The sequence below is a fragment of the Variovorax sp. YR216 genome (assembly GCF_900107745.1).
Lineage (GTDB): Bacteria > Pseudomonadota > Gammaproteobacteria > Burkholderiales > Burkholderiaceae_C > Variovorax.
In genome coordinates, this window is the sequence record NZ_FNRO01000016.1 from 1 (window position 1) to 163,327 (window position 163,327).

Below are 163,327 nucleotides of genomic sequence, written 5' to 3' on the forward strand. Positions count from 1 at the left end.
CGGGGTCTTCTACGACACCGCCGAAGAGACGCTGGCGGCCAATGGCTTCGCGCCCAACCGCAACGGCGGCAACCAGGGCTTCCTGCGCAAGCCCGTTTGATCGGTGCCGCAAGACCGCCTCATCTGCAGCGGACTCAGGAGCAACGCGCGACAGCCGCAGTTCGGAGAACTAACACCATGCGAATTTTCCCTGTCAATATTCGGTCGCTGATGGCGGCCGGACTGTTGGGTCTGGCGGCACTGGCCCCAGCGCTGGCGCAGGATTGGCCCTCCAAGCCCATCCGTATCATCGTGCCGGCGCCGCCCGGTGGTATTTCAGACAACGTCGCTCGCCTTGTGAGCGAGGAGCTGCGCGCCCATCTGGGTCAGCCCGTCATCGTGGAAAACAAGCCCGGTGGTTCGGCTGTGCTGGCGGAGCGGGCGCTGATGTCGGCCCCCGCCGACGGCTATACGCTGATGGTGGGGCCGTCCAGCATCCTGACGGACTTTCCGCTGATCGTAAAGACGCCTTTCGATCCGCTGAAGACCTTCACCTACCTGTCCGATGTGGCCAGCATGATTCACGTGCTGGTGGCCAACTCCGATTTGCCGGCCAACAGCGTGTCGGAGGTGATCGATCGCGCCAAGCAAAGCAGGAACGAGATCGGTATCGCCAATCTGAGCATCGGTACGCGCTCCCATCTGCTGGGCGAGATGCTGCGGGACAAGAGCGGTGGCAGCCTCCTGATCGTGCCCTACAAGGGATCGTCCCCCGCGATGATCGACCTGATCGGGAGCCAGGTGCAACTGACCTTCGAAGTGGTGTCCAATGTGGCACCTCTCGTCAAGAGCGGCAAGATCAAGGCGTTGGGCGTGGTGTCGGCCGAGCGATCGTCACTTCTGCCGAACGTGCCCAGCATGGGTGAGGTCGGATATCCCGAGCTCGTCATGCCGGATGCCAGCGTGGGGATCTTCGTCCTGAGCAGCATGCCGGCGCCGATGCGCGAGCGCATCCGCATCGAAGCGGAACGGCTCAAGCAGTCACCGAAGTTCCGCGAGATGCTGGCGACGCAGGGGCTGGAAGGAACCAGGCCGGGGACTTACGACGAGCTGCAGGCGAAGCTCGCGCGCACCAGGGACCAGAACCGCGCGATCCTGGACAAGCTGGGACTGGCCGGTGCCGCGAAGTGAACGCGCCGCCTTCCAGCCAGCCAGCCGCGCACCGCGGCTACTGGCGGGCGCGGCTCTCCTTGGCGCTGCAGTTGAACTGGGACTGGTACCAGCGCGAGAAGCTGCTCGGCGTGAGGCCCAGCAGGTCCGCCACTTCGTTCAGAGGGCGATCGCTTTCGTTGACGTATCGAACGGCCAGTTCCTTGCGCAAGTCATTGACCACGCTCGAAAAGCTTTGCGACTGCTCCGCCAGCCGGCGCTGGACCGTGCGTGGCACCAGGCCCAGTTGTTCACTCACTTTCTCGATGCTGCATCGCCCGCCGGGCAGCAGCAGCAGCGCAGTCCGGCGAACGTCGTCGAGCATGGAGGCAAGGTGCTGCCTGAACGAGGCATCCACCAGTTGCTGCGCATAGCGCGCCATGGCAGGATCGGCCGAGGGGTTGCGCGTATCCAGGTCTGCCCTGCTGCACACGATGCCGTTGAACTCGCGGTTGAACTCGATGGCATGGCCAAACAGCTGGACATGCGTGGCCAGATCTTTCGGCGGCGCGTGCTCAAAGCACACCCTGCGCGGCCGCCAGTCGCTACCCAGCAGCTGTTGAACGATCCGCACCATGACCCCCAGGGCCAGCTCCACACGTTGTCGGGTGGGCTGATGCGTGCTGCCGGCGATGAGTACTTCGCGGATCACCACGATCTTCTCGTGCTCCTCGATCGCCAGGGTGAGCGCACCATTGAGCATGGCCTGGTAGCGCATCAGCACGTTGAGTGAGTCGCGCAGCGTCGGCTGGTCGCGGATCAGCAGGCCGACGGCACCGAGGTTGGACAGAAAGCGCGACCGCGCCATGCACAGGCCGAAGCACTCGATGCTCGATGCGTGCGCGGATGCCTGCAACAGGCGGCCGACCCGCTCCACGGGAATCATCAGGTCGGGCTCGTCTAGCACGCCGGGGCTCAATCCGGCGTCGAGCAGCATGCGCTCCGGATTCAGTCCTGAGCCAATCGCGATCTCACGGTAGTTGGTGAGGCACGCGGCGCGAACAAGGGTTGCCATGGCGCAAGCGAAGCAGGTTGACGATGTGCCGTGCGCCGCTCTATTCCGGCTTGATGTTGCCGTTGACCACGATCTTGCGCCACACGGCCAGGTCGTCCTCGATGATCTTGATGAACGCCTCGCGACTCACCGTCGCCGGGGGCTCCACGTTGACACTGCGGATGGCCTCCTGCAACTCGCGGGTGCCGAGTTCGCGGTTGATCGCGGCATGCAGGCGGTCCTGAACTTGCACCGGCGTGTTTCTGGGCGCGAAAACACCTTGCCACCCCGTGGCGGGGAAGGGGTACCCCTGCTCCGACATCAGTTTCACATCGGGCAGCTTGGGGCTGCGCACCGTGCCGTTCACTGCGATGCCGCGCAGCTTTCCCTGCTGGATGAAGCCCACCGGTGAAGTCACATCCGCCCAGCCGATCGGGATCAGGCCCGACACCATGTCGGTCAACAGCCCGGGCGCAGTCTTGTAGGGCACGTGGTTGATCGTGAGGCCGGTGCGCTGCTTGATCCATTCCATCGTGAGATGGCCGTTGGAGCCGACGCCCCAGCTTCCGTAAGACGGGTATTTCTCGGGCTCGCGCTTGAGCAGTTCTACCAGTTCGGGCAGGGTCTTCGCGGGCACCGAGGAATGCACCAGTAGCAGCACCCCGCCGACTGCGGTCAGCGCGACTGGCGCGAGGTCACGCATGGTCCTGACTGGCAGTTCGGGGTTCAGCGCTTCGGCCATGACGGTCGCCGACGCCGAGCCGTGGAGGATGGTGTAGCCGTCCGGCGCCGCGTTCTTGACCGCGGTCATTCCGAGCAGGCCATTGGCACCGGGGCGGTTTTCGACTACGAACGGCTGTCCGAAGCCTTTCTGCAGCCGGTCGTAGAGCTGCCGGGCCAGCACATCGACCACGCCGCCCGCGCCGCTCGGCACGATCACCTTGACCGGGCGTACCGGCCAATCTCGGGCACTCTGGGCCCACGGTGATTCGGAAAGAAGGGCGGCTGCGCCCCCCAGGAGAAGGTGCCGGCGCGTCAGCGATGAGGTCATGGATGTCTCCTAGGATGCTGGATGGAAAACTGCTTGTTGTTATTATTGTCGACATAACAATTGTATTGACTGAATCCAGCATCCTCAACCCCAGGCTGCAACAGATATCGATGAGGGAAGCTGCGGTCCGCTGGGCGAGTGCCGCGAACCGCGCGCAGATCGCGCTAGACTGAAAGGAGCCCCCGCACCCGGGGGATCTCCGCAGAATATGGCCCGCAAGAAGACGAGCAACACCCCAGACTTGAGCAGCCTGCTCCTACCTCCGACCCCGATCATGGTGGCGGTGGAGCACGCCATCCTGCGCCGCCACGAATGGTCCAGCGCGTCGGCCCCGGTGGCCGAGCAGATCGCCGTGCGACTGGCCGGCGTCATCACGCTCGACCTGATCCACGCCGGCCAGCGCCTGCTCGAAACTGAAATCGGCGAGGTGCTCCGGGTCAGCCGCGCGCCGGTGCGCGAGGCGTTGCGAATTCTCGAGCGCGAGCGGCTGGTTGAGTTCAGGCCCCGCCGAGGCGTGCTCGTGACGGAGCCGGGTGCCAAGGACATCGCCGACATCTACGTCGTGCGCATCGCGTTGTTCAAGATTCTGTTGCGCCAGCTCATGGAGCGCCGCCCGGCGGACCTGGAAGCCGTCTTCGACCGCCATATGCCAGCGCTGGCGAAGGCGTCGGAGCAGGGCTCCGTCGACGACTACGCGCTGGAGAGCTTCCTGCTGAACATGGACATGCTCAAGCTGTCCGAGGGCGGGCTGATTGCGGACATGCTGGCGTCCATCTCGCTGCGCATCCTGCGCTACGTGCGCCTCGCGCACGCGGCCGATCCTTCGCGCATGGCCACGACGATGAAGTCCTGGCGCGCCCTGCACCGCGCCGTGGCCCGGCGCGACGTGGAAGAGGTGCTGGCGACCGCCACCCGGCGCATCGAGGTCTCGCGTGATTCTGCTGTGCAGGCCGTCGTCGAAGGGCAGGCGCCCGCGCCACTCAGCGGTACAGCCGCATCAACGCGAGCACGATCGCAGCCATCAGCGCCGTCTCGAAAATCATCAGCGCCAACGGCTTCACGCCGACGGAGAGCAACTGCCGAACCTGCGTCTTGATGCCGATCGCGGCAATGGCCGCGACCAGGCACCAACCTGACAGCGTGGTGCCGGCGGTCGCTACCGGGCGCGGGACCCATCCCAGGCTGTTCGCCACCACCAGTAGCGCGAACGCCACCGCGAACCAGGGCAGCAGCGGCGGCCGGGGCCCTGCGGCTGCGTCGCGGTTGCGCATGGCCATCACAGTGACCACGATCACCGGCAGCAGCATGGCGACGCGCATGAGCTTGACCACCGTCGCGGTGTCGCCTGTCACCTTCGACATGCCATAGCCGGCGCCCACCACCTGGGCTACGTCATGGATGGTGCCGCCCAGGAAGATGCCGGAATCGACCTCGCTCAGGTCGAGTGCGCGCGCGATGATGGGATAGAGGATCATCACCGTGGTCGACAGGGTGCTCACGCCGATCACGGTGAAGCTGAGCGCCTTCTCGCGCTGCGGGTGCGGTGGCATCGCGGCTGCTAGCGCCAGCGCCGCCGATGCGCCGCAGATGGCGGTGGCGCCACCGGAGAGCACGCCGAACGCGGTGCGAAAACCCAGCAGGCGGGCGACGCCGATCGAGATGAGAATGGTCAGGGCCACCGACACCACCACCGCTGCCACTGGCTGCCAGCCAAGCGCCGAGATGTCGGCGAAGGTGATGCGAAGCCCCAGCAGCGCCACGCCGACGCGCAGCATCGTGCGACTGGTGAAGGCCACGCCCGGCCCGCATCCGGTATCTGTGGCCAGGAAGTTCATCGCGATGCCCAGCAGCAACGCGAACAACATCATTGGCGCTTGATAGTGCTCCGAGAGGAACGCGGCCGCCGCCGCGATGACGGCGCAGGCAATGATCCCGGGTGCCAGTTCCCGGACGCGGTCCACGGAAGGAGAATTTCTGATCGAGGCGAGCATCTGCATCTCCTTCATGCGGTGGGCAACTGGTGGTCCCGGAAGCGCTCGCGCAGTTCCGACTTGAGCATCTTCCCGGTGTTGCCGATGGGCATCGCGTCGACGAACACGACGTCGTCCGGCGTCCACCACCGGGTGACCTTGCCGGCGTAAAAGTCGATGAGCTCGTCGCGGCTCACGTCCGTACCCTCCTTGCGCTGCACCACCAGCAGCGGCCGCTCGTCCCATTTCGGATGGGGCACCGCGATGCATGCGGCCATGGCCACAGCCGGGTGGCCCATGGCGACGTTCTCCAGGTCGATGGAGCCGATCCATTCGCCGCCGGACTTGATCACGTCCTTGCTGCGGTCGGTGATCCGGATGTAGCCATCGACATCGATGGTGGCGATGTCGCCGGTGGGAAACCAGCCGTCCTGCAGCGGCGAGACGTCGGCCCTGAAGTAGCGCTCAAGCACCCAGGGGCCGCGCACCATGAGGTGGCCGGGCGTGCGGCCGTCCCACGCGAGCTCGCGGCCCTCGTCGTCGGTGGTGCGGATGTCCACGCCGAAGACCACGCGACCTTGCTTGGCCTTCACCGTGAGCGCCGCATCGTGTTCCAGCCCCGCATGCGCGGCCTTCAACACGGAGCCGGCGCAGAACGGGCTGGTCTCGGTCATGCCCCATCCGTGCAGGACGTCCACTTCGTGCTCGTCTTCGAACGCGGCGAGCATGGCCGGCGGGCAGGCCGAGCCGCCGATGCCGACGCGCTGCAGGTAGCTGAAGCGCAGGCCTTGCGCCTTCATATGGTCGAGCAGGCCCTGCCAGACCGTCGGCACGCCGCAGGTGAACGTGACCCCCTCCTCCTCGAAGAGTTCGTAGAGCGACTTGCCGTCCAGAGCGGCGCCCGGCAGGACGAGCTTGGCGCCCGACAGCAGGCTGGTGTAGGGCAGCCCCCACGCGTTGACGTGGAACAGCGGCACCACGGGCAGCACCACATCGCGCGCACCGAGGTTATGAGCGTCCGGCAGCGCGGCGGCGTAGGCATGCAGGATCGTGGAGCGGTGGCTATACAGCACGCCCTTGGGGTTGCCGGTGGTGCCGCTCGTATAGCAAAGGGAAGAGGCGGTGTTCTCATCGAACACCGGCCATTCGTAGCGATCGTCCTCGGCGGCCAGCAGGTCTTCGTAGCACAGCAGCCCTGGGATGCTGCTCGAGGCGGGCATGTGATCCCGGTCCGCCAGGGCGACGAAGGCTTTGATGGATGCGAGGCGCGGCGCAAGGGCCTCGACCAGCGGCAGGAAGCTCATGTCAAAGAACAGCACCTCGTCGCGCGCATGGTCCGCGATCCAGGCGAGCTGGTCGGCGTGCAGGCGAGGATTGAGCGTGTGCAGCACGACACCGGCACCCGAGACCGCGTAGTACAGCTCCAGGTGGCGGTAGCCGTTCCAGGCCAGAGTGGCTGCGATGCCGCCAGGGCCGATGTCGAGCGTGCGCAGCGCATTGGCCAGGCGTCGTGCGCGCGCGGCCATCTCGCGGAACGTGTAGCGGTGGGTGTCGCCCTCGACGCGGCGCGACACGATCTCCTGGTCGCCGTGGTGGCGCTCCGCATGTTGCAGCAGCGAGGAAATCAGCAGCGGCTGGCTCATCATGTTTCCGAGCATCGGCTTCTCCTTCAGGCCAGCCGACGGGCGCGTTCGCGGATGGCACGTAGCAGCGCCAGCGCGCGGTGCCCGGCCTGGATGCCGCCCTCCATGTCGCCGCGCACGAACGGCGCGCGGATTTCCTCGATCTCGTCGAGCTGCTCCAGCAGCGCCTGCTCGGCGAGCTTGTACTTGCGCAGCGTGTTCACCACACACATCGATGTATGCACGATGTCCTCGCTGTCCACGCTGACCCCGCGGCGGTGCAGGGCGAAGTTGGCCCAGTGGGTGCCCGCGAGCATCGCGGCTTCGATGCGGATCTCCCAGTCGGTGTCGGTGAGCAGGGCCAGCGAGCGCTCGATGCGCTCGGCCTGGTTTCTGTGGTTCTCGGGGGTCATGGAAGATCCTTCAGCGGATTGCGTGCTGGTAGACGGCAATGGCTTCGGCGAAGGCCCGCTCGCATTCGTCCACGATGGTCTGCGTGGGTTCGCGGTCGCCACGCAGGCAGGGGTCGCGATGTGCCTCCAGCGCATGCAGCGCGGCTTCGAGCCGGTGCAGGTGCCTGGGCATCTCGCCGGGGATCGGCGGCCAGCCGACGTGGCTCACGTCCCCCGGGCCGCGCAGTTCGCGGCGCAGGCTGCCGTCAGGCTGTGGCACCACATGCACACCCGGAATGGTGGAGAACACGCGCTCCTCGCTTGTGAGGCCTGCCGCGTGCAGCGTGGCATTCCAGATGTTGGTGCCGGCGGTCAGCGTGGTCCAGTACCAGAGCTCGAAGTCGCGCAGCGGATCGAGCCGCAGGCGCAGCGCAGACAGGCGCCGGATCTTGTCGTCGTGGGAGGCGATCTTCATGCGCGTGTCCTCACGCCGTGACAGCGGCGGCCTCTGCCAACTGCGCGTCGACTGCTATGACGATCTTTCCGAAATGCCGGCCGGTCTCCATGTAGGCGTGGGCCTCGGCGATGCGGTCGAGCGGATACACGCGATCGACCGGCAGCTGGATCGCTCCTGCCTCGAGCAGGGGCAGCAGGTCACGCCCCGCGGCTTCGATGCACTGCAGGCGCTCTTCCTCGCTACGGGTGCGGAAGGTCACGCCGATGAGCTTGAGCCGCTTGAGCCACAGATCGGTCAGGTCCATCTGCGCGGTGGCGCCGGCCATGCGGCCGACGTTTACGAGCCGGCCCTTCACCGCGAGGCTCTTCATGTTGTCCGGAAACACCTCGCCCCCGAGCGAGTCGATCACGATGTCCACGCCGCGCCCGCCGGTGGCCTCCATCACGGCCTGCACTGGGTTGCGCGTCGACACGTCGATGGCGTGCGTGGCGCCGTAGCGCGCGAGCCGCGCGGCCTTTTCGGCAGAGCGTGTGGTCGCGAACACCTTGGCGGCCTTCATCAGCGATGCGATCTGGATCGCGGCCAGGCCGATGCCGCTGGAGGCGGCGTTGACCAGCACCGTTTCGCCGGGGCGCAGTTCGCCGTTGATCACCAGTGCGTCGTGCGCGGTGATGAACACGTTGAGGAAGGCGGCCGCCTCGGCCCACGGCAGGCTTCGGGGAACGCGTAGCAGCGCGCGCGCCTCGGCCACAGCGAACTCAGCCTGGCCACCGGTGCCGTGCCCGACGACGTGATCGCCTTCGCACAGGTGCGTAACGCCGGGACCCGTGGCCGCCACGATGCCTGCGAACTCAACGCCCGAAGTGCGCGGCTCGCCGCCGGTGGCATCGCGCACCAGCTTGATCTCGCCGCGGTTGAGGCCTGAGGCCATCACGCGCACGAGCACTTGGCCGGGGCCGGCCTTGGGCTGCGGCACGTCGTGGATCTCTAGCCGGCCCCCCTGCGGGCCGGGAACGATTCTGCTTGCCTTCATCTGGATTCCTGCGGATGGAAGTGGGGAGTTGCGAACAACTTTATCATGCAAATATGAGTTATGTCGACATTAATGATGTATAGTCCGTCGGCGACGCAAGGGGAGGGCCGCCCCTTGTCGCCTTTCTATCCACCGGCCAAGGAGACGCGCAATGAGAGTGGAACGGCTGACGGTCAACATCGGCGCTGAGGTGACGGGTATCCGCCTGCGCGACGCGGTGGGCAGCGACGACTTGTTCGACGAGATCAGGTCGCTACTGCTGCGGCATCGCGTGCTGTTCTTCCGCGACCAGGACTTGGGCAACTTCTCGCGTGCGGACCACGTCGCCTTCGCCAGCCGCTTCGGCCCGCTCGAGACGCACCCGGTCGCGGGCAGCCATCCGGACTATCCCGGCCTGGTGCAGATCTATCGCAGTGAAGAGAAGAACCCGTACGAGAACAACTGGCATACCGACGGCCTCTGGCGCTCCAATCCGGCAATGGGTGCCGTGCTGCGCTGCGTCGAGTGCCCCGAGGTAGGCGGCGACACCATCTGGGTGAACATGGTCGAAGCCTACGCGCGGCTGCCCGATGACGTGAAGTCGAAGATCGATGGCCTGCGCGCCAGCAGCAGCATCGAGCACAGCTTCGGTGCCGTGATGCAGGACGAAAAGCGCCGCGAGTTGGGCCGCCAGAACCCGCCGGTGGAGCATCCCGTGGTGCGCACGCACCCCGAGACCGGCGAGAAGATTCTGTACGTGGGCAGCTTCACGACGCACTTGCTCAACTACCACACGCCCGCGAACGTGCGCTGGGGCATCGACAAGAACCCGGGCGCCGGACTGCTGCTGCAGTACCTGCAGAGCCAGGCCACCATTCCGGAATACCAGGTGCGTTTCCGCTGGAAGCCCCACTGCGTGGCGCTCTGGGACAACCGCGCCACGCAACACTACGCGGTGATGGATTACTGGCCGGCGCCGCGCAAGATGGAGCGCGCCGGCATCGTGGGCGACGTGCCGTTCTGAGAGAACGGCGATCGTTCAGCGGGCGGCGGTCGAGCGCTTCCGTCCTTCGTGGGTAGCCGGCCTGGACTTGCGCAGGGCGGATACGGTGAGATCGCGCACGGCGCTGATGCGCTTGGTCGCGCATTCGATCGCGAGCGCCGTGTCGCCCTTGACGACGGCGTTGTGCAGCGTGCGCCATCGGCCCATTGCCTTCGTGACCGCCTCCGGTGCGGCGCTCAGGCCCAGGCGTACATAGCGCAGCGTTCGCAGCGAGATTGCCTTGAGCTGGTCCACCACCAGACGGTTGCTGCACAGGTCGGCAACGTCAAGGTTGAACAGAAAACTCTGCACCGCGAAAGCCTGCGGCGTCTCGCCGGCCGCCTTTTCCAGGCGCGGCAGGTGCTGCCCGAAGACGCGCAGCAGATCGGCATGACGTTCCTTCATCACCTGCTCAAGCAGGATGGAGAAGAGGGCCACGCGCACCTCGAAGATGTCCTGCAGCTCACGTGCGTCGGGCGCGGTGACAGCGGCACCGCGCCGTGCGCTCAGCTCGACCAGATGGTCGCGCTCCAGGATGCGGATGGCTTCGCGCACCGGTGCGCGGCTCACGCGCAGCATCTCGCTGATGTCGGTCTCGAACAGGCGCTGGCCGGGCGGCAGAAGGTCCAGTGCGATCAGCCCCGCGAGTCGCGCGGCGATCTGCTCGGCCACGGGCGGCGATGCGTGTGCGCCTTCTCCGCGCAGCAGCGCCTTCTCGACCGCGACCATGGTGCTGTCCTTGGGCGCGAGTAGCGCTGCAAGGCCCGGGTCGTGGGCAGGCTGGGTGTCGGTGGCTGGGTCAGCTGCGGCAGGGGTGCGGGATCGGGTCGCCATGGCCGGGAACATAGCACAGGGCATTGTCGATCTGCATGTCGACACAAATGCAATATCGCCGCGTTGGCGACTGCGGAACGCGTGTCAGTTGAAATATGTTGTATGTCGACATTAATTGTGCAATAGTCGCGCTCACCCTCACCAGCTCGACCAGGAGACAACCCATGAGCACCCCCCAGGAGCGCTTCGCGCGCCTTGCCGGCAAGATCATCGACTTTCGCCTGCGCCCACCCACCGGTCCCTACCGCACCTTCTTCACGCCCAATGTGGTGGGCCATGTGAACAGGCTCCTGGGCCACCATGTGCCGCGCTCGTACAGCATTTCTACCGAGAGCAGCCCCAACTCCGAGGACCGCGCGCTCGCCGCGCTGATCCAGGAGATGGATACCGTCGGCGTTCGTCTCGGCCTGATGAATGGGCGCCACTCGGTGAACCGCCCGGTGCCGGTACACATCGAGGACAAGGACCTGCATGAGCTGAAAGGGCGCACCGGCGACCGCGTGCTCGGCCTGGCCGGCATCGATTTCGACAAGCCCATCACGGAGATCCTGGCCGGCCTCGACACGGCGGTGAAGGAGTTGGGCCTGGTCGGCGTGTGCATCGAGCCCGGCTTGGCCCGCGCGCCCATGTACGCTGACGACGAAAGGCTGTTCCCTCTTTACGAGCGCATCGCCGACCTGAAGGTGCCGCTCCTGTTCATGTCGGGTCCGCTCGCCGGCCCGGACATCAGCCATACCGATCCGGTGCGCTTCGATCGTGTGGCGCGCCGCTATTCCACGATGCCGGTGGTGCTTGGCCACGGCTGCTATCCCTATGTGAACGAGGCCATCGCGCTGGCCTTCAAGAGCGAGGTAACCGGCCTCATGAACGTGTACGTCTCGCCCGATGTCTATGTCTTCGCGCCGGGCGGGAAGGCCTACGTGGAAGGCATCAACTGGCTGCCCAAGCGCTTCATCTTCGCATCGGCCTATTCGTTCATGGGCGTGGAGGAGTCGGTGCGCGACACGCTCGAACTCGACATCGACGATGGCGCCCTCGAAGACTACATGTACCGCAACGCCGAGACGCTGCTGCGCAATGTGCCGGGAGCGAAGCCATGAGCGGCGGAAACGTGCAGGTCAGGATGAAGCGCCACCCGCAGGGGATGGTGTCGCCGGGCGACTTCGACATCGTCGAGGCTGCCTTGCCCACGCTTGCCGAGGGCGAAGCGCTCGTGCGCAGCCGCTACCTCTCGCTCGACCCGTACATGCGTCCGCGCATGGACCCGCTGCGCTCCTACGTGGAACCTTTGAAGCTCGGGGAGCTGATGCCCGGCGCTGGCGTTGGGGAGGTCGTCGAGAGCCGCGAGCCTGCGCTGCCCAGGGGGGCGATCGTTGCTGGGCCGCTGGGTTGGCAGACACACGGCGTGGTGACCCGCGCCAACGCGCGCGTACTCGACCCGGCCATGGGCCCGCCGTCGGCGGCGCTCGGTGTGTTGGGCATGACTGGCGTCACTGCGCACTACGGACTGCTCAAGCTCGCCGATCCGAAGCCGGGCGAGACGGTGGTGGTCACGGCCGCGTCAGGCGCGGTTGGCAGCGTCGCTGGGCAGATCGCCAAGATCAAGGGCTGCCGCGTGATCGGTATCGCCGGCGGAGCGGACAAGTGCCGCTACGTGGTGGACGAACTCGGCTTCGATGCCTGCGTCGACCACCGCGCGCCCGACTTCGAACAGCAGCTTGCACAAGCGACTCCTGACTATGTTGACGTACTGTTCGAGAACGTCGGCGGACCCGTGTTCGATGCCGTGCTGCAGCGCATCGCAGACCATGCGCGAATCGCGCTGTGCGGCAACATCAGCCAGTACAACACGAAGGAACCGTACGGCGTGAAGGGCATGCGGCAACTGCTCATGCACCGCGTCGCTATCCATGCCTTCGTCATCGCGGATCACCGCGACTATTGGCCGACCGCGCTCGCCGACCTGTCCGTCTGGGTCAGGGAGGGCAGGATCCGGTTCAAGGAGGACATCTCCGTCGGCCTGCGCTCCGCGCCCGACGCGTTCATCCGCATGCTCACGGGCCGGAACTTCGGCAAGCAGCTCGTGCAGGTGGAGTGATCCGGTGCGGGCGGTGTGGTACGAGCAGCAGGGCGCGGCGCACGACGTGCTGCACTGCGGGCAGATGCCGACCCCCGTGCCCGCGCCGGGCGAAGTGCGCGTGCGGCTGGGCGCATCGGCCGTCAACCCGGCCGATGCCAATCGGCGGGCCGGACGGCTGCATTTGATGGAATACCCGCGCATCATTCCCAATAGCGATGGCGCTGGCGTGATCGATGCGGTTGGCCCGGGTGTCAACGCGGCGCGTGTCGGACAGCGCGTCTGGATCTGCTTTGGCCAACGCAGCAGGCCGTTCGGCACCGCCGCCGAATTCATATGTCTTGCCGAAGACCTGGCGTGCGAGCTTCCGGCGCACCTGAGCGACGAAGAGGGCGCATGCCTGGGCATTCCGTGCCTGACGGCGTACTGCGCATTGTTCGGGCAGGGCGCCATCGAAGGTGCCACCGTGCTCGTCACAGGTGGCGCCGGCGCAGTGGGTCATTACGCGATCCAGCTCGCCAAATGGGGCGGCGCCCGCGTGATCGCCACCGCGAGTTCACGCGCGAAGTTGGCGCATGCGACGCGCGCAGGGGCCGATGTTGTCATCGACTACACCGCGCCCAACGCGCTCGAGCAACTGCGGGACGCGGCCTGCAGCGGCGTGCAGCGCATCGTGGACGTCGATGCCGTGGCCAACACCGACCTCGTGCTTGGCGCGGCGGCCGAGGGCGCCACCTGGGTGACCTATGCCATCGGTGCGCAGGCAACCGCAGCGTTGCCCATGGCGCGGATCATTCGAGGCAACCTGAGGCTGCAGGGGCTCTACCTGTCGGGCCTGCATCCAAGCCGGCGGCACGAGGCGCAGTCAGGCGTATGCCGCTGGCTGGCAGACAGGCCGAATGCGATCCACACCGTTGACAGCGTCCATCCATTGCACGAGACAGCGCGGGCGCATCAGGCCGTGGAAGCCGGGACCAAGGTCGGTACCGTCGTCGTAAGTTGCGGCGACGCGGCACCACGTCACTGAGGGGTGACACGCACGCGGTGCATTGCCGACAGGAAATTCTCTTCAACCAAAGTCTTGCCACTCCACGAGGCCGACTTCAGCCGTCCGGCCTCAGGAGGGCGACAGCGAACCACTTCAAGGGTGACTCCGTGAATCTGATGCCAGCAACCCGTCGTGCCGCCATCGCGGCAGCCGTCTTCATGTCCGCATCGTTGGTGTTCGCTCAAGGCGACACCTGGCCGAGCCGGCCGATCACGATGATCGTGCCCTCCTCGGCAGGTTCGGGCACCGACCTCATGGCCCGTGAAATGGCCCACCGCCTCGGCATGGCGCTGGGACAGAGCATCGTGGTGGAGAACAAGGCTGGCGGCAGCGGAATCATCGGCACGCAGGCGGTGGTGCGCGCTGCGGCAGATGGCTACACCCTGCTCTACACGAACGCCACCAACATGGTCATGGCGCCCGCGCTGATGAAGTCGGTTCCCTATGACGTGACGAAGGACCTGGCGCCGGTCGCGCAGACGGCCGCCGGCGGCGTTTTCCTGCTGGTCAGCAACGACCTTCCGGCAAGGAATCTCAAGGAGCTCGTCGAACTGGTGAAGTCCAGTCCCGGCAAGTTCACCTTCGGCTCCTGGGCGGTGGGATCGTCTGGCCATATGACCATGGAATGGCTCAAGCGTCAGACTGGCATGAAGATCGACCACGTGCCTTACCGGCAAGTGCCGCAACTGCTCACGGAGCTGACCACGGGAACACTGAAGATCGGGTTCGCAGACCCTGCGGCTCCGCTGCCGTTCATGGAGTCCGGACGGTTGCGGGCCATCGCGGTGACGGGGACGGTGAGGCTGCCTCGCGCCGCCAGTGTCCCCACCTTCGCCGAGCAGGGCTATGCCTTCGAGCCGGTCGGCTGGTTCGGTGTGTTCGCCCCACCCGGAACCCCTGCTGCGATCGTCCAGCGCCTGAACACCGAGATCAACAAGATCCAACAGCAGCCCGACATGGTGGCGAAGGTCACTGCAATGAACATCGCACCGCCGCCGACGAAATCGCCCGACGCGTTTCGCTCGATGATGATCCAGGACCTGCAGATGTGGAAAAGGATCGTCGCGGACACCGGCATCACGGTCGACAACTGAACCGGACCGCCCGGGCCCGGCAAGCCATGGACTTGCCGGATCCCCTCCGGATTCCGGCAATCAGAACACGTGCCTAATGCCGATGTCGTAACCAGTGGATGACTGCGGGACCGGCGTGGAGCCGTTGATCGCCTTCGAGTAGAAACTCGGCCCGCCCACCGTCAGGTCGGCGCCATTCTTGTTGTCGATGCGCGCTACCGTGGCGTACAGGGCCGTGCGTGTCGACAGGTTGTGTACGTAGCCGAGGGCGTACTTCTCGGCCTTCGGATCTGGAGCGAACCCAGGAGCGACCTGTTTCGACGCCGTGACGTTGCTGTATTTCACTTGCGTATAGACGGCGCGAATCAGCCCGGGCCCGACTGGCACCGTCAACCCGACGAGCGCGCCGTTGGCACCCGGGCTGGTCAGGCCGAACGCGGCGGTGACCGGCGGGATGCCGGAGTAGTCGACCTTCATCTTGTTGTTCGAGTACTCCCCGTACAGCTTGACAGCGCCGAAGTCGTAAGAGGCACCGACGTTCCAGATGTCGAGACTCGTCGTCGAACCCACGAAGAACTGGTCCCCGATGGTGCTGCGCGCTCCTGCGAACGCGACATCGAGCGGGCCTTTGGCGTAGCCGAACCGACCGCCGACGTAGCGTCCGGAACGCTGGCTGTTCTGCACGTCCGGCGTCAGCGTGCCCGGGTCGTACTTGGTCGCTTCGTTGAAGGCATACATGACCTGACCGTAGAAGCCGCCCAGCGTCGGCGGCAGGAAGTAGCCCACGGAGTTGGAGGCACGCAGGTAATTGGCGTTGGCCCGGAAGCCGTTGGCCGCCTGACCCGGCGTGTTGAAGCCACTGGCGGTCGCAATGAGGTTGAGACCCACGCCGTTGGAGGTGAATGGGTCGAACACCGCGTCGTTCCAGAATGTCGGTGTGTAGTCTCTGCCGAGCCGGATTTCGCCCAAGACGCCCGACAGGCTCACCGTCGAGCGGCGATTGAAGGCGAGCGAGCCCGACGAGAAGCCCGCACCGGTGTCATTGAGCAAGCCCGCTTCGAGCCAGAAGCTCGCCGCGGCGCCGCCGCCGAGATCCTCCGTGCCGCGGAAGCCCACTCGGCTGCCCGTATAGCCTGAGCTGTTCTGCACCGTGCTGCCGGTCTTGATGGTGACGCCCAGTGGTGTCTCGGCCTTGTTCGAGTAGCTGCTGATCGTGGCGTCGACCACTCCGAACAGCGTGAGGGACGACTGCGCCGATGCGCCGTTGGCGGCGACAAGGACGGCCAAGGCGATGAGCGCCTTGTTCAGGGAAGGGGGTGGGTTGCACAGGACGTCGACGACGGCTCTGTATCGCATGATGTTGTCTCCTGCCTCAAGGTGATGGATTGCGGCCGATGTGGCGCGAAGAGACTCTATGGATGGGCGACGCGATCAGCTTGGCAAAGCGCGACACAGACTTTGCATTTCGTGCCGAGAGGCCAAGGCGAAGTGATCTGCGAGCTACAACACGCCGTCCTGCCTGAGGCCTGCGATCCGTCGGGCATCCATGTCCAGCAGTTCACCAAGCACCTTCTCGGTGTCCTGTGACAGCAGGGGTGGCCCTGCCCGCACGGGCAGTCGCTCGCCGTCCAGGCGATAGGGAGGCGCCATGACCTGAACCTGGCCGGCTTCGGGGTTCGGCATCCCGACTACCAGACCGGCCTCGGTGCTGCGCCGGGATTGCAGGGCCTCGAGCAGGCCAAGCACCTCGCCACAGGGAATGCCCGCGGCTGTCAGGCGTGCCAGCAGCAGTTCTCGGGGGCGCCGCCCGAGTTCGGCGCGCAATTCCGGCAGCAGCACGTGGCGGTTCCGCGCGCGACCGATATTGGTGGCGAAGCGTTCGTCGGCCGCAAGATCGGGCCGCTCGAGTACCTCCGTACAGAAGCGTTGGAACTGCGCGTTGTTGCCCACGGTGATGACTAAAGGGCCATCGGCGGCATCGAATACGCCATAGGGCACGATAGATGGATGGGCGTTGCCGTACTTGGGCGGATCTCCCCCCATGAGCAGCGCTTCCATGCCGTAGTAAGCCGTGATCATGAGGCCGCAGTCGTATAGCGCCATCTCCACATGTCGGCCCACGCCCGTGCGCTGTCGATCGAACAGGGCGGCAATGATGGCTTGGGTGGCGTACATGCCCGTGAACATGTCCACCGCGGCGACGCCGAACTTGAGCGGACCCTGGCCTTCTTCGCCGTTGAGCGCCATGAGGCCGGCCTCTCCCTGCACGACCAGGTCATACCCAGGGCGTGCGGCCTCGGGGCCATCGCTTCGATAGCCAGCGATGGAGCAATACACGAGCCCGGGGTTCAACGCCTTCAGTTCCTGATAGCCGAGTCCCATCCGGTCGATACCGCCGAACTTGAAGTTCTGGATCAGCACGTCGCTCTTCTCGGCCAGCATGCGCGCGATGCGTTGGCCTTCCGGCTTCTGCAGATCAATGCCGACGGACTGCTTGTTGCGGTTTGCGCTGTTGAAGTAAGCCGTGTTGCGCGAGCCCACGCGCAGTCCCCAATCGCGCGTGTCATCGCCACGGCCGGGGTGCTCGATCTTGATGACTTCGGCGCCCAGGTCGCCCAGCGCCTGCGCGCACATGGGGCCCGCCAGCACGCGTGAGAGATCGAGGACGCGCACGCCCTCCAGCGGCAAACGCACCGGCGGCTTGTTGGAGGCGTGCCTTGCCGCCTCGAGTGGTTTGGAATGCTCGTGCGTCATCTGTGATTTCCTTCTTGTGTTCTGTGCGGGTCTGGTCAACCTGGCGCGAGACGCAGCAGCGTCTTGTCGCCCGTGGCCATCTGCACGCTCTGGCGCAGCGCTTCGGGCGTGAGCAGTTCCTGCAAGGTGCATTCGCGCGCGTAGCGGCATGCGAAGGTGGATTTCAGTTCCGCTGCCACGCGTGCTTGCAGTTGTGCGCGGCGCTCCGGCGGAAGAGCGCGCCAGAACGAGAAGACAAGCCACCCGCCCAAGCCCCAGGCCATGCCCAGGCCGGGCGGCAGCGTGGTGTGCATGCGCTCCAGGTAGCCGTAGATGTAGATCTGCTTGTGGATCTGGCTGCCGTAGCGGTCGTAGGCCCGCCCCGCTTGTCGCGAAAGTGCGGCCTCCATGGCGTGGAGCAATTGGCCCGCCATTTCTCCGCCGCCCGTTGCATCAAAGGCGAGGCGCGTACCCGTTTCGGCCAGTGCGTCGGTCAGGCGTGGCACGAAGTCCTCCGCACTGCTGTCGACCACGTGGCGCGCGCCCAAGTCGTTCAGCAGCCTGGCTTGCTGCGGGCGGCGCACGATGCTGACCAGTGGCACGTCCTCCGCTTCGCACAGGCGCAGCAGCATTTGGCCCAGGTTGGACGCGGCGACGGTCAGGGCCATGGACTTGTGACCTTCGCGGCGAGCGGTTTCCAGCATGCCCAGGGCTGTGATCGGGTTGACGAATGCCGCCGCGCCATCGGTCGCGCTAGCGTTTGACGGCAAGGCAAGGCATTGGCTAGCCGCCGCGACGCGGTATTCGGCGTACATACCGCCACCCATCATGGCGACCTTGCGGCCCAGCAGGGCTCGCGCTTCCGGCGCGCTTCCTGTGGCCACCACGGTGCCTGCGCCCTCGTTGCCAACAGCTTGCGGTTGGCCCACGCGGCGCGCTTGCGCGGCCATGGCGCCCGGCGGCATGGGGGCAACCATGGCGGGCAGGCCATTCACGCGGGTGCGCTCCGCGCCGTGCAGGTCGGCGCCGCCCAGCAGCAATGTCATGTCGGACGGATTGAGCGGCGCGGCCTCCATGCTGACGAGCACCTGGTCGGGTTCGGCGATGCGAGGCGGTGCCATCTCGGCTAGCGAGAGTTCCAACTGGCCTTCGGGCCGAATCAGGGATTGCAATACGAGCATCCGTTGCTTCTGTTCCGTATTGGTTCCATTCAAAGGTGGCCCCACTTCAGCATGGAGAGCACCAGGCAGGCCAGAAGGACCGCTTCGCCGACCATCAGCATCGCAGGCTTAAGGCCCACGGTGACCATCGTGCAAAAAGGGGGCGGCCCCCTCAGGGCACGAGGATGGTGGAGCCGACCGTCTTGCGACCTTCCAGGGCACGATGCGCATCGGCCGCGTCTTCCAATGCGAATTCTTGCTGCGGCTCGCTGACGATGCGTCCGGCGAGCACGTGGTCAAAGAGCTCCCTGGCCATGTCCAGCATGTGCGGGCGCGGATGGATGTAGTGGAACATCGCGGGCCGCGTCATCCAGATGGAGCCCTTGGACGCGAGCAACTGAGAATCCACGATCACCGACCCCGAGGAAGTGCCATTGCTGATGAGCGAGCCGCGTGGTTGCAGGCAGTCGAGCGAGTCCATCAGCGTGTCCTTTCCCACCGAGTCGTAGACCACCTTCACGCCCTTGCCGTCGGTCAGCTCCTTGACACGCTGCACGATGTTTTCGCGCGAGGTCACGATGGTGTGCGTACAGCCGTTGGCCTTGGCAAGAGCCGCCTTCTCGTCGGTACTCACGGTACCGATCATTGTCACGCCCAAGGCGCGCGCCCACTGGCAGGCGATCAGGCCCACGCCGCCTGCCGCGGCGTGGTAGAGGATGGTTTCGCCGCCGTGCAGCGGATAGACCTGGCGGAACAGGTACTGCGCCGTCATCCCCTTCATCATCAGTGTGGCCGCGGTGCGGTCGCTGATGCCATCGGGCAGCGGGATCAGCACCGCGGCGGGCATCACGCGCACCTCGGAGTAAGCGCCCTGCGGACCGATGAGGTAGCCCACCCGGTCGCCGGGCTTGATGTCCGTCACATCGGGGCCAACCGCCTCGACCACCCCGACCGCATCGGATCCGAGGCCGTTGGGCAGATCGAGCGCATAGCGCCCCGCGCGGAAATAGGTGTCGATGAAGTTCAGCGCGATGAAGCTGTGGCGTACCCGCGCTTCGCCGGGGCCGGGTGCGGCGACTTCGACGTTCTCCACCTTCAGCACTTCCGGACCGCCGGTTTCGTAGAAGCGAACTGCTTTGACCATGGGATATCTCCTGCTTATGCCGAAAGTTCGGCGATGAATTCGAGTGCGCGCGGCCATGGGCCGAAGCCGGACGCGGGGTTGAGGTGACCCACTTCGCCCAGGTCCACCAAGCGGCTGCCCCAGGCGCGGGCCATCAGCTCGACCTGCGCGAAGCGCGCCAGTGGGTCATTGCGACTGGCGGCCACGATGCTGGGGAAGGGCAGGGCCCGCATCGGCACGGGGAGCCAGCCGCCATCCTTCAGGGCTTGGAGCGGCGGATAGCCCTCGGGCATTGGTTGGTCGAGTTCGGGTGGTGTGGCCAGCAGCGCGCCCTTCACGGGCCGGCGGGTTTGCGCGGCCCAATGCGCGAGCATCGGGCATCCGCCGCTGTGCGCCACGATCACGATCGGGCCGTCGATGGCCTGCGCTGCGTGTTCGATGGCCTCCACGCGCGCCGGGCGGTCCAGGCCCGCACCGGTGCGCCCCATGGGCGGTACGGTGCGAACCGCCGGCAGTTGCGCAGCCAGCAAGGTTTGCCAGTGCGCATCCACGTGGTCGCGCAGCCCGGGGACGATGAGGACGGTAGGTTGCATGTCAGTTCAGCTTGATACCGAAGGCCTTCACGATCTCGCCGTTGCGCTCGTATTCCGTGCGCACGTCCTCTGCGGCCTGTTCCAGCGAGCGCGTTTCCAGGATGGGCTCGAAGCCGGTGCTCGCGTAGCGCGCCCGCACGGCGGGCAAGGCGTTGATCTTGGTGAGCGTGGCGTGGATCTTTTCCAGTAGCGCGGGTGGCGTTTGCGACGAGGCAAACACGCCGCTCCAGTTGCTGAAGTTGAGCTCCGGGTAGCCGAGTTCCGCCATCGTGGGCACGTTGGGGTATTCGGGCATGCGGCTCTGGTAGGCCACGGCCAGCAGCTTGACCTTGCCCGCCGCGATCATCGGCTTCGATGTGACCGAGCCGTCGAACATCAGCGGGACCTGGTTGCCCATGAGTTGCGCCAGCGCAGGGGCGGAGCCGGCGAAGGCCACGTGCTCCATGTCCAGCCCAGCTTTCCTGTTCAGGATCGCGCTGGCGTAATGTGACGAGGTGCCGGGGCTGTAGGAGGCCACCGAAATCCTGCCCGGGTTGGCCTTGACGTAGGCAATGGCTTCCTTCGCGTCATTGGCAGGGAACTGAGGCGATGCGATGAACAGCATGTACGAGCGCGCCATCTCCGCGACGGGCTTCACGTCCTTGAGCGGGTCAAAGCCGCCCTTGACCACGTGCGGCGATTCCGTGAGCACGTTCGTCACGCTAACCAGAAGGACCTGGCCATCAGCAGGCTGCGAGAGCATGTACTTGATGGCGATCGCTCCGGCGGCGCCCGGTTTGTTTTCCACGATCACGGGCTGCTTGATCTCTTGCGAGAGCTGGTCGCTGATGATGCGGGCGAACACATCGATGGTGCCCCCGGGCGGCGCGGGTACGACGAGCTTGACGGGCTTGTCGGTGAAGGCCATCGCGCTACCTGCGCACAGCAAGGCCGCGGCGGCGACGAGGGAGAATCGTTGTTGCATGGCTTGTCTCCTCCGCAGGCTTTTCTATGCGGCCTTGCGCAGGAAGCCTTGCTGGCGGCCCGGCGCGTTGGGTGCAAAACCGTTGGCAGCCAGCGTCTCTGCCACCGTGTCGTAGAACACGCCGATGCGGCAGATCTCACGCGCCTGCTTCGCCGTGGCGATCGGACGACCCAGTTCGCCCGAAATGCGCACCAGCTGCTCGATCTGCTTGGCGGTGCCGATCTTGGCGGTACGCGTCTGGTTCCACAGGTTGTCTTCGGTGCCGGTGCGCACGTGCAGGCCCGCGGCGATGCCCCACATGTTGACGGGCAGCGTGTTGAGCACCGAACTCTCGACCGTGAGCACCGCGCCGTCGGGTACGCCGCGTACGAAGTTGGCCAGCGTGTAGAGATTGGGCGAATCCATGCCGCCGCCGATCGCCACCCAGTTCAGCACCAACGGGCCCTTGTAGACGCCACGGCGAATGAGGCGTTCCACGGACTCGAAGCTGTTCTGGTTGTAGCACTGGAATTCGCTCTGGATGCCTGCGGCAGTGAGGCGCCGGATATGTTCTTCGGCCCAGCCGGGTTGGGCGGGCACGGTCATTTCCTTGTAGGCATTGAAGACCACCGGGTCTTCCAGTGAGCTGCCTTGCACGTCCCGGTAGTCGAACTGCTCCAGGAAATTCATCTGCGAGGTATTGATGGTCACCGTCACCTGGTCGGGCTTCGGGTCCAGCTCGGCCAGCATGTGGCGTGTGTCGTCGCTGAGCCACTTGGCCGCCGCGCCGTCGGTCTCGGGCGCAAAGCTGATGGAGCCACCCACCTGGATGATCATGTCCGGCACACGGGCGCGCACGCCGGCAATCAGTTCGTTGAACTTGGACAGGCGCTTGCTGCCCTTGCCGTCGAGCTCGCGCACGTGCAGGTGCAAGACCGTCGCACCGGCGTTGTAGCAGTCCACTGCCATCTGGATCTGCTCTTCCATCGTCACCGCGATCTCGCCGGGAAAATCCGAGGGCACGTAGGAAGGCGCATAGGGCGCGGCGGTGATGATCAGCGGTTGCATGTTCTCGGGGAACAGGTGGCCGTCGAGGAAGTTCATGGTGTTTCTCCTTGGGGGTGGGAATTCAAGCCGTGGGCGTGCCGACGATTCCGGCGCGTTCCATCTTTCGGTGGCAGGGCGGGTAGTCCATCACCGCGTAGTGCTGTGTGGTGCGGTTGTCCCAGATGGCGACGTCGTTGGGCTTCCAGCGCCAGCGCACCTGGTATTCCGGAATGGCCGCCTGGCTGATGAGGTACTGGAGGAGTTGCGCCGCGCCTGGCGCGAAGTCCTGCCCCACGCGCACGTTGGCCGGGGTATGGAAGTTGGTGAAGTGCGTGGTAAAGCCGCACACGAAGAGGACCTTCTCGCCTGTCTCAGGATGGGTGCGCACCACGGGGTGTTCGGCGTCGGGGTACTGGGCGCGTAGTGCGTGGCGCTTCTCGATCGGCATCGCCGCACCGAAGGTGCATTCGATGCTGTGGCGTGCCCGCAGCGGCGCGATCAGGTCCTTGATGCGCTGGGGCAGCTTCTCGTAGGCCATCGCCATGTTGGACCACATCGTGTCGCCGCCCACCGGCGGGGACTCGATGCAGCGCAGCACCGCGCCCATGGACGGAGCCTCGCGCCAGGTGCCGTCGGCGTGCCACGAGTTTTCGTAGCGGTCGTTGGGGCTCTCGGGCGACTTGTAGATGCGTACCAGGCCCGGGTTGTCGGGATCGCTGCCGACCACGGGATGGTCTTCCAGGTCGCCGAGCCGGCGCGCAAAGGCCACGTGGTCTGCGCGAGCGATGTCCTGGCCGCGCAGGAACACGACCTTATGCTCAAGGAGGGCGGCCCTGATCTCGGCAAACAGGTCGGCGTCATGGGCCGCGTGGGCCAGGCTGACGCCTGAGACCTCAGCGCCGATGGCGCAGGTGAGCGGTTCGATACGCATCGTTGTCTCCTTCGTGGAATTGGGCGTGGATCTGTCGTCCCCGTAGGGGCAACTGTAGAAATGCGGGCATTCCCTTGCTTTGCATTTCATGCCACCGGCTGTACTCTTCGTGCCACTCGAAATCCCCCAGGAGATGGCCCCAGATGGTGACTTTGGTGCGTGCAGCGGCGCTGACCGGCTTTGCCGAGGTCATGCGCGCCTTGGGCGGTGACGCGGACAGGGCCCTGCGCCACGCGGGCTTGCGGCGCGCGCTCGTTCGGGAGCCCGACCAACTCATCGAGGCCGCGGTGGCTCAGCAACTGGTGGAAGACGCCGCGGAGGCCACGCAGTGCGACACCTTTGGCCTGCGAATGGCCGAATCGCGGCAGCTGTCGCACTTCGGCGTGGTCAGCCTCCTGCTGCTGCATCAGCCGACGTTGCGCCAGGCGTTGGTCACGCTGATCGCCTATTCCCACATGCTCAACGAGTCGCTCGCCATCCAGATGGAAGATGCGGGCAGCGTGGTCATCCTGCGCGAGGACATCGTGGCCTCGCGGCCCATGCGGCAGTCGGTGGACCTGGCGATCGGCGTGCTCTACCGCATGTGCGCGGCCTTGCTGCACGAGCGCTGGCGGCCTCTGCGCGTCTGCTTCGATCACTCGGCCCCGGGAGACCTGTCCGTGTACCAGCGGCTGTTCGCTTGCCCCGTGCAGTTCGATGCGGAGTTCAACGGCATCGTCTGCAAGGCGGCCGACCTGAATGAACCCAACCCCCTCGCCGACCCGGCACTTGCGCGATACGCCAAAACGCTTGTGGACGCCCAGATGAGCGCCCGCGACGCCAGCACCGGTCAGCAGGTGCGCCGCGCCATCTACCTGCTGCTGCCCTCGGGTCGTGCGACATGTGCGGATGTGGCGCAGGGGCTGGGCCGCAGCATGCGTACGCTGCAGCGCTCGCTGGACGCCGAGGGACTGTCGTTCACGTCGCTGCTCGACCAGGTACGTCAAGATCTCGTGCAACGCTACCTGGCCAACCCGCACTACGACATGGGGCAGATAGCGGCCATGCTGGGCTACGGCAGCCATAGCGCCTTCACGCGGTGGTTCGGTGCACAGTTCGGCTGTGCGCCGCAGGAGTGGCGCAACACGAAGCGCAGGCGATGACGAAGCCGTTGGGCAGCCTCATCCGCAGCGCCAGCCTGAGTGGGTACTCGGACTTGGTGCGCGCACTCGGCGGCGACCCGCAGGTGCTGCTGCGCAAGGTGGGCCTGTCGGCCCGACTGCTGCAGGATCCCGAGGCATTGATCCCCAACAACGCAGTGCGCGAGGCGCTGGAGCTTGCGGCCCGCGCCACGGGCGCTGAAGACTTCGCCCTGCGGCTGGCGGCGCGAAGGTCCTTGTCCAACCTCGGACCGGTCAGCCTGGTGCTGCGCGAGGCGGCCACCCCGCGCGAAGCGCTGGAAACGCTGTGCCGCTACCGCAAGTTGCTCAACGCTTCGCTGATCACGCGCATCGAGGACCAGGGAGGCCACACCGTCATCCGCGATGACCTTCTGCCCATTTCCGGCCTGGCGACGCGCCAGTCCATGGAACTGGCCGTGGGCGTGTTGTTCCGCATCCTCACAGAACTGATCGGCCCCGGCTGGCGCCCGCGCAAGGTGTGCTTCACCCACGCGCCACCCGCCGACGCGGCGGCGCACCGGGCGTTCTTTGGTTGCAGGGTGCTGTTCGACCAGCCATTCAACGGTATCGTCTGCGCGGCAGCCGATCTGCGGCAGGCGCGCGGAATGCAGGACCCTGGCATCGCGCGGTTTGCCCGCGACTACCTGGAATCGGCCTTGCGGAAGCGGGGCAACCGCGCCAGTGAAACCTGCCGCGAACTCATCCAGGTCCTGTTGCCCGGGGGGCGTTGCACGGCGGATGCAGTGGCTCGCCATTTGCGCTTGGACCGGCGCACGCTGCACCGCCACCTCGACGCGGAGGGGCTGAGTTTCAGCGCACTGCTGGACGACGTGCGGCGCGAACTGGCGGTGCGCCACCTGCGCGGCAGCACCATGCCCGTGTCGGAAATAGCCCACCTGCTGGGGTACTCCGCACCCAGCGGCTTCAGTCATTGGTTCCGGGCGCACTTCGGTTGCAGCGTGACGCAGTGGCGCAAACAGGCCACTGGCTAACCGCGGGCTGATGCAAGTCAGCCGAGAGCGTCGTGGGCTGCGTCATGCAGCTCAGAACGCGACGGACTCGCGGCCCTTGAGTCGCAACATGGCGCGCGCCTCGTCAGGCGTGGCCACTTCCAGGTTCAGCGACTCCAGCACCGCGACGATGCGCCGCACCTGCTGCGCGTTGGAAGTGGCCAGCTTGCCTGGCCCATCCCACAGCGAATCCTCCAGCCCCACGCGCACATTGCCGCCCATCGCGGCGGCCATGGATGAGATCGGGATCTGGCTGCGCCCTGCGCCCAGGACCGACCAGTAGTAGTCCTTGCCGAATAGCCGTTCCGCCGTGCGGCGCATGTGCATCACGTCGTCAGGATGCGTGCCGATCCCGCCCAGCAGACCGAACACGGTCTGGAGGAAAAACGGTGGCTTGAGGATGCCCCGATCGACGAAGTGCGCCGCAGTGTAGAGGTGACTGGTGTCGTAGCACTCGATCTCGAAGCGGGTGCCGTTGTCCTCACAGGACTCGAGGATGTAGCGAATCTCCTTGAACGTGTTACGGAACACCCGGTCTTCGGAGCCTTCGAGGTAGGGGCGCTCCCAGTCGTGCAGGAACTCCTTGTACCGCCCGAGCATGGGGTACAGGCCGAAGTTCATCGACCCCATGTTCAGCGACGCCACCTCGGGCTTGAGTTGCAGTGCAGGCTGCAGGCGCTCTTCCACGAGCATGTTCGGTGCACCGCCCGTGGTGAGGTTGATCACCACGTCCGAGCGCTCCGCAATGGCGGGCAGAAACGCGCGGAACAGGGCAGGGTCCTGCGAGGGCTGACCGTTCTCGGGGTTGCGCGCGTGCAGGTGGACGATGGATGCCCCCGCCTGCGCGGCGGCAATGGCCTCGCGAGCGATCTCGTCCGCCGTGATCGGCAGGTGCGGCGACATCGTCGGCGTGTGGATCGCACCTGTGATCGCGCAGGTCACGATGACTTTGTCCTGGGGTGCGGCCATGGCGGTGACTCCGTTCAGGCTGTGAACACTTTGCGCAGGAAGCCCTGGTTGCCTCCGTTGCGGTTGGGCGCAAAGCCATTGGCGGCCAGCGACTGTTCCACGGTGTCGTAGAACACGCCGATCCTGCTGATCTCGCGCGCTTCCTTCGCGGTGGCAATCGGGCGGCCGAATTCTTCGGAGATGCGCACCAGTTGCTCGATCTGCGAGACCGTGCTGGCCTTGGCGCTGCGCTTCTGATTCCACAGGCAGTCCTCGGTGCCGCAGCGCACGTGCAGGCCCGCGGCAATGCCCCACATGTTCACGGGCAGCACGTTTCGCACGTTGCTCTCCACGGTGAGAACCGCGCCATCGGGCACGGCGCGCACGAAGTTGGCCAGGCTGTAGAGGCTGGGCGCATCCATGCCGCCGCCGATCGCCACCCAGTTCATCACCAGCGGGCCCTTGTAGACGCCCTTGCGCATAAGGCGCTCGACCGACTCGAAGCTGTTGATGTTGTAGCACTGGAACGCGCTCTGGATGCCCGCCTTGGTCAGGCGGCGGATGTGCTCTTCCACCCAGCCGGGCTGAGCGGGCACTGTCATTTCCTTGTAGGCGTTGAAGATGGACGGGATCTGGCGCGAGGTGCCTTCGAAGTCCGCGTCCTCGGCCTGTTCGGTCACGTTCATCTGCGAGGTGTTGACCGTTACCGTCACCTGATCCGGCACCGGCTCCAGCTCGGCCAGCATGTGGCGTGTGTCGTCGCTGAGCCACTTGGCCGCTGCGCCTTCGGTCTCGGGCGCGAAGCTGATGGATCCGCCCACCTGGATGATCATCTCCGGCACGGCCTTGCGCACACCCGCGATCAGTTCATTGAACTTGGACAGGCGCTTGCTGCCCTTGCCGTCGAGCTCGCGCACATGCAAATGCAGCACCGTCGCGCCGGCGTTGTAGCAGTCCACGGCCTTCTGGATCTGCTCCTCCATGGTGACCGGGATGTCTTCGGGAAAGTCGGAAGGCAGCCAGCCCGGTGCATAGGGCGCGGCGGTGATGATCAGGGGTTGCTGGTTCTCGGGGAACAGGTGGCCGTCTAGGAAATTCATGGCTGCACTCCAATGGAAAGACTTGAATGAAATCGGATTCAGTAGGGGATGTCGCCGACGATCCCGGCGCGTTCCATCTTGCGTGGCGCGGGGAAGTAGTCGTTGCAGGCGTAGTGCTGCGTGCTGCGGTTGTCCCAGACGACGATGTCGCCCGGCTTCCATGACCAGCGCACCTGGTATTCGGGAATGCTCGCGCGGCTGGTCAGGTAGTTCAGCAGCAGCGATGCGCCGGGTGACTTGTCGATGCCGTGGCGCACGTTCTCGGGGGTGCTCCAGTTCACGAAGTGCGACGTGAAGCCCGCACCTACGAACAGCACCTTCTCGCCCGTTTCCGGGTGGGTGCGCACCACCGGGTGTTCAGCAGCGGGGTGCTCCTGCACGAGCTTGGCGCGCGCATCGGGCGTCATCACCGCGCCGAAGCTGTGCTCGATGCTGGCCTTGGCGCGCAAGGGGGCGATCTGCGACTTGACGTAGTCCGGCAGTTCTTCGTATGCCTTCACCATGTTGACCCAGATGGTGTCGCCCCCGATCTCCGGGCACTCGATGCAGCGCAGCACCGCACCCATGGCGGGATTGGGCCTCCACAGTCCGTCGCAGTGGTAGACGTTCTCGTAGCTGTGCGGGTTGTCGCTGCGGTAGATGCGCACCAGGCCGGGATGGTCGGGATCGCTGCCGACCACCGGGTGGTCTTCCAGCGGACCGAAGCAGCGCGCGAAGGCCACATGCTCTGCGCGGGTGATGTCCTGTCCGCGAAAGAACAGCACGCGATGTTTGAGCAGCAGGTCCTTGATCGGCGCGAACTGCGCCGGGTCGCGTGATGCTTCGCCCAGGTGGACTTCATTGATCTCGGCGCCGATGGTGGGGGTGAGTTGCCGGACTTTCATCGCCGAATCTCCATCACATCTTGATCTCGTACTTGCGGACGATCGCCGCGTTGCGCTCGGACATCTCGCGCGTGTCGCGCTTCAGTGCGGCGGTGTCGGTCTGGATCTCAGGCTCCAGGCCGACGTCCAGCAACTTCTGGTGCACGCCGGGTGCGCTGGCTGCCTTGGTCACAGCCTTCTGAATCTGGGCCAGCAGCTCGGGCTTGAGCTTGGGTGAGCCGATCATTCCCACCCAGCCCACGAACTGGATTTCGGGATAGCCCAGTTCCGTCATCGTGGGAACGTCAGGCAGATGCTGCGAACGCTTGGCTCCCGAGAAGCCATAGGCGCGCAGCTTGCCCGCCTTGATCAGCGGCACGGAGGTGAGCATGCCGTCGAACATCATGTCCACCTGACCGCCCAGCACGTGTTGCAACGCCGGAGGAGAGCCTTGATAGCCTACGTGCTGAAAGTCCAGTCCGGCCTTGTCGCTGAGGATCAGCCCCGCGTAGTGCGAGACAGTGCCGGGGCTGTAGCTGGCATAGGTGCCGCTTCCCTTTCGCGTCTGCAGATAAGCCAGCAGACTTTTGAAGTCCGTCGCCGGAACCTTGGCGGAGGTGACCAGCACCACGCCCGAACGCGCGAGCGAGGCAATGGGCAGCACGTCCTTGAGCGGGTCATAGGGCGGCTTCATCACATGCGGAATCTCGGCCAGTGCATTGCTCGCCGTAATCGCAAGCGTGTGGCCATCAGGGGGCGCCTGCAGCATGGCCTGGATCCCGATCGCCGCGCCCGCGCCGGGCTTGTTCTCCACCACGACGGGCTGGCCCAGGTCGCTGGACAGCTGCTGCCCCACTACGCGGGCCACGATGTCCATGGTGCCGCCCGGCGGTGCGGCAACGATGAGCTTGATCGGTTTGTCTGGCCAGGCCCAGGCGCTGCAGGCCAGGGCCATTCCCAGTGCTGCTGCAGCGGCGCGAACGTGTTGTTGCATCGCGATGTCTCCATTGTGGTGGGCGCAAGTTTGTGCCCTCAGGCCGTCCTGCGGCTTGTGAATTTGGGACATCAACTTGCGAACTTGGGACATTTGACTGCTGGCGCGAAAAGCAAAATGAATGACATGGAAAGCAAAGCAAGGCCCCGGCAGCAACGCGATGATGGATCGTCTGGTTTCGAGAATGCTTTCACGTGCATGAGAGGATGAAGTCCACATGAGAAAGGCCACCAAGTCTTTGTCCAAGGTGATCGGGCGCGTGGTGCTCACGGCGTTCGAGGCCACCCGCCTCATCGCAAGCGACATGCGCCATGCCGTGCATCTCGAACTCGCGCAACACGTTCACGATGGCAGTCTTGGCCGGACCATGCTGCAAGACGCCCCTCCTGCGCGAGTAACCTCATCTCGTATCACCAAGGAAGAATCTGACCCATGAACGGCGCGAAGAGTTTGGTACGAACCCTGTTGGCTTCTGGCGTAGACACCTGCTTTGCCAATCCCGGCACCAGCGAGATGCACTTCGTGGCGGCGCTGGACCAAGTGCCGGGCATGAACTGCGTACTGGGTCTGCAAGAGAACATCGTGACCGGGATGGCCGATGGCTACTTTCGTATCGCCGGCAAGCCCGCTTGTACGCTGCTTCACTGCGGGCCGGGACTGGCCAACGGCATGGCCAATCTGCACAACGCGCGCCGTGCACGCAGCGGCATCGTCAATATCGTGGGGGATCAGGCCACGTTCCATCGCCCTTTCGATGCGGCGTTGACTGCCGACACCACTGGCATGGCGCGAACCGTGTCGTCATGGGTGCGGACCAGCACCCGTTCAGCCGACCTCGGCCGCGATGCAGCGGAGGCGGTCCGCGCGGCGCGTGTCGTTCCGGGGCAGGTTGCCACTTTGATCCTGCCCGCTGACGTGTCGTGGGAAGAGGGCGGTGTGGTGAGCGCGCCGATCGAAGCCCCACAGCCCCCCGGCATCGATGGCGGCGCAATTGAAGGCGCGGCGCGTATGCTGCGCACCCAAAGCGACGTGCTGATCCTGTTGGACGGCCCCGCTGCGCTGAGCGAAGCGCAGGCCCTGGCCTGGCGCGTGGCCTGCGCCACCGGCGCGTCGCTGATGAACAGCTATATGGCCGCGCACGTTTCGCGTGGCCGAGGCCGTGTGCCCGTTGAGCGGGTGCCGTACGCCATGGGCAAGGCTCTCGAGGCGCTGGAGCGGTTCAGGCACGTCATTCTGGTCAATGCGGAACCGCCCGTGGGCTTCTTCGGCTACCCCGGCATGCCATCGGTACAGCATCATCCCCAAACTCAATTCCACGTGCTCTCGCGGCCAGACCAGGATCCTGTCGAAGCCTTGCAAGGTTTGGTGCGGGCGCTCAATGCTCCGCAGGCGGCCGTCCCCGACCCGGGCCCGCGCCCCGAACCGGTACGCGGCGCGCCGACGCCGGAGGGATTGGCGCAGACGCTCGCGGCGCTGATGCCTGATGACGCGATCGTGTCCGACGAGAGCGTGTCCTACGGTCGGGGCTTCTACCCGTTGACGCATGCCGCACCGCCCCATGACTGGCTGCACCTCGTGGGCGGCGCCATTGGCGCCGGCATGCCCATGGCCACCGGCGCGGCGATCGCCGCCGGAAAGCGGCGCCGTGTGATCAATCTGCAGGCCGACGGCTCCGCCATGTACACACTGCAATCGTTGTGGACGCAGGCGCGCGAGCGGTTACCCGTTACGACCGTCCTGCTCAACAATCGCAAGTACAACATCCTGATCGGCGAGTACACGAGCGTGGGCGCCATCCCTGGACCCACGGCCATGAGCATGCTGGACCTGGGCAACCCGTCGCTCGACTGGGTTCGATTGGCCAAGGGCATGGGCGTTGAAGCCGCTTGCGCGACGACCTTGGACGAATGCGCGGATCTGATGACGAGCAGCTTTGGCATGAGCGCGCCGTTCCTGATCGAACTCATGGTCTGAACTGGCGGCGTATCAAGCCGTCGAAGACTGAAACTTAGGGCAAGCTGGCGCAGAGGAATTTCGAGTTGCAAGGATGATCCGACCCTTGTGCGACCACCGCGTGCGACTACCGTCCCTTTCTGCAGGCCGCTACGCCGTGTGCCATCTTCAACGTGTTTGTGCGGCACTCAATGGGAACGCGCTGTCTGGGGCCGAGAGCCTGCTGCTCTGCAAGCTTCAGCGAGCGGGCCAATCCAGCCGACGCTTCAAGTACTCCCAAGAGCTGACGCCGAGCGAGTACCGGGAGTCCTCCCAGGTGCCACGTCAGGCGGGGCCGGCCCCTTGCGCCTCGCCCGCTCGATTCGGTGGTAGACGATTTGAATGGGGGCGTCACGAACGACCGAAGGGCACCCAAGGTGCAGTCATCCGCATCGGCCGGGTCGGAAGACCGCTTTCGCTGCGATCGCGCCGATGAACGCTTCACAGCGAGCTTCTGAAGCGAGCGTCGAGTTGCGTCTGGGCCGCCGGTGGGGGAGCGGATTACCTTGTTGTTGTGTCAGTTCATATTCAAGCCAAAGGTGCGCGAACCTAGCGCGACCTTCCAGTACGACTCGCGTTGGATTACCTCCCTGCGCGGTGTGCTCGCCGGAAGCGTCTCGAGGAGCGTGAATCGCAGATCCAGCTCGCGCCCAGGTCCCGTCGCGAGCACATCGGCGAGCATCCTGTTGCCTCCGTGACCCGTGGTCGCATAGTTTGTCCAGCGCTGGAGTAGCCCTTGGGCACCTGACGCTGATCCGACGTAGTGCTGCCCACCGCGCTCGTCTGTGATCAGGTAGATTCCGGTCACGCTGGCCAATTCTTGCTGCCATGTTGCATCTCGTAGTGCCATGCGGAGTTCCGCCATCACCAGCGAGGCACCTGCAAGCCCTGGAAATGGAATCGCCGATTCCACTTGCGCCGTGATTGCGTATCCGCGACCCACCCTTGTGTGGAATTCACCATCGACTTGTTCACACGGATTTGGCGTTGCGCCGCGCGTCCGAGCGGCCTTGGGAGGACGTAGGACACGACGCCACGCCAGCTCTCTGCCGGTCCATTCGATTTCCAGCCTTAGACGCAGATGCGCAAGCAGATCGAGCTCGCACAGGTCGTGGTAGTAGCCGCCCCAATCTTCCGTTAGTGGCTCGAAGCTTCCCTCGAGCAGCCCCTGGCGAATTGCCTCGCCGGCGGGCACAACGCCTTCAACACGCCAAATGCCCAGAAGGAGCGCGTGGCCAGGTCGGTTGCCGTGAAAGGCAATGAGAAGACTTCCTACAGGCATCGTTCTGCGCTGCATCGCCTGATACAAGGTCAACGCGCGGGTGCCGATGTACTTGACTAGGGGGTATCGCTTGTCCTTGTGGCGCATCAGCGTTACCTGTTGAGCGTGGAGGTCGACGCCGCTCGCCTTTAGGAGGTCAAGTAGATCTTCATTCATTGCGCGCGACTGTAGCGAAAATGGCTCATGTCGAGGCAACGCTAAGATCCGGAAGACCATGAAGAGCGCACTTTTTGTCGATTTCGACAACGTCTTTTCTCTGCTCCGTCAGCTGCAACCCAGCGCCGCGGAACAGTTCGCCCGCCACCCCGACGTTTGGATCCACTGGTTGACTCACTCGTTCGCCATGCCCGAACCCCATGCAGAGGGTGAGCGTCGCCGCCTCTTAGTCAGAAGGTGCTACCTGAACCCAAATTGGTACCAAGTCTACCGACACGCTTTTTTGCGGGCCGGGTTTGAGATTGTCGACTGTCCTCCGGTAACGAGCCAAGGGAAGACGAGCACCGATATTCACTTGGTCCTGGATGCAGTGGATCTTCTGCAGCACGGTACGCACTATGACGAGTTCATTGTGTTTTCCGCCGACGCCGACTTCACTCCGCTATTGCGCAAGCTTCGGCGCCATGACCGTCGCACAACCGTGCTGGCGATTGGCTTTCCTTCGGCGGCGTACCAGGCGTCGGCGGACCTCCTCATTCCTGAGCGCTTGTTTGTCGGCGAGGCCCTCTATCCCGCGCAGGCCAATGTTGACTCAGGGCCTTTGACGGGGCACGAGCAGAAGGGTTCCGACCGCGTCTTGAATGATCGCCCGTCGCCCGCGCTTGTCGGTCCGCCCGCATCGGCTCCAACAACGTCTCAGGCGCCGACAGCCCCAAGATCGGCTAGGCCAGCGACCGCAAGCGAATTGTCGGAGATAGCCAATCGGATCTGGCAAACCGTCGACGAATCTGTTTCGCCTGTGAACGGTGGTCCGCTGGCATCCCGCCTGAAGGCTGAATTTCCAGAAGCACTCGAGAACTGGAATGGTTCCGGTGGCTTCCGACCATTCCTTACGTCCTTAAACCTAGCGCGCCTCGTATGGCTGGGCGGATCTGGCGGCCGGCTGCTGGACCCCGCTCGTCACGAGGTAGAGGGGAGGTCGACACAGGACGAGCCGGATTCGCCATGGGGAGGAGAAGGCGAAATCTTTCCGGTGGTGAAAGAAGTGTGTTCCCTCACCAAGGCACCAATGCTTGCGCCCACGGAGCTGAGGCAGGTTCTCAAGGCGCTCAGCACCGAACTCGCAGAAGGTTCCTTCCAGCCAAGCACAACCGCCGCGCAGGTTTGTTCTCGCTGCCTCTCGTCGACTGGCCTGCGTGTGCGCCAGCGAGACGTGGCTTTCCTTATCAAGGGCATGCAGCTGAACGGGCATGTATTCGGCCAAGGCCAGGACGACGTAGTTACGTTGGGGTCTCGACTCGTCGATCAAGTCCTGTTCCTTTGCGCGCGAGAACAGTTGGTTCTTGATGAAGCCGAAGTTGCCGCTGTTCGACTCTGGGTTACCGGAGAGGGTGCGCCTGCGAAGGTGCCAGCAAGCGACTGAGCCCTTTGGGACTCGATGCTTCGAAGGCTCAGGTGGAATTCTGGCGAAGTGCTCGACTTCTGGCTGTCGATGAAGGTGCAGCCGTGATTGTCTGAAGAGCAACGGGATGCAGTCATCATCCCGTGGCCAGTCGAACGTCGGCTTTCGCTGCGATGCGTGCACCATGCTGCCGGACTAAGCAAAGGTTGGCCTACTTCGCTCACACAATCTTCTGTACTGGGAACTAGGCAGACTGACGAGTTGGTCCACTGCCTACCGCAGCACTCAGATGCGCTAGATAGGCACGGAGCTGTTGCCCTAGAGGATCGGCCAGACTTCCGTTCAGATGTACGCACAACTCATCGTTGGACTGGAGGCCACCCAATGTGATGTTCGCCGAACCGATGACGGCGCTGAAGTTGCTTTCCGATTCGAAGTAGTACAGCTTGGTGTGAAGCGCAACTTTGGTGCAGGCCACGAAGATCCCGACACCAGGAATTGCGCGCAGGTCGACCAACTCTGATTCTGGCGTGGTTCGTTGTTCGGTATAGATAGTGATGCTCGCGCCGTTGCGAATGGCCTTCGTGATTGAGGGTACAAGCAGGGCGGCCCCTTTGCGCTTTATCCAACCGGAACACAGGGTAGACCTCTTCGATGAAGCGATGAGGTCAGCCAAGACTGTGGCGTTGGTTGGGCGTTGAAAATTGGTGATCAGTTCCATTCGACCAATTGTCCAGCGGACTGCTGTCAGTTGGCTTCATGGCTCACATGGGTCCAAACGTGTCGACAGGTTTGACCAGAAGAGCGGTAGTTGGCGAACACCTTGTCAACCAGCCGCTTTCACGACCTGCCTGCCGGTGCCGCAGCGATGCTGGGCTGCACATTTTTCGTGAAGCATTTCACGATTCATGGCGCTACGAGCGCGCGCCTGTAAATTAGAACGGCCTTCGTTTGAATACCCCTATGAGACTGGCCGGCCGTTCTTGCGTGAAGCCTCTGCTTCGCTCGTCCCATGGGCTATCTCGCTCAACTACGCCCAAAGCGTGATCATCAGCTTCATCAATCCAAAGGATTCCTCTTGAGTACGTTTGCACGAAAGTTTTCTCTGACATCCCTGGAAGAAAACCCCCCCGTCTGGTGGGCAGCCCTTCTCAAGCAGTGGGCACCGAGCGGCAGTCAGGGTGAAGATGGCCTGCGCTTCGCAGTTCGAAACAACTCCTGCAACTTCTATATCCGGGGCCAGTCGGTTGGCCTAATCGACCATGATCAGCAGTTGAAGCCGCGTCTGCTCGTCAGCAGGAAGTACGTAGACCAGACAGCCACCATCGACGATCCCGTTCTGTATGGCGCCGATGACGCGCCCGATCTCGCTGCGATAGTTGAGGTGGCAAAGACCAAGTGCGACAAGGAGAAATCTGTTGTGGACCGCCTGGTTGGCAGCAATATCGATGTCATCGATCTGGAAATGGGCTTGCCTGCCAGCTACCTCGGTTGGTCCAGCAGCCGCAGAATCGATCTTGTCAGCCTTGAACGCCGTGACGGCAAGATCCTCCTTGTTTTCTGGGAGGTAAAACTGGTAGACGACGGGCGGCTCGTCTCACAAACCAGACCCAAGGTCCTCGATCAGATGGAGCGATACACGCATTTTCTGAGAGAGGCCAGCGAACACATTGTCAAGGCCTATGCCAATGCGTGCGCCACCCTAGCCGCCGTTCACACTGCCGCCAAGGCGCTGCGCCCAGATATAGCGCCCTTGTCCGGTTTACTTTCCGAGGTCGTCGCGAATCCCGCAGTACTGGCCATAGACGGTGCCCCGCGCCTGCTGGTCTTCGGTGAGGCGGACAAACGCAAGCGAGGCCACCTCGAAAAACTGGCTCGAGAATTTCCACTCTTGCACATTGAGTCAGAGGAATCCTCACTTCAACTCCGGTTCGTTGCCGTGGAAGGGTCTTGATGGCAGTGCAACTGACAGTCCACCGCGCCACGCAGGAAATCGGCGGGAACTGCATCGAGCTTTGCGCCAGCAACGGCGATCGCATCTTTCTTGATGTGGGGCGTCCATTGCATGCTGGAAACGATCAACAGGACTTGCTTCCCGCTACGGTGGATCGCAGCCGGTGCGCCACGGCGGTGATCATCTCCCATCCGCACCAGGACCACTACGGTCTGCTGAACGAGTTGTCCCTCGACTGGCCCGTGTACTGCGGAAAGGCCACCGAACAACTCATTCAGATGACCGGCGCCATCACCGGGAGCACGCTTGGGCATTCCTTTCATACATGGGCAAGCGGCCAGCCCTTCATGGTGGGCTCGTTCAGGATCACACCGTTTCTCACTGACCACTCGGCTTTCGACGCGCACATGCTGCTCATCGAGATCGAGGGCAAGCGCCTTCTCTACACCGGCGACTTCCGCGCCCATGGGCGAAAGGCCTCTTTGGTCGAGGCCTTCATGGACGCGCCGCCGCCCGATCTCGATGTGCTCCTTATGGAAGGCACCAACCTGGGCAGCGACAAGCCCTGTACCCCCGAGTCCGCCCTAGAAGACGATTTCCGCGATCTCTTTGCCCGCACGGCGGGGCGCGTGTTTGTCGTCTGGTCAGCGCAAAACATTGACCGGACGGTGACGCTGTACCGGGCATGTCTGAAGGCCGGAAGAACCTTGGTAATCGACCTGTACACCGCCGAAGTGCTGAACATGTTGGCGAAATACGGGAAAATTCCTCAACCGGATTGGAAGCAGATCAACGTCGTGATCACGAGTGCCTTTGCCCGCATGTATCGCAACACCGGTCGAAGCGATTTCGTGGAGCGGATGGCTAGGAACGGCATTGCTGCCCGCGCGCTAGCGGGTACGCCGGGCAAATGGGTCGTGATGCTACGCGCGTCGCTGATGCGCGATTTCGTTCGCGCCGGCATCGAGCCTTGTGCCGACGACGCCTGGTCGTGGTCCATGTGGCGCGGCTATCTCACGCAGCCAGATGGGAAATCTATTAGCGCCTGGTTCACCAATGGGGGCACACCTGCGTGCCATATCCATTCGAGCGGTCATGCCAGCGCTTCGGACTTGCGCGCGTTCGCCAATGCAATGCGCCCGGCCGCGCTCGTTCCCATCCACGGCGAGGCTTGGGACAGAGATGCCGAGGGCTTTCCGCCGATCAAGCGGATTCTGGATGGCGAGCTCCTGCTGATCTGAAGGGTGGGCGAAGCCGTCGTGCGCAAGCGACACAGCCGCGACCGAGGCGCCGGGCTGCTGGCACTCGGCGATGACCATCGACTTGAACTCCGGGGGCGTGCCTGCGCCGAAGCTGCTGTGAATTGGGATTCATTAGGTGCCCACCAAATCAAGAGGTGGGCACCATCCTCACGGCCTCGTCACCGAGCGGCAAGATGGAATCGCCAGACGCTCACGAAGCCGTGTCTCCGGCGATACCGCAACCGGCACCTTCGTGATGTCGAGCAGCGACAACGGGGTGGGGCAGGGGAGGACTGAAGAGCGGGAGCTTGCGGTCGTTCGCGTCCAGCAGGCGAAAGGTCCGCAAACGCTGCGACCCGGGCAGGGCGGTTCCGCTTGCTTAGTGCCGGGTCCATCGGTTCCACGGATCCGAGCCGGATTTGTCGCGAACGTCCTCTCGGTATCCGGTTGGCGTCAGCTGATGCCGGTGAAGCGACGTTCATCGCCGGGCAGCGAAATCCACCTCAGATCCCGTACAAGGTGATCAGGAACAGCGCGAAGCGGTAGCCCAGCGCGATGACGCCTACCGCCAGCGCCAGAATGACCGCCTGAAGCACCCGGACACCACCCTTCGCCCCATAGACCCGCCCGATTGACGCGTACAGATAGAGCGCACACGCCGCGAGGTTCGCGACGCTGAGCACGTTGTCAACGACCGGCGTGTCTAGGCCTCCGAGCCCCGACCACTCGCACGCTTTGGCCGCCAAGAGGGCGAGGCAGAACACGAGCAGTAGGAACGTGTAGAGGTGGAGGGAAAAGACGATGTGCAGCATGAGTGGCTTGCCCTTGCGGAAGAAAATCAGTGGGAGGAGGGCGCTGAACGGGACCGTCATGAGCACAATGAGCGACTTGGCGTTCAATACGACCGCGCGATCGAAGATTGGCGTGTAGGTGTCGATCGAAGTTCTGGTCACCTCCAGCCGGTTGGACAAAAGCGCTTGGGCAAGTTCGCTCCAATCTTGTTGGTGGAGGTGGGAGTGCAGGGACGAACTGAAGACGTTGATGCCAGTCAAGGACTGGAGGAAAAAGAAGATCACGTTGGCAACGAGGAAGAGCTGGAACGGCGCGACGTAAGGTTTGCGCCTGCCTTCCGTCCAAGCGAGCGTCAGGTCACCCGGGTACAGGAGGAGACGGCGTGCCGTACGCAGCACGCGCGCGTCGATGCTGGTGAAGGCGTGCGAGAGCTTCTCGGCAATTCCGCGCAGCGTCAGGTCAATCGGCTTGAGTGGCTCTTCGCCGCACAGGGGACAGAAGGGCGTCAGCACGCCGGTCTTGCACGTGGGACAGGTCCAGGGCGCGGGCTCGGCCATAGCATCGCTCCGTTGCAGTCTTGCTTCATTGTCGTCCTGGACGCCGATGAACGGAGGATGTGTGAATGCCTCCAGGCTGACCTTCGTGAGAGCCGGCTCCTGGCCGGGCTGGACAGCAGCAGGAGTCCGGCGAACACGGGCTGCAGGTCGGCAAAGTTGATTGGACCAATCCGCCGTGGCCTGTACATCAGCCGTTGGTGCCTCTAGACTAAAAGCCAAAATGACACTTTCCGGCGTCACGCGCGAACGACTGAGGCGCTTCATGCGCATCATGCGCATTGCTACAGTCATTGGCGGCAGCTTCGGCGCAATCTATGCCTTTTCGATTACAGGACCCAGCGCTCGCTCATTGCTGGGTTCCCTCCTGATCTCCGTACCTATTGGCGTCATCGATGCTCTGCTTACAGCGTCGTTGATTGCCGGCATCGAGATCTTCCTGCTGTCTCGCGCTCCGATGCGCTGGCTGGATGCGCTGCCATTTGCAGCGGTGTTTTTCCTGAAGACGCTTGTCTATGGTGCGATCGTTGGGGGTGATTCTTTCTGGCCAACCGGGAGAGCGCCTGCTGGGCGAGCCGTACGCACAGGCGGTCGATCTCGGTCTTGGTTGTGCCGATCTTGCCCAGCACTTCCACATCGCCGTCACCGATCGCATACGCCGCTGTGATCGATTCTTTGTGAACGTCCAATCCAACATATACGGTGCTATCGTCTTGCATGCTGGCCTCCGTGGCGAGTAACCCGCGACGCAGCGCCCGCTACGCCGTGCGGCTCTGGCATTTTGCTAACCCGCGCAAGCAGTTGCTACGGCTGGCCAGCATTCGCGGAAGTCATACTGACTTACGCTGAGAAGGACTTTGCGGGCGAGTCGCGACTTGTTGCCGCTGTTCAGCTCAATGCGGCCGATGGCGGCTCCCGCCGCTAGCGGTCACGGAGCCGCTCGCGAGGAACGCGACTGCATTGGCGATGTCTTCGCCCGTGCCGTACTTGCCCGGGGGCCATGGGTCGGCGGATCAAATCGGCCAGGTGGTCGGGTTCATGTCGGCGTTGATGGCACCGGGTTGTCGGCCCATTGCCTGGATCTCCGCGACACATTGAGGCAGCCCGAACCAGACGAGAGGGCTCAAGAATCGGAGTTCTTGGCGCTGCGCCGCTGCAATGCATGGGGGTGGTGTCGACCCAGGTGTTCGCGTGTTGCGGCTTCGACTGCCGGCAGGTTCTCGTGCAATCGGCGCAACAAGTCGAGAAAAGTTCTTCGCTCGGCCACCGTCAGAACCGACATGAAGACGCGCTCGCGTTCCATCGCGATGTCCCGAATCTGGTCGTGGACGGCGCGGCCGGCCGGCGTGAGCGTGGCGATGCGAGCGCGTCCGTCCAGGGGGTCCAGCGCAAGCTCGATGAAGCCGCGTGCCTGCATCGTCTTGAAGCAGCGGCTCATGGAGGCCTTGTCCATGCCGATGATGCCGCAGGCTTTCTGCGCCGAGATGGAGCCCTCGATTGCCAGCAGCACAAGGACCCTCCAGCTCTCGATCCCGACGTCGAACGCGGCAAGATAGGCCTGCGAGGCCCCGCTCGACAGCTTGTTGGCGATCCAGGTGAGATAGGCGGGGGCGTAGTTGTCGAGATCGACAACGTCGCCCGCTGCTTTTCTGGAGATGGTCTTGCGTGCGGGTGCGGTCTTGGTCCGGGACATTGAAAAGAACGAGAGTGGCTTGCGTAACTGTAGCCGCCCGGGAAGATGGTGGTCGGTGGAAGTCAGGCCTCGACCAGGCCCGAACTCGCCTGCCTCTTGAGAATTTCTGCGACGATGCGCCGCGCCCGGTTCGCACCGGCGTCGACGTGGATGTCGACCCAGTTCGCCTTCTCGCCGAACTCCAGCATGTTCCTGTACTGCGCTTCGATGACGGTGCGGTCCTCGTCGAACGTGAACGCGGTCTGCTGGATGACAGCGTCGATGTTCTCCGGCATGTCCGGGTGTTTGGTGCTCGCCATGCTCCAGAAGTAGTGGCATGTCTCGTCGGTTTCCGGCGTGATGCCGTGAAAGCCGCGCATGTGGAAGCCGCCGCGGTTGGGGTCGTCGATGGCGTCGGTGCCGGGCTCGACCGCGCCGGTCCAGATCCGCAGGTGGGTGACGTCGAACTCGATTTCCTGCCAGCGCTCGCACTTGTCTCCGAACGGCCAGGCGGCGCGATAGGTGGGCGGCGGCGACGAGTTGGGCATCAGGCGCACGACCTTGACCTGGTCGCCCTCGGAGGTGACCTTCATTGGCGCGTTCATGTGCAGCTTGGCGTCGCCGCCGATGGTTTGCAGGTGGACGTAGCCCAGGTGGCTCAGATCCAGCAGGTTGTCGTGGATCAGCTGCCAAGGCGACTTGTAGTGGTAGTTGCCGCTGCCGAACTTGTAGCGAGGGTCGTCATGGAACGGGTACTCCGGCGCGGGTCGGACGGGCTCCGCGCCCTCGCTACGAGGCATCCAGATCCAGATGATCTTGTTCTTCTCGACCACGTGGTAGGCCTTGACCTTCGCCTTGGATGGGATGCGCTCCTGGCCGGGGATCTCGATGCATTGGCCGTTCGGTGCGTACAGCAGGCCGTGGTAGCCGCAACGCACGCCAGCGCCTTCGACGGTGCCACAAGACAGCGGCAGCGAGCGGTGGCAGCAGCGGTCTTCCAGTGCCGCCACCTGGCCGTCGCCCGTGCGGAAAAGCACCACCTTCCGATTCAGAAAGGTCCGAGCGAGCGGCTTGTCCGTGAGTTCGGAAGAGAAGCCCGCGACGTACCACTGGTCGAGAGGAAAGCGGGAGGTATCGGGGTTCTGGGTGACGTTCTGGATGGGAATGCAGGTCGTGGTCATCGAAGGTTCTCCTTGAGGGCGGGGGCGATTCAAAGGTCGAGAACGAGCAGCGGGGACAGCGCACGCGAACAACACGGCGTGAACTGGTCGTTGGCCGCGCGCTCGGCATCGGTCAGGAAGGTGTCGCGGTGGTCGGGAGTGCCTTGCAGGACCCGTGTCAGGCAGGTGCCACAAACGCCGGCTTCGCAGGACGTCGGCACTTCCACGCCATGCGCTGCCAGGACTTCGATCACGGTCTTGCCCGCCGGCACCTGGCAACTCAGTCCCGTGCTCGCGATGCGCACCTCGAAGCTGCTGTCGGTCGCCAGTGGTGCAGCGCCGACACCGGCGAAGTACTCGCGATGCAGTTGCTCGTCCGGCCATCCCAAGCGCCTGGCGGTCTCCAGCACGTGGTCCATGAAGCCGGTCGGGCCGCACACATAGAGCCGGGTGCCTTCGGAACGATTGGCAAGCACGGCCTGCGCATCGAACTTCTGCTCGGGAACGTCGTCGGCGTGGATCACCACGCTGCTCGCGAAGCCGGCCTGTGCGATCTCGTCGAGAAAGGCCATCCGGCTTGCGGAGCGGCCACAGTAGTGCATCTCGAAAGGCCGGCCCTGAGCGTGCAGGCTGCGAGCCATGGCGAGGATCGGCGTCACCCCGATGCCGCCTGCCAGCAGCAGGCTTCGCGGTGCTTCGGCCAGCGCGAAATGGTTGCGCGGCGAACTCACGCGAAGGAGGTCGCCCGGACGCACTCGCTCGTGCATCCCCGCCGATCCGCCGCGCGACGCGATCTCGCGCAGCACTGCGATGCGATAGCGATGTCGCTCCGCAGGATCGTTGCTCAGCGAGTACTGGCGTATCAGGCCAGGCGCCACGTGGACATCGATGTGCGAGCCCGCCGAGAAAGCCGGCAACTGGTTGTCGTCCTGCGGCACGAGCTCGAAGCTGCAGATGCCGTCGGCCTCTTCGATGCGCTGTGCTACGCGGACCATCAGGTCATTCGTCATGATGTTCATCTCCTCAATGCACGGCCATGCCGACCCAGCGCTCCAGCGCTTCCGTGTCGGCGAGCAGCGACGCTGCGCCGTCGCTGTGCACGACGGCGCCGTGGTCGAGGACAAGCGCGCGCTCCGCATAGCCGAGCGCCTCGTCGACCTGCTGCTCGACGATGACGACGGTGATGCCGGTCTGCTGGCTCATGTGCCTGAAGGCACGCAGCAACTCCTGGCGGATCAGTGGTGCGAGGCCTTCCAGCGGCTCGTCGAGCAAGAGCAACGAGGGCTGGCCGAGCAGGGCGCGGGCGACCGAGAGCATCTGCTGCTCGCCACCCGACAACTGGGTGCCCCCATTACGTCGCCGCTCGGCAAGCCTCGGAAACAGGGTGTAGGCCTCGTCTAGCGCGTTGCGCGGTCGCCGCTTGAGTCCGGCCAACAGGTTTTCGTCGACGGTCAGCGATGGAAAGATGTCCCGCGTCTGGGGGACGTAGCCGAGGCCCAGCTCGGCGCGCTGATGCGGAGCGAGCGTCGAGATGTCCTGTCCGCGGAAGATCACGCGGCCACTGCGAAGCGGCACCAGTCCCATGATCGCCCGCAGTGCCGTTGTCTTGCCCACGCCGTTGCGCCCGATCATCGCCAAGCGCTGCTGCGCCGCGATGGCGAACGACAGTTCGTTCAAGACGGTCGTCGGACCATAGCCGGCCACCACGCCCTTGAGCTCCAGAATCGATTCAGTCATGTTCAATTTCCCAGGTAGGCCGCGCGCACTCTCGGGTCGCGGCGGATGTCTTCTGGGGAACCGTCGGCCAGCACAGCGCCTTCGGCCAGCACGACGATTCGGTTGGCGAAGCGAAAGACCAGGTCCATGTCGTGTTCGATGATCAGCACGGCCAGGTCGCGCGGCAGGGCGTCCAGCGCCGCGAGCAGGCGTTCGCCATCGCCCTTGGGGACACCGGCCATCGGCTCGTCCAGCAAGAGCACCTTGGGCCGCAGCGCCAGTGCCAGTGCCATCTCGATCAGGCGCTGTTCGCCATAGGCGAGATCCTCGGTCGCCGTGGCCGCGTGCGAACGCAAGCCAAAGCGAGACAGGATGCCCTGTGCCTCCGCCTGCAGGGCCGGATAGGCATCGAGGCTGCGCCACATGCCGCCGGTCAGCCCCTCGCGTTCGAACAGCGCGAGCTCGATCTGCCGCTGCACTGCGAAGTGCGGCGCCAGCGTCGTGATCTGGAAGGTGCGGGCCAGGCCGGCGCGCACCCGCTTGGCCTGGCTCAGTCGCGTGACGTTCTCGCCGCGAAGCCAGATGTCGCCTGTGTCGGAGGTCAGCACGCCGCTGATCTGGTTGACCAGCGTGGTCTTGCCCGCGCCGTTGGGGCCGATCAGTGCCATCCGGTCGCCGGTGTTCAGCGCGAACGAAACCCCGCGCGTGACGTGCAGCCCGCCGAAGCGCTTGTCCAGGGACTTGAGTTCGAGCAGAACGCTCATCGCACACCTCCCGCACGGCGACGAAGCCAGGCCCAGGCCTTGGCCGGGGACACCAGCACCACAAGCATCAACAAGCCGCCGACGACGAACAGCCAGTGGTAGGGGTTGATCGAAGCGGCGGTGTGGTGCAGTACGGTGAATACCGCCGCACCGATCAGCGCGCCGGTGAGCCGTCCGGCGCCGCCAAGGATGAGCATGACCAGCGCCTCGGCAGACAGCGCGAACGACAGGCTGTCCATGCCGACCACGGCATTGGTCTGCGCCGACAGCGCACCGGCTGCGCCGGCCATGGCGCCGGCCACGGTGTAGAGCACCCACAGCCGCGCGAACACCGGCGTGCCCAGCGCCGCCATCCGCGCGCGGTTCTCATGGATGCCACGCACGGCCAGGCCGAAGGGCGAATCCACGATTCGACGCGCCGCGTAGAACAGGACGACCAGCACGGCCAGGGCATACAGCGATGCGACGCGGCCTTCCAGGTCGAAGTCGAACCGACCCATCACCGGCCCCATGACGAAGCCCGACAAACCGTCATCGCCTCCCGTCCAGTCGCGCGCCTTTTGCGCGAGATTCAGCAGGATCTGCGAGACCGCGATGGTCAACATCAGAAAGGTGAAGCCTTGGTAGCGCAGCAGGAAGGCGCCTGACAGCATCGCAAGGCCGGCACCGGCCGCGATGCCGACGCCAAGGCCGACCAAGGGGTCGGGATGGACCTTGAGGGCGAAGATGCCCGCGGCATAGGCGCCCATGCCGAACAGAGCGGCGTGGCCCAGCGTTGCCAGTCCTGCGACGCCGACCACCAGGTCCAGCGAGAGCACGAACAGCGCGGTGATGAAGATTCGTGTCATCAAGCCCAACTGGTCCGGCATCAAGGCGCAGGCCGCGCAGCCGATCACAAGGAGTGCAGCCGGCGCACGCCAGGCCGGCGCACAGCGCGGCGTGGCAGCTTGCCGCGCCGGTACCGCAAGGGCCGGTGTCGTCGTTGTCATGGTGTTCATCGCTTCAGCAGTCCGTTGGGACGCCAGGCGAGCAGAGCGGCCATGGCGACAAAGAAGAAAAGACTCCCCCAATCCGAGGCGAGGTACCTGCTGGCGGTCTCGATGACACCCAGAAGCACGGCAGCAGCCAGTGAGCCGGCGATGCTGCCCATGCCGCCCACGGCGACCACGACCAGCACCAGCACGAGGTACTTCAGCGCGTAGTAGGGCTCCAGCGGCATCAGCTCGGCACCCAGGATGCCGCCCAGGCCGGCCAGCGCTGCACCTGCGGCGAAGCTCGCGCATTGCACCGTGCGGATCGGAATGCCTAATGCCGAGGCGGTGCCACTGTGGTCGACCGCGGCACGCAGCCAGATGCCGAAGCGGGTGCGTGTGACGGTCCACGCTGCCAGCGCCGCGACGGTGCAACCGGCAGCGATCACGAGCATTCGTTGGGCGGGCAGCGTGCGAAAGCCCAGGTCCACCGAGCCCGCCAGAAGGGGTGGCAGCGGGATCATCTGCACCTGCGGACCGACGAGCGCATTGGTCGTCGCGATCAGCACGAAGCTCAGGCCGATCGTGAACAGCACCTGGTCGAGTTCCTTGCGGCGGTACAGGTGACGCAGCACTAAGGCTTCGAGCATGGCGCCCAGCAACGCCGTCGCCAGGATGGCGGCAGGCACTGCCAGCCAGAAGCTCCACTGGGCTTCGCGGGTCAGGAGGGCTGCGCAGTAGCCCCCGACCATGGCGAAGGCGCCATGGCTCAGGTTCACGAAGCGCATCAGGCCCAGCGTCACCGACAGGCCGACGGCGATGACGAACAGCACCATGCCGTAGGCCAGCCCGTCGATCAGGATGTTGAGGAAGGTGTTCACGAGGCGGAACTCAGGAAGGGGAGGTGGGGTGCGAGTTCACTTCTCCAGGCCGAAGTCCGCCTGGGGTCCGAAGCTTTGAAGCTCCTTGTTGACCAGTTGGCCATCCACCTTCTCAACCTTGCGCAGGTAGACGTTCTGCGTGATGTGACGGGTCTTGGGGTCGATGCTCACGGGCCCTCGCGGGCTCTCCCACTTCAGCGAGCGGGCGGCGGCGAGTGCCTTGGGGCCGTCCTTCTTGCCGCCCGTTGCTTCGATCATCTTGTGGATCACGACCATGCCGTCCCAGGCACCGACCGATGCGTAGTTGGCGACAGCGTTCGGGTCCTGCTTCTTGAGTGCAGCGACAAACTTCTTGTTCTCGGGCGAGTCGTGGGCGCCTGAATAGTGAAAGGCCGTGGTCAAGCCCAAGGCGGCGTCCCCGAACTTCTGAAGATCGAATTCATCGGTCTCGGCGGAACCGAGGAACTGCACGCCAGCCTTGGCGAGGCCGTTCTCGTTGTAGGCCTTGACGAATCCCAGGTTGGGCGGGCCGCCGGGGAGAAAGGTGTAGACCGCCTGCGCGCCGCTCGCCTTGATGCGTTGCACGAAGGGACCGAAGTCGGTGGTGGCGATCGGCATGCGGATGCTCTCGACCACGGTGCCACCCTGCTTGGCGAACTCGCTCTTGAAGGCCGTCTCGGCGTCGATGCCCGGGCCGTAGTCGGTGACTGCCGTGACGACCTTCTTCATGTTCTGCTTCGCCGCCCATTGCGCGGCAGGCACCGTGACCTGCCACAGCGTGTAGCTGGTGCGGATGAAGTAGTCGGACTTCTCGGTGATGGCCGAGGTCGCGGCGTTGAAGATGACCGTCGGCGTCTGCGACTGCTGGATCAGCGGCGCCACCGCCATGGCGTTGGGCGTGAAGACGAAGCCGCCCAGGTAGTCCACCTTGTCCTTGACGAGCAACTCCTGAACCAGTGTCTTCGTCAGCGCGGGGTTGGGGCCTCCGGTGTCGCGGTAGATGAACTCGATGTCCTTGCCCGCGAGCTTGCCGCCCTGGCTGGCGACATAGCTTTCCGTCGCGGCCTTGAAGAGGGACCCATAGTGCGCGAACGGCCCCGAGAAGGGGCCGATGATGCCGACCTTCACGGCTTGCGCCATGGCCTGCGGCGAGGCCAGCGACAGCCCGGCCGAGGCGAAGAGCGCACACGCAATGGCGCGACGGTTGAGTTTCATCGTGGGTCTCCAGTAGTGATTCGTGCCCGAGTGCGCCAGCTCATGACCGCTCGGTGGCGCTATTTTGATTGCAACATCAACTAGTTGCAATGCCAACCAAATGAGTGTTTTCCCGAAGGACACGCGTGAAGGATGAGCGCGACAAACGCGGTGCCCTTGCGCTGGAACCTAGCCCCAAGGCCATTGACCGGCTGGTGCAGACGCATCACTCCCAGCCCAAGGACACACCGAACGCAGCAAAGAAACCACACGACGTCAAGAAGCCCAAGGCGCGCAGGTCCCGAGAGAGAAGCATGTCGAGAAGTCAGCGGCGCTGGAGGCCGCTCGCAGATCGTCGAAGAAATCGCCCAAGTGAGCTAAGTCTTCACTTGGAGGGACGCGCTGCCTGGCTGTCCATCCCTTTCCGAGCTCACTGATGAGTGGCTCCTCTGTGCGGTGGCAGGCCAAGAAAGCATCGTAGGTGCGGTCGCCGATGAAGCTTGGTTGACGTCTGGCGGCGGCACGGAGCAGGGCGCTACCAGTGGCAGCAGAGTGCCAGGTTGCGGTCTTCCGTGGTCACCTACTTGGAGGTCTGCTTACGCTGCACAACGGTCTCGCGCTGCGCGTTCGCTCTCGCCCGGCGCGACGGCATTCCGCGAATGCCTGGAAGAGCACTGCAAGCGATTGGTCTGAGTCCCTGGTCAGCGGTCACCCTTTCCTGAAGGCCGCGGCAGGTTCCATTTGTAGCGCAGCGATAGGTAACGCAGCAGGAAGCATGACATCAATGCGACCCAGGTAGGCAATCCAGAGGTGAGACGCCCATGCGATGACGCACAGTCCAAGTCCCGTCGCGAGCGCCGCCGCCAGCGCCATGGGGAAGAAGCGATACCGATCCAGCAAGCGCCCGAACCACACGCCACTGATGCCGCTGGCCACGAGCGTCGCGCTGTGGACGCCCGCGATCGCGCCTGCGCCTGTCGACCATTCCTCCATCAGAGGCTTCATCAGGATGGCGACCGCGGTGACGGCACCGAAGCTCACTGACGACATCGCGAGTCGCATATGTAGAACGCAGCATAGGACGAGTCGATTGGATGCTCTTGAAGGTCCGTGAGGTCAATGGCGCATGCAAGGACGGGGCTGAAGCCCTGCGACATCGGCACCGTCAAAATGCCGCTCTTGGCGCCGGCGACGTACTCGCCCTCCACGCGCACCGCATCCACCACGAGAGAGAACGTTGCAGAAGGTGCGATGGTTGCTGTCAGGCCGGCGGCCATAGTACGACCTCCGGTCTGGCGCCTCCACTCGCGGGTGACCTTACGACGCTCGCGCACGCTCGATCAAGGCAATTCCTCCACCTTGTCGGTGAGCCATTTTTCGCGCAGCTGGCATGGCTCCTCGAAATGGAGCCGCCGCAGTCGCTCAGTCTCAAGGGGTTTCAGCGGCCCGTTGACTGCTTCAGCGTGCGGGGCATGAAAGCGGCGGCGAGCTGAGGGCCTGCGCGGCTAGCGCCGCAGGAACGCAAGGAGAAGCTCGGTCACTTCCTCGGGTTGTTCCTGCTGAACCCAATGCCCAGCGCCTCCGACGATGTGAACGCCGATAGAGTGCGTGCAGGCACTGGCCTCCATCGCCTCGAAGTCGCCTGGCTTCTGGTAGATGCCCCAGTCGCTCCGGCCGGCAATAAAGCACGAGGGCACGTCGATCGTGCGGCCCGACCAGGTCTGGAGTTCCGCCGTGTATCGCCCGCCAGTGGCGCACCGGTACCACTGCAATCCACCCTGAAATCCGGTGCGGGCGTATTCGGCAGCGTAGACGGAGAGTTCGTCGTCGGAAAGCCAGAGGCAGGCAGCGATCTGCTCGGCAGACGGCATCTCGGCGGCCACCGTTTCCGCCATGCCCTTGTCCGCATCCATCACGTAGTAACTGGGCAGCTTCCCCAATTCATCGGCGGTGAGCGACTCCAGGCGAAACGGCTTGTTGGCAGGCCAGTCCGCGCTCTTAAAGTGGTAGTAGGCCCGCAGGAACGCGTGCAGGCCCTGCGGTGCATTTCGCATGTCGCCGTCGGCCTCGGGCGTCGAGTAGTACCACTGGTAGTGCTTGCGGGGCGGCGAAAGCGCGCCGAGGCCGTCCAGGAGCGTCGCGACGCCCGCGAGGCCCGAAGACGGCGCCTCGGGAGCGGCCGTACCGAATGGAATGGATGGCGCACCGCCGAAGGGCGCGCTCATCAGTACGACCGAGCGGAACACGTCGGGCCGAATCAGAGCACACCACGCGGCCACCGGTGAACCGAAGTCGTGGCCGACCACGGCGGCAACGGTGCGATGGCCCAAGGCGGCGACCAGGCCGAATGCGTCGCGCACGAGGTTGAGCATCCGGAACTCATCGAGATCGGCGTCGAAGCCCTGCTGCCAGCCGGTGGTCCGCCCGTAGCCGCGCTGGTCGGGCGCCACCACGTGGAAGCCCGCCTCGGCGAGCGGCAGCATCACCTTGCGCCAGCTGTAGGCCAACTCCGGGAAGCCGTGCAGCAGCAGCACGCAGGGCCGGTCGGGCGACTCGAAGCCGGCCTCCAGCACGTGCATCGAGAGGCCGTTGCTGTTGTCAACGAAGCGCGAACGCAAGCCCGCGGGCAACGGCAAGGGATCCAGTGTCGAATCGTTGACCATGTCTGCCTCCTCGCAAGCCGCTCCCGCGGCGGTCGCTCTGCTTGTCAGTGCCGGCGAGCTTCCCCGGCGCATCGGCGTCGAGCCCGATCCAATGCTACCTGCGTCAGCGTGATGTGCGCAGCTTCGAACACACCGGCGGCGGCGCAGAGTATGGCGCGGTTCGGCGCATCTTGCGAGGCCAGCGCCGGACGTGCGCCTGCCCGATCGATTTCTGAGCTCTGCTAAGTGCGGCGCGTCAGCGCTTCCCCAGGTAAACCTGCTTGGCAGGCGCGGGCATTTTTCCCCCGCCTGCTCTTTCCATGAGCATCGCAGTGGGAGTCAAGCTGGTAGCGGCTTCGGCGAGATGCTCATGCCCTTATCCACAAGGTCATCCACCGGCCACGTGGAAAAGCCGCCTTTGACATTGCCGTTTCGCTCTCGAAGCGCCGCCGTCTCGCGCAACGTAAAGCGCGTCCAGCAATGACCGATGGCCTATCCGACGAGCTGCGCCCACAGTGTGTGACCTTTTGTTTTATCCACAGCTGACTGTGTGCTCCATTGCCGCGCCGAAAACGCGCTACCACCGGCTGTTGCCCAGTCGCAAGACGCGGTCCTCGGTGGGGCCGACGAGCCAGACACCCGCGAAGCCGAACAGCGCCGCGGGATCGCCGTGGCGCATTCGGTACAGCACGCCGAAACGCGCATCGCAGAGCACGCCGAGGTGGACGAGGTCGCGCCAACATCATCCGTCGTCGATCCTCCTTCGGGTAACGGGCCGCCTTGTCGCTGATCGCGCGGTGAATCCAGTCAATGGCCTCGGCGATTTCGCCGCTGGCGGCGCCCCTGCTCCGTGCGACCGTTCCCCAGAACGCCGGGTTGCCCAGGGCGGGCGTCACGATCTGGACAGCCAGGCAGGGCTCACCGTCGACCTGCAGCACGGCATCCTCTCCCCTCGCGTCGATGGATGACTGAAGCACCACCCAGCGCCCTTCACGCGCCAACACGGCTTGGATGCACGCGATGACCCGCGATTCGCCTCGGCGACCGACGTCGACCGGGGGCGCAACGTCCACCCGCATCTGGTCGCCGCGCACCGAGGATTCAGATCGCGAACCCACCGGGGAGGTTTACCGGATCCGTTGCCGTCGGGCGTGCGCGCGTCATGCACGGTGCCGAGTTGTCCCGCCTGTCCCTTCGCCTCAACACCAGTCAAACCCAACGAGAGTTCGACCGCCCCGCCGCAGTGCTCACACGGCCCCACGGCTTGCGCGAACAGGGCCCCGCAGTCGAGGCACCGGATGATGGGGATGGGCGCGACGCGTTCCATCAGCCCGCGTCCGAGGGCAACCAGAATTCATCGGCCATCTGGGCCAGTTGTCGATCGAGCGTTTCCCATGCGAAGCCCGTGTTGCGAACGACCATCCCGATGAGTTCGACGGCGCGTTGTAGCGACGTGAGGGTCGCGGCCAGGTCACTCCATTTGAGTTTCAATTCGGCGATGTCCACGCGCTGATATTTGTCGACGTTGAAGCGGAATGTCACCGTCATTGTCTTCGCGAACCGCAACTACCAGATCCTGAAGGGTGAATATGCGCAAGGAGGGGCCGGCACACCAGGCCAAGGGGCGAGCAACACGCTCAGCATCGATCGGCCGGCATTGAACTGGACGGACCTGGCGGCAGGACACGGTGTTCCGGCCTGCAAGGTCTCCACGCTGGGGCAGTTCTCAGATGCAATGCGAAGAGCGCACGCCGCCGAGGGGCCGTCACTGATTAAATTGCTGCTTTGAGTGATGTCGTTGCTCCCCGGCGCTCAGAGATCGAAGTCCGAGGGGTTCTGGGTGCGAATGCGGCAGAACCAAGCGCCAGGCTCGTGCCCTCATGTGTCCAACCCGGCCTATGGCTCATTTTTTCCAGATGAACGCCTGGCAGGCTCCGGTCTCATCACAGGTGAGGCCGGTGACCATGCCGCTCTCGTTCATGGCGGTCGGATAGGTCACGATCATCCCAGGCACGTCAACTTTGACGAATTCGCCCTGACGTGTGCGCACGTAGCCACGGAGGCTCAAGAAGTCCGAGGGAAAGTAGTTGCCAGTGACGTCGCCACCTTCGTTGATGTCCATGGCCACAGTTCCGGCGTTGTCTCCGGGCACGCCAATCGGGGTGATTGTTCCATCGCTAGTGCGCAGGAAGCCGTGGATCAAATTGCAGCCAGCATCATCACAGTAGCTTCCGCTGACGTCTCCCTTTGCATTGATGCGCGATGGAGGTAACGACCCCAGGAATCCGGATGTGTCGTACTTGGTTATGCTTCCATCCTGGGATCTGACGAACCCATGAATGTTGTAGCTTACATCTGCGTAAATGCCAGAGATCGCCCCGCTTGGGTTGATGCTGTCGGCCTGGGTCGCGATCGCGTCGACGGGGTCGAATGCAGTGAAGATACCGTTTGCGCTTCGCAGAAAACCGTGAAGGAAGCCTGACCCGATGTAGTTCCCTGCCACTGCACCCGCATGATTGATTGCCACTGGGTTCGTCATGCCGAGGGCCCCGGGGAAGTTGATCGTGGTGAAGCCTTTCTGGTCGACCAGGTACCCATTGATCTGGCCCGGCGCGCTCGCGGGCTGGTACGAACCGACGATGGTTCCCTCGGAGTTCATGTCATTGCCGCTGCTGCATCCGTTGTTGATAGGGTTGCAGGTAGATCCAGGGGGATCGAACATGCTGATGGTGCCGTCTGGCGCCCGCCAAAAGCTGTGGATCAGATTGTCTGCATCGAAGTAGTACCCTGTAACGAAGCCCTTGGCCGTAATCGCCGTCGGGTTGGGGAAGGATGATCCAGGGATGGGGAAGACGATGAAGGTCCCGCTAGAGTCTGGCTTTTTTCCCGGAAGCTTTCCTGCGCTCAATTGCTGCGTGCGGCAGGCCGTCAGTTTCTGAATGAGGCCCTTCGCATGGCTGCCTGGCTGTGCTTGGTCGCGAGACAGCAGCGACTGCTTGAATGATTGGCACGCATCCTCATCAGCCTGAGCAGCTCCGCTGAGAACCAGCAGGACGGGGGCCGTCGTTCCGAGAACCCGGAGTTTGTTCTTCATGTTGTCTTCCTTTCGCTGCGAGTGCGAAAGATCCCCCGCACTCGAGGGGCACAAAACAATAGAAGACGGAGGGCCGCTTACGCCTCATCTAAACGAGGTAGAGGAAGTGTTTTGCAACAACAGTTGCACGGCTGGCCGCCTAGCGTCTCAACACTGATACATCGAGGCGAGAATTTGCCACGGGCCTGAAGGGCCGCTCGTGGCCGCGAAATGATGTCAGCCGCGGCCTAGCGGAACGGCTGCAAAGGGCACCCACGAGACTTCTCCGATCCCGGCTAGAACGGCAGCTCTCCACAACAAAGCTGTCCTAGCTTCAAGGTCGGCCTACGCTGCACAATGGTAGTTGACAGCTCCATTGAGCCCTCGAGGACCGCGGGCCCGTCGAAAGAGGCACCGTTGGAACGCTTCCACTCCTCTTTTTCTGCCAATCAAGGCTGCTCCCCCGTCATGGCGCGCAACTCCTCGAGAAGCTTTATCGCAGGACCGGGCAGCATGCCGGCCCTTCGGCGGAAGGCGGTCAGCGTTCTCTTATCGCTCGCGCCAGGGATCGCCAGGGCGTCGATGAGGCCGGCCTTTCGCTCGGCGTCATACATGGGCTCGGGCATCCAGCCAAGGAAGCCTGAGTGGCCGATCAAGCTCTTGAGCGCGGTCACGGAGCGTGTCTCGACCACGACGTTGGGCAGTGCCAGGTTGTGTCGCGCAAAAACCTTCTTCATGTGCTCGAATGGCCCGGTTCCCTTCGGAAGGATGGCCCAACGCTCTTGCAGCGTATCGGCGAGCTTGAGCCCTTCCTTCTTGCGCAGAGGATGGCGCCGTCCCGCGACCACGTAGCTGGTGTCCTCCCAACGGCAATCCTTGACGGCAACGATCTCGTCCGTGTCCTCGATGTCGACCCCCAGCGCCAGATCGATTTCGCGCGAGACGAGCGCATCGGCAAGGCGATCCCAGACCCCTTCGATGACCTGGACCTGAAGATTCGGCCACTTCTTGCACGTGCTGCCAATCGCCAATGGAAGCACCAGGCAGGCGATGCTGCCGACGGCGCCCACACGTATGGTGCCTTTGGCCAGGCCGAGCATCGCCTTGATGTCCTCGTTCGCGTGCTCTGACTCGCGTTGCAGGAGGAGCGCGTGCGGTTGCAACGCCCTCCCGACATCCGTCAACTGCATTCCCTTGGAGTGACGCTCGAACAAAGGGGCGCCCACCTCCTCCTCGAGCTTGCGAATGGTGCGACTGAGCGCCGGTTGCGTCACGTTCAAGGCCTCGGCCGCTCGCCCGAGGCTCCCGGACGAAACGATGGCGTTGAAGGCGACGAGAGATCGGAGATCGAAAGTCATGCCTAACGCTAATGACTTTCTCTCAAAAAAGCAATTTTCTTGAAGGCAACGAACTTTCACACTGACGCCATCGAGACAAGCGCTGTGACTCATCCGGCGCACCACAAGGAAATGCACGAAATGACCGGACCTGCGCCGCGCGCCCCCATCGAGACGGCCAAGCAACCCGCCACCATCACCGTTCGCGACGCCGTCGTCGACCTCATGCGCCGCTTCGGCATGACCTCCGTGTTCGCCAATCCGGGATCGACGGAACTGCCGATGTTCCGGGACTTTCCCAGCGACTTCCGCTACGTGCTGGGTTTGCAGGAGGCCACCGTGGTCGGCATGGCGGATGGCTTCGCCCAGGCGACACGCAACGCTTCGTTCGTGAACCTGCATTCGGCAGCAGGCGTGGGCAATGCGATGGGCAACATCTTCACCGCGCACAAGAATCGCACGCCGATGGTCATCACCGCGGGCCAGCAGGCGCGCTCGATCCTCCCTTTCGACCCGTTCCTGTCTTCCGCCCAGGCCACCGAGCTGCCCAAGCCGTACGTGAAATGGAGCATCGAGCCGGCGCGCGCCCAGGACGTGCCCCAGGCCATCGCGCGCGCCTACTACATCGCGATGATGCCGCCGCGTGGCCCCGTGCTCGTGTCGGTGCCGGTCGACGACTGGGACCAACCGGCAGAGTACGTGCCGGCAAGGATCGTCAGTACGGAACTTCGCCCGCAGCCCGCCGTTCTGGCACAGATCGGCGAAGCCCTGGATGCAAGCGATCGACCGGCGATCGTCGCAGGCGCCGCGATCGATCGGGACAACGCGTGGAACGAGGTCGTTGCTCTGGCCGAGGCGCACAACGCCCGAGTGTGGGCAGCGCCGATGTCGGGCCGTTGCAGCTTCCCTGAAGACCATCGGTTGTTCGCCGGCTTCCTGCCTGCAATGCGCGAGCGGATCGTCGAATTGCTCGCTGGCCATGACCTGATCCTGGCGATCGGCGCGCCCGCGTTCGCCTACCACGTCGAAGGCGCAGGACCCCACATCCCAGCCGGTGCCACCTTGTGCCAGCTGACCGATGACCCGGATACCGCGGCCTGGACGCCGGTCGGAATATCAGCGGTCGGCAGCATTCGCCTGGGAGTTCTCGATCTCCTCGCCCGCCCGGCGCCGAAAGTCCGGGCCCTTCCGCCGGCCAGGACCCAGGCACCACGGGCAGAGCCTTCACCCTTGATGTCGGTCGCCTATGTCCTTCAGACGCTGGCCGAAGTGAAAGCGCCCGAGGACATCGTGGTCGAGGAAGCGCCAAGCGCGCGCCCGGTGATGCAGGCCTATCTGCCGATCACCCGCAGCGAGACCTTCTACACGATGGACAGCGGCGGACTCGGCTACGGCATGCCGGCAGCGGTGGGTGTCGCGCTCGGCAAACCCGGCACGCGCGTCATCTGCCTGATGGGCGACGGCTCCAGCATGTATTCGATCCAGGCGCTCTGGAGTGCCGCACAACTCAAGCTGCCGATCACCTTCGTGATCCTGAACAACCGCCGCTACGCCGCGCTACAGGATTTCGCGCCCGTGTTCGGGTTCTCAGCCACGGATGTCGTGCAGGGAACCGAACTGCCCGACATCGACTTCGTGTCGTTGGCCAAGGGCATGGGGTGCGATGCCACCCGCGTAAGCCAATTCGGCGATCTGAAGGCCGTGCTCGATCGCGCCCTTGTCAGCACGGCGCCGAGCGTCGTGGAGGTTCAGATCGCCTGATCCACACCGCGCTTCGGACTCGCGCTTCCATTCAAACCCTACGGAGACAAATCAGATGAAGATTTCGATGTTGATCAATGGCGAGCAGACCCAGGCTCGCAACGGCGCCACCTTCGAGCGGCGCAATCCGCTCGACGGCAGCGTGGCCACTGTCGCACCCGCGGCAACCGCGGAAGACGCCGTCGCAGCCGTGGAAGCTGCCGCGGAAGCGTTCAAGACCTGGTCGCGCACCGGCCCGGGCGAGCGCCGCGCGCTGCTGATGAAGGCGTCCCAGGCGCTCGAAGCAAAAGGCGAGGCATTCGCAGCTGCCGTCGCGTCGGAAACGGGTGCGTCGGCGATCTGGGCGGGTTTCAACGTTCACCTCGCGGCGGGCATGCTGCTCGAGGCCGCGTCGTTGACGACGCAGATCAGCGGCGAAATCATCCCCTCCGACGTGCCTGGCAACCTCGCCATGGGGGTGCGGCAGCCTGCAGGCGTCGTCCTGGGCATCGCACCCTGGAATGCGCCCGTGATCCTGGCCGTGCGAGCCGTCGCGACGCCGTTGGCCTGCGGCAATACGGTGGTGCTGAAAGGCAGCGAGATCTGTCCGGCGACGCACGGCCTGATCATCGAAGCGCTGCAGGAGGCCGGCCTGCCCAAGGGCGTGGTGAACTTCGTCACCAACGCGCCTGCCGACGCGGCTGCCGTGGTCGAAGCCATGATTTCGCACCCGGCCGTACGACGCGTGAACTTCACGGGCTCCACCCACGTGGGCAAGCTCATTGCCGCTACGTGCGCGAAGTACCTGAAGCCCGTGATTCTCGAACTCGGCGGCAAGGCGCCGCTCGTCGTCCTCGACGACGCCGATGTCGATGCCGCCGTCGATGCGGCCGTGTTCGGAGCGTTCGCCAATTCGGGACAGATCTGCATGTCGACAGAGCGGATCGTGGTCGATTCGGCCATCGCCGATGAATTCGTCGCCAAGCTGAGCGCACGTGCATCGAGCCTTCCGCTCGGTGATCCGCGCCTGGGCCCGGTGGTCCTCGGCTCCGTCGTGGACATGAGCACGGCAAGGCGCTGCAATGAACTGATCGACGATGCGCTCGCCAAGGGCGCGAAGCTCGTGACCGGCGGCAACGCCAAGGACACGCTGATGCCCGCGACCCTGCTCGACCACGTGACTTCCGACATGCGCATCTTCCGCGAGGAGGCTTTCGGCCCCGTGAAGGGCATCGTCCGTGTCAGTGGCGTCGAAGAGGCGGTCGCTTGCGCCAACGACAACGAGTACGGACTCGCAGCCGCGGTCTTCGGCCGTGACGTGGCGCGCGCCATCCAGGTCGCGGGACGCATCGAGTCCGGCATCTGTCACGTGAATGGGCCCACGGTGCACGACGAAGCGCAGATGCCATTTGGCGGCGTCAAGGGCAGCGGCATCGGGCACTTCGGTGGAAAAGCCGGTGTCGATGCCTTCACCGACCTGCGATGGGTGACCGTTCAAACGAGCCCGCGTCACTACCCCTTCTGAGGCAATCCGGGAGTACACGCATGAACCCCCAAGCGATTCCATTCAAGGGCAATGCCGACATCGGTCGTTTGCTCGACGACGGCGTCTACACGACCATGCAGAAGGTGGTGGTCTTCCTGGCAGCCTTGTCCATCGTGATGGACGGCTTCGATGGCCAGCTCATCGGCTTCGCGATTCCGTTGATGATCAAGGAGTGGAACATCACGCGAAGCGCCTTCGCACCGGCCGTTGCCGCCGGCCTCATCGGCATGGGGATCGGCAGCGCCTGCGCAGGCCTGTTCGCGGACCGCTTCGGCCGCCGGATGGCGGTCATCTCCAGCGTCTTCGTCTTCGGCACGGCGACCTGCGCCATCGGCCTTGCGCCCGACGTCCTGACCGTGGCCACACTGCGGTTCGTCGCCGGCCTGGGCATCGGTGGCGCTCTGCCGAGTTCGACCACGGTCACGGCCGAATTCACGCCGGCACGCCGCAGGACGCTCGCGGTGACCGCGACGATCGTCTGCGTGCCGCTCGGCGGCATGCTGGCGGGCCTCTTTGCGGGCGAAATCCTGCCGGCATTCGGTTGGCGCGGACTGTTCTTCTTCGGCGGAACCTTCCCTATCGTGCTGGCCACCATTCTTCTGTTCACTTTGCCGGAGTCGCCCCGATTCCTTGCACGCCATCCGGCACGCTGGGATGAACTGGGCAAGCTGCTGGGGCGCATGGGCCGTCCGATGGCTGCGAACGTGTCTTACACCGACATGGCGGAACAGGTTGTGGAGAAGCGGGCCGGCTTTGGCGCATTGTTCTCGGATGGTCTGGCGCGCGATACGCTGGCCACCTGGGCGGCCTTCTTCATGTGTCTTACCGCCGTCTACAGCGCCTTCAGCTGGCTGCCGACGATGCTGGCGTCCGAAGGATTGTCGATGGCCGTCGCCGGCTCCGGGTTGACTGCCTACAACCTCGGAGGCGTGATCGGGGCCTTGGTCTGTGCTGTCGCAATTACGCGGTTCGGGTCCCGCTGGCCCTTGGTGCTGTGCTGCGCCGGCGCGGCCGCAAGTGCATTCGCGATGCAGACCCTGAACGTCGGGCGCGACACGAACCTGTTGATCTTTGGTTTCGGCGTGCACGGCATGTTCGTGAATGCGGTGCAGTCGACCATGTACGCGTTGTGCGCGTTCATGTACCCCACCAGCGTCAGAGCGACCGGCACCGCGTCCGCGCTGGCCTTCGGACGACTGGGTGCGATCCTCAGTGCCTTTGCAGGGGCGGCGGTCATTACGGCCGGTGGTGCGATGGCCTACCTCGCGCTACTTGGCACGGCGATGGTCTTCGCGATGCTCGCGCTGCTTGTCGTGAGGCGCCACATCCCGAAGCGCGAGGTTCTGCTGAAGCCGAGTTCGGTGGCGGCGGTCACCAGCTGAACTCCTGAGGCGAATCATGAAAATTGCGATCGTCGGCGCGGGCGCCATGGGCTCGATGTTTGGCGGCCTGCTCGCTGAATGCGGCAATGACGTCACTCTGATCGACATCAACGATGCACACATCGACGCAGTCCGATCGAAGGGCTTGCGATTGGTGACAGACAGCAGCGATCGGTACGTCAAGGCGCTCAAGGTTTGCCGACCTGAGGAAGCTCGGGAACGACCCGAGTTGCTCGTGGTCTTTACCAAGACCCTGCACACTGGCACCGCCCTTCAAGGTGTCAAGCACCTGATCGGTCCGGATGTCCATGTGCTGTCCCTGCAAAACGGGTTAGGCAACGTCGAGAAGATCGGCGAGTTCGCGGTGGCAGAGCGCATCCTCATCGGCGTGACCACCTGGCCCGCCGATATGGTTGCACCGGGCCACGTGCACTCGCATGGCAAGGGCGTCGTCAGACTCATGGCCGCCGACGGCAACATCCGATCGATCGTCTCCGTGGTCTCCGAGACGCTCTCGGCCGCCGGTCTCCAATGCAGTTCGGACGCCACCGTATGGGCTGCGATTTGGGAGAAGGTCGCGTTCAACGCCGCGCTCAACAGCATCTGCGCTGTATCCGGGTGCACCGTCGATCAGCTCGAACTTGCGCCTGAAGGCAGCCGCCTTGCAGAGCAGGTCGTCGTTGAAGTGCTGTCGGTCGCACAGAGGCTCGGCATCGAAGTGGATCCAGCCAAGTGCAAAGCCAATGTCGCAGGGGCCATTGCCCAGCACAAGGGCCACAAGCCATCGATGTTGCAGGACGTTCAGGCCGGACGTCGCACCGAGATCGAAGCGATCAATGGAGCAGCGGTCGCCACGGCCGAGCGCTTCAACATGAAGCTGCCCACAACCGAAACGCTGCTGTCGCTCGTGCGCCTGGTCGAAGCGCGGGCTATGGCCTGACCACCTCTTCTAATAGGCACATGCTCCTCAATACAGAAGACTTCCGTGGCCGGGCGCGAAGGAACCTTCCGCGATTCGTCTTCGACTACATCGAAGGAGCCGCTGACGACGGCCATTGCCTTCGTCGCAACCTGAGCGATCTGGCGGCCGTGGAGCTCACGCCACGCGTGTTGCGCGACACCACGACCGTCGACACTTCGGTCGAGGTGTTCGGGCGCAAGTGGGCGCTGCCATTCGGCATTGCCCCGACCGGCCTGAATGGCCTGGTTCGGCCAGGGGGCGACGCCCTGCTTGCCACCGCCGCTTCGCGCAGCGGAATTCCCTTCGCACTCTCGACTGCGTCCAACATGCGTCTGGAAGACGTGCGCGCTGCAGCTCCCGAGAGCGTGCAATGGATGCAGCTCTACGTGATGCATCGCGACATGGCAGGACAGATCGTGGAGCGCGCAGCGCGCGCGAAATATGAGGCGTTGATCCTGACGGTCGATGTCCCGGTCAGTGGCAATCGGGAAGCGGACTTGCGAAACGGCTTTCGCATCCCCTTCAAACCGACCGCAAGGCTGGCCTGGGATGTGATCACGCACCCGCGCTGGTCGATGCGCATGTTGCCGGGTGGCGCGCCGGACTTTGCCAACCTGACAGCCACGGGCGGCAGCGCCGGTTCCGCGAATATGCAGGCCGCGCTCCTCGCAAGAGCGATGGATCGCTCACTCGTGTGGGAAACGCTCGCGTGGTTGCGCGGGCTGTGGAAGGGCCCACTGTTGCTGAAAGGCATTCTTCACCCGGACGATGCACGGCTGGCGCTTGACCACGGGGTCGACGGATTGATCGTTTCCAATCACGGCGGGCGTCAGAACGACGCTTCACCTTCGGCCATTTCGGCATTGCCTCGCTTGGTCGCGGCCATCAACGGCCGGATCCCGGTCTTCATGGACGGAGGAATCCGGCGCGGTGGCGATATTGCCAAAGCCCTGGCGCTGGGCGCGACGGCGGCATTCGTCGGCCGTCCGGCGCTCTACGGCCTGGCGGCCGACGGCGCCGAGGGCGCCGAGGCCGTGATCGGATTGCTCGCGGCCGAACTGGTGCGCGGCATGACCTTGCTTGGCGCGACGTCGGTGTCTGCTTTGCCCGGTGCCCTTGAGAGCGCGAACAGCTCCCTTGCCTAGCCCTCAGGCGATCCGCTCTGCGTCGCCTCCGAGGCGATAGGCGCGCGGCGACATCTCGAACCTTTGGCGAAATGCACGGCTGAAGTGGCTCAGATCATTGAATCCGTGAGCCATGGCGATCGCCGAGATGCCCAGGGATTGACGCGCAGGATCGCGCAGGTCGATCGCGGCGCGCTCCAGCCGACGGCGCCAGATGTAGCGCGCCAGGGATGTGTTCTCCGCCTCGAACAGCTTGTTGATGTACCGCGGCGAAAGCTTGAGCGCGGCGCTGATCATGGTTGCATCCAACTCGCAGGCGTCCAGGTGGCGTTCCAGGAAATCCTTGACCCGGACCAGGGCGGCGGCACGGTACTCGGACAGAGGCAAAGGTGAGCTGAGAATCGCCTCGTCGAGCGCCGAAGCGAGCAACTCCGTGAAATTGCGCGCGACCCTCTCGGAAGCCGCCGCGTCCATGGAAGGCAATTGCCGACTGAGGCCCACCAGGTAGCCGAACAGGATCGGGCACATCTGGCCTGCTTCCGTCAGGCTGCGCGCAGTGATGCGGTGGATGCCGGCCGACCGGTGAGACAGCGAGCCGAACGGCAGCTTGACGGTGATGAGTTTGAACGCGTCGTCGAAGCGCAAGTTGTAGGGACGCTGCGCGTCGCACACGGCCCCGTCACCCGGTTTCAGCAGCACCGATCGCCCGTCCTGCTCGGCGAGCGCCCAGCCGGAAAGAATGAAGTTGAAGATCAGGGATTCGTCACCCGAGCGCGAGATCCCGGCAGGCAGGCGCGCGACGCGGTGCGGCGAGGCTTCGATGCGCGCGACGCTCAACATGCTGAGGCGGGTGCCGCTGACGGAAGCTTCGAACGGGTTCTTGCCATCGGGTCGACATTCGAGGTCGACAAGCGCCTTGCACACCACCTCCTGCCAGAACCCGAATTTGTCCCGATGGTCCAGACCGGCAGTGGAAGCGTCGATGACTCGCGAGGAGGGTTCGGCTGTAAGAGGTTGCATGGCGCACGATCGAGGCGTTGGCACGCCCGTTGAAGGTGCAAAGACCCGGTCAAGACGGATCGAAGCCCGGGGCCGCAATGATTTTCGTCAATTTCCACGCAAAGTTGATGCCAAAGAAACCCTCGGGTCGGCGTCCGCCACCACGTCGCGGACCACCTCGCAGGGGCCGTTTGAATCAAGTTTCCTGGCTGATGCAGCAAAGTTTCTCGTAGCCGGGAAGCGGACCATTGCTCCCAGGGCCTCGTGAAGGCCTCCACCTCAACGGAGAGCAATGTGACCACTGCAAACGACATTCAAACGCCCTTGAATTCGAGCCTCGTGTCGAGCCGGCGGGGACTCCTGCGCGGCGCGGCTGCGCTGACGGCCGTCGCGGCGCTGGGGCAGGCCAGCAGAGCCTGGGCAGCCGACAAGGACACGATCAGGATCGGCTACATCAGCCCGAGGACAGGACCGTTTTCGCCGTTTGCCGAAGCGGACGATTTCATCCTGGAGCAGGTCCGCAAGACCCTGGCCGATGGCCTGGTCATCGGCGGCAAGAAGTACAAGGTCGAGATCCTTGCGCGAGACGACCAAAGCAGCCCGGACCGGCAATCCAACCTGGCTGCGGAACTCATCAACAAGGAGAACATCGACCTGATGCTGGCACAGGTCGCGATCGGACCGAACGCTTCCCAGCAGTGCGAGCTCAACGGCGTGCCGTGCCTTTCGACCGTCGGTCCTTGGCAGGCCTGGATGTTCCCGCTCAAAGGCGAGCCCACGAAGGGGTTCAAGAGCGTCTTCCATTTCTTCTGGGGTCTGGAAGACATCGCCGACGTGTACCTGGACATCTGGCAAGGCGTGCCGTCGAACAAGGTGATCGGCTCGGCATTCAGCAACGACGTGCCGGGAAACGCCATGGGCGACATGAAGCTCGGCATGCCTGCGGCCTTTGCGAAGGCCGGCTACAAGATCGTCGACATCGGGCGCTTCCCGGTCGGCGCCGATGATTTCTCGTCGTACATCCAGGCTTTCAAGAAGGACAACGTCGAGATCGTGACCGGCCTGTTCAATCCTCCCGAATGGGCTTCGTTCGTCAAGCAGTCAGCGCAGATGGGATTCAGGCCGAAGGCGGCCACAGTGGCCAAGGCGCTGCTGTTCCCCGGTGGCGTCGCCGCTCTGGGTCCCCGTGCCGATGGCATGTCCACCGAGATCTGGTGGACACCGGCCTATCCTTTCAAGTCGAGCCTGACGGGCCAGACTGCAAGGCAGTTTGCCGATGCCTATACGGCCGCCACGAAGCGCGAATGGACGCAACCCATGGGCGTGGTGCACGCGCTGTTCGAGACGGGAATCCAGGCTCTCAAGGCGAGCGGCGACCCCAAGGATCCCGTGAAAGTTGCCAACGCGTTGCGCGTGATGAAGCACGACACGATCATCGGCAAGCTCGACTTCACGTCCAGCGGAATCAAGAACGTCTCGAAGATGCGCGTCGTTGGCGGCCAGTGGCGCATCCTCAATGGTGCCAAGCCGGAACTGTTCATCACCAACAACAAGACGGCACCGGAAATCCCCGTCCAGCGCAAGTTCGAATTGCTGTCGATCGCCTGACAGGTTCCGTTCATGTTGCTCGAACTGCGTGACACCACCAAGCGCTACGGCGACATGGTGGTCATCCCCAAGCTGTCGCTGTCCGTGGAGGACGGGGAATTCATTGGCGTCATCGGCCCGAACGGGGCGGGAAAAAGCACCCTGTTCGGCCTGATCTCGGGCAGCGCGCGATGCGACAGCGGATGCGTCTTCCTGGATGGCAGGGACGTCACCACCTACGACGCCGCCGAGCGCTGCAGGGCCGGCATCGGTCGCACCTTCCAGATTCCGCAGCCCTTCGACGGCATGACGGCCTACGAGAACGTGCTCGTGGCGGCCACCTTCGGCAGCGGACTGCATGGTCAAGCGGCGCAGCAGGCCGCCGTCGACGCGATGGGACGTTGCGGGCTCGAAGGTGCCGCGGACAAGCTGGCAGGCGCCCTGACGCTGCTGCAGCGCAAACGGCTCGAACTGGCAAGAGCAATCGCCACGCGTCCGCGCCTGTTGCTGCTCGACGAAGTGGCCGGGGGGTTGACCGATGCCGAAATGCAGCAGCTGCTTCGGCTGATCCTGACGATCCACCAGGGCGGAGTGACCGTCTTGTGGATCGAACATCTCGTCCACGCCCTCGTCTCCGCCGCCGATCGCCTCGTCGTGCTGGCAAGCGGCGCGGTGATCTGCGATGGCGATCCGAAGACGGTGATGGCCGATCGCACGGTGCGTGACACCTACCTGGGCTCGGACATCGAGGAGGAGTTGGACCATGCTGCGCACTGATCGGCTGGATGCGTACTACGGCTTGTTCCAGGCGCTGTTCGGCCTGAGCTTCCAGGTTGCGCCGGGCGAAACCGTGGCCCTCATCGGCTCCAATGGCGCCGGCAAATCCACGTTGTTGCGCGCGATCGTCGGCTCGGTGCGGACACGACGCGACGGCGTGGTTCTGGGCGATCAGGCCATCGGCGGTGACTCCGAGCGCAAACAGCTGAACCGCGGCATCGCGCTCGTGCCCGAAGGTCGACGACTGTTTCCGAGCCTGACGGTCCTGGAGAACCTGCAGCTCGCCGCGCGCAATGGCCGCCCCGGGCCGTGGTCCATCGGGCGCCTCATGCGGGAGTTCCCGGTCATGCAAGCGTTCCAGCATCGTCCCGCAACAGCGCTGTCAGGCGGCCAGCAGCAGCTGGTTGCGCTTTCGCGCGCGCTGGTGTGCAACCCGAAGTACCTGCTGTGCGACGAGATCTCGCTGGGCCTCTCGCCGGTGGCCGTCAATGAGGTCTACGACCTGCTCGGCCGGGCCCGCAGCGACGGGCTTGCGGTGGTGCTGGTCGAGCAGAACGTCAAGCGTGCGCTGGCCGAGTCCGATCGCTACTACTGCATTCAAAAAGGCCGGGTGGTCCTCGAGGGAGCATCCGAATCGGCCGACCAGGCGCAAGTCGCGCAAGCCTACTTCGGGATCTGACATGGAAACACTCATTGAAACGCTGCTGGGCGGCCTGATGCTCGGCGCGCTGTATGCGCTGTTCGGGCTTGGCCTGAGCCTGAGCCTCGGTGTGATGAAGATGATCAACATCGCGCATGGCGACCTCATCGTCCTTGGCGCCTATCTGTGCTCGACGGTGATGCAGCTCGCTGGGGTCGGGCCCTTCGTGTCACTCGTTGCAGTGGTGCCCTTGATGTTCGTCATCGGCTATGTCCTCCAGCGGGTGCTTCTCAACCGTGTCGTTGGCAAGGGCGCGTTGACGCCGCTCCTTCTCACCTTCGGCCTTTCCATCGTGCTGCAGAACGTGCTCCAGGAGATCTTCACCGCGGACACCCGCAGCCTCCAGGCGGGCGATCTCTCCCTTCGAGGCTTCGACATCGCGGGGGTCTCGGTCGGACTGCTGCCGCTGGTCTCGACGCTGATCAGCGCAGTGATCTTCGCCGGCACCAGTTGGCTGATCGGGCATTCGCATCTTGGCCGCCAAGCCCGCGCAGTGGCGGACGATCCCGGTACGGCGCGCCTCGTCGGCGTCAACGACGGCAACTTCTTCGCGCTCGTCACCGGGTTCGTGCTGGCCGTGATTGCACTGGCGGCCGTCATGTACGGAATCCGCACGCCTTTCTCTCCGACATCCGGCCCGGAGCGCTTGCTTTACTCGTTCGAGGCGGTCGTTCTCGGAGGGCTCGGCAATGTCTGGGGCACCTTCGTCGGCGGATTGGTCATCGGCGTCGCCCAGCTCTTTGGCGCCAAGGTCTCCTCGGGCCTCGGACCATTCTTCGGCCACCTTGTCTTCCTGATCGCGCTGCTCGCGCGACCGCAAGGCTTGCTTGGAAAGGCACAGCGATGAACACCGTCACCACCTTGCGAGCTCCTGTTTCAATGCGCGCAAAAGGCAAAGGACTGGCAGTCGCCACTGCATTGCTGTTGTGCGGCGTCCTGGCGGCCGTGCCCTGGTTCACCAATTTTGGGACGCAGCGCCTGATGGTTGAAATCTTCACCGTGTTCGCCATCGCCCTGGCGTGGAACCTGTTGGCCGGTTACGGCGGCCTTGTCGTGGTTGGCCACCAGATGTTCGTCGGCGTGGGGGCCTACGCGCTGTTCGCGCTGTCGAACAGGCTGGAACTCAATCCCTGGATGATGCTGCCCCTGGCCGCCATCGCGACCGGTCTCTTCGCCGTGGTCAGCGCTTATCCGATGTTCCGCCTTCGCGGCGCGCACTTCGCCGTCGGGACCTGGGTGCTTGCCGAGATGCTGCGGATTCTGACGTTGAACAACGAATGGCTCGGTGCGGGCGGCGGCATGCCTCTGGAGGCACTGGGCAGCTTCGACCGGTGGACCCGCAACGCAGGTGTGTACTGGGCTGCTCTGGCGACCGGGGTTGGAACGCTCGTCGTTGCCCGCACCATCCTTCGCGGCAGGCTCGGCCTGGCGCTCATGAGCGTGCGCGACTCGGAGGCGGCTGCGGAAGCGTCGGGCGTGTCGATCCGCAGGGCGAAGCTGATGCTGTGGGTCATCGCAGGTTCGCTGACCGGACTGGCAGGGGCGGTGGCCTACATGAACACGCTGCAGGTCACACCGGATGCGACGTTTTCGTTGAACTGGTCGGCGGCAGCGATCTTCATCGCCGTACTCGGCGGCATCGGGACGCTGGAAGGGCCGATCCTCGGCACGCTTGTCTACTTCCTGCTGCGCGAGAGCTTCGCTTCCTACGGCTCCTGGTATTTCATCGGCCTCGGTTCCCTTGCCATCGTCACGATGGTCTTCGCACCCGGTGGCGCGTGGAGCCTGATCACGCGCAAATGGCCGGTGGATCCCTTCGGCGTGCGCCGCGACATGCCGCGCCAGTAGTCCCGCTCTCATCACCCAAGGAAAACCCATGTCTGAAACTGCCTTCAAGATTGCGGTCGTGCAGGCTGCCCCCGTCTTCATGGACGCCGCAGCCTCCACACAAAAGGCCATTCGCCTGATTTCCGAAGCTGGCGCGAACGGAGCCAAGCTCCTGGCCTTCCCGGAAGTGTTCATTCCCGGCTACCCTTGGTGGCTTTGGCTCGGCACGCCAGCCTGGGGCATGCAGTTCGTGTCGCGCTACCACGCAAATTCGTTGCGCGCGGATGGTCCGGAACTCGCGTCCATCGCCGCGGCTGCCGCCGAGGCCAATGTCAATGTGGTGATCGGCTTCTCGGAGATCGACGGCGGATCGCTCTACATCAGCCAGGCCCTCATCAGCGACAAGGGCGAGATGGTCTTCAAGCGCCGGAAGCTCAAGCCAACCCACGTGGAGCGCACCCTGTTCGGGGAAGGCGACGGCTCCGATTTTCGGGTGGTCGACACCAGCGTCGGGCGTCTGGGTGCTCTTTGCTGCGCCGAGCACATCCAGCCGCTGTCGAAGTACGCGATGTATTCGATGCACGAGCAGGTCCATGTCGCATCGTGGCCTTCTTTCACGCTGTACCGCGGCACTGCTTACGCGCTGGGTCACGAGGTGAATCTATCCGCGAGTCAGATCTATGCACTGGAAGGCGGTTGCTTCGTCTTGCATGCGAGTGCAATCACGGGGCAGGACATGTTCGACCTCTTGTGTGACACGCCCGAAAAGGCGCTGTTGCTGAATTCGGATGGCGGCAAGCCTGGCGGAGGGTACTCCATGATTTTCGGCCCCGATGGTCAGCCCTTGGTGGAGCACATGCCGCAAGATCAGGAAGGAATCCTGTACGCGGACGTCGATCTCTCCACCATCGCCATCGCAAAGGCGGCCTATGATCCCGCCGGGCACTACGCCCGGGGCGACGTCGTCCGGTTGATGGTCAATCGCCATCCGCGCCGGACCAGCATCGACTTCGGAGAGGGCGTGATAGAAGGTACGCAGTGGACTGAGGCGAAAGTCGATTGAAGCAGATCGAATGACCGCAATCAGAGTGCGGATTCAACCGGTTTTTGAGCATCTCCATCATCCCGCGCGAGATCGTCGAGACCCAAAGTGGCGCCTATTCGTGAAGAGGTGGCCGACGTCAGAAGCGTTTCGGGTGCCGCGTTGGCGCTCGACCTTCATCAATCGGTCGTGAGCCGCAAAATAGCTCAGATCGAAATGGAATCCGGAGCCCGTCTGTTCCACCGCAAGGGAAGAGGCGTCGTTCTCACCGAATTCGGTGAGCAGGTCTATCCGCGCATCGTCGGCCTGATCCGGGAATCCGATCAACTGGCCGACGACATGCGCACGCGCAGCTGTACGCCGATGGGCGACGTGCGTTTCGGAATGCTGCCGTCGAGCGTTCAGGCCATCCCAGCGAGGCGCTCTGCACCGAGAGCTATAGCTGCGTGGTGTGGTCCGGGAACACCCGGCAGCCCAGTCTGGAGGAGTGGTTCCTCAAGAGCAGTGCCCTGCAGCGCCGCATCGAGGTCACCACCAACAACTTCAACACTCTGTCGCTGACGGTGATCGGCGACCAGCGGGTGGCTGCCATGCATACTCGCCTCGCGCACCTGTTCGCGCGTACTCTGCCGCTGCGCATCGTGCCGCTGCCCCTCGCGTTTCCCACCATGGTGTGGTCAATGCAGTGGCCGCGGCACCTCAATGGCGATCCGGCGCATCAATGGATCCGGGGTGTGCTGCGCGCGGCGAAGTCGATCACGGCACGTCCGGGAGTCGCAGCTGGATCGCGAGCGCGTGATCGACGTCCGGGTCTTCGTATCTCCCCTGTCGCACCGCATTTGTCGGTTGCAATAAATCATAGATTGGGGAAGATGAGGTTTATCGAATGGGATAAATGTATAGTAGGATCTATAGTGGTTTATTGCTTAGGATAAAAAATGACGCTGACGGAGATTGGCCAGGCGCTTCGCGACGCCCGGAAGCTGCGACGCCTCACGCTCCAGAAGGTCGCAGACGACCTGGGCATGAGCATTGCCACGATCTCACGTCTGGAACGAGGCGACCTCGATGACATCGGTGTCCGTCGCCTCCTTCGGGTCGCGGAGTACGTTGGCTTGCAGTTGCTCGTGCGGCCTGTCGGATTCGGGATGTCCCTCGATGAAGCCATGAAAGAGTCCGATCGAGACTTCCTGGCCGAAGGAAAGATTGAGCGCACATGAACGACCTGCTCGCGAAGATCGAAGCGAATGCGAAGCGGCTCGATGTCCACGTCGGGCCTGGCAGGGTCGGCACCCTGGAGCGCGAAGGCGCTCAAGGTAGCGTGTTCGCATACCTGCCCGAGACCAACGAAGCCGACTTCGTCTCGTTACTCATGCCTGTCAGGCTCCAAAGCTATTCGGCGTCCTCTGCACTGATTCCGGTCTTCCAGCAGAACCTTCCGGAGGGCTTCTTGCGTCGGAAGATCACACAGCGCTTTGGAAAGGTCCTGGCCACCGACGACTTGATCCTCCTGGCGCTCACTGGCGCCAACATGATCGGCCGCCAGAAGATCGTCCCTTCGGGCTTCAGCCGCGACTGGATCAAGCCACTTCGCGTGGATGTTGAAGCGATGATGGCCGATAGCCAGGCAGGCGTCCTCTTCGCTGAATTGCTGGACGAGTTCATCGGTTTCGGCGTCTCCGGTGCGCTTCCGAAAGTGCTTGTCCAGGAGCGCGACACGATTCACGATGCCCAGTGGATCCTGAAGGTCGGTGACACCTCGCTTCCGTCGCTCGCCGTCAACGAGTACTTCACGATGCGCGCGGCCGCACATGCCGGTCTTCCAACACCGGAGTTCACGCTCTCCGAGGAAGGAACCGTTTTCGGCGTCAAGCGCTTCGACTTCGACGTCGCAGGCAATTCACTCGGATTCGAGGACTTTTGTGCGCTGCTCGCGCTTCCGCCAGAGCGCACGTACGGCGGAACGATGGAGCGCGTCGTCAAGGCCATCGAGGCCTTCACCGTGGGCCCCGAGCGTCTGAAAGCGAAGGAAGGGATGATCGCCGCGCAGCTTTTTTCGATGGCGGCACGAAACACCGACGCACACCTGAAGAACTTCGGACTCCTCTACTCCGGCATCGGCGATGCCCGCTTGGCGCCGATGTTCGATATGGTGACAACGAAGGTCTATCCGCAGTACAGAAATGACATTCCCTCAATCTCGATCGCTGGCAAGAAGCTCGATGTTGCCGACAAGACCTTCGTGCGGTTCGCGCAGGAACGAGGCGGCATGACCACGACCGGTCTTCGCGATATGGCCATCCGGATCGCCGGCGGCCTGGAAGAGGCGGCGGCGGAGCTCATCGTCTATGGTCGAGCCTATCCAGCCCATCAGGCGGTCTGCGACGGCATCGTGGAGCAATGGAAGTCCGGTGTGCAGATGCTGGACAACCTGGTTCAGGGCATCGGTGCCCGCCGAAAGCCCATCAAGGAAGAAGTCGCGCCGGTCCCTCAACCAAAGGGTTGATCTACTGTTCCCGCAGCCCGGCTCGCTGCTATGCAATGCGCACAGACAACGCCGCGCGTCCCAGGTACGCCAGCAGCGCACTGGCCTTTTCAAGAATGCGCACCGGTTCGTGAATTGCAGCCTGGAGCTCCGTGGCATCGACGACAACTGGGTTTCCATTGAGCCCTGTCGCGCGTGAGCCGCATGACTGAAGCCAGGGCTTGAGCTTGCCTGCGGCATGCAGGCGCTGCAGCTCCTCAAGGAAGCGCCGCCGGAACAAGCGCGAGAGCACCCGCACCGGCCTTGTTGCGGTGTTCAGAAACCGGGTACACCTGGGACCTGACTTCGCCTGTAGCGCCTTCGACACTGTGGCAAGGGTTGACCTTTTTAACGGTGCCGTTGAGTTCAAGGATCTGGCTATTCCGATCGAATAGTGTCAGATTCGGCGGCCCGACCAGGGAGCGGTTGCAGCGAGCGTAGGAGGCGAATCCATGATTCAGGTTCTTGTCGTCGTGTTGGTGGCGGGGCTTCTTGCGGGTTGTGGAGGAGGGGGTGGTGGGGGCGCAGGGAACGCCGCACTCTCAACTGTCGGTCAGTCCTCGGTGGCGACGCCTGCTGCCGATTCCTCGATGGGGAAGGAACTTGCGACCCCGAGCAAGCCTGCCGAAGATACATCTCTGTGTACGGTCGAGATCTATGGCGACTCGATCATGGCCTTCAATGGGAGCACGGAAACCCCCGCCATGACGCTGCAGCGCATCAGGCCCAACCTGCTCGTGGTCGCTGATCATTCGGTTCTGGGCATGAGTCTTGGCGACCTGGCGCCCCCGTTTCCCTACTTCACTCGCACCGCGCATATTGTGATCATCGAGAACGGTGTCATCGATGCGTGGTCAGGGAAGAGCATCAACACGGTGATCTACGAGTACTACACCATCATTCAGAAAGTGCGAGAGGAGGGCCGCGTTCCGGTGCTGACCGGGTTTTCCCACCAGGCCTTGGGCGGACCGCTCAACTACGTGTCACTGCAACTCCGGGACTACTACGACTCGGTCATCCAGGCGATCGCCGTGAATACCAGAGTGCCCTTTGCCGATTGGGGGTCGGTGCCGTTCTACGGCGCCTGGGACTTGGTCGACTTCGTGCATCCCAATAAGAACTACAGCGATCGACTGATCGGGCGACTCGCGATGACGCTCGACCCGTTGACTACGAACTGCACGGACATTCTTTTTCCATCGAGCTGATCGGGTGCAAGCAACACGATTCCAGATGGTCGTCAACATGAGAGCGGCCAACGATCTGGGTGTCGTCGTGCCGCGATGAATCTTGCTGATCGCCGACGAGATTCTTCGCTCTAGAAGCCGCTGGCCAGCCGTTTCGTTATCTGGAGTACGGGAACTATCTCAACACCTGGAGGGAGCGCAATGCGCTCAAGATGTGGGCCGGCTGGCCCACATTTCCGATGGTGTTCGTCAAGGGTACGCTGATCTACGTCGGCGTTGACACCTGTGGCTGGCGTTGGTCACGAACGACCTCCTGCAGGCTCTGCTTATCCAGCGTCAGGTCGGCCACGATGCGCTTCAGACGCGCGTTCTCGTCCTCGAGCATCTTCAGGCGCTTGAGCTCCGTCACCGCGGCCCGTCAGGTAGACGATGTCGATGTCGCCGGGGCGCATCGCGATCTGCTGCCCCAGCAGCTTCGCACCCTCGTTGATCATTCCGTGGGCGGATTCCTCGACGATGAACTGCTCGAGTTCGGGGTCGCGCTGCGGAATTCAGCCGCGCTGACGCTGTCGGTCCTGCAGCGTGAAGTACCACTGGAGCAATTCACGCTCGCTGCCGATACCCCAACGCCGATAGGCAAGCTTGCGGAAAGTCTTGACCGTTTCGTTGGCGGTCGCGTGTTCAGGTCAACGACTTCATGCCTATGTCGCGACGAGACCCCACCCGCTTCGAAGGCGCCGCGCTGGCCTGGCAGCGCGGTCTGAGCGGCGCGCGCGTGCAACTCGAAGATCTGGACTTCGTGGAGACCCACGACTGCTTCACCATTGCCGAACTGATCGAGTACGAAGCCATGGGCCTCGCACCGCACGGGCAGGGGGCCCGGGTGATCCTCGACGGCGTGACTTCCAAGGACGGCAGGCTTCCCGTCAACCCCTCCGGTGGGCTGAAGTCGAAGGGCCATCCAATCGGTGCCACCGGCGTATCACAGCACGTGCTCGCCGCGATGCAGCTCTCCGGTACGGCGCAGGGCATGCAGGTGCCTGGGGCTGCGCTCGGAGCGGTTTTCAACATGGGGGGCTCCGGCGTCGCGAACTACCTGAGCATTCTCGAAGCGGCCTGACGAGCGAGGTGGGTGTTGGCGTAGGCGCGCTCAGGGCCGCGAGAGACGGAGAGGGTTTCGCTCACAGAGATGCAGCCACGTCCGCGACCAGGTTGCGCAGCCAGACATGCGCGGGGTCGTCGCGATAGCGCACATGCCAGGCCATCTGCGTCGGAAACGTGCCCAGATCGACCGGCGCCGCCAGCACCTTCAATCTCGGATCGCTGGCCAGGCGCCGGCAGATCAATTTCGGCAGCGTCGCACAGTAGTCCGTGGCGGCCACGATCTCGGGGATTGACATGAAGTGGGTGACCGTCACCGCGACGTCCCTCTTGAGCCCTCCCCGCTCCAGAGCCTGGAAAAGCCCTGCGCGGAGGCGCCCTCCGGCCGGCAGCAGGTTCACGTGCTTCATGCGCTCGTATTGCGCCTTGGTGATCTTCTTGCCGACCTTCGGATGGTCGGCGCGCACGACGCAGGCCAGGCCGTCATCCGCAATGTGCTGCACGACCAGGTTGTCCGGCGCATCGGTGATTCGGCCGAGCACCATCGCCGTGGTTCCTGAAGTGACCCCCGTCGCGGCGATGTCGACCCCGAAGGGCAATGTGCGCAGGCGGATGCCCGGAGCCAACTCGCGCAGCCGTGCCGTCAGAGCGGGCACGAACACGAATTCCACGTAGCTGTTCGGCGCGATCGTGATCAGCTGATCGGCGCGGGAGGGGTCGAAGGCCTGCTGGCCGAGCACGACGGCGTCCAGCATAGCCAGTGCCGACGTCAGCGCCGGTGCCAGCGCTTCGGCCTTGGGCGTGGGCCGCATGCCGTAGCGCTCCCGGATGAACAGCGGGTCCTTCAGCATGGTGCGCAGGCGCGTCAACGCGTTGGACAGCGCCGATTGAGTCATGCCCAGGCGATCCGCGGCGCGGGTCACGCTGCGCTCTTCCAGCAGGGCCACGAAGATGGGCAACAGGTTGAGGTCGTATCGCATCCAGCAATATTGTTAGCGATAAATCTGGAATGGAGGAAATACATTGGATCAATTTCTTGTGGATGCCGATCATTCAGTCATTCACAGGAGATCACCATGCAATTGAAGACCCTTCTTCCCGGCCAGCTGGGATTCGGTGCGGCCCCTCTCGGCAACATGTTTCGCGCGATTCCCGAGGAGGAAGCGCGGGCCACCGTGGATGCCGCGTGGAACGACGGCATCCGCTTCTTCGACACCGCGCCGTTCTACGGCGCGGGCCTGGCGGAAGCCAGACTGGGTGAGGCGCTGGCGGTCCGCAATCGTGACGAGTTCGTCATCAGCACCAAAGTCGGTCGCCTGATCCTCGACGAGGTGGAAGACGTCAACGCGCGCGACCTCGGCGAGAAGGGCGATGTGTTCAAGCATGGCCGCGCCAACCGGATCGTGAACGACTACTCGGAAGACGCGACCCTGCGCTCGATCGAAGACAGCCTGAAACGCCTGAAGACGGACCGCATCGACATTGCCTGGGTGCACGATGTCGCCCAGGATTTCTACGGAGACGAGTGGCTCGGCGTCTTCGAGACCGCGCGCAAAGGCGCTTTCAAGGCGCTGGACCGGTTGCGCGACGAAGGCGTGATCCGTGCCTGGGGCCTGGGCGTCAACCGGGTGGAGCCGATCGAGCTGCTGCTGGGTCTTGAGGGGCCTCGTCCGGACGGTGTCCTGCTCGCCGGCCGCTACACGCTGCTGGACCACTCGCGGGCGCTGCAGCGCGTGATGCCGCAAGTGGCGGCTCGGGGCCTCGGCATCGTCGTCGGCGGTCCCTACAGCTCAGGCGCGCTGGTCGGCGGACCGAACTTCGAATACGCGCCTGCCACGCCAGAGATCCTGGCCAGGGTGCAGGCCATCAAGGCCATTGCGGATCGCCACAACGTGACGATGAAGGCGGCAGGTCTGCAGTTCGCCCTGGCGCACCCCGCGGTCGCCGCAGTCATTCCCGGAGCCAGCCGGCCGGGCCGCATTGCGGAGGACCGCGCCGCGCTCGAAGCGGTGGTGCCACAGGACTTCTGGCGTGAGCTGCGACAGGCAGGTCTGGTGCAAGCGGAAGCGCCGCTGCCCCACGGCATCTGACCCCCGCGCACGCCACTTCTCAGGACACAACACATGCTAAGCGAAGCCTATGAACCGCAGTGCGCCTCGATCGAGGCGCATTGCTCCGACACTCGGCAATTGAACCGTCGCGCGCTGACCCTGCTCGCACTTGCACTCGGCACCTTCTGTATCGGCACGTCCGAGTTTGCAAGCATGGGCATCCTTCAGCTGTTCGCCGCCAGCCTGGATCTGGATATTTCCACTGCCACGCATGCCATCGAGGCCTATGCCTTCGGCGTCGTGCTCGGGGGTCCTGCCGTGACCATCCTGGCCGCGAAGCTCAACCGCAAGCACTTGCTGCTGGTCCTGATGGCGATCTTCGTACTCGGCAATGTCATGTCGGCCGTCGCAACCGGGCTGGGCATGTTCACACTCGCGCGCTTCGTGAGCGGCATTCCGCAAGGCGCGTACTTCGGTGCGGGCGCGGTGGTCGCTTCCTACATCGTCGGGCCGGGCCAGGGCGGTCGCGCCTTCGCCCTGGTGATGACGGGCTTGACGGTGGCCACCATCGTCGGCTCGCCCCTCGCCACGCTCCTCGGCCAGAACCTCGGCTGGCGAAATGCCTACCTGGCCGTTTCGGCCCTTGGCGCGGTGGCGTTCCTGGCACTCTGGATGTGGGTGCCGCGATCCAGCGCCCTGAACGGTGGACCCGTGCTGCAGGAACTCCGGTCGTTGAACCGGCCGGCCGTCTGGGCAATGGTGGCTGTCGCGGCGCTGGGCGTGTCCAGCATCTTCGCCGTCTACACATTCATCGGACACTTCGTCACCGACGAGGCGTCGCTGCCGCAAGCATGGATTCCGATCGCGCTGGGTCTTTTCGGTGTCGGCATGACCGCGGGCAATGTCGTTGGAGGATGGATGGCGGACCGCCATCCATCCCGGGGCTTGATCGCCGGGTTCGGCAGCGCGCTGGTTGCGTTGGCGCTGTTGGCGCTCGGCGGTGGGAACGCGTGGATCCTGATGGCGGGCCTGGCCTTGGTCGGTGGCACGATGATGGTTGCCATCCCCACGATCCAGGTGCGCCTCACCCGGGCGGCGCCGGACGCACCGACGCTGATGGGCGCGATGAATCTGGCTGCCCTCAATGTGGCGAACGCCATCGGCGCCTGGGCTGGCGGGCAGACGATCGCGCATGGGCATGGCCTGCTGTCGGCAGTTTGGGCGGGGTTCGCGCTGACGCTTGCCGGGCTTGCGCTGTTCCTCCTCGTGTCACGGAAACACACCGAAAGTCGCTGGGCGAGCACTTCTGGCGAGCGGCTTCCATCCTAGGAGCGCCTGTCAATCAAGCTCGAACTTGTATAGCGTTATGGCAGGCTGCCGTCTAGCACTGGAAGCAGACCGTCAGACCGTCACCCCGGCGGAACCAGGGGGCTGCAATAGACCGCAATGCAGCCCTTTTTTGGGCGATGCGCTACCACCGAAACGTCGCACCGATCATCGGACCGCTGAACCTGATGCCCAGGAGTTGGCGGGCCTGCTGTGGCGGCGATGAAACGCGGAGTCCGATCCGCCACTCCCGATGCTTGCAGGTCCCCTGGTGAATCCCTGCCATTGGATCGCCGCAGCAGACCAGCAATGCAAGCCAGTCCGGCACGCGGGCCTTGCTGCTGAATTCCCCATACTGGACGGCCTTGTAAGCCTTCAGTGCCGATGGCGTACTTCCCACGACGAGAGAAGAGTAGGGCGAGGTGACGAACCAACTGAGAAGTGGCCAACGAACGGGAGTCAGGAGGCCTGCAGCAAGGTGAGCTGGCTGCGGGCCAGCAACCTCCTGAAATCCCGATCAAAGGTCACAAGGTGCTCGCCCTGCTGAATCACTGCGGCCGCGAGCCACGCGTTCGGCAGGTCGTTGGCGGTCAGGCCCTTCTCAATGCAGAGTTTCTTGAAAATCGGCCACTCGTCTCCCAGCGCCGGTGCGCTGATGCCCGGCGCGTCCAGCAGCGCATCGACGAATCGCATGGCTTCGGGCATCGGCGTCGGATTTACGAAGATCTTCGGATGTGTGACAAGTCGCAGGAAGCTCGCAGTGACCATAGGCTGCAATGTCAGCGGCGCGACCACAGGGGCCTTCTCTACAGCCTTCTCGAGCCATTCGCGTGCCACCGCGTAGTGAGGGTGGTCGCTGCGGGAGGCGGCGACCAGCACGTTCACATCGGGCGTCATTCGTCTGCGGCGTCCAGCATGGCCTTGTTGCTCAGCCCCGTCAGAGCTGCGATCAGTCCTCCCTTGCCCCGATAAACGGGAAGAGCGCGAGGCGCGCGAGCGCGCGGGGCGTCCTTCAGCCGCAATTGCAGGCCTTCCTCGATCAGTCGCGTCAAGCTCGTGCGCTGCTGGGCGGCCACGGTCTTGGCCCGAGTCAGCAGCGCGTCGTTCAGGTTGAGCGTGGTTTTCATGAATCAATGATACAGATTTCTGTACGAAAGTTCCTTGACGAGTCGAACGTCAATTGCGGACGTTTGATTCTGGACGAACCTGGCCGCGTCATCGCATGAGCAGCGCGAGAACCGGCAATTTGCCGTACAGTACCTCTCAACCTTGGAGAGTACCGCCATGACATCCGCCTCTACTGCCCGCCTGGAAGCCCGCATCAGCACCGACCTGCATGCGATGCTCAAGCGCGCGTCCGAGTTGCAGGGGCGCACCATGACTGACTTCGTAGTTGCGGCGGTGCAGGATGCCGCGCAGGAAGCCATCACCAAAGCCGAAGTGATCCGTCTCTCGCTGGCCGACCAGGAATGCTTCGCCCAAGCGATGCTTTCTCCCCCTAAGGCCACCCCCGCCCTGAAACGCGCATTCTCGCGTCGTCGCAAACTGCTGCGCGTTGAATGAGCAAGGCTGCGCCGTTTCGTGTTGCATTGCTGGACGCCTCGCATGACCGCGCCAGCTTCGACAGCGATTCGGCAGCGCTGAACCGCTACCTACAGCAGCAGGCCACCCAGGACGTTCGTCGCCGCATCACCGCCTGTTTCGTGGCGGTGCCTGGTGACAACCTTCAGTGCATCGCGGGCTACTACACGTTGGCATCCTCCAGCGTGCTTCTGCATGACCTACCAGTGGCCCCTGGAAAGAAGCTGCTGCGGTATCCCTCCGTGCCTGTGGTTCGCATGGGCAGGCTGGCGGTTGCGAAGGCCTTCAACGGCGTGGGCCTGGGTGCCGCCCTGCTGGCCGACGCATTGGGCAGGGCGGTACGTGCGGAGATCGCCGCCTATGCCCTCGTCGTGGATGCAAAGGATGACTTCGCAGCATCCTTCTATCGGCACCATGGATTCATCGCAATGCCGAGCACACCGTTGACGCTGTTCCTTCCGCTGGCGAACGTCAAGGAACTGGCATAAGCGCCAATCAAGCTTAAGGTTTGCGACCGCCATCGGGCGCGACAATGGAAAGTGATCGCAAGGCTTCGAGCGGTGCGTCGTTGCATTGGCTGGCTATCAATTTTTGAGAATCTGAACCCCGAGGTCCGCCATGCCATCCAGCTACGTTCTGCGCCTTGGGCGTGCGCTGCAAGCCTGGCAAGGACGCGATCGTGGCCGGGGTGCGTGAGTTCCAAGGGCGCCTGCCTATCGACCACATTTGACCGCGAGCACGCCAATGAGCGGTCACGCGTTGCAAACCGAGGCCCTTCCTTATGTGTGGTCCGCGGACGCCGCCACCAGGTCGCGCTCCAGTCGCGCGTTGATCTCTTTTTCCGCGCCGGCGAACGCATCTGCGGGTTTACCCCACAAAGCCGGTCCGGCAACCCGGACGAACTCATCGTCCTGCATCCGGATCATCGGCGGGGCACCGCGTCGCTCTCCCTAGTTCTCTCGTGAAATCAACGACTTAGCGCGCTACCGGTGCTGCCTGTCGCGTGGCACATCGATTGCTCTTAAGCCAGGCCCGACCGCGTCACTCGACTCGAAGCGGGCCATGACAAGGAGACAGACGATGAACTCAGTGGGTGACCTTGCCCCCCGGGAAACTGGCGAGCGGATCGAAGCGCCTGACGCGCTTCAGCTGCACCGCAGCGTGCTCCGTTCGCTGCACGTGGCCGAAGCAATTCAAGGCTATTGCGGCGATCCGCTCCCGACGAAGACGTAGGGCGCACACGATGGCGCTCACACTTGCCTTCGAGGCGCTGGGGTCGGGGCCGCCAGTGGTGATCCTGCACGGCCTGTTCGGCGCGGGACGCAACTGGCTGCAGATCGCGCAGGCGCTAGCCGCAGACCGATATCGGATCTATCTGCCCGACGCCCGCAATCACGGCGCCTCGCCGTGGGCCGAGTCCATGTCGTACGCGGAGATGGCGGGCGACGTGCTGGCGCTGATTGAGCGCGAGCAGCTGCACCGGCCCTGCGTGATCGGCCACAGCATGGGCGGCAAGACGGCGATGGCCCTGGCGCTCTCGCGTCCGCACGCCATCGGCGGCATCGCCGTCGTCGACATCGCGCCAGAGAGTTACACCGGCCAGTTCTCCTCGTACGTGTCTGCCATGCGCGGCTTCGACATGGCCGGTGCGGCCGGACGCCGCGAGATCCGCCAGGCACTGGCCGACCGCCTCGGTGCCGCGACCCCGGTGGACATCCTTCGGAAGAACCTTCGGCGGCAGGACGATCGCTTCGACTGGCGGCTCAACCTGCTCGCCACCGGGCTGTGCATGACCGAGCTCTGCGACTTTCCGGAAGTGCTGCGCACTACTTGCTACGCCGGCCCGGCGCTCTTCATCCACGGCGCGGAATCCGACTACGTGCCGCCTTCGTCGCTCGCCGGCATCCGCGCGCTGTTCCCGCACGCGCAGACCGAGCGCGTCGCCGATGCCGGCCACTGGGTGCATGCCGACCAGCCCGAGGCGCTCCTGTGCAGCCTGCGCGAGTGGCTGGCCGAGGCCCGCGCCGCAATCCCTTTTTGACATCTACACGGAGACCCCATGTCCGACACCCTGCGCGAAGCCGCACTCGACTACCACCGCTATCCCACGCCCGGCAAGATCTCGGTGACCCCGACCAAGCCGATGGCCACGCAGCGCGATCTCGCGCTCGCGTATTCCCCCGGCGTGGCCGAAGCCTGCATGGAGATCGCGCGCGATCCGGCCGAGGCCATGAACCTCACCTCGCGCGCCAACCTGGTGGCCGTCATCACGAATGGCACGGCCGTGCTGGGCCTCGGAAACATCGGCCCGCTGGCGGGGAAGCCGGTCATGGAGGGCAAGGGCTGCCTGTTCAAGAAGTTCGCCGGCATCGACGTGTTCGACATCGAGCTCGACGAGAACGACCCCGATGCGCTCATCGACACCATCGCGCGCATGGAGCCCACCTTCGGCGGCATCAACCTCGAGGACATCAAGGCGCCCGAGTGCTTCTACATCGAGAAGAAGCTGCGCGAGCGCATGAAGATACCGGTCTTCCACGACGACCAGCACGGCACCGCCATCGTCGCGGCTGCGGCCATCCTCAATGCGCTCGAGCATGTCGGCAAGGACATCCGCGAGGTGAAGCTGGTGGCTTCGGGCGCCGGCGCCGCGGCACTGGCCTGCCTCGATCTGATCGTGAGCCTCGGCCTTCCGATGCGCAATATTCATGTGTCCGACAGCGCAGGCGTGGTCTATGCCGGCCGCAAGGAGCAGATGGACCCGAACAAGGCCCGGTATGCGCAGGACACCTCGGCGCGCAACCTGGCCGATGTGATCGGCGGCGCCGACATCTTCCTCGGCCTGTCAGCCGGTGGCGTGCTGCAGCCCGAGATGGTCAAGGAGATGGCGCGCGATCCGATCATCCTGGCCATGGCCAATCCGACACCGGAGATTCTTCCGGAAGACGCACTGGCCGTGCGTCCCGACGCCATCCTCGGCACCGGTCGGTCGGACTATCCGAACCAGGTCAACAACGTTCTGTGCTTTCCATTCATCTTCCGCGGCGCGCTCGACGTCGGCGCCACCACGATCAACGAGGAGATGAAGCTCGCAGCCGTGCGCGCCATCGCCGGGCTCGCGCATGCGGAAATTCCCGAGGTGGTGGCGCAGGCCTATGGCGCGGTTGGCCTGCGCTTCGGCCGCGACTACCTGATTCCCAAGCCCTTCGATCCGCGCCTGATCGAGGCGGTCGCGCCCGCGGTGGCGCAGGCCGCGGCCGACAGCGGCGTCGCGACACGGCCGATCGCCGACATGAAGGCCTACCGGCAGCGCCTGTCGCAGTTCGTCTATCAGTCCGGCAGCAGCATGCAGCCGCTGTTCGCCGCCGCCAAGCAGTCGCCCAAGCGCGTGGTCTACGCGGAGGGCGAGGACGAGCGCGTGCTGCGCGCTGCGCAGGTGGTCGTCGACGAGGGCCTGGCGCGCCCCTTGCTGCTGGGGCGGCCCGAGGTGATCGCCGAGCGCATCGCGCAGTACGGCTTGCGCCTCGTGCCGGGCACCGACTGCGAATGCGTCGACCCGCTCGACCCGGCGGTGTACGGCGATGCGGCCGAGTCCTACTACCAGCTCAAGCGCCGGGAAGGTGTCTCCCGGGTGGTCGCGCAGACCGAGATGCGCGGCCGCGGCACGCTGCTCGCCGCCATGTTGGTGCGCCATGGGCGGGCCGACGCCATGCTGTGCGGCACGCTGGGAGCCTACGGCGATCACCTGCGCCATGTGCGCGACGTGATCGACCTGCGTGCGGGCACAAAGACCATGGCGGCCATGCAGATGCTGATGCTGCCGGGACGACAGCTCTTCATCTGCGACACCCACGTCAACCGCGACCCGGACGCGACGCAGATCGCCGAGATCACCCTGCTGGCGGCCGAGGAGGTGCGCCGCTTCGGCGTGACGCCGAGCGTGGCGCTGCTGTCGCACTCGAACTTCGGCGGTTCCGACGCGGCTTCGGCCGTGAAGATGCGCGAGGCGCTCGCCCTCATCAAGGCGCGCGATCCGCAGCTCGCGGTCGAAGGCGAGATGCGCGGCGATGCGGCGCTGTCCAAGCCCATCCTCGACCACGAGTTCCCCGACTCCGCGCTGAGCACCGAGGCCAACCTGCTCGTCATGCCCAACGTCGACGCGGCCAACATTTCCTACAACCTGCTGCGCGTGGCCGCGGGCAACGGCATCACGGTGGGCGGCATCCTGCTGGGCGCGGCGCGCCCGGCGCACATCCTCACGCCGTCATCGACCGTGCGCCGCATCGTCAACATGACGGCGCTGGCGGTGGTCGATGCCAACTCGCAGCGCGGCGCGGCCCTCGCGAACCCCCGCGCCACCGGATTCTGAAAACTTCCAGGAGACCCCCATGGACCACCAACCCGTACCCAAGCCTTTCTACAAGTCCCTGTACTTCCAGGTCATCACCGCGATCGTCATCGGCGTCCTGCTGGGCCACTTCTACCCACAGACCGGCGCGGCGATGAAGCCGCTGGGCGACGGCTTCATCAAGCTGATCAAGATGATCATCGCGCCCATCATCTTCTGCACCGTGGTGGTGGGCATCGCCGGCATGGAGGACATGAAGAAGGTCGGCAAGACCGGCGGCCTGGCGCTGCTGTACTTCGAGATCGTCAGCAGCATCGCGCTCGTGGTGGGGCTGGTCATCATCAACATCGTGCGACCCGGCGCCGGGATGAACGTCGACGTGAGCCAGCTCGACACCAAGGCGATCGCCGCCTACACGGCGCCCGGGCAGATGCAGGGCACCGTCGACTTCCTGATGAACGTGATCCCGAGCACGGTGGTCGACGCGTTCGCCAAGGGCGAGATCCTGCAGGTGCTGCTGTTCGCCGTGATGTTCGGCTTCGCGCTGCACAAGTTCGGCGGCCGCGGCACGCTGGTCTTCGACTTCATCGAGAAGTTCTCCCACGTGCTGTTCGTCATCGTCGGCTACATCATGAAAGTGGCACCGATCGGCGCATTCGGGGCCATGGCGTTCACCATCGGCAAGTACGGCGTCGGCTCCCTGCTGCAACTGGGCCAGCTCATGGCGACCTTCTACGCCACCTGCCTGCTCTTCATCTTCGTCGTCCTCGGCGCCATCGCGCGGGCGCATGGCTTCAGCATCTGGAAGTTCATCAAGTACATCAAGGAAGAACTGCTGATCGTGCTGGGCACCTCTTCGAGCGAATCGGTGTTGCCGCGCATGATGGCCAAGCTCGAGAACCTGGGCGCGAGGAAGTCGGTGGTCGGCCTCGTGATCCCGACCGGCTATTCCTTCAACCTCGACGGCACCTCGATCTACCTGACCATGGCGGCCGTGTTCATCGCGCAGGCCACCAACACCGACATGACGCTGATGCAGCAGATCACGCTGCTTCTCGTGCTGCTGCTCACGTCCAAGGGCGCGGCCGGCGTGACCGGCAGCGGCTTCATCGTGCTGGCGGCCACCCTGTCGGCCGTGGGCCACGTGCCGGTGGCCGGTCTGGCACTGATCCTGGGCATCGACCGCTTCATGTCGGAAGCCCGCGCCTTGACCAACCTGATCGGCAACGGCGTCGCCACGGTCGTGGTCGCCAAATGGACCCACGACCTGGACACGGTGCGGATGAAGCAGGTCCTGGACAACGAGTCGCCTGTTGCGGCCGACGCACCCGAGGCCGTGCTGGACCAGGTCGACACGCACATGCCGGTGGCCCAACTGCGCTGAGCCGGCCCCATGCCTGCGAAGAGCGAAGCGCCGACCGCGGACGGCACCGCGCAGCGGCACCGCATCGTCATCGTCGGCGGCGGTGCAGGCGGCCTGGAGCTGGCCACGCGCCTGGGCGACACGCTGGGCAAGCGCGGCCAGGTAGAGATCACGCTGATCGACAAGAACCGCACCCACGTCTGGAAGCCCAAGCTGCACGAGATCGCCGCCGGCAGCATGGACATGAGCGCGCACGAGGTCGACTATCTCGCGCAGGCGCACTGGCACCGCTTCCGGTTCCGGCTCGGCGAGCTGACCGGCATCGACCGCGAGCGGCGCCAGGTGATCGTGGCGCCCTACCTGGACGACGAGGGCCGCCTGGTCACACCTGCGCGGTCCTTCGGCTACGACACGCTGGTCCTTGCCATCGGCAGCCTCAGCAACGACTTCGGGACGCGCGGCGTGCGCGAGCACGCCCTGCGGCTCGAATCGAAGGCGGACGCGCAGCGCTTTCACCGGCGCATGGTCAACGCCTGCATCCGGGCGCATGCGCAGGCCACGCCGCTGCGGCCCGAACAGTTGCACGTGGCGATCATTGGCGCGGGCGCCACGGGCGTGGAACTGGCGGCCGAACTGCATCGCACCACGCGTGAGGTGGTGGCCTACGGGCTGGACCGCGTGGATGCAGAGAAGGACATCCAGGTCAGCGTGATCGAGGCTGCCGACCGCGTGCTGCCCGCGCTGCCGCCGCGCATGTCGGCCGCCACCGAGGCACTGCTGCACGAGCTGGGCGTGGACGTGCTTACGTCCGCCAAGGTGGCCGAGGTGCTGCCCGACGGCGTGCGACTGGCCGACGGCCGCACGCTGCCCGCCGAGCTGGTGGTGTGGGCGGCCGGCGTGAAGGCCGCCGATTTCATGAAGGACATCGCCGGGCTCGAGACCAATCGAAGCAACCAGCTGGTTGTGCTGCCGACGCTGCAGACGACGCGCGATGCCGACATCTTCGCCATCGGCGACTGCGCGGCCTGCGACTGGCCCGAGGCCAATGGCGGCAAGGGCGGGCTGGTGCCGCCGCGCGCGCAGGCGGCGCACCAGCAGGCCTCGCACATCGCGGCGCAGATACGTCGGCGCATCGAGGGCAGGGCGCTCAAGCCCTACCGCTACCGCGACTTCGGCTCACTGGTCTCGCTCGGCGAATTCAGCACGGTGGGCAACATGATGGGCGGCCTGATCGGTGGCAGCCTGATGATCGAAGGGCTGTTCGCCCGGCTGATGTATGTCTCGCTCTACAAGATGCACGAGCTGGCCCTGCACGGCGTCGCCAAGGTGTCGTTGGACACGATCGCCCGCCTCATCACGCGGCGCACCGAACCCCACGTCAAGCTGCATTGAGCCTCTCGACCGATGATCCCCGCGATCGCCATGGGGCAGCCACCGATGCGGTGCCCGCGGCCATGTGCAATAAGGCCCGGATGACTTCACCGCAGCCGGTCCGACGCCTCGACCTGCCCGCGCAGACCCGGCGGCGCTGGCGTGGCGTGGCGCGCTGGTCAAGCGCGCTGGCGCTGGTGGCGCTGGCCGCGGCCGCCGGCCACTACCTGGCCATGCAGAACGGCCTGGCGCGCCTGCGCGAGGCCGCCGACCATCGGCTCGACATGCTGGCGACCGCGCTTGATGCCGACCTGGCCCGCTTCGAATACCTGCCGGCGCTGATGGAGATGACGCCGATCGTGCCGGCGCTGCTCGGTGCGCCGTCGGATGCGGGCCTGCGCGATGCGGTCAACCGCTACCTCGACGGCGTCAACGCCACGGCGGGCGCGGAGATGCTCTACGTGCTCGACGTCTCCGGGACGTCGCTTGCCGCGTCCGACTGGGACCGGCCCGGGACGACCGTCGGCCAGGACCTGTCGTTCCGGCCCTACGTCATCGAAGCGCTGCAACAGGGCAAGGGCCGCTTCTACGGGGTGGGCATCACCAGCCGCAAGCCCGGCTACTACCTCTCGTACGCGCTGCGTCGCGACCGGGCCGCGCGCGGCGTGGTGGCCGTCAAGGTCAACCTGGAGGAATCGGAGCGCGGCTGGCGCAAGCTGCCGGGCGACGTCGCGCTGGTGGACGAGCGCGGCGTGGTGATCCTCGCCACGCGCGAGGACATGAAGTTCCGTCCGCTGTGGCCGCTCGATGCGGCGCAGCGCACCGAGGTGCAGCGCTCGCGGCCCTACGGGGAGGCGAGCCTGCAGCCGCTGCAGTGGCGGCTCAAGGAGGTCCTGGCGCGCAACGTGCAGGTGATCTCGCTCGACGGCGTGGACCAGCTCGCCTCCACGCGCACGCTGCGCGGCGCGCCGTGGCAGCTCCTGGTGCTCGACCCGCTGGCGCCGGTGCGCGCGGGCGCGCGCTATGCGGCCATCACCGCGAGCCTGGCGATGGCGGTCCTGCTGCTGATCGCGGTGACGCTCCGGCAGCGACGTCGCGCGGTGCGGCAGAAGCTGGCCAGCCAGGCCGCGCTGCAGGCGGCACACGACTCCCTTGAATCCACGGTGGTCGCGCGTACCGCCGAACTGCGCGCGGCCCAGGGCGAGCTGGTGCATGCGGGCAAGATGGCGGCGCTCGGCCAGATCTCGGCCGGCGTCGTGCACGAGCTGAACCAGCCGCTCACGGCCATGCGCACCCTCTCGGAAAGCGCCGCCATCCTGCTCGACAAGAGCCGCTTCGACGACGTGCGCGGCAACCTGCAGCGCATCCGCGGCATGGTCGATCGACTGGCGCGCCTGACCTCGCAGCTCAAGACCTTCGCCCACAGGAGCGAGCTTCCGTTGTCGCCCGTGGCGCTGTCGCAGGCGCTGGCCGATGCGCAGCTCATCGTGTCCGAGGCCGCGAGGAGCCACGGGATCGTCATCCAGGTCGACGTGGCGCCTGCCGACCTGGCGGTCATGGCCGAGGAGGCTGCGCTGGGCAGCGTGCTCGTCAACCTGATGCGCAACGCCATCGATGCCATGCAGGCTTCGCCGCGGCGCACCCTGCGGCTGGAAGCACGGCCACGGGCGGGCCGCGTGATCCTGCGCGTGAGCGACACCGGGCCGGGCATTCCGCCGGACATCCTGCCGCGCCTGTTCGAGCCCTTCGTCACCAGCAAGCCCGCCGGGACCGGGCTGGGCCTGGGCCTCGTGATCTCGGCACAATCGGTGCGGGCCATGGACGGCACGCTGACTGCCGCGAACCTGCCCGAGGGCGGTGCCTGCTTCGTCGTCGACCTGCCGGCCGCCATGCAAGGCGTTCCTGTTGCGCAAGAGGAGTGATCCGCAAGTGAGCGAAACCGCTGCCATCCGCGTGCTGCTGGTCGAGGACGACGAAGACGTCCGGATCAGCACGACCCAGGTGCTGACCCTGGCCGGCTTCGAGGTCGATGCCTTCGCCAGCGTCGAGCGTGCGCGACCTCAGATCAGCTACGGCGTGCGTGCCATCGTGGTCTGCGACGTGCGCCTGCCGGGCGTCAGCGGCAACGAATGGCTGCTGGAGCTGCACGAGGCCGATCCGGAGTTGCCCGTCATCCTCGTCACCGGCCATGGCCACATCGCCATGGCCGTGCAGGCCATGCGCGAGGGCGCCTACGACTTCATCGAGAAGCCGTTCAGCTCCGAGCGGCTGGTGGCCACCGTGCGGCACGCGATGGAGCGGCGCCAGCTCACGCTGCAGGTGCGCGCGCTGCATGCCGCGCTGGAGAACTGGCAAGGCATCCAGGCGGCGCTGATCGGACGATCGATGCAGATGCAGCAGGTGCGCCGCACCGTGATGACGCTGGCCGGCACTTCGGCCGACGTGCTGATCTATGGCGAGACCGGCACCGGCAAGGAGCTCGTCGCGCGCTGCCTGCACGACCACAGCGAACGCCGGAGCCAGCATTTCGTGCCGCTCAACTGTGGCGGTCTGCCCGAGGCCCTGGCCGAGAGCGAGCTGTTCGGCCACGAGGCCGGCGCCTTCACCGGCGCCAACCGCGTGCGCGTGGGCAAGTTCGAATACGCCAACGGCGGCACGCTGTTCCTCGACGAGATCGAGAGCATGCCGATGGCGGTGCAGATCAAGCTGCTGCGCGCGTTGCAGGAGCGCTCGATCGAGCGCATCGGCTCCAACCGCGCCATTCCATTCGACTGCCGCGTCGTGGCCGCGAGCAAGGAAGACCTCAAGGAGATGAGCGACCGGCAGAAGTTCAGGGCCGACCTGTACTACCGGCTCGGTGTCGCCTTCATCGAACTGCCCCCGCTGCGCGAGCGGCGCGAGGACATCCCGCTGCTGTTCGAGCATTTCACGCTGCTGGCCGCCGCGCGCTACGAGCGCCCGGCGCCGATCCCGAGCGGCGCGCAGGTGGCCGACCTGATGGCCTACGCATGGCCCGGCAACGTGCGCGAGCTGCGCAACGTGGCCGACCGGTTCGTGCTGGGCCTCTTGGGCGAGCGCCTCACGCAGACCCGCCTCGGCGCCGAGGAAATGTCCCCCCTGCCGCGGGGACTGCCGCAGCAGGTCGAGGCCTTCGAGCGCGCGGTCATCGTCGAGGCCCTGCGCAGGCACCAGGGCGACCAGCCGGCCACGGCCAGTGCGCTGGCCATCGCGCGGCAGACGCTGCATGACAAGCTGCGCAAGCTGGGCATCGCCGCGGACGAATTCAAGTCGCAGTGAAAGGGACTGCCGCCGAGCAGCCCGTCCCCAACTGGGCGCTCAGCCCGGAATCGTCCCCGGCAGCAGGTGTCGGTTTCCCCTCAATCTGTCACTTCCGCTCTTTCATTCTGTCAGTGCCAGTTGAGGAGCGTGCTCTACCTACGGGGCATTGGTCGTGAGCATCTGCTCACTGACCCGGGTGGAGCGGAGTCCGGAATCAAGGCGGGTTTGGGCCTTTCAATTGGCACAACCTTGCATTTGACCGCTTCAATCTGTTACCAGGTTCGGACTCACCTGCGAGTCGATGGAGATGGGTCAGTTCCTGGCGCTTGCTGACGTTGTTGCCGTTGCCGCCAACCGGCTGGTGGCAATCGTTCGTGTTGAATCCGATGGCAGCGTCGTCGGTCGTGAGCTTCGGTCGCCTCCTGCCGCTGCTTCGGCCATCACCGTTCGGCGACAAGGAGATGATTCAGAAACTGATGGCGTTCAGCGGAGGACTCACCGGGAGGATCACGACCCTACTGGCTCAGGCGGCCGAGTTGGCGTTCCGAGAGAAGATCGAATCCATCAGCCTGGAGCTGCTCGAGCGCGCGGCCGGGGCAGGGGTCTTCAAACTGCCCGTAGAAGAAGAGCCCGATGAAGCCAATGCGTGAGTGAATTGGCTAGCCCAAACCCCGTCGGCGGCAACACCTATGCGGCGACGATACGGAACTCGGTGGCCTTGGCGACGGGACGCACGATGTTGCGCTCGCGCTTGAGATCGACGATGCCGTAGTTGGACATGGTCTTGAGCGTACGCGACAAGTTGCCCGGCTTACGCCCCGTGGCTTGGGCCAGCGCCGAGATCGATTCGGGTGCCGTCTCGGCGATGACATGCAGCAAGGCACGGTTGTCGTCGCTCAACACTTCGGCCAACGACTTCATCGAGGTGAACCAGATCTTCGGCTCGCTCGACTTGGGCTTGTAGTCGCCGCGTGCGATGGCCAGCACGCGCTGACGAATCTTCTCTTGGGGCATGATGCCGATCACGATGAATTTCATGGCTTGCTTACCTCCTGCAGGACGCGATCCACGTCCGCGAAAAAGTCTTCCAACAACTGCTGCGCGTCCTTGAATTCGTAAGGCACACCCTTGTCCGAGACATGCCGGTGCTTGTGGTCGAACGCCAAGATTCGACCCGCGTACTTGAACTTCTTGGGTGGCTTGACGGCATGGGCATTGTCGTAACCCAAGATGCGGTTGCCCTACGGTTCGTGCAGCGTGAGCGAGTACCGGATGCCGTGAGGAATCTGCTTGGACACCTCGACGCGCCATGCCTCCAGCTTGATCCAGTAGCCGCTCCCTTGATCGAGGACCGATTCATGGAGGTCAAGCAGCGTGTCGATGGCGGCATCGCGTTTCATGTCTAACTATATCATCAGATGATACTATGTGCCAGGTTGGCCGTTCGGGTGCCAGACCACGGTCTCCGGCAGCGCCGTCCCGCCGTCGTGCGATCGTGCGATCGTGCGATCGCAGGCGACCACGGTCTCCGGCAGCGCCGTCCCGCCGTCGTGCGATCGTGCGATCGTGCGATCGCAGGCGAAGCGGATGGTGATGTGGCGCCATCTGTTCAGGGCTAGCCGGCGGATCTCAATCGCCTGTCGCAGGCACTGGCTTGGCCGCTGGTAACCACGCGGCGGCTAGGCCCTTGTCACCATGCCGGCTCCGTACTTGGATGAAGGTCTGTAGATCTCTTCATAGGATGTCGTACTGGCGAGGAGTCAGATATAGCCTTTGCCCGGGTTCGAGAGGGCAAGTCAAGCCCCCTCACATGCGCAGGCGCCCTGATCCTCACTTGGTTCATTAGGGTGTTCCAGATGGAAGCCCGTTGTCGAGCGTGCTGTACTGACGTGCTGCGGCAACTCGACGATCTTTCGCATGGACCCAACGACGAGACATTCGCGCCTCTACCGAATGCGAGTTCGATCCTCGGCCAAGCTGCTGTTGGTGGCAAGCGCATGGCTAATCGCCTGTTGTCTCCCAGAGCAAGCCGGCGCGGAAGTCCTGCGCCTGGTCGTCGGAGGAATCGACAAGCAGATCTACCTGCCCGCAGTCCTGGCACAGCGCCTCGGCTATTTCTCCGAGCAAGGCCTGGAGGTGGAATTGCAGAACGACACCTCAGGTGTGCGCGCTGAGGACAAGCTCCTCGCAGGCGCCGTGCAGGGCGTAGTGGGTTTCTACGACCACACGATTGTGCTGCAGGCCAAGGGCAAGTTCGTCCGCTCGGTCGTTCAGTTCAGCCGCGCGCCGGGAGAGGCCCTCGTCAGCAGTTCGAAGCTCCCGCCGCTCGGTTCCCCAGCAGCCCTCGCCGGCCGCACCTTGGGAGTGGCAGGACTCGGCTCGTCGACGCAACTGTTGACGCAGTACTTTGGCCTCATCAACGGCGTCAAGATCAGCCAGATGAATTTCATCACCTTCGAATCGTCATCGGCCTTTGTCGAGGGGATGAGGCACGGCCGCATCGATGCAGGCATGACCACGGAGCCCGCCATCTCGAGCCTGGTCGCGGCAGGGCAGGCGCACCTGATGATCGACCTGCGCACACCCGCGTCGTCGGTCGCCGCGATCGGTGGCAACTATCCCGGCGCCTGTCTGTACCTGTCCGCGCTGTGGATCGACACGCATCGCGACCAGACGCAACGCCTCGTCAATGCGTTCGTGAAGGCCCTGCGGTACATCGACGCGCATTCCGCAGAGGAGATCGCCGCCTTGCTGCCGGCCAGTGTTGTCGGCGCTGACCGGAAGATCTACGTCTCGGCGCTGGCAGCCAGCAAGTCGATGTTCATTTCGGACGGAGTCATGCCGCCGGACGGTCCGCCGACGGTGCTCAAGGTGCTGAATGTGACGAGCCAGTCGGTGCGCGGGAAGGCGGTCGACCTGGCACGCACCTATACCAACGACTACGTCACCGGTGTGCGCTGAGGAGGGGTCATGCGAATCCTTTTCGTGGAAGACAACAAGTCGCTCGGCGAATGGCTCGCGCGCACCTTGCGCAAGGCCCAGTACATCGTGGACTGGATCGACAACGGGGCCGCGGCCGACGGCATCCTGCGCACCGAGACCTACGATCTCGTGATCCTCGACCTGGCGTTGCCAGAACTCGACGGCGCCGAGGTGTTGCGCCGGCTGCGCGCACGTGGCGACCGCACGCCCGTGCTCGTCCTGACGGCCGACAACCGGCTCCAGAGCCGCGTCGCCGAGCTGGACAGCGGCGCCGACGACTACGTGGCCAAGCCTTTCGACGTGGAGGAACTCGAAGCGCGCATACGCGTGCTGCTGCGCCGCTCGTCGAAGCTGGCGAATCCGCTGGTCACCTGCGGCGACCTCGTGCTGGACACCAATACCCGCAACTTCGCGCTGGCCGGCAAGCCCCTTTCGCTCACGCCACGTGAGCGCGCCGTGCTCGAAGTGCTGGCCATGAAGATGAGCACCACCGTGGCCAAGGCGGCACTCGCGCAGAGCCTGTTCTCGATGGACGAAGAGATCTCCGGCGACGCCATCGAGATCTACGTACACCGTCTGCGAAAGAAGCTCGAGTCGAGCAACGCGACGATCGTCACGCTGCGGGGCCTCGGCTACATGCTCGCGCCGCGCAGCCGATGAAGCTCAGCCTGCGTGCCAGCCTGCTTGCCTGGGTCATGCTGCCCCTGGCCGGCGCGGTGGCGGTCGATGCATGGATCAGCCACCGCGAAGCCCGACGCACAGCTGTCGCGGTGCAAGACCGTCTGCTGCTGGGCTCGGCGCGCATCGTCGCGGAGCAGGTGCACATCGAAGGCGACAGCTTCAGGGAGCACATTCCCCCCGCGGCGCTGGAGCTGTTCGAGGCTCGCGATGTGGACCAGATCCTCTACCGTGTCACCGGCTCCAACGGACGCCTCATCACGGGCTATGCCGAGCTCGGGCTGCCGACGAGCTTGCTGCAGCCGGAGGTTCCCTATTTTTTCAACGCGTCGGTGCGGGGCCAGCCCGTGCGCGTGGTCGCCTATTCGCAACCTGTGGTCGGGGCCCAGGACATCGAGGCGGTCACCGTCGAGATCGCGCAGACCCTGAACGGCCGCGATGCCTTGACCACAGACCTCTGGTCGCACGCGATCCTGCAGCAAGCGGTGATCCTGACGATGACGTCGGCGCTCATCCTGCTCGGCCTGCGCCAGGGACTGAAGCCGCTATTGCGCCTGCGAGATGCCGTGCTCGCGCGTGCGCCCGGCGAACTGCAACCGCTCGCGCTGACCGATCTCTCTGTCGAGCTCTCCCCATTGGTGGTTGCCATCAACGACTATGCGGGCCGACTGGAGCGGTTCGCCGAAGCCCAACGTGTGTTCATCCAGAACGCCTCGCACCAGCTGCGCACGCCGTTGACGGTCATCACGACGCAGCTCAGCTACGCGTTGCGTGAAGACGATCCCAAGGCCAAGACCGAATCGCTCGAGGCATTGCGCGACACCGTCCAGCAGGCCACGCGCCTCGTCAACCAACTGCTGACGCTCTCCACCGCCGAGGCGGACGAGCAGGGGATGCTCCCCAGGTCCGTCATCGCGCTGGACGCCGTGGTCCGACGGGTCCACGAGGACCTGGCCGGTCATGCGCAAGCGCGGAACATCGATCTGGGTTTCGAGTCCTCGGCCGATGCAAGCTCGGACGTGCTTGGCCATCCTTTGGCCGTACGCGAAGTCGTGGTCAACCTGGTCGACAACGCGATCCGCTACACCCGGCCGGGCGGAATCGTCACGACGCGCCTGCAAGCGCGCGGGCCGCAACTCGTGCTGACCGTGGAAGACAACGGCCCCGGAATCCCTGAGGCGCTGCGCGGTCGGGTGTTCGAGCGCTTCTATCGCATCCACGATGGCGATTCCGGCGGAAGCGGGTTGGGGCTTCCGATCGTGCAGGAGTTCGTTGCACGCATGGGCGCGAGGCTGGAAATGCGAACGCCGGCGGGCGGCATCGGTCTCGCGGTCGACGTGATCTTCGACACGCCCGTCCAGCCGACGCCTGGAGAGGCGTCGCGCGCTGTCTAGGATATACGGGTATACCCTCGGCCGGCTCGGCAAAGCTGAAAGCAGGCAGAAAGCTGCCGCTTTCTAACCTATCGGTGTCCGGTGGCACTTCGATGCCACCCCTGGTTTCGACACCGAAAGGAGACATTTCCATGCAGATAACCGGTATGTTGCACGGCGCACGCCTGCTCGAGTTCGTGGGCTTCCCTGCCACCGAGGTCCTCGGCCCCGGGGCGAGCGAGGAAGAGATCAAGGCGCTCATCGACAAGTACGGCCTGATCTTCATCAAGCCCGTGTTCAAGGGCGGCATCGGAAAGAAGGGCAAGGCGGGCCTGCTGGGTCGGGCCAAGGACCTGCAGACCGCACTAGCAGAGAAGGAGCGGCTCTACTTCGCCGAGCACGCGGTAGGCAACGTCAAGGCCAAGGCCAACGGCGTGACCTTCGAGGCGGGGGTTCCGGCCGAGCACGAGGTCTATTTCTCGATCAGCGATTCGACGCACTTCCGCGCCCCCACCATGACGCTCACGCACATGGGCGGCATGGACATCGAGGAGATCGACAAGAAGCATGTGGCGCAGGTGCCCTTCGATCCGCTCACGGGTCTCAAGGCCTTCGTCGTGGCCAATGCGCTGACCGAGATCGGTGCACCCAAGGAAATCATCTCGCCGCTGGTGCAGCAATTGCCGAAGCTGTGGGAGCTGTTCCACAACTTCGGCATGACCACGTTGGAGCTCAACCCCATCCGCATGCGCCAGGACAAGAAGGGCCGACTGACGCCTGTGGCCTGCGACTTCAAGTGCGGGTTCGACCGCGATGACCCGCGCTGGCTGCGGCTCAATCTGCCGCCGCATCTGTTCGCCGCCGACTACTCCAACTTCGAGCAGGAGATCAACACGCTGCGCACGCACCAGGGGCAAAGCGATGTGTACGTCATCAATGACCAGGGCACCGTGCTGGCGCCAACGTTCGGCGGCGGCGCCAACTCGCTGGTCACCGAGATGCTGGGCGACGCGGCCATCATCAGCTCCGACTTCGGCGGCAATCCGCCCTACGAGAAGATGAAGGAAGTGGCGCGCATCTGCTTCAAGCACTGGCTCAAGCAGGCCAACGTGCTTTTCATCATCGGCGGCAAGAGCAACAACACCGACATTTTCGAGACCCTGCGCGCGATGGCTGATGCGCTGCGCGAGCACTTCAGCGCGCATGGGCCGACACCGCTGTACGTGGTGGTGGGCCGCGGCGGGCCGAACCTGGTGCGCGGCATGGGCGCGCTGCGCGACACCTGCGACGCCCTGGGCCTGCCGTATCGCCTGTTCGGCTTCGATTCCGACATGAGCGAGGTGATCCAGTACGCCAAAAAGGTGGACCACTGGATGCGCGGAGACGGACGTGCGCAAGTCGCGCAACGCCTGGGAATCGAACCTGCCGTCGCGGCAGCCTGAGGAGAAGACACATGCCAAGCACTTTTCAACGTCCGAGCGTGGGCGATTTCAAGTACCACGTCGGCATCAGCTCGCTCACGCAGGTCGCCTCGCGCGACGATCGTGTGTGCGTGCTCAACATCCTCGGTGGCGAATCGAGCGACGTCACACCTGTGAGCCATGTGTACTCGGGCGGCAATGTCGTATGCGGCACGGCGCCGGGCAAAGGCGGCGCGGTGCTGGAGACCGCCATCGGCAACATCCCGGTCTACAACAACGTGCGCGACGCGCTCGCCGCGGGCCATCGCTTCAACTGCGGCGTGGTGTACCTGCCGCCTTCGGCTGCGCGCGACGGCGTGGCCGAACTGATCCGCGTCAATCCGGACCTGCGCAAGATCTTCATCATCACCGAAAAGATCTCGGTGCATGATGCGCGGGAGATCCGCGCCATGGGGCAGCAGAACGGCATCGACATCTTCGGCGCCAACGGGCTGGGCGTCGCCGACTCGTGGAACCAGGTGCGAATCGGCGGCGCGCTTGGTGGCGACAAGCCCGGCGATTCGCTGCGCCCGGGCTCCATCGCGATCTTCTCCAACTCCGGCGGCTTCTCCACCACCATCGCACAGTACCTGCGCATGGGCGGGTGGGGCACCACCACCGTGATCTCGTCGGGCAAGGACGTCTATATCCACTACGCGGCGCCCGAGTTCGCGTTTGCGCTGGCCAATGACGCGCGCAGCAAGGCGGCAGTGTTGTACTGCGAGCCGGGTGGCTACTACGAGTACGACGCGACCTTCACCAAGCCGGTCGTGGCCTGCGTGGTCGGGCGCTGGAAGAGCAAGCTCACGCGCGCCGTGGGCCACGCCGGCGCGATGGCAGGCGGCTCGGACGATGCGCTGGCCAAGGAACGCTGGTTCATGGAGAAGTTCGGCGTCGACGCGATCTTCACGCCCGAGCAGCCGGTGTTCTCGGCCAAGGGGGCGGTGGTCACCAACATTGCGCACATTCCCGCCGCGCTCACGGCCGTCATGCGTGCCAACGCGACGATGCCCGACTTCGCGGCCGAGGGAAACCTCGCGCTCAAGCCCTGGTTCGGTTCCGACGAGGGCCTGGCGCTGCCCGACGAGCTGCGGCTGCCGGTGGTGGAGGCGCTCGCGCCCTACAACGAGCAGGTGGCATTGCTGAACACGCAGATCGGCGGCGTGGTGCCGCGCCAGCCGATGAAGGACGCCTCGGGCGCCTCGCAGATGGATGCGAAGACACAGGTCAGCAGCCTTCACGGCACCAGCATGCTGCATGCCGCGACGCTGTCGCTGGAGTCGAACATCGCGCTGGCGCTGGTGCACGATGCGGGCGGAGAGAACGACCGCAAGCTGATCGCGCCCGCGGTGGCTTCTTTCATCAACCTGCATGGCCGGCCCGAACTGGCCGCCGCCCAGGCGAGCCGTGAAGCGGGCAATGCGCCCAATGCGGTTCTGGCCGCGGCGGCGGCGATCGTCGGGCCGCGCCGCCAGCAGGCCGCGCGCGGGGTGCTCAAGTTCATGCTCGAGCGCTTCCATGCCGCGGGGCTCGGCACGGAGTTCGGCGCCTCCCTAAGCGACAGCTTCGACGTCGGCCTGGTCGATGCGGGCGGCCAGGCGGGCCTGACGGCGGCCGCGCCCGATGCGCGAGCCGACGCACTGCTGGCCGGCGTGCAGGCGCGGGGCGCTCGCTCGGTGTTCCTGCGCTGGCTTCGCAGCCTGCCGGGACATCCGACCGAGGCCGCCGTACTGGCCGCGATCAGCGCCACGCTGGCGTGGGGGCCGCTCGGCCGCAAGCGCATCTCGCGCGCCACGGCGGAGAACTTCCCCTGGTGGCTGCAGCTGTTCGGCACGCTCATCGGGGCCTCGGCCGATGTGTCGAGGCACGCGCCGGACCGTTTCAGCGGCATCGAGCCGGAGCAGATGCTCGGACACCTGAAGCTCGGCGAGATCGCCTTCGCCGCCCTGCTGGGGCGCATCCCGGGGGAAGATGACCTGTTCGCCTTCCAGACCCTGGTCGGCCTGCTCCTGACCAACGGCCCCGGCGCGATCTCCGCGCAGGGCGCCAAGGGCGCGGTGTCGGCCGATGGGCCCGAGCAACCCGAGCGCGTGCAGCTCAACAAGACGCTGATCGGCTTCCTGACCCACACCGGCTATGCGCACGGCGGCAACGGCTACGAGGGCATCGCCTATCTCGTCGAGCAGTTCAAGGACACCGGCCTTAAAGACCCCGGCCGCCCCGACCACGGCGTGGACCTCCAAGCCCTGGCTGCGAAGGCGGTCGAGCGCTACGCGCAGTACAAGCAGCAGAAGAAGACCGCCGGCAGCCTGGACATCGCCAAGCTGCCGGGCGTGAACCACCCGGTGTTCAAGGACAGGCCGGTGAATCACGACCCGCGCGAAGTGTTCATCGCGAGGCTGTTCGAGGAGCGCGGCGATTCCAACGTGTTCCACGCCTTCTACCGCGCGCTGGTGCAGCAGTTGTTCGACGCGGGTGTCTCGCGCAACGTCTACTGCGTGAACATCGATGCGGTGATCGCCGCGCTGCTCCTCAAGATGCTCTGGAAGCCGCTGCAGGCCGGTGAGATCGGCGAGGCCGACCTGGAAACCGCGGCCTTCACCATCTTCCTCTACCCGCGCATGCTCGGCTGCGCCGCCGAGATCGACGATCACCTGAACCGCGGCCGCAACATGGACACGCGCACGGCGGCATCGATTTGCAGGTTCGTTGCCTGAAACCTAAAACTCATTCAAAGACACAAGGAGACATCATGAGCACCACTTCGGCTGTCCAGAGCGTTCGACCCGACGACGAGCCATCCAAGAAGCAGGGCTTCTGGCCGCAGGGCTGGTGGAAACTGATGGAGATCCGCATCGGCATCCTTCCGCTGCCCGTCTATGTGCTGGCGGGCCTGCTGATCGCGGGGTTCGTCGCGAGCGGCAAGCTGCCGGGGGAGATCTCGCTGGCCATCGTGATGTTCGCGTTCTTCGGCTTCACTTTCGCGGAGATCGGCAAGCGGCTGCCGGTGCTGCGCAGCATCGGCGCGGCCGCCATCTTCGCGACCTTCATTCCGTCCGCGATGGTGTACTACCACCTGCTGCCGGCCGACGTGATCAAGGTGACGATGGACTTCACCAAGCAGACCAATTTCCTCTACCTGTTCATCGCCTCGATCATCGTCGGCAGCATCCTGGGCATGGACCGTCATGTGCTGATCAAGGGCTTCCTGAAGATCTTCGTTCCGCTCGCGGCCGGCACCGTGGCGGCTGGTGCCGTCGGTACGCTGGTGGGCACCTTGCTCGGCCTGGGTGCGTATCACACCTTCTTTTTCATCGTCGTGCCGATCATGGCCGGTGGTGTGGGCGAAGGCGCGATTCCGCTGTCGATCGGCTACGCCGAGATCCTGCACCAGGACCAGGGCACCTTATTCGCGACCGTGCTGCCGCCGGTGATGCTGGGCAGCCTGACCGCCATCATCCTCGCCGGCACCCTCAACTACGTCGGCAAGAAGATGCCGCATCTCACCGGCGAGGGCCGCCTGCAGCCGGGCGAGCACGAAGACATGGACCCGCGGCAGGAAGAGATCACCGGCCACATGGACGTGACGCACATCGCGGCCGCCGGGATCACGGCGCTCGTGCTCTACCTGCTGGGCATCATGTGCTCACGGCTGTTCGGCCTGCCCGCGCCGGTGGCGATGCTGTTCCTGGCGGTGATCGTGAAACTGACGCAGGCCGTCTCGCCGCAACTGCAAAGCGGCGCGCACGTGGTCTACAAGTTCTTCTCGACGGCCGTGACCTATCCGCTGCTGTTCGCGATCGGAGTCTCGCTCACGCCCTGGGACAAGCTGATGGCCGCCTTCACGCTGCCCAACCTCATCACCATCGTCTCGACGGTCGCGACGCTGATGGCCACTGGCGCCATCGTGGGTCGCTGGCTCAACATGTACCCCATCGAGGCCGCGATCGTGAACGCATGCCACAGCGGTCAAGGCGGCACCGGCGACGTCGCCATCCTGACCGCCGCGAATCGCATGACCCTCATGCCTTTCGCGCAGATTGCCACGCGCATCGGCGGGGCCGTGACTGTGACCATCGTGTTGATCGTTCTGGCGCGCATCGCTTGAGCACTGGATCTGTCGCAATAGCGGTGTCGGCGAGAATTGGTGATGGTCCCGCTGCACCTCCAACTCGAAGCGTCGACGCTGCGCAAGGTGCTCAAGCGGCTGCACTATCCGCTTGAGGTCATCCTGGTGTGCGTGCGCTGGTATGCGGCTTACCCGTTGAGTCTGCGCAACCTGGAGGAGATGATGGCCGAGCGCGGGGTGATGGTCGATCACGCCACCGTGCACTGCCGTGAAGAATAGTAAAGACGTTCCATCTGCTTGAGGCATCGGGAGACGAACCCGAGGAAGAGCTTCCGTCGCCCGCTCTGAGTCAAGCGCGCCGTTCGCTTGCCTCATCAACGTAGGTCAGAACACCCGTCCGGATGGTAATTCCATTGGGGCGCAGCGTTCACGCTTGGCCATGACCGTCGCCTGCGATTCAAGGCTCTCGAGCAGACGATCAAGCGTGTCGACATCGTTGGGGTCGAGCCTTGACATCAGTTCGTTGTTGAAAGGCCCATCAGTGCCAATTGAAAGATCAGAAGTGACAGATTGAAGGGAAACCGACACCTGCCTATTCGATAACCAGGTTCGAGTTGATAACCGTGTCGCGCCACTGCCTGCGCCGGGCTCGGCGCGTGCGTCAGGCAGGCGCGCACATGCGGGCGACTTCGATCCTCGGCTTTCTTCTTTGGTTGTGGCGGCCGGAAGCGCAATGCATCATCTTTCGCCCCCAGTTGCCGTTGAGCTGCTCACCTCATCCAAGATCGGCTATCGCGAGATCCCGTACCGTTGCATCTTGGCGTACAGCGTGCTCTTGGCGATTTGCAGCCGGCGTGCGGCCGAGGTGAGATTGCCGTCGCTGGCGCCGATGGCTCGCCGAATGAGGACTTCTTCCCCTTCTGCCATGCTGGACACCATATCGCCGGTGCCGCCAAGTACGGGCGTGGCGGCACCGAGGCATTCCAGGAACTCGGCAGGCAGTTTGTCGCGCGTCAGGTTTGGGCCGTCGCACAGCAGCACCGCGCCCTCGATCAGGTTGCGAAGCTCGCGTACGTTGCCCGGCCATGCGTAGGCTTGCAGGGCCCGCAGCGCATCGACGGCGATTTCCGTGGGGCCGGAGCCCTGTTCGCTGCGGAATCGCTCCAGGAAGAAGCGTGCGAGCAACTCGACATCTCCCGGTCGCTCCCGCAGCGGCGGTATGCGAAGGCTGGTCACCGCGATCCGATAGAAGAGATCCATGCGGAAGCGGCCGGCCGCGATCTCCTGGCGCAAGTCGCGATGTGTCGCGGCGACCAGCCGGAAGCTCACGCGGCGCGGCGCGTTCTCTCCAAGCCGATAGATCTCGCCCTGTTCGAGCACGCGAAGGAGATTGGGCTGCATGTCCAGTGGCATCTCGCCGATCTCGTCGAGAAACAGGGTGCCCCCGTTGGCGGCCTCGATCTTGCCGATCATCCCGCCCTTGCGGGCGCCGGTGAACGCGCCGTCGGCATAACCGAACAACTCGCTGGCCAGCAGTTCGCGTGAGAGTCCTCCGCAGTTGAGTGCAACGTACGGTCCGCCGCTGCCGCCGTGGATGCCGCGGGCGAACACTTCCTTCCCCACGCCAGTTTCCCCGAGCAGCAGCACCGGCGTGCGGGTCCGCGCGAGTTGACGGGCCTTTGCAATCGCATCGCGCAGGCCTCGATCGTCCGTGACAATGCCGGCGAAGCTGTCGGAATCGCCGCCCGTGCGGGTTGCCGACGCGGGCGCGATGCGATGGCCCACTGCCTGCCGCCGCGGGACGATCAGCAGCGTACCGAGGTGTTCGCCCTTGACCACCAGAGGCTCCAGCCACTCCGTTTGGACCCACGGCGGAAGCATGCCTTGCGCAGGTCGGCCCAGGCGTCCGGCCGCGAACTCCGGCATGCGCCGGCCGCTCGCGAGATCGATGCCGCCACCGGCCGCGTCGATCGCCAATGCCGCATGCTCGTTTGCCTTGATCGGATTGCCGCGCCGGTCGAACAGCACCACGCCGTCGTTGCAGGTCAGTCTCCCCATCGCGTGTTCGAGCAAGCGATAACGGCGCTCCATTTCGCTCGCCGCCAAACGGGTTTCGATGCGGCTGGCTGCCGTGACGACCAGTGCGAGCGTATGCCGGTTGTAGGTCTGAGACAGGCCGGATACATCCAGCACGCCGACAACCTCGCCGTCGAGTGGATGGCGCAGCACGGTTGCCGAGCAGGTCCAACGCTTGATGCCCTCGCAGAAGTGCTCGGCGCTGTGGATCTGCACCGGCTGCCCGACGGCGAGCGCGGTGCCGATCGCGTTGGTGCCGCAGATGCCCTCGGACCAGGTGACGCCGGGCATCAGGTGAATGGTCTCGGCCGAGTCGATCGCGGGCATGTCGCCCTCGGTACTGAGAATTGTGCAGCGCGTATCGGCCAAAGCCATCAGCGTGCCAGTTTCAGCAAGGAAGTCGCGTGCGCAGGCCATGACGGGTGCGCTCGCTTCGAGCAGCTCGCGTTGGCGTTCGCGAAGCAGGTAGAGATCGCCATCGGACAGCGGTAGCGGACCGCTGCGGGCACGAGGGTCGACCTGCGCCTCGAGGCAACGCTGCCATGAGGCGTCCACCAGGGTACGCAGCGCCTCGGCGGGTCGCTCGTCGCCGGTCAGGAATGAGGCCCATGCTGCCATCACCGTGGCCTCGTCGCGCGGGTTCGAGAACAAATCCTGGCCGCTGGACGTCATGCTGGTCTCCAATGGCCGTGTGACCCGGCCTGTGCTCATCATCATAGAGCAGGGGCGGCGCCATGCACCGCCCCGTGACTCAGCGCCGCAGCTTCAGTTCGCGCGTGCCGGAAGCGGCAGCTTCACCCAATCCTTGTAGAAAGCCTCGATGTCCGGCTCGAAGTCGTGGATCACCGGGTACCAGGGCGTCGGGGCCTCGACGTCATGCATGGCCCCGCAGGTCGGGCAGTAGTACTCGCGATAGACCTGCCACTGGGTATCCGGTGCCATCAGCTTGGGATACACCTCGGTCATCGCCTCCTCGGTGTCGCGCACGTAGATGCTGGCGTGCAGCTTCCAGTTGTCGCGGTAGTCGCAGAAGACGTGGCCGCAATCGCACTGCGTCACCCATTGCAAGGTACTGGCCGATTGCACGATATAGAGGTGCGGGCCGAGCGGCAGGATGATGCGGTCCTTGAAGCCGACCCGGGCTTGCAAGGCGGCGAGGTACTGCTCGAAGCGGCCGTGGTCCTTGGGCATGGAGAGCATGCGGAAGGTGGTTTCCCAGTCGAGGGAACCGTCGACCAGATGCGCGACCTGTTCGTTGGTGTAGTTGGACATTTCGTGACTCCTTGATGGCGTGATTACTCTTCGACCTGAACGACGGTCTTGACGTCGGGCAGCAGCGACAGGTCCATGCGGTGCTTGGCGCCGTAGGACGGCACGCCCAGTTCCTCTTCGAGCAGCTTCCAGTCGTCCGGCAGGCTCCAGAAGTCCTTGAACTGCCGCGTGAACTTCTCGGACAGCGCGAAGCTGGTGGCGAACATGTGCTGGACCTGGGTCGAGGCATGCTTGTTGAGGATGCGCTCGCGCTCTTCCTTCATCCATTCACGGGTAGGAACCGAGCGGGCCAGACGTTCCTTGCGGATTTCGGCGCGACGCGCCTGCGTCTTGGCCGCGTCCACGGTGTACACCCCTTGGGCGTCCTGCGTGAAGACGGCGCCGTACACCTTCTGCGCATATTCCGGCAGCAGGAATTTCTGGTTGAGGTCCGCCTCGATGGCCTTCGGCTCGCGGTCGATCGGATCACCAAACCCCGGGCCACCACGCAAGTAGTTCAAGTACAGGTCGTGGTTGGCATAGCAGTCTTCGGTGGTGATGCACTGCTTGTCCCGCTTGACCTCGGCCGTCGCGTTGAGGTGGTTCTCGTAGTCCGGACGGCTCGGATCGAGGTCGCCGCCCAGCGGAAGGGAGTCGCCTTGCGCAATGCGCTTGTCAAGCCCGGTGCTGTGCGCTTCGAAGCGATAGCCTGTGGCCGAGGGGTAGCCGCCCATCATTCCCCAGTCGCTGTTCATGAAGCCATTGCCCATGAAGAACATGGTCCAGTCCTGGGCGTTCCAGACCATGCGCAGCGTCTCGAAGCCGCAGCCCCCGCGGTACTTGCCGTAGCCGCCCGAATTGGCCTTGACGTTGCGACCCAGGTAGAGCAGCGGCTCGGCCATTTCCCAGATCTCGATGTCCCCCATGTCGCCTTCGGGGTTCCAGATGGCCGCCGCATGGTTGAGACCATCCTTGACCGCGCAGGCACCCGTACCGCACGAGCTTGCCTCGAAGCTGTTCACCGCATGGATCTCGCCGTCCTGGTTGATGCCGCCGCCCTGCAGCCAGTTCGAGGTGTTGGCATTGCCGGCGTTGACCTCTTCCAGGTAGCCCCGGCTGAAATAGGACTGGCCCAGGCCCCGCCAGAGCGCCGCCCAGCCGGAGACCAGGAAGTGCCAGGCATAGGCGTGGCCCGTGCGGCGGTCGTCCGGATTGCACCAGGTGCCCTTGGGCAGGCGGAATTCGGTCGCGAAGTAGGCGCCGTCGTTGATGCGCTGGGTCGGCACGAGGGTCTGGCACATCATGACCCAGATGCCCGACGTGAAGGCCACCTGGTGGGCGTTGAAGGTATGCCATCCCCAGCGGCTCGCGCCTTCGAAGTCGAGGCGCCACTTGCCGTCGGGCCTGATCGTCATCTCGACCGGCGAGTGCATGATCGAGTCGAGCTTGGCGAAGGCGTTGGAGACCTGCACGTCCTCGTGCTTGTAGGGCACGTCGACGAAGGAGACCTTGCGGTACTTGCCGGGCAAGGTCATCGCCTTGATCCGGCTCTGCAGGCCGCGGCGACCCTCCTCGATGACCTCGTAGGCGAACTTCTCGTAGGCCTCGATGCCGTCGGCCCGGATCACTTCCTCGACGAGGTCGCGGATCATGTGGCAACCGGCGATCCGGGTCCGCTCGTCGAGGATCCAGTACTTCGGAGTGCGCACCGAGCGCTGCGACTCGTGCAGCCAGTCGCGCAACGGCTCGTCGTTCACGCCGGTCTTGCGGCAGGTGATCATGTAGCCGTCGCCGAAGCGCTGCGTCTGACCTGTGGACATCGAGCCCGGCGTCACCGAGCCGGTGTCGATGACGTGCGTGACGCCGCCGACCCAGCCGATCAGCCTGTCTTCCCAGAAGATCGGCACGATGGTGGCGATGTCGCAGGGGTGGACGTTGCCGATCGAGCAGTCGTTGTTGGTGAACATGTCACCGGGATTGATGCCGGGGTTGGCCTCCCAGTTGTTCTCGATCATGTACTTGATCGCCGCCCCCATCGTGCCCACGTGGATGATGATGCCGGTCGAGGTCAGCACGCAGTCGCCCACGGCGTTGTAGAGCGTGAAGCAGAGTTCGCCTTCCTGCTCGACGATGGGGCTCGCGGCGATCTTCTTGGCAGTCTCGCGGGCATGGACCAGGCCGCCGCGAAGCTTGGAGAACAGCTTCTCGTAGCCGATCGGATCGCTGTCGCGGAATTCAAGCTTCCTGAGGCCGTTGTAGTGGCCGGTGGACTGGGTGCGCTCGATGATGCCGTCGCGGCACTCCTTCAGGGTCTGGCCGTTCTTCAGCAGATCGGCAAAGCCGATTTCCTTGTTGCTCATCATGTTCATGGCGGGTCTCCTTAATTGACTTCCTTGAGGTGGAACAGGCGGTGCTTGTCGACCGTCGTCTCGAAACCATCCGGCACGACGAAGGTGGTGGCGTCGGATTCGATGATGGCGGGGCCCACGATGTGGTTTCCTGCCTTGAGCGCTTCCATCTTCCAGAGCGCGGCATCCACCCACTTCTTGTGGCGATAGAAGGGGCGGGTGCCGAGATAGGCCTCCTGGGGCGGCGTCGGACCGCCGACGGGGTCTTCCGGCAGCACCGGCTTCTGTGTGACGACCATGCCGCGCAGGATGGCGCCGGTGATCGAGAAGCCCAGTTCCGGCGAGCGGGCGGAGCTCGCATAGACGCGGCCGTAGGTGGTCTCGAAGGCATCCGCGATCCGGTCCCAGTCGGCGGCGGAGGCGGCACTCGTCACCGGCGAAACGATCTCCAGATCGTTGAGCTGGCCCATGTACTGCATCTTGTAGCCGGGGATCAGGATGACGTCCTGCGGCTTGTAGCCGTTGAGGACGAACTCCTCGATGACCTTGACGGCCAGCTCGGACCAAGCCGACTGCAGGGTCCTGCAGGCGGCTTCCTTGTCCGCATCGGGTGCGTGCTGGGCAACGCCGAGGTCCACCGACTTGTCGTAGCGGTACTCGAAGTCGGCGCAGGCGCAGCCAAAGGCCGAGAAGCCTGCGGCCCAGGCGGGTACGACGACATCCTTGAAGCCGACGCCCTCGGTGTAGCCGTAGGTGTGCACCGGACCCGCGCCGCCGTACGAGAAGCAGGTGAACTCGGCCGGGTTGTAGCCCTTGGCGCTGATGTTGGCGCGCAGGTACTCGGACAGGGTGAGGTCGAGCAACTCGATGACCCCGGCGGCGGCATCCTCCACCGACAGGCCGAGCGGATCGGCGATCTGCGCCTTGATGTGCTGGCGGGCGCGCTCGACGTCGAGCTTGATGGCTCCGCCCAGGAAGTTGTCCGGGTTGAGGTAGCCGAGCACCACGTGGCAGTCGGAGACCGAGACCGTATCGAGGCCGCTTTCCGGCCAGCAGGTGCCCACGCGATAGCCGGCCGAGTCCGGGCCGAGCTTGATCGACTTGCTGTAGGGATCGAGGCGCACGAAGCTGCCGGCGCCGGCGCCGACCGAATCCATGGCGACGAGCGGCAGGGAGAGCACCAGGCGCGCCATGTCCGGGTCGGACTTGATCGCGAAATTGCCCTTCGTGATCAGCGCCACGTCGAAGCTGGTGCCGCCGATGTCGGAACAGGCGACGTTCTCGTCGCCGAGGGCTTCGCCCAGCAGCCTGGAGCCGATGACGCCGCCGATCGGGCCCGAGACGATGGTGCGGGCCAGCTCCTTCGCCTTCCAGCTGATGGTGCCGCCGTGGGTGGCCATGACGCGCAGGTCGAACTTGGCGCCGTGCTTCTTGAGACGGTCGCTGACCTTCTTCAGCGTCTGGCGCGAGGGTTCGGCGCCGTAAGCCTCCAGGATGGTGGTGTTCATCCGGTGGCTTTCCTTGCGCGACGGGTAGTAGTCGACGGACGCGAAGACCGGGATGTCGACCTTGAGCCGCTTGAGTTCCTCGCGCACGATGTCGCGGGCACGCAGCTCGCTGGCTTCATTCTTGTGGGACTGCAGCAGGCAGATGACGATGGCCTGCGAGCCGGCGTCGACCAGCTCGCGCGTGGCCCGGCGGACCTCGTCTTCGCGCAGGGGAATGACCACCTTGCCCTGCACGTCCGTGCGTTCGGTGACGCCGCGTGTGCGCGAGACGGGCACCAGCGGCTCGTCGTAGCGATGGGTGTTGAGGTGGATGCGGTCTTCCAGCGCGTAGCCGAGATAGCTCTGCAGGGCCCGCCCCATGGCGTGGATCTGCTCGAAGCCCCGATTGCAGATGAGGCCGACGTCGAGCCCCTTGCGCATCAGGATGCGGTTGAGCATGGCCGTGCCGGAATAGACGCAGGTCACAAGTTCCGGATAGACGTCATCGACGTCCCTGTTCCAGTGGGCGAGGGCGTCCCGCGACGAGTTGTAGATCGCCAGCGATTCGTCGCCCGGATTGCTCTGCGCCTTGCCGACGACGAAGCGGCCGTCGGAGCGGACGAAAAAGGTGTCGGTCATCGTGCCGCCGGCATCGATGCCCATCACCTGCACCTGTGATTGCACTTCCATGGGTGGGTCTCCTGAAGCAAATGGATCGGATGAGCGAGCAGTGCGCTCGCGTCTTCCTTTCCGCATCGGCCATGCCAGTGGGAGGCCAGCACCTTGCCGACCGATGCAAGTGCTTGATTTACAAGGAGGTGCCTCGGGTTTACGAGGGTGCCGTGCGCGTTTTGATCACAGACTCACGACCGTTCGATTTCCGGTCGGACGACCGGATTTCGGACGCTCGCGAGAGGGCGCGTATCCGTGTGCGCCCCCGTACGCGAGCTGGCATGAGCTATGCGGGGTAGTGCTCGAGCGGTGGCGCAGGCCGCCGCAGCTTCAGAAGGAGCAAGCCATGAGCACGGAGACAATCCATCGAGCCGGTTTCGAGTTGCGTTACCAGTCCTTATTCAATCCGGGACGCGCCCTTGCTTTTCCATGCGACGCGGACGGAAGGGTCGACATGGATGCGCTCGGCAAGGCCGCTTTCAACAACTACCTCTACGCGCGCGCATTTGTGGGCCGGGAGTTCCACGCGCCTTCTGTGCGACGTGTGCAACATTGACCTGAGGCAGGTATGGGCGAGAAGCCGCGATGGACCGCTGACAAGCGCTTCGATTCGGTCGGCTTCGCCTTGGCGCTATGCGAGGGCGTGGACGAAGGAGTAGGCGTCGGTGCGCTGCAGGAGTGTGGCCGAGGCGATCGCTGAGCACGGCGCATATCCGTGGCCTGGAGGAGGGCGCGGTCTGGCTTGCCCTTAGGAATTTGTCGCAGCGCTGCCCGCAGCAACTGCGATGTGTATTCAGTGGTAGTCGTCTTCTCTTTGGTGCCGGATCGCTGAAACCACAACTTCCCGATCGCTCACGATATGAAACAGGGCGACGTATCCCGCTGCACCGAATGGAATGACGAGTTCGCGTTCGAGCCGGTCATCGGCAGCAATGCGACAAGTGAACGGGTTGCTCTCAAGGATGCCGAACTCTCTTCGGATGGCCGCCAGCGCGCGAACTGGCAAGTCCAGGTCCCCGCGCTCGAGCGCCATGTCAATGAGGAAGCTCTCGAGTCGCTGCAGATCCTCGATTGCTTCGTAGGTCAGGCTGACCGTGTAGGTCACGGCTGGCGCTTGGAAGCGCGAGTTCGTTGTCGCTCAACAGCAAGCTGCGCATCGAGTCGTTCCTGCATCGCTCCAAGCACTTCCGTCGCGGCAAAGTACTGCCCAGTCTCGCGTGCACGCGCCAACGACGCACGGCCTCGAGCAATGAATTCCTGTTGGGCCCGCCGGCGCTGGGCGGCTTGGACAGCCGCTTGCTCGACGAATTGCGAAAGCGTTTCCCCTTCGTGCAGGACACTTTCTATCTGATTTCGCACGGATGGCGTCACCCGCACTGGGGGCAATTGAGCGCTTTTCATGAGCACATTGTAGTGCATTTGCTATGCAGTAGCGAACTGGAGCTACGCGACGGATATGCTGCCTTGCGCCTTCGTATTCCGCCGCGGAGGTGGAGTGGGCGTCCGGCCCACTTGTTTTGCGCCTGCCCGGCGTGTCGCTTATTCAGTCTCGTCGAGCAAACGACCAAGCTTTCCGGTCAGCGCGTTCTCGGCGCGGAAGTAGCCCACGACCGTGGCGATGCTCTGGTGGCCCGTCATGGCCATGGTCTCGGGCAGCGGCATGTTCTGGCGGCCGGCCTCGGTGACGAAGCCGGCGCGCAGCGAATGCGCAGAAAAGCTTCCTTCCACTCCCGCGAGGGCGCAGCGCTCCCGCACGATGTCGCGCACGGCCGCCGCGGCGAGCGGCTCCGCCAGATGCCCGCCGCGCCGGATGCGTCGGAAGATGGGGCCCTCCTGGACGCCCTGCGCCTTGAGCACCGCGAGCCATTCCTGCATGGCGGCGGCGGCCGTCCCGACAAGCGGCTTCACATCCTCGGGCCGAAGGTCCCCGCGCTGGTTGGTCTTGGAGTGGGCGAGGGTGTAGACGAAGGACTCGGCATCGATGCGCTGCAGGTTCTCGAGCGTCGCCGAGGCGATCTCTGATCGCCGGCGCCCGCCCGTGGCCCAGCCGAAGACCAGCAGGGCGCGATCGCGCTTGCCCTTCAGGGACTCGTCGCAGGTGGCCAGCAGCAGCTGCAGAGGGTCCTTGGTGAGCGCGCGCTGGCGCTTGGGGCGCGCGCCGCGCTGGGCGTAGGCGCGGCGGGTGCGGGCGAGGAGTTCGCGCACCAACGGGTCGGCGCACGGATTGGCCATGACCGTGTCCGTGTCGGAGTCCGGCGATCCTGCAGTTGCGGCGGCTCTGGTTGCGGCCATCTGGTGCGCCTTGGACAACACCGAAATTCGGTGGACCAGCGTATTCAGAGCCGGCGGGCCGAGCCTGGCCTTGTAGCCACTTCGCACCAGCGCCTCGTCGACGTCCGGTGGCAACTCGGTGACGAGTTTGGTGGACTTGCGCTGCTTGCGCGCCTTGGGCGGATTGGGCGCGTCAGGCGCGATGGACGAGCGTGCGCCGCCATCGGCTTCCCGAGGGACCGCTTCTTGAGCCTCGTCCGGCCGGCGCGCCGCATGGTCCACGATGAACTGCACCACGACGGGCACTGGCACTGGCAGCACGAGCGATGTGCCATAGCGCGCCGCATACCAGGCACACCAGTAGCGCATGGCGGAGTTGTAGGACGTTCGCGTGTTGGTGGATTCGCCCTGGCGCAGCAGCGCACGCGCCGCGGCCTCGGCCGCCCGCGCGAACTGCTTCGGATCGAGGGCGGCGCTGCGGTCTGCGAGCGTCGCCAGCGGGTGCACCGCAGCCTCAGCCGGGGCCTCGAGGGCCGCCGTGGCAGACCCTGTGGCCGCACGGGGTCTGGGATTGGGGTGGTGCTGAGAATCCATCTTTAATCCTACATATGACGTATGATTTGCTACATCATACATCGATAGATCACGATAACGTTCTCTTATCGTGGGTTAAAAAGGGCGGGGGAAGGGTACGTCAAATTGAAAAAGTTCGAGGGTGGTTTTTGAGGTTTGCGAACGGCCGATCGGCCTGAAAGGATGCGTATGAGCCAGGTTGCGGAATTCAGGGGGCGCGGGATCCAGGAGGCCGATGTCTTTGCGGCCGCGGATGCGCTGCTGGCGGAGGGCAAGCGGCCCACGATCGAGCGCGTGCGCCAACAGATCGGGCGCGGCTCGCCCAACACGGTGAGCCCGATGCTCGAGAAATGGTTCGCGTCGCTCGGCGAACGGCTCGTGGGCGCGCCAGGTGTTGCTGGTGGCAAAGCTGCCGGCAATGACCCGGATGGCATGCCCTTGGGCGTGCGGAACGTGGCCAGGCTCCTCTGGGAAACGGCGCGGCGCGAGGCCGAGGAAGTGCAACGCGGCGAGCTCCAATCGGTGCGCGACGAACTGCTGGTGCGCGAGGCTGCGTTCGCTGAGGCGCAAGGTGCGCTGGCGCAGCGCGAAGAGGCCTTCAGGCAGGCGCGCGTGAGCCTCGATGCGGCGCTGGCGTCCTCGCAGCAGGCGCGCGAGATGCTCGAGCGGCAACTGAAGGACCATGCGATCGAGGCGCACCGGGTGCGCACGGGGCTCGAGGACGAGATCCGGCGGTTGACCGCCCTGCTCTCTCAGTCAACCGAAACGCAGGAGCGGATGCGGCGCGAGCACGCCGAAGCCATCGCGGGCAAGGACCAGGACCTGCGCCGCGCCGAGGAGCGTCACACCGCGCAGGAGCGACGCATGCTCGAAGATGTCGACCGCGCTCGCCAGTCCGCCAAGCAAGCCGAGACCGGGTTTGCGAGGGAGCAGCACCGGCGGATCCAGAGCGAAGAGGCTGCAGCCCAGACCCTGGAGGCCGGGCGCCGGATGCTGCGTGAGACGCAGCAGGCCGCACAGCAACTTGAACGTGAGCTTCGCGAGCGATTGGCCGGGCAGGCCGGCCTGCTGGCAGGGGCCCAGTCTCAAGCCTCTGCGCTGCAGCAGCGCCTCGACGACTTCGAGCGGCAGTTCGGTGAGGAAAGGAAGGCGCACGAAGACACCCGGGGCTTGCTCGCCGGCGCCCTGGCGGCCGGGCGTAGCTCGGACAAGCCTCCGCGCAAGACGGCGGTTCGGCGAGGCAAGCCTGCGACACCCTAGCATTCCCGCGAGCCACTAAGTCAATGGCGGGGAGACTATTGCGCGCTCCTTCGCCCCGTCATCGGTCCCAAGTAATGCGCCGAGCGTTGAGCGGGAGAGTTGGGTTCCATGGGGCGCCGAGCTAGATCGACGAGTGGCGATGTGGCTCCGAGCGACGACAGATCTTGAGGTCGCGCTTTCGAACGCCATGTGCATTGTCGGCGCTGCGCTGCGCGGCGTGCCGCCAGCCTGCGCAACTCATCGCCCGCAGTGTGCCCAGGTCGCAGTCGTTGTGGGCGTTCTCGATCTGCGAGCGCACGTCCTACTCGGCGTGGCCGCCAGTGCGCCCCGGAGCAGGGCCATAGCGAACACCTGCAAGAACTGAGCGGCGTAGTTCTTCAATCGGAGGACAAGAGATCATCGATCGCTACGTTGAAAACAAGCGCTTGGTCACAGCTTGTGTATGTGGATCCAAAAAGAGCGCTACGCGAATGCACATGATGTAGCGAGGGTCAATTACTCGATATTCGTTGGTCTTAGGATTCTTGGTCAAAAGAGGACTGTCTCCAGTGGCCATTTCGGAGAGGATTGTACTTACACCCATGCCACTATCCGTCACAGTATCGGGAAAGAGTTCCCGCAAACGGGCAACGATGGTATTCGAGTCAAATTGATGGCTCTTGATCTTACCAATTGCAAAGATTACCTGATTACGACGGGCGATAGAGGTGCGTTTGCTATTAAGGTGCGACTCCATTACTGTATAAGCCTGTCGAAGACCGATTTGAAGCCACTCGTGGTCGGCCTTGCGCAGCATTTCCGCTGTGAACCCTCCTTTATGGTCATCCATCACATAGGCGAGCTTTTCGCAGTATTCGTGGACGCGCTGAGGTACGCCCAAGGTTATATGATGCGCATGCAGCGCGATTGATTGCAAGTCTGCGGGGCTGAGTTTGAATCCTAGCAAGTGGAAGCCTCGCTTCACAAGCGTAGTTACCTGAGCCAGGTCCATTCCAGAAACTTTTGGCAGCTCCTCGATTCTATTGGCCACCGACTCCATGTTTTTGGTTTTCGCGAAATATTCAAGTGTCCCATTGGGTATCCCTACGATGAGGAGCTTGATCCTAAATGCGGCATACCGAGAGTCGTCGAGCAGGATGATGATGTCTGCCAATTCATCCATCAACTCGGTTGATTTGAAGATTGATTCGAGGTTATCCATAACCAAGACTGCAGTCTTGTTGCCTGCACGGCTACGAAAGGCTGCAAACGCCTCAAACAGAGGCTCTTCCGGAAGTAATGTGAACTGATTCTGATGAGTCAGTTTTCCCTCGGCGACGACCGCTTTTACCGATGCCTCCTTATTCTCGGTATAGCCCGTTCTTTTCGGAGTTCCGCCAGGGATTAGCGATGCCCGAATTTCATTCGTCACTGATTTGAAGCGGGACGCGTTTGCGCAATTGGCGACCGCATAGTGAACTCCATCTTGCTCGAGAACTTTCTTGTACATCCAGGATTTCCCGTTTCCGCTCTCTCCGAAAATCAGCGAATGCATGCTTCCGGCTATCGAGCGAGAAACCGCACGCTCCAAATCGAGTCTTGGGACATACATGTCATGATTAACGTCTGAGCGCCGAGGGGTGAAAACCGCTGTGATTTCCATTTTTTCCTTCTCCAATCTAAATATAATTTCTGATTTCGCGCATAGCGCTATTCGTATAGCGCGCCCTTTTGTGGGAAGTTTGTAGTTAAGAACATCAATAACGTGAGGCGTGAATGTCCGCTGGCTGCATAGGTGCGGAAAGGTGCCGGGACCACTGGAGTGCCGACCAAGTATCGCCGTTCAGTTCCCCATCGCGCACAACGCGTTGCTTCCGCCCCACGATGAATTCAAGTTGGCTCGGTCTCCGACTTTGCGAGGTAACTCGTGCAGACTGACAACAACCCACAGCAACGAGTCTGCAGCAAGGTTTCGAGTTGCCGGCTACCTTTCGGCGTCAGTGGCCTCTCCAAGGCCTATACGAAGCAATCGCTGACCGGAAGGATCTGAGGGCGAATTTCATGCACTTGTCCAGGCGCAAAATGCGCCTCTCGCAGGGCATCCAGGAAAAGTGCAGGTCGCCCTACGTCACAACTTCGATCGGTCGACCATCAGGCTCTAATGAGATCCTGTGGGCATGCGCGAAGACGCTGGTTCCAAATCTAGCCGCAGGTGTTTCGAGCCTGCTGGCAGGGGCCCAGTCGCAAGCCTCAGCGTTGCAGCAGCGCCTCGAAGACCTGGAGCGGCAGCTCGGTGAGGAAAGGAAGGCGCACGAAGACACGCGGGGCTTGCTCGCTGGTGCCCTGGCGGACGTGCGCGGCGCCGAGACGCCGCCACGCAAGGCGACGGTTCGACGTGGAAAGGGGGCGCCGTCGTCGTCGGAGTGAAGGAGAGGGTTTTGCAGCTCGATTGGCTCCACGCCGACATCAGTTTTCAGATCTGGCCTGGAAGACTCAGTACGGGGACGCGCAAGATGTTCGGGATCACGCAGCAGAGGCTTGCGAAACTGCACCAGGGGGCGGCCAGGGCCTGGGCGCAATCGCAGCTCCTGGACCCGTCTTGGGGCTCCCAGGCGCCTGCACGATGCCCCTCGGGCGCAGCGACTCTTTTCGGCCCTCGGACGGCCACGAGCTGCCGACGACGACTGCGCTGCTTCCTGACATTTCACCTAGCCATGCTTGCGCCATCGGCAACCAAGAGATGGCGCCCGAAAGGTGGCCTGTTGGAAGGAGCCAGGGACCAAGGGGCACGGGTCACTGAAGACGATTGTGACGCCGTGCCTGGCCGAGGCCGTTCGAGACCAGGTTCTCGGGAGCGACGCGTGCAAGCCATGGGCCAGCAGTCCAACAGGCTTCGATGCCGGCAGCCGTTCCCGGCTTCCCGGCGTCGGCGCCGCAAGCTATCGTCACCGAGCGGCGCGTTTGGCTCCTGGCCCGAAGCAGGCTATAAAAGATCACTATCCGGCGCCAGCAGAAGACTGAGTAGCTCGGCTTGGAATCCGTGAGTCCGAGTGCGGCGGAGGAGGTGTTTCGCCAGGCCCGGTCCATGAGCTTCCCGCCATTCGAGGCAGGCTGACCAGAAGGCGTGATAGGTCTTGAACTCTTGCGAGTCCAGTCGGGTGTAGGTGGAGAAGATCGAGCAGCAGCGTTCTCCGAGCCGCTTGAATTCCTGAGGCTGTCGCCCGATGAGAATCCCGAGGCCCAGGATCGGGAGCAGATGATCGATGAAGTACTCCGCGAAGCTGGTCAGAGGTGCTCCGTCATGACGCTCACTGGTCTCGATGAGGTCACGCTCGGCATGCACGATGCTATCCAGCACATCCTCGAGCTCGGCGGAAGTCGCCGTCTCGAACTCCTGAGCGAGCAGCGCATTTAATTTCCTGTGGAGCAGTTCCACGTCGATCATCTGCATCCCGATCCGCGCGTCGAATGTGTTCAGCTTGATCTGCTTTTCCCCCGCTTCGCGTACCTGGGAGGTCAGCACGCGAAGCCAGTGCAACTCGAGCTCGAGGCGGTACTTGAGAGGCAGATCCTCGGGCTCCATCTGGCGGCGGGTATCGACGCGCATGCGGACATCGGGGCCGATGTGAGCGAGCGCCTCCCGCGGAGGAGCCCCGTCGGACAGAAGCAGCGCAGCTTCCAATCCTGGCAATTGTCCGGGCCACGCCTGAGAGCCGGAGCCATCCGCCTCCGGAATGAAAAGTTGAATCAGCGACCAGTCCGGCTCCCGCTTCAGGCTCCAATTCAGCAGCCGGTTCGCCCGTCGCCGTCCGGCACCGGACAACATTGCTTTCAGCATGTACATGCCCTCGGCTCTCGCATCGACGCGTCCGGCGCCCACCAGACAGCCACAGAGTGCCGACAGCAGGGCGACATCTTCGGGTGTGCGGTCCACCGACGCCTCGGAGAGATGCCGCTCCAACTCACGCAAGCCGAAGCTTTGGTACTGAAAGTCGTGCTCTTCCTCATTGCCTTCCATCCAAGCGAGCGCGGCCGATGCCACACGAAGCCGATGGGATTCCGCAAATCGTCCTGTGATCTCCGCTGGAAGGTCGGGCGACAAGGAGAGGTCCGCCGTCTCGACGGGACGACGCCGATAACCATCAATCGAGCGGCGTAGTCGCGCAATGCAGCGCGCGCGGGACAAGGGCGCGACGGAGCTGTGAGGCAACAATTCCCTGTTGAGACCTCCAACGCGGCTGGCGAAAAGCGTTACCTCGGCCTCGAGCCGTCTCTCAGGGTCGGCGAGCGCCGAACCGAGCTCCTCGGGCAGCGACCAGGTGCGCAACAATTCGAGCGCGTCGGAGGGCCCGTAAACGAAGAGGCACTTGATACCAAAGAGCTGTTCACTGCGCAAAGCGGTCAGCATCTCCAATACCGTCCAAGGCGAGGGCGCGAGGCCAGGCGAGATGTAGGCGATCGTGACTCGCGATTCCGCGTGCGCCTTTTGGATCAAGGGGAACAGTTGCCGGTCCAGCAGCGGTCGGTTCTGGTCAAACCAGACGGTGCAGCCACAGGCCACCAGTTGGTCGCGTAACTCATGCGCGTTGTCGCCGATCCGGTGGGACAAGAAAACGTCGTAGGGGAAATGCTTCATGGGCGCGGCCTTCCCTGCTTCGGACAGAGGATACGCCAGGGACACTGGAGGCGATAGCCGATCCCTCCGACACCAATTGGCAGCGCGATCTTTCGATCAGCTACAACGAGCTCGGCGATGTGGCGGTGGCCGCGGGCCGACTCGACGCCGCGCGCAAGGCCTACGAGCAGGGACTTGCGATTCGCGAGCGGCTGGCCAAGGCCGATCGCTCCAAAACTGGGTGGCAGCGCGATCTATCGGTCACGGACGCGATTGCGAAGGCGACGCGGGACGCCGTGCTGGCCTTCATGGCGGCCCAGGGCGAGGCGGACTACCTGAACCGACGCGAGATGCAGCGCCGGGGCATCGAGGTTGCAAAGGGCGACCCGAGCAAGTACCAAGGTCGGCCAAGGACGTACAGCGCCCAGGAGGTGGCCGGGTTGCGGGCGGAGCACTTCGGGAGGGCCGCCAGCACGGCCAGCCGGCTGTGCGCCGAGGTACGAGAGGCGGCCTGATGCTGTTCGCCAAGGTCGCAGCTCCCGATACGGGCCGCGATCCTCGCGGGCATCGTGCTGCTGTGCGACGGCGTCGACTTCATGGAGAGGTCCGGACTGTTCAACGCCTTCGCGGCGCGCGATGCGGCCGCCCGAAGGGCATCAACGCGGTGATCGTGAACGGCGAGATCACCTGGCAGCATGGCGCCCACAGCGGCGCGCGCAACGGTCGCGCGCGACGCGGGCGAAGAGTTCGCCTACGTGCTCTCGGGCGAGATCGCCGCGCACTTCGACAACGGCGACGTGGTGCATCTGGGGCGCGGCGACTTCCTTGACCCCAAGGCGTTGGACGCCTTCTGCAGCAGGTTGCGATTGAACATCAAGCAAGGCGGTCACCGACCACCAGCGGACTTCCTCAGCAGCTCGGCGATGCCCGCGTCAAGTTCCGAGGCGTTGATTTCGACTCTCGCATTGACGTCGACCGCGGAGCGGTCGCCGTCGCTCCTCGGATTCACCGCCTTCGCGCGCCAGCGATAGTAGAGAGCGGTCGGCATCGGTACAGCCCCCCACAGGGCATTTGCTGGTCTACCGCGACTACGATTGCGGGGATGACAACTAACTCCACCCCCGGCAAGCTCCACTGGAACTACTTTCTAGCTCTTGAGAGGGACATGGAAGTGCTGTCACGTTACGTGGAGTTCGACGAGCGAAACCTCGGAGTTTTCTCCATCGAACTTGCGCATCTTCTGTTCGCTGCGGCATCCGAGGTGGACGTGGTCGCCAAGCTGCTCTGCGAATGCGTCGCGCCGGGATCGGGACCGGGAAACATTGATGGCTACAAGGCCGTCTTGCTCGCGGCGATCCCGGACTTGCCAGATGCAGGAATCGCAGTGCCGCGTTACGGCATGACGTTCAAGCCTTGGTCTAGCTGGGGGCTTCCAAGTCGGTCCAATCCTGAATGGTGGAGGAGCTACAACAACGTCAAGCACGAGCGCGATGGCTACTTTCATGAAGCTACGTTGAAGCACGCCTTGAATGCGTTAGGCGGCCTGCTGATACTGACGTACCACCTCTACTCGCGGAAGCTTGGTCCGCCGGGCACCGCCTTGTCACCAAAGGTCACTACACAACAGTTGCTGCCGGATTCCACGCTGCTTCGCCTCGATGGAAATTTCTACATTTCCTATCTCGTGATGGGTGGACCGAGTTAGCTGACGCGAGCAAGCGCCGCCCGAACCGCCTCGGGGTAGACCCAAGCGAATTGTTTGTCGGTTGTCTTGGGCGCGCGCTTGCCAAGTACACCTCCACTGCGGTGGCCGCCAGCGCGGCGCCGGCATCCCGGACACGGCGGCGGGGCGCTCACCGGAGGCGGCACTGCGGCGCTCAGGAGGATGGGGAAGATGGCCGCCTCGGTGCTCGCGCGGCGCTGGAGCGACAGCGTGACCTCCTGGCGCACGAAATCGACCTCGGGCAACTTTGCGCGCCGGTTCAACCCGGCGACCCAGTCCGGCCCGATCAGCACCAGCACGACGCGTGCCGTCTGGACGGCGTCGCTCAGGCGCTCGGGAAACACCTGGCCGGGGACAATCGTCTCGCGGTCGTAGAACAGATCCTCGGAGTCGATCAGTGCGACTGGCGGTCGTGGAGGTGCCCAGCATGGCCGCCCGCATCACCGCGTCGGTAGCTGATGAAGACCGCTCCCAAATGCATCTCCTTTGCAGCATGTCCAGCACCCAGGGACGGTCCAGCGCTTCGCGCACGCTGCTCATCAGCGCCGGGCGCAGCCAAGCGCTGCTAGCCGTCTCGTCGATGCGCTCCAGTGCGCGGCGCAGTGCGTCCTCGCTTATGACGTGCTCCATGCCCAGGGCCTGCGCTGCCGCAGCGTCGCCACGCAGGGACTGGGCCCGTGACGCGTTGGCCGCCGTCGAGGTGAGCGTCCTCGCCCTTTTCAGCGCCGCTGTTCCGGTCGCGATGGCACGCGAACTGAGCGCCCTCGCCTACTGCATTCGGACCGAGACGGATTCCACCTACCTGGAGTGGCTGAAGGCGCCCCCGCGGCGACGTGGACCGGCAAGCCTGGCCGAAACGCTGGAGAAGGTGCGCTTTCTCAAGGCGGTCGGAGCTGACACCTGGGACCTGAGCGGCGTGACGCTGGCCAAGCAGCAGGCGTACGCAAGGCAGGTGCAGTCGCGGCGCCCGGCAAAGACGCGCGAGATCAAATCATCGCGGCAGATGATCGAGTTGATGTGCTTTCTGCGGATCACACTTCTCGAACTGACCGACGTGGCACTGCTTCAATCGAGCCGACGTAGCCAGTATGGCGGCAGCCGGAAAAGTGAGCGCGCCGGCCACTAGACCGGCTCCATCGATCTTCGCAAAGGCGTCCAGATAAGCCCTGACGGTGAACAAGAAGGAAGGGGTTTCGCTTGCCGGAACAGTCACCGTGTAAGCGAGATCGCGACTTGGTCCAGTCACTTCATATGCGGGCTTGACCGCTACCACCTCGGGATTAGAGAGGTCGGGCTTCAGATCCGAAAGCAAGAGCAGGCTCTGCGCCACCAGCGCAGCGAGAACCAGAAGAAGACCCGCGATGAACAGCGTCGCTGCGATATTGAGCACACTGTCGATCTTCAGCGCAACTTTCTTAGAAGTTGCCTCGGGCTTCTTGAAGAGGAGTGCCGCGAGAAGGCTGCCGATCCACCCTGTTCCCAGCAGCGCAATCCAGTCCCCAAGCTGCGCGCGCGTCCAAACTAGCAGTGGTAGGGAAAAAAAGGCCAAGCCGGCCCAGATCGCCCAGCCCGTGCCGAAGGTGAACAGGCCGTCAGCCGGCTCCACCACTCGCGGCTGCGCTCGAAGTACGCACGGCCGACCATGCCAATGTAGACCGTGGTGCCGCCACAAAAGGCCAGCGCAATCATAGGCGGGCCCAGGACCAATAGCATGATCTCCGGCTGCCTAAGCGATGTTTTTTCGAGCATGAAATGCCACCCGTGGTAGAGCAGGAAAAGCTCGAGAACGCCGAAGAAGAATGACACAACGCCTGCGACTGAGAGGACAAAGTACTCGCCGAGCGTGAGACGGTTGACCGCGGGCTTGCGCCGGTCGAAGGGGATCCAGATGACCAGCATGCCGGCAAGCGAAAGCCCGACAAACCAGCAGGAGTACTCAACGACCTCTGAGGTTTTGGATTCTCCTGTTCCCAACCAGATGGCAGTTGAGCAGCAGGCGAGTACCGCCGGGACGATCACGGTGGCGATAACGCCCGGCGTGGAGATCACCCAGTTGCGCTTCCGGGTGGTCGACATTCCCTGCTGCCAAAGGTTGTAGCCTGCCATGCCGTAGAAGACGACGCCGAACCAAGCGGCCGCAAAACCAAAAGCGATGTAGTAGGCGTCGCCGAACCGCACCATCTGCAACATCAGGAACGGCAACGCCAGCAAGGCCGCAAGGAACCCGATGATGATCACCGCGTTCAGTGCACCATTGCGTACCCACGTGGCAATCAGCGTCAGCGTGTCGAAGGAGAGAAGGCCGGTGCGCGGCGCTAAATAGTTGCTGTAGCGTCGCAGCCAGGCGACTTCGCTGGGCTCGGCGGAAGTCGGCGCGCCTTTGCTCAAACTGCCGGACTTGCCCAATTCATCCTGCACACGCTGCAGGCCGCAGCGATGAATCCATGCCGTGAGCCAGTTGCCGATATAGCCGCCGCCCGAGACAGTGGACAGGTAGTCGAACGACGCGAGCTTCTTGCTCGCAGCCAAAGCCTGAAGCACTCCCAGTCCGAACGTTGCACTACGAATCCCGCCACCCGACAACGCGAGACCAACGGTGGCCGCCTTGGTCGCCTATTTCGACTCGGCGGGCGGAACGACCGCCGACAAGTCTCGTACCTTCTCAGCTCTGATTGGATGTCTTTCTTTGGAGGCGGCGATCACACGTCCCTCAGCGGCCAATGCCTCGGCAAGGCGAAGCGCCTCGCGGGAAAACCTCGACTCCTCTCCCTTCTGTTGCTCTGCGGTATCGGCTTCTTCGGCAGTGGTCATGGCGCAGTCCTTTATGATTTTGTGGAAGGACTCTATCGAGTAGACAGAAGTGCGTGCATAGGCTGTTTGGTCGACCCTGTTGATGGCTCTACCGCCAGTGACTCCTCGGCTAGAGCAATTGCCATGATCTAGATCTCAGGGCTAAGCAGATCGCAGGCCCGGTGCGTGCCAACCAGACCCGAGTGGCCATAGGTCAAGCATGTGCAACAAGTGCCAGCTCCATCTCCCCTCGTCGCGACCATGGAGCTTTAATAATTCCGGCGCTATCGAATCTCGCAGGCAAGAGATAGAACGCACTCAAAGGTGTTCTACCGCTCTCGCCATCAGCGCTTTCAAGAGGACGCCAGCACCGCATTGTTTGGATACGCTGTCCGGATCGAAAATGTGGTCAGCGACGTAACGGCCCTTGACGTAAAGGTTTGAGAAACTCCAGAGATAGGGGGATGGCACGCCGCGTGGGCGATAGCCAAAGCCGTTGTTGGCTTCCCAGCGATACAGCATCCTCGCGATGCTCCAATCGGCTTGGCCAATAAACCCCTTAATTTCCAGCGCGTCCTTGGCACTGGCTTCCCATGTGAAGGGTGGCGAGCCCGAGGCGGGCCTGCCCTTCGGTACCTGTATCGTTCGTGCCGAGAGCGGATCGCCGTTGTGCAGATGTGTGCCGAAGTCGCAGCCAGACTCTAGCGAATGGATGATTGCAACGAAGTACCAAGGGATGCCTAGCGGATCGGCCAGCGCCCGGTATCGTTCTGCCGACGCCTGCATCTTGTCTACGCGCTTGTTCACCTCCGTCACATGTTGGGCGCTCGTGATGCAAGCGTCAAAGTACTGCGTGTACTCGGATGCAAGCTGTGCGAACTTCGTTGCATTCGTCGGAGGAGACACGGGCCCGAGATGGGTCGATGCGACTGGCTTGAGCGCTTCTGCCTCGGACTCTGTTGCCGAAGGAGCCATGTTTTTCGAGTCATCTAACACAAGAACCACCGTGAAGTTGCCATCGCTCTGGCGAATGACCGAGGGGGTGACTCCAGGCTGTTCCGAGTCCTCCAGCACCTGCTGAAGTCGGACGGGCGAAATGTCCCGAATGATGTTCTGGAATGGCATAGCGCTCCTCCTAGACAGCGAGTTTCAAGTCCGAGACCGCCTTGGTTCGCGCCTGGGCGAACTCAGGCAGATTCAGGAATGCCGCGATAGTGACGTTCGGAACGTTCTTGGCGAGGTATTCGATGAGCACCTTCTGATTGGTCGGGTTCAGCCGGCCACTTGGCCGAAGGAAATTCCGTAGTCTTACCGCAGCTTCATCAGGTGGCATGATGCTGCCCTGTGCCGTGACCGGGATCGCGTTCGTGACGGTGGGAGGCTGTCCCTCATCGGGTCGTCCCTTGGTGGCCCCCGGCTGTGCACGCTTGACCGATAGGTTGACTTCTGCCTCGATGCTGGCGGGGACACAGAGGGTAGCGTAGCGCCTGATCGCAGTCAGTGCGGCCGGGCGAGTCGTGTACCCTGTTCCCAGCTCCTGGCGATAGGTCTCCTGCATGGTCTTGACAAGCGTACGCACCGAGGAGGGGTCCAGCTCGTAGAGCAGGTTGCTGCTGAGATTGTCGACCGTCGACGACGCCAGCCCAAAAGCGATGGCAACAATCGCAACCTCCTTCGCCGCTGCCTGTGCCGCAGCCATCACGCCCGCCGTGGCGCCGCCTAGCAGTCCGATCTGCGCCACGGTTGTGCGACGGTCCCTGTTCAGGCGAAACAACGCATGCATATAGGCTTCGCACTTCGAGTCGGAGAAGTCCATGCCCGCATTGATGATGGCATCCCAGTTGGCGATCGCGGCGGGTGCCGGAGGCTCGCCGGCCGCCTCGCGCAGCGCATCGATCGCCGCTGTCTGGTTTGTTGCATAGGTCGCGACCTCGCTGGACCTCAACTCTGCTCCTGGGCCGGCTTCCAGCTGTGAATAGTTGCGGTAGGAAGCACAGGACTGCAGCAAAGACAAAGCCAAGCCGACTACACAGATACAGACGACGCGACGGAGTGCCAAGTCCATATTTACCTCCTCGGGTTGACGCTTGTGTGGTCGAGACCCGGCGCCAGTACCGCAACCGTACGCGGCAACGAAACAGCCGCCATCCACTTGAATGGGGAGTTAGTTGGACCGCGGTGCCGGCGCCGCAGCCGCCCCCCCCCCGATGAGGGAGCACCTATGGATCAGACTAGGAGTGTTCCAACGTCCGGCGCAGCAAGGTGGGCTTGCGCAGTCGAGCGATGGCCGTGAGGTCGCGGCCTTCGTCACTCCGGCCTACACGGCTCCAGCCTTTCGGAGCAAACGCATCTGGCTCGGCACGCACGAATGGGATCCCCGAAGCGCTCAAGGCCCTGTCGGCCAGCGAGGCGCCAGTTCATTTGCTTCGCGTGATCGGCCCATGCGTGCAGTCGCATGCGCCGCATTGGGCCCGGTCCGGAACAGCACGATCAGGTCGCATGAAACACCGCCGAATTCGCCGCGGGTGCCTCCTGCGCTTCCTCAAGGGTCTTGATGACGCCGCGCAGCCGCTCGCACTCCCGTTCGAGCGAGGCGACCCACGCGCGGGCATGCTGGGCCTCATTCAAAGTCTGCGCGTCCAGGGCGGCCCTGCCCCGGCGGCTCTCGAACCAGAGCGTCAAATTGACCGCGCGGGGGGCGTTGCCGCGGGCCTGGTAGCGCTGCAGGGTGCGCAGGCTCACGCCGAGATGGCGGGCGATCTTCTGGCGTGATTCCATCTGGTCGGCCAGCAAAAAGTCCAGCGGAGGTAGTCGAGCATGGGAAGGCGCGAGGAACGGCATCGGGGAGCGCCTTGCAGAGGGCGGCCACAGCGCCGCCCTTTGCGAAGCAGTGTCAGCGTTTCGCTGCCCAGGGCACGTCAACTTGTCATGGTGCCGCCGCGCCCTCTTCCCCTTCTTTTCTCCTTACTGCGGCCGCTTTTCAGGGCGGGGAGAGAATGAAAAATGAAATAGACATAACGGCGCGCTTCGATCTGCCGCTGTTGCGACAATGTGGCCCGCATGCCGAAGATCCCAGCGGAATCCCTCGAAGCCTTCCTGCATCGCCTGCCGGCCTCCACGCTGGCTGCCGTCCTGCTCGAAATGGCTGAGGTTGACGAAATGGTCAAAGAGCGTCTGCTTCGGCTTCAGTTGGCCGATCGCCCGGACCAACTGGCCGCAGGCTTTCGGAAGACGTTGATTTCCTGGCAACGCTCGACCAAGTACTACAACTACCGAGACGCGCCCGCGTATGGCCAGATGCTCAAGGCGTGGCTGGACCAAGTGGGGCGTGAACTGGTCCCGAAGGATCCCGCGGCCGGCCTGGCGCTGTTCGAAACGTTCATTGAAGCGGACGAGGTGTGGTTTGAGCATGCCGACGATTCGGGAGCCGACATCGGAGAAGCGGTGCGTTCGGCCTGCCGCCACTGGCTCCAGGCGGCGGCGCTCTGCGAGACGCCCGCAAATGTGTGGCTCGAACGGCTCATGAGGCTGTACCTTGCAGATGACTACGGAGCCCGAGAAGAATTGCTGCGAAGCGCCAACCGGCTTCTTCCAGCGCCGGCGCTTCGCACATTGATCGCCCGCTTCGAATCACAAATGACCGACGTTCTCTCCGGTGCATCCAAGTCGGGAGATCTGCCTCACGAGGTGCACGTGATCTCGGCGGCGTTATCGCTGCTGTCTGAGGCACTAGGCGATCCAGATGTCATGGTCCGCGCAGTCTTGTCGTACAGCCCCCAACCCAACGGGCTACAGCGAGCGTCCTTTGTGGAGGCCTACTTGCGCCCCGAGCGCCCGGATGATGCCCTGACCTGGTTGCGAGAACCATGGGCGGACCGTGAAGACGACCGCAGAAGTTTGCTCGCGCGCGTGCTCGAACGCTTGGGTCGCTTCAAGGAAAGCGTCCCGATCAGGCGACAGGCGTTCAAGAGCAGCCCCTCTGTCTTCTATCTGCAATGCTGGTTTGCGCATCTGCCGGACAATGACCGCGCCGAAGCGGAGGAAGAGGTTCGCCAACTCATACTGAATTTCAAGGATCCGGTAACGGCAGCGAGTCTATTGGTCGAACTCGGGGACATCGAAGCGGCCGAAGCACGGTTGGTAGCGGAAGCGGACCGTCTCAGCGGCGAGTACTACGGCTCGCTGGAACCGCTGACGAAAGCGTTTCGGATGCACGCGTGCTGGCGCGGAGAAACGGTCGCATATCGCGCACTGCTGCTGGGGATCCTCAATCGCGCATACGCGAAGGCGTATCACCACGGCGCACGCTACTTGGCACGGTTAGGCGAGATCGCTGCCTCGGGGCCAGACCTGAAGCCGATGAAGTCGCATGAGACCTTTGTCGCCGAGATCCGATTGCGGCATGGGCGCAAGTCGGCGTTCTGGGCGCAGGTAGAGTCAAGACGCAACAGCGTCTCCGATACGTCAGGTGGTAGCGACGAAGGTTTGGATTGTTGAACGCTCGCCAACAGTCCGGGACGATTTAGACAGAGGTTGCCCGTGTTCCATGAAAAAGCCCGCACGAGGCGAGTTCGGGTGGTCGCTGCGCCGCTCAAGCCGCGACCGCTCGCGGGCGCACTTCGCGCTCGATCTGCTTCGCTGCCTCTTTCTCGGCCATTTTGAGGTCGTAGACGCTCTGCATATTGAGCCACCATTGCGCGCTACCGCCGAAGTAGCGGGACAGACGAAGCGCCATCAGGGGCGACACGCCGCGCTTCTCGCGCACGATGTCGTTCACCGTGGGGGCGGCGACATGCAGTTCTTTCGCGAGCGCGCTGGCGCTCATCTTGAGGGGCTCCAGAAAGTCCTCTCGGAGAGTTTCACCGGGGTGAACCGGGCGCATTCCGTTCCTAAGCATGGCCTCTTGCCTTTCTGCCCAAAGGGCGTTTCGCAACCTGCGAAAATAGTTGCCGGGCGTTTGGCGCCGCCCCGCCTGCGCTAGTGTGGGTCGTATATCTTCACGTTCTCCGGGCCGTCGCTTCCCCACTGCCAAGCGAGCCGCCACTGCTCGTTGATCCTCACGTGCCAGAATTCATCGTAGAACTTCAAGTCGTTGCCGGGTGGTGAGCCCATGTCGTCGTTCTGGACCGCCGAGTCAAGCTGCGTGAGCTTGCGGGTCGCCACTTTGACGATGGCTGCGAACCTGCGATTCCTTCCCCTGACGAAAAGCTGTTCGGTGTCAGCTTCGGAGAAGGACTTGATTGCCACAAGTCATATTCTATAACGCGTAACGTTAAACGTCAATCGTTATGGCTGCGCCGAATTTGGCCGAAGGAACCAATCCGGCGGTGCTTCGAGGATCGAATGTCGCGGCCAGGCGCGCGCTGGCCCGCTTGGGCCAGGATGAGGATAGATGAGCAGCCACCCATGACTCGAAACCCATTCGCAGGCGCCTGGCGCATCATCTGGATGAGTGCCTGGGATCAGGACTATGTGGACATGGACGGTCCCGGCCACATCACCTTCGGCGCTGGCCGGTCCGGCGCCTTCCAGTTCGGCATGGCCCAGGGACAGATGGACTGCAAGCCCAGCGAGCCACTGGGAGACCGGGTTGAATTCACCTGGCACGGCTTTGACGAAGGCACCGAACACACCGGGCGCGGGCACGCCCGGATCGTCGGGGGAGAATTGCGGGGGCACCTGTACTTTCATCTGGGTGACGACTCCGCGTTTCGCGCTGTGCGCCAACCCCCGCCGGCACGCCGGCGCAAGGCTGCGAGATGAGCGAATACCAGTACTACGAGTTCGCGGCCATCGACCGCTGGGCACACTGGGCAGCCGTCGAAGCATTGACGGGGCGTGGCTCGGCGTCGGGCTACGCTCAGGCGGTCCGGGCGTTGATCGACTTGGCCGAAGGCCATGCGCTCACGCCGAGCCGCAAGGAACTCGATCTCGCGCTGCGGCGCCTGTTGGTGCGCCACGCGACGCGAGGTGCCTTGCCGCGTCGACTGGCCGAGGCCGGACTCTGGTCTACAGTGACCCATCATGACGAGCGACGGCGACGACAAACTCATCCATGAACTGACGCGGCTGCGAGCTGAAAACGCGCGGCTGGCCGGGTTGTTGGAGGCCCATGGCATTGCATGGCGCGATCCCGAGCCGACGGATGTGCGCACGGTTTCGCCATCGCCATTGAGTACCGGCGAGAAGGTGGCTCTTTTTGGCCGCTTGTTCCGTGGGCGCGCCGATGTCTATCCGATTCGCTGGGAGAGCAAGGCCGGCAAGAGCGGCTACTCCCCGGCTTGCGCAAACGAATGGCGCGCCGGCGTCTGCGAGAAGCCCCGCGTCAAGTGCTCCGATTGTGGTCATCGGCTGTTAGTCCCATTGACCGACCAGGCGCTGTATGACCACCTTGCCGGCCGCCGTACGGTGGGCGTGTATCCCCTGCTGGCCGATGACTATTGCCACTTCCTCGCGGTGGATTTCGACGAAGCCGACTGGCAGGCGGACGCTCGGGCTTTCATCCAGTCATGCCGGGCGCTGGGCGTGCCCGCGGCTCTGGAGGTCTCGCGGTCCGGTAAGGGTGCGCATGCGTGGGTGTTCTTCTCTGCCAAAGTCACGGCAAGGGACGCGCGCCGACTGGGTTCAGCCCTTATCAGTCATACCTGCGCCCGTACGCGACAACTGAAGCTCAGCTCCTACGACCGACTGTTCCCCAACCAGGACACGATGCCCAAAGGCGGGTTCGGCAACCTGATCGCCCTGCCTCTGCAGAAGCTGCCTCGCGAGAGCGGCTGCAGCGTGTTCGTGGACGACACGCTGCAGCCCTACGCAGACCAATGGGCGTTCCTCGGCTCTGTGCAGGCCATGGCGCCGCACGACATCGAGCCGACGATATTGCGCGCAACCGGCGGATCGCACCCCCTGGATGTCACGTTCATCGACGAGGAAGACCAGCGCGAGCCCTGGAAGCGAACGAACCCCGTTACGCAGCGCTTGCCCGGCACAATGCCCGCGTCGCTCACAGTCACCTTGGCCAATCTGTTGTATTTCGAGAAGGCGCATTTGCCGCAAGCCTTGGCGAATCGACTGATCCGGATCGCGGCGTTCCAGAACCCGGAGTTCTACAAGGCGCAGGCGATGCGACTGCCGGTGTGGGACAAGCCGCGCGTGATTGGCTGCGCCGAGAGCTATCCGCACCACATTGCCTTGCCTCGCGGATGCCTCGACGCCGCCCGGCAACTGCTGCACGACAACGGCATCCGCTGCGAACTTCACGACGAACGCTTCGGCGGACAAGCACTGGGGGTGCGTTTTGCGGGCACCCTGCGCCCCGACCAGGAGGCCGCCCTTGCTGCGATGCTGGCCCATGACACGGGCGTCCTGTGCGCGCCCACCGCTTTCGGCAAGACCGTCGTGGCTGCGGCGGTGATCGCCCGGCGCGGCGTGAACACGCTGGTGCTGGTGCATCGCACCGAACTCCTAAAGCAATGGCAAGAACGGCTGCAGGCGTTCCTCGCCGCAGAACAAGGGCTGGCCGGCAATGTCGGCACCATTGGCGGCGGCAAGTCCAGGCCCACGGGTCGGATCGACATTGCTGTCATGCAGTCGCTGCACCGACAAGGCGAGACGAGCGAGCAGGTGGAGCACTACGGCCAGGTCATCGTCGATGAGTGCCACCACATCTCCGCCGTCTCGTTCGAGTCGATCCTGAAGCGCACAAAGGCCAAGTATGTGCTGGGACTGACGGCCACCCCTATCCGGCGCGATGGCCGCCAGCCGATCATCTTCATGCAGTGCGGTCCGACACGCCATGTGGCCGCGCGACCCGCGGGTGCACCACAAACCTTGACGGTGATTCCCCGCTATCTGACTGCGCCCATCCGGTTGACCGACGACGCCGGCATTCAGGACGTGTTCCGGACATTGGCGGGCGATGCCAGGCGCACGACCGCCGTCGCCGACGAAGTGGCCGCCGCCTTCGCGCAAGGCCACAAGGTGCTCGTGCTGACCGAGCGCACCGAACACCTCGACGCCATCACGGCCGCATTGGCTGGACGTGCAGCCACGCTGTTCACCATGCACGGTCGTATGTCAAGGAAGCAGCGCGCAACCTTGATGGCGGAACTCGACGCCCTGCCCCCAAATGCGTCGCGGGTGCTGCTGGCCACCGGCAAGCTGGTCGGCGAGGGTTTCGACCACCCGCCTCTCGACACGCTGGTGCTGGCCATGCCGATTTCGTGGAAGGGCACCTTGCAGCAGTATGCTGGTCGGCTGCATCGCGAGCACGCCGACAAGACTGGCGTGCGCATCATCGACTTCGTCGACACAGGGCATCCGGCGCTGCGGCGGATGTGGGACAAGCGCCAGCGCGGCTACCAGGCCATGGGCTACCGCGTACCGGCTTCGCCCCTCAGCGACAGCCTGGACTTCGACGCAGTCGAACCCCATGAGCAGGCAGCCACGATCACGGAAGCAGATTTGACAGCGGGTAGAAGACGATGATGGGTTGCACCAGAGTTCAGCAGCCGTGAAGGAGAGTGTGCAAAAGTGCGGGAAAAAGATGATCCGGAGCGTATTGCTCTGGCTCGGACGTACTGTTCACGCGGGAGGGCCGTTTCAAAAGGACCGCCATGCGACTGATCATCGAAGCCCGAATCGAGGGTGCCGCCGATACATGCATGTCTGTTTCGCTCGGTGTGATCGAGCGCAGCGACAACGACTTGACGCCAGGCAACCTGGGCCTCAGCCTGCAGGAGGGCCGCGAGATTCTGCGGCGCGCTCAGGCGGCGATCGCTGCTGCCCAGACATCTTCCTGGGTCGCCAGCCGTTCCACGTGTCCGGTCTGCGGTATAGAGCTTTCTCGCAAGGACAGCGGCACCATCGTTTGCCGCACCGTCTTTGGCAAGGTCCGACTCGACAGTCCGCGTTTTCCCCAGTGCTGGTGCTGTACGCCATCGTGGTACCCGAGCGGCTTCACCTTCAGTCCTTTGGCGGCCGCATTGCGCCTGCGCGTCACGAGCGAGCTCGAGCAATTGCAGGTGGAGTGGGCCGCACAGCTCCCCTATCGCACCGCCGTGAGATTGCTGGGCCAGGTGTTGCCGCTGACCGACGCCATCTCGGTCAGCGGAACCCGAAATCGGGTCTTGGCTGTGGGCCAGCATCTTGACGAGCAAAGCGAACGTCTGATCGGCGATCTGCCAGTGGCGCGCGGCCTCGGTGCTGCATCCGCGAGTGTGTCCGTCGTGGCGGTCGATTCGGTCTGGCTGAAACACCGTGAACACGGCCGTTTGCAAGGCCGACAAGTCAACGTCGTCGCTGGGCGCGCAACTCTGGCCGAAGGCGGTACAGCCTTGTACGGCTACGTCAGCCATGGCATAGGCAATCGCACCATGAACGCGACGCCATGCGGATTGAGGTGGCTTGTCCCGACAACCAGACTGAGCTTGCTGAAACACGCGCGTTGTTCTTCAACGACCAGATCGATATGTTCAGCGAACGGATGATGCATGTGCGTCAGCGTACCAGCGTTTGAAACGGCCCTTCAGATCGAGCGCCCGCCGTCCACCGGCATCTCGACCCCCTGTCAGGAACCGCGCCTGCGGACTGCCAAGGAACACCGCAACGTTGGCCACGTCGTCCGGGTCGCACATGCGGCCGAGCGGAATCGTCGAGCCGAGTTTGGGGAATTTGTCCCGCAGTTGATCGGCGACCGAACGCAATTGCGCTCGCGCTGCATCGGCCGAGTCCTGTACGAACACCGTGCCGATGGCGGCCGAGACCATGCGTCGCTGCGTCTTGCCGGCGTGCGCCAAGGCGTTGCGCATGAAGTGCACTCGGCAACGCTGCCAGGTGGCCTTGAGGACCTTCGCAGCCGCTGCCTTGATGCCTTCATGGCTGTCGCTGATCACGAGCTTCACACTGCGTAGACCCCGGCGGTTCAGGCTGCGCAGGAAGTCGGTCCAGAAGGGCTCGGCCTCGGAGGCGCCGACCTTCAGGCCGAGGACTTCGCGCTGGCCGTCGGTGTTCACGCCCGCCGCCACTATCACCGCGACGCTCACGATACGGCCCGCCTCGCGCGTGTTGACATAAGTCGCATCGATCCAGAGGTAGGGCCAGTCGCCCTCGATCTGGCGTCCCAGGAACGCGTTGACCCGTTCGTCCAGCTCGCCGCATAGGCCGCTGACCTGGCTCTTGGAGACGCCGCACATGCCCAGCGCCTTGACCAGGTCGTCCACCGAGCGGGTAGAGATGCCTTGCACGTAGGCTTCCTGGATGACGGCGGTGAGTGCCTTCTCGCCGGTGCGCCGCGGCTCCAGGAACTCGGGGAAGTAGCTGCCCTGGCGCAGCTTGGGGATCTTCAGCTCGACGCTGCCCGCGCGGGTGTCCCAGGTGCGCTCGCGGTAGCCGTTGCGGCTGTTGAGGCGTTCGGGATTCTTCTCGTCGTACGCGGCACCGCATCGGCCTTCGACATCGAGATCCCTCAGACGCTGGGCCATGAACTGCACCATCTGGCGCAGGACGTCGACGTCGGCTCCCTTCTCGGCGAGCTCGGCCAATGCCATAGTAGCGTTGGTCATCGTGATTTCCTTCAAGGACAGGTTTGGTGGGTCGCACCTCAAACCTTATCCGGACCTCACGATGGCCACCCCGAAGAGAGCGGCCACTGCGCGGCAAGGCGCTTCGGACTACGCCCTACGCGCCTTGCCGCGCAGCGAGTGAAGGAAGACTTACGCCACTTCCTGGGACATCAACTATTCGATTGCCTTCATGCCAGAGAAATGCATCTGGCAAGACCCAGACGGCCTCGGTGCGCTGCTGACTCGAAGCCTCGGAGACTCGCCCTGAGCCCGGCATCGGTGCCTGCGCGGCGCCGTGAGGCGCTGCGGCCATTGACTGTTCGACGCAGCGCACACTGTCCTTGCTCACGCTTGCCGCTGAAACTTACACTGCCCACTACGCCGCCAATCCGGCGGTTCAGTTCAACGAAGTTCATCTGCTGCCGTGACGCCCGCGCGCCTTCGTTCAGCTTCGCTCGGCGGCGGACAAACGCTATTCGTTGGTGGGAATGGTCGCAACTCGAGGAGGCCATGGAAACATGCTTCGAACAGAATGTGCAAACTGCGGTAGCAAGGAGCATGCTTCAAGCGATTGCCCACACGGGTTGTTCCGGTCCAAATGTGCCGCCTGCGGCAGCAAAGAACACGCGACGGCAGACTGCCCGCATGCCTGGTTTCGGTCCCAGTGCGCCGTTTGTGGCAGCAAAGATCATGCGACCGCCAGTTGTCCGCATGCATTTCACACCCCAAATGCCCAATCCGCAAAAACCGCTGATGTCGACGAAATCAGCGCTGCGGCTAGCGTCGAATCAATTGACGATCGACCATCGGCTACGACGGGCGAGTTGCCTTGGAAGCCTAACGGTGCGGAAAACGTGCCTTGGCTTTGGCCGCGTTGGGTGCGATTGGGTGAAAATGCGGTTCACACTTTCTTCTACTCTTGGTTTGCTTTTCTACTTCCGTTCGCGAGCGCTAAATTGGGCGCTTGGCTGTACTCTGACATATATCTACTCCGGGTCGTTGGCTCCTCGAACGAATATAGATTGTTACTGTTCGTTCCAGGCCTGAATTACCTGTATGCCTTGCTACTCTGGTTCAAGAGCGGAACAAACTACTTCGCGCCGTTCATAGTATTGCTTTTCGTGCCAATCTTTCTTGTCATGTTTTGGACCCGCGTCTCCCGGGACAGCAAGTTCGAAGCATTCATGAAGTGGCGCCGCGGGGAATGAATGGGTGCGACGCTCTTCGATCGGAAAAAGGATAAGCCTGTGGCGGACGAAGACAATAAGCTCTTGCTTGAAGAACTCAAGCTCTGCAGCGACGACTATCAACATCGAAATCAACTAATTGTCACGGAGTTCGCTCTATCAATCACAGCATTTGGTGTGAGTTTGAGCGCTGCAAATGGTGCGGACGGTTGGTCCAGATTGCTAGTTTATGTCGGCTTGGCGCTCTTCCTCACAATCGTGGCTCATCACATGGTTCACGTCAATCAAGTCCGTCTTGAAGCTGCAGAACGAGTTGAGGAGATCAAGCAGCAACTTGAATTTCGACGCATTCACGGTGGCTACACCGGGAAGAGAAAAGGCATAAAAATTCCCGCTCCGAAAGCAATGGTGTGGTTTGTTTGACCTGCACCGTCGCTCCGCTCACTTGCCTTTGTGCAAGTGCCACTAAAAGTCAAATCAAGAGTGGTATGTGTCGGACTAATTCCCAGACGCCAGTGAGAACCGAGAATCCAGAACTGCAAGAGAGATCAGACGCGTCCGCAAGGATCATGTCCGAAGCTTTCTCTGCAATCATGATCGTTGGAGCATTTGTGTTGCCGGCAATGATGGTCGGCATGATCGATGCATCCACGATGCGAAGCCCTTCAACGCCTTTCACCTGTAGCCGCGGCGTGACGACAGCGTCGGCGTCTGATCCCATCCGGCACGTTCCCACCGGATGCAGGTTCGCATCGGCAAACTGGCGAATAAATCCTTCTATCTGGGCATCGCTCTCCACGCTAAGGGTGGGGCGAAGTTCTTCGCTGACGTACGGGGCTAGTGCCGGTTGACGCGCGATCTCGATGGCGGGACGACGACGCGCAGAGGTCTGCTGCGGAGTAAGTGTTTTGCGGACCAGCAGCCGGTTGACCCAAGGCAAGGGTCTCGGTGGAGCTGGGCGATGTCGAGCAAATGGCGCGTGAGGAGCCAGACCGAGGCGCATGCCGCGCAGGAGGGCCAGCTGCGCCCTTCACTGCGGACCGGCGACCCGAGCTTCGCCATCTAATTGTGGGACTGCATCCGCGGCGAGGCCGCGCTCCCGACGCCGAACGTGCGCTGAGACTGTGCCCCCGCCGGGCGCGGCATCAGGCCGTGAGTGCGTGCGGCCCACGCGAGGAACGGACCGAGCCCCTGCCCCGCGTCGGGCGCGTGCACGGCGAGCAGCGCATCGGTAAGGGCCAGACGTCCGGGCCACATCGGGTGCGGTAGCAGGTCAAGCAGCTGCGCGACGGCCTGCCGGTCGGGGGCGACCTTCAGGTCGATCCACAGCCGGTGGGCGGCGGCCTCGTAGATCGCCAGCAGGTGGGCCACGGGGACGGCAGCCGGATCGGCGGCGACCCGGCGGGCCAATTCGGCGAGTTCGCCGGCCAGCGTCGCCGGGTCGGACACCAGCGCCACCCATTCGACGCAGTTGGCCTGCATCTCCGGGTGCCAAGGCGCGTACAGCGCGGTGTCCAGGTAGCCGCGCTCGGCGCGGATCAGATCGGTTACGTGCCGCGGGCCCAGCACCTCGGCGGCGACGTCGTTCCATTGGCGCGACACCTCGGACAGGTCGGTCCAGCTCAGGCCGGGCCGGCCTAGGCTGGCGTAGCGGGCCACGAAGTGCACCAGCGCCGCGGGCTCCGCGCTCTGCAGCACGCGCACGGGTACGTCGGCCAGCGGCGCCGGGAAGCTCACGAAGCCGCCTCCTCGCATGGGCGGCGGCATGCCGAGGCGCGACGCCGGGGCCGGCAGCGCGGCGGCTAGGAGGGCGGCCACGCGACGCGTGGCCGCCTCGTCGGCCCGCGCCGCCGCCAGCGCCGCCGCCATCTTTAGCAACTCGGGGGCCAGGCGGGCGGCGCCAGGGCCCGCCAGCAGGGCATCCACGGCTGCCAGCTCGGCGTCGATGCGGTCTGCATTGCGCACCGCCTCCAGCGCCCGCACGTAGTCAGCCGCGGCTCGTTCGGGGCGCGCGGTCCGCGTCAGGCGCTCGCGGGCGCTGAGCAGCTCGTCGCCGGGGTCGGCCGGCGGCAGGGCCGTCGGCTCGGCGACCTCGGCTTCGGCTTCGGCTTCGGCTTCGGCTTCGGCAGAGACCATCGGCGCAAAGTCGACCTGCCGTCTGTGCAGCACCTGCTGCACAAGCACCAGTTCGTCGGTGACGCTAGCTGCGTCGGTCTCGAGCCTGGACGCCAATTCGCGCAGGTCGTCGAGCTGCGCGGCCGGATCGTCGATGAGCTCAAGCACGTCCACGTAGGCCCCCATCAGCGCCGAGCGCCGGGCCCGCTGCCAGTAGATGCCGTCGGGCGTGCTCCGGTCGTCCTCGGTGGCCAGCACGTCTTGCAGCAGCGCGCGTGCTTCGCGCCGCAGCACGGCCGGGTCCTGCACCAGGCCGATGGCGTAGCGGTAGTTAGCCATGCGCGGTGAGGGGATCGACTCGCCTTGACGCGTCACGATCGCCCCGCGCAGCGTGGACAGCGACGCGGCGGCGAGCTCGGCGTCGACGCCGATTGCGGCGACCGGCCAGCCGGTCTGCAACGCCATCGCCGCGCGCTCGGGCTGGCTCGCCACCAGCGCGATCGCGCGCCGCCGGACGCCGTACGGCGCCTGCCGCGTCTCGCCCAGCGCCCGGTCGCGCAGTTCATCCACCGCCAGCGCGTTGAGCAACTGGTTCGCGTCCGCGGTGCGCGCCTGGTGCACAAGTGCGGCCGCCGACCCCGCTCCCACGACCACGGTGACGACGGCGCCTGCCAGCAGCCGCGCCGACATGCGGCGCCGTTCCCAGTCGACGGTCTGCCGCATCGGCACGTCGGCGAGCCGCGCCAGCATGCGCGCCAGCTCGAGGCCGGTGCGCGGCCCTGGCCAGCGCCCGAACCACCAGTGCCGCAGGTCGTGCACCCGCAGGGCGTCGGGGTCCAACTCGGCGGGCACCGCGCGCGCCAGCGGCCCGTCCAGCCAGGCCAGCACAATGTCGTTCGGCGGATGGTGCCGCAGGAAGCGCGCGATCTCGGTGCTGACCCATCGCGAGTCGGCCGCCTCGGGCGAGCAGCAGACGATCAGCTGACGCGTAGAATCAAGCGCGCGGCCCAGCTCGATTTGCAGGTCGCCGCCGCGGATGTCGGTCTCGTCTAGGTAGACGGTCATCGGTTCGACCACTCCTGGCACGCGGCGCTGCAGGTAGCGCTGGATCGCGCGCGCCTGGCGACACTGCGCGGAGGCGTAGGATACGAAGGCGTCGAACTGCGGGGCCGCAGCTGCGCCGTCGATGCCAGAAGGATCGGCCTTGGCCACACGATCCGGGCGGTTGGTGTCGTCGACAAGCATGGGGCTCCAGAGCAGGAAGGTGGACTGCTGCTGGAAGTCTTGCGGAGCTTCGTGCAAGTTGTCAACGCAGCGTCCGCCCGCCGATGTGTGCCATCCGCTGTGGGGGCCCCTTCAGATGCCTAAATGCCGGCTCGACCTTGGCAACGAGATAAGCAGGCCCCCTTTCATGCGGATGGTTATGGCGGAGCGGCCCTTGTCCAGTTCGGGCACCCGAGTCTGGTGCTGGAACAGCAGTGCATGCCCCAGCGCGACCCCTGGCTCGGGGTGATCGTCCGCCGGAGAGTCTTTTCCGGCGCGAGTTTAGGCACATCGGCGCAACGCCGAAAACGCTCCACCTCGGTGGCTGCCGGCGCCGATGTACAGTCCGCCGCCAGGGGGTCCCCTCGTTTTCCGCGCACTCAGTGACGGCTCGCAATGCCAGCACCGGCGCGGGAGCTGGGTCACAAGTCATTGACTTTCTTTGATGTTGCTGATCACGTTTCAGCGGCGTATCGTCCCTGCCCCACTGACGGAGGCGCGCGTACGGCCATGTCGCTCGCAGGCAGGTACGCAGACATGTGGCTGTGTTTCCGTCCGAATCCCTTGCTGACGCGCCGCCTCGGACAGCTCTGAGCTCTCCACTCGACGCAGATCTGCAATTCCCGCTACCTCCAGCATCCGCAGCGTGGTCTCATCGAGCACGGTTTGCACATGTCCAAAGAAGGCCTGGACTACTTCCAATGTCCCATTGGTGGCCGGGGTACTGATGCCGAATCTTCTGAGCGCAGGCCGTTCTGAGATTGCTGAGCAAGGATGCTTCTTGATCCAGCGTTTCAGGGCCGTCACGATTCCAGGGAACGAGCACGGCGCAGTTGAGTAAGTTGACGTCGTCATAGTCGTCTAGGGATGGTCTTATATGGGCGCCTCCCGGATCGCAAGTAACGCGTATGTGTGAAGAAGCAGGAGGCAGGGCTGCAGTCTTATATCCGGCCTGTTGTGCAGGCTGATATGCCTGCTGGCCCTGATGGTTTTCGCTGACGAGGTTCCCATCTGCAAACCGAGCTCTTCGCTCTGGATCCCTATCGGAGTGTCCTCGTCCCGGTCCGACCTGTCTGTCCCATCACGCGCGTGGTCGCCTTGCTCTCCTTCAAACGCGGTCTGTTTCCAAGAGACTCATGAACTCGTCAGTGCGCTGTCTGCCACGCCTCGGGCCGCCAAGCTTGTCCGCGTGCCAGGACGGCCCAGATCGTTCGCGCCAACTTGTTCGCGACAGCGGCGACGGCCACGCTATACGGTCGGCGCTGCAACAGAGCTGCTAGCCATGGCCATGTCGGGCCATCATTCGATCTGATCACGACGGCCCTCGCGCCGTGCATGAGGAGCGTTCGCAGGTAGGCATCACCACGCTTGCTGATACCGAGTTGCCTCACCCGTCCACCTGTCCCGGTCTGGCGCGGGACCAATCCGATCCACGCGGCAAACTCTCGCCCATCCTTGAAGGCTGTCGGCGTCCCCATGCTGGCGACTACGGCTGTCGCCGTGAGAAGACCAACGCCGGGGATCTGGGCGACAGCTTTGCAGGCTGGTATTTCTCGCATTTGCTGAGAGAGCCTGCGTTCAATGTTGCCGATGTCGGCCTGCAGTTGCTGGATTCGTCTGATCTGCTCGTCCAGGCTGTCCGTGAGCGTGGGAGGCAGTCGGATCTTCGCTCCGGACATCGCGTCGGGCAGGGCCTCGAGCAATGCGACGTGGCCTTCCGGCAGCACGATGCCGAACTCATAGAGCAGTCCACGAAGCTCGTTGGTCTGCATGATGCGTGTCTTCATGAGTTGTGCGCGCAACCGGTGCAACGACAACACAAGCTGCTGGGCCTCGGTCTTGACCGGCACGAAGCGCATGCCCGGCAGGTGACTCGCCGTCCAGATCGCCTGAGCGTCCGCTGCATCGGTCTTGTTGCGCTGCACGAACGGGCGCACCTTCCTGGGCGAGATCAGTCGTACCTCATGGCCAAACTCGGCCAGAGCACGAGCCGAGTAGTGCGCGCCGCCACAAGCTTCCATCACGACCAGCGAAGCTGTGCGGGCGGCAAACCATTCGAGAAACTTTGCACGCTTGAGTTGCAAGCGCTCGATGCAACCTGTCTCCATATCGACCCAGTGCAGCTGAAACACCTTTTTGGCGATGTCGACGGCGATGACGGTACGTTCCATGATGGTCTCCAGTTCGATGATGACGACGAGGTCACCACTCTGGCACTACCCAGGCCGGGCGGATGCCGCACCAGGAGGGAGGCGCCCATACCATCTGCAGAACGTGATCCGCGGACGCGATTGAATGAACCCGACGATGACGATGCATCTGCTCCGCTCATTCGAGCAGGCTCGGCATCGTCTTGCCGAGCAGCGCCGCCGTATTGGGGGCCTTGCAAGCCCGAATCGGGCGTCGCAGACGCACTCACGCCTCGGCCTGCATCAACCGCCGCCGCGCCATCCACAGGTTCGACAGTGCAAACAGCGTGACGATCTGCGCCGTGTTCTTCGCCAGGCCTCGATAGCGAACCGTGTTGAAGCCGAACTGCCGTTTGATCACTCGGAACGGGTGTTCGACCTTGGCTCGGATGCCGGCCTTCATCTTCTCCACGCGCTCGGCCACGAACTCGGGCTCGATGAACGGGTTGAGCACCCTACGTTTTACGTTTGCCCGGACGCATTGCCACATGCCAGGTCGGTCCTGCGGCCTCCGCACGCTTGTGCACGCCCTGATAGCCCGAGTCGCCGAAGGCTGCGTGTTCCTCACCGTGCAGCAGCGACCCAGCGACGTTGATGTCACTGATGTTCGCCGCCGCACCCACCACCGTGTGCACCAGCCCCGATGTGGGCCTTCATTCCTAATGTGGCGCTCGTCCATATGTGGCGCCCGGCGGCATCCTCCTCGGGAGGTCGGTCGCTGAGCACCACATAGGTTTCAGCGCCGGCGTAGTGTCGGGCCCCCTCAGTTCACAAGGGGATCCGATCATGCTCGAGACTCTGTTTCGGAATTCGCGCGTTCTGGCCCGGCATCTCGATGGACCGGCAGCCGAGGAGCGAGACTGCTTTGTTGCACACTTCGCCGCGTCCGGTGCGACGAGGGACTCGGTTGCCAACCTGGCGAGCGAGCTCCTGGTCGTCGCGCAGCGCCTGGACGACAGCGGAACAAGGAACAGAACCCCCGAGGAGGTCGCCTCGGTTGCCGATCGTTGGGTCCGGCATCACCGACGACGCGGCCGCAGCATCTCACCCGATCGGCGCCAGAGATTCGTGCAGGTAGCCACCGACTGGCTACGATTCCTGGGGCGTCTTCAGTTGCCGCCTTCGAAGCCGGGGGCCGGCACTGATCTCGTGGACGAGTTTGCGCTGTACATGCAGCGAGAGCGTGGCCTGTCGCCGAAGACCGTCAACAACCGTTGCTGGCATGTTCGGGCATTTCTGACGTGGCTCGACGACCAACACAGTGGCGCCGGCATGGCTACCTTGGAGCATGTGGATGCGTTCCTGTCGATGCGAGGTGCACAGGGGTGGTGCCGGGCGTCCATCGCGACAGCAGCCACTGCATTGCGATCCTTCTACACGCACATGGCCGCAACGAGTCGTTGCGCGGAGAGCTTCGTCGCCGGCATCGAGGGGCCACGCCTGTTCAGGCAGGAGGCGCTGCCTGCCGGCCCGTGCTGGAACGACTTTCAGCGGCTCATCGCAAGCGCCGCCACGGATCGACCCCGGGATATTCGCGACCGAGTTGTTCTGATGCTCCTTCGAATCTATGGCCTGCGCAGCGGTGAGGTCGTCGCGCTAACTCTGGATGACATCGACTGGGAGCGCGACATCCTTCACGTCGCACGTCCCAAGCAGCGTTGCAAGCACGACTACCCGCTGGCCACCGAGGTCGGCAATGCGATCCTTCGCTACGTGCGCGAGGTGCGACCGCGCTGCGCATCCCGCAAGTTGTTCTTGACGACCGACAAGCCTTGGCCGATCCAGGCAATCACAGGCTATCACCAGGCAAGCGTTCTTGCCAGCCGGAAGCCCCGATCTTCATCCGTATGGCGGGTCGTGTCTGCGTAGTGCCGCACCGGAATACGGAGATCCTTTGCAGGACTGCCCCAAGCATCGCTGCGGATCATGTGAAGGCTGCAATCTCCGCCTTCTCCCTCTAGCCACGCGTACGAGGCCCCCCTCCCGGGTGCGACCCGGGTGAAGTAAAGTGACGGGGACGCTCTTCACCGCGGCGATAGCACTTATTTGGCGACCGTTGGTGACCCTGCCGGCGGCCCCACCGAAGCGAGCAACGCCTGAGCGAGCGGCAGGGCTTCCTGGAAGTTGCTCGCCAGTTTCTGCATCGATGAAGTACCGAAGTTGCGCTGCACGTCGCCCAGGTTCTGGGCATTGAGCGGCCGATTAGCTTTGGCGGCAGCCTGGCGGACGTAAGCCTCCAGTACTGCGCGCGCTTCTAAATCGCCCGCTGCCGCTTCGGGGTCCTGCACCAACCGGCCGCCGAATCCCGCGATGTCACCAAGGCGAAGGTAGTTGGCCCTACCAGTCATCGCGATGATGCCGCGCCCGCGAAAACGGGCGCCGTCGCCTAGCTCGGTGTTGCCCAGACTGCGGCCTAATCGCCCATCGGGTTCGTAGAGGTCAAAGGGCTGCCCGCCTGGACTTGTATTGAATCTGCTGGGCTGCTCCGTGCGCGGAGCGAATCCATCCGCCTCCGTTTTGGCGATAGCGAGCGCCAGAGCCAGCAGGTCCGTCTGACCCGCGAATCGCCGCGCAAAGTCCTCAGCGGCGGCCAGATTGAAGGAGACATTGCTGCCCCCGAAGTAGGCCTCAATGAGTGCATCTGACTTTGCCTGTGTCGGTCCCGCCGATGCTACCAAAGGAGCCCGCGTAAGCGGCGAATATTGCTGGGCCTGCTGCGGGTCTGTGGCGCTGCGTTGAGGTGGCCCCGGAGGCTTGGCGTCTTCGTCAGTGATGCAACCCGCCCTAAAATCCGGGCCGCGGTTGTAGACCATGAACACCACGTAGCGACTGTCATCCTGAAGTGAGGCGAGAAGCGACCTGAGCTTACGGCCGGGAACATCCACCTCGATGTCCAACGGTTCACCCGAGCGCCAACCGCGGTCCGCCCAGGCGCACTGGCCTGGCTGAAGGCCCTGCGCGGCCGGCACGCTGCCAGCCTCCCGCATTCTGAATCGAACCCTCTCAAAGCCCGCGCGAGCACCAGATCCAGGCAGGCTTACTTCGACGTTACCCCGACAGGTCATCGGGAAGAACTGTGCGTCGTTCGTGGCAACAGTGAGTTCCTGAGTGTCGGACGTGCCTTTTGACGGCACGCTCCGTTGCGCCACGACCTGCCCGCTGCAGAACCCGGGGTCTTTCTCACCGATGGCCCGACTGCTCAGGCCTGCCGACTGCAGCGCCAATCGCGCAACCCGTTCGTTCATCCCAAGCACATTAGGTGCGGAGACCGGCACTACCGCCCCGTTCACATCGACACCTGGAACCGCTGTGCGGCCCTCTCCTGCCGACGCACTGGCTGCTGTCGAAGCGGCGGGCTTGTTCAAGGAAGCCGGATTGGCATCGGCACCTGGGGCCGCCGTACGAGCCTCACCCGCTGGCGCACTGGGTTCCGTCGGAGAAACCAGCTTGCTCCAGGGAGCAGGATTGGATGACGTCAACTTCTCGCCAAGCACCAGGACCGCGCCGTCGGGAGCCACCCCCGCGACCTGCCGACCGTTGGGGCTGACGGCATTGACCACGCCAGAGTCGAACCCGATTTGCGCGATTGCCAAGGGATCACCGCCAGCAGCCGGCCAGACAACCACTTGGGCCGGATCGAACGCGATCACCTGACTGCCATCCGCGCTGAATTCGGCACCGCGCTCCAAGCCTCCGATGTCCGGCCACAATGCCCCATCGCCCGTGATCGGCAGCACACGCACGCCGCCATCTTCCAGGGTTGCAAGGACGGCATCCCCATCACCGCGAAAGCTCAGCGTCTTCACTTCCGCCTGAAGATCGTCAAAGCGAGTCAGGGGTCGACGACCACGCTCCTGCAGTACCAGTACCTGACGGCCTGCAGCCACCGCCACTCGGTCGTGGGCGCGGTCCAGCGCGATGGCACTGATCGGAGTTTTCGCGCCAAGGCGCATCCGACTGAGATCCAGCGGGCGCGCAGACTCCGAGGTCAGGAAAACTTCCTGCACGCCGCCGTCGGCCGTCGCGACGAGCCAGGATTGGCGAGCGAATCCCGCAGTCAGAACGGGCTTCACACCGACCACAGGCCATTCCGCTGTCTTGACAGCCTGTTGCGGCACGTTTGATTCGCCCGTCCGCAACAGCAGTCGCAGAGAAGCCGCGGCCTTCGCTTCGGCCAACCACTGTCCTTCAGCAGAGAGCGCGAGAGTTCCGACGTCATTGGGATAGCGGACGTTGTCGACCCATTGACCGCCCCGTGTGAACACAGAAACGCGAGTGCCTGCCAGGCTCACCTGGACGGCGACAAGCTTGCCGCCATCCAGGCTGAAAAACAGGTGACTCACACTCTCGCCTGACGGCCTACTCAGCTCAGCATTCAGTTTCCCATCATTTCCCAGCATGACCACTCGGCCGTCCGAGAAGCCCGCCGCTAGAAAGACGCCGTCCGGGCTAAACGCGAGAGCACTCACCCGGGTGTTGCCTGGCGCCAGATAGCGCCCGACCTCCGGAATCTCTGACACGGCGTGGGTGCCCAGCGCGCCGATGAGCTGTCGGCGCAGCGGCGGCAACTGAAGCGCAAGACCCGCGGCGGCCAGCATAAGGGCCACGGCCGGCACCCATGGGCGCAGCCCCAGCAATGGCAATCCTTCCCGAAAGACCTGCCGACGCATACGCTCGGGCACGAGTTGAATCAGTCGCTGCGCTATGCCTCGCTGGATGAACCCCAAAAACAGCACGTCCCGGCGCAATCTGCCGCTGCCGCGGGCCAGCCACGCGTCGGTGGAGAACCGACGCCACCATTGCGCCTGCCAGTGCTTCAGGCGGCTGAGCAAGCCAGGGGCCAAGGCGACCTCGGCCAGCGGCGTGGCGTCGGGCGCGAGGGGCTGCCCGAGGCTGGCCGCCTCCAGCCTGCGACGAAGCTCCGCAGCCACAGCATCCGCTTTGGAAAGGGCCAGCCGGTTGAGCAGTGCCTCGCGCATCCACTGAGGCCAGGCGCCTTCGCGAAACCAGGGCAGGGATGCCAGCGCGACTGCTCCCGTGACAACATCGTCGCGGGGCTCAAGGAACAGAGGCGCCAACATGAGCGTGACTGGCCATGAAGGCACGGGAAATGCGGCACAGCCGCAAAGCCACTGGAAGCGACGCTCGCCCAGATAGAGCTGCAACTCAAAAAGAAGGCCTTCGAGCTCTAGTGCAGGCGGCGCGTCGGCGCGTGTGGTCCACACCAGACCATGCTGCGCCAGTCTTGGCGGGTACGTGGTAGGCCAGTCGGGATCCAGCGTCAGCACTGCGCGCTGCGAGGTCAACCAGTCGGCGCTGCTGGCCAGTGCACTCAGTTGCAGTGGCAGCACCAAGACACCTAGCTGGTTGAGCGCCTGCTCAGCCGCGCCCCAGCCCGGGACGGGCTGCGGCGTGAAGAGCACGGTGGGGCCAAATGATGTTGGCAGCGCTCCCAGGCCCTCACGCAAGCCGCCCGTCAACGGGTCGATGAGTTGTGCTGCATCTGCAAAGACGAGCAGTCGCTCTCCCGCATGCCGCACGGCCAGTTCATCAAAGCGCATGCGCCGGTGCATCCTTGCGCGGCCCTGGCCCTCGACGCGCAGCGTGTGACAGGAGGACATGTCGCCATTGAAGCGCCACACGTGGACGGCGACGTTCTGTCGATCCAGGGCAGCAACGATGTCCTCGGCCACCTGGGCGAGTTGATCCTGCGGTCCCCGTCGGTCAATCATCACCAGGTATTCCGGGGTGCCACTGCGAGCCCGGTAGCGCGGTGCAAGAGCGCCGCCGCCGCGCACCGTCGCGGCAATGGTCTGCGGGAGGTCCAGTTCCAGCCGGCTGGTGCGGCGGGGCCGGCGCAGTTCGCGCGACACCTGCCGGAGCAGCGCGGGCACTCGGGGCAGCAACCGCGCGCCAGGGGCGAACAGTGTGCGCTGATCCAGATGTGCGTCGGTGTGCAGCGGTTGCAGCGCCAGGCGCCGCAGCATTAGCAGGCCGATCATGACCAGCAGGATCAGCATCGCCAGGCCCCCTGCGACGTTGAGCCAGAACGCAGCGCCCGCAGTTGTAGGGCGGCTGACCTCAGACACAGGCAGATGGCCCAGGGCGTCAGCCGGTTTGAGCGGGACCACGGCTTCGCGATCGACCGCGCCAAGGGAGTCAGGCGTGGGCGGTGGCGCAGGTGCTACGGACGCTCCCGTATCGACAATTGCAGGCTTGCACAGTCGCAGCGCCTCACAGTAGCGCCAGCTGCCCGCCGCTAGCCCGATGACCAGCAGCACGAGCAACGCGGCAAGGCTCCCCGCGATAAGCGGCGGCCAACGTTGCAGCACAGTGCGTGCATTTTCGTGACTGCCGCGTCCCGCACGCCTGGCGCGCCACAGCCCTGCGCCGCCCTGTCCCGCGGCTGGGGCCCAGCGCTTGAGCAGCTGGGAGAACAGTCGCTGCTGATCGGCCGAGCGGCACAGGATCGGTTGAAGGAGTGCCATGCGCTGCGCCGGCTCGGCCGGTAGCCGCCCCTCGCCGAGCAGCGCCAGCAGCAACTCGTTGGCGCGGATCAGTTCACGCAGGCCCAGCTGAAAGCCATTCCTGTTGAGATGGCCAAAAAAGGCGACCAGCAGGTCGCCTTCGCCCGCAGAGTGCGCCACCATGGCAGCGTCAGCCGCGGCCCTGCCAGGCCTCCAGGCGCTCAGTGACGGCGGCCATATCATCGCCCGTCTTGCAAAGGGACCCCAGGCAGGCGGAGGCGATCGCGCGCTGAGCCGCCAGCGTCCGGTCAGGCTGGGCGCCCTGACCCTTCATTACGTCCAGCCAGTTGAGCAGCTCCGCCGTCGACGGCTTCTTGCTCAGACCCATAGAGTCTTTACGCACGTCCTGGAAAAAGGCCACAGCATCGCGCAGCAGCGCGGGCCGCTCACGATAAGCGGGCAGCCGAGCGGCGGCGATGGCGGCCAGACGCTGGTCATCCGGCGGCTCGATGTGGTGAAACACGCAGCGGCGCAGGAAAGCGTCGGGCAGCTGCTTTTCTGAGTTGCTGGTGATCAGGACGATGGGCGCCTTACCCTCGGGCGTTGCGAGGTAGTCGTCGCCCAGCTCCCCAACCCGAAAGCGCTGGCGGTCGATCTCATTGAGCAGGTCGTTGGGAAAATCTCGTGGCGCCTTGTCGATCTCATCGATCAGCACCACCGAACGACGGCTGTACGAAGGCAGAACTTCGCCAGGGGGCAGCCAGGCGGCAGCCGTGTCGGCATCGTTGGCCAGCAGGATGGCCTTACCGAGTGCCTGGTAGCGCACGAAGCGACGGGGATCGAGTTCGCGCGCGCGCTGCGCCCTGCCCTCTTCGCCGGCAGCGGCCGGGACCTGAGCCAGAGAGAAGCGGCCAATGGCGTCGAAGGTGTAGAGCACATCCTGCGCAACACTGGAGGACTTTGTCTCGAACACGAGCGGCTCGCCAAGGCCGAACTCAGCGGCCACACGCCAGGCCAGCTGCGTCTTGCCCGTGCCAGGTTCCCCAGTGAGCAGCAGCGGCATGCCCAGATAGACCGCCACATCGACCGCATGGCGCAGCGAGGCGTCGGCCGAGTACTGTTCGGCTGAGCGCATCGCGTTGCGTTCGATCACCGGCAGCTTGGCATCCAGGTCAGTGACGGGCTCCAACGGCCCTTCGCCACGGAAAAGTTTCATTGCCATGGGTCATCTTCCTCCAGACTATTGCGCCGATGCCCGCCGCTGCAGCAGGGACTGTGCAATGGCGGCGAATTCACGCATCGACAACTCATCGGCCGCACCGGCAAACGCCTCGTCCAGCTGCGTGCGGTCGATGATGGCGAACTGCTGAACCTCGTCAAGGGTCGCCCAATCAATGACCGCCTGCCGTCCGAAGCGCTCCAAGGGCGAAGGCAGCCCAATGCAGGCATCGGCGCTATGCCAGGAGGCATCTGGCACAAGCTCCTTGAGCGCAGGGTCCTCGCTCCAGAGCATCGCGGCCAGTCGCACCTTGTCCAGGCGCCCGCTCAGCTTCGCCAGGCAGGCACCCAGCGCCTGCAAGGTGACGCGCACAAACTCCGTGGATCCTTTGGGGATTCCGGCAATGAACAGCCGGTTAGCCCCTTCGTCGCGCAATCGCTGCAGCAACTCGTCCTCACTGGCGTAGGGATCGCCCGTCACGCGCTCGACAACCTGTTCGAGAAACCAGCGCTGCAGGGCCGGGGCGTCGCGCAGGTTTGATTGCGGTGGCAGCCACTGCAGGCCGCTATGGCGCTGCAATTCAACGCCCGGCGTCAGGCGGGGTAGCAGTTTGCGCAGGTGTCGCTCATCAATGCGATTGATGAAATGGTCGGGGCAATCTGTCGCGGCGGCGCGCAGCACCACCACAAGCGGCCCGGTCTGAGCGCGCCAGCGCATGAGCAACTCGCGCACACCGCTCTCAGGCATCACCTGGTCGCACAGATAGGGCAGGAGAACCGGCACGGCGCTCTGAGCACGCCGGGGTGGCGCCGTCGTCGCAGGGTCGGCCAGGACCTCCGCTAGGGCATTGACGATGGCGAGCCAGACCCTGTCGCGCTCCGCCCCAGCACTGGCCGCCACCGCCGCGCCCCCGGCAGGCAATGCCTGGAACTCGCTCAGACACCTGCCACTGCCGTCGGGCAACAGCTTTCCTTTCCAGTCACAGTCGCGCAGCACGACGGGGACGATCCGGCACTGGTTGCTGCGCTGCCGGTTCAAGGCCATCAGGAGTTCGCGCTCGATGCAAAAGCGCGACGTGAGGCACTTCGGGGTCGCCATGAGCACAAAAAGCTCGCAACGACTGAGAGCCGACAGCAACTTGTCGTTCCAGACATCTCCCGCCTTGAGTTCCCTCGCGTCAAAGAAAAGTTCGAGTCGCTCGCGCTCCACCAGCGGCTGCAACTGCTCGATGAACGGCAAGACGTCCTGGACGTCCGCGTGCGCATACGAAATGAACAGAACGCCACGGACCTGGCCGGTTGCCTCCGAATGGGTGGGCGTGTGCAGTTTGACTTGCAGCATAGCAATCGAAGGATCATCACATATCGACCTGACGGGACCTCCTCAAATATGGGGAGCTCGCACTCAAAAACCTGACAAACCCTGTGTGAGCGGGGCGTCCTGCCTTGCCGCCACGGCCGCTACGTGATGGGTAGACCATCCCAATTGCTCCGGCCTATCGCTCGTGGACCTTGATCACATCAACGGGTACCCCCTCCAACTGCCAAGGCGCTACCGTGTCGGCCGTCCCGGCCCATGGCCGGACTGGCCATCTCAGACTGCCAGTACTTCGCGTTTCGTCCAGGGGACACGCATGGTCCATCGCTCGGCGCTGGACCTCGCGATTTTCCGCATCGGACAGGTCAGCAAGCATCTCTGGTGTTGGCGGTTCGCTTTGTAGCTGCGGTACACAGCCGATCCCCTTCGGCGCCTCGACCTCGTCAAGCAGCCTCTTTCAGGAGCTAGACATTCACCCCGGTCCCGCGGCGGATCGCTTGCAGCGTGATTCCTTCGTTGGCTTCATAGGTGCCGCTGCCCGCGAAGCGTGGGCAGGCTTGGGAACCGGCGTGATGCAGCGCAACCACCTCCCAGTCCTGGTTAAACACGGGGCTGCCGGAACTCCCGGGGTCCGTGGGCGTGCGGTAGTGCATTAGGCGCTCCTGCGGGCAGACGTCCATCAGGACGCTATCTTGCAGGGAGAACTGCATCTCGCCCGCTTGCGGATGGCCCACTACGAAGGCCTTTGTGTTGGGCGAAGGCAACGGAATGCTCGTAGCCACGGACAGGCCGCTGGCGTCCTTCGGGGTGCTGCGCAGCAGGCAAACGGTCACGTCCAGTTTGCCGGGGGCATCGGCCACGTTGCCGAGCTTGCCCGGCTCTGATGTGTACAAGACCTCCTGCACTCTGTGAGCCATGTCCACACCACTGGCAGCCTCGATCTCGAAGGTCACGCGCGCGTCCTCCCACTTCAGCGCCTTCGGGACGGTGTCGCTGATCACATGCGCGTTGGTGACGAACACCAGTGGATAGGGCTTTCCAAATGCGGCTCCCGGCATGAGGAATCCCGTCCCCATGCGCACGCCATTTGTGTTCGTCACGCACCCGATATTCGGGCTGATGGCCAGCATCTTTCGCACGTCGTCCACGGTGAAGGCCTTCTCACCGGAGAAGTTCTTCTCCAACTCGCCCGGGTTGTCTTGCAAGCGCTGCAACTGCCTGGCGTCCGCGGACCAACGGTGCTGGGTGCGCATCACATGGCGTTCGAAGATCTTCGCAAGACGGCCGGAGCAGAGAGACCCGTCGAGCGGATTTCCCTTCCACAATTCGCGCACCTGGCGGAAATAGCTTTCCACTTCGAAAGGACCTGCCCCTGGATGGCCAAGAAATCGATACAGCCACAACTCGGCCTTGTCGCACCACTCGTGGCCTGGGTCGATCCGGTTCAGCGCGAGGCATGCCTCGGATGCTGTTGCCAGCGGCCACGGGTCGACCGGATCGGACCGGGCCGCGCTGATTGCCTGCCCCAGCACCTCGTGCGCCAGCGCCGCGAGAGGCGGGCCAGGATGGTCGATCCCGAGGTCGTGCAGCCGCGTACGCAGCGCCAGCACGTTGACGCCGAGAAAGAAGCTTGGCTTGCTGCCCAACTGCTTCTGGTAGCACTCGGTCGCCTCAACAAGGAGATTGACATCCTCGGTGAGCACAGACTTTTGCTTGCGGATGCGCCCTCGCAACCCTTGGTAGTCCGCAGCCTGAACGATGAAGTCCAGGTCCTTGGGGCTGGCAGCGGCCGCCTTGTCGGCCTCGTCAAGAAGTTCGTCGGCGCGCTCGAACGCGCCGAGTTCCACCGCCGCCTGAGCCAACAGGCGCTGGATAAGGGCGTCACATCTGCGAGTGTCATGCCACGCCAGGCCCACCAGGTGCATATGGTCGAAGTGGCGGTGCCGCCGCAGTATGTCCATGACATTGCGGATGTCCTGCTTCGGCACCTGGTTGCCGGCCGGCGCCAGTTCGTCCGCGATGTGGTTCACGGCTTCGGCGAGGAGTTGCAAGGGCGGGTCCGGGTACTCGCGTCGCTTGAGCGCGGCTGCAAGTTCCTGCGCCGTGACCGGCTTCATTTGAGTTCCACGCCGACGGCTTGTGCGAACAACGCGCGAAACCTCTTGCCCGCGAAGTAATGCGTGATCGTGTGTCGCCAACTGCCCCAGTTGCTTTCCTTCACATCTTCCACCGCCCGGCCCTCGAACGGCGCGTAGTCGTTGAACCTCGGATCGGCGCCGCAAACCGGGTCCAGCGGGTCGTAGACGTTGACCCAGCGGCCAAGCAGCGGCGGGAAGTCGACCTTTTTCCTGTCTTTCGCAACGAGCTGCTCCTGGACCTCCGTCACACCGAGCGGCGAACCCAGCGTGAACAAGGTGTCCACCGGCGGGCAGCCGGGGCAATTGCGTAGGACGTCGTAGGCCACCATCGTGCCCATGCTGTGCGTCACCAGCACAAGTTTCTCGCCCTTTTCCGCTGCTTCGCGCAGCTTGGCCAGCAGGCGGTTGCGCAGCTCTTCGCGCACCTTGAACGCCTTGCCGTCCTGGGGCCGCACGTACTCCTTGTCGAACAGGAAGTAGTAGGCCTCCATTGCGGCTTTCTTGATGATGGCCTCCTTCACAGGCCGTGGCAGCCACGACGCGATCTCGAGCTGCGCCGGCTCCTGGGCCGCGGGCGACTCGTCGATGTCCGACGGCTCCGCCGGAGAGGGCGCCATCCGCATCTTGCGCTCGAACTCCTCGAGGAACTTCTTTTCCTCTAGGTTCGCGGGTGAGGGCTCGGCGAGATCACCGGCGACCATCTTCAGGTTTTCTTCTTTGACCACGGCGCTGCCCTCGGACTCGTAGTAGGAGTCGAAGGAGGTCTCGTAGTCTTCCGCATAGAACACATCGGCGTAGTAGTTGAAGACCGCCGGCACGCCCTTGGTATTGAGGTTGATCCCGGGGTTCTTTCCATCGAATGGCGCAGGCGCGCTGGAGCGCTCTAGGCCCCACCGCCAGATTTCCTCGAGTTTTTCGGGCGGCGGCTTCTTGGCCAGCCCGTGCACGAACACGACAGCGTACTTCCTCATGTTCCTGACTCCTGTCATTGATCCGAAAACAGCGACTGTGCCTCGCCGGCGAAGTCCCGGGGCGGCTCCTCGCCTGCCTTGGCCGCCTTCTCCGCGGCAAGCTTATGGTTCATGTCCGCCTTGTGGAAGCGTACGGATTTCCCTTTCTTACGAGCCTCGTCGAGCTCGTCCCGCGCAATCGCGCCACCGCCAATGCCGATCATCACGTCACAGGCACCAACCATGGCTTGCGATGTGGGGGAAAGGCGGCCGTTGCCTTGCTTGCCTCCCCAGGTGGTGTCCTCCACCACGATCACTACCTCGCATTCGGTGGAAAATTTCGCGCCTTCCGAGCGCGCCCGCGACGACACGATGCCCGCCGTGCGGAAGCCCTTCTGCAACGCGATGGGATAGACCATGCCGATGCCTTCGCGCGTGGCGCCGGCGCAGACGAGCGTGTCGGCAGGGTCGAAGCTCTCGAGTTCCTCGAGGATGAGGTTCCGGACTTCCGTTTCGTCCTCGTATCCCGTGCCGGAGAAGCCGGTGAAGGTCAGCACGCGCGCGCAGCCCTGCGAGCGAATTCCGTTGATTGCAGATGGAGCGTCCTCTGCATCCACTTCACGCCGAAAAGTGCCGAGCACCCGCGCGACTTGTTCGGGCGTGGCGCTCAGATGCTTCAGCAAGAGGCGGGCCTGCTTGCATGTCGAACGGTGGTCATCGATAGCTCCTGGCGCCATCGCGACCGCCTGTTCGTACCGGGTCGCCGCGAGGTCGAAGTTGCGCTGGATCAGCTGGGCTTCAGCGACCGTGGCCGTCCGCCAATAGTCCCCCGGCTTGGGCTCCGTGCCCACGAGTTGCTCCACTGCTTTGGCGAGCTGAATTCCTGCCTCGATCTCGTCGAGGAAGATGCTCTTGGCCGCCGCATTGATGCCAGGATAGTAGTCGCTCGGCGTCTTTGCGAAGCCCTCGGCATACAAGTCGCGCGAGCGGCGCAGCATCAGGCGGTCGCGAGAGACCTCATAGGCATCCATCCAGGTGCGTGCATAGATGCCGACCGTTTCCGGGTCGCGCTCACCGAGCTCGTACAGCTCCCCCAGCACGGCCTTCGCTTCCTTCCAATTGCGCGATCGCGCCAGCGCAAGCCCGGTGAGCTGACGCGGGCGGATGGCGGCCGGAAATGCGGCGCGCACGCCGTCCAGTTGGGCCAGAGCGGCCTTCGGCGAGCCAATGGAGATCAAGGCTTGTGCAGCAGCACAGGGAAGCACCGGGCTAGCCTGCCAGGCGAGGTCGTCCTTGCGGCTCTCGGCGAGGCGCACGATCTCCTCGGAGTCCTTCCCGGCAGCGTAGCTGCGGATACTTGCCAAGTCCTTCCTGGTCGTGTCGTCAATGCTTGCTGCCAACCTCACGGCCTCGGGTGGTAGCGGCTTGCCTTGCAAACCGTACAGCATGCGCAGCAGCGACGTGCCTCGCGGACCGTCCCGCTGATCGCTGGCATCGATCCAAAGGGCGCCTTGCACGAATGGCGGCATTGGAACGTCTTGCACGCGTACCGCCACGAATGAGAAATCACCGTTGGCGTGGCGCCCCTCGAACGAGTTGTACTCCTTCTTGCACCATGCAGAGTCAGCGCTGCGTGCGGACCACACCAGGATGCCGGACTGGCTGGCGTTCAGGTTCTCTCCGAGGGAAGAGGCCAGCCCCTCCCCCGCCACCAGCACGAACTGGTCCATGAACACCTGGTACTTCAGTTGAGTGAGGACGTCGTAGAGCGCCAGCACCCATTGTCGTTCCGTCGATCGATAGCTCAGGAAAACATGCCATTTCTGTCCCGATTCCAACGGCGGCGGCGGCGGGGCCAGCTTCAGCCATTCCTCCAGTTGACCCATGCGAATCTCCTCGCGAGTTGTGGCGGGTCACTATACCGGGGAGTGCCGGATGGATACACCTCTTGCATACACAATGAAGAGGATAAGGGCCCTACTGACACATCAGGTCCGCCATGTCAGGCAGGCCGTGCGGTAAAGCTTCACCGGGTGCTGTCGCGGTTCGATGTAGCGCTGACCACTGCACGCACTTGCAGGTCGCTGTCCCCAATGTGGACTACGCCATAGCACGATCTATGATGAAAGACTATAGGCTGGCCAATGCCCGAGGTGAACCGATGTAGATTCGAGCGGACAAAGCGAAACGGCGTTGGGCAATGAATATATATTCACATCAGAAGCGCAATAGCGTCCTCACATATGGTCGCCAGTGTCAATAGGGCCTCAGTGCGTGATGGGTGTGAATCGATCGGGTGATGCGACTCGAGCGTTGCAGCGACGATGAATCAAGCTCATATCCGCGGATTGGTTACCTGCAGTTCATCGATTCGTCGCGGGCCTGCCTCGCTCTAAGGTCGGGGGATCGGCTTGCGGTGCTGTTGTAACAGGCTCGAGGGTTGCCCTATCATTACTCGTGTCGCGTCGCCAGATCGATCCAGGAGGCGTTCGTTATTTAGGTCGCCTCCCCTTGCTCGCGCTGCGCCTGCATGCCCATGGCCCAGACGAAGCCGACCAGTTCCCTTGCGACCGCGATGCGGGCCTTGTTGGTGTGCAAGCCACGGCGCGGACCGAAGCATTGCCGGGCATTTTTCACGCCTGAGAGCGATTCTACTTCTGCAGTCTGAGTGCGACTGTGCAGTCACGTAAGCTCTCTGTCCGATTTGAACGAAGAGGCCCATCTTCATGCCAAGCCTGCGCAACTACGACCTATTCATCAGCCACGCTTGGCGTTACAACGAGGCCTACTATCGATTGGTCAACCTCCTGGATACAGCGCCTTATTTCCAGTACCGAAACTACTCAGTGCCAACGCACGACCCCCTTGTTGACCCCGATTCCAGAATCAGTGAGACCGCGCTGGCGAACAGCCTTGACCGACAGATACGCCCGGTGCAATGTGTCCTTGTCATCGCTGGCATGTACGCCGCACACCGCTTCTGGATCGACAAAGAGATCACCTTCGCGCAGATGTATAACAAGCCCATTGTCGGCCTCATTCCTTGGGGCCAGGAGCGGATCCCCATGTCCGTGCAGGTTGCGGCGCGTGAGATGGTGGGATGGAACACCGACTCGATCGTTGGCGCGATTCGCCGGTGTGCCCTCTAGACGGGCCTAAATTCCGCACATCGATCAAGCCAATAACTCTCAACTAACGCGCCTCGGCGCATCGTTGGGGGATTGGGGGTGATCTTGGTTTTCGTGCATGTATGGACCCGACGCCTTTTGCAAGCTCTTTCGATGATGGGAAACGGTCTGCACGCATGTATACGGCTTGCATGTGGGCGATGTCGCAGGCTCGATGAGATCCGCCCGTGATGCCGCGTTCGCCCGAGCAAACCCCGACCGTGGTTGATGAGAGCGGCGCGCTGGTGGACCAGCAATTCGCGCACGCGGTGCGCAGCCGTCATGTCTTGCTGGTCGACCGGTCGACCGACTTCACGGTCACGAAGTTCATCGTCCGGCGGCTGGCGGCCTCGACGATGCCCTGCGCATCGTTGCAGTCGTTCTTGTTGGTTTTGACGAAGGGCGAGACGTACTGCGGGCTGATCAGCCTGACCTCAATGTCCATGGCGAGAAAGCATCTGGCCCAATGGTGTGCCGAGCTGCACGCCTCCATCGCCACGACACGCGGGCGCAACGAGCGACGGCCTCCACGAGGCCATCGCGCGTGACCTTGGAGCGATTGCACGGCATGACCGCCGCGATCCGCACCATGAAGCTGAAACACGCGCTTAGCCAAGTCAATGCCCAGAATGTCGATTTCCATCGCAGACCTCCGCGCCAAACGATTGATGAGTCGCTCAGTTTCATCGCGGGGTGGCGCCGGGTCCATCTCGGCAAAAAAGTGCGCTTTGGTCGTTGCGCGACAAGGGCTTACGGAATGCGTTCGGCGCGCAAAAGTCGTCCTGACGATCGCAGGTGATCCGCCTCTATGCCCCAAACGGTACGACTGTGGCTATCCCGCCGATTCGCTAAGAGGTTGAGCGTATAGAGGAGTCATCGACGACCGAAATGTCGGGTCCGTCGAGCGGATGTGGAACCGATGGAATCGTTGATACGGACGTGAATCCCCGAGGTGGCGCTCCGTAAACCGCGTCAAACGTGTCCCATATGAGCGTCGCCACCGCCCGATAATCGAGGTCTCCAGACGCACCGACGTCCTTCCACCATTCGCTCAGCTTCCATCCGAGCAACCAGCCTCCTGTGCTCGGCCCTTCGGGCGGCATTGTTCCATCCTAGCTGCCGGAGCTTCCCGATGGTCTGCTCCAGCTTCGCGCGGCTCCGCGTGCGCTTGTTCCAAACCAATCTGCACCATACTTTGCGCTGCGGGAACAGTTCAATTGCACCGTCGACGTCGAAGGGATTGCCGGTATCGTTGCTGACTATCAACAGGTGGGATTTCGGGTCCGGATCGTCCCCGACGTAGTCGCGGCATGCCTGCTCTATCCGATCCACGTTGACTCCCTGATCCGGATCGAGAGCGAGGCCACCGCCCGGATGCTTCATGTCGGCAATCAGCTCCGCCGCCGTACCACCTTCGGTGAACGGGATCGTGAACTCCGATGCGTTTCGCTCACGTCGTGTGTCGCGTGCGGGCAGCGTCACTTCGTGTCGTGCCTTCGTGACGGTCAAGTAACCGATGGCGACGAGTGCGCCCTCGTACCCGAATTGCCAGAAATTCCCGATCGTCGTTCGGTATTCGGTTATCGGGGTTGTGAGTCGCTCTCGGCGACAGATCCGAGGCTTGTCGCTCCCGACCCCGAGCCATTCCCACGCGATGATCGAGGCCGCCGGAGGTGTATCTCGCCAGTTGTGAACGAACAGCGTCGCGTTCCACGAATCGCGCGGCCGCGGCAGGTGGCCGACGGATGCGACGCAGGCAAGAACGGCATCCTTGCTGGGGTCGACCTGTACCCGCTCTCCCACGGCAATCGCAGGGACGCGCTCATGCCCTTCCGCCAGGTCGACTTGGCAGGCAAGAGATGCGAACCGTCAGTTTGGACACCGAAATCAAATCGACCCCTACGAGGCGAGTTCGTGGGAACACACCGGCGCGTCACGCCGGGCGATTTCTTCGCTCATCACAGCGCCGTGGGAGGAGGCAAGCCCTGCTCCTCGCGGGAGCGTTCCAGCGCCAGGCACGGCGTTCGGATGCGGCACGCCGTGCTTGAGCGCTTCGCCGATGGCCATCTGCAGGGCGGTGGCACCAGAGCGATCGAGCAGGTGCGTGCACCTGCACAGCTTCGATGACGGACCCTCATGGCGTAAGGAACAAACGCCACGTCGCGGGTATTTCGTAAGTGACATAGTGTGTCGTTGCTGGATAGCCTTTCACCAGGTGCGCGTCCAAGGCCGCGTTTGTCGTACTCTCGAAGAAGAGGCCCTGCCAGCCCGCAAGGCCGCGAAAATCCGGGCTACTGACAAAGCGCCCGCGCGCATCACGGGACTGTCCTATTGAGGCTAGCAATTCGGTCCTCTCTCCTACTTCGCCTAGCGCCCTCTCGACTGCCTTGCCAAAAAACTTCCGTGAAAGGGAATCGAGATCCTGCCAATCGCCTACGGCCGCAGCGTTTTGGGCTTTGATCAGGGCGTCTTGCTCACGTGGCGACAAGAAACGGCCGACCGACTGCGGGTTCTGTGCGAACTTGTCAACGATATTGGTCTGCGCGGCTTGAAACGCTTCTGGCGGCGAAAGAGTCGGCTCGAAGTCCGGGTTTATAATTGTGAGGCGATTACCGGGCCCGAGAACGCTCGATCTTCCTGCACCCAGCTCGGTGAACTCCGCACTCGATGCGCCACCGATAGACGCAATTCGTCCTGCGCCCAGCTCGTTGATCTCAAAACTCGATGCGCGACTGATAGACGTTATTTCTGAACTAGATCCTGCAATCGTCATTTCGTCTCGTAGAGCGGCGACCATCTGCTCCGCCCTGGTCCCTTGACTCCATTCGCTACTGATAAACGCGATTCGTGGGCGTATCTCCGAAGCCTGCGTTGCCATTTCCTCAGCTGGTGCAACGATTGATTGCACTTCGGCGAGCTGCGTTGCTACGGACAGCTCGGGTCGCGTGGCTGCGGCTTCCGCATTTAAGTTACGAACAGCGAGTCCACCCAATTCGCCAAACTCGGCTGTTGTGGCACTGAGCCCGAGGGAGAATCCCCCGTCAAAAAAGCCTGCGCCGAGGGGAGCCGCGGTGCCCAATGCTGGTCGTAAAGCGTCTGTGAAGATGTACTCCGCGAGGGATTGGGCGTCCTGTCCAAAGATGGTCCTGCCGCCGGCGATTAGTTGGTCCAGCCCGTGAGCTACCATTGCAACGCCAAGCCCTGCGCCGAGTCCTTCGGTTCCGGCCGTGACCGTCACGCCCTCGACCATTTCAACTACTCCCCCGATTGCTCGCGCGGCGCCAAGGATCGGCCCTAATACCTGCCCTAATGCCTTCCCTGTCGCTTCTAGGCCTGCTGCATCAGCGTAGCTGAGCAGGTCGATTGCGGTGGATGTTGTCCCCACCACGGAGCGGAAGCCGCTGCTTACATCCTCTAGGATGGAGGAAAACGTATCGTTAAGGAACTCATCAAGGCCTCGTCCTGGTAAAGGAGTCTCCGGAACCTGATTGAAAATGTCGAGGACCAGGTTCTGAACGGATTGAGGCACGCCGGTGAGATCGATCGCGGGTTGGTTATAGAAATCCAGGAACGCGTGGCGCGTGGACTCCGTCACAGCGTCGGGCTGTGAATAGACAGCCTTGATGCGATCGTAGATCGAAGCATCACGCTCTGACAGGGGTTCTCCAGTATATGGGTCGGTGGCTGGTGCGCCCGTGAACGGATTGATGTTTGATGCACCATTGAAGGCGTTTGAACCGCACTGAATGGGGGCGCCTGCGTCTTCAGGACGGGGCCCCTGAACGCCTGCTTGTTCCGACGCCGCTCCTTCCGTGGGCTGCGGCACAGGACCGGCAGCGGGCGCATCTAGAACGTCGAGATAGGTGGGATCAGAGTTCACGGGCTCGCCGGAATCAAGCAAGGTTGCGTCTGCGCGCACTACATGCTGACCGGAACTCGACGCCGTCCAATAGGTCAATGCGTGGCCATCGCTGTCAGCCTCCAATGGACCCAGCTTGACGTTATCGACGTGAATCCAGACATGCGCCCCTGCGGGCGGTGCAGGTGTCAAAGTCGCCCAGATCGTAACCACGCCACCGACATAGGGGGTTTCCGGCCACCACGTAACTTCGACGTCTGTTGCCATGACTCTGCTCTCGGGTCATGTCACGTGGTTACGTTGACTCTCGTGTTGTCGAAGTCAAAATTGTAGTTAATTGGGAACAGAGGCTGATCCCCGTTTCGATTGCTGCAGAGGATCAGTAGGTCCCAAAGCTCATTTTCAGAATCATGGCCGCGCACCGCTGCAACCTTGCCGGAGACAGTCCTTGTCTCCGTTGTGTCGAACAGGTTGGTGGAGACAGAGATGCTTTGCCCGATCTGAAGGAGACCCCGACATTTCAATGTTCCAACCAGGTATATCTCAGCATCGTTCTCGATACGAACCACGGGCTGCGCCGCGCGCACAGAATCGCCAATGTTTCGGAAAACGCCCGTCACGACCCCATCGATCGGTGACACTAACAATGTGTCGATATACGCGACCTGAAGTCTCTTTATGTCAAGGTCGATCGCCGCGAGATCGTTTGCAAGATAACGAGGGGTCAAGCCAACTGGGTGGAGCTCCTCCGCACCACGTTCCAACTGACTACCGCATGCGTAGTTCGTAGTCGACACGGCAGATAGTTGCTCATCGAGAAGGCTGATCTGTGCGCGCTCTAGTTGCGCATCATTCTCTAGCCTGGGGACCCTATAGTCATAACCTCTAGTGGATGAGCTATTGGTACCGGTCGTGACCAATTGATCGGTGAGCCAGCTTTGAACCGTGGTCTTTGGATCTTGAAACTCTGTTTTCACCTTATAAGAGCTTGTTGAACCGCCCGTGACGCTTTGCTTTACGACGCCAGGTTCTTTGAAGTCGGCGGCGTACTCCAAGTCCAATCGATCGTGTTGGACTTGCGAAGTGTTTGCAAGTTTTTTCAGGCGGTTGATCTTTGAGTTCGGATCAGTTCGATCATAAGCCAGCTTGGTTGCCTCATAAACGGAATTCTCATATTTCTGAACCCAGATGTTCTCTCGCTGTCCCACCGCTTTATCAAGTGCTGCCTTGATGTGCTCGGCGCGTAATTCAAATAATATGCTCTCGCTCATTTCCTCCCGTATTGACTTGGAGTCGTACCTCAATCGACCCCAACCTAACGGCTGAAGCTTGGCGGAGAGAGGTACTTCTCTTAATGGCTTGCCAGGTCCCTGACTCTCGAATCTAGTCGGCGACTGCACCGTGCCGAGCAATGCATAAAATTTGGCCAGATCGAAGGCCTTGACTGATTTCCCGAGTAGATGGATGTCGTTCTGGGTCGCTCCGGTCGCTTCGCGCTGCCCCTGATCGGCCTGTCGCCAAACGCCGGCAAGAATACCGTCGACCGGAAAGCACAGGTCCACAGACCGAACCGGGCGGACTCGTAGATTGATGGCTTTTGCAGGAATCATTTCGTGTCTCCCGCCGGTTGTCGGCGTTTAAGAGGAACGGAAATAGCAAGCCGCGCGAAACGTTATGTCGATGGACCGATTTGCGGGACCAATATCGCACACGAAACATTTGAATCCGTGTCGCAGGTTGCAAAAACGCCCCGCAGTCCGAGCAGCGGAATCGCATAGCACTCGCCCGCTTGTAGTGTACCGACTAGCTTCTTTTCGCCATCGGTCGTTTCGCTGTGTATTTCGATAGGATCACCAGCAGCATCATTGCGCAGCGAGAGTATCAACGGCCAGTTGAGATTCAGCGCAATTCCACTCGATCCCCAAAGATATAGTGGCGGAGCTGTACCGCGCACTTTAACGTCATAGCCGTACATAGATTTCTCCGAGATCGGCAAATGAATCTGCCCAGGCCGGTCCAGACTAACCGGCAAATCTGGCTTATAGGCGATCCGCATGTGTCGAGCGACGGCGGTCGCCAAGGTGGCTGGTTCGTATTCACCAAGGGCAATGTGCGCTGTGTTGCGGACTATGTCGTCATCAGTTTGGAGTACGAGTACTCCTGTGGCACCCTGGGCAATGTGCAGATCGCGCACGCTCTCTGGGAACGCCTGCAGGGCAAGCTCGTATGCTTGCCACGAGTTCGGGTTCCGCGGGCACTTTGCGCGCGTCCAGCAGCCAACCGACTCGCGGTCGGCGCGCCTCGTCTCGGTACTCGATCGGGTACGTGTCGCTCATTGGCCACCTCTAGACCCGCCATTTCCTGAGGCGTGACCAATGACCAGGCGCCGCGCCTCCAGGATCTGGCGAACGTTCGCGATACGTCGTCGCGTCGCGTGTAGAAACCTGGGTCGGATCCCAGCGCCACGATGCGAGAGAGCAGCGGATCAGGACTGGGGCGCCTGCAACTCCTCGCGTCGTTCCAGCGAGAAGCTCGAGCATGCACAACTCGAGCTCGTGGGCGGCCAGGGCTAGGCCACACCGCCGGTCGTTGAGCCGCCCGCTGCTGCCGATTCGGGTGACGGATTGAAGTCCAACGTGACATCGCTCGCGAACGAGCGAAAGAAGCGTGAGCCCATGACAAGACCGGGGCTGCGCGAGTTGTCTGCGCACCTGCCGCGACGCACCATCGTTCACACACCGCACGGCGGATGCGGCTGTACGGCCTGTGGCGCGGGCCTTCGGGAGATTGGTCAAGACGTCTCGGAGGTTCTGGACTACGAGCCGGGCACCTGCCATGTGGTGCGCCACGTGCGCCCGAAGCTGGCCTGCGCAGGGTGCAAGACGATCACGCAGGCGCTGGCACCGTCGCGGCCAGTAGATCGGTGCATGGCCGGCGGGGGTCTGCTCACGCACATCGCGGTGAGCAAGTTCGCCGATCATGTTCCGCTGTACCGGCTGTGCCAGATCTACGGCCGTGACGGTGTCGAGATGAGCCGCTCGACCATCACCGACATGATCGGCAATTGCGCCCTGTTGTTGACGCCGCTGGCCGAAGCCATCGGGCGTCATGTGCTGAAGGCCGACAAGGTCCACGGCGACGACACACCGATCCGTGCGTTGGGTGGCAAGGGCGAGAAGGCGCACACGGGTCGGCTGTGGGTCTACGTTCGCGATGACCGCCCCAGCGGCGACAAGGCGCCGCCGGCGGTGTGGTTCCAGTACTCGGCCGATCGCAAGGGCGAGCACCCGGCGCGGCACCTGAAGAACTTCAGCGGCATCCTGCAAGCCGATGCGTACTCCGGGTACAACGCGATCTACAAAGATGGTCGGATCCTAGAGGCTGGGTGTTGGAGCCACGCGCGTCGAAAGCTGTGGGACATCCACGTCAAACAGAAGCGCCTGCCCGGGACGCTGGCGCACGAGGGCTTGGTGCGGATCGGCGAGGTGTTCAAGGTCGAGGCAGAAGTGAACGGCCGATCGGCGCTACGGCGAAGGCGAATGCGCCAGGCCCGCACGGCGCCGGTGTTGAAGGAATTGAAGTCCTGGATGAACGAGACCTTGGCACAGGTGTCGGCGAAGTCGCCGATGGCCTTGGCGATCGGCTATTCCTTGAGCAACTGGACAGCGCTGACGAACTTCGTCAATGACGGACGCATCGACGCGCACAACAATACGGCCGAGCGCGCCCTGCGCGGCGTTGCGATCGGAAGAAAAAACTACTTGCACGTCGGATCGGACGCAGGCGGTCACACGGCAGCGGTGATGTACACGCTTCTGGGCACGTGCAGGCTGAACCAGATCAACCCGCAGCGCTACCTGCGCCATGTCCTGGAGCGCATCGCGGACCACCCAATCAACCGCATCGACGAGTTGCTGCCGTGGGCGGTCGCCGCGAAGTGGGAGGATGACGCCGACGAAAAGGACACACTGCTGGCCGCCTGAGCACAAGCCCGGCGGGCATCGGCAGAATGTTCTGATGCGCATCAAACTGATCGAAGATCTTCCAATGGCGACCAGCGCCGAGCTGTACCAGCTCAGTTGGGTCATCGAGCAACTGTTGGCGGACCCTCGGCGCATCGTCCAGGTGCGGGCGCAGTTGCATACCGGCCAACAGGTCCAGTACCTCAGTTGGGGGGACGGGAAGTTGCGCTCGGCACGAGTCGTCGGAATGCACGGCGACCACGTGGCCATACAGGATGCGGCCAACAGCAAGGCCTTCAAAGTGCACTACGCGGCGATCCTCACCGAGCCGGCCGCGGCGTCGACCGAAAGTGGGCCGACACCCGCTGATGTCGAGCTCACCAAGCCGGCTCCGCCGCCGGAGGTCGCCGGTCGCGCCGACTTCCGCGTGGGCAACCGGGTGACCTTCATCGACAAGAATTTGCAGCACCGCGTCGGCCTGATCGTGCGCATCAACCAACACACCGCCACGCTCGACTGCGAAGGTCAGAAGTGGCGCGTCGCCTTCGAACTGCTCCGACATCTCCTTGACGTCTGATCCACGAGGTCGCGAGCAACGGTGCTCGTCGGACTATTACGTTGTACCAGCCCTCGATGTAGGTGAACAGCGCCTGCCGGGCCTCGGCCTTGGTCTGCCAACTGCGCCGGTCGATCAGTTCGCATTCCAGCGTGGCGAAAAAGCTTTCGGCCATCGCGTTGTCGTAGGCATCGCCGACGGTGCCCATCGACGGGCGCACCCCCATCTTCCGGCACCGTTCGCCGAAGGCGATGCTGGTGTATTGGCCGCCTTGGTCGCTGTGGTGGATCACGCCGCCCGGCTTGCGCTGTTGGCTAGGTCAGCTCTTCCTAGCGTTACTCAGACGCGAAAAATAGTCTTCAATGCTCTGGCGCCACCTAGGGAAAAGGGCGCCCGTGGGTTGTCCTGTATCTTTAAATAAAACAGCAAAATTGTGCTTGCCGCCTGGGTTATCAAACCGGAGGTAAGGTAAGTAAGATGTCGCGACACCCCACCCAAGTCGATTCGAACGAGCATGAGGTACAACTAGCATGGCAAGGAAGGTGTGCGGAAAGCGCGAGGGATAGATTGTCAAGAGCGACTCTGCCCCTAGCCTCCTTTTCCCTGCCTTAGCGCCCAACGTTTTAAGTGCCTCAAGGCTGGAATCAATGTTCCTCATGATGTCATTGATTTCAAAACCAACTAGAGCCTTCGAGTATGCAGCCCCTGTAGGGCCAGATTGAGCAATTTTGTCTAGCTCGAGATATGCGATCGAAACTCGTGCACCCGCTACGAGGACATTTTCGATATCCGAGCGCCATCTCTCAGTACCTTGCGGATTGATGCAGACGATATAAACACAATCTGCGACCCCTAGCTTGCCAAGCTCATTCGTAACGAAAGGCGATCTCGAAATTGCATTCCAATCACCGATGTCTCGGATGCCCAACGACTCTGCATGTTCAAATAGCTCAAAGCGCGCAGGATCCGCTTGCGCAACTGAACTATCAACAATCCTATCTACCAGCGTTTCTGCAATACTGTGGGATAACTGATCAACAAATCGGTGGTCGCCATCCAAGGCGGGGTGAAAATGGTGAATTTTGGTATGGAGCAAATAAAAGGGAGGCTTCGTTCCAGCGATTGCTATGGGAAGCGTCCCGCGCGCACGAGTCGCATGGCGAATACCGAGCTCCCAGATGACGTCGCTTCGTAGATCGGTTATGTCGGCTATTAGAATGTCGGCATCCAGAATCTTCGGAATAATTTTTGTCGGAATGTTTCCGGAAACCATTAAATTCACCCAGTGGGTTGCCGTTATGTTCATTCCGGAAATTTCGCAGGCCTTTGTGCATGCAGGAATGACGAGCTTAGCGAACACCTGCTCCGGAGTGGTAAGATTTGGATGTCTAGGCCTGGCCCTATATTTAAAAGGCGAAATCACAAAACATGTTTTTGAAACCGCGGTCATAGTCTTTTACGGCTCCGTATTTGGCTGATCAGCCCATTTGTGAAGGCCACCTGCAGGATGGCGGAGGACTTGTTCAGCATTGCCCTAGATCCTCAATGCGGACTCTGCCAGCGCAGTCGATCACCTCAATTTCACTATCAGCCAAATACTGGCTTAACCGCTGCTCTGCAAATGCAAGTGGGTTTTCATCTCCGAAGAGGCTCTTCAGCGCCGAGTCCCGACTCGCAGAGGCGACCTGGCAAATCAGTCCCATACCGCGCAGGTCTGCCCGTAGTTTTCTTGATCTCCTGCTCTCCTGCCGCTTCCCTCGCTGCGTGTTGTTTACACTTCACGTGTGACCACATCTGTCAGCACCATCCTGACATCGGTGCCCTTGAACTGACGTAGCCGCACTGCGCTGCCCCCGGGTTTCGTAGCATTCCAATCTAGAGCCCAGGGGGGTGCATCGTAGTGGATGCGGCTGTTTGCGCGTTGCTGCCAGCTCGCTCGCAGCAACGCGCGGCGAACACGGCCGGCGGCACGTACCCGAGGGTGCTGTGCGGCCGGTGATGGTTTTGTAGTCCTGACGCCTGCTATCGATGACGCTGCGCACGTGCCTCAGTCTGGCGAACCAGTGCTGCGACAGGCACTCATCGCGGAATCGGCTGTTGAAGCTCTCGATGTAGGCGTTCTGCACGGGTTTGCCTGGCTGGATGAATCGAAGCTCCACGCCATTCTTTGCCGCCCAGGCCTGCATCGTGCGCCCGGCAAACTCCGGGCCGTTGTCGGTGCGAATCACCTTGGGCAGCCCACGCTCGGCCTTGACCTGGTCGAGCACGCACGTGACGTACAGCGCCGGGATCGAGGCTCGACGTACCACTCGATGAAAGCGATCGAGAGGTTCTCAAGGGACGCCTCGAAGTAGCCGCTCAGCGACCAGAGGCGCCACGGGGGGCAGAGACCGAAAGGAAGCTCGCGAATAGCCAGCTGCGCGCTGTCGTGCATCAATCCATTGACGAGCAGACCCGAAATGATCTGCTTGCCTAAGCCACGGCCGCGGCGCGCTCGGATTTGACACCGCTACGCGTGATTGGGTTGCTCGTGGCGACTGGGCATGCAGCAGACGTCGAGCGCCTCATACCGCCTAGGGAGATGCTGATCAATGAACGACGTCGTCGGATCTGAGGACATCACGACGCGATGTGGTCGCGATTCCGGTCGACGTCGCGCCGTGAGGTCTGCCCGCCGGGCGCTTTGCGCCTCTTTCGAGGCCACTTTCGGTGCTCAAGACGCACCTCGGCCATGAGCGATCAGCAACGAACTCTTGGCGATGACCAGATTGGCCAATCCGAACAGGCTGAACAGCTGTGCCTGGTTCT

Annotated in this window: 145 protein-coding genes and 8 pseudogenes; 69 read left to right on the forward strand and 84 right to left on the reverse strand. The window is 63.8% G+C overall.

Features of this window, described 5'->3' with window-relative positions:
- Nucleotides 1-210: 210 nt before the first annotated feature.
- Nucleotides 211-1,170, forward strand: coding sequence for a Bug family tripartite tricarboxylate transporter substrate binding protein (locus BLW05_RS27625; protein WP_093166786.1), 960 nt, complete (start codon nt 211-213; stop codon nt 1,168-1,170).
- Nucleotides 1,171-1,207: 37 nt separating this feature from the next.
- Here the strand turns inward: BLW05_RS27625 and BLW05_RS27630 are convergent, their stop codons facing one another.
- Entirely contained in the window at nt 1,208-2,203 is a 996-nt protein-coding gene (locus tag BLW05_RS27630) for an AraC family transcriptional regulator (RefSeq protein WP_093166787.1), read from the reverse strand.
- Between the two features lie 40 nt (nt 2,204-2,243).
- Nucleotides 2,244-3,233, reverse strand: coding sequence for a Bug family tripartite tricarboxylate transporter substrate binding protein (locus BLW05_RS27635; protein WP_093166788.1), 990 nt, complete (start codon nt 3,231-3,233; stop codon nt 2,244-2,246).
- 208 nt (nt 3,234-3,441) lie between these two features.
- On the opposite strand from BLW05_RS27635, the gene BLW05_RS27640 reads away from it, so the two are divergent.
- Nucleotides 3,442-4,329, forward strand: coding sequence for a GntR family transcriptional regulator (locus tag BLW05_RS27640; protein WP_143044936.1), 888 nt, complete (start codon nt 3,442-3,444; stop codon nt 4,327-4,329).
- Here BLW05_RS27640 and BLW05_RS27645 read toward each other — a convergent pair.
- Genes BLW05_RS27645 through BLW05_RS27665 form a run of 5 tightly spaced genes read right to left on the reverse strand, consistent with a single transcriptional unit; the run spans nt 4,214 to nt 8,707 of the window.
- The gene (locus tag BLW05_RS27645) at nt 4,214-5,224 is read right to left on the reverse strand and encodes a YeiH family protein (RefSeq protein WP_093166913.1); all 1,011 of its coding nucleotides are present in this window, start codon (nt 5,222-5,224) and stop codon (nt 4,214-4,216) included. The two genes, BLW05_RS27640 and BLW05_RS27645, sit on opposite strands and share 116 nt — an antisense overlap.
- 11 nt (nt 5,225-5,235) lie before the next feature.
- A complete protein-coding gene (locus BLW05_RS27650) occupies nt 5,236-6,861 on the reverse strand; it encodes a 3-(methylthio)propionyl-CoA ligase (RefSeq protein WP_093166789.1) in 1,626 nt (541 codons plus the stop codon).
- An 11-nt stretch (nt 6,862-6,872) separates the two neighbouring features.
- The gene (locus BLW05_RS27655) at nt 6,873-7,238 is read right to left on the reverse strand and encodes a hypothetical protein (protein ID WP_093166790.1); all 366 of its coding nucleotides are present in this window, start codon (nt 7,236-7,238) and stop codon (nt 6,873-6,875) included.
- 10 nt (nt 7,239-7,248) lie between these two features.
- Nucleotides 7,249-7,692 carry a hypothetical protein gene (locus BLW05_RS27660; RefSeq protein WP_093166791.1) on the reverse strand — a complete coding sequence of 148 codons (444 nt, stop codon included), beginning with the start codon at nt 7,690-7,692 and terminating at the stop codon, nt 7,249-7,251.
- Nucleotides 7,693-7,702: 10 nt separating this feature from the next.
- Entirely contained in the window at nt 7,703-8,707 is a 1,005-nt protein-coding gene (locus tag BLW05_RS27665; RefSeq protein WP_093166792.1) for a zinc-binding dehydrogenase, read from the reverse strand.
- Between the two features lie 151 nt (nt 8,708-8,858).
- Between BLW05_RS27665 and BLW05_RS27670 the strand changes: the two genes are divergently transcribed.
- Complete coding sequence (locus tag BLW05_RS27670) at nt 8,859-9,710, forward strand: TauD/TfdA dioxygenase family protein (protein WP_093166793.1); 852 nt, start codon at nt 8,859-8,861, stop codon at nt 9,708-9,710.
- Nucleotides 9,711-9,725: 15 nt separating this feature from the next.
- On the opposite strand, the gene BLW05_RS27675 is transcribed toward BLW05_RS27670, so the two are convergent.
- The gene (locus tag BLW05_RS27675) at nt 9,726-10,562 is read right to left on the reverse strand and encodes a GntR family transcriptional regulator (protein WP_093166914.1); all 837 of its coding nucleotides are present in this window, start codon (nt 10,560-10,562) and stop codon (nt 9,726-9,728) included.
- A gap of 164 nt (nt 10,563-10,726) precedes the next feature.
- Here BLW05_RS27675 and BLW05_RS27680 point away from each other — a divergent pair, with 164 nt between their 5' ends.
- The 4 genes from BLW05_RS27680 (at nt 10,727) to BLW05_RS27695 (ending at nt 14,781) form a co-directional block, all read left to right on the forward strand.
- A complete protein-coding gene (locus BLW05_RS27680; protein WP_093166794.1) occupies nt 10,727-11,662 on the forward strand; it encodes an amidohydrolase family protein in 936 nt (311 codons plus the stop codon).
- Nucleotides 11,659-12,660 (forward strand): NADP-dependent oxidoreductase, encoded by a 1,002-nt coding sequence (locus BLW05_RS27685; RefSeq protein WP_093166795.1) that lies wholly within the window; start codon nt 11,659-11,661, stop codon nt 12,658-12,660. Before BLW05_RS27680 ends, BLW05_RS27685 begins: the two co-directional genes overlap by 4 nt.
- A gap of 4 nt (nt 12,661-12,664) precedes the next feature.
- Nucleotides 12,665-13,666, forward strand: coding sequence for an NADPH:quinone reductase (locus BLW05_RS27690; RefSeq protein ID WP_093166796.1), 1,002 nt, complete (start codon nt 12,665-12,667; stop codon nt 13,664-13,666).
- 137 nt (nt 13,667-13,803) lie between these two features.
- Entirely contained in the window at nt 13,804-14,781 is a 978-nt protein-coding gene (locus BLW05_RS27695) for a Bug family tripartite tricarboxylate transporter substrate binding protein (RefSeq protein WP_256330529.1), read from the forward strand.
- A 60-nt stretch (nt 14,782-14,841) separates the two neighbouring features.
- Here the strand turns inward: BLW05_RS27695 and BLW05_RS27700 are convergent, their stop codons facing one another.
- The 8 genes from BLW05_RS27700 to BLW05_RS27735 all read right to left on the reverse strand — a co-directional run bounded on the left by BLW05_RS27700 (nt 14,842) and on the right by BLW05_RS27735 (nt 23,290).
- Nucleotides 14,842-16,068, reverse strand: coding sequence for a porin (locus BLW05_RS27700; protein ID WP_093166916.1), 1,227 nt, complete (start codon nt 16,066-16,068; stop codon nt 14,842-14,844).
- A 192-nt stretch (nt 16,069-16,260) separates the two neighbouring features.
- Nucleotides 16,261-17,514, reverse strand: coding sequence for a CaiB/BaiF CoA transferase family protein (locus tag BLW05_RS27705; protein ID WP_093166797.1), 1,254 nt, complete (start codon nt 17,512-17,514; stop codon nt 16,261-16,263).
- 35 nt (nt 17,515-17,549) lie between these two features.
- A complete protein-coding gene (locus BLW05_RS27710) occupies nt 17,550-18,674 on the reverse strand; it encodes an alcohol dehydrogenase catalytic domain-containing protein (RefSeq protein WP_093166798.1) in 1,125 nt (374 codons plus the stop codon).
- A 151-nt stretch (nt 18,675-18,825) separates the two neighbouring features.
- Nucleotides 18,826-19,797, reverse strand: a complete 972-nt coding sequence (locus BLW05_RS27715) for a quinone oxidoreductase family protein (protein WP_093166799.1) — start codon at nt 19,795-19,797, stop codon at nt 18,826-18,828.
- 14 nt (nt 19,798-19,811) lie between these two features.
- Nucleotides 19,812-20,369 carry an RBBP9/YdeN family alpha/beta hydrolase gene (locus BLW05_RS27720; RefSeq protein WP_093166800.1) on the reverse strand — a complete coding sequence of 186 codons (558 nt, stop codon included), beginning with the start codon at nt 20,367-20,369 and terminating at the stop codon, nt 19,812-19,814.
- A 1-nt stretch (nt 20,370) separates the two neighbouring features.
- Nucleotides 20,371-21,333 carry a Bug family tripartite tricarboxylate transporter substrate binding protein gene (locus BLW05_RS27725; RefSeq protein WP_093166801.1) on the reverse strand — a complete coding sequence of 321 codons (963 nt, stop codon included), beginning with the start codon at nt 21,331-21,333 and terminating at the stop codon, nt 20,371-20,373.
- A gap of 24 nt (nt 21,334-21,357) precedes the next feature.
- Nucleotides 21,358-22,416, reverse strand: coding sequence for a beta-keto acid cleavage family enzyme (locus BLW05_RS27730; RefSeq protein ID WP_093166802.1), 1,059 nt, complete (start codon nt 22,414-22,416; stop codon nt 21,358-21,360).
- A 25-nt stretch (nt 22,417-22,441) separates the two neighbouring features.
- A complete protein-coding gene (locus tag BLW05_RS27735) occupies nt 22,442-23,290 on the reverse strand; it encodes a TauD/TfdA dioxygenase family protein (RefSeq protein WP_093166803.1) in 849 nt (282 codons plus the stop codon).
- A 143-nt stretch (nt 23,291-23,433) separates the two neighbouring features.
- Between BLW05_RS27735 and BLW05_RS27740 the strand changes: the two genes are divergently transcribed.
- Together BLW05_RS27740 and BLW05_RS27745 are read left to right on the forward strand one after the other, a co-directional pair.
- Nucleotides 23,434-24,432: an AraC family transcriptional regulator gene (locus tag BLW05_RS27740; protein WP_093166804.1), complete on the forward strand. Its 999-nt coding sequence runs from the start codon at nt 23,434-23,436 to the stop codon at nt 24,430-24,432.
- The gene (locus tag BLW05_RS27745; protein WP_093166805.1) at nt 24,429-25,442 is read left to right on the forward strand and encodes an AraC family transcriptional regulator; all 1,014 of its coding nucleotides are present in this window, start codon (nt 24,429-24,431) and stop codon (nt 25,440-25,442) included. The genes BLW05_RS27740 and BLW05_RS27745 overlap by 4 nt, the downstream gene beginning before the upstream one ends.
- Nucleotides 25,443-25,493: 51 nt before the next feature.
- On the opposite strand, the gene BLW05_RS27750 is transcribed toward BLW05_RS27745, so the two are convergent.
- From BLW05_RS27750 to BLW05_RS27765, 4 genes are read right to left on the reverse strand one after another with little or no spacing between them, the layout of a single operon-like run.
- Nucleotides 25,494-26,429, reverse strand: coding sequence for a 3,5-dioxohexanoate:acetyl-CoA acetone transferase (locus BLW05_RS27750; protein WP_093166806.1), 936 nt, complete (start codon nt 26,427-26,429; stop codon nt 25,494-25,496).
- A 14-nt stretch (nt 26,430-26,443) separates the two neighbouring features.
- Nucleotides 26,444-27,508, reverse strand: a complete 1,065-nt coding sequence (locus tag BLW05_RS27755; RefSeq protein WP_093166807.1) for a beta-keto acid cleavage family enzyme — start codon at nt 27,506-27,508, stop codon at nt 26,444-26,446.
- A 38-nt stretch (nt 27,509-27,546) separates the two neighbouring features.
- Nucleotides 27,547-28,392, reverse strand: a complete 846-nt coding sequence (locus BLW05_RS27760) for a TauD/TfdA dioxygenase family protein (RefSeq protein ID WP_093166808.1) — start codon at nt 28,390-28,392, stop codon at nt 27,547-27,549.
- Nucleotides 28,393-28,405: 13 nt separating this feature from the next.
- Entirely contained in the window at nt 28,406-29,326 is a 921-nt protein-coding gene (locus BLW05_RS27765) for a tripartite tricarboxylate transporter substrate binding protein (protein ID WP_371126978.1), read from the reverse strand.
- A gap of 256 nt (nt 29,327-29,582) precedes the next feature.
- Here BLW05_RS27765 and BLW05_RS27770 point away from each other — a divergent pair, with 256 nt between their 5' ends.
- Nucleotides 29,583-29,801 (forward strand): hypothetical protein, encoded by a 219-nt coding sequence (locus tag BLW05_RS27770; protein WP_093166810.1) that lies wholly within the window; start codon nt 29,583-29,585, stop codon nt 29,799-29,801.
- Nucleotides 29,798-31,339, forward strand: coding sequence for an acetolactate synthase large subunit (locus BLW05_RS27775; protein ID WP_093166811.1), 1,542 nt, complete (start codon nt 29,798-29,800; stop codon nt 31,337-31,339). Before BLW05_RS27770 ends, BLW05_RS27775 begins: the two co-directional genes overlap by 4 nt.
- A gap of 535 nt (nt 31,340-31,874) precedes the next feature.
- Here BLW05_RS27775 and BLW05_RS27780 read toward each other — a convergent pair.
- Nucleotides 31,875-32,885 carry a GIY-YIG nuclease family protein gene (locus tag BLW05_RS27780; protein WP_143044937.1) on the reverse strand — a complete coding sequence of 337 codons (1,011 nt, stop codon included), beginning with the start codon at nt 32,883-32,885 and terminating at the stop codon, nt 31,875-31,877.
- Between BLW05_RS27780 and BLW05_RS27785 the strand changes: the two genes are divergently transcribed.
- On the forward strand, nt 32,854-34,218 hold the full coding sequence (locus BLW05_RS27785; protein WP_093166813.1) for an NYN domain-containing protein: 1,365 nt from the start codon (nt 32,854-32,856) through the stop codon (nt 34,216-34,218). The two genes, BLW05_RS27780 and BLW05_RS27785, sit on opposite strands and share 32 nt — an antisense overlap.
- Before the next feature lie 223 nt (nt 34,219-34,441).
- On the opposite strand, the gene BLW05_RS27790 is transcribed toward BLW05_RS27785, so the two are convergent.
- The gene (locus tag BLW05_RS27790; protein WP_093166814.1) at nt 34,442-34,918 is read right to left on the reverse strand and encodes a restriction endonuclease PLD domain-containing protein; all 477 of its coding nucleotides are present in this window, start codon (nt 34,916-34,918) and stop codon (nt 34,442-34,444) included.
- A 357-nt stretch (nt 34,919-35,275) separates the two neighbouring features.
- On the opposite strand from BLW05_RS27790, the gene BLW05_RS27795 reads away from it, so the two are divergent.
- Together BLW05_RS27795 and BLW05_RS27800 are read left to right on the forward strand one after the other, a co-directional pair.
- Nucleotides 35,276-36,151 (forward strand): hypothetical protein, encoded by an 876-nt coding sequence (locus BLW05_RS27795; protein ID WP_093166815.1) that lies wholly within the window; start codon nt 35,276-35,278, stop codon nt 36,149-36,151.
- Complete coding sequence (locus BLW05_RS27800) at nt 36,151-37,392, forward strand: MBL fold metallo-hydrolase (protein WP_218135238.1); 1,242 nt, start codon at nt 36,151-36,153, stop codon at nt 37,390-37,392. Before BLW05_RS27795 ends, BLW05_RS27800 begins: the two co-directional genes overlap by 1 nt.
- 503 nt (nt 37,393-37,895) lie before the next feature.
- On the opposite strand, the gene BLW05_RS27805 is transcribed toward BLW05_RS27800, so the two are convergent.
- The 14 genes and pseudogenes from BLW05_RS27805 to BLW05_RS27870 all read right to left on the reverse strand — a co-directional run bounded on the left by BLW05_RS27805 (nt 37,896) and on the right by BLW05_RS27870 (nt 51,280).
- Entirely contained in the window at nt 37,896-39,014 is a 1,119-nt protein-coding gene (locus BLW05_RS27805) for a DUF3667 domain-containing protein (RefSeq protein WP_256330530.1), read from the reverse strand.
- A gap of 284 nt (nt 39,015-39,298) precedes the next feature.
- Nucleotides 39,299-39,457, reverse strand: a pseudogene (locus BLW05_RS35575) (IS110 family transposase); the annotation flags it as partial.
- A gap of 404 nt (nt 39,458-39,861) precedes the next feature.
- Nucleotides 39,862-40,431: a MarR family winged helix-turn-helix transcriptional regulator gene (locus BLW05_RS27815; RefSeq protein ID WP_093166819.1), complete on the reverse strand. Its 570-nt coding sequence runs from the start codon at nt 40,429-40,431 to the stop codon at nt 39,862-39,864.
- A gap of 62 nt (nt 40,432-40,493) precedes the next feature.
- On the reverse strand, nt 40,494-41,591 hold the full coding sequence (locus BLW05_RS27820; protein WP_093166820.1) for an aromatic ring-hydroxylating oxygenase subunit alpha: 1,098 nt from the start codon (nt 41,589-41,591) through the stop codon (nt 40,494-40,496).
- 29 nt (nt 41,592-41,620) lie between these two features.
- On the reverse strand, nt 41,621-42,580 hold the full coding sequence (locus tag BLW05_RS27825; RefSeq protein WP_093166917.1) for a PDR/VanB family oxidoreductase: 960 nt from the start codon (nt 42,578-42,580) through the stop codon (nt 41,621-41,623).
- 13 nt (nt 42,581-42,593) lie between these two features.
- Nucleotides 42,594-43,307 (reverse strand): ABC transporter ATP-binding protein, encoded by a 714-nt coding sequence (locus BLW05_RS27830; protein ID WP_093166821.1) that lies wholly within the window; start codon nt 43,305-43,307, stop codon nt 42,594-42,596.
- Between the two features lie 2 nt (nt 43,308-43,309).
- On the reverse strand, nt 43,310-44,050 hold the full coding sequence (locus BLW05_RS27835; protein WP_093166822.1) for an ABC transporter ATP-binding protein: 741 nt from the start codon (nt 44,048-44,050) through the stop codon (nt 43,310-43,312).
- Nucleotides 44,047-45,048, reverse strand: coding sequence for a branched-chain amino acid ABC transporter permease (locus tag BLW05_RS27840; protein WP_093166823.1), 1,002 nt, complete (start codon nt 45,046-45,048; stop codon nt 44,047-44,049). The genes BLW05_RS27835 and BLW05_RS27840 overlap by 4 nt, the downstream gene beginning before the upstream one ends.
- Complete coding sequence (locus BLW05_RS27845; RefSeq protein ID WP_093166824.1) at nt 45,045-45,902, reverse strand: branched-chain amino acid ABC transporter permease; 858 nt, start codon at nt 45,900-45,902, stop codon at nt 45,045-45,047. The genes BLW05_RS27840 and BLW05_RS27845 overlap by 4 nt, the downstream gene beginning before the upstream one ends.
- Nucleotides 45,903-45,938: 36 nt before the next feature.
- Entirely contained in the window at nt 45,939-47,117 is a 1,179-nt protein-coding gene (locus BLW05_RS27850; RefSeq protein WP_093166825.1) for an ABC transporter substrate-binding protein, read from the reverse strand.
- A gap of 687 nt (nt 47,118-47,804) precedes the next feature.
- A complete protein-coding gene (locus BLW05_RS27855) occupies nt 47,805-48,146 on the reverse strand; it encodes a hypothetical protein (RefSeq protein WP_093166826.1) in 342 nt (113 codons plus the stop codon).
- On the reverse strand, nt 48,134-48,373 hold the full coding sequence (locus tag BLW05_RS27860; RefSeq protein ID WP_093166827.1) for a hypothetical protein: 240 nt from the start codon (nt 48,371-48,373) through the stop codon (nt 48,134-48,136). The genes BLW05_RS27855 and BLW05_RS27860 overlap by 13 nt, the downstream gene beginning before the upstream one ends.
- A 228-nt stretch (nt 48,374-48,601) precedes the next feature.
- Nucleotides 48,602-49,759: an alpha/beta hydrolase gene (locus tag BLW05_RS27865; protein WP_093166828.1), complete on the reverse strand. Its 1,158-nt coding sequence runs from the start codon at nt 49,757-49,759 to the stop codon at nt 48,602-48,604.
- Nucleotides 49,760-51,064: 1,305 nt separating this feature from the next.
- Nucleotides 51,065-51,280, reverse strand: coding sequence for a hypothetical protein (locus BLW05_RS27870; RefSeq protein WP_093166829.1), 216 nt, complete (start codon nt 51,278-51,280; stop codon nt 51,065-51,067).
- On the opposite strand from BLW05_RS27870, the gene BLW05_RS27875 reads away from it, so the two are divergent.
- Nucleotides 51,264-51,527 carry a thiamine pyrophosphate-dependent enzyme gene (locus BLW05_RS27875; protein WP_177142837.1) on the forward strand — a complete coding sequence of 88 codons (264 nt, stop codon included), beginning with the start codon at nt 51,264-51,266 and terminating at the stop codon, nt 51,525-51,527. The genes BLW05_RS27870 and BLW05_RS27875 overlap by 17 nt on opposite strands.
- A 114-nt stretch (nt 51,528-51,641) precedes the next feature.
- On the opposite strand, the gene BLW05_RS27880 is transcribed toward BLW05_RS27875, so the two are convergent.
- A complete protein-coding gene (locus BLW05_RS27880) occupies nt 51,642-52,832 on the reverse strand; it encodes a hypothetical protein (protein ID WP_093166831.1) in 1,191 nt (396 codons plus the stop codon).
- A 428-nt stretch (nt 52,833-53,260) separates the two neighbouring features.
- On the reverse strand, nt 53,261-54,169 hold the full coding sequence (locus tag BLW05_RS27885; RefSeq protein ID WP_093166832.1) for a LysR family transcriptional regulator: 909 nt from the start codon (nt 54,167-54,169) through the stop codon (nt 53,261-53,263).
- 120 nt (nt 54,170-54,289) lie between these two features.
- On the opposite strand from BLW05_RS27885, the gene mdlC reads away from it, so the two are divergent.
- The 5 genes from mdlC to BLW05_RS27910 are packed head-to-tail and all read left to right on the forward strand — an operon-like array spanning nt 54,290 to nt 60,922.
- Nucleotides 54,290-55,909, forward strand: a complete 1,620-nt coding sequence (mdlC, locus tag BLW05_RS27890; RefSeq protein WP_093166833.1) for a benzoylformate decarboxylase — start codon at nt 54,290-54,292, stop codon at nt 55,907-55,909.
- Nucleotides 55,910-55,964: 55 nt separating this feature from the next.
- Nucleotides 55,965-57,413, forward strand: a complete 1,449-nt coding sequence (locus tag BLW05_RS27895) for an aldehyde dehydrogenase (protein WP_093166834.1) — start codon at nt 55,965-55,967, stop codon at nt 57,411-57,413.
- Between the two features lie 20 nt (nt 57,414-57,433).
- Nucleotides 57,434-58,816: an MFS transporter gene (locus BLW05_RS27900; RefSeq protein ID WP_093166835.1), complete on the forward strand. Its 1,383-nt coding sequence runs from the start codon at nt 57,434-57,436 to the stop codon at nt 58,814-58,816.
- A gap of 16 nt (nt 58,817-58,832) precedes the next feature.
- Nucleotides 58,833-59,756 carry a ketopantoate reductase family protein gene (locus tag BLW05_RS27905; RefSeq protein WP_093166836.1) on the forward strand — a complete coding sequence of 308 codons (924 nt, stop codon included), beginning with the start codon at nt 58,833-58,835 and terminating at the stop codon, nt 59,754-59,756.
- A 20-nt stretch (nt 59,757-59,776) separates the two neighbouring features.
- Nucleotides 59,777-60,922: an alpha-hydroxy acid oxidase gene (locus tag BLW05_RS27910; protein ID WP_093166837.1), complete on the forward strand. Its 1,146-nt coding sequence runs from the start codon at nt 59,777-59,779 to the stop codon at nt 60,920-60,922.
- Nucleotides 60,923-60,925: 3 nt separating this feature from the next.
- Here BLW05_RS27910 and BLW05_RS27915 read toward each other — a convergent pair whose 3' ends face one another.
- A complete protein-coding gene (locus tag BLW05_RS27915) occupies nt 60,926-61,921 on the reverse strand; it encodes an AraC-like ligand-binding domain-containing protein (RefSeq protein WP_093166838.1) in 996 nt (331 codons plus the stop codon).
- Between the two features lie 273 nt (nt 61,922-62,194).
- On the opposite strand from BLW05_RS27915, the gene BLW05_RS27920 reads away from it, so the two are divergent.
- The 11 genes and pseudogenes from BLW05_RS27920 to BLW05_RS36580 form a co-directional block, all read left to right on the forward strand.
- Complete coding sequence (locus tag BLW05_RS27920; RefSeq protein WP_256330531.1) at nt 62,195-63,508, forward strand: ABC transporter substrate-binding protein; 1,314 nt, start codon at nt 62,195-62,197, stop codon at nt 63,506-63,508.
- Between the two features lie 12 nt (nt 63,509-63,520).
- Entirely contained in the window at nt 63,521-64,264 is a 744-nt protein-coding gene (locus tag BLW05_RS27925) for an ABC transporter ATP-binding protein (protein WP_093166839.1), read from the forward strand.
- Nucleotides 64,251-64,943, forward strand: a complete 693-nt coding sequence (locus BLW05_RS27930; RefSeq protein WP_093166840.1) for an ABC transporter ATP-binding protein — start codon at nt 64,251-64,253, stop codon at nt 64,941-64,943. The genes BLW05_RS27925 and BLW05_RS27930 overlap by 14 nt, the downstream gene beginning before the upstream one ends.
- Nucleotide 64,944: 1 nt before the next feature.
- Nucleotides 64,945-65,811 (forward strand): branched-chain amino acid ABC transporter permease, encoded by an 867-nt coding sequence (locus BLW05_RS27935; protein WP_093166841.1) that lies wholly within the window; start codon nt 64,945-64,947, stop codon nt 65,809-65,811.
- Nucleotides 65,808-66,812 carry a branched-chain amino acid ABC transporter permease gene (locus tag BLW05_RS27940; protein WP_256330532.1) on the forward strand — a complete coding sequence of 335 codons (1,005 nt, stop codon included), beginning with the start codon at nt 65,808-65,810 and terminating at the stop codon, nt 66,810-66,812. The genes BLW05_RS27935 and BLW05_RS27940 overlap by 4 nt, the downstream gene beginning before the upstream one ends.
- 28 nt (nt 66,813-66,840) lie before the next feature.
- A complete protein-coding gene (locus tag BLW05_RS27945; RefSeq protein WP_093166843.1) occupies nt 66,841-67,854 on the forward strand; it encodes a nitrilase in 1,014 nt (337 codons plus the stop codon).
- A gap of 108 nt (nt 67,855-67,962) precedes the next feature.
- The gene (locus BLW05_RS36875) at nt 67,963-68,394 is read left to right on the forward strand and encodes a LysR family transcriptional regulator (RefSeq protein WP_371126979.1); all 432 of its coding nucleotides are present in this window, start codon (nt 67,963-67,965) and stop codon (nt 68,392-68,394) included.
- A 377-nt stretch (nt 68,395-68,771) separates the two neighbouring features.
- Nucleotides 68,772-69,053: a helix-turn-helix domain-containing protein gene (locus BLW05_RS27955; RefSeq protein WP_093166845.1), complete on the forward strand. Its 282-nt coding sequence runs from the start codon at nt 68,772-68,774 to the stop codon at nt 69,051-69,053.
- On the forward strand, nt 69,050-70,339 hold the full coding sequence (locus BLW05_RS27960; RefSeq protein WP_093166846.1) for a type II toxin-antitoxin system HipA family toxin: 1,290 nt from the start codon (nt 69,050-69,052) through the stop codon (nt 70,337-70,339). The genes BLW05_RS27955 and BLW05_RS27960 overlap by 4 nt, the downstream gene beginning before the upstream one ends.
- Before the next feature lie 470 nt (nt 70,340-70,809).
- Nucleotides 70,810-71,565 carry an SGNH/GDSL hydrolase family protein gene (locus BLW05_RS27970; protein ID WP_093166848.1) on the forward strand — a complete coding sequence of 252 codons (756 nt, stop codon included), beginning with the start codon at nt 70,810-70,812 and terminating at the stop codon, nt 71,563-71,565.
- A gap of 110 nt (nt 71,566-71,675) precedes the next feature.
- Nucleotides 71,676-71,810: pseudogene (locus BLW05_RS36580) on the forward strand (glutaredoxin); the annotation flags it as partial.
- Here BLW05_RS36580 and BLW05_RS35580 read toward each other — a convergent pair.
- Nucleotides 71,810-71,953, reverse strand: coding sequence for a hypothetical protein (locus BLW05_RS35580; RefSeq protein WP_177142834.1), 144 nt, complete (start codon nt 71,951-71,953; stop codon nt 71,810-71,812). The pseudogene BLW05_RS36580 and the gene BLW05_RS35580 sit on opposite strands and share 1 nt — an antisense overlap.
- Between BLW05_RS35580 and BLW05_RS36110 the strand changes: the two genes are divergently transcribed.
- Together BLW05_RS36110 and BLW05_RS27980 are read left to right on the forward strand one after the other, a co-directional pair.
- Entirely contained in the window at nt 71,940-72,308 is a 369-nt protein-coding gene (locus BLW05_RS36110) for a hypothetical protein (RefSeq protein ID WP_177142838.1), read from the forward strand. The two genes, BLW05_RS35580 and BLW05_RS36110, sit on opposite strands and share 14 nt — an antisense overlap.
- Nucleotides 72,209-72,664 (forward strand): annotated as a pseudogene (locus BLW05_RS27980) (thiolase domain-containing protein); the annotation flags it as partial. The gene BLW05_RS36110 and the pseudogene BLW05_RS27980, both read left to right, overlap by 100 nt.
- A 61-nt stretch (nt 72,665-72,725) precedes the next feature.
- Here BLW05_RS27980 and BLW05_RS27985 read toward each other — a convergent pair.
- Nucleotides 72,726-73,625 carry a LysR family transcriptional regulator gene (locus BLW05_RS27985; RefSeq protein ID WP_093166849.1) on the reverse strand — a complete coding sequence of 300 codons (900 nt, stop codon included), beginning with the start codon at nt 73,623-73,625 and terminating at the stop codon, nt 72,726-72,728.
- A gap of 96 nt (nt 73,626-73,721) precedes the next feature.
- On the opposite strand from BLW05_RS27985, the gene BLW05_RS27990 reads away from it, so the two are divergent.
- Complete coding sequence (locus tag BLW05_RS27990; protein ID WP_093166850.1) at nt 73,722-74,735, forward strand: aldo/keto reductase; 1,014 nt, start codon at nt 73,722-73,724, stop codon at nt 74,733-74,735.
- A 33-nt stretch (nt 74,736-74,768) separates the two neighbouring features.
- Nucleotides 74,769-76,025: an MFS transporter gene (locus BLW05_RS27995; RefSeq protein ID WP_093166851.1), complete on the forward strand. Its 1,257-nt coding sequence runs from the start codon at nt 74,769-74,771 to the stop codon at nt 76,023-76,025.
- Between the two features lie 456 nt (nt 76,026-76,481).
- Here BLW05_RS27995 and BLW05_RS28000 read toward each other — a convergent pair whose 3' ends face one another.
- Together BLW05_RS28000 and BLW05_RS28005 are read right to left on the reverse strand one after the other, a co-directional pair.
- Nucleotides 76,482-76,919 (reverse strand): TA system VapC family ribonuclease toxin, encoded by a 438-nt coding sequence (locus tag BLW05_RS28000; protein WP_093166852.1) that lies wholly within the window; start codon nt 76,917-76,919, stop codon nt 76,482-76,484.
- A complete protein-coding gene (locus tag BLW05_RS28005; protein ID WP_093166853.1) occupies nt 76,916-77,149 on the reverse strand; it encodes a DUF6364 family protein in 234 nt (77 codons plus the stop codon). The genes BLW05_RS28000 and BLW05_RS28005 overlap by 4 nt, the downstream gene beginning before the upstream one ends.
- A gap of 157 nt (nt 77,150-77,306) precedes the next feature.
- On the opposite strand from BLW05_RS28005, the gene BLW05_RS28010 reads away from it, so the two are divergent.
- Nucleotides 77,307-77,585, forward strand: a complete 279-nt coding sequence (locus BLW05_RS28010; RefSeq protein WP_093166854.1) for a type II toxin-antitoxin system TacA family antitoxin — start codon at nt 77,307-77,309, stop codon at nt 77,583-77,585.
- Nucleotides 77,582-78,091, forward strand: a complete 510-nt coding sequence (locus BLW05_RS28015; RefSeq protein WP_093166855.1) for a GNAT family N-acetyltransferase — start codon at nt 77,582-77,584, stop codon at nt 78,089-78,091. Before BLW05_RS28010 ends, BLW05_RS28015 begins: the two co-directional genes overlap by 4 nt.
- Nucleotides 78,092-78,382: 291 nt before the next feature.
- Here BLW05_RS28015 and BLW05_RS36115 read toward each other — a convergent pair whose 3' ends face one another.
- The gene (locus tag BLW05_RS36115) at nt 78,383-78,529 is read right to left on the reverse strand and encodes a hypothetical protein (protein ID WP_177142839.1); all 147 of its coding nucleotides are present in this window, start codon (nt 78,527-78,529) and stop codon (nt 78,383-78,385) included.
- 154 nt (nt 78,530-78,683) lie between these two features.
- On the opposite strand from BLW05_RS36115, the gene BLW05_RS36120 reads away from it, so the two are divergent.
- The 8 genes from BLW05_RS36120 (at nt 78,684) to BLW05_RS28050 (ending at nt 88,614) form a co-directional block, all read left to right on the forward strand.
- On the forward strand, nt 78,684-78,836 hold the full coding sequence (locus tag BLW05_RS36120) for a hypothetical protein (protein WP_177142840.1): 153 nt from the start codon (nt 78,684-78,686) through the stop codon (nt 78,834-78,836).
- A gap of 10 nt (nt 78,837-78,846) precedes the next feature.
- Nucleotides 78,847-79,644 (forward strand): alpha/beta fold hydrolase, encoded by a 798-nt coding sequence (locus BLW05_RS28020; protein ID WP_093166856.1) that lies wholly within the window; start codon nt 78,847-78,849, stop codon nt 79,642-79,644.
- An 18-nt stretch (nt 79,645-79,662) separates the two neighbouring features.
- Nucleotides 79,663-81,972, forward strand: coding sequence for an NADP-dependent malic enzyme (locus tag BLW05_RS28025; protein WP_093166857.1), 2,310 nt, complete (start codon nt 79,663-79,665; stop codon nt 81,970-81,972).
- Nucleotides 81,973-81,991: 19 nt separating this feature from the next.
- A complete protein-coding gene (locus BLW05_RS28030; protein ID WP_093166858.1) occupies nt 81,992-83,335 on the forward strand; it encodes a dicarboxylate/amino acid:cation symporter in 1,344 nt (447 codons plus the stop codon).
- Between the two features lie 9 nt (nt 83,336-83,344).
- A complete protein-coding gene (locus BLW05_RS28035) occupies nt 83,345-84,706 on the forward strand; it encodes an NAD(P)/FAD-dependent oxidoreductase (RefSeq protein ID WP_093166859.1) in 1,362 nt (453 codons plus the stop codon).
- An 80-nt stretch (nt 84,707-84,786) separates the two neighbouring features.
- The gene (locus BLW05_RS28040; protein ID WP_093166860.1) at nt 84,787-86,607 is read left to right on the forward strand and encodes a sensor histidine kinase; all 1,821 of its coding nucleotides are present in this window, start codon (nt 84,787-84,789) and stop codon (nt 86,605-86,607) included.
- A gap of 7 nt (nt 86,608-86,614) precedes the next feature.
- Entirely contained in the window at nt 86,615-87,982 is a 1,368-nt protein-coding gene (locus BLW05_RS28045) for a sigma-54-dependent transcriptional regulator (RefSeq protein WP_093166861.1), read from the forward strand.
- A gap of 308 nt (nt 87,983-88,290) precedes the next feature.
- Nucleotides 88,291-88,614 carry a hypothetical protein gene (locus tag BLW05_RS28050; RefSeq protein ID WP_093166862.1) on the forward strand — a complete coding sequence of 108 codons (324 nt, stop codon included), beginning with the start codon at nt 88,291-88,293 and terminating at the stop codon, nt 88,612-88,614.
- Between the two features lie 37 nt (nt 88,615-88,651).
- Here BLW05_RS28050 and BLW05_RS28055 read toward each other — a convergent pair whose 3' ends face one another.
- The 3 genes from BLW05_RS28055 to BLW05_RS36590 are packed head-to-tail and all read right to left on the reverse strand — an operon-like array spanning nt 88,652 to nt 89,364.
- The gene (locus BLW05_RS28055; protein ID WP_093166863.1) at nt 88,652-89,002 is read right to left on the reverse strand and encodes an HVO_A0114 family putative DNA-binding protein; all 351 of its coding nucleotides are present in this window, start codon (nt 89,000-89,002) and stop codon (nt 88,652-88,654) included.
- Nucleotides 88,999-89,193: a toxin-antitoxin system TumE family protein gene (locus BLW05_RS36585; protein WP_256330533.1), complete on the reverse strand. Its 195-nt coding sequence runs from the start codon at nt 89,191-89,193 to the stop codon at nt 88,999-89,001. The genes BLW05_RS28055 and BLW05_RS36585 overlap by 4 nt, the downstream gene beginning before the upstream one ends.
- 12 nt (nt 89,194-89,205) lie before the next feature.
- Entirely contained in the window at nt 89,206-89,364 is a 159-nt protein-coding gene (locus tag BLW05_RS36590; protein ID WP_256330534.1) for a hypothetical protein, read from the reverse strand.
- 517 nt (nt 89,365-89,881) lie between these two features.
- Here BLW05_RS36590 and BLW05_RS28065 point away from each other — a divergent pair.
- From BLW05_RS28065 to BLW05_RS28095, 7 genes and pseudogenes are all read left to right on the forward strand, one after another.
- On the forward strand, nt 89,882-90,925 hold the full coding sequence (locus BLW05_RS28065) for an ABC transporter substrate-binding protein (RefSeq protein ID WP_256330535.1): 1,044 nt from the start codon (nt 89,882-89,884) through the stop codon (nt 90,923-90,925).
- A gap of 9 nt (nt 90,926-90,934) precedes the next feature.
- A complete protein-coding gene (locus BLW05_RS28070) occupies nt 90,935-91,606 on the forward strand; it encodes a response regulator (RefSeq protein WP_093166865.1) in 672 nt (223 codons plus the stop codon).
- A complete protein-coding gene (locus BLW05_RS28075; RefSeq protein ID WP_093166866.1) occupies nt 91,603-93,018 on the forward strand; it encodes a sensor histidine kinase in 1,416 nt (471 codons plus the stop codon). The genes BLW05_RS28070 and BLW05_RS28075 overlap by 4 nt, the downstream gene beginning before the upstream one ends.
- A 131-nt stretch (nt 93,019-93,149) precedes the next feature.
- Nucleotides 93,150-94,439: an ATP citrate lyase citrate-binding domain-containing protein gene (locus BLW05_RS28080; RefSeq protein WP_093166867.1), complete on the forward strand. Its 1,290-nt coding sequence runs from the start codon at nt 93,150-93,152 to the stop codon at nt 94,437-94,439.
- An 11-nt stretch (nt 94,440-94,450) separates the two neighbouring features.
- Nucleotides 94,451-97,174 (forward strand): CoA-binding protein, encoded by a 2,724-nt coding sequence (locus tag BLW05_RS28085; protein WP_093166868.1) that lies wholly within the window; start codon nt 94,451-94,453, stop codon nt 97,172-97,174.
- A gap of 35 nt (nt 97,175-97,209) precedes the next feature.
- Complete coding sequence (locus BLW05_RS28090; protein ID WP_093166869.1) at nt 97,210-98,565, forward strand: 2-hydroxycarboxylate transporter family protein; 1,356 nt, start codon at nt 97,210-97,212, stop codon at nt 98,563-98,565.
- Nucleotides 98,566-98,607: 42 nt separating this feature from the next.
- Nucleotides 98,608-98,790 (forward strand): annotated as a pseudogene (locus tag BLW05_RS28095) (IS6 family transposase); the annotation flags it as partial.
- Between the two features lie 120 nt (nt 98,791-98,910).
- Here the strand turns inward: BLW05_RS28095 and BLW05_RS35590 are convergent.
- From BLW05_RS35590 to BLW05_RS28115, 5 genes are all read right to left on the reverse strand, one after another.
- The gene (locus tag BLW05_RS35590) at nt 98,911-99,114 is read right to left on the reverse strand and encodes a hypothetical protein (RefSeq protein WP_143044940.1); all 204 of its coding nucleotides are present in this window, start codon (nt 99,112-99,114) and stop codon (nt 98,911-98,913) included.
- Between the two features lie 201 nt (nt 99,115-99,315).
- Entirely contained in the window at nt 99,316-101,274 is a 1,959-nt protein-coding gene (locus BLW05_RS28100) for a sigma-54-dependent Fis family transcriptional regulator (protein WP_093166870.1), read from the reverse strand.
- 93 nt (nt 101,275-101,367) lie between these two features.
- On the reverse strand, nt 101,368-101,874 hold the full coding sequence (locus tag BLW05_RS28105; protein WP_093166871.1) for an acetone carboxylase subunit gamma: 507 nt from the start codon (nt 101,872-101,874) through the stop codon (nt 101,368-101,370).
- Nucleotides 101,875-101,897: 23 nt separating this feature from the next.
- Entirely contained in the window at nt 101,898-104,222 is a 2,325-nt protein-coding gene (locus BLW05_RS28110) for a hydantoinase B/oxoprolinase family protein (protein ID WP_093166872.1), read from the reverse strand.
- 11 nt (nt 104,223-104,233) lie between these two features.
- Complete coding sequence (locus BLW05_RS28115) at nt 104,234-106,378, reverse strand: hydantoinase/oxoprolinase family protein (RefSeq protein WP_093166873.1); 2,145 nt, start codon at nt 106,376-106,378, stop codon at nt 104,234-104,236.
- 328 nt (nt 106,379-106,706) lie between these two features.
- On the opposite strand from BLW05_RS28115, the gene BLW05_RS28125 reads away from it, so the two are divergent.
- Nucleotides 106,707-106,916, forward strand: a complete 210-nt coding sequence (locus tag BLW05_RS28125) for a hypothetical protein (protein ID WP_093166919.1) — start codon at nt 106,707-106,709, stop codon at nt 106,914-106,916.
- Nucleotides 106,917-107,153: 237 nt separating this feature from the next.
- Here the strand turns inward: BLW05_RS28125 and BLW05_RS28130 are convergent, their stop codons facing one another.
- The 3 genes from BLW05_RS28130 to BLW05_RS28140 all read right to left on the reverse strand — a co-directional run bounded on the left by BLW05_RS28130 (nt 107,154) and on the right by BLW05_RS28140 (nt 109,225).
- Nucleotides 107,154-107,465, reverse strand: a complete 312-nt coding sequence (locus BLW05_RS28130) for a type II toxin-antitoxin system RelE/ParE family toxin (RefSeq protein ID WP_093166875.1) — start codon at nt 107,463-107,465, stop codon at nt 107,154-107,156.
- Nucleotides 107,462-107,779 (reverse strand): YlcI/YnfO family protein, encoded by a 318-nt coding sequence (locus BLW05_RS28135; protein ID WP_256330536.1) that lies wholly within the window; start codon nt 107,777-107,779, stop codon nt 107,462-107,464. The genes BLW05_RS28130 and BLW05_RS28135 overlap by 4 nt, the downstream gene beginning before the upstream one ends.
- Nucleotides 107,780-107,899: 120 nt before the next feature.
- The gene (locus BLW05_RS28140; protein ID WP_256330537.1) at nt 107,900-109,225 is read right to left on the reverse strand and encodes a site-specific integrase; all 1,326 of its coding nucleotides are present in this window, start codon (nt 109,223-109,225) and stop codon (nt 107,900-107,902) included.
- Nucleotides 109,226-109,393: 168 nt separating this feature from the next.
- On the opposite strand from BLW05_RS28140, the gene BLW05_RS28145 reads away from it, so the two are divergent.
- Nucleotides 109,394-110,464, forward strand: a complete 1,071-nt coding sequence (locus tag BLW05_RS28145) for a DNA-binding protein (protein ID WP_177142841.1) — start codon at nt 109,394-109,396, stop codon at nt 110,462-110,464.
- Between the two features lie 406 nt (nt 110,465-110,870).
- Here the strand turns inward: BLW05_RS28145 and BLW05_RS28150 are convergent, their stop codons facing one another.
- The gene (locus BLW05_RS28150; protein WP_093166877.1) at nt 110,871-112,106 is read right to left on the reverse strand and encodes an AAA family ATPase; all 1,236 of its coding nucleotides are present in this window, start codon (nt 112,104-112,106) and stop codon (nt 110,871-110,873) included.
- A 1,320-nt stretch (nt 112,107-113,426) separates the two neighbouring features.
- Complete coding sequence (locus BLW05_RS28160) at nt 113,427-115,079, reverse strand: toll/interleukin-1 receptor domain-containing protein (protein ID WP_093166879.1); 1,653 nt, start codon at nt 115,077-115,079, stop codon at nt 113,427-113,429.
- Between the two features lie 125 nt (nt 115,080-115,204).
- On the opposite strand from BLW05_RS28160, the gene BLW05_RS28165 reads away from it, so the two are divergent.
- The 3 genes from BLW05_RS28165 (at nt 115,205) to BLW05_RS28175 (ending at nt 116,763) form a co-directional block, all read left to right on the forward strand.
- Nucleotides 115,205-115,573, forward strand: coding sequence for a hypothetical protein (locus BLW05_RS28165; protein WP_371126976.1), 369 nt, complete (start codon nt 115,205-115,207; stop codon nt 115,571-115,573).
- A 180-nt stretch (nt 115,574-115,753) separates the two neighbouring features.
- Nucleotides 115,754-116,089 (forward strand): cupin domain-containing protein, encoded by a 336-nt coding sequence (locus BLW05_RS36880; RefSeq protein WP_093166880.1) that lies wholly within the window; start codon nt 115,754-115,756, stop codon nt 116,087-116,089.
- Nucleotides 116,090-116,160: 71 nt separating this feature from the next.
- Complete coding sequence (locus tag BLW05_RS28175) at nt 116,161-116,763, forward strand: hypothetical protein (protein WP_093166881.1); 603 nt, start codon at nt 116,161-116,163, stop codon at nt 116,761-116,763.
- Here BLW05_RS28175 and BLW05_RS28180 read toward each other — a convergent pair.
- Nucleotides 116,760-117,125: a hypothetical protein gene (locus tag BLW05_RS28180; RefSeq protein ID WP_177142842.1), complete on the reverse strand. Its 366-nt coding sequence runs from the start codon at nt 117,123-117,125 to the stop codon at nt 116,760-116,762. The genes BLW05_RS28175 and BLW05_RS28180 overlap by 4 nt on opposite strands.
- An 83-nt stretch (nt 117,126-117,208) precedes the next feature.
- On the opposite strand from BLW05_RS28180, the gene BLW05_RS35600 reads away from it, so the two are divergent.
- On the forward strand, nt 117,209-117,907 hold the full coding sequence (locus BLW05_RS35600) for a hypothetical protein (RefSeq protein WP_143044942.1): 699 nt from the start codon (nt 117,209-117,211) through the stop codon (nt 117,905-117,907).
- A 395-nt stretch (nt 117,908-118,302) separates the two neighbouring features.
- On the opposite strand, the gene BLW05_RS36595 is transcribed toward BLW05_RS35600, so the two are convergent.
- The 5 genes from BLW05_RS36595 to BLW05_RS28215 form a co-directional block, all read right to left on the reverse strand.
- Nucleotides 118,303-119,322, reverse strand: coding sequence for a hypothetical protein (locus BLW05_RS36595; RefSeq protein WP_143044943.1), 1,020 nt, complete (start codon nt 119,320-119,322; stop codon nt 118,303-118,305).
- 72 nt (nt 119,323-119,394) lie between these two features.
- Nucleotides 119,395-119,592: a hypothetical protein gene (locus BLW05_RS28200; protein ID WP_093166886.1), complete on the reverse strand. Its 198-nt coding sequence runs from the start codon at nt 119,590-119,592 to the stop codon at nt 119,395-119,397.
- Between the two features lie 297 nt (nt 119,593-119,889).
- Nucleotides 119,890-120,696, reverse strand: coding sequence for a hypothetical protein (locus BLW05_RS28205; protein ID WP_093166887.1), 807 nt, complete (start codon nt 120,694-120,696; stop codon nt 119,890-119,892).
- Nucleotides 120,697-120,706: 10 nt separating this feature from the next.
- Nucleotides 120,707-121,636 carry a hypothetical protein gene (locus tag BLW05_RS28210; protein ID WP_093166888.1) on the reverse strand — a complete coding sequence of 310 codons (930 nt, stop codon included), beginning with the start codon at nt 121,634-121,636 and terminating at the stop codon, nt 120,707-120,709.
- 425 nt (nt 121,637-122,061) lie between these two features.
- A complete protein-coding gene (locus BLW05_RS28215; protein WP_093166889.1) occupies nt 122,062-122,412 on the reverse strand; it encodes a hypothetical protein in 351 nt (116 codons plus the stop codon).
- Nucleotides 122,413-122,631: 219 nt separating this feature from the next.
- On the opposite strand from BLW05_RS28215, the gene BLW05_RS28220 reads away from it, so the two are divergent.
- A complete protein-coding gene (locus BLW05_RS28220) occupies nt 122,632-124,068 on the forward strand; it encodes a DUF6880 family protein (RefSeq protein WP_093166890.1) in 1,437 nt (478 codons plus the stop codon).
- A 94-nt stretch (nt 124,069-124,162) separates the two neighbouring features.
- On the opposite strand, the gene BLW05_RS28225 is transcribed toward BLW05_RS28220, so the two are convergent.
- Together BLW05_RS28225 and BLW05_RS28230 are read right to left on the reverse strand one after the other, a co-directional pair.
- Nucleotides 124,163-124,468, reverse strand: coding sequence for a HigA family addiction module antitoxin (locus BLW05_RS28225; protein ID WP_093166891.1), 306 nt, complete (start codon nt 124,466-124,468; stop codon nt 124,163-124,165).
- An 80-nt stretch (nt 124,469-124,548) separates the two neighbouring features.
- Nucleotides 124,549-124,818 carry a type II toxin-antitoxin system RelE/ParE family toxin gene (locus BLW05_RS28230; RefSeq protein WP_093166892.1) on the reverse strand — a complete coding sequence of 90 codons (270 nt, stop codon included), beginning with the start codon at nt 124,816-124,818 and terminating at the stop codon, nt 124,549-124,551.
- A 159-nt stretch (nt 124,819-124,977) separates the two neighbouring features.
- On the opposite strand from BLW05_RS28230, the gene BLW05_RS28235 reads away from it, so the two are divergent.
- The 4 genes from BLW05_RS28235 (at nt 124,978) to BLW05_RS28245 (ending at nt 129,056) form a co-directional block, all read left to right on the forward strand.
- On the forward strand, nt 124,978-125,334 hold the full coding sequence (locus tag BLW05_RS28235) for a hypothetical protein (protein WP_093166922.1): 357 nt from the start codon (nt 124,978-124,980) through the stop codon (nt 125,332-125,334).
- Nucleotides 125,331-125,630, forward strand: coding sequence for a hypothetical protein (locus BLW05_RS35605; protein ID WP_143044944.1), 300 nt, complete (start codon nt 125,331-125,333; stop codon nt 125,628-125,630). Before BLW05_RS28235 ends, BLW05_RS35605 begins: the two co-directional genes overlap by 4 nt.
- On the forward strand, nt 125,596-128,055 hold the full coding sequence (locus tag BLW05_RS28240) for a TOTE conflict system archaeo-eukaryotic primase domain-containing protein (RefSeq protein WP_093166893.1): 2,460 nt from the start codon (nt 125,596-125,598) through the stop codon (nt 128,053-128,055). Before BLW05_RS35605 ends, BLW05_RS28240 begins: the two co-directional genes overlap by 35 nt.
- Before the next feature lie 128 nt (nt 128,056-128,183).
- Entirely contained in the window at nt 128,184-129,056 is an 873-nt protein-coding gene (locus BLW05_RS28245) for a hypothetical protein (RefSeq protein WP_093166894.1), read from the forward strand.
- 165 nt (nt 129,057-129,221) lie between these two features.
- Here BLW05_RS28245 and BLW05_RS28250 read toward each other — a convergent pair.
- Nucleotides 129,222-130,130 (reverse strand): annotated as a pseudogene (locus BLW05_RS28250) (IS256 family transposase); the annotation flags it as partial.
- A 1,208-nt stretch (nt 130,131-131,338) separates the two neighbouring features.
- On the opposite strand from BLW05_RS28250, the gene BLW05_RS28260 reads away from it, so the two are divergent.
- A complete protein-coding gene (locus BLW05_RS28260) occupies nt 131,339-131,740 on the forward strand; it encodes a hypothetical protein (RefSeq protein WP_093166896.1) in 402 nt (133 codons plus the stop codon).
- 49 nt (nt 131,741-131,789) lie between these two features.
- Here BLW05_RS28260 and BLW05_RS28265 read toward each other — a convergent pair whose 3' ends face one another.
- From BLW05_RS28265 to BLW05_RS28280, 4 genes and pseudogenes are all read right to left on the reverse strand, one after another.
- Nucleotides 131,790-132,257 carry a GMC oxidoreductase gene (locus tag BLW05_RS28265; protein ID WP_371126977.1) on the reverse strand — a complete coding sequence of 156 codons (468 nt, stop codon included), beginning with the start codon at nt 132,255-132,257 and terminating at the stop codon, nt 131,790-131,792.
- Between the two features lie 122 nt (nt 132,258-132,379).
- The gene (locus tag BLW05_RS28270) at nt 132,380-134,677 is read right to left on the reverse strand and encodes a toll/interleukin-1 receptor domain-containing protein (RefSeq protein WP_143044945.1); all 2,298 of its coding nucleotides are present in this window, start codon (nt 134,675-134,677) and stop codon (nt 132,380-132,382) included.
- A gap of 1,163 nt (nt 134,678-135,840) precedes the next feature.
- Nucleotides 135,841-136,866, reverse strand: coding sequence for an IS110 family RNA-guided transposase (locus BLW05_RS28275; RefSeq protein WP_093166899.1), 1,026 nt, complete (start codon nt 136,864-136,866; stop codon nt 135,841-135,843).
- A 244-nt stretch (nt 136,867-137,110) separates the two neighbouring features.
- Nucleotides 137,111-137,528: pseudogene (locus BLW05_RS28280) on the reverse strand (transposase); the annotation flags it as partial.
- Nucleotides 137,529-137,670: 142 nt separating this feature from the next.
- Between BLW05_RS28280 and BLW05_RS28285 the strand changes: the two are divergent.
- Entirely contained in the window at nt 137,671-138,753 is a 1,083-nt protein-coding gene (locus BLW05_RS28285; protein WP_093166923.1) for a tyrosine-type recombinase/integrase, read from the forward strand.
- 173 nt (nt 138,754-138,926) lie between these two features.
- On the opposite strand, the gene BLW05_RS28290 is transcribed toward BLW05_RS28285, so the two are convergent.
- From BLW05_RS28290 to BLW05_RS28315, 6 genes are all read right to left on the reverse strand, one after another.
- Nucleotides 138,927-143,534, reverse strand: coding sequence for a hypothetical protein (locus BLW05_RS28290; RefSeq protein ID WP_093166900.1), 4,608 nt, complete (start codon nt 143,532-143,534; stop codon nt 138,927-138,929).
- A gap of 7 nt (nt 143,535-143,541) precedes the next feature.
- Entirely contained in the window at nt 143,542-144,573 is a 1,032-nt protein-coding gene (locus BLW05_RS28295; RefSeq protein ID WP_093166901.1) for an AAA family ATPase, read from the reverse strand.
- 18 nt (nt 144,574-144,591) lie between these two features.
- Nucleotides 144,592-145,911, reverse strand: coding sequence for a toll/interleukin-1 receptor domain-containing protein (locus BLW05_RS28300; protein WP_093166902.1), 1,320 nt, complete (start codon nt 145,909-145,911; stop codon nt 144,592-144,594).
- A gap of 440 nt (nt 145,912-146,351) precedes the next feature.
- Complete coding sequence (locus BLW05_RS35610) at nt 146,352-148,004, reverse strand: serine protease (RefSeq protein ID WP_143044946.1); 1,653 nt, start codon at nt 148,002-148,004, stop codon at nt 146,352-146,354.
- Entirely contained in the window at nt 148,001-148,996 is a 996-nt protein-coding gene (locus tag BLW05_RS28310) for an esterase/lipase family protein (RefSeq protein WP_093166903.1), read from the reverse strand. The genes BLW05_RS35610 and BLW05_RS28310 overlap by 4 nt, the downstream gene beginning before the upstream one ends.
- Nucleotides 148,997-149,010: 14 nt before the next feature.
- Nucleotides 149,011-150,861 (reverse strand): toll/interleukin-1 receptor domain-containing protein, encoded by a 1,851-nt coding sequence (locus BLW05_RS28315; protein ID WP_093166904.1) that lies wholly within the window; start codon nt 150,859-150,861, stop codon nt 149,011-149,013.
- Nucleotides 150,862-151,701: 840 nt separating this feature from the next.
- Between BLW05_RS28315 and BLW05_RS28320 the strand changes: the two genes are divergently transcribed.
- A complete protein-coding gene (locus BLW05_RS28320) occupies nt 151,702-152,124 on the forward strand; it encodes a TIR domain-containing protein (RefSeq protein WP_093166905.1) in 423 nt (140 codons plus the stop codon).
- A 221-nt stretch (nt 152,125-152,345) separates the two neighbouring features.
- On the opposite strand, the pseudogene BLW05_RS28325 reads toward BLW05_RS28320, so the two are convergent.
- Nucleotides 152,346-152,785 (reverse strand): annotated as a pseudogene (locus BLW05_RS28325) (transposase); the annotation flags it as partial.
- On the opposite strand from BLW05_RS28325, the gene BLW05_RS36130 reads away from it, so the two are divergent.
- Nucleotides 152,711-152,941 (forward strand): hypothetical protein, encoded by a 231-nt coding sequence (locus BLW05_RS36130; RefSeq protein ID WP_177142835.1) that lies wholly within the window; start codon nt 152,711-152,713, stop codon nt 152,939-152,941. The pseudogene BLW05_RS28325 and the gene BLW05_RS36130 overlap by 75 nt on opposite strands.
- 173 nt (nt 152,942-153,114) lie before the next feature.
- Here the strand turns inward: BLW05_RS36130 and BLW05_RS28330 are convergent, their stop codons facing one another.
- The 4 genes from BLW05_RS28330 to BLW05_RS35615 all read right to left on the reverse strand — a co-directional run bounded on the left by BLW05_RS28330 (nt 153,115) and on the right by BLW05_RS35615 (nt 158,195).
- Entirely contained in the window at nt 153,115-153,945 is an 831-nt protein-coding gene (locus tag BLW05_RS28330; protein ID WP_093166906.1) for a hypothetical protein, read from the reverse strand.
- A gap of 331 nt (nt 153,946-154,276) precedes the next feature.
- A complete protein-coding gene (locus BLW05_RS28335) occupies nt 154,277-156,268 on the reverse strand; it encodes a hypothetical protein (protein ID WP_143044947.1) in 1,992 nt (663 codons plus the stop codon).
- A 20-nt stretch (nt 156,269-156,288) separates the two neighbouring features.
- Complete coding sequence (locus tag BLW05_RS28340) at nt 156,289-157,611, reverse strand: efflux RND transporter periplasmic adaptor subunit (RefSeq protein ID WP_143044948.1); 1,323 nt, start codon at nt 157,609-157,611, stop codon at nt 156,289-156,291.
- Between the two features lie 62 nt (nt 157,612-157,673).
- A complete protein-coding gene (locus BLW05_RS35615; RefSeq protein WP_143044949.1) occupies nt 157,674-158,195 on the reverse strand; it encodes a hypothetical protein in 522 nt (173 codons plus the stop codon).
- A 481-nt stretch (nt 158,196-158,676) separates the two neighbouring features.
- Between BLW05_RS35615 and BLW05_RS28345 the strand changes: the two genes are divergently transcribed.
- The gene (locus tag BLW05_RS28345; protein ID WP_143044950.1) at nt 158,677-159,984 is read left to right on the forward strand and encodes an IS66 family transposase; all 1,308 of its coding nucleotides are present in this window, start codon (nt 158,677-158,679) and stop codon (nt 159,982-159,984) included.
- Nucleotides 159,985-160,018: 34 nt separating this feature from the next.
- On the forward strand, nt 160,019-160,540 hold the full coding sequence (locus BLW05_RS28350) for a hypothetical protein (RefSeq protein WP_093166910.1): 522 nt from the start codon (nt 160,019-160,021) through the stop codon (nt 160,538-160,540).
- On the opposite strand, the pseudogene BLW05_RS28355 reads toward BLW05_RS28350, so the two are convergent.
- From BLW05_RS28355 to BLW05_RS28365, 3 genes and pseudogenes are all read right to left on the reverse strand, one after another.
- Nucleotides 160,455-160,829 (reverse strand): annotated as a pseudogene (locus tag BLW05_RS28355) (integrase core domain-containing protein); the annotation flags it as partial. The gene BLW05_RS28350 and the pseudogene BLW05_RS28355 overlap by 86 nt on opposite strands.
- Before the next feature lie 9 nt (nt 160,830-160,838).
- Nucleotides 160,839-161,825 carry a Tim17/Tim22/Tim23/Pmp24 domain-containing protein gene (locus tag BLW05_RS35620; protein WP_143044951.1) on the reverse strand — a complete coding sequence of 329 codons (987 nt, stop codon included), beginning with the start codon at nt 161,823-161,825 and terminating at the stop codon, nt 160,839-160,841.
- A 472-nt stretch (nt 161,826-162,297) separates the two neighbouring features.
- Nucleotides 162,298-162,828, reverse strand: a complete 531-nt coding sequence (locus BLW05_RS28365; RefSeq protein WP_093166912.1) for an integrase core domain-containing protein — start codon at nt 162,826-162,828, stop codon at nt 162,298-162,300.
- Nucleotides 162,829-163,327: the final 499 nt, after the last annotated feature.

Coding starts and splice junctions, on each gene's coding strand:
- BLW05_RS27625 (WP_093166786.1), top strand. CDS start 211: ATGGCGGCCGGACTGTTGGGTCTGGCGGCACTGGCCCCAGCGCTGGCG.
- BLW05_RS27630 (WP_093166787.1), bottom strand. CDS start 2,203: ATGGCAACCCTTGTTCGCGCCGCGTGCCTCACCAACTACCGTGAGATC.
- BLW05_RS27635 (WP_093166788.1), bottom strand. CDS start 3,233: ATGACCTCATCGCTGACGCGCCGGCACCTTCTCCTGGGGGGCGCAGCC.
- BLW05_RS27640 (WP_143044936.1), top strand. CDS start 3,442: ATGGCCCGCAAGAAGACGAGCAACACCCCAGACTTGAGCAGCCTGCTC.
- BLW05_RS27645 (WP_093166913.1), bottom strand. CDS start 5,224: ATGCTCGCCTCGATCAGAAATTCTCCTTCCGTGGACCGCGTCCGGGAA.
- BLW05_RS27650 (WP_093166789.1), bottom strand. CDS start 6,861: ATGCTCGGAAACATGATGAGCCAGCCGCTGCTGATTTCCTCGCTGCTG.
- BLW05_RS27655 (WP_093166790.1), bottom strand. CDS start 7,238: ATGACCCCCGAGAACCACAGAAACCAGGCCGAGCGCATCGAGCGCTCG.
- BLW05_RS27660 (WP_093166791.1), bottom strand. CDS start 7,692: ATGAAGATCGCCTCCCACGACGACAAGATCCGGCGCCTGTCTGCGCTG.
- BLW05_RS27665 (WP_093166792.1), bottom strand. CDS start 8,707: ATGAAGGCAAGCAGAATCGTTCCCGGCCCGCAGGGGGGCCGGCTAGAG.
- BLW05_RS27670 (WP_093166793.1), top strand. CDS start 8,859: ATGAGAGTGGAACGGCTGACGGTCAACATCGGCGCTGAGGTGACGGGT.
- BLW05_RS27675 (WP_093166914.1), bottom strand. CDS start 10,562: ATGGCGACCCGATCCCGCACCCCTGCCGCAGCTGACCCAGCCACCGAC.
- BLW05_RS27680 (WP_093166794.1), top strand. CDS start 10,727: ATGAGCACCCCCCAGGAGCGCTTCGCGCGCCTTGCCGGCAAGATCATC.
- BLW05_RS27685 (WP_093166795.1), top strand. CDS start 11,659: ATGAGCGGCGGAAACGTGCAGGTCAGGATGAAGCGCCACCCGCAGGGG.
- BLW05_RS27695 (WP_256330529.1), top strand. CDS start 13,804: ATGCCAGCAACCCGTCGTGCCGCCATCGCGGCAGCCGTCTTCATGTCC.
- BLW05_RS27705 (WP_093166797.1), bottom strand. CDS start 17,514: ATGACGCACGAGCATTCCAAACCACTCGAGGCGGCAAGGCACGCCTCC.
- BLW05_RS27710 (WP_093166798.1), bottom strand. CDS start 18,674: ATGCTCGTATTGCAATCCCTGATTCGGCCCGAAGGCCAGTTGGAACTC.
- BLW05_RS27715 (WP_093166799.1), bottom strand. CDS start 19,797: ATGGTCAAAGCAGTTCGCTTCTACGAAACCGGCGGTCCGGAAGTGCTG.
- BLW05_RS27720 (WP_093166800.1), bottom strand. CDS start 20,369: ATGCAACCTACCGTCCTCATCGTCCCCGGGCTGCGCGACCACGTGGAT.
- BLW05_RS27725 (WP_093166801.1), bottom strand. CDS start 21,333: ATGCAACAACGATTCTCCCTCGTCGCCGCCGCGGCCTTGCTGTGCGCA.
- BLW05_RS27730 (WP_093166802.1), bottom strand. CDS start 22,416: ATGAACTTCCTCGACGGCCACCTGTTCCCCGAGAACATGCAACCGCTG.
- BLW05_RS27735 (WP_093166803.1), bottom strand. CDS start 23,290: ATGCGTATCGAACCGCTCACCTGCGCCATCGGCGCTGAGGTCTCAGGC.
- BLW05_RS27740 (WP_093166804.1), top strand. CDS start 23,434: ATGGTGACTTTGGTGCGTGCAGCGGCGCTGACCGGCTTTGCCGAGGTC.
- BLW05_RS27745 (WP_093166805.1), top strand. CDS start 24,429: ATGACGAAGCCGTTGGGCAGCCTCATCCGCAGCGCCAGCCTGAGTGGG.
- BLW05_RS27750 (WP_093166806.1), bottom strand. CDS start 26,429: ATGGCCGCACCCCAGGACAAAGTCATCGTGACCTGCGCGATCACAGGT.
- BLW05_RS27755 (WP_093166807.1), bottom strand. CDS start 27,508: ATGAATTTCCTAGACGGCCACCTGTTCCCCGAGAACCAGCAACCCCTG.
- BLW05_RS27760 (WP_093166808.1), bottom strand. CDS start 28,392: ATGAAAGTCCGGCAACTCACCCCCACCATCGGCGCCGAGATCAATGAA.
- BLW05_RS27765 (WP_371126978.1), bottom strand. CDS start 29,326: ATGGCCCTGGCCTGCAGCGCCTGGGCCTGGCCAGACAAACCGATCAAG.
- BLW05_RS27770 (WP_093166810.1), top strand. CDS start 29,583: ATGAGAAAGGCCACCAAGTCTTTGTCCAAGGTGATCGGGCGCGTGGTG.
- BLW05_RS27775 (WP_093166811.1), top strand. CDS start 29,798: ATGAACGGCGCGAAGAGTTTGGTACGAACCCTGTTGGCTTCTGGCGTA.
- BLW05_RS27785 (WP_093166813.1), top strand. CDS start 32,854: ATGAAGAGCGCACTTTTTGTCGATTTCGACAACGTCTTTTCTCTGCTC.
- BLW05_RS27790 (WP_093166814.1), bottom strand. CDS start 34,918: ATGGAACTGATCACCAATTTTCAACGCCCAACCAACGCCACAGTCTTG.
- BLW05_RS27800 (WP_218135238.1), top strand. CDS start 36,151: ATGGCAGTGCAACTGACAGTCCACCGCGCCACGCAGGAAATCGGCGGG.
- BLW05_RS27805 (WP_256330530.1), bottom strand. CDS start 39,014: ATGATGCGCATGAAGCGCCTCAGTCGTTCGCGCGTGACGCCGGAAAGT.
- BLW05_RS27815 (WP_093166819.1), bottom strand. CDS start 40,431: ATGTCCCGGACCAAGACCGCACCCGCACGCAAGACCATCTCCAGAAAA.
- BLW05_RS27820 (WP_093166820.1), bottom strand. CDS start 41,591: ATGACCACGACCTGCATTCCCATCCAGAACGTCACCCAGAACCCCGAT.
- BLW05_RS27825 (WP_093166917.1), bottom strand. CDS start 42,580: ATGACGAATGACCTGATGGTCCGCGTAGCACAGCGCATCGAAGAGGCC.
- BLW05_RS27830 (WP_093166821.1), bottom strand. CDS start 43,307: ATGACTGAATCGATTCTGGAGCTCAAGGGCGTGGTGGCCGGCTATGGT.
- BLW05_RS27835 (WP_093166822.1), bottom strand. CDS start 44,050: ATGAGCGTTCTGCTCGAACTCAAGTCCCTGGACAAGCGCTTCGGCGGG.
- BLW05_RS27840 (WP_093166823.1), bottom strand. CDS start 45,048: ATGAACACCATGACAACGACGACACCGGCCCTTGCGGTACCGGCGCGG.
- BLW05_RS27850 (WP_093166825.1), bottom strand. CDS start 47,117: ATGAAACTCAACCGTCGCGCCATTGCGTGTGCGCTCTTCGCCTCGGCC.
- BLW05_RS27855 (WP_093166826.1), bottom strand. CDS start 48,146: ATGTCGTCAGTGAGCTTCGGTGCCGTCACCGCGGTCGCCATCCTGATG.
- BLW05_RS27860 (WP_093166827.1), bottom strand. CDS start 48,373: ATGGCCGCCGGCCTGACAGCAACCATCGCACCTTCTGCAACGTTCTCT.
- BLW05_RS27865 (WP_093166828.1), bottom strand. CDS start 49,759: ATGGTCAACGATTCGACACTGGATCCCTTGCCGTTGCCCGCGGGCTTG.
- BLW05_RS27880 (WP_093166831.1), bottom strand. CDS start 52,832: ATGAAGAACAAACTCCGGGTTCTCGGAACGACGGCCCCCGTCCTGCTG.
- BLW05_RS27885 (WP_093166832.1), bottom strand. CDS start 54,169: ATGACTTTCGATCTCCGATCTCTCGTCGCCTTCAACGCCATCGTTTCG.
- mdlC (WP_093166833.1), top strand. CDS start 54,290: ATGACCGGACCTGCGCCGCGCGCCCCCATCGAGACGGCCAAGCAACCC.
- BLW05_RS27895 (WP_093166834.1), top strand. CDS start 55,965: ATGAAGATTTCGATGTTGATCAATGGCGAGCAGACCCAGGCTCGCAAC.
- BLW05_RS27900 (WP_093166835.1), top strand. CDS start 57,434: ATGAACCCCCAAGCGATTCCATTCAAGGGCAATGCCGACATCGGTCGT.
- BLW05_RS27905 (WP_093166836.1), top strand. CDS start 58,833: ATGAAAATTGCGATCGTCGGCGCGGGCGCCATGGGCTCGATGTTTGGC.
- BLW05_RS27910 (WP_093166837.1), top strand. CDS start 59,777: ATGCTCCTCAATACAGAAGACTTCCGTGGCCGGGCGCGAAGGAACCTT.
- BLW05_RS27915 (WP_093166838.1), bottom strand. CDS start 61,921: ATGCAACCTCTTACAGCCGAACCCTCCTCGCGAGTCATCGACGCTTCC.
- BLW05_RS27925 (WP_093166839.1), top strand. CDS start 63,521: ATGTTGCTCGAACTGCGTGACACCACCAAGCGCTACGGCGACATGGTG.
- BLW05_RS27930 (WP_093166840.1), top strand. CDS start 64,251: ATGCTGCGCACTGATCGGCTGGATGCGTACTACGGCTTGTTCCAGGCG.
- BLW05_RS27935 (WP_093166841.1), top strand. CDS start 64,945: ATGGAAACACTCATTGAAACGCTGCTGGGCGGCCTGATGCTCGGCGCG.
- BLW05_RS27940 (WP_256330532.1), top strand. CDS start 65,808: ATGAACACCGTCACCACCTTGCGAGCTCCTGTTTCAATGCGCGCAAAA.
- BLW05_RS27945 (WP_093166843.1), top strand. CDS start 66,841: ATGTCTGAAACTGCCTTCAAGATTGCGGTCGTGCAGGCTGCCCCCGTC.
- BLW05_RS27955 (WP_093166845.1), top strand. CDS start 68,772: ATGACGCTGACGGAGATTGGCCAGGCGCTTCGCGACGCCCGGAAGCTG.
- BLW05_RS27960 (WP_093166846.1), top strand. CDS start 69,050: ATGAACGACCTGCTCGCGAAGATCGAAGCGAATGCGAAGCGGCTCGAT.
- BLW05_RS27970 (WP_093166848.1), top strand. CDS start 70,810: ATGATTCAGGTTCTTGTCGTCGTGTTGGTGGCGGGGCTTCTTGCGGGT.
- BLW05_RS27985 (WP_093166849.1), bottom strand. CDS start 73,625: ATGCGATACGACCTCAACCTGTTGCCCATCTTCGTGGCCCTGCTGGAA.
- BLW05_RS27990 (WP_093166850.1), top strand. CDS start 73,722: ATGCAATTGAAGACCCTTCTTCCCGGCCAGCTGGGATTCGGTGCGGCC.
- BLW05_RS27995 (WP_093166851.1), top strand. CDS start 74,769: ATGCTAAGCGAAGCCTATGAACCGCAGTGCGCCTCGATCGAGGCGCAT.
- BLW05_RS28000 (WP_093166852.1), bottom strand. CDS start 76,919: ATGACGCCCGATGTGAACGTGCTGGTCGCCGCCTCCCGCAGCGACCAC.
- BLW05_RS28005 (WP_093166853.1), bottom strand. CDS start 77,149: ATGAAAACCACGCTCAACCTGAACGACGCGCTGCTGACTCGGGCCAAG.
- BLW05_RS28010 (WP_093166854.1), top strand. CDS start 77,307: ATGACATCCGCCTCTACTGCCCGCCTGGAAGCCCGCATCAGCACCGAC.
- BLW05_RS28015 (WP_093166855.1), top strand. CDS start 77,582: ATGAGCAAGGCTGCGCCGTTTCGTGTTGCATTGCTGGACGCCTCGCAT.
- BLW05_RS36115 (WP_177142839.1), bottom strand. CDS start 78,529: ATGATCCGGATGCAGGACGATGAGTTCGTCCGGGTTGCCGGACCGGCT.
- BLW05_RS36120 (WP_177142840.1), top strand. CDS start 78,684: ATGAACTCAGTGGGTGACCTTGCCCCCCGGGAAACTGGCGAGCGGATC.
- BLW05_RS28020 (WP_093166856.1), top strand. CDS start 78,847: ATGGCGCTCACACTTGCCTTCGAGGCGCTGGGGTCGGGGCCGCCAGTG.
- BLW05_RS28025 (WP_093166857.1), top strand. CDS start 79,663: ATGTCCGACACCCTGCGCGAAGCCGCACTCGACTACCACCGCTATCCC.
- BLW05_RS28030 (WP_093166858.1), top strand. CDS start 81,992: ATGGACCACCAACCCGTACCCAAGCCTTTCTACAAGTCCCTGTACTTC.
- BLW05_RS28035 (WP_093166859.1), top strand. CDS start 83,345: ATGCCTGCGAAGAGCGAAGCGCCGACCGCGGACGGCACCGCGCAGCGG.
- BLW05_RS28040 (WP_093166860.1), top strand. CDS start 84,787: ATGACTTCACCGCAGCCGGTCCGACGCCTCGACCTGCCCGCGCAGACC.
- BLW05_RS28055 (WP_093166863.1), bottom strand. CDS start 89,002: ATGAAATTCATCGTGATCGGCATCATGCCCCAAGAGAAGATTCGTCAG.
- BLW05_RS36590 (WP_256330534.1), bottom strand. CDS start 89,364: ATGAAACGCGATGCCGCCATCGACACGCTGCTTGACCTCCATGAATCG.
- BLW05_RS28065 (WP_256330535.1), top strand. CDS start 89,882: ATGGACCCAACGACGAGACATTCGCGCCTCTACCGAATGCGAGTTCGA.
- BLW05_RS28070 (WP_093166865.1), top strand. CDS start 90,935: ATGCGAATCCTTTTCGTGGAAGACAACAAGTCGCTCGGCGAATGGCTC.
- BLW05_RS28075 (WP_093166866.1), top strand. CDS start 91,603: ATGAAGCTCAGCCTGCGTGCCAGCCTGCTTGCCTGGGTCATGCTGCCC.
- BLW05_RS28080 (WP_093166867.1), top strand. CDS start 93,150: ATGCAGATAACCGGTATGTTGCACGGCGCACGCCTGCTCGAGTTCGTG.
- BLW05_RS28085 (WP_093166868.1), top strand. CDS start 94,451: ATGCCAAGCACTTTTCAACGTCCGAGCGTGGGCGATTTCAAGTACCAC.
- BLW05_RS28090 (WP_093166869.1), top strand. CDS start 97,210: ATGAGCACCACTTCGGCTGTCCAGAGCGTTCGACCCGACGACGAGCCA.
- BLW05_RS28100 (WP_093166870.1), bottom strand. CDS start 101,274: ATGACGTCCAGCGGCCAGGATTTGTTCTCGAACCCGCGCGACGAGGCC.
- BLW05_RS28105 (WP_093166871.1), bottom strand. CDS start 101,874: ATGTCCAACTACACCAACGAACAGGTCGCGCATCTGGTCGACGGTTCC.
- BLW05_RS28110 (WP_093166872.1), bottom strand. CDS start 104,222: ATGAACATGATGAGCAACAAGGAAATCGGCTTTGCCGATCTGCTGAAG.
- BLW05_RS28115 (WP_093166873.1), bottom strand. CDS start 106,378: ATGGAAGTGCAATCACAGGTGCAGGTGATGGGCATCGATGCCGGCGGC.
- BLW05_RS28125 (WP_093166919.1), top strand. CDS start 106,707: ATGAGCACGGAGACAATCCATCGAGCCGGTTTCGAGTTGCGTTACCAG.
- BLW05_RS28135 (WP_256330536.1), bottom strand. CDS start 107,779: ATGCACTACAATGTGCTCATGAAAAGCGCTCAATTGCCCCCAGTGCGG.
- BLW05_RS28140 (WP_256330537.1), bottom strand. CDS start 109,225: ATGGATTCTCAGCACCACCCCAATCCCAGACCCCGTGCGGCCACAGGG.
- BLW05_RS28145 (WP_177142841.1), top strand. CDS start 109,394: ATGAGCCAGGTTGCGGAATTCAGGGGGCGCGGGATCCAGGAGGCCGAT.
- BLW05_RS28150 (WP_093166877.1), bottom strand. CDS start 112,106: ATGGAAATCACAGCGGTTTTCACCCCTCGGCGCTCAGACGTTAATCAT.
- BLW05_RS28160 (WP_093166879.1), bottom strand. CDS start 115,079: ATGAAGCATTTCCCCTACGACGTTTTCTTGTCCCACCGGATCGGCGAC.
- BLW05_RS36880 (WP_093166880.1), top strand. CDS start 115,754: ATGGCGCCCACAGCGGCGCGCGCAACGGTCGCGCGCGACGCGGGCGAA.
- BLW05_RS28175 (WP_093166881.1), top strand. CDS start 116,161: ATGACAACTAACTCCACCCCCGGCAAGCTCCACTGGAACTACTTTCTA.
- BLW05_RS35600 (WP_143044942.1), top strand. CDS start 117,209: ATGGCCGCCCGCATCACCGCGTCGGTAGCTGATGAAGACCGCTCCCAA.
- BLW05_RS28200 (WP_093166886.1), bottom strand. CDS start 119,592: ATGACCACTGCCGAAGAAGCCGATACCGCAGAGCAACAGAAGGGAGAG.
- BLW05_RS28205 (WP_093166887.1), bottom strand. CDS start 120,696: ATGCCATTCCAGAACATCATTCGGGACATTTCGCCCGTCCGACTTCAG.
- BLW05_RS28210 (WP_093166888.1), bottom strand. CDS start 121,636: ATGGACTTGGCACTCCGTCGCGTCGTCTGTATCTGTGTAGTCGGCTTG.
- BLW05_RS28215 (WP_093166889.1), bottom strand. CDS start 122,412: ATGCCGTTCCTCGCGCCTTCCCATGCTCGACTACCTCCGCTGGACTTT.
- BLW05_RS28220 (WP_093166890.1), top strand. CDS start 122,632: ATGCCGAAGATCCCAGCGGAATCCCTCGAAGCCTTCCTGCATCGCCTG.
- BLW05_RS28225 (WP_093166891.1), bottom strand. CDS start 124,468: ATGCTTAGGAACGGAATGCGCCCGGTTCACCCCGGTGAAACTCTCCGA.
- BLW05_RS28235 (WP_093166922.1), top strand. CDS start 124,978: ATGACTCGAAACCCATTCGCAGGCGCCTGGCGCATCATCTGGATGAGT.
- BLW05_RS35605 (WP_143044944.1), top strand. CDS start 125,331: ATGAGCGAATACCAGTACTACGAGTTCGCGGCCATCGACCGCTGGGCA.
- BLW05_RS28240 (WP_093166893.1), top strand. CDS start 125,596: ATGACGAGCGACGGCGACGACAAACTCATCCATGAACTGACGCGGCTG.
- BLW05_RS28245 (WP_093166894.1), top strand. CDS start 128,184: ATGCGACTGATCATCGAAGCCCGAATCGAGGGTGCCGCCGATACATGC.
- BLW05_RS28260 (WP_093166896.1), top strand. CDS start 131,339: ATGGGTGCGACGCTCTTCGATCGGAAAAAGGATAAGCCTGTGGCGGAC.
- BLW05_RS28270 (WP_143044945.1), bottom strand. CDS start 134,677: ATGCTTGTCGACGACACCAACCGCCCGGATCGTGTGGCCAAGGCCGAT.
- BLW05_RS28275 (WP_093166899.1), bottom strand. CDS start 136,866: ATGGAACGTACCGTCATCGCCGTCGACATCGCCAAAAAGGTGTTTCAG.
- BLW05_RS28285 (WP_093166923.1), top strand. CDS start 137,671: ATGCTCGAGACTCTGTTTCGGAATTCGCGCGTTCTGGCCCGGCATCTC.
- BLW05_RS28290 (WP_093166900.1), bottom strand. CDS start 143,534: ATGGTGGCGCACTCTGCGGGCGAAGGCGACCTGCTGGTCGCCTTTTTT.
- BLW05_RS28295 (WP_093166901.1), bottom strand. CDS start 144,573: ATGGCAATGAAACTTTTCCGTGGCGAAGGGCCGTTGGAGCCCGTCACT.
- BLW05_RS28300 (WP_093166902.1), bottom strand. CDS start 145,911: ATGCTGCAAGTCAAACTGCACACGCCCACCCATTCGGAGGCAACCGGC.
- BLW05_RS35610 (WP_143044946.1), bottom strand. CDS start 148,004: ATGAAGCCGGTCACGGCGCAGGAACTTGCAGCCGCGCTCAAGCGACGC.
- BLW05_RS28310 (WP_093166903.1), bottom strand. CDS start 148,996: ATGAGGAAGTACGCTGTCGTGTTCGTGCACGGGCTGGCCAAGAAGCCG.
- BLW05_RS28315 (WP_093166904.1), bottom strand. CDS start 150,861: ATGGGTCAACTGGAGGAATGGCTGAAGCTGGCCCCGCCGCCGCCGCCG.
- BLW05_RS28320 (WP_093166905.1), top strand. CDS start 151,702: ATGCCAAGCCTGCGCAACTACGACCTATTCATCAGCCACGCTTGGCGT.
- BLW05_RS36130 (WP_177142835.1), top strand. CDS start 152,711: ATGACCGCCGCGATCCGCACCATGAAGCTGAAACACGCGCTTAGCCAA.
- BLW05_RS28335 (WP_143044947.1), bottom strand. CDS start 156,268: ATGGCAACAGACGTCGAAGTTACGTGGTGGCCGGAAACCCCCTATGTC.
- BLW05_RS28340 (WP_143044948.1), bottom strand. CDS start 157,611: ATGATTCCTGCAAAAGCCATCAATCTACGAGTCCGCCCGGTTCGGTCT.
- BLW05_RS28345 (WP_143044950.1), top strand. CDS start 158,677: ATGACAAGACCGGGGCTGCGCGAGTTGTCTGCGCACCTGCCGCGACGC.
- BLW05_RS28350 (WP_093166910.1), top strand. CDS start 160,019: ATGCGCATCAAACTGATCGAAGATCTTCCAATGGCGACCAGCGCCGAG.
- BLW05_RS35620 (WP_143044951.1), bottom strand. CDS start 161,825: ATGAACATAACGGCAACCCACTGGGTGAATTTAATGGTTTCCGGAAAC.